213 protein-coding genes, 4 tRNA genes and 1 riboswitch (1 of these 218 only partly in view) are annotated in these 230,686 nt (G+C 56.3%); of the genes, 102 read left to right on the top strand and 115 right to left on the bottom strand.

The window, feature by feature from the left end:
- Positions 1–177: 177 nt before the first annotated feature.
- The 4 genes from CPY64_RS05545 (at position 178) to CPY64_RS05530 (ending at position 2,611) form a co-directional block, all read left to right on the top strand.
- A complete protein-coding gene (locus CPY64_RS05545; protein WP_042488992.1) occupies positions 178–540 on the top strand; it encodes a hypothetical protein in 363 nt (120 codons plus the stop codon).
- 56 nt (positions 541–596) lie between these two features.
- Positions 597–1,214, top strand: a complete 618-nt coding sequence (locus CPY64_RS05540) for an SCO family protein (protein ID WP_042488995.1) — start codon at positions 597–599, stop codon at positions 1,212–1,214.
- A 20-nt stretch (positions 1,215–1,234) separates the two neighbouring features.
- Positions 1,235–1,714 (top strand): copper chaperone PCu(A)C, encoded by a 480-nt coding sequence (locus CPY64_RS05535; RefSeq protein ID WP_042488998.1) that lies wholly within the window; start codon positions 1,235–1,237, stop codon positions 1,712–1,714.
- A gap of 327 nt (positions 1,715–2,041) precedes the next feature.
- On the top strand, positions 2,042–2,611 hold the full coding sequence (locus tag CPY64_RS05530; protein WP_042489001.1) for an HdeD family acid-resistance protein: 570 nt from the start codon (positions 2,042–2,044) through the stop codon (positions 2,609–2,611).
- Between the two features lie 202 nt (positions 2,612–2,813).
- Here the strand turns inward: CPY64_RS05530 and CPY64_RS05525 are convergent, their stop codons facing one another.
- From CPY64_RS05525 to CPY64_RS05505, 5 genes are all read right to left on the bottom strand, one after another.
- Positions 2,814–3,425, bottom strand: a complete 612-nt coding sequence (locus CPY64_RS05525) for an HAD-IB family hydrolase (RefSeq protein ID WP_042489005.1) — start codon at positions 3,423–3,425, stop codon at positions 2,814–2,816.
- 69 nt (positions 3,426–3,494) lie between these two features.
- Positions 3,495–4,874 carry an NCS2 family permease gene (locus CPY64_RS05520; RefSeq protein WP_042489007.1) on the bottom strand — a complete coding sequence of 460 codons (1,380 nt, stop codon included), beginning with the start codon at positions 4,872–4,874 and terminating at the stop codon, positions 3,495–3,497.
- A 315-nt stretch (positions 4,875–5,189) separates the two neighbouring features.
- Entirely contained in the window at positions 5,190–6,941 is a 1,752-nt protein-coding gene (locus CPY64_RS05515; protein WP_052363042.1) for an FUSC family protein, read from the bottom strand.
- Positions 6,928–7,977 (bottom strand): multidrug transporter subunit MdtN, encoded by a 1,050-nt coding sequence (mdtN, locus tag CPY64_RS05510; protein ID WP_042489011.1) that lies wholly within the window; start codon positions 7,975–7,977, stop codon positions 6,928–6,930. The genes CPY64_RS05515 and mdtN overlap by 14 nt, the downstream gene beginning before the upstream one ends.
- Positions 7,978–7,984: 7 nt before the next feature.
- A complete protein-coding gene (locus CPY64_RS05505) occupies positions 7,985–8,239 on the bottom strand; it encodes a YtcA family lipoprotein (RefSeq protein WP_171902925.1) in 255 nt (84 codons plus the stop codon).
- A 203-nt stretch (positions 8,240–8,442) separates the two neighbouring features.
- On the opposite strand from CPY64_RS05505, the gene CPY64_RS05500 reads away from it, so the two are divergent.
- From CPY64_RS05500 to CPY64_RS05485, 4 genes are read left to right on the top strand one after another with little or no spacing between them, the layout of a single operon-like run.
- Positions 8,443–10,077, top strand: coding sequence for a Na+/H+ antiporter (locus CPY64_RS05500; protein ID WP_042489017.1), 1,635 nt, complete (start codon positions 8,443–8,445; stop codon positions 10,075–10,077).
- A 40-nt stretch (positions 10,078–10,117) separates the two neighbouring features.
- Entirely contained in the window at positions 10,118–11,590 is a 1,473-nt protein-coding gene (locus CPY64_RS05495; protein ID WP_042489019.1) for a metal-dependent hydrolase family protein, read from the top strand.
- 23 nt (positions 11,591–11,613) lie between these two features.
- Complete coding sequence (locus CPY64_RS05490; protein WP_042489022.1) at positions 11,614–12,300, top strand: MarC family NAAT transporter; 687 nt, start codon at positions 11,614–11,616, stop codon at positions 12,298–12,300.
- Between the two features lie 4 nt (positions 12,301–12,304).
- Complete coding sequence (locus CPY64_RS05485; protein ID WP_080723853.1) at positions 12,305–13,801, top strand: TolC family protein; 1,497 nt, start codon at positions 12,305–12,307, stop codon at positions 13,799–13,801.
- A gap of 96 nt (positions 13,802–13,897) precedes the next feature.
- Here CPY64_RS05485 and CPY64_RS05480 read toward each other — a convergent pair whose 3' ends face one another.
- Positions 13,898–15,031, bottom strand: a complete 1,134-nt coding sequence (locus CPY64_RS05480; RefSeq protein WP_042489025.1) for an aminotransferase class V-fold PLP-dependent enzyme — start codon at positions 15,029–15,031, stop codon at positions 13,898–13,900.
- 196 nt (positions 15,032–15,227) lie between these two features.
- Between CPY64_RS05480 and CPY64_RS05475 the strand changes: the two genes are divergently transcribed.
- From CPY64_RS05475 to CPY64_RS19095, 8 genes are all read left to right on the top strand, one after another.
- Positions 15,228–15,734, top strand: coding sequence for an RNA polymerase sigma factor (locus CPY64_RS05475; RefSeq protein WP_042489027.1), 507 nt, complete (start codon positions 15,228–15,230; stop codon positions 15,732–15,734).
- A 27-nt stretch (positions 15,735–15,761) separates the two neighbouring features.
- Positions 15,762–16,748 (top strand): FecR family protein, encoded by a 987-nt coding sequence (locus CPY64_RS05470; protein ID WP_042489029.1) that lies wholly within the window; start codon positions 15,762–15,764, stop codon positions 16,746–16,748.
- Between the two features lie 181 nt (positions 16,749–16,929).
- Positions 16,930–19,104 carry a TonB-dependent siderophore receptor gene (locus tag CPY64_RS05465; RefSeq protein WP_255209294.1) on the top strand — a complete coding sequence of 725 codons (2,175 nt, stop codon included), beginning with the start codon at positions 16,930–16,932 and terminating at the stop codon, positions 19,102–19,104.
- A 29-nt stretch (positions 19,105–19,133) separates the two neighbouring features.
- Positions 19,134–19,268, top strand: a complete 135-nt coding sequence (locus CPY64_RS19250) for a hypothetical protein (RefSeq protein WP_323178385.1) — start codon at positions 19,134–19,136, stop codon at positions 19,266–19,268.
- A gap of 145 nt (positions 19,269–19,413) precedes the next feature.
- Complete coding sequence (locus CPY64_RS19175) at positions 19,414–19,653, top strand: metallophosphoesterase (protein ID WP_052363043.1); 240 nt, start codon at positions 19,414–19,416, stop codon at positions 19,651–19,653.
- A 30-nt stretch (positions 19,654–19,683) separates the two neighbouring features.
- Entirely contained in the window at positions 19,684–20,082 is a 399-nt protein-coding gene (locus tag CPY64_RS19170; protein WP_042489031.1) for a metallophosphoesterase family protein, read from the top strand.
- A gap of 994 nt (positions 20,083–21,076) precedes the next feature.
- Positions 21,077–22,105: an IS110 family RNA-guided transposase gene (locus tag CPY64_RS05455; RefSeq protein WP_042489560.1), complete on the top strand. Its 1,029-nt coding sequence runs from the start codon at positions 21,077–21,079 to the stop codon at positions 22,103–22,105.
- A 340-nt stretch (positions 22,106–22,445) separates the two neighbouring features.
- Entirely contained in the window at positions 22,446–22,688 is a 243-nt protein-coding gene (locus tag CPY64_RS19095) for a hypothetical protein (protein WP_152034561.1), read from the top strand.
- 41 nt (positions 22,689–22,729) lie between these two features.
- Here CPY64_RS19095 and CPY64_RS05445 read toward each other — a convergent pair whose 3' ends face one another.
- Genes CPY64_RS05445 through CPY64_RS05430 form a run of 4 tightly spaced genes read right to left on the bottom strand, consistent with a single transcriptional unit; the run spans position 22,730 to position 26,906 of the window.
- On the bottom strand, positions 22,730–23,818 hold the full coding sequence (locus CPY64_RS05445) for a c-type cytochrome (RefSeq protein ID WP_080723854.1): 1,089 nt from the start codon (positions 23,816–23,818) through the stop codon (positions 22,730–22,732).
- A 21-nt stretch (positions 23,819–23,839) separates the two neighbouring features.
- Positions 23,840–24,655, bottom strand: a complete 816-nt coding sequence (locus CPY64_RS05440; RefSeq protein ID WP_042489051.1) for a c-type cytochrome — start codon at positions 24,653–24,655, stop codon at positions 23,840–23,842.
- A gap of 8 nt (positions 24,656–24,663) precedes the next feature.
- Complete coding sequence (locus CPY64_RS05435) at positions 24,664–25,314, bottom strand: cbb3-type cytochrome c oxidase subunit II (protein WP_042489054.1); 651 nt, start codon at positions 25,312–25,314, stop codon at positions 24,664–24,666.
- Entirely contained in the window at positions 25,311–26,906 is a 1,596-nt protein-coding gene (locus CPY64_RS05430; protein WP_031232271.1) for a cbb3-type cytochrome c oxidase subunit I, read from the bottom strand. The genes CPY64_RS05435 and CPY64_RS05430 overlap by 4 nt, the downstream gene beginning before the upstream one ends.
- A gap of 252 nt (positions 26,907–27,158) precedes the next feature.
- On the opposite strand from CPY64_RS05430, the gene CPY64_RS05425 reads away from it, so the two are divergent.
- Entirely contained in the window at positions 27,159–27,821 is a 663-nt protein-coding gene (locus CPY64_RS05425) for a response regulator (protein WP_042489057.1), read from the top strand.
- A gap of 12 nt (positions 27,822–27,833) precedes the next feature.
- Positions 27,834–29,195 carry an ATP-binding protein gene (locus tag CPY64_RS05420; protein WP_042489060.1) on the top strand — a complete coding sequence of 454 codons (1,362 nt, stop codon included), beginning with the start codon at positions 27,834–27,836 and terminating at the stop codon, positions 29,193–29,195.
- A 127-nt stretch (positions 29,196–29,322) separates the two neighbouring features.
- Here the strand turns inward: CPY64_RS05420 and CPY64_RS05415 are convergent, their stop codons facing one another.
- Positions 29,323–29,532, bottom strand: a complete 210-nt coding sequence (locus CPY64_RS05415; protein ID WP_009461028.1) for a cold-shock protein — start codon at positions 29,530–29,532, stop codon at positions 29,323–29,325.
- Positions 29,533–29,755: 223 nt separating this feature from the next.
- On the opposite strand from CPY64_RS05415, the gene CPY64_RS05410 reads away from it, so the two are divergent.
- The 16 genes from CPY64_RS05410 to CPY64_RS05335 all read left to right on the top strand — a co-directional run bounded on the left by CPY64_RS05410 (position 29,756) and on the right by CPY64_RS05335 (position 44,571).
- Complete coding sequence (locus CPY64_RS05410; protein ID WP_042489067.1) at positions 29,756–31,084, top strand: FAD-dependent oxidoreductase; 1,329 nt, start codon at positions 29,756–29,758, stop codon at positions 31,082–31,084.
- Positions 31,071–31,574: a thiosulfate oxidation carrier protein SoxY gene (locus tag CPY64_RS05405; RefSeq protein WP_042489072.1), complete on the top strand. Its 504-nt coding sequence runs from the start codon at positions 31,071–31,073 to the stop codon at positions 31,572–31,574. The genes CPY64_RS05410 and CPY64_RS05405 overlap by 14 nt, the downstream gene beginning before the upstream one ends.
- Before the next feature lie 13 nt (positions 31,575–31,587).
- Positions 31,588–31,914, top strand: coding sequence for a thiosulfate oxidation carrier complex protein SoxZ (gene soxZ, locus CPY64_RS05400; RefSeq protein WP_042489075.1), 327 nt, complete (start codon positions 31,588–31,590; stop codon positions 31,912–31,914).
- Between the two features lie 164 nt (positions 31,915–32,078).
- Entirely contained in the window at positions 32,079–32,432 is a 354-nt protein-coding gene (locus tag CPY64_RS05395; protein ID WP_052363045.1) for a c-type cytochrome, read from the top strand.
- 2 nt (positions 32,433–32,434) lie between these two features.
- Positions 32,435–33,730, top strand: coding sequence for an NAD(P)/FAD-dependent oxidoreductase (locus CPY64_RS05390; protein WP_042489078.1), 1,296 nt, complete (start codon positions 32,435–32,437; stop codon positions 33,728–33,730).
- 33 nt (positions 33,731–33,763) lie between these two features.
- Positions 33,764–34,771 (top strand): YeeE/YedE family protein, encoded by a 1,008-nt coding sequence (locus CPY64_RS05385; protein ID WP_042489080.1) that lies wholly within the window; start codon positions 33,764–33,766, stop codon positions 34,769–34,771.
- A gap of 96 nt (positions 34,772–34,867) precedes the next feature.
- Positions 34,868–35,350 (top strand): isochorismatase family protein, encoded by a 483-nt coding sequence (locus CPY64_RS05380; protein WP_042489083.1) that lies wholly within the window; start codon positions 34,868–34,870, stop codon positions 35,348–35,350.
- 298 nt (positions 35,351–35,648) lie between these two features.
- On the top strand, positions 35,649–37,010 hold the full coding sequence (locus tag CPY64_RS05375) for an SLC13 family permease (RefSeq protein WP_042489085.1): 1,362 nt from the start codon (positions 35,649–35,651) through the stop codon (positions 37,008–37,010).
- Between the two features lie 581 nt (positions 37,011–37,591).
- The gene (locus tag CPY64_RS05370; protein ID WP_165589491.1) at positions 37,592–39,253 is read left to right on the top strand and encodes a PepSY-associated TM helix domain-containing protein; all 1,662 of its coding nucleotides are present in this window, start codon (positions 37,592–37,594) and stop codon (positions 39,251–39,253) included.
- The gene (locus tag CPY64_RS05365; RefSeq protein ID WP_042489091.1) at positions 39,250–39,546 is read left to right on the top strand and encodes a DUF3649 domain-containing protein; all 297 of its coding nucleotides are present in this window, start codon (positions 39,250–39,252) and stop codon (positions 39,544–39,546) included. Before CPY64_RS05370 ends, CPY64_RS05365 begins: the two co-directional genes overlap by 4 nt.
- A complete protein-coding gene (locus CPY64_RS05360) occupies positions 39,543–40,508 on the top strand; it encodes a DUF3325 domain-containing protein (RefSeq protein ID WP_042489094.1) in 966 nt (321 codons plus the stop codon). The genes CPY64_RS05365 and CPY64_RS05360 overlap by 4 nt, the downstream gene beginning before the upstream one ends.
- Before the next feature lie 293 nt (positions 40,509–40,801).
- On the top strand, positions 40,802–41,500 hold the full coding sequence (aqpZ, locus tag CPY64_RS05355; RefSeq protein WP_042489098.1) for an aquaporin Z: 699 nt from the start codon (positions 40,802–40,804) through the stop codon (positions 41,498–41,500).
- A gap of 247 nt (positions 41,501–41,747) precedes the next feature.
- Entirely contained in the window at positions 41,748–42,167 is a 420-nt protein-coding gene (locus tag CPY64_RS05350; protein ID WP_080723855.1) for a lysozyme inhibitor LprI family protein, read from the top strand.
- A gap of 4 nt (positions 42,168–42,171) precedes the next feature.
- The gene (locus tag CPY64_RS05345) at positions 42,172–43,110 is read left to right on the top strand and encodes a LysR substrate-binding domain-containing protein (protein WP_042489102.1); all 939 of its coding nucleotides are present in this window, start codon (positions 42,172–42,174) and stop codon (positions 43,108–43,110) included.
- Positions 43,111–43,255: 145 nt separating this feature from the next.
- Positions 43,256–44,131, top strand: coding sequence for a DMT family transporter (locus CPY64_RS05340; protein ID WP_080723856.1), 876 nt, complete (start codon positions 43,256–43,258; stop codon positions 44,129–44,131).
- A 23-nt stretch (positions 44,132–44,154) separates the two neighbouring features.
- On the top strand, positions 44,155–44,571 hold the full coding sequence (locus CPY64_RS05335) for a DoxX family protein (protein ID WP_042489110.1): 417 nt from the start codon (positions 44,155–44,157) through the stop codon (positions 44,569–44,571).
- A 65-nt stretch (positions 44,572–44,636) separates the two neighbouring features.
- Here the strand turns inward: CPY64_RS05335 and CPY64_RS05330 are convergent, their stop codons facing one another.
- Positions 44,637–45,581, bottom strand: a complete 945-nt coding sequence (locus CPY64_RS05330; protein WP_042489112.1) for a rhodanese-like domain-containing protein — start codon at positions 45,579–45,581, stop codon at positions 44,637–44,639.
- Positions 45,582–45,859: 278 nt separating this feature from the next.
- Positions 45,860–45,949, top strand: a riboswitch (glycine riboswitch).
- 377 nt (positions 45,950–46,326) lie between these two features.
- Between CPY64_RS05330 and CPY64_RS05325 the strand changes: the two genes are divergently transcribed.
- Entirely contained in the window at positions 46,327–47,733 is a 1,407-nt protein-coding gene (locus CPY64_RS05325) for an amino acid permease (protein WP_042489114.1), read from the top strand.
- A 246-nt stretch (positions 47,734–47,979) separates the two neighbouring features.
- On the opposite strand, the gene CPY64_RS05320 is transcribed toward CPY64_RS05325, so the two are convergent.
- Positions 47,980–50,382, bottom strand: a complete 2,403-nt coding sequence (locus tag CPY64_RS05320) for a TonB-dependent siderophore receptor (RefSeq protein ID WP_226791335.1) — start codon at positions 50,380–50,382, stop codon at positions 47,980–47,982.
- A gap of 539 nt (positions 50,383–50,921) precedes the next feature.
- Here CPY64_RS05320 and CPY64_RS05315 point away from each other — a divergent pair.
- The 3 genes from CPY64_RS05315 to CPY64_RS18935 all read left to right on the top strand — a co-directional run bounded on the left by CPY64_RS05315 (position 50,922) and on the right by CPY64_RS18935 (position 53,528).
- Positions 50,922–51,917 (top strand): AAA family ATPase, encoded by a 996-nt coding sequence (locus CPY64_RS05315; RefSeq protein ID WP_042489121.1) that lies wholly within the window; start codon positions 50,922–50,924, stop codon positions 51,915–51,917.
- A gap of 61 nt (positions 51,918–51,978) precedes the next feature.
- Positions 51,979–52,767 (top strand): SIR2 family NAD-dependent protein deacylase, encoded by a 789-nt coding sequence (locus CPY64_RS05310; protein ID WP_157766845.1) that lies wholly within the window; start codon positions 51,979–51,981, stop codon positions 52,765–52,767.
- 302 nt (positions 52,768–53,069) lie between these two features.
- Positions 53,070–53,528, top strand: a complete 459-nt coding sequence (locus CPY64_RS18935) for a hypothetical protein (protein WP_123794718.1) — start codon at positions 53,070–53,072, stop codon at positions 53,526–53,528.
- Positions 53,529–53,670: 142 nt separating this feature from the next.
- On the opposite strand, the gene CPY64_RS05300 is transcribed toward CPY64_RS18935, so the two are convergent.
- Positions 53,671–54,825: a FecR family protein gene (locus tag CPY64_RS05300; protein ID WP_052363047.1), complete on the bottom strand. Its 1,155-nt coding sequence runs from the start codon at positions 54,823–54,825 to the stop codon at positions 53,671–53,673.
- A 77-nt stretch (positions 54,826–54,902) separates the two neighbouring features.
- Positions 54,903–55,415, bottom strand: coding sequence for an RNA polymerase sigma factor (locus CPY64_RS05295; protein WP_042489128.1), 513 nt, complete (start codon positions 55,413–55,415; stop codon positions 54,903–54,905).
- Between the two features lie 339 nt (positions 55,416–55,754).
- Here CPY64_RS05295 and CPY64_RS05290 point away from each other — a divergent pair, with 339 nt between their 5' ends.
- The 3 genes from CPY64_RS05290 to dctP are packed head-to-tail and all read left to right on the top strand — an operon-like array spanning position 55,755 to position 58,683.
- Entirely contained in the window at positions 55,755–56,255 is a 501-nt protein-coding gene (locus CPY64_RS05290; protein ID WP_042489132.1) for a TRAP transporter small permease subunit, read from the top strand.
- Positions 56,245–57,567, top strand: a complete 1,323-nt coding sequence (locus CPY64_RS05285) for a TRAP transporter large permease (RefSeq protein WP_042489135.1) — start codon at positions 56,245–56,247, stop codon at positions 57,565–57,567. Before CPY64_RS05290 ends, CPY64_RS05285 begins: the two co-directional genes overlap by 11 nt.
- 18 nt (positions 57,568–57,585) lie before the next feature.
- Entirely contained in the window at positions 57,586–58,683 is a 1,098-nt protein-coding gene (gene dctP / locus CPY64_RS05280) for a TRAP transporter substrate-binding protein DctP (RefSeq protein WP_042489138.1), read from the top strand.
- 86 nt (positions 58,684–58,769) lie between these two features.
- Here dctP and CPY64_RS05275 read toward each other — a convergent pair whose 3' ends face one another.
- Both CPY64_RS05275 and CPY64_RS05270 read right to left on the bottom strand, forming a co-directional pair.
- Positions 58,770–59,114 carry a zinc ribbon domain-containing protein YjdM gene (locus CPY64_RS05275; protein WP_042489141.1) on the bottom strand — a complete coding sequence of 115 codons (345 nt, stop codon included), beginning with the start codon at positions 59,112–59,114 and terminating at the stop codon, positions 58,770–58,772.
- 181 nt (positions 59,115–59,295) lie between these two features.
- On the bottom strand, positions 59,296–60,168 hold the full coding sequence (locus CPY64_RS05270) for a LysR substrate-binding domain-containing protein (protein ID WP_042489146.1): 873 nt from the start codon (positions 60,166–60,168) through the stop codon (positions 59,296–59,298).
- 103 nt (positions 60,169–60,271) lie between these two features.
- Here CPY64_RS05270 and CPY64_RS05265 point away from each other — a divergent pair, with 103 nt between their 5' ends.
- Complete coding sequence (locus CPY64_RS05265; protein WP_042489149.1) at positions 60,272–60,976, top strand: SDR family oxidoreductase; 705 nt, start codon at positions 60,272–60,274, stop codon at positions 60,974–60,976.
- Between the two features lie 47 nt (positions 60,977–61,023).
- Here the strand turns inward: CPY64_RS05265 and tauC are convergent, their stop codons facing one another.
- The 6 genes from tauC to CPY64_RS05235 all read right to left on the bottom strand — a co-directional run bounded on the left by tauC (position 61,024) and on the right by CPY64_RS05235 (position 69,943).
- Positions 61,024–61,914, bottom strand: coding sequence for a taurine ABC transporter permease TauC (tauC, locus tag CPY64_RS05260; RefSeq protein WP_226791334.1), 891 nt, complete (start codon positions 61,912–61,914; stop codon positions 61,024–61,026).
- 16 nt (positions 61,915–61,930) lie between these two features.
- Positions 61,931–62,716 (bottom strand): taurine ABC transporter ATP-binding subunit, encoded by a 786-nt coding sequence (tauB, locus tag CPY64_RS05255; RefSeq protein ID WP_042489153.1) that lies wholly within the window; start codon positions 62,714–62,716, stop codon positions 61,931–61,933.
- 5 nt (positions 62,717–62,721) lie between these two features.
- Positions 62,722–63,720 (bottom strand): taurine ABC transporter substrate-binding protein, encoded by a 999-nt coding sequence (tauA, locus tag CPY64_RS05250; protein ID WP_042489154.1) that lies wholly within the window; start codon positions 63,718–63,720, stop codon positions 62,722–62,724.
- 248 nt (positions 63,721–63,968) lie between these two features.
- Positions 63,969–65,384, bottom strand: a complete 1,416-nt coding sequence (locus tag CPY64_RS05245; protein WP_042489156.1) for an efflux transporter outer membrane subunit — start codon at positions 65,382–65,384, stop codon at positions 63,969–63,971.
- A 103-nt stretch (positions 65,385–65,487) separates the two neighbouring features.
- A complete protein-coding gene (locus CPY64_RS05240; RefSeq protein ID WP_042489177.1) occupies positions 65,488–68,655 on the bottom strand; it encodes an efflux RND transporter permease subunit in 3,168 nt (1,055 codons plus the stop codon).
- Positions 68,656–68,716: 61 nt separating this feature from the next.
- A complete protein-coding gene (locus CPY64_RS05235) occupies positions 68,717–69,943 on the bottom strand; it encodes an efflux RND transporter periplasmic adaptor subunit (RefSeq protein WP_042489158.1) in 1,227 nt (408 codons plus the stop codon).
- Positions 69,944–70,439: 496 nt separating this feature from the next.
- Here CPY64_RS05235 and CPY64_RS05230 point away from each other — a divergent pair, with 496 nt between their 5' ends.
- Positions 70,440–71,489 (top strand): LysR family transcriptional regulator, encoded by a 1,050-nt coding sequence (locus CPY64_RS05230; RefSeq protein WP_042489160.1) that lies wholly within the window; start codon positions 70,440–70,442, stop codon positions 71,487–71,489.
- A 362-nt stretch (positions 71,490–71,851) separates the two neighbouring features.
- Positions 71,852–73,048 carry an ISL3 family transposase gene (locus CPY64_RS05225; RefSeq protein ID WP_317905993.1) on the top strand — a complete coding sequence of 399 codons (1,197 nt, stop codon included), beginning with the start codon at positions 71,852–71,854 and terminating at the stop codon, positions 73,046–73,048.
- A 332-nt stretch (positions 73,049–73,380) separates the two neighbouring features.
- Here the strand turns inward: CPY64_RS05225 and CPY64_RS05220 are convergent, their stop codons facing one another.
- Positions 73,381–74,175: a hypothetical protein gene (locus CPY64_RS05220; RefSeq protein WP_042487350.1), complete on the bottom strand. Its 795-nt coding sequence runs from the start codon at positions 74,173–74,175 to the stop codon at positions 73,381–73,383.
- 386 nt (positions 74,176–74,561) lie between these two features.
- Here CPY64_RS05220 and CPY64_RS05215 point away from each other — a divergent pair, with 386 nt between their 5' ends.
- The gene (locus CPY64_RS05215) at positions 74,562–75,245 is read left to right on the top strand and encodes a metallophosphoesterase (RefSeq protein WP_042487353.1); all 684 of its coding nucleotides are present in this window, start codon (positions 74,562–74,564) and stop codon (positions 75,243–75,245) included.
- Here CPY64_RS05215 and CPY64_RS05210 read toward each other — a convergent pair.
- From CPY64_RS05210 to CPY64_RS05150, 13 genes are all read right to left on the bottom strand, one after another.
- Positions 75,238–75,483, bottom strand: a complete 246-nt coding sequence (locus tag CPY64_RS05210; protein WP_042487357.1) for an EexN family lipoprotein — start codon at positions 75,481–75,483, stop codon at positions 75,238–75,240. The two genes, CPY64_RS05215 and CPY64_RS05210, sit on opposite strands and share 8 nt — an antisense overlap.
- 433 nt (positions 75,484–75,916) lie before the next feature.
- A complete protein-coding gene (locus CPY64_RS18930; protein WP_042487359.1) occupies positions 75,917–77,164 on the bottom strand; it encodes a type II secretion system protein GspD in 1,248 nt (415 codons plus the stop codon).
- Complete coding sequence (locus tag CPY64_RS05200; protein WP_042487362.1) at positions 77,165–78,220, bottom strand: zonular occludens toxin domain-containing protein; 1,056 nt, start codon at positions 78,218–78,220, stop codon at positions 77,165–77,167.
- A gap of 3 nt (positions 78,221–78,223) precedes the next feature.
- On the bottom strand, positions 78,224–78,511 hold the full coding sequence (locus CPY64_RS05195) for a DUF2523 family protein (RefSeq protein ID WP_042487365.1): 288 nt from the start codon (positions 78,509–78,511) through the stop codon (positions 78,224–78,226).
- Between the two features lie 7 nt (positions 78,512–78,518).
- Positions 78,519–79,892: a hypothetical protein gene (locus CPY64_RS05190; RefSeq protein ID WP_042487368.1), complete on the bottom strand. Its 1,374-nt coding sequence runs from the start codon at positions 79,890–79,892 to the stop codon at positions 78,519–78,521.
- A 153-nt stretch (positions 79,893–80,045) separates the two neighbouring features.
- Entirely contained in the window at positions 80,046–80,288 is a 243-nt protein-coding gene (locus tag CPY64_RS05185) for a hypothetical protein (protein WP_042487371.1), read from the bottom strand.
- Positions 80,289–80,343: 55 nt separating this feature from the next.
- Positions 80,344–80,586 carry a hypothetical protein gene (locus CPY64_RS05180; protein WP_042487374.1) on the bottom strand — a complete coding sequence of 81 codons (243 nt, stop codon included), beginning with the start codon at positions 80,584–80,586 and terminating at the stop codon, positions 80,344–80,346.
- Positions 80,587–80,589: 3 nt separating this feature from the next.
- A complete protein-coding gene (locus CPY64_RS05175; RefSeq protein WP_042487377.1) occupies positions 80,590–80,796 on the bottom strand; it encodes a hypothetical protein in 207 nt (68 codons plus the stop codon).
- A gap of 2 nt (positions 80,797–80,798) precedes the next feature.
- Complete coding sequence (locus tag CPY64_RS05170; RefSeq protein ID WP_042487380.1) at positions 80,799–81,110, bottom strand: hypothetical protein; 312 nt, start codon at positions 81,108–81,110, stop codon at positions 80,799–80,801.
- 26 nt (positions 81,111–81,136) lie between these two features.
- On the bottom strand, positions 81,137–82,240 hold the full coding sequence (locus CPY64_RS05165) for a replication initiation factor domain-containing protein (protein WP_052363000.1): 1,104 nt from the start codon (positions 82,238–82,240) through the stop codon (positions 81,137–81,139).
- Positions 82,237–82,497: a hypothetical protein gene (locus tag CPY64_RS05160; protein WP_042487383.1), complete on the bottom strand. Its 261-nt coding sequence runs from the start codon at positions 82,495–82,497 to the stop codon at positions 82,237–82,239. Before CPY64_RS05160 ends, CPY64_RS05165 begins: the two co-directional genes overlap by 4 nt.
- Positions 82,494–82,682: a hypothetical protein gene (locus CPY64_RS05155; RefSeq protein ID WP_042487385.1), complete on the bottom strand. Its 189-nt coding sequence runs from the start codon at positions 82,680–82,682 to the stop codon at positions 82,494–82,496. Before CPY64_RS05155 ends, CPY64_RS05160 begins: the two co-directional genes overlap by 4 nt.
- Positions 82,682–82,864 (bottom strand): hypothetical protein, encoded by a 183-nt coding sequence (locus tag CPY64_RS05150; RefSeq protein WP_123794716.1) that lies wholly within the window; start codon positions 82,862–82,864, stop codon positions 82,682–82,684. Before CPY64_RS05150 ends, CPY64_RS05155 begins: the two co-directional genes overlap by 1 nt.
- 162 nt (positions 82,865–83,026) lie before the next feature.
- Between CPY64_RS05150 and CPY64_RS05145 the strand changes: the two genes are divergently transcribed.
- Together CPY64_RS05145 and CPY64_RS05140 are read left to right on the top strand one after the other, a co-directional pair.
- Entirely contained in the window at positions 83,027–83,782 is a 756-nt protein-coding gene (locus CPY64_RS05145; protein ID WP_042487388.1) for a hypothetical protein, read from the top strand.
- The gene (locus CPY64_RS05140) at positions 83,763–84,764 is read left to right on the top strand and encodes a phage integrase (RefSeq protein WP_042487393.1); all 1,002 of its coding nucleotides are present in this window, start codon (positions 83,763–83,765) and stop codon (positions 84,762–84,764) included. Before CPY64_RS05145 ends, CPY64_RS05140 begins: the two co-directional genes overlap by 20 nt.
- A 133-nt stretch (positions 84,765–84,897) precedes the next feature.
- Here CPY64_RS05140 and CPY64_RS05135 read toward each other — a convergent pair whose 3' ends face one another.
- From CPY64_RS05135 to CPY64_RS05120, 4 genes are all read right to left on the bottom strand, one after another.
- Positions 84,898–85,602, bottom strand: coding sequence for an HNH endonuclease (locus CPY64_RS05135; protein WP_042487396.1), 705 nt, complete (start codon positions 85,600–85,602; stop codon positions 84,898–84,900).
- 202 nt (positions 85,603–85,804) lie between these two features.
- The gene (locus CPY64_RS05130; protein ID WP_123794714.1) at positions 85,805–86,569 is read right to left on the bottom strand and encodes a CBS domain-containing protein; all 765 of its coding nucleotides are present in this window, start codon (positions 86,567–86,569) and stop codon (positions 85,805–85,807) included.
- Between the two features lie 344 nt (positions 86,570–86,913).
- Positions 86,914–87,390: a hypothetical protein gene (locus CPY64_RS05125; protein ID WP_042487699.1), complete on the bottom strand. Its 477-nt coding sequence runs from the start codon at positions 87,388–87,390 to the stop codon at positions 86,914–86,916.
- Between the two features lie 489 nt (positions 87,391–87,879).
- Positions 87,880–87,956 (bottom strand) — tRNA-Met (locus CPY64_RS05120).
- 315 nt (positions 87,957–88,271) lie between these two features.
- Here CPY64_RS05120 and CPY64_RS05115 point away from each other — a divergent pair.
- On the top strand, positions 88,272–89,675 hold the full coding sequence (locus tag CPY64_RS05115; RefSeq protein WP_042487401.1) for a GntP family permease: 1,404 nt from the start codon (positions 88,272–88,274) through the stop codon (positions 89,673–89,675).
- A 216-nt stretch (positions 89,676–89,891) separates the two neighbouring features.
- Positions 89,892–90,164, top strand: a complete 273-nt coding sequence (locus CPY64_RS05110; protein ID WP_042487404.1) for a hypothetical protein — start codon at positions 89,892–89,894, stop codon at positions 90,162–90,164.
- Between the two features lie 276 nt (positions 90,165–90,440).
- On the opposite strand, the gene CPY64_RS05105 is transcribed toward CPY64_RS05110, so the two are convergent.
- From CPY64_RS05105 to CPY64_RS05095, 3 genes are all read right to left on the bottom strand, one after another.
- Positions 90,441–91,460: a tripartite tricarboxylate transporter substrate binding protein gene (locus CPY64_RS05105; protein ID WP_042487407.1), complete on the bottom strand. Its 1,020-nt coding sequence runs from the start codon at positions 91,458–91,460 to the stop codon at positions 90,441–90,443.
- Between the two features lie 22 nt (positions 91,461–91,482).
- Entirely contained in the window at positions 91,483–92,382 is a 900-nt protein-coding gene (gene nadC / locus CPY64_RS05100; RefSeq protein WP_042487411.1) for a carboxylating nicotinate-nucleotide diphosphorylase, read from the bottom strand.
- 94 nt (positions 92,383–92,476) lie between these two features.
- Positions 92,477–93,421, bottom strand: a complete 945-nt coding sequence (locus tag CPY64_RS05095) for an NUDIX hydrolase (RefSeq protein WP_035269142.1) — start codon at positions 93,419–93,421, stop codon at positions 92,477–92,479.
- 404 nt (positions 93,422–93,825) lie between these two features.
- On the opposite strand from CPY64_RS05095, the gene CPY64_RS05090 reads away from it, so the two are divergent.
- A complete protein-coding gene (locus tag CPY64_RS05090) occupies positions 93,826–95,556 on the top strand; it encodes a methyl-accepting chemotaxis protein (RefSeq protein WP_042487417.1) in 1,731 nt (576 codons plus the stop codon).
- Between the two features lie 285 nt (positions 95,557–95,841).
- Positions 95,842–97,497: a methyl-accepting chemotaxis protein gene (locus CPY64_RS05085; protein ID WP_042487420.1), complete on the top strand. Its 1,656-nt coding sequence runs from the start codon at positions 95,842–95,844 to the stop codon at positions 97,495–97,497.
- A gap of 169 nt (positions 97,498–97,666) precedes the next feature.
- On the opposite strand, the gene CPY64_RS05080 is transcribed toward CPY64_RS05085, so the two are convergent.
- From CPY64_RS05080 to CPY64_RS05025, 12 genes are all read right to left on the bottom strand, one after another.
- Complete coding sequence (locus CPY64_RS05080; protein ID WP_042487423.1) at positions 97,667–98,983, bottom strand: DUF445 domain-containing protein; 1,317 nt, start codon at positions 98,981–98,983, stop codon at positions 97,667–97,669.
- Between the two features lie 287 nt (positions 98,984–99,270).
- Positions 99,271–100,863 carry a vWA domain-containing protein gene (locus CPY64_RS05075; protein WP_052363002.1) on the bottom strand — a complete coding sequence of 531 codons (1,593 nt, stop codon included), beginning with the start codon at positions 100,861–100,863 and terminating at the stop codon, positions 99,271–99,273.
- A 6-nt stretch (positions 100,864–100,869) separates the two neighbouring features.
- Complete coding sequence (locus tag CPY64_RS05070) at positions 100,870–101,376, bottom strand: hypothetical protein (protein ID WP_042487427.1); 507 nt, start codon at positions 101,374–101,376, stop codon at positions 100,870–100,872.
- A gap of 10 nt (positions 101,377–101,386) precedes the next feature.
- Positions 101,387–102,118, bottom strand: a complete 732-nt coding sequence (locus CPY64_RS05065) for a hypothetical protein (RefSeq protein WP_042487429.1) — start codon at positions 102,116–102,118, stop codon at positions 101,387–101,389.
- Positions 102,119–102,165: 47 nt separating this feature from the next.
- On the bottom strand, positions 102,166–103,722 hold the full coding sequence (locus CPY64_RS05060; protein WP_042487431.1) for a formylglycine-generating enzyme family protein: 1,557 nt from the start codon (positions 103,720–103,722) through the stop codon (positions 102,166–102,168).
- Positions 103,712–104,920 (bottom strand): ABC transporter permease, encoded by a 1,209-nt coding sequence (locus tag CPY64_RS05055; protein ID WP_042487432.1) that lies wholly within the window; start codon positions 104,918–104,920, stop codon positions 103,712–103,714. Before CPY64_RS05055 ends, CPY64_RS05060 begins: the two co-directional genes overlap by 11 nt.
- Positions 104,911–105,624, bottom strand: coding sequence for an ABC transporter ATP-binding protein (locus tag CPY64_RS05050; RefSeq protein WP_042487435.1), 714 nt, complete (start codon positions 105,622–105,624; stop codon positions 104,911–104,913). Before CPY64_RS05050 ends, CPY64_RS05055 begins: the two co-directional genes overlap by 10 nt.
- A 1-nt stretch (position 105,625) precedes the next feature.
- On the bottom strand, positions 105,626–107,620 hold the full coding sequence (locus CPY64_RS05045; protein ID WP_096917376.1) for a vWA domain-containing protein: 1,995 nt from the start codon (positions 107,618–107,620) through the stop codon (positions 105,626–105,628).
- Complete coding sequence (locus CPY64_RS05040; RefSeq protein WP_052363003.1) at positions 107,617–108,666, bottom strand: hypothetical protein; 1,050 nt, start codon at positions 108,664–108,666, stop codon at positions 107,617–107,619. Before CPY64_RS05040 ends, CPY64_RS05045 begins: the two co-directional genes overlap by 4 nt.
- Complete coding sequence (locus CPY64_RS05035) at positions 108,663–111,233, bottom strand: virulence factor SrfC family protein (RefSeq protein WP_042487711.1); 2,571 nt, start codon at positions 111,231–111,233, stop codon at positions 108,663–108,665. Before CPY64_RS05035 ends, CPY64_RS05040 begins: the two co-directional genes overlap by 4 nt.
- A 5-nt stretch (positions 111,234–111,238) precedes the next feature.
- On the bottom strand, positions 111,239–114,457 hold the full coding sequence (locus tag CPY64_RS05030) for a virulence factor SrfB (RefSeq protein ID WP_042487437.1): 3,219 nt from the start codon (positions 114,455–114,457) through the stop codon (positions 111,239–111,241).
- A 16-nt stretch (positions 114,458–114,473) separates the two neighbouring features.
- A complete protein-coding gene (locus CPY64_RS05025) occupies positions 114,474–115,955 on the bottom strand; it encodes an SrfA family protein (protein WP_042487443.1) in 1,482 nt (493 codons plus the stop codon).
- Positions 115,956–116,458: 503 nt separating this feature from the next.
- On the opposite strand from CPY64_RS05025, the gene CPY64_RS05015 reads away from it, so the two are divergent.
- Together CPY64_RS05015 and CPY64_RS05010 are read left to right on the top strand one after the other, a co-directional pair.
- Positions 116,459–118,555: a PhoX family protein gene (locus CPY64_RS05015; protein WP_042487449.1), complete on the top strand. Its 2,097-nt coding sequence runs from the start codon at positions 116,459–116,461 to the stop codon at positions 118,553–118,555.
- 276 nt (positions 118,556–118,831) lie between these two features.
- Positions 118,832–119,731, top strand: a complete 900-nt coding sequence (locus tag CPY64_RS05010; protein ID WP_042487450.1) for an Abi family protein — start codon at positions 118,832–118,834, stop codon at positions 119,729–119,731.
- A 740-nt stretch (positions 119,732–120,471) separates the two neighbouring features.
- On the opposite strand, the gene CPY64_RS05005 is transcribed toward CPY64_RS05010, so the two are convergent.
- From CPY64_RS05005 to CPY64_RS04990, 4 genes are all read right to left on the bottom strand, one after another.
- Positions 120,472–121,677 carry an alpha/beta hydrolase gene (locus CPY64_RS05005; RefSeq protein ID WP_042487456.1) on the bottom strand — a complete coding sequence of 402 codons (1,206 nt, stop codon included), beginning with the start codon at positions 121,675–121,677 and terminating at the stop codon, positions 120,472–120,474.
- 141 nt (positions 121,678–121,818) lie between these two features.
- A complete protein-coding gene (locus CPY64_RS05000) occupies positions 121,819–122,007 on the bottom strand; it encodes a hypothetical protein (protein ID WP_042487458.1) in 189 nt (62 codons plus the stop codon).
- A gap of 121 nt (positions 122,008–122,128) precedes the next feature.
- A complete protein-coding gene (locus CPY64_RS04995; RefSeq protein ID WP_080723820.1) occupies positions 122,129–123,304 on the bottom strand; it encodes a FliC/FljB family flagellin in 1,176 nt (391 codons plus the stop codon).
- Positions 123,305–123,556: 252 nt separating this feature from the next.
- Positions 123,557–123,874 carry a helix-turn-helix domain-containing protein gene (locus CPY64_RS04990; RefSeq protein WP_042487461.1) on the bottom strand — a complete coding sequence of 106 codons (318 nt, stop codon included), beginning with the start codon at positions 123,872–123,874 and terminating at the stop codon, positions 123,557–123,559.
- 69 nt (positions 123,875–123,943) lie between these two features.
- On the opposite strand from CPY64_RS04990, the gene CPY64_RS04985 reads away from it, so the two are divergent.
- Together CPY64_RS04985 and CPY64_RS04980 are read left to right on the top strand one after the other, a co-directional pair.
- Positions 123,944–125,200: a site-specific integrase gene (locus CPY64_RS04985; protein WP_123794712.1), complete on the top strand. Its 1,257-nt coding sequence runs from the start codon at positions 123,944–123,946 to the stop codon at positions 125,198–125,200.
- 28 nt (positions 125,201–125,228) lie between these two features.
- Positions 125,229–126,074: a hypothetical protein gene (locus CPY64_RS04980; RefSeq protein ID WP_042487464.1), complete on the top strand. Its 846-nt coding sequence runs from the start codon at positions 125,229–125,231 to the stop codon at positions 126,072–126,074.
- 60 nt (positions 126,075–126,134) lie between these two features.
- Here the strand turns inward: CPY64_RS04980 and CPY64_RS04975 are convergent, their stop codons facing one another.
- Positions 126,135–126,746: a rolling circle replication-associated protein gene (locus CPY64_RS04975; RefSeq protein WP_042487466.1), complete on the bottom strand. Its 612-nt coding sequence runs from the start codon at positions 126,744–126,746 to the stop codon at positions 126,135–126,137.
- A 471-nt stretch (positions 126,747–127,217) separates the two neighbouring features.
- Between CPY64_RS04975 and CPY64_RS04970 the strand changes: the two genes are divergently transcribed.
- Entirely contained in the window at positions 127,218–127,667 is a 450-nt protein-coding gene (locus CPY64_RS04970; protein ID WP_054513296.1) for a hypothetical protein, read from the top strand.
- A gap of 115 nt (positions 127,668–127,782) precedes the next feature.
- On the opposite strand, the gene CPY64_RS04965 is transcribed toward CPY64_RS04970, so the two are convergent.
- The gene (locus CPY64_RS04965; protein ID WP_042487471.1) at positions 127,783–128,751 is read right to left on the bottom strand and encodes a flagellin N-terminal helical domain-containing protein; all 969 of its coding nucleotides are present in this window, start codon (positions 128,749–128,751) and stop codon (positions 127,783–127,785) included.
- Between the two features lie 485 nt (positions 128,752–129,236).
- Positions 129,237–129,998, bottom strand: a complete 762-nt coding sequence (locus CPY64_RS04960; RefSeq protein WP_042487474.1) for an RNA polymerase sigma factor FliA — start codon at positions 129,996–129,998, stop codon at positions 129,237–129,239.
- Between the two features lie 234 nt (positions 129,999–130,232).
- On the opposite strand from CPY64_RS04960, the gene CPY64_RS19165 reads away from it, so the two are divergent.
- The 20 genes from CPY64_RS19165 (at position 130,233) to fliR (ending at position 146,405) form a co-directional block, all read left to right on the top strand.
- On the top strand, positions 130,233–130,634 hold the full coding sequence (locus CPY64_RS19165; protein ID WP_226791333.1) for a flagellar protein FlaG: 402 nt from the start codon (positions 130,233–130,235) through the stop codon (positions 130,632–130,634).
- 89 nt (positions 130,635–130,723) lie between these two features.
- Positions 130,724–132,121, top strand: a complete 1,398-nt coding sequence (fliD, locus tag CPY64_RS04950; RefSeq protein WP_042487476.1) for a flagellar filament capping protein FliD — start codon at positions 130,724–130,726, stop codon at positions 132,119–132,121.
- 6 nt (positions 132,122–132,127) lie between these two features.
- Complete coding sequence (gene fliS / locus CPY64_RS04945) at positions 132,128–132,559, top strand: flagellar export chaperone FliS (RefSeq protein ID WP_026484537.1); 432 nt, start codon at positions 132,128–132,130, stop codon at positions 132,557–132,559.
- Between the two features lie 78 nt (positions 132,560–132,637).
- Entirely contained in the window at positions 132,638–132,973 is a 336-nt protein-coding gene (locus CPY64_RS04940; RefSeq protein WP_042487478.1) for a flagellar protein FliT, read from the top strand.
- Positions 132,970–134,259 carry a flagellar hook-length control protein FliK gene (locus tag CPY64_RS04935; RefSeq protein WP_042487480.1) on the top strand — a complete coding sequence of 430 codons (1,290 nt, stop codon included), beginning with the start codon at positions 132,970–132,972 and terminating at the stop codon, positions 134,257–134,259. The genes CPY64_RS04940 and CPY64_RS04935 overlap by 4 nt, the downstream gene beginning before the upstream one ends.
- Complete coding sequence (locus tag CPY64_RS04930; protein ID WP_042487484.1) at positions 134,249–134,569, top strand: EscU/YscU/HrcU family type III secretion system export apparatus switch protein; 321 nt, start codon at positions 134,249–134,251, stop codon at positions 134,567–134,569. The genes CPY64_RS04935 and CPY64_RS04930 overlap by 11 nt, the downstream gene beginning before the upstream one ends.
- A gap of 142 nt (positions 134,570–134,711) precedes the next feature.
- Positions 134,712–135,047: a flagellar hook-basal body complex protein FliE gene (gene fliE, locus CPY64_RS04925; protein ID WP_042487488.1), complete on the top strand. Its 336-nt coding sequence runs from the start codon at positions 134,712–134,714 to the stop codon at positions 135,045–135,047.
- 104 nt (positions 135,048–135,151) lie between these two features.
- On the top strand, positions 135,152–136,885 hold the full coding sequence (gene fliF / locus CPY64_RS04920; protein ID WP_042487723.1) for a flagellar basal-body MS-ring/collar protein FliF: 1,734 nt from the start codon (positions 135,152–135,154) through the stop codon (positions 136,883–136,885).
- Entirely contained in the window at positions 136,872–137,882 is a 1,011-nt protein-coding gene (fliG, locus tag CPY64_RS04915; protein WP_042487491.1) for a flagellar motor switch protein FliG, read from the top strand. Before fliF ends, fliG begins: the two co-directional genes overlap by 14 nt.
- A gap of 85 nt (positions 137,883–137,967) precedes the next feature.
- Positions 137,968–138,708, top strand: a complete 741-nt coding sequence (gene fliH, locus CPY64_RS04910; RefSeq protein ID WP_042487494.1) for a flagellar assembly protein FliH — start codon at positions 137,968–137,970, stop codon at positions 138,706–138,708.
- Positions 138,708–140,150 (top strand): flagellar protein export ATPase FliI, encoded by a 1,443-nt coding sequence (gene fliI, locus CPY64_RS04905; RefSeq protein ID WP_042487497.1) that lies wholly within the window; start codon positions 138,708–138,710, stop codon positions 140,148–140,150. The genes fliH and fliI overlap by 1 nt, the downstream gene beginning before the upstream one ends.
- A gap of 2 nt (positions 140,151–140,152) precedes the next feature.
- Entirely contained in the window at positions 140,153–140,602 is a 450-nt protein-coding gene (fliJ, locus tag CPY64_RS04900) for a flagellar export protein FliJ (RefSeq protein WP_042487500.1), read from the top strand.
- Between the two features lie 12 nt (positions 140,603–140,614).
- Positions 140,615–141,961, top strand: coding sequence for a flagellar hook-length control protein FliK (locus CPY64_RS04895; protein WP_226791332.1), 1,347 nt, complete (start codon positions 140,615–140,617; stop codon positions 141,959–141,961).
- 212 nt (positions 141,962–142,173) lie between these two features.
- Positions 142,174–142,659 (top strand): flagellar basal body-associated FliL family protein, encoded by a 486-nt coding sequence (locus tag CPY64_RS04890; protein ID WP_223254005.1) that lies wholly within the window; start codon positions 142,174–142,176, stop codon positions 142,657–142,659.
- Positions 142,660–143,667 carry a flagellar motor switch protein FliM gene (fliM, locus tag CPY64_RS04885; protein WP_042487505.1) on the top strand — a complete coding sequence of 336 codons (1,008 nt, stop codon included), beginning with the start codon at positions 142,660–142,662 and terminating at the stop codon, positions 143,665–143,667.
- Complete coding sequence (gene fliN, locus CPY64_RS04880; protein ID WP_042487508.1) at positions 143,664–144,167, top strand: flagellar motor switch protein FliN; 504 nt, start codon at positions 143,664–143,666, stop codon at positions 144,165–144,167. Before fliM ends, fliN begins: the two co-directional genes overlap by 4 nt.
- Before the next feature lie 30 nt (positions 144,168–144,197).
- Entirely contained in the window at positions 144,198–144,473 is a 276-nt protein-coding gene (gene fliO / locus CPY64_RS04875) for a flagellar biosynthetic protein FliO (protein WP_042487511.1), read from the top strand.
- Between the two features lie 7 nt (positions 144,474–144,480).
- Entirely contained in the window at positions 144,481–145,245 is a 765-nt protein-coding gene (gene fliP / locus CPY64_RS04870) for a flagellar type III secretion system pore protein FliP (protein ID WP_042487731.1), read from the top strand.
- A gap of 9 nt (positions 145,246–145,254) precedes the next feature.
- Positions 145,255–145,524, top strand: coding sequence for a flagellar biosynthesis protein FliQ (fliQ, locus tag CPY64_RS04865; protein WP_003804652.1), 270 nt, complete (start codon positions 145,255–145,257; stop codon positions 145,522–145,524).
- Positions 145,525–145,619: 95 nt separating this feature from the next.
- Positions 145,620–146,405, top strand: coding sequence for a flagellar biosynthetic protein FliR (fliR, locus tag CPY64_RS04860; RefSeq protein WP_042487514.1), 786 nt, complete (start codon positions 145,620–145,622; stop codon positions 146,403–146,405).
- Here fliR and CPY64_RS04855 read toward each other — a convergent pair.
- From CPY64_RS04855 to flgB, 16 genes are all read right to left on the bottom strand, one after another.
- The gene (locus CPY64_RS04855; protein ID WP_042487516.1) at positions 146,402–147,091 is read right to left on the bottom strand and encodes a 3'-5' exonuclease; all 690 of its coding nucleotides are present in this window, start codon (positions 147,089–147,091) and stop codon (positions 146,402–146,404) included. The two genes, fliR and CPY64_RS04855, sit on opposite strands and share 4 nt — an antisense overlap.
- Complete coding sequence (locus CPY64_RS04850) at positions 147,088–148,998, bottom strand: DUF294 nucleotidyltransferase-like domain-containing protein (protein ID WP_042487519.1); 1,911 nt, start codon at positions 148,996–148,998, stop codon at positions 147,088–147,090. The genes CPY64_RS04855 and CPY64_RS04850 overlap by 4 nt, the downstream gene beginning before the upstream one ends.
- Positions 148,999–149,117: 119 nt before the next feature.
- Positions 149,118–150,824 (bottom strand): methyl-accepting chemotaxis protein, encoded by a 1,707-nt coding sequence (locus CPY64_RS04845; protein ID WP_042487524.1) that lies wholly within the window; start codon positions 150,822–150,824, stop codon positions 149,118–149,120.
- 21 nt (positions 150,825–150,845) lie between these two features.
- Positions 150,846–151,283, bottom strand: a complete 438-nt coding sequence (locus CPY64_RS04840; RefSeq protein ID WP_042487528.1) for a hypothetical protein — start codon at positions 151,281–151,283, stop codon at positions 150,846–150,848.
- Positions 151,283–152,722, bottom strand: a complete 1,440-nt coding sequence (locus CPY64_RS04835) for a methyl-accepting chemotaxis protein (protein WP_269780403.1) — start codon at positions 152,720–152,722, stop codon at positions 151,283–151,285. The genes CPY64_RS04840 and CPY64_RS04835 overlap by 1 nt, the downstream gene beginning before the upstream one ends.
- A 67-nt stretch (positions 152,723–152,789) precedes the next feature.
- Positions 152,790–154,007, bottom strand: a complete 1,218-nt coding sequence (flgL, locus tag CPY64_RS04830) for a flagellar hook-associated protein FlgL (RefSeq protein ID WP_042487530.1) — start codon at positions 154,005–154,007, stop codon at positions 152,790–152,792.
- A gap of 35 nt (positions 154,008–154,042) precedes the next feature.
- The gene (gene flgK / locus CPY64_RS04825) at positions 154,043–155,758 is read right to left on the bottom strand and encodes a flagellar hook-associated protein FlgK (protein WP_042487534.1); all 1,716 of its coding nucleotides are present in this window, start codon (positions 155,756–155,758) and stop codon (positions 154,043–154,045) included.
- A 105-nt stretch (positions 155,759–155,863) separates the two neighbouring features.
- Positions 155,864–156,829: a flagellar assembly peptidoglycan hydrolase FlgJ gene (flgJ, locus tag CPY64_RS04820; protein ID WP_042487537.1), complete on the bottom strand. Its 966-nt coding sequence runs from the start codon at positions 156,827–156,829 to the stop codon at positions 155,864–155,866.
- Complete coding sequence (locus tag CPY64_RS04815; RefSeq protein ID WP_042487543.1) at positions 156,829–157,959, bottom strand: flagellar basal body P-ring protein FlgI; 1,131 nt, start codon at positions 157,957–157,959, stop codon at positions 156,829–156,831. The genes flgJ and CPY64_RS04815 overlap by 1 nt, the downstream gene beginning before the upstream one ends.
- 26 nt (positions 157,960–157,985) lie before the next feature.
- Positions 157,986–158,672, bottom strand: coding sequence for a flagellar basal body L-ring protein FlgH (locus CPY64_RS04810; RefSeq protein ID WP_042487544.1), 687 nt, complete (start codon positions 158,670–158,672; stop codon positions 157,986–157,988).
- Positions 158,673–158,691: 19 nt separating this feature from the next.
- The gene (flgG, locus tag CPY64_RS04805; RefSeq protein ID WP_026484558.1) at positions 158,692–159,477 is read right to left on the bottom strand and encodes a flagellar basal-body rod protein FlgG; all 786 of its coding nucleotides are present in this window, start codon (positions 159,475–159,477) and stop codon (positions 158,692–158,694) included.
- Positions 159,478–159,521: 44 nt separating this feature from the next.
- Complete coding sequence (gene flgF / locus CPY64_RS04800; RefSeq protein WP_042487546.1) at positions 159,522–160,271, bottom strand: flagellar basal-body rod protein FlgF; 750 nt, start codon at positions 160,269–160,271, stop codon at positions 159,522–159,524.
- Positions 160,272–160,279: 8 nt separating this feature from the next.
- Entirely contained in the window at positions 160,280–161,512 is a 1,233-nt protein-coding gene (gene flgE / locus CPY64_RS04795; RefSeq protein ID WP_042487549.1) for a flagellar hook protein FlgE, read from the bottom strand.
- Positions 161,513–161,566: 54 nt separating this feature from the next.
- Positions 161,567–162,259 carry a flagellar hook capping FlgD N-terminal domain-containing protein gene (locus CPY64_RS04790; RefSeq protein WP_042487552.1) on the bottom strand — a complete coding sequence of 231 codons (693 nt, stop codon included), beginning with the start codon at positions 162,257–162,259 and terminating at the stop codon, positions 161,567–161,569.
- A 23-nt stretch (positions 162,260–162,282) separates the two neighbouring features.
- Positions 162,283–162,687, bottom strand: a complete 405-nt coding sequence (gene flgC / locus CPY64_RS04785; protein ID WP_042487555.1) for a flagellar basal body rod protein FlgC — start codon at positions 162,685–162,687, stop codon at positions 162,283–162,285.
- A 12-nt stretch (positions 162,688–162,699) separates the two neighbouring features.
- Positions 162,700–163,116, bottom strand: a complete 417-nt coding sequence (flgB, locus tag CPY64_RS04780) for a flagellar basal body rod protein FlgB (protein ID WP_042487558.1) — start codon at positions 163,114–163,116, stop codon at positions 162,700–162,702.
- Positions 163,117–163,291: 175 nt separating this feature from the next.
- Between flgB and flgA the strand changes: the two genes are divergently transcribed.
- The 5 genes from flgA (at position 163,292) to CPY64_RS04755 (ending at position 166,644) form a co-directional block, all read left to right on the top strand.
- Positions 163,292–163,996 (top strand): flagellar basal body P-ring formation chaperone FlgA, encoded by a 705-nt coding sequence (gene flgA / locus CPY64_RS04775; protein WP_042487561.1) that lies wholly within the window; start codon positions 163,292–163,294, stop codon positions 163,994–163,996.
- An 84-nt stretch (positions 163,997–164,080) separates the two neighbouring features.
- Positions 164,081–164,371: a flagellar biosynthesis anti-sigma factor FlgM gene (gene flgM / locus CPY64_RS04770; protein WP_042487563.1), complete on the top strand. Its 291-nt coding sequence runs from the start codon at positions 164,081–164,083 to the stop codon at positions 164,369–164,371.
- Between the two features lie 15 nt (positions 164,372–164,386).
- Positions 164,387–164,836, top strand: coding sequence for a flagellar export chaperone FlgN (gene flgN / locus CPY64_RS04765; RefSeq protein ID WP_042487564.1), 450 nt, complete (start codon positions 164,387–164,389; stop codon positions 164,834–164,836).
- 249 nt (positions 164,837–165,085) lie between these two features.
- Positions 165,086–165,349: a helix-turn-helix domain-containing protein gene (locus tag CPY64_RS04760; protein ID WP_052363008.1), complete on the top strand. Its 264-nt coding sequence runs from the start codon at positions 165,086–165,088 to the stop codon at positions 165,347–165,349.
- A gap of 20 nt (positions 165,350–165,369) precedes the next feature.
- Positions 165,370–166,644 carry a type II toxin-antitoxin system HipA family toxin gene (locus CPY64_RS04755; RefSeq protein WP_086046218.1) on the top strand — a complete coding sequence of 425 codons (1,275 nt, stop codon included), beginning with the start codon at positions 165,370–165,372 and terminating at the stop codon, positions 166,642–166,644.
- A 41-nt stretch (positions 166,645–166,685) separates the two neighbouring features.
- Here the strand turns inward: CPY64_RS04755 and flhF are convergent, their stop codons facing one another.
- The 14 genes from flhF to flhD form a co-directional block, all read right to left on the bottom strand.
- On the bottom strand, positions 166,686–169,034 hold the full coding sequence (flhF, locus tag CPY64_RS04750; RefSeq protein ID WP_042487573.1) for a flagellar biosynthesis GTPase FlhF: 2,349 nt from the start codon (positions 169,032–169,034) through the stop codon (positions 166,686–166,688).
- Complete coding sequence (gene flhA, locus CPY64_RS04745; protein WP_042487577.1) at positions 169,031–171,142, bottom strand: flagellar biosynthesis protein FlhA; 2,112 nt, start codon at positions 171,140–171,142, stop codon at positions 169,031–169,033. The genes flhF and flhA overlap by 4 nt, the downstream gene beginning before the upstream one ends.
- Positions 171,143–171,147: 5 nt before the next feature.
- The gene (flhB, locus tag CPY64_RS04740; protein WP_042487579.1) at positions 171,148–172,299 is read right to left on the bottom strand and encodes a flagellar biosynthesis protein FlhB; all 1,152 of its coding nucleotides are present in this window, start codon (positions 172,297–172,299) and stop codon (positions 171,148–171,150) included.
- A gap of 215 nt (positions 172,300–172,514) precedes the next feature.
- Entirely contained in the window at positions 172,515–173,156 is a 642-nt protein-coding gene (cheZ, locus tag CPY64_RS04735) for a protein phosphatase CheZ (protein WP_042487582.1), read from the bottom strand.
- 13 nt (positions 173,157–173,169) lie between these two features.
- Positions 173,170–173,559: a chemotaxis response regulator CheY gene (gene cheY / locus CPY64_RS04730; RefSeq protein ID WP_042487585.1), complete on the bottom strand. Its 390-nt coding sequence runs from the start codon at positions 173,557–173,559 to the stop codon at positions 173,170–173,172.
- 44 nt (positions 173,560–173,603) lie between these two features.
- Entirely contained in the window at positions 173,604–174,662 is a 1,059-nt protein-coding gene (locus tag CPY64_RS04725; RefSeq protein WP_021446831.1) for a protein-glutamate methylesterase/protein-glutamine glutaminase, read from the bottom strand.
- 63 nt (positions 174,663–174,725) lie between these two features.
- On the bottom strand, positions 174,726–175,568 hold the full coding sequence (locus tag CPY64_RS04720) for a CheR family methyltransferase (protein ID WP_226349812.1): 843 nt from the start codon (positions 175,566–175,568) through the stop codon (positions 174,726–174,728).
- Positions 175,569–175,572: 4 nt separating this feature from the next.
- Positions 175,573–177,309 (bottom strand): methyl-accepting chemotaxis protein, encoded by a 1,737-nt coding sequence (locus CPY64_RS04715; protein WP_042487592.1) that lies wholly within the window; start codon positions 177,307–177,309, stop codon positions 175,573–175,575.
- Between the two features lie 126 nt (positions 177,310–177,435).
- Positions 177,436–177,936 carry a chemotaxis protein CheW gene (locus CPY64_RS04710; protein WP_009455177.1) on the bottom strand — a complete coding sequence of 167 codons (501 nt, stop codon included), beginning with the start codon at positions 177,934–177,936 and terminating at the stop codon, positions 177,436–177,438.
- Positions 177,937–177,952: 16 nt separating this feature from the next.
- On the bottom strand, positions 177,953–180,043 hold the full coding sequence (gene cheA, locus CPY64_RS04705; protein ID WP_042487595.1) for a chemotaxis protein CheA: 2,091 nt from the start codon (positions 180,041–180,043) through the stop codon (positions 177,953–177,955).
- A gap of 66 nt (positions 180,044–180,109) precedes the next feature.
- The gene (motB, locus tag CPY64_RS04700) at positions 180,110–181,048 is read right to left on the bottom strand and encodes a flagellar motor protein MotB (protein WP_026484569.1); all 939 of its coding nucleotides are present in this window, start codon (positions 181,046–181,048) and stop codon (positions 180,110–180,112) included.
- Positions 181,049–181,060: 12 nt separating this feature from the next.
- A complete protein-coding gene (motA, locus tag CPY64_RS04695) occupies positions 181,061–181,936 on the bottom strand; it encodes a flagellar motor stator protein MotA (RefSeq protein ID WP_009455183.1) in 876 nt (291 codons plus the stop codon).
- A gap of 191 nt (positions 181,937–182,127) precedes the next feature.
- Positions 182,128–182,778 (bottom strand): flagellar transcriptional regulator FlhC, encoded by a 651-nt coding sequence (gene flhC, locus CPY64_RS04690; protein ID WP_042487598.1) that lies wholly within the window; start codon positions 182,776–182,778, stop codon positions 182,128–182,130.
- A gap of 31 nt (positions 182,779–182,809) precedes the next feature.
- A complete protein-coding gene (flhD, locus tag CPY64_RS04685; RefSeq protein WP_042487603.1) occupies positions 182,810–183,136 on the bottom strand; it encodes a flagellar transcriptional regulator FlhD in 327 nt (108 codons plus the stop codon).
- Between the two features lie 435 nt (positions 183,137–183,571).
- On the opposite strand from flhD, the gene CPY64_RS04680 reads away from it, so the two are divergent.
- On the top strand, positions 183,572–184,069 hold the full coding sequence (locus tag CPY64_RS04680) for a C40 family peptidase (RefSeq protein WP_042487606.1): 498 nt from the start codon (positions 183,572–183,574) through the stop codon (positions 184,067–184,069).
- A 29-nt stretch (positions 184,070–184,098) separates the two neighbouring features.
- Here the strand turns inward: CPY64_RS04680 and CPY64_RS04675 are convergent, their stop codons facing one another.
- The gene (locus tag CPY64_RS04675) at positions 184,099–185,697 is read right to left on the bottom strand and encodes a glycerol-3-phosphate dehydrogenase/oxidase (RefSeq protein ID WP_042487609.1); all 1,599 of its coding nucleotides are present in this window, start codon (positions 185,695–185,697) and stop codon (positions 184,099–184,101) included.
- A gap of 200 nt (positions 185,698–185,897) precedes the next feature.
- Here CPY64_RS04675 and glpK point away from each other — a divergent pair, with 200 nt between their 5' ends.
- The 4 genes from glpK (at position 185,898) to CPY64_RS04655 (ending at position 191,193) form a co-directional block, all read left to right on the top strand.
- Positions 185,898–187,391: a glycerol kinase GlpK gene (gene glpK / locus CPY64_RS04670; RefSeq protein ID WP_042487612.1), complete on the top strand. Its 1,494-nt coding sequence runs from the start codon at positions 185,898–185,900 to the stop codon at positions 187,389–187,391.
- Between the two features lie 27 nt (positions 187,392–187,418).
- The gene (locus CPY64_RS04665; protein ID WP_042487615.1) at positions 187,419–187,871 is read left to right on the top strand and encodes a TM2 domain-containing protein; all 453 of its coding nucleotides are present in this window, start codon (positions 187,419–187,421) and stop codon (positions 187,869–187,871) included.
- 504 nt (positions 187,872–188,375) lie between these two features.
- A complete protein-coding gene (locus tag CPY64_RS04660) occupies positions 188,376–190,097 on the top strand; it encodes an arylsulfatase (protein ID WP_193216155.1) in 1,722 nt (573 codons plus the stop codon).
- On the top strand, positions 190,084–191,193 hold the full coding sequence (locus CPY64_RS04655) for a formylglycine-generating enzyme family protein (RefSeq protein ID WP_052363009.1): 1,110 nt from the start codon (positions 190,084–190,086) through the stop codon (positions 191,191–191,193). The genes CPY64_RS04660 and CPY64_RS04655 overlap by 14 nt, the downstream gene beginning before the upstream one ends.
- A gap of 87 nt (positions 191,194–191,280) precedes the next feature.
- On the opposite strand, the gene CPY64_RS04650 is transcribed toward CPY64_RS04655, so the two are convergent.
- Together CPY64_RS04650 and CPY64_RS04645 are read right to left on the bottom strand one after the other, a co-directional pair.
- Positions 191,281–192,981 carry a SulP family inorganic anion transporter gene (locus CPY64_RS04650; RefSeq protein WP_042487618.1) on the bottom strand — a complete coding sequence of 567 codons (1,701 nt, stop codon included), beginning with the start codon at positions 192,979–192,981 and terminating at the stop codon, positions 191,281–191,283.
- Positions 192,982–193,180: 199 nt separating this feature from the next.
- Positions 193,181–195,502 (bottom strand): heavy metal translocating P-type ATPase, encoded by a 2,322-nt coding sequence (locus CPY64_RS04645; protein WP_226791331.1) that lies wholly within the window; start codon positions 195,500–195,502, stop codon positions 193,181–193,183.
- Positions 195,503–195,580: 78 nt separating this feature from the next.
- Between CPY64_RS04645 and cadR the strand changes: the two genes are divergently transcribed.
- A complete protein-coding gene (cadR, locus tag CPY64_RS04640) occupies positions 195,581–196,012 on the top strand; it encodes a Cd(II)/Pb(II)-responsive transcriptional regulator (RefSeq protein WP_042487623.1) in 432 nt (143 codons plus the stop codon).
- A gap of 18 nt (positions 196,013–196,030) precedes the next feature.
- On the opposite strand, the gene CPY64_RS04635 is transcribed toward cadR, so the two are convergent.
- Genes CPY64_RS04635 through CPY64_RS04625 form a run of 3 tightly spaced genes read right to left on the bottom strand, consistent with a single transcriptional unit; the run spans position 196,031 to position 197,196 of the window.
- Entirely contained in the window at positions 196,031–196,441 is a 411-nt protein-coding gene (locus tag CPY64_RS04635) for a DUF6691 family protein (protein ID WP_042487626.1), read from the bottom strand.
- A 10-nt stretch (positions 196,442–196,451) separates the two neighbouring features.
- Entirely contained in the window at positions 196,452–196,883 is a 432-nt protein-coding gene (locus tag CPY64_RS04630; RefSeq protein WP_231691424.1) for a YeeE/YedE family protein, read from the bottom strand.
- Positions 196,870–197,196, bottom strand: coding sequence for an ArsR/SmtB family transcription factor (locus tag CPY64_RS04625; RefSeq protein ID WP_042487629.1), 327 nt, complete (start codon positions 197,194–197,196; stop codon positions 196,870–196,872). The genes CPY64_RS04630 and CPY64_RS04625 overlap by 14 nt, the downstream gene beginning before the upstream one ends.
- 74 nt (positions 197,197–197,270) lie before the next feature.
- On the opposite strand from CPY64_RS04625, the gene CPY64_RS04620 reads away from it, so the two are divergent.
- The gene (locus tag CPY64_RS04620; RefSeq protein ID WP_042487632.1) at positions 197,271–198,137 is read left to right on the top strand and encodes an MBL fold metallo-hydrolase; all 867 of its coding nucleotides are present in this window, start codon (positions 197,271–197,273) and stop codon (positions 198,135–198,137) included.
- 117 nt (positions 198,138–198,254) lie between these two features.
- On the top strand, positions 198,255–198,635 hold the full coding sequence (locus CPY64_RS04615) for a SirB2 family protein (RefSeq protein ID WP_021446841.1): 381 nt from the start codon (positions 198,255–198,257) through the stop codon (positions 198,633–198,635).
- Positions 198,636–198,713: 78 nt separating this feature from the next.
- Here CPY64_RS04615 and CPY64_RS04610 read toward each other — a convergent pair whose 3' ends face one another.
- Positions 198,714–199,769 (bottom strand): YeiH family protein, encoded by a 1,056-nt coding sequence (locus tag CPY64_RS04610; RefSeq protein ID WP_042487635.1) that lies wholly within the window; start codon positions 199,767–199,769, stop codon positions 198,714–198,716.
- Positions 199,770–199,869: 100 nt separating this feature from the next.
- On the opposite strand from CPY64_RS04610, the gene CPY64_RS04605 reads away from it, so the two are divergent.
- Together CPY64_RS04605 and CPY64_RS04600 are read left to right on the top strand one after the other, a co-directional pair.
- Positions 199,870–200,775 carry a LysR family transcriptional regulator gene (locus CPY64_RS04605; RefSeq protein WP_042487640.1) on the top strand — a complete coding sequence of 302 codons (906 nt, stop codon included), beginning with the start codon at positions 199,870–199,872 and terminating at the stop codon, positions 200,773–200,775.
- A gap of 122 nt (positions 200,776–200,897) precedes the next feature.
- The gene (locus tag CPY64_RS04600) at positions 200,898–202,118 is read left to right on the top strand and encodes a DUF3734 domain-containing protein (protein WP_042487643.1); all 1,221 of its coding nucleotides are present in this window, start codon (positions 200,898–200,900) and stop codon (positions 202,116–202,118) included.
- A gap of 18 nt (positions 202,119–202,136) precedes the next feature.
- Here CPY64_RS04600 and CPY64_RS04595 read toward each other — a convergent pair whose 3' ends face one another.
- The gene (locus CPY64_RS04595; RefSeq protein WP_042487645.1) at positions 202,137–203,057 is read right to left on the bottom strand and encodes a DMT family transporter; all 921 of its coding nucleotides are present in this window, start codon (positions 203,055–203,057) and stop codon (positions 202,137–202,139) included.
- 251 nt (positions 203,058–203,308) lie between these two features.
- Here CPY64_RS04595 and CPY64_RS04590 point away from each other — a divergent pair.
- A tRNA-Asn gene (locus tag CPY64_RS04590) sits at positions 203,309–203,384 on the top strand.
- Positions 203,385–203,645: 261 nt separating this feature from the next.
- Here CPY64_RS04590 and CPY64_RS04585 read toward each other — a convergent pair.
- The gene (locus CPY64_RS04585) at positions 203,646–204,788 is read right to left on the bottom strand and encodes a porin (protein ID WP_042487648.1); all 1,143 of its coding nucleotides are present in this window, start codon (positions 204,786–204,788) and stop codon (positions 203,646–203,648) included.
- Positions 204,789–205,335: 547 nt separating this feature from the next.
- Between CPY64_RS04585 and CPY64_RS04580 the strand changes: the two genes are divergently transcribed.
- Positions 205,336–205,411 (top strand) — tRNA-Asn (locus tag CPY64_RS04580).
- 113 nt (positions 205,412–205,524) lie between these two features.
- Here CPY64_RS04580 and CPY64_RS04575 read toward each other — a convergent pair.
- On the bottom strand, positions 205,525–205,971 hold the full coding sequence (locus tag CPY64_RS04575) for an IrmA family protein (RefSeq protein WP_123794709.1): 447 nt from the start codon (positions 205,969–205,971) through the stop codon (positions 205,525–205,527).
- A gap of 217 nt (positions 205,972–206,188) precedes the next feature.
- Between CPY64_RS04575 and CPY64_RS04570 the strand changes: the two genes are divergently transcribed.
- Positions 206,189–207,766: a Na/Pi cotransporter family protein gene (locus CPY64_RS04570; RefSeq protein ID WP_042487654.1), complete on the top strand. Its 1,578-nt coding sequence runs from the start codon at positions 206,189–206,191 to the stop codon at positions 207,764–207,766.
- Between the two features lie 243 nt (positions 207,767–208,009).
- Positions 208,010–209,098, top strand: a complete 1,089-nt coding sequence (locus CPY64_RS04565) for an AI-2E family transporter (protein WP_042487657.1) — start codon at positions 208,010–208,012, stop codon at positions 209,096–209,098.
- Between the two features lie 105 nt (positions 209,099–209,203).
- Here the strand turns inward: CPY64_RS04565 and CPY64_RS04560 are convergent, their stop codons facing one another.
- On the bottom strand, positions 209,204–209,587 hold the full coding sequence (locus CPY64_RS04560; protein ID WP_042487660.1) for an MAPEG family protein: 384 nt from the start codon (positions 209,585–209,587) through the stop codon (positions 209,204–209,206).
- Positions 209,588–209,698: 111 nt separating this feature from the next.
- Between CPY64_RS04560 and CPY64_RS04555 the strand changes: the two genes are divergently transcribed.
- Positions 209,699–209,774 (top strand) — tRNA-Thr (locus tag CPY64_RS04555).
- A 326-nt stretch (positions 209,775–210,100) separates the two neighbouring features.
- Here CPY64_RS04555 and CPY64_RS04550 read toward each other — a convergent pair.
- Positions 210,101–211,159, bottom strand: a complete 1,059-nt coding sequence (locus tag CPY64_RS04550; protein ID WP_042487663.1) for a DUF1176 domain-containing protein — start codon at positions 211,157–211,159, stop codon at positions 210,101–210,103.
- 307 nt (positions 211,160–211,466) lie between these two features.
- On the opposite strand from CPY64_RS04550, the gene CPY64_RS04545 reads away from it, so the two are divergent.
- Positions 211,467–211,901 (top strand): hypothetical protein, encoded by a 435-nt coding sequence (locus CPY64_RS04545; RefSeq protein WP_042487666.1) that lies wholly within the window; start codon positions 211,467–211,469, stop codon positions 211,899–211,901.
- A gap of 56 nt (positions 211,902–211,957) precedes the next feature.
- Positions 211,958–212,179: an aldehyde dehydrogenase family protein gene (locus CPY64_RS04540; RefSeq protein ID WP_080723822.1), complete on the top strand. Its 222-nt coding sequence runs from the start codon at positions 211,958–211,960 to the stop codon at positions 212,177–212,179.
- 50 nt (positions 212,180–212,229) lie between these two features.
- Here the strand turns inward: CPY64_RS04540 and CPY64_RS04535 are convergent, their stop codons facing one another.
- Positions 212,230–213,333 (bottom strand): AraC family transcriptional regulator, encoded by a 1,104-nt coding sequence (locus CPY64_RS04535; RefSeq protein ID WP_080723823.1) that lies wholly within the window; start codon positions 213,331–213,333, stop codon positions 212,230–212,232.
- Positions 213,334–213,645: 312 nt separating this feature from the next.
- Between CPY64_RS04535 and CPY64_RS04530 the strand changes: the two genes are divergently transcribed.
- The 3 genes from CPY64_RS04530 (at position 213,646) to CPY64_RS04520 (ending at position 216,666) form a co-directional block, all read left to right on the top strand.
- Positions 213,646–214,785, top strand: a complete 1,140-nt coding sequence (locus CPY64_RS04530) for an ornithine cyclodeaminase family protein (protein ID WP_042487669.1) — start codon at positions 213,646–213,648, stop codon at positions 214,783–214,785.
- A gap of 74 nt (positions 214,786–214,859) precedes the next feature.
- Positions 214,860–215,282, top strand: a complete 423-nt coding sequence (locus tag CPY64_RS04525; RefSeq protein ID WP_042487671.1) for a Rid family hydrolase — start codon at positions 214,860–214,862, stop codon at positions 215,280–215,282.
- A gap of 85 nt (positions 215,283–215,367) precedes the next feature.
- A complete protein-coding gene (locus tag CPY64_RS04520; RefSeq protein WP_042487674.1) occupies positions 215,368–216,666 on the top strand; it encodes an NAD(P)/FAD-dependent oxidoreductase in 1,299 nt (432 codons plus the stop codon).
- Positions 216,667–216,737: 71 nt separating this feature from the next.
- On the opposite strand, the gene CPY64_RS04515 is transcribed toward CPY64_RS04520, so the two are convergent.
- From CPY64_RS04515 to glcD, 8 genes are all read right to left on the bottom strand, one after another.
- Positions 216,738–218,267 (bottom strand): aldehyde dehydrogenase family protein, encoded by a 1,530-nt coding sequence (locus tag CPY64_RS04515; protein ID WP_080723824.1) that lies wholly within the window; start codon positions 218,265–218,267, stop codon positions 216,738–216,740.
- Between the two features lie 55 nt (positions 218,268–218,322).
- Complete coding sequence (locus CPY64_RS04510) at positions 218,323–219,864, bottom strand: aldehyde dehydrogenase family protein (protein WP_042487677.1); 1,542 nt, start codon at positions 219,862–219,864, stop codon at positions 218,323–218,325.
- A 197-nt stretch (positions 219,865–220,061) separates the two neighbouring features.
- Positions 220,062–221,009, bottom strand: a complete 948-nt coding sequence (locus tag CPY64_RS04505; protein WP_052363012.1) for an AraC family transcriptional regulator — start codon at positions 221,007–221,009, stop codon at positions 220,062–220,064.
- A 126-nt stretch (positions 221,010–221,135) separates the two neighbouring features.
- A complete protein-coding gene (locus CPY64_RS04500; RefSeq protein WP_042487679.1) occupies positions 221,136–222,602 on the bottom strand; it encodes an APC family permease in 1,467 nt (488 codons plus the stop codon).
- 205 nt (positions 222,603–222,807) lie between these two features.
- Positions 222,808–224,118 (bottom strand): alginate export family protein, encoded by a 1,311-nt coding sequence (locus CPY64_RS04495; RefSeq protein WP_042487683.1) that lies wholly within the window; start codon positions 224,116–224,118, stop codon positions 222,808–222,810.
- 304 nt (positions 224,119–224,422) lie between these two features.
- Entirely contained in the window at positions 224,423–225,646 is a 1,224-nt protein-coding gene (glcF, locus tag CPY64_RS04490) for a glycolate oxidase subunit GlcF (protein ID WP_042487686.1), read from the bottom strand.
- Complete coding sequence (gene glcE / locus CPY64_RS04485; RefSeq protein ID WP_042487689.1) at positions 225,631–226,716, bottom strand: glycolate oxidase subunit GlcE; 1,086 nt, start codon at positions 226,714–226,716, stop codon at positions 225,631–225,633. The genes glcF and glcE overlap by 16 nt, the downstream gene beginning before the upstream one ends.
- Positions 226,716–228,215 (bottom strand): glycolate oxidase subunit GlcD, encoded by a 1,500-nt coding sequence (glcD, locus tag CPY64_RS04480; protein ID WP_042487692.1) that lies wholly within the window; start codon positions 228,213–228,215, stop codon positions 226,716–226,718. The genes glcE and glcD overlap by 1 nt, the downstream gene beginning before the upstream one ends.
- A gap of 195 nt (positions 228,216–228,410) precedes the next feature.
- Between glcD and glcC the strand changes: the two genes are divergently transcribed.
- Complete coding sequence (gene glcC / locus CPY64_RS04475; protein ID WP_080723826.1) at positions 228,411–229,175, top strand: transcriptional regulator GlcC; 765 nt, start codon at positions 228,411–228,413, stop codon at positions 229,173–229,175.
- A gap of 9 nt (positions 229,176–229,184) precedes the next feature.
- On the opposite strand, the gene CPY64_RS04470 is transcribed toward glcC, so the two are convergent.
- Positions 229,185–230,686 carry the 3' portion of a phytoene desaturase family protein gene (locus CPY64_RS04470; protein ID WP_080723827.1) on the bottom strand. 79 nt of this gene lie beyond the right edge of the window, so 1,502 of the gene's 1,581 nt are visible here — the last part of the coding sequence; the start codon falls outside the window, past its right edge — the gene reads right to left on this strand; it ends in the stop codon at positions 229,185–229,187.

Raw genomic sequence — 230,686 nt, 5'->3', positions numbered from 1 at the left:
ACCATGACCAAGGCGCTCAGCACCCCACCTATCTGTCGCATATCAAGCTCCTTGATGATAGGCGTCTACTGTGCCACAGAATCTGGGCAAACAAATTTCCATCTGTACTAGAATGCTCTGATCATGGTCAGGCACTGCGTATTCCCCTTCTCAGGTACTCGCAGCCGGTTTTTACTGGTGCTGGCAATCTGCGCCCTGTTTTTGCGTGGCCTGATCCCCAATGGCTACATGCCCAGCGCCGATCCGGCCAATGCGGCCGCGCTCAGTCTGTGCGTTCAGGGTGATCCCTTCCTGGCCCAATGGAGCAGCCAGTTGCCCAACGGCCCGCAGCACGACGAGCAACACAGCCTGCATGCGGCCTGTCTGTTCGCCCAGGCCCAGGCACAAAAAGCCCTGAATGATGATCCCGGCCCTGCCTGGAATCTGACACCTACACCACGATTTACCTGGGACACTGCCCAACAGGCGGCGGCTCCCGTTCTTCCCCTGACGGGCCCGCCCCTGAGTGCGCGCGGGCCTCCCTCCTCGCTCGTTTCCTGACCAGCCTCGGCTGCCCGGCGCAGCCACCCTATGTTGTCAATTAGCGGGATATTTCTATGAACGCCTCCTTCTCACGCCGCCAGCTGCTGCTTGCCATGCTGGCGACTCCTTTGGTCCTGAGCGCCTGCGGCGACAAGGCCCCCAAGCAGCCTGCCTTTCGTAATCTGGAAGGTGTGGACATGAGCAGTGCCGACTTTGCCAAGGATTTCAGCTTGCTCGATACCGAAGGCCAACGTCGCACCATGGCCGACTATCGCGGCAAGATCGTGCTGATCTTCTTTGGCTTCACTCAATGCCCCGACGTCTGCCCGACAGCACTGACCCGTGCCGTCGAGATCAAGGAACAGCTGGGCGAGGATGGCGACAAGCTGCAAGTCTTGTTTATCTCTATTGACCCGGAGCGCGATACGCCCGAACTGCTACGTGCCTACATGCAGGCTTTCGACCCCGGTTTTGTGGCCCTGCGTCCCACCGAAGAAGAGCTGGCCAAGACCGCCAGCGACTTCAAAGTCTTCTACCAAAAGGTTCCTACCGGCTCCAGCTACACCATGGACCACAGCGCCTTGACCTATGTGTACGACACGCAAGGCAAGTTGCAGATCGCCCTGCGTCACACGCAAACGGCTGAAGAGGCCGTGGCTGATATCCGCCAGGTACTGGCTTTGAGCAAGTGAACCTCAACAGGATTACCAACATGAAACGTACTATTGCTAGCTCTCTTTTCTCCCTGGCCGCCTTGCTGAGTCTGCCCACCCTGGCCCAGGCCGAAGTCACCGTGACCGATCCCTGGGTCCGCGCCACGGTTCCCGGCCAGCAAGCCACCGGCGCCTTCATGGTGCTGCAATCCACTGACAACGCTCAGTTGCTGGGTGCCAGCAGCAGCCTGAGCAAACAGGTGGAAGTGCACGAAATGGCCATGGAAAATGAAGTCATGCGCATGCGCCAGGTCGAAAAAATCGACCTGCCCGCTGGCAAGGCTGTGGAACTGAAGCCCGGTGGTTACCACATCATGCTGCTGGGTCTGGACAAGCAGGTTGAGACAGGCAGCTCCGTGGATCTCACCCTGGACATCCAGAACGCCGCCGGTCAGAAGGAAGAGCTGAAAATCAGCGCTCCGGTCCGTGCCTTGAACACCAAGGCTGGCCAGGGTCACCAGGGCGCACACGGCCACTAAAGCCATGTCTCCTGCCCCTTCAAGCCGCCTGTTTAAACGGTTTGAAGGGCTTTGTTTCAGACTTCCGGGTTTTCCATAATTGGCTGGTTTTGATTGGCTAACGTACATTGAAACCACTGACATAGTGTCAGTAAGCTGTCTGAAACACAGCTTTCCCAAACTGTCATCATGACAGTTCACCGCCGCCAGAGCGGCCCATAGGCCCTACCGCAACGGTAGGGCCTTCGTGTTTCTGGCGCAGTCTCCTTGCCTATCACTAGGCCCTTGCCCAGGTCTGGAGTAAAGTTAAGACCGTAGCGTCGGTTTAACCTTGCAAGGAGTACATAGATGGCCTTAAGTCCACATGACAACAATCGCTCTGAGTTGCTACGTCAACTGCCCCTGAAACCTGGATGGTTTATCGGTTTGGGCATTGCCCTGATCATTTTGGGTCTGATCGCCTTGATCTACGTGGTTGGTGCCACGGTTGCCAGCGTGGTGTATGTCGGCATCCTGATGAGCATAGGCGGCGTGCTGCATCTGGCTCATGCATGGAGTTCCAAAGGCTGGCGCGGCTTTCTGTTCTGGAGCCTGAGCGGTATTTTGTACTTGTTCGCCGGTCTGATTGCCATTAGCAACCCCTTGGTAGGTGCCACCGTCCTGACTCTGATTTTTGGCGCCTTCCTGATTGCCTCCGGCGCATTCCGACTCTGGATCTGGTTCCAGAATCGGGCCCAGGCAGGCGGCGGCTGGATGGCTTTCTCCGGCCTGATTACACTGGCAGCCGGTTTGATCATTGCTGCAGGCTGGCCCGGCAATAGCGTATGGATTCTGGGACTGATCCTGGGTATAGATTTGCTGACACAAGGTTGGGCCAGCTTGTTGATTGGTATGGCGATCAAGCGCAATCAGAACTGAACCATCGGCCAGAATCAAACCACTGCCTGGTTTGATCTCCGCCGATTCAATCACTACAAATGGCTCCAAAAAAATGCCCGACCAGAATCAGTTTCTGGTCGGGCATTTTGCTATTTTGATCTCTAGCACTGGGCTTTGGACCTGCTCCCAGGCTCCTGAGTCTGATACTCAAACCGAACGGGAGAAGCCGTAAAATCGCGTACTAGGCTTCCAGTTTCGGTAAAGCCTGATCCCGTCCCCGCAACCAGGGCTGACGCGTATGCGCCAGCATCTGCGCATCGCCCGGACTATCACCATAAGCCATGTCCAGCGCCACGGGTTTATCTCCCAGCCAGGCCTGAAGACGATTGACCTTCTCTTGTCCCCAGCAATTTGCACTGGCCATGCCCACACAACCTTGCTGATCATCAAAGGCCAGCTCTGTCGCCAGCACCTGAGCCATCCCCTGTGCCTTTGCCCAAGGCTGCAAATAAATGGACGGCGAGGCGCTGACCATCACCACCGTATCGCCCCGCTCCCGGTGGGCCCGGACCCGTTCCATCATTTCAGGGCGGACTATCTGCGGCACGTAATCCCGCACATAGGTGTCCGCCAAAACCTGAACCTGCTCCCGGCTCAAGCCACCCAGGGCACTGCGCAAAAACCGATGCTTGATCGCCTGACGACGCTGCGGACCGCGATCCCACACCAAGACACGGGGCACACACGCCAAATAGGCACGAAAACAGACCGGCCAGCCTCGCATGCGACGTATGAAGTCCTGCAGGCTGTCTCGGTCTGTAATCGTGCCATCAAAATCAAATGCGACCAGCACAGGTGCCCCTTTGGTTTTCAGAAAAAGGGCTAGTGTAAAGGGGAACGCCCGCCCTTCCCAAGTACAGCCTTACAAGGCCCAGCCACCCAGGTAGAACACGGCCAAAGCCAGTGCAATCAAAACGGTACCCACATTCAGGCGGCGTAATTCGCCGGCGAACAGACGGCCCAGTACCAGCGTGCAGAAGCCCAGCATGATACCCGTGACGATATTGACGGTCAGCACGATAAACACGGCACACACCAGACCCGCCATGGTATCGACCGTATCATCGGTATTCAGATGGCGCACGCCGCCGAGCATCAGCAAGCCTACGTACATCAGGGCAGGCGCAGTCGCATAGGAAGGCACCAGTCCAGCCAAAGGCGACAGGAAGATCAGCATCAAAAAGCCCAGACCGACCACCACGGCCGTCAGGCCAGTACGGCCACCTGCTGCCGTCCCCGCTGCAGATTCAATATAGGCCGCGGCAGGCGAGGCGCCCAAACTGGCCGAGACCAAGGAGCTGAGCGAGTCCGTCGTCAGGGCACGGCTACCATTGATAATCTGGCCATCCTTGTCCAATTGCCCGGCGTTGCCCGCCACCGCACGAATCGTGCCGGTAGCATCAAACACCGCCGTCATCACCAACGCCAGCACGCTGGGCAAGACCACGGCATTCAGAGCCCCACCTATATCCATTGCGCCGATCAAGGAGTTCTCGCCCAACAGGCTAGGCATGGCAAACAAGCCGGTAAAGCGCACATTGGGATCGAAGACCAAACCCACCGCCGACAGCCCCAGAATCACCAGCAAGATACCGCCCGTGACGCGACGGCGCTCCAGGCCAAAAATGGCTGCCAAACCCAGCACGCTCAGCCATACCGGCATGGACGTGACATCCCCCAAGGCAACCGGCAGACCGGCGCCGGTATTGCGGGTGACCAGGCCCACCTCGTTGGAGGCGATCATCAGCAGGAACAGGCCAATCCCGATACCCGTGCCATGCGCAATGCCCAAAGGCAGATTGCGCAAAATCCAGGTGCGAATCCCGGTGGCGGAAATCAGGGTAAAGATCAGGCCCATCAGGAACACGGCCCCCAAAGCGACCGCCGGGCTAAGTTGCTGCCCGAGCACCAGGTCAAAGGCCAAAAATGCGGTCAAGGACAAGGCACAGCCCACTGCAATCGGCAGATTCGCCCACAGCCCCATCAGCAAAGAGCCAAAGGCACTGGTCAGACACACGGCCACAAAAACCGACGAGGTATCAAAGCCCGCCTTGCCAAGCATGGAGGGCACCACAAAGACGGAATACACCATTGCCAGAAAGGTAGTCAGCCCCGCCAGGACTTCCTGGCGCAAGGAGCTGCCGCGCTCTTTATAAGCAAAATGTTTTTGCAACCAACCGCCAGCAACCGGAGGGACCAGGGCCTCCTGCCCTGGCCGCAATGCGGATTCTTGCTCAGCCATACTTCATGCTCCTTTATCAGTATTGTGATGTCTGAAACGGTGCGTTGCCGTCATCAGGAATCAGTAATGGACAGTTCCAGCCCCAAAGGGGCAAGAGACTTCTCACAAGCTGAATCAAAGAAAAAGCCGAGCAAAGACGAGTCCTGCCCTGCCCGCAACAAGAGGCAGACATAGGCAGAAAGAAGAAGGTATACGGGGGTGTCTCCGACCGAACCGAGGCCTTTGCGGCGCTTCTTTTGATCCCGATAATGGGAAGTGAGGCTCATTCTACGAGCCGTCAAAGACAGGAAAATCACCTCTAGGTAATGAGGGTTATCAATCGCTTCGGCGGCTGGACACAGGCAGGTAGGCCTGCCCGATGAACTGCTGGCGCAGTTCCTGCCATTGGGTTTGCATGTCCCGGGCCTGCTGCTCGTCCGGACGCAAGCCCTCTGGTTCCAGCTGCATCAAGGCCAAACCGTACTTGGCTGCCGACAGCTCCTGGGCCACACTGGCCGACTGCTGCACGGCCTGGGCCGGACGCTCTTGCCACAAGGCTCCCAGCCCCATCAAGCTTTCAGAAGCCTTGGCCAGACGCTGACGCACCGAGCCCGCAATACTGACGGGCCAGATTTGGGTAAACATCACGTACATGACTGCATTACCCAGCAAAATGCCGATCACGCGATCCCGAGCCGAATCCAGATCAAAGCTGGGACCAAAACCCTGCAAGGTCACCAGATAAAAAGCAAAGGCAATTTGAATACCGGCATAGGAAATACGCTCGGGACCGTAGAACACCCAGGCCCCCAACAAGGAGACCAGGAAGACCACAACCATCAAGCCACCAATATCCAGCAGATGCGGCATCACAAACAGGATGGTGATAAAGCCTAGCGCCGCCCCCAGCAAACAGCCCACAATCCGCAAGGCCAGCTTGTGTACGGTTTCCCCGGTGGAACCCAAGGCGGCCACGTAGCAGGTGATCATGGCCGTATGAATGCCCTGCCAGTCTGCCGCGCTGTAGATCAGATAACAAAGCACGGCAGCGGCCGTCGCCTTCAAGGCATGGTGCTGATACACCGGATTGCTAAAGGCATCGGGCACCATGAAAGAGCCATGCTCCGGGTCCGCCTTGCCAATGGATACCGCACCCGACAAAGCCAGCAAGGCATCGCGCAAATCCTGTACGGCCAAAGAGCTGCAAGCAGGCAGCTCGGGCAGATCGTCTATCTGCGGCAGGCGGCCTTGTTCAATATCCTGCGCGCTGCGCTCGCAGATCTGGGCAAACGCCGTGGCCTGCTCATTGTCCAGATGCTGATCGCGCAGGACGGCAACCGCCAGCAAGGCCCGGTAGCTATTCAAAATGGCCTGATCCAGATCCGCCTGCTCTTGTGCCGTTCGCAAACGAAACAACCTTATCCAGCCCAGTCGCTTTTGTTGTGCGCTGACTCCCAACGCCAGCTCGTCCCACAAATCCTGCGTATCGGCCTGCCCCATCAAACCCTGTGCCGCCAAACGCAAGCGCGCGGCCAGTTCACGACGCAGCACCTTATGCGGGTACAAGCCAAAGCAAAGGTTGAAGATCAGCACCAGGCCCATGGGGGCGCAGGTCATCAACCAGGCATAAAGCACGGCGCGGGTAGCAATTTCGCCAAAGGGCACATAGCCCAGCAAGGTCAGCACAAAAGCGATGACCAAGGCAATAATGCCGCCCAAGGGCCCCAGCTTGCTGGCGACCCCTAAAAACAGCAGCACAAAGGACGTCAGCACCATGGCCAGCAAACGCCAGGCCGGATACTGAATCGTGACCTGAATCAGTGGCACCATCAGCAGCACCACAATAGACACCAGCACCACCAGGGCCAGCGCCAGCACCGAGCTTTCCCCAGCGTCAGACTTCATCACAAAGAAGATCACAAAGCAGCTGACGGCAGACTCGGGGATGCCGTAGTTCATGGCCAGCAACACCATCAGGGCGCACAGCACGGCCACTCGCCAGCTTTGCGCCAGACGGCCAGGGGTGGGCTGCAAGTCTTGCCAGACCAGCCGCGTCAGACCCGACAAACCGATCTTAGCAGTCGCCATCGCGATGAATGATGGTGGTGGCAGACGCACCCATGCGCATCAGATCCTCGGGCGGGGCATCCAGACGGATACGTACCGGAAAGCGTTGTGCCACCCGTACCCAATTCATGGATTTTTGAATATAGGGCAGGCTGCGAGGCAGATTGATCTGCTCTTGACTGCTGACGCCCCAACCAATCTCCTCGACCTTGCCCGAGAGCTTGCGCGAAGGATCAGACAGCACATACACGGTGGCGCATGTACCGGGTTTGATCTCTTTCAGATCCGTTTCCCGGTACATGCCCGTGACATACCAGGAGTCCGTATCCAGCAAGGTAAAGACGGAGGTGCCGGGCATTAAATGTTCGCCCGCGCCGGTACGCAAACCCACAATCCGGCCATTGTGCGGTGCCTTGACCTGGGTATGTTCCAGATCACGCTGGGCCATCGCCAGACCCGCCTGACGCGCTTGCACCATAGCTTCCTCTGCCTGCGTATTGCCGACCAGAGCCTGAGCCGCACCGGATTGCTCCGTGGCCTGTTTCAGTGTGACTTGAGCATCGCGCAGCAAGGTATTGGCTTCATCCAATTGCTGTTGGGACACATAGCCCTTGGCCGCCAGGTTTGCCAAGCGACGCTGGCTTTGTGTCGCCATCGCCAAATTGGTTTTTGCGCGGGTGATCTGATCATCCGCAATCACGGCGTTATGCCCTTCTGCCCGCACGGCGCGCTGCTTCATGTCCAGCGTCGCCTGGGCCAGCGCCAGTTCAGCCTGGGCCTGTTCCAGACGCAGCTGATAAAACACCGGGTCCACGGTAAAGAGCAATTCATCACGGCGAACGAACTGGCCGTCACGCACGACCATGCGCTCAATCTGTCCGGGCAGGGAGCTGGAGATATGCACCACATCGGCGCCGATCACCGCGTCTTCGGACAAGGGGTTGTTGGCTGAGCGCTGCAAATACCACCATGCCAAGACAATGGCGGCAACAACAATCAGCACGCTCAACAGGCGGGCAGCGCCTTTACGGGGGGAGGATTTCTGTGCCTGGGTCATGGCTCAGTCACTCGAAAAAAAGAAGAAGTGCGGCAAAGGTCAGTGCCAGTGTCAGACAGGCATAGACAGGCAAACGCATGGGCAGGGCATCATCCACACCTGCGCGGATCAGTCCCCAACGTATCAGCAAGGTCAGCAGCACGGCTCCCAGCACGCACACCAGCCAGGCCGGGAAATACGAACCCGCCATATAAACCGACGGTGCAAGAGAACATCCCCCCAACAAGGGCAAGGCAGCCAGACCGGCTAGTAGCGCACGCATGCGTGGCATCTCCCTGATTAGTGTTAAACCGATCAGCGCACTGCGCCCGGATCGCAGCGAAGAATTGTACCTGAGCCTTTTCAAATACATCCTTTATATCCCTGCCAGATTAAGCAACTGTGTATCTATCATTTTCACGAGTATAGTGACAACCATCTTTCTGATAGGGTCTCGATAACCTTAGTTATTTACACAGAGTTGCCATGGATGACGTAAACCTGACTTTAAGCATGCTGGCCGCGGTTTTAATCAGCAACAGCGTGGTCAAGATAATACCTGTTGCCATCCCTGCCCCTCTCGTACAGATTCTGCTCGGCTTTCTGATTGCCGGTTGGTTCAATCATGGAATGACCCTGAATCCGGATCTGTTCTTTTATCTTTTTCTGCCACCCTTATTATTTCTGGACGGCTGGCGCATTTCCAAGGAAAGTTTAATTCGGGACCGAATCGGCATTCTGGTTCTGGCCTTCATCCTGGTTTTCTTAACGGTATTCGGATTAGGCCACGTTCTGCATTGGCTCATTCCTGCCATGCCTTTGCCCGTGGCCTTTGCCTTGGCCGCCATCGTCTCGCCTACTGACCCAGTCGCCGTTTCGGCCATTACCCGCCGCGTGCCTCTGCCTCCACGGCTACAGGCTTTGCTGGAGGGTGAATCGCTGTTCAATGATGCCAGCGGTCTGGTTGCGTTTCGACTGGCTGTCGCCCTGGCGCTGGGTGGATCTTTTTCCATCACCTCTGCCAGCCAGAACTTCCTGTGGCTAACGCTGGCCGGTCTGGTCGTTGGTGTGGTGACCACACGCGCCCTGCTGTTTCTGCGTAATCTCTTTGTACGCCGCTGGGGCGAAGAGCCAGGGCCAGAAGTTCTGTTCAGTCTGCTCCTGCCCTTTGCGTCTTATTTCCTGGCCGAACAAATGGAGGCCTCCGGCATTCTGGCCGCTGTCGCGGCAGGCGTGACCATGAGCTATGCCGAGCTCTCGGGCAATGCACTGGCGGCCACGCGCATGCAGCGTAAAACCGTCTGGGACACCCTGCAACTTAGCCTGAATGGCATGATGTTCGTCCTGCTGGGCGAGCAACTACCGGCTATCTTTCGCGGAGCGGTACAAGTTGTCCAAGAGACTGGCCACCACAATCCAGCCTGGCTGCTGGTCTATGCGGTCGCCATGTGTACCACCCTGATTTTGCTGCGCTTTTTATGCGTTTACGCCTACCTGTGGCTAAGACGCGGCCTGTCCCTGCTGGGCCTGCATCATGATGCCGAAACCGCACAAGCCAATCCGCGCCTGGTGCTGGTGCTGTCCATTGCAGGGGTACGGGGTGCCGTCACCTTGGCCGGTGTCATGACCTTGCCGCTCACTCTAGCCGATGGCAGTCCTTTTCCTGCCCGGGATCTGGCTATTTTCCTGGCCTCTGTGGTCATTATCGTGTCACTGCTGACAGCCAGCCTGGCCTTGCCCCCCATAATGAAACGAGTCTCCTTCCCTGCCCTGCGTCGACGCCAGGAACAAGAGGAACGGGCCGAGCAAGCAGTGCGTCACGCCAGCGCCCAATCGGTGGCGCAAACCTTGAATGAGCTGATTGCCCACAATCCCGAGTCGTCAGGAGCCCGTTATACGGCCATGGCCGATCGAGTTCTGAGCAATATTGCTCACAGCCCCCAGGAAGAGGGAGGCGAGCAGGGTCTGGCAGAACAAGCACTGGAAAAAGACATGCAAATCCGGGCCATCCATGCCGCGCGTGATGCCGTTTACACTCTAGCTCGCACACACCAGATATCCGATGAAATCGCTCGCGAAAGAGTCCGCCTGCTGGACCTGATCGAACTGCGTATGTCTTGAGTCCGCCTTCCTTTCATTTATCTTTGATTTTTAGGACGCCATGCAGACTTATTCTTACCTGGGCCAGTCCCCTGCCCTGCGCCAACAACGCCAAGCTTACCGTCACGGCTTGCCTGCCTGCGTTTGCGCCCACCCGTCCATTCCCTTCATCCACAAGCGCTTGAGCGCAGCAGCCAGCTTTGCACCCAGCGCCACCCCCGCAAGCCCGGCCTTTCAGTCCAATAATGCTCTGGATCAAAAGCCTCTGGCTCTGGCTCCCAAACTGATTCTGAGTAATCTGCGCCTGTTTGATGGGGAAACAACAGAGCTGAAGAAAGGGCTGGCCGTCCAGATCGATCAGGGTCGTATTAGCGCTGTCATGCCCCTTGCCGAGATTCCGGCCGACGCCACCGTCATGGACTGCCAGAACAAGGTCCTGATGCCTGGCCTGATCGATGCCCACTGGCATAGCCTGCTGTGCGCTGTCGACCAGATGACCGCCATGATGGCCGACCCCGCCGACCTGCATTTGATTGCCAGCAAGGAAGCCGAACGCACCTTGCTGCGCGGTTTTACCACCGTGCGCGATGCCGGAGGCCCCAGCTTCTCCCTGAAACGCGGCATTGATATGGGCCTGCTGCATGGCCCGCGCATCTACCCCAGCGGCGCCATGATTGCGCAAACCGGCGGCCATGCGGACTTCCGTATGCGCTACGAAGTCCCACGCGCAGAAGGCGAGCTGAGCCACACCGAACGAGCAGGCGTCACTTGCATTGCCGATGGTGCCGATCAGGTCCTGCGCCGTGTGCGTGAGCAACTGATGCTGGGTGCCAGCCAGATCAAGCTGATGGCCGGGGGCGGTGTCACCTCCTTGTACGACCCGCTGGAAGGACTGCAATTTAGCGATGCCGAACTGCGCGCCGCCGTGGGTGCCGCCAACGACTGGGGGACTTACGTGATGGTGCATGTGTATTGCGCCCGTGGTATCCAGCGTGCGATCAAGGCAGGCGTGAAATCCATCGAGCATGGTCAGCTTGCCGACGAAGAAACCGCCCGCATGATGGCAGGCGAAGGCGTATGGTGGAGCCTGCAACCCTTTCTGGCCGATGAAGATGCCAACGTCCAGCACGACCCGCGCAGTAAGGCCAAGCAGCAACAAGTGGCCGTGGGAACCGTGCGCGCTTACGAACTGGCAGACAAATACCAGATCCAGACGGCCTGGGGCACCGACATTCTGTTCACCCCCGCCCACCTGCCCCACCACGGCCGCATGCTGTCCAAGCTGACCCGTTTTTACAATCCGCTCAAAGTGCTGAAAATGGCGACCGGAGATAATGGCCGACTGCTGCAACTGTCGGGCCTGCGCCAACCATACGAAGGCGAACTGGGCGTGATCCGACCCGGTGCCCTGGCCGATCTGCTGTTGATTGATGGTGAACCCGAACAAAGCCTGAGCTTTCTGGAACAGCCCGAGCAGAACCTGCTGCTGATCATCAAGGACGGCAAGATTTACAAGAACGCCCTGCCTGCCTGAACCCTCATCATCAAGGAATGCCCATGCCTAACGAATTGATGCAGTTATTCAAATTGCTCGGCCTGGGGCTGGCATTTTTGCTGCCCCTGGCCAATCCCCTGACCTCGATGGTGATGTATCTGTCTTTGGGCGAAACTCTGAGCGCCGCCGAGAAAAAGCAGCAACTGCGTCAGGCAACACTGTATGTCATTCTTGCCTTGCTGATTACCTACTACGCAGGTTTGTGGATTACGTCGGCACTGGGCATTTCCATGGTGGACATGCGCATCGGGGGCGGGCTGATTGTGGCGTATATCGGCTTTCGCATGTTGTTTCCGCCGACCGTCAGCGATGTGGTTTCCAAGGCAGCCGATCAGAACACCGCCGCCCACAACAACATCGCCTTTGTCCCGCTGACCCTGCCCTCCACGGTAGGGCCTGGCACCATGGCGCTGGTCATCAGTGCCTCATCCAAAATGGCAGGCATGCGCGGACACTATGCCGAATGGGTGCTGGTGGCCACGCCCATCATTCTGGCCATCCTGATCGGTTTGATCTTTTTCATTTGCCTGCGTTCCTCACTCAGCATCGTGCGCGTGATCGGGCATAACGGCGTCGATGCCATCTCGCGCATCATGGGATTTTTACTGGTCTGCATGGCCGTACAGCTCGTCCTGGAAGGCGGACAGCAGTATGCTGCTACGCTGCTGACTCACTCTGCCGCATCCTGAATTTATGTCCACGTCCTGTTTTCCTGCATTGCGTCTGACTTTGGCAGTCACGGCCGCCTTTGCGCTGGCCGCCTGCGCTGCGCCCGACCACAAGTCCATGACCCAGCCCATGCCCGAGCACGACGCGCCGGAGCCACCTCGCCTGACATTGGCCGATTACAGCGGCCCTGATCAAAGCCAGCCTGCGCCCAGCGTACAGGCCAATCATGAATACAGCCTGCCTGAACTGATCGACCTGGCCCAACGCCTGAACCCCAGCACCCGCATTGCCTGGGGCGAGGCCCAACAAGCAGCCCAGGCCGCCGGCATGGTGGAAAGCACCTACCTGCCCTTGATCTCTGCCAGTATCGTGGGCGGCTATATGCGCAGCGACCGCGACAGCAGCGTGCACATTCTGGGCAGAGAGGTCGATGTGGACTACGACACCCATTTAAGCGGTGCCGTCCCTTCCCTGACCTTGAAATGGTTGCTGTTCGACTTTGGCAAGCGCGCAGCTTTGCAAGAAGCCGCCGACAAGCTGGCCATGGCCAGCCGCATTACTTTCAGCGGCGTGCATCAGGCCGTTATTGCCGAAGTATCCATCAGCTACTTCAACTACAACTCGGCCCGCCAGCGCGCACAAATCTCGGCTCAGGGCCTGAAGAACGCCGCCCTGATTGAGGATATCGCCCTGGAGCGGCAACGCAATGGACTGGGCACCCAGATTGAAGTCGCCCAGGCACGACAGTTGAAAGCCCAGGCCCGTTTGCACCATGTGAATGCCAGCACCCTGGCACGTCAGTCCTACCAGACTTTGCTGGGTGCGATTGGCCTGTCCCCCGAGACGGAGCTGAAAGTCGCCGATAGCGCCACCCGCCCCCTGCCCGAGGAACTGGATATCCCTGGCAACGACACACTGAAAAAAGCCATCGCCCAACGGCCCGATGTGCAGGCCCTGCAAGCCGCCCATCAGGCCAGTCTGGCAGGCATAGATTCAGCCGAAGCCAGTTTCATGCCCAAGCTGGCCTTGATGGGCTTTATCTCCAAACGTATGGGTTCATTAAGCGTGGGCAGTCTGCCCGAAGTCAGCCCACAATCCTCCTCCCGAGGAGCCGTGCTGGCATTGAACATCCCGCTCTACGACGCCGGACTGCGTAACAAGCAAGTGCGTGAAGCCCAGTTGCGTGCTGACACCGCACGTGAGCGCGTCGCCAAAACCGAGCAGGACGCCTACAAGCAAATAATCATCGCTGCCGATGCGCTACGAGCTGCTCTGGAATCCCACCAGGCCGCCACCAGTCTGGTCGAAGCGGCCCAGATCACCTATCAAGGTGCGCTGGAATCCTATAAAGAAGGTCTGACCGGCATGACCTTGCTGACCGAAGCGCACACTGGCTTGCTGGGAGCCCAAGAAGCCCAGACTGCCGCCCATACGGCCGGTTTGGTCGGCTCCGTGAACCTGGCTTTTGCCATGGGCGAGCTCAATCAAGCTCCCAAAATCCCGGGGGATACCAGTCAATAGTCGGCAAAAATCAAGCCGAACCTTCGTTTGCAGCAGGAATAAAAAAGGGAGCCATTCACGGCTCCCTTCTCATTTAGCAACCGCTACAACAGCGGTTTACTGCTCTTCAATCGCATCCAGAGCCTTGGCCAAACGCTCCACCGAGCGTTCCAGATTGTTCAGCTTGTCCAGGCCAAACAGACCAATTCGGAAGGTCTTGAAATCAGCAGGTTCATCACATTGCAAAGGCACGCCCGAGGCGGCTTGCAAACCGGCCTTGGCAAACTTCGCAGCGGAATGGATGCCGTCATCAGTGGTGTAACACACCACCACCCCCGGCGCTTCAAAACCCGGTGCCGCCACGCTGCGGAAACCATGTTCGCTGAGCAAGGCACGCACTTTGCGGCCCAGCTCCAGCTGACGATTGCGAATCCAGTCAAAGCCCAGAGCTTCTGTCTCGGCCATCGCTTCTTGCAGCACCTTCAAGGAATCGGTAGGCAGGGTCGCGTGGTAAGCATGCGCCCCATTCTCATACGTTTCCATGATCTGCAGCCACTTGCGCAGATCGCAGGCAAAGCTGGTGCTGGTCGTGGTTTCAATGTGCTGACGAGCACGCTCGCTTAACATCACCAGACCGCAACATGCCGAGCCGGTCCAACCCTTTTGCGGAGCGCTGATCAGCACGTCCACGCCCACATCCTTCATATCCACCCATACCGTGCCCGATGCAATGCAGTCCAGCACAAACAGACCGCCTACCGCGTGCACCGCATCCGCTACCTGACGCATATAGTCATCGGGCAACATGATGCCGGAGGCTGTTTCCACGTGCGGGGCAAACACCAAAGCCGGTTTTTCAGCCTGAATCGCAGCGACTACCTCTTCGATAGGGGCCGGTGCGTAAGCGGCCTGCTTGCCTTCCTCAATCGGGCGGGCCTTCAGAACCGTGGTGCTGGCAGGGATGGAACCCATGTCAAAAATCTGAGTCCAGCGGTAGCTGAACCAGCCATTGCGTATCACCATGCACTTGCGGTCCGTTGCAAACTGACGGGCCACCGCTTCCATGCCAAACGAGCCACTGCCCGGCACCACAATGGCCGAATGCGCCTGATAGACCTGCTTGAGCGTGCGGGAGATTTCACGCATCACTTCCTGGAAGGTCTTGGACATATGGTTCAAGGCACGGTCGGTGTAAACCACCGAATATTCAAGCAGGCCGTCCGGATCAACGGGGGTGCTGGTTTGAGACATGAAAACCTCGGAATTCAGATGTAGAAGATATAAAGATCGAAGGATTTTAGACCAAGCCGCTTTGTACGGGCAGCTTGCCCCCAAGACCCTTCCGGTCAGAAGAAATTGCACAGACAGGCTGAACAAGAACAACCTGAATGAGAATTATTGCTATTATTCACTATTCTTTTTTCCGCCTGCTCCGCTAAGCCGCTCCATGTCTCACCCTTCACGTCCCATAAAAGCCTGGCTCGCCTCGTATAGCGAGCTGTTTGGCGTATGGCGGCGCAAGGCCGAGAGTCGGGAAGATGCGGAAGATGCCATGCACGACACCGTTGTAGGCATGCTGGAAAACAACACTGCCCTGATCGACAACCCACGTGCCTATCTGGTACGAGGCACCAGCAACCGGCTGATCAGCCGCCATCGCCACCAAACCGTCCTGACTGTTTTACCCTTGGACGAGCTAAGCGATACCGAGCATCCGCGCCAGACCGGGGCTGACAGCCACGCCCAGTTTGAGCAGTTGGCCGAGGCACTGGTGAACGCGCTGGCCGACTTGCCCCCAAAATGCCGAGAGGTCTACATCAAGCATCGACTGGAGGGTTGGACCCATACCGAAATTGCCCAGGACATGGCCCTTTCCCGCAGCATGGTGGAAAAATACATGACTCGTGCCTTGCGTCACATCCATGAACGACTGCACCATTACGTACCTGACTGACGCCATGCCGTACACAAAGCCCGCGCCATGACCCGCCCCTCTTCCTCCGACGAACTGGATCACCCCAGCGATGCCGCTCATTGGTTCTCCCGACTGCAATCGGGAGAAGCCAGCGAGCAGGACCACCAGGCCTTCCAAGCCTGGCGGGACGCTGATCCTGACAACGAGCGCCGCTACCGCGAGGTGGAGTACCTGTGGCGGGCTACCCAGGCCGTCCCGGAAGAACGCCTGCGCAGACTGCTGCCCCACTCCCCTGGTCCCGTGCCATCCCCCAAGCGCCGCTATCTGACGCTGGGATTGGGCGCACTCGGCGTGCTGGCCCTCTGCGCCGGTGCCATCCATCAGTCGGGCTGGTTGAACCCGGTAGAAGAGACGGTACAGTTGCTCACCGCCAAAGGCGAACGTCAGCAAATCACCTTGCCCGATGGCTCTGTTGTGGACTTGAATACCGACACCATCGCCCAGGCTCGTTTATCGTCATCCAAACGGGAAATCGAACTGCTCCAGGGTGAAGCTTTTTTTGCCGTCCAGCACTACCAAACCCTGCCCTTTATCGTGCGCACCGACTTGGGCACCATTACCGTCACCGGCACCCGCTTCAATGTGCGGCGGCTGGCAGACAGCCTGCAAGTCAGCGTTCAATCCGGCTCGGTCAAAGTGGAGTCCGGTCCTTGGTGGCGTCGTCAGGAACGCCTCTTGGAGGCGCAGCAACAAGTGCTGTTGCGCCAAGGTGCGGAGCCTGGCCCAGTACACACGGCCGACGTGGAAAGCCTGACAGCCTGGCAACGCGGCAAGATCATTTTCAAGAACACACCTTTAGAAGTGCTTGTACAGGAAATGGCTCGCTACCTGCCCCAGCCCTTGATTCTGGACGCCCCCGCCCTGCGCCAGCACCGTATCTCCGGCATTTTCGATGTCGACCAACCCGAGACCGTCCTCAAGGCCTTACCTGCCATTGCCCCTGTCCGGATCCAGAGCGATGCGTCGGGCGTGCAACATGTTGTGGCGCGCTAAAAACAGGGCTTCCTGCTCCTGTTACAAAATAATCATGATTCTCATTCCGGTGATTAAGCACCTTGTGCGTCTAGGTAGGTGAAGGAGGCTCTCCCTCGGAGGACAGCCCCCTGTGTCCCTTTGGCCAAAGGCTGGGCGCGTCTATCGCGCGAGATATATTTTCATTGGAAAACGTAGGATCGTGAGCCCCTTTACCCCACGTCGTCGCCACTCGCCCCTTTTTCAGGCGAACTTGAGTGCCTTGACCTTAAGCGTGAGTCTGGCCTTCAGCCTGGCCCCTTCTGCTGTGCAGGCCCAACAAACTGTCTCTATTCAAATCCCCGCCCAGCCTTTAGGCGATGCCCTGCTGAAACTGGGCGAACAGACCTCTTTGCAGATTTTTTTCTCTCAGGATGTGGTTGCCGGCCGCCAAGCCCGCTCTGTCTCGGGCCGTCTGGCACCTGAGCAAGCTTTGCGTCAATTACTGGACGGCAGTGGCATCAACTACACCCGAGACGGCAACACGATCACCTTGTCAGCCGGTGTGACTCAATTGACGCCAGTCACGATACGCCGCGCCCCTACAGACACCGCTGACAGCTACGTCGCACTAAGCAGCCGCAGTGGCAAGCTGGACGTGCCCTTGATCGAAACCCCGCGTTCGGTCTCCATCGTCACGCAAAAGCAGTTAAAGATTCTGGCCCCGCAAAGTATTGAACGCGCTCTGGCTTACACCCCTGGCGTACAGACTGACGTGTCTGGCTCGGGCGACCTGCGCATGAGCGGCGCGGTGATCCGTGGCTTTAGTGACGGCAGTGCCTACTACAAAGATGGTTTGAAGCAGCTCTCGGCAGGCACCTATGGGTCCTGGAATGATGATATGGACAGCCTGGACAGCATCGAAGTGCTGAAAGGCCCTGCCTCGGTGCTGTATGGGCAGGGACGCCCCGGCGGCGTGGTCAACGTGGTGTCCAAGCGCCCCACCGCCGACCACGTAAACAGTCTGGGCCTGGGCTATGGCAGCTACCAGCGTCGTCAATTAACGGCGGATATCGGTGGGGCCTTGAACGACGACCAATCCCTGCTGTATCGCCTGAATCTGTCCGGGCGCAAAAGCCATGGACGCACCATAGACTCGCGCGATGATCGCGTCTCGGTGTCCCCCGCCCTGCTTTGGAAACTGTCGGACCGGACCAGCCTGACACTTTTGGGCTCGTATTCGCGTGAACGTGGCACCCCCAAGTCCTGGTGGCCCAATCTGTTTTATTACCCCGAAGTCACTGATCTACCGCTCAAGCGCACCGCCGGGGACCCGGCGTTTGACTACTTCAATCGCGACACCAAAGCCATTGGCTACGCTCTGGAGCATGACACCGAGAGCGGCTGGCGTTTACGTCAGAACCTGCGCTATTCGGAGATCGACATTGATTACCGCCATATCTACTCCATGGCCGTTCTGGCCGACCAGCGCAGCGTCTCCCGAGCCAGCCTGGCCCAGGAAACCAAAGGCCGTACCTTCACGGTAGACAGCCGGGTCGGCAAGGACTTTAACTGGGGACCACTGGAGCATACGTTGGAGTTTGGTGTGGACTATCTGCGCTACAAGGAAAACGACGGCTTGGGCTTTGGCTGGAACGTACCTGATCTGGACATGCTCGACCCGGTATACGGGCTGTCCATCGCACCGCCCGAGCTGGATTACTCCGAGCGCGATCTGAAGCAGACCGGCATTTACATGCTGAACCAGCTGAAATGGAACCAGTGGGTTGCCAATGTCAGCTTGCGTCACGACACCGCTCGCACTGTACAAAGCAGTGCAACGCAGCCTCGCATGACGGACCGTGCCACCACCGGCAGCGCGGGCTTGCTGTACCTGTTTGACAATGGTGTGGCTCCGTACATCAGCTACTCCACCGCCTTTGACCCCACAACAGGGCGGGCGGCAGATGGCACGGCATTCAAGCCTCGCGAGGGCAAACAATACGAAGCCGGGGTGAAGTATCAGCCACCGGGAACCGATGCCCTGATTACCGCTGCGGTGTTTGACCTGCGCCAGACCAATGTCACCACGCCCGATCCAAACTTCCCGCGTTTCAGCGTCCAGACAGGAGAAGTACGATCCACGGGTATCGAGCTGGAAGCCAAGCTGCCCATTAGCTCTCAGCTCAACCTGATGGCGGGCTATACCTATCTGGATCCACGGACTACGCAAAGCGAGCGCCCGGCAGAAATTGATCGGCAGACGTTGCAAACCGCACGTCAGACCGCCAGCCTGTGGCTGGACTATCGGCCCCAGCAAATTCAGGGCTTGATGGTGGGGCGGGTGTACGGTATCGAGGCAAGTCGCCCAATGATGTGCGGCCGGATGGCAGCCTGAACTACAACCCTTCGTTCACCTTGGCAGATATGGCGGTGGCATATGAGACGTCCCGCTATCGGGTAGCCCTGAACGTCAACAATGTGTTCAACAAGAAGTATTACACCGGCCAGTTCCGGGGCATGGAACGGGAAGTGATGTTGAACATGAATTTATATTGGTAATCATCTTGCTGAACATGAGGCTGTCTTGCCTGACAAGTACAGCTTACTCTGACTAAGTGCAGCGGCAGGCCGCGTCTTTCTTGACTCGGCCTGCCGCTCTGAGTACCTTGATGAGCACGTTTCACCTAGTCTGGGTCTCATTATCATGTCGGTAGCACACTTCAGCCAGAACACTTTGGGGCGCGATATTGCGGTTGGCGATATTCACGGTTGCTTCAGCAAGCTGAAAACGTCTTTAAAGCGGATTCGTTTTGATCCCTCCAAGGACCGGCTGTTTTCAGTGGGAGATCTGGTGGATCGTGGCCCGGAGTCGCACCACGTTCTGGAGTGGCTGGACCTATCCTGGTTTCATGCGATTTGTGGCAATCACGAGCAGTTGACCTAGCGGCGGGCGATTGGGCAGCCCATTCAGGAAATGGATCATCGTGTGCATGGCGGGTTATGGCTGGACGACTGCACTTCGGACGAACAGGCGCTTATCGCCCAACGCCTTCAAGCCCTGCCTTTGGCAATGGAAATTGAAACGCCCTTGGGTTTGGTGGGGATGGTCCACGCCGACTTTCCCTACGATGATTGGCAGCACATCCATACTGAAGGTTTTGATGCCCATGATCGCCATGTCTGTATGTGGTCCAGGGATCGCTATGTGACTGGCTACGATGGCATGGTGAGGGGGCTTCGGGCTTTAGTGCATGGTCATCAGACGACACACAAGATGCGGCAGTTAGGGAACGTGTTTTTCATTGATACCGGCGGGTGGTTGGATCACGGACATTTCACCTTGCTGGATTTGAAGCGCTTGGTGGCTTTGTAGGTGTGCTTTGTTTTCGATTACGGGTTGTGATTGCAGGATTAGTCTCTGGGGAAACGCTGTTTCGGTCCTGCTGGGGTGTCGGGGCTGAGCACTGGCCGGCGCTGCGCACCGGTACCCTTGTCGAGAACTCAATCGGGGCGCATCCTGAACTCGCACGATGGTTTGTCCACCGGACAAACCATAAGCGTCGTGCTCAAACAGCAGGATGCTTGTACCCCCGATCGAGCCCTCGCCTGCGGCCAGTACTCTGAATCGCCCCAACACCCCAGCAGGACCGAAACAGCTCTCAGCGATTATTTGCAAAGACAATCCTTTTGCAGAAGCTCATTGCCACTTACTGTTTACCGAGTACTGATGGCTAATGGCTGATCGCTAATGTTCAACTAGCTTTGAACACGAAATTAATGACACTAGGTCTAATAACGTACAAACCTATCTTCATCAATGTCAGTACTGGCCTCGTATCTAGCGCTATCTATACCTACCTGAGCAGCAACCATCATGGCAGGCGCTTTGGCTTCAAGGACAAGCTACATGCTACAGATTACAAACTACAGCTTGTTGCGCCAGGAGATCCTCAACAAGATTCATGCTCCCATGAAGCGCCAGGCACTCGATAACTAGCAGTTGGCCCGATTTCTCTATCCCCCACCCTCTCCGCCAACTATTGAAAACGACGATTCGCAAATAAACCTCGACACCCCTCAAGCCCCCTGCGCACCTACGGCAAAAAAAACCACATATAGCCAGATCCCAAAAGGACGGAAGTCTCATATTGATAGTCATTGTGAGCCGGTCTGGGCCGGGGGGCCGTCCTCTGGGCGATTCAGGCTTCTTCCCGCAGGCGGGCTTGCTATTCGGGGTTCAAGCGTCCTGTTGTTTGAGCGAAATGCTTGTGCCTTGTCCAATGGGATGGACGCCCCTACCCGCACCGGCATCCTATGTGCCAAAGTGGGCGTATCACCAACCACTTGAACCGAGCGAGGCGTCCATCATGAAGATTACGACACTAGGTATCGATCTGGCAAAGCAAGTCTTTCAACTGCACGGCGTCGATGAACAAGGCAAAACCGTGTTAAGAAAACAGCTCAAACGCGACCAGATGGCCACGTTCTTCGCCACCTTACCGGTCTGCCTGATTGGCATGGAAGCATGTGGAAGTGCGCATCATTGGGCCCGTAAATTAGAATCGTTCGGGCATACCGTACGCTTGATTGCCCCTCAGTTTGTTAAACCCTACGTTAAAACCAACAAGAACGATGCTGCTGATGCCGAAGCCATCTGCGAGGCAGTGGCTCGGCCTAACATGCGGTTTGTACCGATCAAAAATATCGAACAACAGTCCGTCTTGGCCTTGCACCGGGCTCGACAAGGGTTCGTACGGGCACGGACCGCACAGGCCAATCAGATCCGCGGATTACTGGCTGAGTTCGGGCTGATCGTCCCACAGGGAATCTCTCACCTGCATACACGTGTCCCTGCGCTACTCGAGCAGGCGAATCAGGAGCTGACGGGCTCATTTCGATTACTCATACTCCGGCTCCTGGATCACTTAAAAGAGCTGGATAAACAGGTCCATGAGTTGGAGCGGCAGATTAAAGCCTGGCATAAGGCCAATGAAGCGAGCTGCCGACTTGAGAAAGTTGCGGGCATTGGCCCGATCACCGCCAGTGCCTTGGTTGCCACGATCGGCGATGCCAAAAACTTCACCAATGGCCGACAGTTAGCGGCGTGGCTAGGCTTAGTGCCCAAGCAGCACTCCAGTGGTGGCAAGTCCGTGCTCCTGGGAATCAGCAAACGAGGAGATCAATATCTACGTACCTTGTTAATTCATGGCGCTCGAGCGGTGATCTATCGTGCACGGCAAGCCGCAGAGCCCACCGGTTGGCTACAACGACTCTTGCAGCGATCTCACGCTAACGTAGCGGCTGTTGCATTAGCCAACAAAAATGCCCGTATCGTCTGGGCGTTACTGGCCAATCAACGAACCTTCCAGCCTGACTACACGCCTGACGGCTCATAGTCAGGCTGGACTGAGCTTCCCCTTAAAAGCCACTATTAACCCTTCTCCCGATTGCTCAGGCAAACACGACATGATGGCAAGATAGGTCAGACCGTGGTTGGTTAAACCCGATGTCCCCCAGGCACTAAGCAGTGCGCTTGTCCGATTGAGGCACCAACCAGCAGAACCCATCAGGGACCGCCGCTGACGCGGCAATCAAGTCCGGATGTACGGGTGCAATCTCGACCCACTGTCCAACATGAAGTGAGTGCTTGGCAAAACAGGGGCGTCCATGTACGGGGGACAAGGCACTTTCGCGAGTTCAGGATGCGCCCGAATAGCAAGCCTGACAAGGGCACCGGTGCGCAGCACCGGCAAGGAGCCAAGCCCGGAGGACGGCCCCCCGGCCCAGACCGGCGTTTTCACGAAGCACTATCCAAACATGCAGGCTCTCTGCGCTCCTTGTCTCACAAACCTCCTGCTCTGCACACAAGCAGCGCCACTCCCCAACGCTCAGGAAACCGAAGAAGAAGAAGAAGAAGAAGAAGAAGAAGAAGAAGAAGAAGCCCAAAACAAAACCGCCTCAGTTCCCAAAAGAAACTGAGGCGGTCTCATCTTCAAACAAACGGCAACCAGGCCAAAGGCTTACTTCTCCACGCCTCCACCCAGAATCACGCCGTTCACTTCCTTACCGTAGTAACTTTCCTCGCCATCGTGGAACTCCACACGAGCTTGCTCAACCGTCCCCTTCTGACGAGCATCCTTGGGACGCTCATGACTGTTGATATACGCCGCTACGTCCCAGGCATCCTGATCGGACAGGGAGAACGGTTTGCCCAAAGGCATGTTGGCCTTGATGAAACCGGCAGCCGTATCAATACGAGCCATCCCGGCACCCCAGTTATAAGAGTTGGGGCCCCATAAGGGCGGGAACACCACACCACTTTCGGCATCCTTCTGCCCCTGACCATCCACCGCGTGACACAACACACAGTTGTTGGTGTAGACCTCTTTACCGCGTGCTACGTCATAACCCAGCTCGGTCTTTTTAACCTTGGGAAAGCCGGCACCTGGCAACTTCTGACCCGTGGGCGCCCCATCGGACATCCAGTACATATAGGTCATCAGGTCACGATACACATCGCTGCCAGCGGGCGGTGCAACGCCCGAGGACGAAGCCTGCGCATTCATGGAATAGGTAAAACAGCCAATAATGCGATCTTCCAGCGTGCTGATCGCCTTGGTCTTGGAACGATAAGCCGGATAGCTGACATACGCCCCCCACATAGGTGCGGAATGCTCACGACGCCCACCGTCCAGGTGACAGTTCACACAAGCCAGGGTATTACCCACGTGATCGGACACCGTGGTCGAGGTTTCCATAAAAATCTTTTGACCGCGACGAACCGCCTCGCCATACGGCGTATCCGGGATGCTGCTCTCTGGTGGCGGCACATAGTAGCCATCCGCCCCCACAGGCATGCCGGCCGTGACCGAGTGCTTGTCCTTGCTCTGCGCCTTGCGACCGGCTTCCATCGCTTCACGGCTATACGTAGCCTCGCCCAGCTGAGTCGTGCCATTGTCTGGCGAGCCCAGGGAAAAGGACAACCAGCCCTTGGCGTTCATGCCGTAGCCAATTGCAAAGAGCAGCACACCAATACCGGCCCCCCAGGCCAGTCTGCGTCCACCCGACATGGCGGGTTTGCTGCGACCATTGTTTTGAGTGTCTTTCATAAAAAGCTCTCTGTTCTGATCTTATTTCGCCTGCTTGCCATTGGCTGGCAGCGAGGCGGCGTAGTAGGAAACCGCATACAGGTCCTCGTAGGACAAGCGCGATGCAATGTCATCCATCAGGCTTTGCGGCGAGTTGTGACGATGGCCACCTTTCCAGGCCGACAGCTGGCTGAACAAGTACTCGGCCTGCTGCGCGGCCAAAGGCGGGAAGGACGCCCCCACACCCTCACCCTGACTGCCGTGGCAGCTGATACATGCGGGCACGTTCTGCTTCCAGTCCCCTTTATGGAACAGAGCTTCGCCACGGGCCAGGTTCGCTTCCGAGCTGGGCACATTAATGGCGGGAGCAGGCAGCTTGGCGTAGTAGGTAGCCAGCTCCTTCATATCGTCCGGCTTCATGCCACGAGCCACATACTGCATGGACTCGTTCAGGCGTGTTCCTTTGGCAAAATCCTCCAGCTGCTTGAGCAGATACGCTTCGGGCATACCGGCCAGACGGGGAGTGATGCCAGCACCTTCACCTGCCTCGCCGTGGCAGGAAGCACAGCTCCACACACTGCCCTGCCCGGAATGCACCAGCACCGGCGCATCCTTCAAGGCAGGAATCACAGGTGCCACAGGCGTGCCACCCACACTGGAGGCAAGAACAGGAGCCGTAGGCTCGTCCGGTGCCGCGTGTGGCGCCAGATCGTGCAGGTACAAACCTACCCCAGCCAGGGCCAAGGCGAACAGCACCGCCAACAGGAAAATCGGAATGGGGCGCGGCGGCTCCCATGGCTCGAAGGTAGGGTCGATGTTCTCGACCTGGGGCGAACTAGAAACTTTTTCCATTGTCATGACTTGTCCTATTTAGCGCCCGAATCCGTCGAGGCTTCAGCGGGGCGACGATCGTAGCCACGGTCACGTTTATCCAGTTCCTGCGCGCTGGTCGCGTAGGTGCGATCCAGAGCCAGCAGGTACTCCACCAAATCCAGCGCTTCCTTGCGGGCGACCACATGCTTGCCCGCAGGCTGCAGGGATTCCGGCAAACGCACCACCACGTCACCTTCGGAAACCTGGTCTTTCAGCTCGAACATATAGGGATAGGACGGCATCAGGCTCCAGTCAAAAATCGCACGGGGCTGATACAGATGGGTCAAATGCCAGTCACGGCTTTTCATGCGTGCCCCCACGTTGAACAGGTCCGGACCGGTACGCATGGTGCCCAGCAGGTGGGGCGAATCGTAAAAGTAATCGCCCGGTGTGGACGCACGGCCCCAGCCACGTGCCGTATCAAACAGGGTTTGACCGGTGGCGCGTGGCTGCTGGCTGTGACAGTACAAACAGCCATTGGCCACGTACTCGTCACGTCCCAGCAATTGCTGGGCGGTATAAGGTTGCAACTGCTCCGGCGGTTCCGAAGTACGCAGTTGCCAGGCTGGCAAAATCACCAGCATCAAGGTGGCCAGCAGCAACACGCCAATGGCCCCGATCAGTAAAGGTAAGAGTCGATTCATGACGCATCTGCCCGAGCAAGTGTAGGAGTCGCATTAACAGCGGAACCTTTGCGCAGCAAGAGCAAGGCAAAGTGAGCCGCAAAGACAAAGTGGCCCAAGGTCATCATGGTGCCGCCAATGGAGCGGGCTTCCAGATACGGAACCATCTTGCGAGTGATCTCGCCAAAACTTGAACCTGGGTCCATCAAGCCCATACCCTGCACCACACCGGCAATGCTCAGAGCCAGCACGTAGATCGTGAAGCCTGCGGTCACCAACCAGAAATGGGTTTTGATCAGAGCCGGGAAAGGCCAGCGACGTCCCAGAATGTGCGGCATCATGTAATACAGCGTGCCGAACATCACCATGGACACAAAGCCGTAGGCGCCCAGGTGAGCGTGACCGACGGTGTAATGCGTAAAGTGCGTCACCGAGTTCACCGAGCGGATCGCTTCCAGCGAACCCTGGAAGGAGGACAAGGTGTACATCAGCGCGCCAATCCAGACGAAACGCAGGGCCATGGATTGCTTGAAGGCCCACAGGTTCTGCGCAACGGTTACGTGCTGGTTAATCGCCACGGCAATTACCGGGACAAACATCATGATGCTGTGCACCACGGACAAGGTCACGGCCCAGGTTGGCACCGGGCCACCCATCAAGTGGTGAATACCGACCTGGCTGTAAAACAGCGCCAGACTCCAGAAACCCAGCAAGGACACGTTATAGGAATACACGGGCTTGCCGATGATTTTGGGGATGATGTAGTAAGCCGCACCCACCCCCATCGGCGTCAGCCACAACCCCAGCACGTTGTGAGCAAACCACCAGTTCACAGTTGCTTGCTGGGCACCGATGTGCAGGCCAGGGATGTTGGACACCAGGAACAGGAAGGGAAACCAGACCATGCCGGCCAGGAAGTACCAGCCCGACACGTAGATATGACGCGACTTGCGGTTCGCTGCAGTTTCAATCGCAGGCCAGGCCAGGAAAAAGCCACCCACAGCCAGCAGAATGTCGATCTGCCAGGGAAATTCCAGCCACTCGATGCCGTCAGACCAGCCATTGGCCACGGCAATCGTGCCGCCCAATACCCCCAGGGTCCACAGCGCGGCGCCAAAATACACCATATTGGGGCGGCGCAACGGCGTATGAAAAATACGCGGCAACAGCCACAGGGCCACGCCAATCCCGGTCACCGACAGCCAGCCATAGGCCACGATGTTCAGGTGCAAGGTACGCGCACGACCAAAGGTCACTTGGGCCACGTCGGCCAGCCAATCCGGCCAGTGCAGTTTCAGCGAGGCCATCACGCCAAACACCGAACCAATCAGCAGCCAGGTAATCCCGACCGTGACCAGAAGCAGCACCGGCCCCCGACCACTGCGGTCAATGCCCGCACGTAAAACGTCAAAGCGATGCGTCTGTGCTTCGTTCTCCCCCCCAAAGGAAGCACTGTCATCCGGCTGCCCGAGCTCACCTTTCATGAAGATGGTCTCGGCTTCGTTCTTCCCAACGAAAATCAGCTTGTTTGCTACGGCCCAGACAAGAATGCCCAGTGCCACCAAAGAGGCGACAAAACTGGTCGCCAGTAATATTCCTAATATAGGAGTCATGTGAGTAAATGCCCGATATCTGTCATGCGGCTAAGCCTAGAGAAACGTCATTGCCCAAGCCGGTTTTATTAAAAAAGTAAGTACCGAGATACAAATGCAATGCAATCTACATCACAGTAGAGGATCAGGATTAAGGCCAAATTAAGAGAACTTTCCCTCTCGCCCCTGCCCTCAAGACTGCTAACATGAACGCCGAAACGTAATGAACATCAGGCTTTGCCTGCACACGCCGCATTCGCTACAGGGGGGAGAATGCACGTTTTACTTGTTGAAGATGATGCGCTTGTCGCCAGCGGAATTGTGGCGGGCTTGCGACTGCATGGGCTCACCGTAGACCACGTGGGCACGGCCAGCCTGGCCGACACAGCCTTGCTGTCTTCGCACTTTGATGTCTGTATTCTGGATCTGGGTTTGCCCGATCAGGACGGGCTGACGCTGCTGCGTCGCTGGCGTGAACAAGGCCGCAAATTGCCCATACTGATTTTGACGGCCCGCGACGCCCTGCATCACCGGGTCGAAGGGCTGCTGGGCGGGGGCGATGACTACGTCATCAAACCATTTGACCTGGACGAACTGCTGGCACGTCTGCATGTCTTGACACGACGCGTGGCCGGTCATGAAACCGATTGCATTGAATATGGACGGCTCAGCTTCTGTGCGTCCACCGGCCATGTCACGCTGGATGGCAAGCCAGTCAGCCTGGCGCGTCGCGAACTGTCCTTGTTGCGCGCCCTGCTCAACAAACCCCACACCATCCTGAGCGCCGAACAACTGTGCGACAGCGTTTATGGCTACGACCAGGACCTGGAAAGCAATGCCATCAATGTGCACATCTACCATTTGCGCCGCAAGCTGGGCAGCAATATTGTCGAGACCGTGCGCGGCCTGGGCTACAAACTGGGGCCTGCCGGCTAGGTATGTGACGCCATGAGCTTACGCCTTAGATTGCTGCTGGTTATCGGCATTTCCCTGACCGTACTCTGGAGTGCGGTCGCCACTTGGATGCTGATGGATGCGCGTCACTCTTTACGTGAGGCGCTCGATAGCCGACTGGCAGCATCGGCCCGCATGGTGGCCGGACTGGTAGCCCAATTCCCGAACTTGCAGGAGCTGGCCCAATCGGCCGAGCGCCCTTTGGACATCATCGCTCGCGATGGCGTGGCTTGTGAAATCAGCGTGGTGCGCAGCGAAGTGGAAATCCAGGCTGTCAGCCGCACGGCGGGCAGCCCCGACATGTCACAAGTGGCGTTAGGCTTTGGCACGCATATCCATGGCGGCAAGCGCTGGCGCACCTTTGTCCTGCGCGAAGGCCATATCCAGATTGCCGCTGCCGACAGCATAGAAATACGCGAGTCGCTGGTACGGGAAATCATGCTCTCGGCCGGTCTACCCTTTGTGGTGGCCTTGTTTGGCAGCCTGCTGCTTTTGTGGATTGGTATCGGTCACGGCCTGGCGCCACTGGAACGAATTCGGGATTTGCTGTCCCGCCGCCGTCCGGGTGACGATAGCCCGCTGCCCAAAGTCAAAGCCCCGGTTGAGCTGCAACCTTTGCTACAAACCATTGAAGAACTGCTGGAACGCCAACAAGCCGCCATCATGCGCGAGCGCCGCTTTACCGATAGCGCCGCCCACGAACTGCGCACCCCGCTGACAGGCATCAAAACCCATATTCAAGTTGCCCATCTGGCCGCCCAGCGTCCTGGCGAGCGCAACACGCTGGATACCGCCTTGAGCCAGGCGGACCAAGGCGTGCAGCAACTACAGAACATTTTGCAGCGACTGCTGGAACTGGCCCGCCTGGACGGTCAAGGCGCCAGCAAGGAAAGCAGCCAGGCGGACGAGGCCGTGTATGCCGCCTTGCATGCGCTTAAAGCCATTTATGGCGATACCATCGACCAGATCACGCTGGATATACGCAGCAAACCCGGCCCGGTGCAGATTGAAAAATCCCTGCTGACAGTGGCCGTGCAGAACCTGATCGACAATGCCTTGCGCTATACCAAGGCGCAGCAGCCAATCAGCCTGCGGATTGAGGCCGGAGAACCAGGCTACCTGCGTATCAGTGTCCTGGACCACGGTCCCGGCTTGAGCGACAGCGAACGGGATCTGGCCATGAACCGCTTTTGGCGCGGCTCGCAGCAGCAGGCGGGATATGGACTGGGTTTATCCATTGTGAATGCCATCGCCACCCAGCATGGCGGCACACTGGAACTGTTGAATCGTCAAAGTGGCGGTCTGGAAGCGCGTCTGACCGTGCCCCTGACAGACGCACCGCCGCTCTACAGCTAATCGCTACCGCTGCTTCCCTGCACCAAACCTGCTGAAACCAAGCCAGGCCACAAAAAAAGGCCGGAGCCCCTAAGGGTCCGGCCTTTTCAGTTTGACGCGGTGCTTGCCTGTTCAGGCAAGCCCATCATCAAAGAATTTGGATTTTAGTTGCGCATGGGCCTTTCTGGCCTGCACCTTCGATGAAGGAAACGCGTTGGTTCTCTTCCAAAGTTTTGAACCCGGTTCCCTGAATTTCACTGTGGTGTGCGAAGAGATCCTTGCCGCCGTTCTCCGGCACGATGAATCCGAAGCCTTTTTCGCTGTTGAACCACTTCACAATACCAATTTCTGTCTTCAAAATAAGTCCTAAATGTAATAACGATCAGAGAAAAAATTTTCCCTTCCTGAACTATCCTCTGATTGCGTCCACAAAGATAGCTCCGTTACTTTTTATTCGCAAAAAACACGGATTTGTGTTGTTTCCGGAGCCGATACCCGGACTCTTGGCTATACTGGCTCGCACTAAGCGGTCTACTCATCCTGATTGACGTGTGTCATGTCATGATCACGAGGAACATACAATGAAACGTAGAAACTTCCTGCTGGCCACCCCAGCCGCCGCACTTGGAACACTGGTTCTGCCCTCCACCAGCCTGTCTGCCCCCGCCATCATCACCAACACCAGCCAAATCCTGCCGCGCCACACCAAAGGCCCGCGCATTGTCATTTGTGGTGGCGGTTGGGGCGGGATGACAGCCGCCAAATACCTGTCCAAACTGGTGCCGCAGGCGCAAGTAGTATTGATCGAGCGCAACCCCACGTTCTGGTCCGGCCCCATGAGCAACAAGTGGCTGATTGACATCGTCAACACCGATTTTCTGAACCACGACATGCTGGCGCCATCCATCAAATACGGCTACAGCCTGGTGCATGCCGAAGTCACCGCTATCGAGCGCGACAAGAAAACGGTGCGCACAACCCAGGGTGCGCTGGAATACGATTACCTGATTCTGTCGGGCGGCATACGCAATGCCTACGACGCCTGGTTCGGCAATGATACTTATGCGGCGGAATACACCCGCCAGCGCTTCCCCAACGCCTACATCCCAAATGCCGAGATGTTCGCCTTGAAGAACAAGCTCAAGGCCTTCAAGGGTGGCACCATTGTGATGACGTTGCCCCCGCCGCCCCATCGCTGCCCGCCCTCGCCCTACGAGCGCGCCTGTCTGATGGCCTGGCATATCAAGACCAACAAGATTCCGGGCAAGATCATTATTCTGGACCCCAAGCCCACCATCGCCCCCATTGGCGAAGGCTACCGCGCGGCTTTCCAGGAGCTGTATCCAGACATCATCACCCACGTACCCAATGCCCGGGTGCGCGAAGTAGACCCCTTCAAGAAACACATCAAGACCACCGCTGGCGACTTTGATTTTGACGACGCCGTGCTGATGCCCCCGCATCAGGCCGCCGACATGGTCTGGAATGCGGGCCTGGTCGGCACAGGTCCTGACGGCAAGCCAACAGGCTGGGCCAATATTGACCCGCGCCTGTTCACCGCCCGTGACGACGACAATGTTTACGTGGTCGGGGACTCCATGGGCTTTATTTCCGACCAGTTCGGCCACTACCCCAAGAGCGCTCACGTGGCGCACGCGGTGGCCAAAATCGTTTCCCAGAATCTGGCGGAGCGCATTGCGGGCAAGGAAGTGGTGCCCGTCCTGCCCGACAACCTGTGCTACATGATGGTCAACGGGGATCCGCAAGAAGAAATCTCGGTCAAGTTTGAATACGAGCTGGACGCAAGCGGCAAGGTTCTGCAAACGCAGATTGATATGGACGTACGTACCCCCGACCTTGTTCAAGAAGACTTCCAGTGGATCCAGAGCCGTTTCAATGACTTCCTCTAAACTTCCTTCCCGTTTTGTCCGCCGCCGCCAGCTTGTGCTGGGCTGTGCCGCCGGACTGGGCGCCGCGTGGCTGCCCATCAATCTGCATGCGCAAGTTGCCTTTGATCAATTGCTGAAACCGGCCACTGCGGCCCAGGTCCAAGCCATTGTGGACGAGTTCCTGAAAGGCGCCAGCCCAGAAGAAAAAGGCATGAAGCTGGATATGCCCGCTCTGGGCGACAACCCCGCCGCAGTGCCCGTCAAAGTGGTGCTGGACTTGCCCGCAAGCGACGATGTGTACTGCCAGGAGCTGATCATTCTGGCCCAGGGCAACCCGCATCCGCTGGCCTGCCGCTTCAACTTCACGGCCCTGGCCGGAACAACGGAAGTGGCCGTTCGTCTGCGTCTGATTGAAACCCAAACCATCCGCGCCCTGGCACGGTTAAGCGATGGCCGCGTCCTGAGCGCCCAGCATCACATCACCGTGACGGCTGGTGGCTGCGGCATGTAAACAAGGGGCACTCATGAGTAAACCACGTATCTGGATCAGCAATGCCAAGCCCAAGGCGGGCGAAATGGTGCGCGTGCGCGCCTTGGTCGAGCACCGCATGGAAAGTGGCCTGCGCTTGAGCAAAGAAGGCCAGGTTGTGCCGCGCAACATCATCCACGAATTCAAGGCCACCTTTAACGGCGAGCCCTTGTTCAACTGGCAGCCGGAAACAGCGATATCCCAAAACCCGTACATTGAATTTACCTTTGTTGCACGACACTCCGGGGCTCTGGAGATGAGCTGGACGGACGATCAAGGTGCCGTCATTACCGGCCAGACGGAGCTGAGCATCAGCGGCTGATTGCTTGCCATTTGCTGCCAGACTCCCAGACCTGCCCTCTTCAGCGCCCTGCCCGGGCGCTGAGTTCATAACAGCGTTCTATATAGTCATACAGGGTGGGCTTAACGGTAATGCTACGCTGGCGTCCTTTCCTACAACGAAGCACATTGACAAGAAGAATGCCCATGTCCCTCTCTCTGGTAGGTCGTCTCCTTATCGCCCCCGCCTTGCTCGTGGCCAGCAGTGCCACCGCGCCGGCCTGGGCCAGTTCCACACTGGACATCAAAACGGTGGCCAACTCCTGTGCGAACTGTCACGGCCCGGATGGGCGTTCCACGACCATCATTCCCTCGCTGGCAGGCCGTCCCGAAGCCGCCTTGCTGGAGCAACTGCGCGCCTTTGCTTCGGACACACCTCCGGCAGGCACCACCATCATGAGTCGTCTGGTCAAAGGCTACCAGGACGCGGATCTGGAAGCCCTGGCACGTCATTTCTCTGAAATCTCCTCCACCCCTCGCAGCGTTGCGGAAGGACGTTAAGAATGAGCACCCCCTTGAACTCCTCCCGTCGCCAATGGCTGAGCCGTGTCGGTAAAACCAGTGTGGCTGGCCTGGCCTTAAGCACCCTGCCGGTGTACGCACGCAGCAGCTCGGCCCATGTGATTGTGGTCGGCGGCGGCTTTGGCGGGGCAACGGCTGCCCGTTACTTGAAGCGCGGTGATCCGTCCCTGAAAGTCACCTTGATTGAACCGGCCACCACGTTCTACACCTGCCCCTTCACCAATCTGTATCTGGCCGGTTTGCGCCGCTTTGAACAGCAAGGCCACGGTTTCGATGATTTGCGCGCTGCCGGGATCGACGTGATTCACGACCTGGCCACCGCCGTCGACTCCCAGGCCAAGACCCTGACCCTGTCCAAGGGCCAGAAGCTGTCCTACGACAAGCTGCTGCTCTCGCCTGGCATTGATTTTCGCTGGAACACGCTGGAGGGCTATGACGAGGCCGCTTCCTTGCTGGCTCCGCACGCCTGGAAAGCGGGCGATCAAACCCGTTTGCTGAAAAGCCAGCTGGATGCCATGCCCAATGGCGGCACCTTCATTATGGTGGCCCCCGAAAACCCCTTCCGCTGCCCGCCCGGCCCGTACGAGCGCGCCAGCATGGTGGCCCACTACTTCAAGCAGAACAAACCCAAATCCAAGATTCTGATTCTGGATGCCAAAGACAGCTTCTCCAAACAAGGCCTGTTCCAGGACGGCTGGAAACAAGTCTATGGCGACATGATTGAATGGGTGCCCTTCTCCAAAGACGGCAAAGTCACCCGCGTGGATGCGGCCAAGCTAAGCGTGGAAACCGAGTTTGGCGAGATTCACAAAGCTGACGTGCTGAACGTCATCCCGCCACAAAAAGCCGGGGCCATTGCCGAGCAGGCCGGTGTCACCAACGCCAGCGGCTGGGTGCCGATTGACCCGCATACCTTCGAGTCCGAGCAGGTCAAGGACATCTATGTGGTGGGCGATGCCACCATTGCCTCGCCCATGCCCAAGTCGGGTTTCTCGGCCAATACACAGGCCAAGCTGGCAGCGGCCTCCATCATTAATGCCTTGAGCGGCAAGCCTGCACCACAGGCCACACTAAGCAATACCTGCTACAGTTTGATCGCTCCCGACTACGGCATTTCCGTGGGGCACTTGTACGCCTTTGCCGATGACAAGTTGGCCGAAGCCTCCGGCGGGGTCAGCCCCAAAGAAGCCAGCCCGGCCTTTCGCAAGCAGGAAGCCCAGTATGGCGAGGCCTGGTATGCCGCGATCAGTCGCGACATCTGGGGCACCAAAGGCTAAGTGGTTCTAATCCGGTCCTAACATCCAGCGCACATGATGAATACAGAACTTGTACTGTGGGTCAGCTTGGCCATTGGCCTGCTCTTTGGCATTGGCGGCCAGCTCAGTGGTTTTTGCTTTTATCGTGGCTTGACCGAGCGCTGGTCCGGGCGCAACGGCTACAAGCTCCAGGGTTTTGCCCTGGCGCTGGCCGTCGCCCTGGCCGGGACACAACTGGCCGCAGGCTATGGCCTGATCAGTCTGGACAAGATCCTGTACCTGAACCCCACCTTTTCCTGGCTGCTGGTGCCGCTGGGTGGCGTGTTGTTTGGTGCCGGCATGACGTTGGCCAATGGCTGCGGTGCCCGTGCTCTGGTTTTGCTGGGACAGGGGAATCTTCGCTCCTTTGTCGTCGTGCTTTGTCTGGGCATCGCCGCCTATATCACCTTGACGGGCCTGTTGGCACCGCTGCGCATGAGCATCGCCCAAGCCAGCAGTGTCACCCTGCCAGCGGTCACTCTGCCCGAAGGCCCCGTCCGATCTATTGTGATTGTCCTCATTGTCGCGGCGCTGATCGCTTTTTCCCTGCTGCGCCGACAGGACGGCCAACGCCTCAATGACCTGCTGGCCGGAGCATTCGTAGGACTGCTGATTGTGGCAGGCTGGCTGACCACGGGCTGGCTGGGAGATGATCCCTTCGAGCCTTTGCCCGTCAGCTCGCTAAGTTTTGTCGCCCCAATTGGTGAAAGCATTCAATACGCCATGATCTCCACCGGCATGAGCCCGCGCTTTACCATCATGATTGTGGTTGGGGTGGTGGCCGGTTCCTTGCTAAGCGCCCTGCTGCGTCGCCGCTGGAAGCTGGAAGGTTTTGAGTCACCCCGCCACATGCTGCGCTCCATGGCAGGCGGTACCTTGATGGGAGTCGGTGGCGTGCTGGCCCTGGGCTGCACCATAGGCCAGGGTTTAAGCGGCCTGTCCACCTTGTCGGCCACCTCCTTGCTGGCGGTACTGGGCATCATCGTCGGTGCACGCCTGACCTGGGCCCGCCCAAGCGCCTGAGTCCATGTTTCAATAAGGGCTTGATTGACGGCTCTTCAGACTGCCCAGGCCACCTCCGTCTGGCATCGCTGATGCGCTCTTATTGAGACTCCCGCAATGCGACAGATCCTGCTTGTTGTCGATGTGCAAAGCTGCTTTTCACCACCCCCGTGGCTGATTGACGGCATTAACGCCCTGAGCACCCGCCTGCCTTGCGCGGCCTTGATTGAACTGCACGACGAGTCACAAACGCCTTTTTCCAGCCAACTGGGCTGGTGCCCACCACGCAGCGATCGCTGTCTGGTCGATGCCAAACAAATCTTCATCAAGCACGGCTATGCCCCCAGCCCGGCGGCGATGGAGTATTTGCAGCAATGCCAGGCCGATCGCATTCTGGTCTGCGGCATTCAAACCGATACCTGCGTACTGGCAGCCGGTTTTGCCTTGTTTGATGCCGGGCTGCACCCCACCCTGATTACGGATCTGACGGTAGGCTCGTCCCTGGATCGCTCCGGCGAGCTGGGTATCAAGCTGTGGAAGCACCACTTCGGGCGCACGATTCACAGCAGCGAACTGTTGGCTCAACTGGACCAGTCATAAACAGCTCGCTTTCACAGCCTGCGCCCCTTCACACCCATCTGATCCCCCCTTTTATCTGCCCCAGCCACAACGCCCCTCACTCGATTCCCGACTCCTGCTGCCCCACTTCCTGAAAACCGCGCCTGCTCCGTGCAAGTACAAGAGCGTGCTAGTTGAAAGCTCAACCATCGCCTCCCTGACTAATCATTACGTTTAGCGTAATCGTTCAGTCATAAGCTTTATTGATAGCCCCATACCGCCACTGATATGGTCGTTTCCAGAAACCTGCAAAAGGTTCACTTACAAGGAGACGAGACATATGCATTGGCTATCCATTGCCGTATTAGGAGGTATGTTCGTGCTGGCAACTGCCCTGCCCATCAATATGGGGCTGATTGCTTTTGTAGGCGCTTTTCTGGTGGGTACGCTGGTGGCGGGCATGGGCGCCAAAGAAATCATGGGCGGCTTTCCGGCTGACCTGTTTTTGACACTGGCCGGTATTACCTATTTGTTCGCTCTGGCTCAGAACAACGGCACGATCAACTGGCTGGTCAGTATGGCCGTGCGAGCAGTGCGTGGCCGCATCGCCGCCATTCCCTGGATCATGTTTCTGATCACGGCCGCATTGACCGCTGTCGGTGCCGTCAGCCCGGCTGCCGTTGCCATCATCGCCCCGATTGCACTGGGCTTTGCCCGCCAGTACGGCATCAACCCGCTCCTGATGGGCTTGCTGGTGATACATGGTGCGCAAGGGGGCGGCTTCTCACCAATCAGTATTTATGGCGGCATCACCAACCGTGTGGTCAGCGCCGCCGGTTTGCCCTTGAATGAAATGGCCACCATGATGGCCAGCCTGGGCATCAACCTGGCCGTGTCCATTTTGCTGTTCGTGTGGATGGGTGGTTTGAAGCTGATGCGTCAGAAAGTGGACTTAAGTTCAGCAGACGTAAACGTTGCCCGCGTGGCCCATGGCTCGGGTGGCCCGCAAGTATTCGGCGATGCCGAAGCCGAAGCCTTTGGCGAAGAGCGCAAGACTGCCCGGAAAAGTCCCGATGCCCTGGTCGAAGCCGGCAATGGTGCCAGCGAGGCCCCGCACTGGTATCGCGTCTCGACCCTGGCAGGCCTGTTCATCCTGGCCGTTCTGACCTTGTTTTTCAAACAGGATATTGGCTTTACCTCGATCACCATCGGTCTGGTACTGACCTTGATGGCCCCCAATCTGCAAAAACGCGCGCTGGGCCAAGTGTCCTGGCCTGAAATCATGCTGATTGTGGGTGTCAGCACCTATGTGGGCGTGATGGAATCCATGGGCACGATTGACTTTGTCGGCCATAGCGTTGCCCAGCTGACCTCTCCCTTGATGGCGGCCTTGCTGCTGCTTTTTGTGGGTGCGGTTGTGTCGGCTTTTGCTTCTTCCACCGCCGTGCTGGGTTCGCTGATTCCACTGGCCGTGCCCTTTTTGCAAGGCGATGGCGGCGTGGGGCCGGTGGGCTTTATTGCGGCCATGGCTGTATCCTCCACCATTGTGGACGTCAGCCCCTTCTCCACCAATGGCGCACTGGTACTGGCCAATGCCCAGGGAGTGTCGCGTGATGCCTTCTTCCGTCAACTTTTGCTGTACGGTGCTGCCGTCACGGTTATTGCCCCGGTCGTCGTCTGGCTGCTGTTTGTGGTGCTCTGAAACTCCCGGCGAAGCAGAGATTCAACCGGCCCCGGCACTTTGCTAGCCGGGGCCTTTTTGATGGGGATTCTGGCCTCATCAACCGGCAGTTAACACTCTATGGTCCAACTCCATAGTCCATAAGATTTGCTAGTAGCGTGGAATGCCTGCAAGGCGTATTCCCTTCTGCCCCACCCTGCGTTCAGTCCGCAGCCCCGAACCGACAAGACTTATTCCCGCCCGAGTCTCACCAGCTCATCGCCCCGCCTCCCTCTCAACCGCGTCTTTCCCCTATGGAAAACGCCAAAACAGCTATGGCGCCGCATTAATTTCTGAATAAAGCCTTGAAACCTGGAAATTTCCAACACCGAAATGAGAATGATTGCTATTATTCTGCCGTTGTTTCAAGCCTGATGCCCTCTTCCCCTCTCTGTCACCAAGAACTTGCTTACTGAAAAGCGAAGCTTGCGTGATGAGCGCAGCGGACAAGAATGGCGGACTCAATCCGTCACCCACAGCTGCCAAGCAAGCACGGCTTTTCTCGGTTTAATGGTCATCAATCCAGCACCCGGAGACGGTGCTGAAGTAGGAGGCGCGTCAGCGTGAAAGAGTCATTTCGCCAATGTATGGCATGGCTGCATACCTGGGTCGGTCTGGTGGTGGGCTGGATCCTGTTTTTCGTCTTCGTCACCGGCACCGCAGGCTATGTAGACGATGAAATCACCCGCTGGATGGAGCCGGAGCGTCCCTTGCCCATGCAAGTCCTGCCCGAGCAATCCAGCCAGATGCTGGATCAGGCCCTGACGCAGCTGCAAGCGCATGCCCCGGCAGAATCCAAAGCCTGGACCATTATCCTGCCGCATCAAGCTCTGAACCCGCGTGCCACACAAGGGCTATCCATTGGCTGGGAAGAAATGCCCCAGCCCGGTCAACGCGCCCGTCGCGGAGGCGAGGAGCTGGACCCGGTCACCGGCCAGATTCAGACTGAAACCGAGCCCCGCGCCACGGCCGGTGGCACTGGCCTGTATCGCATGCATTACGCCCTGCACTACATCCCTTACCCGGTCGCTATCTGGCTGGTCGGTATCTGCACCATGCTGATGCTGCTGGCCGTGATTACAGGTGTGGTGACTCACAAGAAAATCTTTACCGACTTCTTCACTTTCAGACCCGGCAAGGGGCAGCGCTCCTGGCTGGACGCGCACAATATCGTCAGCGTGATGTCCCTGCCCTTTTTCCTGATGATTACCTACACGGGCCTGATCTTTTTCATGTCCATCTACATGCCGACCGGGCGAGAAGTCATGTACGGCGCGACGGAAGAAGGACGACAGGCTTACTTCCAGGACCTTCGCCAGCAAAAACGGGACTTCCTGCCCGTCAGCGCGCCGCAGGCCTCGCTAAGCGAGATGATGCATAGCGCTGAACAAGCCTGGGGCAAGAACAGCATTGCCTCGGTGCAGATTACGCATCCGGCAGATAGCCAGGCTTATGTAGAACTGCGTCGCACCGGCGTCACGGGCGTGTATTGGACCCGTGCCGAAACCCTGCGCTTTAACGCCCTCGACGGCAGTGCCATGGAGCCGGAGAACAATAGCAATGTCACCGGAGATACGCACCGCGTATTGCTGGCCTTGCACGAAGGTGTGTTTGCCGAATGGTGGTTGCGCTGGCTGTACTTTATTTCTGGTTTGCTGGGCTGCGCCGTTATTGGAACAGGCCTGGTGCTGTGGACCGTGAAGCGTCGCACCCAGCATCAAAAACGCATGGCCAAAGCCGCCGCGCTTAGCGTCTCCAAGCGCTTTGATGCCGCAGGCCTGCGTCTGGTGGAAATCCTGAATGCCGGCACCCTGGCCGGTTTGCCGCTAGGTCTGGCCGCCTACTTCTGGGCCAACCGCCTCTTGCCCATCAATATGGCTGACCGCGCCGCCTGGGAGTTCCATGCTCTGTTCCTGGTCTGGGGCTGGTCCTTCCTGTATGCCTCCTGGCGACCCTTGAAGCGCGCCTGGCTGGAACTGCTGTACCTGACAGCCGCCGCCTACGCCCTGATTCCTGTCCTGAACCTGCTGACTACTGACCGTCACCTGGGTGTCACCGTCATTCATGGCGACTGGGGCCTGGCAGGCTTTGACCTGACCATGTTTGGCCTGGCCGCCCTCTTTGTCTATATCGCCATCAAAATGAAACGCAAATGGCACATTGCCAGCCTGCCTAAAAAAGCCGCTGCCCCGGCCAGCTTGCAAACTGCGGGAGTGAACGGATGAGTGGACTGACTTCCCGCTACCGCCTGCAAGTGCTGTCGCGCATTGTGGCCGCCACGGTCGGCGGCTACGCCCTGGCCGCTGCTGCCACAGTATTGCTGACCGTGCTCTGGCCTTTGCCTAGAGCCCAGGCAGTTCTGGCAGCGAATATGTTGAGCTTTGTCTGGTACAGCATCGCCGTGATGTGGGTGTTCAGCACTAAAAGCGCCACCCGCGCCTGGGTGGGCATGGTTCTGCCTACGGCCTTGATCGCTGTGCTCAGCGCTGTGTTGATGCCCGCCGGAGTGCTGCCATGAGCAATACCAGTCTGTGGCTGAATCTGGCCGTTTTTATCATCAGTCTGGCAGGCTTTATCTGCCTGGCCTTGGCCAGCGATCGCCAGGGAGAATTTCTGCTGCATCGCACGCCCAGCGAGAAGGAAAGACTGATATTTCGTCTACTCGGCTGGCCCTTGCTGGCCGTGGCTTTAGCCCTGTGCTGGCAAGGCTGGGGCTGGAGCATGGGTACGGTTGCCTGGCTGGGTTGGCTGACCATGGCCGGTGCCGGACTGACCTTTTACTTGCCCTGGTGGCCTTGGCAGGAAAAGAAACCTGTGCGGGCCAGACCTGCGCTAGTTGCGAAGGCAGCACCTAAAGCGGTTGGAGCGGACAATACTGCATCGACATCAAGTGACGCTATAGCTGGGAAAAATGGAGTGGCGGCGGCAAATTCAAGCGCTGCTTCAACTACCGCTGGCGCTACACGTACAGAGCCTACTAAAGCTGGAGTGGCACCCACAGCATCACGATTTTCCACACGCAGCCTGGTTTTTGCCAGCACCCTTCTGGCCATCCCGGCCGCCTTCATGATTTATCTGGCGCAGCAAGGCCCGGAGCCTGTATTTCGCAACAATGCCCTGCAAGGCCAGATTGGTCCGTGGTCGTTTGCCCTGGCTGAAACGGATGACAAAGCTCCCATTAGTGGGCCCAGCGGCGCGCATCGCAAAGCCTTCCAGATTCGCTTTTGCGAGACCTGCGATCCACATATACGCCGCGCCTATCTGCAAGTCAGTAAGCCCGAGCCTATGCCTGCGCCCCGCCAGGCTTTCAACAATACGCGCTGGACGCGTGCAGTAGACGTTGCGATCCCACCCAATATCCAGCTGGAGCATCAACTGTGGCTAACCGTGGAGGCCAAGAGCGGGGAAATCTACCATCAGGCTTTTGATTTCCACCAAGTGTCCCCCGTGACAGCGGCGTTTATCCAGCAACAGCCGTGAGAGTAATCTGCATAGCAAGGGCCAAGATTGAACTGCCCCACGCCACGTATCTGGCTCCGAACCAAACCAACTCGTCGGCCGATAAAGCGCCCCCCAACACAACTCTTCACAATCCCGACAAAACCCTACACCTGACACAAGTCGCCACGCCACCGAAATTTCTCACATTTACTATAAAAAAACACCACCCTCAACAAAGGAAAACTTTTAACAGTTGTTTTCCTTTCAAGGAGTTAGCGCCTCTTTCTTATCGCTAGAATCCAGCCGTGTTAAATCACTAACAGGGCAATATCATGTCTTTATTAAAACGATGCACCGCAGAAACGCTGGGTACTTTCTGGCTGGTCTTTGGGGGCTGCGGAAGTGCGATCTTTGCCGCTGCCTATCCTGAACTGGGGATTGGTTTTGCCGGGGTAGCCCTGGCCTTTGGTCTGACCTTGCTGACCATGTGCTATGCCATCGGCAATATCTCCGGTTGCCACATCAACCCGGCTGTCACGCTGGGCCTGGTTGCTGGTGGACGTTTCCCCGCTCGCGACGCCATTCCCTACATCATTGCCCAGGTTATTGGCGGCCTGCTGGCCGGCGGCGTTCTGTACCTGATCGCCAGCGGCAAAACCGGCTTTGATCCCGTAGCAGGCTTTGCCTCCAACGGCTTTGGCGAGCATTCGCCCGACAACTACAGCCGTAACGCTGCCCTGATCGCAGAAATTGTGCTGACCGCCTTCTTCCTGTTCATCATCATGGGCGCGACCCACAAGCGTGGTCACGCTGGCCTGGCAGGCGTGGCGATTGGTCTGTCCCTGACCTTGATTCACCTGATCAGCATCCCCATCACCAACACCTCCGTGAACCCTGCGCGTTCTACCGGCGTGGCCTTCTTCCAGGGCACCTGGGCCATGGAACAGCTGTGGCTGTTCTGGGTCGCTCCCTTGGTTGGTGGTGTGATCGGCGCTCTGGTGTATCGCTTTTTGCACGCCAACGACGAGTAAGCTGCACTGACTCCTGCTGGGAGGATCATTGAGCCGCATCGGCTTGAACGGGCTATGTGCCCGATTCAAGACGATGCGGCTCAATGCTATTTATGGAACCCAATTGTCGCCCTGCAAAGCACCAGACTTGTCGCGCTTCTGTAGTAGGATTTACACCCTGCCCCAAGCAAAGAGGCTGTACGCGCTGCACCTGGCGACTCAACCCAGACTCATACGCTTATCCACGCCCGCACACCCGGAGAACCTCATGAAAAAAGCATTGAACACCGGCCTGATCGCTTTAGGACTCAGCTTGATGGCAAGCGCCTCTTCCGTTCAGGCAGCCGACTGCGGCAGCATGACCAATCAAAACGCCATGAATCAGTGCTTTAGCAACGAGTACAAGAACTCGGACGCCGAACTGAACAAGCTCTACAAGGAAATCAGCAATCGTCTTAAAGATGATGCTGACACCCTCAAAGCCTTGCGCAACGCCCAACGTGCCTGGATCAGCTTCAGGGATGCGGAATGCGACTTTGCTGCGATCAACACCCAAGGCGGCAGTATTCACGCCATGCTGATCACCACTTGCCGCAATGAATTGACGCAGGCCCGTATCAAGAACTTCAACACCTACCTGTCCTGCGAAGAGGGCGATATGAGCTGCCCGGTTCCACCCGCCATGTAATGACATGCCCGACACCAAACACCCATCCACACGCGACTTGAACGACCTTTACTACTTTGTACAGGTCGTGGACCACGGTGGGTTTGCGCCGGCCGGACGGGCCTTGGGCATCCCGAAATCCAAGCTCAGCCGACGCATCACCTTTCTGGAAGAATCCCTGGGTGTGCGTCTGATCCAGCGCTCCAGCCGCCATTTCAGCGTCACGGAAATCGGCCAGATGTACTACCAGCGCTGTGTGGCCATGCTGGTGGAGGCCGACTCGGCCCAGGACATCATCGAGCGCCATCGCAGCGAGCCCCAAGGCTCGGTACGCATCAGTTGCCCCCTGGCTTTGCTGGACTACGGAGTCAATGAATTGCTGGCCCGCTATATGGCGGCGTATCCGCAGGTAAAGCTGGAAGTGGAAAGCACCAACCGCCGCGTGGACGTAATTCGTGAAGGCTTTGATGTGGCCCTGCGCGTCCGCTTCCCGCCTTTGGAAGACAGCGGCCTAGTCATGAAAGTCCTGGGCGAGAGTACACAGTATCTGGTTGCCAGCCCGGCCCTGATCGAACGCATGGGCGGACTGCCCAAGCTGGACCAGCTAGGTAGCTGGCCAGCCTTGAGTGACGAGCATCTGCAACGCAACCCCATCTGGCAGCTGCAAACTGCAGAAAACACACTGATGGAAGTGCCCTATCATCCTCGCCTGGTCTGTGATGACCGTATGACCTTGCTGCAATCAGCCTTGCAGGGAATTGGCGTGGTTCAAATGCCGGCCATGCTGATCGCCCCTTATATGCAGGACGGCAGGCTGGTGGATGTCGCCCCCGGCTGGAATCCCCGCCCCGGCGTGGTGCATGCCGTCTTTCCTTCACGCCGAGGTCTGGTACCTGCGGTACGCGCCCTGCTGGACTTTTTGGGCGAGGAATTCGTCACTATTTTGCACACGCCCCCCTCGTAAATTCCTGCCTTCAATCATCCAAAGCCAGTCCTCGGCAAATCGTTCTAATTATGGAACGCTGATGGCCATATTCTCATCTATTCAAGTCATCGTTGCACTCCTATAGTCTCTTCATCCTAGTATTCATAATGGGGAGTGCATCGACATGAACGCCAAAATGGCCGCGGCGACCGCCGCTATTCTCTGGGGCTTTACCTACATTCTGACCACGACCTGGTTGCCACCGAACCCTTTGTTCCTGGCGGCTGTCCGGGCCTTGGGGGGCGCGGTTGTCCTGCTAGTACTGGTACGCAGCTTGCCACCTCGTGAGTGGTGGGGGCGTCTGGCCGTGCTGGGAACCCTGAACACGGGCCTGTTCTTTGGTCTGTTCTTTATCGCTGCCACTCGCCTGCCCGGTGGCGTGGCTGCCATCTTCCAGGCACTGACACCACTGGCCACCATCTTCATTGCCTGGGGCATTTTGCGTGCTCGCCCGGCCTTGATGCGTATTGGTGCCGTTCTATTGGGCGCCCTGGGCGTGTCGCTGGTGGTCTTGTCCAGCCAGGCCACACTGGATCTGATCGGCATTGCCGCCGCCTTGGGCAGCATGTTGTCCATTGCGACCGGTGGAGTCTTGATGAACAAATGGGGTGCACCACCGATCCCCTTGCTGGGCTTTACCGGCTGGCAGCTTCTGATTGCCGGTGTGGAGTTGACCATCATTGCGCTGCTGACTCAAGACATTCCAAGCCAGCTCATTCCTGTGCATTGGCTGGGTCTGTTCTTGCTGGCAACCGTCCTGACTGCTGGTCCCTTCGCCCTTTGGTTTAGCGCCATCAAGCAGTTGGGTGCTGTTACCGTTGCCCCCTTCATGCTGCTGGTGCCTGTCACCGCCTTTATTCTGGACGCGCTGATCAAGGGCATCTGGCCAACCACGCTGCAACTGGTGGGTGTGGCTCTGGTCATGGGTGGTCTGGTCTTGAGCCAGCAGACCCTGGCCGTCGCACGCTCCACACTGGAAGCGTCGGTGCACAAGCCCTGATCGTCCCCCAAGGAGGAGACATCATGAACCACGTCATACAAGAATTACTACGTTCACGAGTGTATTTTGTGCTGGCTACTCTGCTCCTGACCTACATTTTCTGGTGGAGTGGCGTGAACAAGATTTGGGACTTCAGCGCTGCAAAAAGAGAGATGGCCCACTTCGGGCTGGAGCCCCAGGCTTTGTTTGCAGTGCTGACCATTACGGTTCAACTGCTGGGCAGCTGGCTGATTATCAGCGCCAGTCGTCTGGCCTGGCTCGGAGCACTGATGCTCAGTGTCTTTGCCTTGTCCACTATTCCGCTGGCACATCGGTTTTGGGAGATGCAGGGACTGGAAGCCTTTCTGGAACAAGCCTTGGTGCAAGACCATCTCAGTGTGATCGGCGGGCTGGCCGTGGCAGCAGCCTTGGCTCATGCTTACCGGCAGACACGTCAATAAGCACTGCACCAAGCGCCTTGCTTGAGAAAAAACCGGCAGACACGTCTAGATGTCTGCCGGTTTTTTTACAAGGCCGCTTCAGCTTGATCGGGATCGCGCTGCACGTCAAAACCTGCAGCCCGCCAGGCTTCCAACCCGCCTTCCAAAGGGCGCACCCGGCTATAGCCACTTTGCAGCAAACGCTTGGACACCAGGGCCGCGGACACCTCGTTGGGGCAATCGCAATACACAATAATTTCCCCGTCGGTAATCAAATTCAGCGTAGCCTCACCCAAAGCCAGACTGATCGCCCCAGGAATACGTCCCTGGGCCTGCATAAGGGTCGAACGCACATCCACAATCGTGGGTGGCGTGTCCGAGGACAACATCTGATGCAGCTCCTGCACACTGACACGCTCCATGCACAAGGATTTCATGAAGCGATGTCGCTGCCACCACTTTCTGGCAATGAACACAGCCAAAGCCAGTGCCAGCAAAATTCCGCCCACCACACCCAGGCTGATCAGCACATTCAACAGCTCATCCACCGCCGAGCTGAACAAGGAGCCCAGAAACACGGCAGAGCCGGCCCAGACCGCAGCCCCGATAATGTCGTAAAGCAGGAAGCTTCTTCTTGGCGTACCCACCGTACCGGCCAGCACACTGGCAATCGAGGCAAAGCCCGGTATGAACTTGGCCACCATCAAGGACGGTGCGCCCCAGCGCATATAAATGGATTCGGTCTGACGAATACAGGAATCCGGCGAGAGGGAAATCTTGCACAGCAAGGCCAGCAGCCTGCCGCCATAGCGTCGCCCAGCCAGATACCAGCCGTAGTCCGCAATCATCGCGCCCAGTACGGCAAAACCCAGCAAGCTCCACAAGCTGTAGCCGCCCGACTCATGCAAGGCACCCGTTACCACCAGCACCGGATAGGCAGGAATAGGCGCGCCTGCCTGCTCCACCAGGACATTGAAAAACACGATCAACAGACCGTGTTGCTCGATAAGTTGCAGAATCGATTCGACCATATAAAGACGCACAGAAATTGCCAGACAGCCAGTATTGTAGGCCGATGACAGCCAATTTCTGTTGCAGCCTCACCGTATCCGGGAATAGCTGCCATGCAAAAAACGGGACGTTTTCACAGGCATTGGAAGAAAAAGGCTCAACGTCCTCCCCCACGCCCCTCTATGCCCGAGCACCAGCCACAAAACCCCTCAACAAACAAGAACTATTCTCATTAAAAGCCTACAGGTTAACGCTAGTAGTCATCGCTTTTTAGCTGTCTATACAATAGCGGCGTCAATAACGGTTCAGGTGAGAGTCTTCACTTTGATGAAGCGCCGACGGAGCAACGACCCCGGAATCTCTCAGGCAAAAGAATCCTGAACCTTTGACCATCTGGAGAGAGGCACACCAGTGCCCACCGAAGGGGACCATCGCGAACCGATGGATAAGCTCTCAGGTAAACGGACAGAGGGGGTACAGAGGCCATATGGTCTTTGTTCACCTATTCGTCCGGAGCCTATCTATGAGCAGATAGTCGGGTGCCATTTTCTGGCCGCCTGACACCACAACCCTATTCCCATTTCAATTCGCACACAGGTCTGTTTTGACATTTCATGTCGTCAGAACAAGGAGGACTGCTGTGCGCTCCGTACCCTATTTAGATCGGCATCAAGAAAACCGTCCTTGAGGACGGGTTGTGCCCTTTGTTTTCTCGCAGCACAGTCATAATTACGCATTTGAACGAAAAAAAATTAGGAGAACAGTGTGTCTCAGCAACATTCATCTGGACTGCAGCGCTCGTTGAAAAACCGGCACCTGCAACTGATAGCAATTGGAGGCGCTATCGGTACAGGGCTATTTATGGGATCAGGCCGCACCATTAGCCTGGCCGGACCCTCGGTCTTGTTTACCTACATGATCATCGGGTTCTTTTTATTCTTTGTTATGCGGGCGATGGGAGAACTGCTCCTGCATAACCTGGAATACAAATCTTTTGTGGATTTCTCCGCCGATATTCTCGGGCCCACCATGGGCTACTTTCTGGGCTGGAGTTATTGGTTCTGCTGGGTGGTGATTGGTATTGCAGATATTGTCGCCATTACCGGCTATACCCAATTCTGGTGGCCGGACATTCCGCTCTGGTTACCCGGCCTGGCCTGCATTGCCTTCTTGCTGATCTTTAACCTGCTGTCGGCCAAATTGTTTGGCGAGCTGGAGTTCTGGTTTGCCCTGGTCAAGATCATCGCCATTGTGGCCCTGATTGGTGTGGGTGCTTACCTGCTGTTCACCGGCTTTGTCGGCCCAACCGGCGAAAAAGCCAGCCTGACCCACTTGTGGGATCGCGGTGGCATGTTCCCCAATGGCCTGCATGGTTTCTTTGCCGCCTTCCAGATCGCCATCTTTGCTTTCGTGGGGATTGAGCTGGTGGGTACGGCTTCTGCTGAAACAGCAGACCCAGCCAAGAACCTGCCCAAAGCCATCAACAAGATTCCCGTTCGCGTGATTGTATTTTACGTGCTGGCCCTGACCGCCATCATGACCGTCACCCCCTGGGATATTGTTGCGCCCAACAAGAGCCCGTTTGTGAATATGTTCTTGCTGATTGGCGTGGGTGCCGCTGCAGCCATCATCAACTTTGTGGTGCTGACCTCGGCCCTGTCGTCCGCCAATAGCGGCATGTTCTCGACTGGCCGCATGTTGTACGGTCTGTCCAAGAACAAGCTGGCTCCGGAGGCATTCAGCCAGTTGTCGCGTAACGGCACTCCCCGTAACGGTCTGATCTATTCTTGCGCCCTTTTGCTGTCCAGCCTGTTCCTGCTTTACGCAGAAGGCGACGTAATGCGTGTGTTCACCATTGTGACCACCGTGGCCAGCATCTGCTTTATCTTTGTCTGGGCCGTGATTCTGATCACCTACCTGAAGTACCGTCGCATTCGCCCTGAGGCCCATGCCGCATCGAGCTACAAAATGCCCTTTGCGATTCCCATGTGCTACCTGACCCTGGCGTTCTTTGCCTTTGCGCTGTACTTGTTCAGCCAGGAGGAAGAAACCCTGATCGGTCTGATCGCCACGCCATTCTGGTTCCTGGCCTTGTTCATTTGCCTGCCTTTCTACAAGAAACGCATGAAGCAGGATCTGGCCCTGGGCCTGGCGGCGCAAAGCGTACGCTAAGTTGTGATGGACACAACACGGTTCTACCAAGAACCGTGTTGCCGCAGTCGGGTCTGGCCTCGTTCTACAAAACCTGGCTGGCACACACTGGCAACACTCCAACTCGCTGTCCTTGGGCAGTAGAACTGGAACGAGGCTGGAGCCCGACTGCAAAAAGCCACCCAAGCGGGTGGCTTTTTAATGCAGATTGCATAAGGGGGATTCAAGTATATTCAGCTTCGTTCACAGCCCTGATCCCCAACTGGCTTAGAACTGGTAACGCATATTCACCGTGAAGTTTCTTGGCGGCCCCCAGGAATACTGAATACGCCCAAAGTCCCGCAAGCCGGACATGTATTTCTTGTCAAACACATTATTCACATTCGCCCCCAGACTCAGGTGCTTGTTGACCTGATAGCGGGCCATCATGTCGAACACCCAGTAAGAAGGCTGATCCATCAAACGGGCCGAAGCCTTACTTTGCCAGCGTGCAGCCACACCGACAGACAGACCCGGCAAGTTTTCTCGGAAGCGATAGCTGCTGGCCAGTTTGAACTGATGCTTGGGCACAATATCCGTAGCCTGCAAGCTGCTGCTGTTCTGTACATAGCTGCCCTGCAACTGCCAGCCCGGAGCCACTTCACCCGACAGCTCCAGCTCGTAACCCCGGCGTGTGGCGCCATTGACTGCACGGTAAATCGTTTCCCCGGTGGGACGCACTTCGCCGGTGGACTCTGCCGTGTTGTCCGTCTTCATCCAGAAGCGGGCCACGCTGGCATTCAAGGCACCATCAAAGAACTCGCCCTTGGCACCCAGCTCGTAGGTCAAACCACGTTCCGGGTCCAGCGTATTGCCATCAATATCCTTGGCGCTTTGTGCCTTGAATATGCTGGCGTAACTACCGTAAACAGAAATCTGCTCAGTCAGATCCACAACCAGACCCGCATACGGTGTCAACACGCCGTGCTGCTTGAAATCGTTATTGCTGTAGGAGTACGGGGTTTCATCAAACTGCTTGAAGTCGGTATATCGAACACCACCAATCAACTTCACCGGGTCTGCCAGGCTGAACAAACCCGCCGCATACAGCGAATTGCGTTGCGAGCTGAAGTAACTGTGATTATCAATCGGCATGGTGGTGAAATCCGGCATTGGCAACACACCGCCACCGCCGTTGTAGTCCAGGCCTACGTTGGTAAAACGGTCACCACCGGCATAGGACTCGGTGGTCGTCCGGTAGGTATCGGCCCCAAAACGCAGCTCGTGCTGACGCCCGAACAGATTAAATGGCCCTTGCACTTCCAAAGCCAGATTACGGTTGCGGGTTTCATAATCACGATCCCAGGTCATGTCCACTACAGCAGGAACCCCGGTAAACCAGATCCCCGATTGACCGCCCGGATTCACCGTCTTGTCCAGGCTGCCTTTCAGAGTGGCCGACCAATCGTTCTCGAAGCGATGAGTCAAATCCAGAAACAGCGTATTGGTCTTTTGCTCGTAACCGGACCAGGGCGCCGCGACATTGAAACCCCGAGGCTTCAGACCCAAAAACTGCCCATCAGCGGCATAAGCCTGAATCATGGCCGTGCCCGCAGTTCCATCCTGTGTACGGTTCTTGTGGGTAAAACTGACCGTCAACAAGGTGCGATCGGTCAGGTCCGCTTCCACAATCCCATAAAAGGTCTTGCTGCTATTTTTCACATAATCCTGAAAGCTCTTGCCATCCGCCGCAGCGGCTACCAGACGCCCACGCACCGAACCACTTTTGTTCAAGGGCGAGCTGATGTCAGCATCCACCCGATAGTTATCCCAACTGCCGGCGGCTGCACCAACACTGGCCTGAAACTGATCCGTGGGACGCTTACGTATCATGTTCACTGTGCCCCCGTAAGCACCATCTCCAGTCATCAAACCGGACGAACCTTTCAGGACCTCGATACGATCAATCTCGGCCATATCGTCCATGGAGTACTGGGTCTGCGTATTGATCAGCCAGCCACTGGCCTTCTGACGCATCCCGTCGGTCTGCATATTCACAGCCGAACCCCGAATCGCGAAGTTGAAAGCATCGCCCTGCTGGTCTACCGACACACCGGGAGTTTGCTCCAGCACATCAGACAATTTGTACAAGTTGAAGTCATCCAGACGCTCGCGCGTCATGACAGTGATGGACTGCGGCGTCTCGCGCAACGACAAATCAAAACCCGTCGCCGTGCGACTAGGCCCGGCCGCCGTATAAGAACCCGAGCCTTCCGTGACAGGACTGGCAGCGCGCACCTTGATGGCTGCCAGCTCCTCCACATCCACCTTCTTGCGCAGATGGATCGTGTTGCCAGTGCGGGTGTAAGCAATACCCGTGCCCTGCAGCAACTTGTCCAAAGCCGCTTCCGGCGCCATGCGACCAGACACGGACTGAGCCTTGATACCGCGCACCAGGTCGGAGGTGTAAATAAACTGGAAAGAGGTTTGCTGGCCTAATTGCAGCAAGGCATCACCCAAGGACGAGGACGGAATGGAGACCGTCACATCCGCTTGCTGGGCAAAGGAAACAGCGGGGACAAGCGTAGCCGATAAAGCCAGGGCAAGCGCCAATTTCAAGGCAGGCGCAGCCAAAGGGAAACGAACCGCACGCCCAGCCGGGGCGCACAAACGAGAGGAACGGAGAGTCACAGAGGTCTTCCTAACAGACAGAGGTCCTGTAGATGTACGAATGGGTATCCCTTTGGCCAAAGGATGGGGGCAGACCACACGGAGAGTGCGGAAAACCTGCCTTCATAGGTACAACGGATGGGGGGTGGAAAACCCTGAATGGGAGCTTGACGGAGTGTATAACTGACGAGCAAACCACTATTGAGGCAACCGAATTAGTGCTCAGTTAAGTTCCATTTTAAATAGATCTCATTTTTCTATAACTTACTTGATAAAAACATACCTATATCTGCTTTCAGCCCCAATCGGGTCTTCGGGTCCGGAAAACAGCCATAAATTTTACGAGGCTCATCGGCAATCTTATTTCTCAGCGTCAACTTTTACTACAGCCCTTATCACCCTCAGAACATCTTTCGACATAGAGCATACCTTTTAGCGACTCCGAACAACCACAACTCACTACCTCGCACGCCAATTGCTGGAGACCCACGCAAATCTGCCAAAAACCTGAGCTGTCAGCTAGAATCATGCAATCGTTATCAAACTACGAAACCAATCCTATGAAATCAATTGCTTTTTTCACCAACAAGGGCGGTGTTGGCAAAACGACGCTGACATGCAACTTAGCCGCTTATCTGGCAATTCATAAAGGAAAGAAAATCCTGATAGTGGACGCAGATCCCCAAACGAACGCTACTCAATACATGTTTAAAGATAGCGTTTTAAAAGAAATTTACGACAAGAAATCAGCCTTCACAATTTATTCAATGGCTCGACCTCTTTCGCAGGGGAAAGGTTATTCTACAGATAATAAATACAGAAAATCCTCCACCTTTAAAGTAGATGTATTATTGGGTGACCCACGTCTTGCACTAATCGAAGATACGCTCGCGGCGGACTGGAATTCAGGTGGTGTACGTGGTATTCGCACCACATACATGTTTCGGGAATTTCTCAGCAAATGCGAAGATTACGATTATGTTTTTTTCGATATGGGGCCATCATTAGGATCAATTAATAGAGCCGTATTAATTGCCTGCGATTATTTTATCTTGCCATTATCCATGGATATTTTCAGCATACGTGCAACTGAAAACATTTCAACATGGCTGAAAGACTGGAAGCGACGCCTAGATTTGCAACTCAGTGCGCTCCCTGATGCTGACGAAACTGAAATTTCAGACCTAAGCTTTAGGCTACGCCTTCTCGGCTACGTAAATCAGCAATACACGGCAAAACGAGATGCTTCGGGCGAACGAAGGGCAGTCAAAGCATACGAAAAAATCATGTCAGAAGTACCACAGGCGATCGAAAAAACCTTATTGAAAGACCAGGCTAAGCCTGTTGGCCTCAATTACCAACTCGGGTCAATCCCAAATCTACACAGCTTAATTCCGATGTCACAAAACAGCCGCAAGCCTGTATTTGAACTTAAAAATGCAGACGGCATCGTAGGAGCTCATTTCACCAAGGTCAATGAATCATTAGAGTTGTTCACCGGTATTGCTGCAAATTTCAATTACAGCATTGAGGTCTTGAATGATTTCGTGGCCTGATGATCTAGTGTCCGCGATTGCGAGGCGGCGTTCGGTATTGTTTTTAGGAGCAGGCGCCTCCATGACGTCTCTCAATGCAGCAGGTCAAACCCCTCCCTCATGGAAGAGTTTCTTAGAGGCAGGGATTACGCGCTGCACAGGAAGTAAAACTGAGATGAAAAGGCTCTTAAACAATGGAGATTATCTTAGTTGTTGCCAACTTATAAAATATAAACTGGAACACGATTGGATTCCTTTTGTAGAGCAACAATTTTTAAATCCACAGTTTCTTCCCAATGAGCTTCATAAGGCCGTATTCTCACTAGACTCATCGATTGTTCTAACGCCAAATTTTGATAAAATATTTGATAACTATGCGACAGCCCAGAGTCATAATCTGTTAAAAGTAAAAAAATATTATGACGATGACATTCCCAGGGTGTTAAGAGGAGGAGGAAATCAACGATTAATTTTGAAAATCCACGGATGTATAGATACTCCAGACAAGTTAATATTTACACGCGAAGACTATGCCGATATCCGAAATAAAAATGCTAATTTTTATAAAGCTATCGACGCGCTTGTTCTGACTCATACTTTCCTTTTCATCGGATGCGGAATGAACGATCCTGATCTAGCATTGGTGCTGGAGCAATATGCACGTTCATTCGGAGCGGCACCACCCCAGTATGTTGCTCTCTCAGGGAAAATATCTAGCGAATACAAAAAAATGCTTTCGAAAAACTATAACCTGAAGGTTCTTGAATATTCACCCGCACAAGACCATAAACAATTGCTAGATTCAGTACACAAGCTAGTGGATCTTGTGGAAATAGAAAGAGCAAACCTTGCTGGCTCAACCTTATGGTAGCGAAACAAAAGTGAGAGCAGCCAATTCCAGTTAACAGACCTGATACCCTATCATGGAAAATAAAAAAGATTTCAGAACAACCAATTACTCAGCTAATTTACAAGGAAAACAGAAAATAAAATTACTGAAATACCGTACGTAGAAGCCTAATTTTTTATTCGATAATAAAAATAAATTGTAGAAGCCAGACCACTTAACAATTCTCTGTAACCAAAAAAATTAATCACCTTTCTGCCTAAAAAATACGACCCACTCATTTTACTAAGCGTTAGAAACTAGCCTTACTCATCAAAGGAGTCACAATGTCTTGGGACACTGCGCTTCAACAACTTGATAGACATGATGTCGTCGAATTCGGTATTCATCAAATGAATGAAAAAACAGGAACTCCTAAATGGCGAAGACATCGTGGAGGAACACAATCTCGATTTAGCTCGGTTCGATCGGCACTTTTTTCTCCAAACAAGGGTGCAAGAGCAGCATGTCTTGGTATCTCCTTATATGCGACAGACCGTTACTCCTGCGGAGATACCTCGGTTGTTCCATATGTTGCCGTTTGGTTGCAAGGTGAATACTTAGCTTTCTTAGTAAGAGCTGGCTCAACCAATCCCGAAGTAACACTAGTACCAGTCTCCTCTCTCCAAAACCTAACAAGCGATACTCATGAGCACCTGCTCACTAATTTAGCTCACATATTTGGCGACGGAGCTAGGTCATATGGAGTACGCCACTTAACGAGTGACACAATTCAATCACCTTAAACTATTGTCCTTAGGTCGACTCACAACAAGATGGCAAAAAAAGTTGGCAATATTTTTTAGCACTAAAGACTCTTTTTGTCTGACTCAAAATCAATTAACAAAGCGGCAAACTCATCGCGCTCTGCCTCCCCCCGCAACCCCACTACTCTAGAATCAACACAAATCGCCCATCCGAACGGGTCACCACCATCACCGGCAATTGCTCCTGCAACGCCAACAAAAAGCCCTGCGCATCTTCGATATTAAAAACACCCGCCATGCGCAGGCGCTTGAGTTTTTCGTCCATCAGCTCAATCGGTTCAGGCAGATAGCGGTTCATTTCCTGCACGACTTCATCCAGGGTCTGATCCCGGAATACCACTTTGCCTTGTCGCCAGGCGGTACGTGCCGCTACATCCGTGCGCTGCACCGACCAGGCCTGCTCTTCGCTACCCTGCGCCAACATGCCCGGTGTCAGCGATGCTTGTTGGCGATTCCACCAGGGCCCGGACGAGACTTGGACGGAGCCTTCGGTTACGGCGACCTCTACATTGCCTTGGGCATGACGACGCACATTGAATACAGTGCCTGTGACTTCAACCTGCACTTGCCCGGCATCCACGATGAAAGGACGGTTCTTGTCACTTTGAACCGCAAACATCGCTTCCCCTTTCAGCAAGCTCAACTGACGCCGGTGAGTCTGATAGTGCAGTACCAACTCCGTGGAAACATTCATATGGACTTCGGAGCCATCGGGTAGCGTCACGGTTCTTTGTTCACCGAAGGCAGTGGTGTAGCTCAGCGCGTGGCTGACGGTATCTTGTTGAGCGATGTAAACACCGCCTGCTCCTAGTAGGGCGACGGTGCCAAGCGTGGCACCTTGCCAGAGAAAACGGCGGCGTGCTGCGTTGGGGGGGACGGCAAAGGAAGCCCTGGACGACTCATTTGATCCGTATGCGCCTGTAGGCGACCCGGAACCCGAGTTCATCGACTCTGAAAAATTACGCATCGATGCAGGATGGGAGCCAGACTCGGAGTCAAAAGCCTGCGTTGAAGCGGAGCTGGTATGAGCAGTCGGGATCGAAGCTAAATCAGCATCATCCAGCATCTCCCGCAATTCCTCATCCGGAATCAGCAAGCTGCTTTGCCAGATGCTCTCCAGGGCCCGATACTCAAACTCATTCTGGCTATCTGCCTGTCGCCACTCCAGAAACCGCTTTTCCTCTGCCACGCTGAAATCGCCCGAGTGCACACGCGCAAACCAGTAGGCAGCGGCATCGTGGGGATTGTCAGGAAGGGAGGAAGATTCTGAGGTCATGGAAAGCAGCAAAATACAAAGAGCAGACAGCCGGGATTGTTAGTCTTGCCTACGCGGGCCAAGTGCCCTTTGTCCTCTTAATGGGGAGCATGATTTTTCAGGCGCTCACGCAGATGGCGCATGGCCTGGATCATGTATTTCTCGACCATATTCACGGAAATGTTCAGCTTGTCTGCAATTTCCGCTTGAGTATATCCCTCCAGCCGGTGCCACAAGAAGACTTGCCGACATTTGGGTGACAACTCGCTCAAGGCCTCTTTCAAGGAGGACAGCAACTGCGAAGTGCGTATGGAACTGTCAGAGTCGTGCTCCAAAGGGTGCTCGTCCTCCCCCAGCTGATGCAAAGGCACAGTCTCCAAAAAATTGGAATGACGATGCACATCAATCAAACGATTGCGCACGCTGCGATGAAAGTAGGCACGCGGATTGGGGTTGGGCAGGCCGGGCCAATCCGCTTCCAGGGCGCGCACCATGACATCGTGAGTAGCATCCTCGGCCTCAGCCCGATTACCCGAGCGCCGCGCCCACACGCCGATCAGCTCGCCATAGTAGGCGAGCCAAGGTTTTTTGGACGTGGGGGAACGGGCCATGGAGCAAATCAGAGAAACGCGGGAAGTGCATGATATTAGCAAATAATTCTCATTATCAGATAGATGCTGTGGAATATCTGCCAAAACCAGGGCTCCTACGTCGTACTACACACAAGAGAAGAACGGTTCTCAGCCGCTAATCTCAATTCCCTGCGCCAGCCCTTTACAGATATCAAACCAAGCATGAACGGATGAGTAAATCATCTCTATTTACGCCTTATTACCCTTAATTATTTAATTCAGGTTGACGTAAGGGTAAACCCAAGTTGTGACCGTCCCGATCTTGCTCATAGACTAAAACAGAGATGTCGCCCATAAAAACGAACATAAGGGACAAGCATGGTTTTGCGTCTAATCGACTCAACGAATGAATGGATAGGGAGGCTCATCTCCTTTATCGCCATTATTTTCTCCACCATCATTATTTACGAAGTGTTCATGCGCTACGTGATGAATCAGCCCACTCGCTGGACTTTTGACGTCACCAAGCAGCTATATGGGTTTTACTTTCTGATGCTGGGTGCCTACGCGCTTAAACACCAGGCCCATGTCCGGGTGGATCTGCTAATCAACCGCTTTTCCCCCACTGTCCGCAAATGGACCGAGATTGCGGGCTATCTGATTTTCTTCTTCCCCTTTGCCTGGGTCTTTCTGACTCGCAGCTACGATTTCGCCATGCGCTCGTTAGCTCAAGGTGAAACCACCTACGGCGCGGTGCAATTGCCCGTTTATCCCTTGAAGATGTCCATGGTTCTTGCCGCTGCACTGCTGCTGTTGCAAGGCATTGCTGAAGTCGTCCGTTTGCTGATTCATAAGGAAGCCCCCCGCCATGACGCCTGAACTGATTGCATTGGTGATGGGTGGCCTGCTGTTGCTGGGGCTGTTCATGGGTCATCCCTTGGCCTTTGTTCTGGGCAGCACGGCCGTTATCGGTGCGCTGGTCGCGGGCAAGCCCATGGTGCTGGGCATTGTGGTCAACCGCATTTACGGCGATGTTCTGGACAACTACACGCTGATCGCCATCCCCTTGTTCATCCTGATGGCACGCTTTTTGTCTGACTCCGAAGTAACCGACAAAATGTTCGAGGCCTTGCGCCTGCTGATGTCCCGCGTTCGTGGCGGGCTGGCGCTGGCGGTGGTGTTCATCTCCATTTTGCTGGCCGCTACCACAGGCATTATTGGTGCTTCCATTACGGTCACCGGCATGATGGCCCTGCGTCCCATGTTGCGATACGGCTACTGCCCCAAGCTCACCACAGGGGTGATTGCGGCCTCGGGGTGTTTAGGTATTTTGATTCCACCTTCCATCATGCTGATCTTGATGGCCAGCTACTCCCCGCTGTCTATCGGTGAGTTGTTTGCTGGCGCGCTGATTCCTGGCGTGCTGCTGGGCCTGCTCTATGCCGTGTGGGTCGTGTTTGTTGCCTGGCGTCACCCGGAACGCGCTCCTTCCGTGGAGCCCGATGAAAAGATCTCCAGACCCGCCTTGATCCGCATGCTGCTGGTGGAAGCCGTGCCCCCCATCTTTCTGATTCTGGGCATTCTGGGCTCCATGCTGGCCGGTATTGCAACGGCCACCGAAGCCTCGGCCATTGGGGTATTGCTGTCCCTGCTGATCGTTATTTTCCGGGGCAAATTCAAATGGTCCATTTTCCTCAATGCGCTTTACGAAACGGGCCGTACTTCCTCCATGATTTTATTTATCGTGGTAGGTGCAACCGCCTTTACTGGCGTCTTTAATATCACCGGCGGTTTGGGCGCTGCACAAGACCTGATGCGTGGCCTGGATATGGAGCCCTGGCTGCTTATTGTGGTCATGCTGTTGATTATTTTTGTACTGGGCTGCTTTCTGGACTGGACCGGTATTGTCCTCTTGTCCTTCCCGATTCTCTTGCCGATTGTGCAGGAAATGGGCATCAGCCTGCTCTGGTTTGTGATTCTGGTCGCCGTTGTTTTGCAAACCTCTTTCCTGACCCCGCCCTTTGGTTATGCCCTTTTCTATTTGCGGGCCATCACGCCTAAATCTGTGAAGACCATGGAGATCATCAGCGGGGTGGTTCCATTCATTGGCCTGATTATTCTGATGTGCATCTTGCTGGCCATTTTCCCTGGCCTGGCCACTTGGCTACCCACCGTCCTGTACGGAACTTAAATAAAACAAGGAGACACCATGAAGCTAACGAAGAAGGCACTCTTCGCCTTGACCGGCTTTGCCCTGCTGAGCATGAGCGGCCTGAGCCAGGCAGCACAAAAGTGGACCATGACCAGTACCTGGCCCGCCTCCATCGAGCTGGTTGAACTGGACAAGAAGTGGGTGGAACTGGCCAACAAGCTGGTCGGTGACGAGCTGAAAATCGAATTCTACGAAGGTGGCGCCCTGGTGCCGACTGGCGAAGTATTCAGCGCGGTCGAATCCGGCACCATCCAGGCCGGGGCCGACTGGCCGGGCTATTGGGCCGGCCGCAACCCGGCTTTCTCCCCTTTAGGAACACACTCCAGCCTGTTCAACGCGGTTGACTACGCAAACTGGATCAAGGAATGGGGTGGCGCCGAGCTTTATAACGAGATCTACGGCAAGTACGGCATGGTGTACCTCCCCTACGCCATCACCAATAACGAATCCGGCTTCCATACCAATGTGCCGATTCGCAATCTGGAAGAAATCAAGGGCAAGCGCCTGCGTCTCTCTGGTCTGGAACAAGGCAAGGTGCTTGAAAAAATTGGTGGCACGCAGGTGTCCATGGCGGGTCAGGAGCTGTATCAATCGCTTGAGCGTGGCGTGATCGAGGGAGCCGAGTTCTCCACGCCGAACGTGGACGTTTCTGCCGGGCTGCATCAGGTCACCAAGCACTGGACAACGCCGGGTTGGCACCAGTCCGCTTCCGTGTTTGGCGTCATGATCAATAAAACCGCCTGGGATGCACTCAGTGATTCGGCCAAGGAGAAACTGCAAATTGCCGCCGACGCCACCATGATGTGGTCCATCGCTTTTACAGAGAAAAAGGCGACGGAAGGTCTGCGCACCTTCCAGAAAGCTGGCGTGGAAATCCACCGCATGGATGATGAAAGCCTGAAGACCATTCAGCAAGTCACCAACGAGGTGATGATTTCCATGGCTTGCAGCAACCCCGATGCCGCCAAGGTATATGCCAGCCAGATGGAGTATCTGCATGACTACAAGGACTGGCGCGAGACCTCCATGCCCTTTAACCTGGGGCGTCCTATTGACGGCCCAGATCTGGAAAAAATCAAAGCCTGCCTGAAATAAAGCGGCACTCACTCCGTTAAGATTAAAAACGATAGTGGTTCCGCCACTATCGTTTTTTTATGCGCCAAGCCATCAGGTCTGAACGCTTAGGCTTTCTTCAAGTACATAGCCTTCAACAAGTAGCTGATGCCATCAATCTTGCAATCGACTTCATGATCACCACGAACCAGACGTATGCCTTTGGCCTTGGCCCCTTTCTTCAAGGTGCTGGAGCCTTTGACCTTCAAGTCGCGGATCAGAATCACATCGTCGCCCGCGGCCAGCAAGTTGCCGTTGCTGTCTTTAACGATCAGCTCGTCGCCATCGGTCTCAGACTCGGCGACCGGGTCCGCGTCTTGCCATTCATAGCCACAATCGGCACATACCCATTGCTCCGTGTCATGGTAGGTATTTTCCAAGGTGCACTGAGGACAGGGAAGCGGTGTGCTCATATTTTTTTCCTGTAAAAAGCTGGGTGCTGCTGCACCAGAAGTGCGGCCAGTTTAGCCCTTTGCATCAGGAAGACCAAAAACACTGAACTACAATCCGGCAAGCCCATCTCTCTCGCACATACTCTTGCCAGCCTGTTTCGAAACGGTTGCCAACGCTAGCTTGAACATGCCAATCATCAAGCTAGCGATATAACAATCTGTTTAAGCACCAATTCCATACTGCCTCCACCGACTGTCTGACCGGGGCTGAACGATTGCGCACCAGATAGAAATCCGGCCCCAAGGTCCCTGCCGCCGCCACCTGCACTAAACGCCCGGCGGCCAGATCCATTGCCACAAAGGCCTTGCACGCCAAGGCCACACCTTGACCCGCCATCGCGGCGTCCAATGCCAGCGTGGTCTGGTTGAATACTGCGCCCGGCAACTTGCTGCTGGTTTTCAAGAAGGTAGCCCAATGCCCTTGAGCGTCATGCAATAAAGGCAAGGCACGCAGTTGTTCACTGGACAAAGGAAGCGTCATATTCCCCACCAAACGAGGGCTGGCTACGGCCACTAAATCCTGACGAAACAATAACTTGGCCTCCAGGTCCGCCGCAAAAGGCGGGCGAGTCAGGCGCACGGCAATATCAACCTGATCGCGCTCAAAATCCGACAAGGCTTCCGTTGCCACGGTACGTAGCTCCACATCGGGCAAGGCCGCCTGCAAATCCCCCAGGCGAGGAATCAGTAATTTGGCAGCGACCGTAGGCGTAACGCTGATCGTGACCGTATCGGGGCGTACCAACAAGCGCCCTGTTGCATCGGCCAAGGTATCAAAAGCACGAGTCACCTCGGCCAGATAGGCCGCGCCCGCTACAGTCAGTTGCAGCCCACGCGGGTGACGCTGAAACAGCGCCAGCCCCAGATGTTCTTCCAAGGCCCGGACTTGCTGGGCGACAGCACCTTGAGTCACGCCCAGCTCATCCGCTGCGGCACGGAAACTCAAACGACGACCAGATACCTCAAAAGCACGCAAGGCATTGAGCGGAGGCAAGGAGCGGCGGGATTTAGCCATATTCTGTCAGTAGTTTCTCTACACCCTTGAAGGCTTATTTATCGCATGATTTTTCTGCTTCAGGCTGAAATAATAGTATCAATCTCAACACACGGAGACTCTCATGACTGTAGAAAAAGTAGCACTTATTAGCGCAGGCGGCTCGGGCATGGGCGCCGCAGCGGCCCGCAGACTGGCTCAAGATGGCTACCGCGTCGCCATCCTGTCCTCGTCCGGCAAGGGCGAAGCCTTGGCGAAAGAGTTGGGCGGCCTAGGTCTGACAGGATCGAATCAATCCAACGAGGACCTGCAGCGGCTGGTGGACCTGACCATGCAACGCTGGGGGCGTATCGACGCCCTGGTCAGCTCCGCCGGACATGGCCCGCGCGGCCCGGTTCTGGAGATCAGCGACGAAGACTGGCACACAGGCATGGATGTCTACTTTCTGAATGCCGTACGTCCAGCTCGCCTGGTGGCACCCATCATGGCCGCGCAAGGTGGTGGGGCTATTGTGAATATTTCTACCGCCTGGGCGTTTGAGCCTGCGGAAATGTTCCCTACTTCGGCGGTATTCCGCGCCGGGCTGGCCAGCTTCACCAAGATTTTTGCGGACAGCTATGCAGCCAAGAATGTACGCATGAACAACGTGCTGCCTGGCTGGATTAATAGCCTGCCCGCGACCGAAGAACGGCGAGAAAGCGTGCCTATGGGACGCTATGGCAAAGCCGAGGAAATCGCGGCGACGATTGCGTTCTTGTTGTCGGATGGCGCAGGCTACATTACGGGCCAGAACATCAAGGTGGATGGTGGGCTGACCCGGTCGGTGTGAACTAGCTAAATCTGCTTAGACTGCGGTGTTCACGCTAAATAAGGGGGTTAACGCGCTTGCCCGTGCCACGGAACAAGCTTGGCCTGTAAACGACGCAAGCCGACTTCAAGCACAAACGCCACCAAAGCGATAAGCAGAATCCCCGCCATCACCACATCGGTTGCCAGAAACTGCCCCGCTGACTGAACCATGAATCCCAGCCCACGCGTGGCAGCCACCAGCTCCGAAGCCACAAGGGTTGACCACCCTACTCCCAGCCCAATGCGCAGGCCCGTCAAAATATCAGGCAAGGCACTGGGGATGATGATGTAACGCAGCAGCTGAGCACGCGTCGCCCCCAGAGATTGAGCCGCACGCAATTTCACCGGATCCACATTACGCACCCCGCCCGCCGTCGCAATCGTGATCGGCGCAAAAATCGCCAGATAAATCAGCAGCACCTTGGACAACTCGCCAATCCCAAACCAGATCACGATTAGCGGCAAATACGCCAGCGGCGGGATCGGACGATAGAACTCGATCAAAGGATCCAGAATGCCCTGGGCAATACGATTACGGCCAATCGCAATACCCGTAGGAATCGCCAACAGAACAGCCGCAATCAATGCCAAGCTGATCCGCCACAAACTGGCTGCCAAATGCTGCTGCACCGTGGCATCCATATAGCCCACCGAGAACAAACGAAAAACACGACTCAGCACAGCCTGGGGTGAAGGCAGGAACAGCGGGTCCACATAGCCCCATTCGGTAACGGCCCACCACAAGAACAGCACCCCACTTAAAGTGAGCAAACTGATCACAGCAATAGAGACTTGCCGAGGCTTAGTGGACGCTGATTGATGAGGCTTGGACTCGCCACCCACGCTTAAAGACGAAGCGCCCGACAAACCAGCCATATCGCCTGCTTGCAGAACCTCGCCAGCGGCAGAGGATTTCATGAATAATCTCCTAAATTCAGGACGAAGCCGCAACGGGATGCGCCGAGAACACATGCTCCAGCACACGCTCCCGCGCCGCGATGAACTCTGGTGAGGACTTCACCTGACGCACCGGCTGCCCATCGGTGTAACGTCGCCCAAAATCCAGGGTCAAACGCTCCACCACCTGCCCAGGCGTACCGCCCAAAATGATCAGATCGGTAGCCAGAAACACGGCTTCTTCAATATCGTGAGTAATCAGAAAAACAGGCTTGGCGCTGCGCTGCCAGACACTCAGCAAAAGCGTCTGAGCCTGCTCTCGGGTAAAGGCATCCAGCGCCCCAAAAGGCTCATCCAGCAAGAGCACACGCGGGTCTGCCGCCAGAGCGCGAGCAATACCCACCCGCTGCTTCTGACCACCAGACAATTGCCAGATACGGCGCTGCTCCAAGCCCTCCAGCCCCACCAAAGCCAATTGATGACGCGCCACAGCCTGACGCTGCTTCCTGGACTCACCTCGTAACGTCAAACCAAAAGCCACGTTCTCCAGGACCGTCTGCCAAGGCAACAAGGCATCATCCTGAAACACCACGCCGCGATCAGCCCCAGGGCCGCGCACAGGTTCGCCATCCAAGGTAATCGTTCCAGCGCTAGGCAAGGTAAAGCCCGCGATCAGATTCAACAAAGTAGTCTTGCCACTGCCTGAAGGCCCCAGCACCACCACCAACTGCCCCGGCCCCAGTTGCAGCGACACGTCTCGCAGCGCCAGATGATCGGCGCCGGGATAACGTGCGCTGACGTGATTCAGTGTTAACTGCGCCATCAGAATTACTTGGCCTGCGAGGCAGCCGCCTCGACATATTTGCTGGTGGTGTAACCCGTGTAATCAGGCAAGACCTCGTCGATACGGCCCTGCTCCTTCAAGAAGGCGGAGGTATCGGCCAAGGCTTTGGCGGTAGGCTGACCCAAGGTCTTGATCTGATCAGCCGCAGATAAAAAGCCGCTGCCTGCCAGGACATTGGGGATTTCTTGAGGCGTCGCGCCAGTCAGACGGGACAGCTTGCCAATGTTGTCGGCATTGGCAACCCAGGCGGCAGGATCACGTGTGTAGCTCTCATAAGAAGCCAAAGTGACACGAGCAAAAGCCGACACAATATCCGGGTGTTTTTCCGCAAAATCCTTGCGCACCAACCACACATCAAAGGTCGGCGCACCCAACTTGGCCAGCTCGCCAGAACTGATCAGCACCTTGCCGCTTTCCTTGGCCTTACTCAAGGCCGGGTCCCATGTATAAGCACCATCAATATCACCACGAGCCCAGGCCGCTACGATATTGGCCGGAGTCAGATTGATGATATTGACCTGCTTGGGGTCGATCTTCCAATGCTTGAGCGCAGCCAGCAGACTGTAATGACTGGTCGATACAAAAGGCGTGGCAATCGTCTTGCCGATGAGATCTTGCGGAGCCTGAATGCCCGAACCGTTACGCACAACCAGCTCTTCGCTGGTGCCCAGTTCGGCAGCGATCAGGAAAGTCTCGATAGGTAACTTACGGCTGGCCGCAGCAGCCAAGGGGCTGGAGCCTAAATAGGCAATCTGCACATCGCCGGAAGCGACGGCATTGATGACTTCAGCGCCACCATCAAACTTGCGCCAATCGATTTTCGCGCCGGTTTCTTTTTCATAAACACCGTCTGCCTGAGGCACGTTCGACGGAGTGGGAATAGTCTGATAGGCGACCGTCAGGCTGGTAGCCTGGGCCGTCAAAGATACGACGCTGGCCGCCAAGGCCAGGCCCAGATGCTGCAGAGTTCTCGTCAACGACATGGAGCATTCCTCGATTATTTTTGCGGCCCGATAAGCCGTTAGGTCGAGAAATCAGGATAGACAAAGCAAGGCGGCAGGCAAAAGAACGATTTCGCTTATTGTTAGTGCGTGAATTTATGAGGTCTGTAAACACAGCATTTGGGCACCTGCACCAACTACCGCATAAACCATGCCCCTATTCCACTAGACCGCCCCCACCACCCTTGTCTGACAGGAGTGGTGGGTAACAAGATAAAGGCTTAAAGCCATTAATTCGAACGGGCCGCTAGAGCCTCCCGTTCAGGCAAGGAAGAGGGCCACCCGCCTGCCATCGCCTTATACAAGGCAACCGCACTGAGCATGGTACGGGTACGCGCCTCAGCCAAGGCATCCTGGGCAAGCAGTTGCGTGCGCTCTGCATCCAACACCTCCAGCAAACCGGCAGCCCCAGCCTCAAAACGAGTACGGGCAATACGCGCAGCCAGTTCGCTATCAGCAGCAGCACGCTCCAGATGGGCGTCCTCAATACGAGTACGAGCATGCAGGACCAAGGCATTCTCGGTTTCCTCCAGGGCCAGCAATACGGTTTGGCGGTACCGCGCCAAGGCCGCTTGCGCATCGGCATCAGTAGCCGCGATGCGTGACTGCACACGGCCCACATCCAAGAAAGACCAATCGATGCCCAGTACCACCAGGCGCGTCTCACTCTCTCTGGAGAACAGCTGGCTGCTATCAATGGCATGACTCCCTATCAAGCCACCCAATGTAAAGCGTGGAAACAAATCGGCTGTCGCAACGCCAATCCGTGCCGTTGCTGCATGCAAGCGCGCCTCGGCAGCGGCAATATCAGGACGACGACGCAACAGTTCCCCCGGTGAGCCTGCATCCAGGCGCGCTGGTACAGGCATCCCCTGGAACGGAGTCAACTGCTTGACCAAGGCCAAGGGCTGACGGCCCGTCAGAACGGCTAGACGATGCATCTGCACGGCAGCCTGGGCTTGCAAAGCCGGAATACGCGATGCAGTGGTTTCTGCCTGCGCACGCAAACGCGCGGTGTCAAACTCCGTGCCGGTACCAGCATCCAGCCGCTGTTTAACCAAGGACAACGTATTTTGCTGATTAAGCAGATTGGCTTGTGCCACCAGCAGCCTGGCCTGCGTACCCCGCAATTGCGTATAACTCTGCATGACTTCGCTCACAATCAGCACCTGCAAGGCACGCAAATCCGCAGTACTTGCGAAGGTATCCGCCTGACCGGCTTCAATCAGGCGACGGACACGACCAAATACATCCAGTTCCCAGCCAGCAACAAGACTGGCCTGCCAATTCTGATTGTCCCGGCCCGAAGCGCTGACACCGGGCATTTGATCGACACTGCTACGGTGATGCCCTGCCTCTCCCTGTGCCGTCACACTGGGCAAAGCCTCCAGCCGCGTATTGCGTAACAAGGCCTGCGCACGGTCCAGTCCAGCCAGAGCCGCACGCAAATCGTAATTGGTGCGTAAGGCATCCTGCACCAGCCCGGCCAATAAGGGATCGCCCAAGCCCTCGACCATGACTTGATCCGCACTCTGTGACAGCGGCACATCCTGCTTATCGGACAGAGTCGTTCCAAACTCATCCGGGATCGTTGTATCCGGTTGCTGGTGGTCAGGACCCACTGCGCAGGCGGCCAGGCACAGCATAGCAAGAGTTGAGGCAGTCACGCGCCACAGTCGTCGGACCGATAAAAAACGGAGCACACGTCTGGCGCGACTTGTGGGAAAAAAAGCAGTCGCAAAGATAAGTTTAATCATGAGATACCTGTATAGGAGCCTGAGCGCGCTGCACCGATGAACGGCTGGCAAGCTTACGCAGTGCGACATAAAAGGCAGGAGTCAGGAACAGGCCAAATGCCGTCACTCCAACCATGCCTGCAAATACGGTAATACCCGTGGCTGCGCGCACCTCGCTGCCGGCTCCCGAGGACACCATCAATGGCGCCACACCGGCACAGAACGCAATGGACGTCATCACAATAGGACGCAGACGCAGACGGCAAGCCTGCAAGGCAGCATGCACAATATCCAAGCCTTCCTGCTCCAACTCACGAGCGAACTCGATAATCAAAATCGCGTTTTTACAGGCCAGACCCATCAATACAACCAGTCCGACCTGAACAAATACGTTGTTATCGCCGTTCGTTAACCACACGCCAAACAAAGCCGCCAACAGGCACATCGGCACAATCAGAATGACCGCCAAGGGCAATGTCCAGCTCTCGTACAAAGCGGCCAGAACCAGAAAAACCAACAAGACCGCCATAGGAAACACGATCATGGCAGCACCACTTTGGTTGGCCTGCTGATAACTCAGGTCACTCCACCCAATCCCCATGCCTGCCGGCAGGACCTGACTTGCCAACTGCTCGACATACGCCATCGCCTGACCTGACGACAAGACACGCGGATCCGCATCGCCCAACAAATCAGCCGCAGGATAGCCATTAAAGCGAATAACCGGATCGGGGCCATACGTACTTTGAACCTGCAATAGCGAGCCAATCGGGACCATCTCGCCCTGATCATTGCGAGTGCGCAAGCGGCTAATATCTTCAGTACTGGCACGAAAAGCGCCATCAGCCTGGGCGATTACTTGCCAGGTTCGGCCAAACATATTGAAGTCATTGACGTAAGACGAGCCCAAATACGTTTGCAAAGTATCAAACAGCTCGGTCAGCGGTACGCCTTGCGCCTTGGCCTTAATACGATCGACCACCGCATCCAATTGAGGGACATTCGCCTGATAGCTGCTGATGGGATAAGCCATTCCCGGCGTCTGGACCACAGCCCCCTGGAAAGCCTGAACCGCCTGCTGCAACGATCCGTAGCCCAGTTGCTCTCGATCCTGAATAAACAGGGACCAGCCAGACCCATTACCCAAACCTTGAATAGGAGGCGGCATAAAAGCAAAAGCCAGACCTTCTTGAATCTCAGCAAACTTTTGATTCAGCTCTGCAGAAATATCCTCTGCGCTGCGACTACGCTCGGAAAATGGCTCCAACACATAGAACACCACACCATTATTAGGCGTATTGGTGAACTGCAATGGATTCAGGCCTGGAAATGCGATTTCGTTGGACACACCATCAACCTTCATGGCGATCTCAGTCATACGCTTGAGGACCACATCGGTGCGTTCAATAGACGCCCCCTCGGGCATCTTGACGCCCGCAATCAAGTATTGCTTGTCTTGAACGGGGATAAAACCAGACGGCACGAGATTGAACATCAAGCCCGTTGCAGCCAACAAACCCACATACACCACCATCACTACACCACGACGGCCCAATACACGGCCAATGCTGCTTTGATAGCGCTCAGCGCTACGCTGAAACATGCGGTTAAAAGGAACAAACAACCAGCCAAAAGCCCGATCGATACCACGGGTCAGGGCATCTTTGGGAGCGTCATGCGGCTTGAGTAATCGCGCCGCCAACGCGGGAGACAAGGTCAAGGAGTTCAAGCCCGAAATCGCCACAGAAATAGCAATGGCCACAGCAAACTGCTTATAGAACTCGCCAATGACTCCATCCAGAAAAGCCATAGGAATGAATACGGCGCACAACACCAGTGTGATGGCGATAATCGGACCTGAAACTTCCCGCATTGCCAGATGGGCAGCCTGCAAGGGAGGTTCGCCATTCTCGATATGGCGCTCAACGTTTTCCACCACCACAATGGCGTCGTCCACCACAATACCGATCGCCAGGACCAAACCGAACAGCGTCAGGGTATTGATTGAAAATCCCAATACATGCAGCACCGCAAACGTGCCGATGATAGACACCGGAACCGCCAGCAAAGGAATGATGGAGGCACGCCAGGTCTGCAAGAACAGGATCACAACCAAAATCACCAATAGCACGGCCTCCAGCAAGGTAGTGATTACGGATTTGATGGAATCACGCACAAAGACCGTGGTGTCATAAATGGACTGGATCTCAATGCCCGGCGGCAACTTCTGGCGGATATCTTCCATTTTGGCTACAACTGCATCGCGAATTTCCAGGGCATTAGCGCCCGGGGCCTGAAAAATACCAATGGCTGACGCGCTCTTGCCATCCAAACGTGCTCGCAAGGTGTAATCGCCCGCCGCCAACTCAATCCGGGCTACATCCGCCAGTCGCACAATCTCGCCAGCCGCACCGCTCTTCAACACAATATCGCCGAACTCCTCCACGCTTTCTAAACGGCCTTTGGCATTGATCGGCAATAAGAAATCACTGGGATTTGGCATAGGTTCGGCACCTAGCTGACCAGCCGACACCTGAATATTCTGTTCACGTACGGCACGCAGAACATCGCTGGCCGTCAAACCACGCGCAGCCACTTTGTCCGGGTCCAACCAGATACGCATGGCATAGTCGCCCCCGCCAAACTGCTGAGCATCCCCCACCCCCGGTATGCGCGCCATTGCGTCCTTAACATGCAGGCGCATGTAGTTACGCAAGTACAAGGTGTCATAACGATCGTCTTCGGCGGTCAAATGAACCACCATCAAAAATACGGGCGACTGCTTTTGAACCGTCACCCCTTGCCGGCGTACATCCTCGGGCAAACGTGCCTGAGCCTGGGCAACCCGGTTCTGCACCTTGACAGCGGCATCATCCGGGTCTGTGCCGGGTTCGAAGGTAACGGTCATTTGCAATACACCGTCCGAACCCGCCACCGACTTCATGTACATCATGTTTTCCACGCCGTTAATAGCTTCCTCCAAAGGCGTCGCGACTGTTTCCGCAATCACCTTGGGATTGGCGCCAGGATAGACAGTGCGCACCATCACGGCCGGTGGCACGACTTCCGGATACTCACTGATTGGCAGGGAGGGAATCGCAATGAGCCCGCCGATAAATATCACGATCGACATGACAGCCGCAAAAATCGGCCTATCGATGAAAAATTTTGAAAAATTCATGAAAATGTCCTGTGCATCGGCAGCCATTGAACGATGTGCCGACCTCATAAGAGAACGTGAATCAGCCAGGCATCACCGCGAGTGCGGAGGCGGCTTGCGGCACGGGCGTGCCGAGAAGCTGGGCCACAGCAGGCGAATCGACCAAAGTCGGCGACACCGCCATGCCGGGCATGGGAACTTTTTGATGACCGCTGACAACAACTCGGTCGCCTTCAGCCAGCCCCTTCTTGATCACGCGCAGTCCCTGAACAATGGGCCCCAGCGCAATATCACGCCGCTGAACACGGTTGTCCTGATCTACGATCAACACATACTTACGGTCTTGATCCGTCAGTACCGCCTTCTCATCGATCAACATGGCTGTGTACGCTTGGCTACCCCCTAACTGCACACGAGCAAACAGGCCAGGGGTCAGTACGCCATCCGGGTTAGGCAACACAGCTCTGGCCCGCAAGGTGCCCGTAGCGGGGTCAACATGGTTATCAATAAAGTCCACATAGCCCGCATGCGGATACATCTCATCCGAGGCCAGCCCAACTTGAACAGGGCTTTGTGTCGTGCTGCGTTGCCCGTCCCGAGCTTGGCGTGCATAGCGCAGCCATGTACTCTCGTCCACGTCAAACAGCACATGCACAGGGTCCTGAGACACTACCGTCGTCAAAACCGTCTGGTTGGCTTGGGCCAGATTACCCGTCGTCAGGAAAGCACGGCTGGCACGGCCTGTGATTGGCGAACGCACTTCGGTATATTGCAAATCCAGCGACGCCGCCGCCACCGTGGCCTCAGCAGCACGGACAGCCGCCAAGGCCTGTGAGGCCGACGCATTGCGGCTATCGAACTCTTCACGAGAAATCGCCTTGGACTGCACCAGCACTTTAGCCCGCCGTTGCTGCGTCACCGCAAACTGCGCATTACTGCGTGCACGCGCCAGTTCTGCCTGAGCCTGATCCAAGGCCGCACGATATGGCCGTGCATCAATCACAAACAGAAGATCCCCTTTGCTGACAGTTTGCCCTTCCGTGAAAGCGACATGATCAATGTAGCCACTGACGCGCGCGCGCAGTTCCACAGAGTCAACTGCTGCCACCCTGCCGGTGAATCCCTCCCATGGCTGAATCGGTTGAGCCGCTACCGACATGATGCTGACAGACGGAGCAGGCATGGCTTGATCAGATGCTGCCTGGCTATAACAAGCCGTCAGCAAAACAGCCGACAAGACCAGGGAGGCAGGAGCAAGCCATCGACGAGACCGTGTGACGAAATTAATGGAGCGAGTGTGATGAGACATCAAGGCGACATCCTGTTTAAAGCAGAAGGAATAAGGCGACGAATCGGTGGCAGTGGCGCAGGCGTAGATCTACCAGGAGTCAGCGGCAGGATTATCCCGTTTTCGATTGTCCCTCTGCTGGGATAGTTTCTCCCAGCAGTGGGACATTGAGCCTCAGCCAGGTAGCGATAGGAGAATTGGGGAACGGGTAGCCAAGCTCCGGATTGCACGATAAATGGCCCGGCCCCCACCTGCCGGATACGATGTTCTGCTTTCACATAACCCCCTGTTAAACCTGAATATATTTTTAATGATGAAAAGTTTTTCAGCAGGCTTAAGTGAACTCTTCCCGTGGCGTTGACAGCCTCTTGGACAATGACGGGCAACTCATTCGGGCACTTCCCTGCATCCAGGTTGATACTCTACAAGTGAACAACTGAATTGATTAGTCATGAATTAAGGGAAAGATTGTCCTTCAGGTGGGCTAATATAGGCGTTTTTCTCGGATTCAATTCCCATGTCTCACGATCTGAATGACACACTTATCTTCGGCAAGGTAGTCGAGCACGGCAGTTTTATCGGAGCGGCCAAGGCCCTGCGCCTGCCCAAAACAACGGTCAGCCGTAAAGTGCAGGAGCTTGAAGCCAGGCTGGGCGTGCAGTTATTGCATCGCACTACACGCCGTCTGGGTTTGACAGAGGCGGGCAACGTTTACGTGGAATATGCGCAACGCATTGCACGCGAACTGAACGAAGCTGAAAGCGCCGTCGGCCAGTTGCAGGCCGGGCCGCGAGGTTGGCTACGGTTTTCTGCCCCCTACTCCATCGGTATCGACAAAATCGCTCCGTTATTAGGCGAGTTCCATATGCGCTACCCTGAAGTGCGCGTTGAAATGCTGCTAAATAACGAGCAGGTCGATCTGATCGACAATGAGATTGATCTGGCCCTGCGCATTGGCGATCTACCCGACTCCACCCTGGTCGCACGCAAGCTGGGGGTCCTGACCACACAGGTATTTGCGGGCAATGCGTATATCACTCGATACGGCGAGCCCTCACATCCTGATGAGCTTTGGCATCACCGCACTATCGCGATGAGCAAGAACCGCAATGGCAATGACTATCAATGGACACTGGACGACGGCACTGGAAAACGTGCGTTTCCCATCAATCCTATTCTGGTTGCCAATGATCCGGCGGCCTGGAAAGGCGCTCTTTTATGTGGAGAGGGTCTGATCATCGGTGCGGATGTGATGGTCAAATCATATGTCGAGCACGGACTAGTCAAGCGGGTCCTGGCAGGCTGGAGCGGTGGCGAATACACATTGAATGCCGTATTTCCAAGAGGTCACGGACAGTCTCCGAAGGTAAGGGTATTTGTAGACTTTTTGCTCGAACGCCTTAACCTGGAAATTGACTATATGTCGGCGTATTGCCCGTTGATGCAGAAGGACGAGCAGGCGTCGGTCGCTGCAGCACCTCCTGAGCTGAAAAGGCGGACCAGCGCCGATGATTTGCAGGCCATCGAAATCGGCAAGTGCATTCCGGAAGTAGCGACCCTGCCCTGAGCTGTTAATTAAGCAAGCCAGCAGCCGGAACGCACCGCTCAGGTCCATGCCGATTTTAGGGTAGCCTCTCAAGTCATTAGAAACACAAAAGGAGCGCCTACCGCGCTCCTTTTAGCAGAGTGAATTGGGCTGCTGCCTATCCTACATAGATGACCATTGGCCCATTTAGAAAAATCATTGGTGTACGCTGACATCAATCACGTTTCTTTTTGCCAGCCAAGCCATCGACTAAACAACACAGCCCCTCCCCTAGCAGGCTCTTGCTCTAATCCAGACGACAAAAAACGGCTCTACATCATAAAAAGGGGGACGATCGACATTCGCTAGACTTGTTTTTGCGAAGAACCTGTCTAACGGAAGCAATGCCGATGTCCCCAATCGATTCTATCCTAGGGATCCCTGGGCTGGTGGTCCAGGCTGTCAAACGAACAAAGGATATTCATGTATGGGCGCGGCCGCGTAAGCGGCCCGCCTGCTTGCATTGCGCAGGCAACCAAGTGCGCATCAAGGCGACTCATCAACGCACGCTCAAGCACACGCGACAGGGCAATAAGCTGGTCGTGCTGCACCTGCGCGTTCCCAAGTACCACTGCACCGACTGCAACCGGTATTTTCGCCACCGTTTCGCCGGGATTCTGCCCCGGCTACGTTCGACCGAGACGTATCGGTTGGAGGTCTTTGAGGCCCACGAGGGTGGCGTGAGTCAGCGCAAGCTGACCCATACGCACCGCGTCGGTAGTGCGACGGTGGAGCGCTGGTATCAGTCGTTCATCAAGCGACGCGTGTCGGAGCTCTCTGGGCGCAGCTGCCCGCAGGTGCTTGGGATTGATGAACACTTCTTCACTCGCAAACGCGGTTACGCCACCACGCTGGTCGACCTGAAGAATCACAAAGTATTCGATGTCGTGTTGGGCCGCTCAGAGGCGAGTTTGCGCAGCTATTTGAAACGCTTGCCGGGTAAGGAGAATGTGCGGGTGATCGTGATGGATCTGTCCGAGACGTATCGCCGGATCGCTCAGCAGTACTTCCCCAATGCCATCATCGTGGCTGACCGTTTCCATGTCGTGCGCCTGGTGAACCAGCACTTCCTGAAGCTGTGGCAGCAGTATGACCCCCAGGGTCGCAAGAACCGGGGGTTGCTCAGCCTGATGCGCCGTCACCATTGGAAGCTGACCGCCATGCAGAAGGAGAATCTGCATCAGTACTTGGCTCAGGAGCCGGTGCTGCGGGCGCTGTACTTCGCCAAGCAGCAGTTAAATGGATTCTTGGTGATGAAGAGCTTGAAAAGAAAGAGGGCTCAAAAGATGATGCCCCAATTCCTGGCGTTGATTGAGCAGTTTGAGCAGAGCCCGGCCAGGGCGCTGGCCGCCACATTAAAATCATGGCTCGAACCCATCGTCAGGATGTGGCGATTCACCAAGTCCAACGGCATTACTGAAGGCTTCCACACCAAGATGGAAATGCTCTCACGCCGTGCGTATGGGGTCAGGAACTTTGAGAATTACCGCATGAGAGTCTTGGCTCAGTGCGGGTGGAGCGGTGTGATCAACCGTGTCTAGTGAATGCGCATCCCCCGCTTATGGGGTAGAGCCTAGATTTTGCGGAGCAGGCCCAAAACTGCGGAGCAAAGAAAAAGCGGCTCACATTGCTGTGAGCCGCTTAAATCTTGGTGGCGCATCCCTGATTCGAACAGGGGACCTGCGGATTATGATTCAGTTTGATGGCAACGCATTGATGGAGCTTTGTCTTTTCAATCAAACAGTTAGGTCATCCGTCAACCGCTATGCATGCGCTATGTTTTGCTATGCGGTTGACGCTTGGTTGACACGTTAAATGGCGTCTAAATCTGATGCCTTTCTTGGATCATTTTAGATTAGAGCAAATAATAACTCTAAGATTTATTTTTACTTTCAATGTCGCTTTCTGCATGCTTAATCCTAGTCTCTAAATCTTTTTTTATGGAAGACACAGTAACTTTTAGCCGAGTGTTTGTTCCACTAAGTTTGCCGAGTAAGTTGGCATCGCTCCGCGCAGAAGCGCCACGAATTCCAGAAGAAGACAGCAGATGATTCCAGCCAAACTGGTTCGGAATTTTGCTTAGCTCATCAAGTAAGCCCTGTGCTACGCACGCTTTCGTTTGGGGACTGTCCAGTTTGGAAAACAATTCTTCTACGCGCTTGTTCCAGTCAACAAGCGCGTCTACTTTTTGTTCTGCCTCTCCGGCAGCTTTAGTGCTGCTGGGTACGGTTTGGGAGGAAATTTCATTTGCAATTCTATCGAGTTTGTTTAAGAGTTCATCAACTCTACCAAAAACCCCTTTTCTTTTTTCTATATTTACTCGATCACAGTACTGTGTCTTGGTACGAAAAAGCACCTCCAAGTTCGCTGACTCAGCCAGTAAGGCAACATCACGAGTTAAATGAGCAACCGACTCTCGAAAATCCCCATAAGCACCAAGAAAAACCGCTCCTGCACATCCAACTACTCGCAACTTGGTAATTAGGCTGCCAGTTTCGAAGATCACCTCTATCTGAACGTCATCACCAAGCAAAAACTTAGCCCGTTCCTCAAAAAAAGGCAGTAATTGATTTTTTAACTTCTCACGTGCATCTGCTGTGTGATAGCGATCAATGTTTAAGTGAGTGTATGCCTCACATAATATCTCTTTGCTAATATATCTAGCCATTAATTATTCTCTAAAGTTATGCGACAAAATTATGATTGAGATAAAGAAAACACTGATATATACGATTCGACTATAACTCAGCTATTTGGGAGCAATGCCCTTACCATCTGTGTATATGAGCATGTGTTTATACATCCAAATGAAACTTTTTGCATCTTTGGCCATGCCGTTTGTTGCAGTCCACGCTCACCGCTTGGCAGGGTTTCAGGGTCAAAAGCCCCTGCAACCCTACCAACAGCGTGCCTTATCCGAGGTGCGTCAAGGATTCGCTACGCCGCGTACTCACCCGGTCCCGGCAAGCCGGGCTGCGGCTTCCGTGCCCGTCCTTGACATGGCGCACGCAGTCTAGGTAAGTTGCTCTGTTATGTTCTCTCCGACGACAGACAATGCAAGACACGTTACGTCTGCGCCGCTTCAGCCTGAATACACAGGGACGAGACTTCGCGGTTGGCGACATTCACGGCTGTTTCAGCAAGCTGGATACTGCGCTGCGCAAGATACGGTTTTCACCGGTGCATGACCGGCTGTTCGCCGTTGGTGATCTGGTAGACCGAGGGCCTGAGTCAGCCCTGGTGCTGGAATGGCTTGCGCAACCTTGGTTTTATTCAGTCTGTGGCAATCATGACCTGATGACATGGCGCAGGGCATTGGGTGATCCACTGCCAGATATTGACCATGCCGCACATGGCGGGAAATGGCTCGACAGCCTAGACGAGCTGATGCAGCAGCGTATTGCACAAAGCCTGCGTGAACTGCCCTTGGCGATTGAAGTAGACACAGCAAATGGGCCAGTGGGCATCATCCATGCCGACTTCCCATATGACGACTGGCGGGCCTTATACGAGCACCGCTTCAGCGCCGAGGACGAAGATACCTGCCTTTGGTCTATCGACCGCTACCGCACTGGATACAAGCAGCCTGTCCGCAGTGTTCGCGCCATCGTGCATGGTCACATGACCGTGAGCAAGATGGCGCAGTTGGGTAACGTGTATTTCATCGACACCGGTGGATGGCGCGATGACGGCAAGTTCACGCTGTTGAACTTGCAGACCTTGAAGGCCGTCAGTTAGAACGGATGCTGGGCATCCCTTTGTTCTCCGAGCTGAACTCCTGGCGCACCTGTGCCTCTTTAGCATTCACGCAATTTACTGTGCTGTCGAGTTTGCCAGGGTTATTCACGCATTCTTCGATTTTCGCTGCGCGTTCAGTCGGGTTGTCGATGTAGTACTGCACATCATGCTCTTTTTCCGAGCTGCATGCTGACAGTACAGTGATGGCGGCAATCCCAACAAACAGTTTGAGCTTCATAGTTCCTCCAAACAAGAACGGAAAAACCATAGCCCGCTCATCAACATCGTGCAACCCATGAATTTCTGTACTCCGTAGACTACAGCACCGAAATATTAGCGATTTCACGTACTCGTGAATACCCTCAAAACACCCACTGCATCGGGCATATCAAAGCAATTCATCGCCAACAAGCGGGACATACACCCATTCTCTGTCTTCCTTTACTTGATCGCGTGGGTATTCAGAAGCTGCCAGTAACACTTGCATGGCGTAAGGCGGCCGAAGCGTAGCAGACAGCCGATCACCCGGCTGGCAGACGTAAGCATGCTGATCCAACGAGTCTACGTGTTGCTTACTGCTGATTTGCTTGACCCGCACCGCTACATGGGTAGGTTGACTTGTCTTTTTTCTCATATTTCAGAAAGCCTATTAGCGATTTCACGTACTCAACTTACAGCGGATCGCCCGGTACGCGCTGCACTTGAAGCACCAACAGGATTTCACTGCTTGATTGCTCATACCCGGTAGTATGCAGGAACCGTGGCAAGAAACTCAGGCCGTCCCTGGTGTTGGTGTCCTTACTCTCGGTTAAACCACCAAGCACGATCACATCACCATCCTGCATGCCGACCTTCGTTTTAAGTTCCCGCTTGGTCAGCGTGGGCGAATTATTGACGCCGGTTGTCGTCTTCACGAAGTTGGAGAGCTGTTGCGTGATATCTAGGTCGATGATGCCTTCCTTCACCACTGGCCGGATGTCGAAGATGACGCCGGAGCTGCGATACTCGACCGACTGCACGGCTTGACCTGCACCTTGCGGATAGGACAAAGCGCCCAGCACAGGCACATCCTGGCCGACCGAGAAGATACCTTGTGATCCTGACTGGATGCGCAGCGCAGGCGACGACACCACCTTGAAGCGGCTATCGCTCGACAGCATGGAATAGACGGCATCCAGGCTCGTGTTCTTGATCTGAATGAAGTTGCCGAGGTTCGTGGCTGTGGAGCCAATGCCGATGCCGACATGGCCACCCAGCAGGTTTGCCAGCAGACCAAAGGCTGATCCTTGCCGGTCGGTGTTACTGACCTCATAGACCAACCCACGCACGGCGACCTCTCCAATGCGTCTATCCACCTGTGGCAGAAATTCACGTAAGCGAGCGATTTCTTCCTCAGCACCGGCAAACACCAGCACATCGGAAGATTGGTCAATCAGCGATGCCGCCGACGAGATTGGTACGTCACCCTTGGGGCTAGCTTCCGGCGTGGCCCTGACGCTGCGATTGGTGACAAACGAACCCTTGAACAGCGGAGCCAAGGTGCGCGACAGGTACGACACTTCGCGGTACTGTGGCTGGTAGATGTAGATGTGCTCGGCCTGGATAGGTGGCTCACCCTCGACACGCTTGCGCACAAAGTCCACACCTGATTTGCGCTCGACCATGTAGCCCAGGCTGTCCAGGAAGTACTGCATGAACAGCGACAGCTTGCCCTGGTTGTCCTTGTAGCGGAACGACACCAACCGCTCGTCTTCCAGCACGTCCGGAGCCAGGACATAGGGTGTAGTCGTGGCTTCGCGGTAGATGAGCTGCACAACTTCGGAAATGCTTGCCCCTTGCAGGTCGAGATTGACCGCCTTGGCGTGAGCGGTGCCAGCCAGGGCCAGAGACAGAATGGATACCAGGATACGCAGTTTCATTTATTGGCCTTTGGAAGTGGGTTTGCTGCCGCTCCAGGCGGTGATGCGTTCGCCATCGACCTCACCGATCATGACGGCACCGCTATTCTGGAAGTTGGAAGGATGTTCAAGCCGCATACGGCCATCGGTGGACTGGATAACGGCATAGGCATTCTTGCCTGCCTGCATGGTGCCGATCAGTCGCCAGGACGTGGACATGGCTTGCCTGGGTTGAGCGCGCGCTGCTGGTGCGGATGCGGGTAACGCTGAGTTTGTCTTGGAATCGACGTAAGCCGTTGATGTGGCTGCATTGTCGGTTTCTGGCTTGCTGCCGAAGAAGCCCATCAATGTGTATACGCTGACGCTGAACAGGCCGATGATCAAGACGGCCAGAATCCAGAGCTTGGGGCTTTTCAGAACGTTCTGACGGTCATCGACTTGCAGTTCCTTGCCTGCACCGCCGGTGTAACTACTGTAGAGCGGGAAAATTTGGGGGTCATATCTTTTGTTCTGAACAGCAACACGGGTTTTCTTGTTCAGGTTGTAGCCTTCCCACATTTCAACGCGGTAAGTCTTGTTCCAGCCGAGGGTTTTGATCTTAGTGGTTCTAAATGTGACTTCTACAATAACTTTTAGGGGTTTAGTCAAGTCAGAAATGTCCTGCACCATCAACACTAAATCGCAGCAAACTTTTGTTTGAGGGTGAATGTAATGGCGATGCTCTCGGAAAAAAATCTTGTGTTCTTTAAGTAACCTTCCGTCCCCAGCCCCCCAAAATCTCCATGCCTCGTCAATGCAGATAAGGTCACCTGGCTGGCAAAAAGTATCGACGTCCTCGCCATAAGGGAAAAAGTCGCTTTTTTCAACATCCTCGTTCTTACAATGAACAACTGATCCCAGACGTTCCGGTGGAACAGCATACTTTTCCTGGCAATAAGCCCGAATTGCATCATTGTCGATACCGTCCACATTCGTAATCACTCGGCGACCAGCCTTAACGGCAGGCACAATGGCAGAGGACACGCACTCATAGCTTTTTCCTGATCCCATCAGCCCCGTGTAAACAGTAATAGCCATGATTTATCCAATGATCGGCATACGCCGAATAATGAATCGCGTGGCATAGGCCGACACCACCATAGCGATACCAGCATGTATCTGGAACACGTCCAGGAAATACCATGTGGCGGCACCGATGCCGGACAGCGCATCATCCACGGCCCCGGTTCCGGGCAGCAGCGCCACGATGAAGCCGACGAATTCCGAGGTGATGAAGTACAGCGCGAAGAACAGTACGAACTTGACTAGGAGGGAACGGAATACCCAGGCCAGGATGCTGTTCAGTGCAGAAAGAAGAATTCCAAACATGGTGACCTCACGCAGACAAGACGGTGAACAGCGCGATCAGCGCCCAGGCCAGCAGCATGGCGGCCTGGATGATGGCTTTGTTGTCGTCGATTAGGGCACAGTGGGCATCGAGCACATGCGTTCCATACAGCTCGATGGTCGGGCGTGGGCATTCGCCGGTATGTGACGATGGCGAGTAACCCCGCAGGTCGGGCATCATGTCCAGAATGGGCTGTGCGATTTGCTGCGCCGTGGGGATAGCTTCCAGCGTCGGGGCACCGATGCCTGGGTCCGGTCCAAGATTGGTGACTGGATTCTCCGCGCCGGGATTACTTGCGTTGCTATTCGGATTGGCTGGCGTTGGTTGTGATGCCGTAGGGTTTGAAGGCAACGCCCAAGGATTCGGCCTGTCATTCGTAACTGGGTTTGGAGAAACGAAATCTCGCACTGTAGGCGCAAGCTCTGGATTGGCTTGGACCCAGGGCGCAACATCCTCTGCGGTCAAAGGATTTGATTGTGGGTATGGCAAGCCGTCATAGCCCGGCTCAGATGCAGCTTGCTGCCATGCGCGATTGGCAAGACCAGCCAGCAAAGCGGGATTCAATGGCTGCGCAAGTACTTCTTCGGGTAAAGCTTCGATAGCTTCTTGTGGCGTCAAACCGTCTCGGTCATCCACGATATTTTCAGCAGGGAATGTGTAGCCTGTGCATCCTAGATCGGCTGCAAAGAATGTCCCTTTCGCGCACTGATTAGGAGGCCCGTTCATGTCGAGCACCGCACCTTGTAGTTCACAGAATATGTTTGTCGCTGAGTGTGCGCTACATTGAATGTTCGGGTCTGGCGTTTCCCCCAGAACAGATTTACGACTGAAATATGCCTGTTTTGCCATTGCATAGCCGTCACCTCCCCATGCCTCATGCGAGGTGTAGCGATCAGTCCAAACAGTTGCCCGCCATGCAGGAACACCGGGAGTAATGCCCGATGAAGGATCACGTTCACCAGCCATATCGCTGGATTGGTCAATCAAACCATCATCGCGGAAGAACCAGTTCACCAACGCATCAAGGCCCAAACTAACTGCATAAGTGACAACGGCCCCAATGCCTGCTGCAATAGCTACTGTTGCCCAAGCAGGAGCTGTCACAGCCCCCACCGTTACCACTGCTGCGGTACTGCCTGCTACCGTAGATAGTCCTGGGGTGGCCCTCGCAACCGTGTTCATGAAACGATGATCGTTTGCAGCAAAGCCGCGCCGCTGCATGCCTTGCTGCAATGTGCCTGATATTGCGCGTGTGACGCGTTCAGGCTCTGGTATAGGCGTCGGGAGTGCTTGGGAAAAGACGGGCTGAAAAGAAATCAGCAGCCAGACAAAAAAAACGATCATGAAGCGGTATAGGCTCATTACTCCAATCCTTTGATCAATGCACAAGCACACGCAATGCCCCAGGCAAAGATGACGAGATACCAAAGCTGAGTAATCACGATTTGCAAGCTCCAAAGAGGTGGATGCTCAGGCAGGATGGCCAGTCCTGCCCGAGTCAGTCATGTGACCGGATCAACCGCCACGAATCCAGCGAAGCGCCATACGTGCGGCGGTCATGGTGGCGTAGATCGTTGCCAGCACACCGGCCACAGCCATCACCGCTGTAATGACATCCGAAGCGCTGAATGCGCCCGTGATCGCGGTTAGGTCGATGCTGCCTGCCTCCTGGGCCATGACGGCACCCGATGCCAGCGTCAGTGCGGTAGCGCCCACAGCAGCGGCCACCGGCTTGAGGTTGAATTTCAGCTTCTTCATGTGAAGTTCCTTTTCTTGAGAATTGGGCAAGAAACCGCCTGCCTGTCGGATTTACCTAACCCCTGCGGATCAGGTTCAATACGGTGCCAACACCGCGCCCCAGCAGGAAGAACAGCACTACCACCGAAAGCCCCAGGCTGAATACCTGGGCGACATCGGCAGTGTTCAGTATCGGAATCGGGTTGCCTGCGGTTTCCAGCGTTTCGCGTTCGATGGCGATTTGCTGGCGATGTTGCACAGGGCAATCCGCCCCGGCTTCGATGCTGATGTCGCAGTACTGGAGATAGATGCGTGTCATGGTTCAAGCCTGGATGCACGGCACATAGATCAGGATGACCACGCCCCGGCCATCCAAGTGATCCTGCACGGCCTCGACGGCGCTTTCCGGTGCCTGGAACGGGTCTGCTGCTGTCAGGGCTATCACGTTGATGACGCCACCTTCGCCATCAGCGGCCAGAAATGAGCCGTCTTCGGTGCTCTGCACCAGATAGCGAGGAACGCACCACATGGTCAGGCCGCCTTCGTGGGCTTCGCCAGCTCGACAGGCTGCAAGCTGGTGATGACGGTCTTTTGCGTCTTGCCGTTGGTGACGATTTCCAGTTCCGCCTCTGCCACCAACGGGAACGGCAGATGCTTGAGCTTGTGGAACTCCTCCGAAGTGCCGTAGTTGTATTCCACGGTGGCAAAGCCCTTGCCCATGCCTTTGCTGTCGTCCAGGTCGGTCTGGACGTAAATCTTGGTGCTGTCGTATTCCTGGCCGCTTTCCAGCTTGCCCTTGGAGCCTTTGACGCCAGCGATGGTGATACGGGTATTGAATTTCATGATGTCGATTCCTTGTCCGGCGTCGGTTAAGCCGCCACGCTGGCCGGTTCAGCGGGCTTCAATATGCGTTGGATGCCCTGTTTCAACAGAGCGTTGGGAACGGTGCGCAGGCTGCGCGGTAGCTCGCGGGCTGCATGCTTTTCGATCAGGTCGCCAATCCAGGCCATGCCCTCCAGGCCCGCATCAAATGCGCGGGTCAGATGTACCAGGGATGGGGCGACGGTGGTTTCAAGCCAGCGCAATTTGCGCTTGACCACGGCATCGGTGGTTACGTCTTCCAGCTTGGGCTTGGTCTTGATGCGGATGGCCTCGGATACGTCCAGCAGCTCCTGCATGTAGGGATGCGCGCCCGCAAAGTAGGTGTCCGGTTCGATCAGGCATTCCAGCGGCAGGATGCGATCCTGTGACCAGTAGCGCAGCTCAATGCGCCACCAGGACGATTCCATGTCTTTGTAGGCGTGGCCCTTGTCGTAGGCATTGACCAGCTTTGCACCGCGTCGGCCCACGTAGTAACTGCGTGAGTGTCCGGCATCCCAATAGCCATCGGTGCGCCCCTGGGGCCGTCTGCCGTGGTAATCGAAACCACCATTCATGCAGGCTTCACGGACACCTTCGACGCCGCCACATCCACCCTCGAAGAAGTCCAGGGCAATGTCTATGCGAGACAACCGGGCATTGAGCGGCACCAGGAAGTCATACATGGCCTGACGCCAGCCCGCTTTGGCGAACGTGCAGCCGCTGCCGTTGAGCATGATTAGATAGGTATCGCGCTGGTATACGCCGCCACCAGACACGCTACCGACTTCCTCCCCCTCATCGTTCAGGATGCGCAGGGTGCTGTCGTAGTAGTTGCGGCCTGGGCGCAGGTCGCCCACCTGAAAGCCAGTGATCGCGGCCACTTTCTTGGCCAGGATCGCCATGACCTGGACTTCGGTGACGAACTCACCTTCATGGTGTTCGTTACTCAGCGTCCAGAACAGGGAATTGAACAGATCGGTTCCCTTGATCGTGGTCGATAACCAATCCACCGAGCAGCGGTCTTTGCTGGTGGCTTGCGCCTGGGCCAAGGTCATTTTGACGCGACGGCCTTCAAGTACCAGCTTTTCGTCTTTGGTCAGGCGGTGCGTCATTGCTTCACCTCCATACCTGCGGCTTCGCCGTTTCTCCCCGTTTTACTCGGGGGGGTGCCGCTGCCGGCTGTCGCCCCGCGGCTGTCCTCGCGGAGCTGCGGGCAGGCGCGGGGCGACAGCGGTTCGGAGCGTGCAGCCGCCATGTGCAATGTGGAGCCGCTGCCAGTCAGTCGGGCGTAATGCACCATGCCCTTGTTGAGCAGTTCGGGCCAGAAGTCGAGCTGAGTGCGCTTGGGTTTGACGGTGCGGGGTTTCATGTCGATTTCCCCATGCTGATGAGCAGACGGGCGCGGTCACGCAGTTGCTGGGTCAACAGGAACATGCCTTCATAGATGGCATGGGCCTCGGGCATTCTGTTGGCGTCGGTCAGTTGGTTGCGCAGCGTGGCGAGCGTGCGTAAATGCTCGGCATCGGTGGTGACCAGGTGGGCAATGGGACTCATCACAGTGCGAACTCCGCTGCCCGTTCTGCGGCCTTGATGCGGATGGCTTCCACGTTGATGAACACCCGTTTGCCGACTTTGATCGTGGGCCAATAGCCACGATTGCACTGCGCCTGGAAGACCGAGTGTTCGATCCCCATTGCCTGGGAAAAAGCAGCCGGTGTCATCAATGGCATTGCCATTGCTATGGCTAAGCGATTCGACAAAGGTAAACTGTCCATCATGCCCTCTTGGCTTTTTTGTCCGTCTTAGACATTGAGTTGGTCAAGGACGAAATTTCAATTACCATCCATCCTTGTTGGAAAATTTATCCAACAAGGAAATTATCAGTAGGTTTACTGCCCATGTCAAGCTCGACTATTGATGATCGTGTTGTGCTGCTGATCAAAGATCAGATGGCTCGCAAGGAAGCTGTCAAAGCGCGCGAGGTGAAGACCTCGCTGCTGGAGAAGCTATTGCCCGGAGGGAATCACGTTGAGGAGACGCTAAGCGTCTTGCATGGAGGGCGTGGATTCTGGAAGGCATTGGCCGAAGGCACTGGTATTTCTGCTGATCGCTGGCGCAAGGTGTTTGAGCGGAAGCAGCGACCGACAACAGACATCCTGGCGGCGATAGGGACGCGATGGCCGCAGCATGCGTTCTGGGTCATGACCGGTATCACGGATGCCGTCAATGGTCATATCGCACCAACGACAGCGACGACATATCCAGAGCGTGCACATGTCAGCGACCAGCCTTCTACGGACTACTTTCGTGCGTCCATTGCTTTGAATGAGCAACTGTTCAGCGATGACCACATAAAGCAGATCAAGTTTGAAGATCCGATAGACCTGATCGAGCGCACGCGTCCCTTTGCTCACTATTGGGAAGGGTCAATTGCTAACACCGCCTATGCACACTCAAGCACAGAGTCGTATCACATTCTGATGGAGCTATGGCAGCAGCGCGAAACGCAGCGTGAACGCCATAAAAAATTGATTACGCAGCAGAAACCACCTACAGAGACCGGACATCCCATTCTGGGTGAAGATCCACGGACATCACACCAGAGTAAGTTTTATCTTTTCTACGAACCAAGGCATGACGATACGAAGGACTGAATCAGGTTGGCTGGTCGATATACAGCCAGGAGGACGAGGAGCCAAACGACTACGCAAGACGTTTCGCACTCAGGCAGAAGCCAAGAATTGGGAAGTGTGGGTCAAGTCGAACGCCAACAATCAGGCCGACTGGATGCCCGAGAAAAAAGACTTGCGGCGTTTGGATGAACTGGCCGTCATCTGGTTTGACCATCACGGCAAAGAGCTTCGTGCAGCAGAAGATACCTACAAGCGGATCAAGGCTGCCATCGTCGCACTGAAAAATCCCATTGCCAGCGAATTCAATGCACAGGTTTTCGCGGCTTTCCGTAGCCAGCGCCTGGATGCTGGTATCTCCCTGAACACCGTGAACCGCGAGCATGCATACATGCGAGCCATGTTCAATGAGCTGATCCGGCTTGGTGTCTGGAAACGGGACAATCCGCTGAAAGACCTGCGCCAGTTCAAGGTGCAAGAAAATGAGCTGTCCTATCTGACCAAGGAGCAGATCGCGTTGCTGCTGGTCGAGCTGAGGAAATCGACCAATCCGCATGTGGATTTGGTGTCACGGATTTGCCTTGGTACGGGTGCTCGTTGGAGCGAAGCAGAGCAGCTACGGCCTCAGCAGGTACGACAAAGACTGATCCAGTTTGCCCGTACCAAGACAGGCAAGGCGCGAGCGGTTCCGATTAGCCAGGACATGCAGGATGAGATTTTTACCCATCATGCCGAGCATAGGAATATGGGGGCAATTTTCACCGGCTGTACTGGGGCGTTCAAGGAGGCCATTGAGCGCTCTGGTATTCAGTTGCCGATGGGGCAGCTTACCCATGTTCTGCGTCACACCTTTGCCAGCCATTTCATGATCAATGGCGGCAATATTTTGACTTTGCAGCGTATTTTGGGGCATCAGGATTTGAAGACCACCATGCGATATGCACACCTTGCTCCTGATCATTTGGACTCCGCTCGGCAGCTTAATCCGCTAGCATTTCGACTCTGAACCGAAGGCTGAGTGTCCGTATTCTACCCATGGTGGCCAGTCAACACGTAAGGATTGAGTAGCAGATTTTTGCTTGAGGTGATATTTGCCAAGCTTGATGGGCTTCGATGCCAAACCTCCTAATTGCAGGTTGCTACTTGCCTTTGAACTCCTCCACACGATGGTGAGCCATGTACATCTCGTGCTGAGGCTTCAGTGCGATCTTCATCGAAGGCGTGATGCCAAGTTTCGCTGCTTCGTTGAAAAATGGTGAGATAAGAATCGAGCCATTCGTCTCAAATGTGATAAATCCCTTGTCAAATGCTTTGTCCAAATTTGGCGAAAGAAGCAACCCGTTCCATTCGTCCAGTCGTTCACTATTCGTTGATTTTTTCCATGGCTTGATATGAGATGCAACGAGGAGGCTGGTGTCGCTGAAACCCGTTACAGCACAGCTGCTCCAGTGTCGTAGCACCTTATCTCGAAACGTTCCCTGACCAATCCTTGACTTGATCAATGCTGTCTTTTCAGTCATCGTCATGCTCGGATCGCCGATGATCTGTTCAAGATCGGCTTGCATATCTTCGCTGCCGTTGCTCGCAAGGTATGCGGCGAATTGCGACAATGTAGCACTGTACATGTGGTGTCCGCGCACGTTTCGCTCTTTGAAGATAGGTAGCTTCTGGATGCTTGGGGAAAGAGCAGCAAAGGCCGAAGAGCTGGTCAAGGCGATCAGAGGGCCTGAAATTAGGTCATTATCCATCGCCCATTCTGACAGCACACCACGGAGCGCTCCGTCGTAACTGCGAGCAGAGGACTTCGATAGCCCTTTATAAATCATCCAATCATAGAAGTTCATGCGTTAGGACTCCCGTCTGGTCTTGTCGTACATCGGTAAATTAGCTAATAGCAGATGCAAAATCCCTTAATGAACTGATAAATGGGAAGCTGCTCCTGGCAGACAACAGATTAGGCCGAACACCCGCTTTCGACCCATTGCTGACCGTCACGGCGCCACCAGCTAATGACCTCATTGCGGCAACTACGAGCGCATGTTCTAGTTACATCAGTTCAAACGGAGAGAGGACGCCGCAGAGCCTGCCTTGCTGTTCTTCGACAAGCCATAGTCGGGTTTCTTTATCTGCATCGTCCTCAAGCAGATTTTCGACCTCATGGTCCGGCCCAACCACCGTTGCGCTTATAAGCTGGAGCTCTGATCCTGCACCCTGAATTGTTAGCGACAGAGCCTTCGCCCAATCATTGTTGGCGCGCAGGTATCGAGCAAGCCCATACTCCGTCACCAACTTCCAGCCCTGGATGTAGACAGGAAGGTAGGAGAACGAGTGCGTGAGCATCAATTGCCGAGCATGGGCTACGGGCTGCCACGGTTCCAAAACAACGGGCGACTTCACCATAAAGTCTTTGACTTTTTTCTGCGGGACATGTGGTTCTTTCATAAGTGCCTCCTCTAGTCCTATGCAAAGCTCGATGGCTGCGGCGGTCGCATGCCGCGCGAACACGCCAGAGTGCATCGCGTCATTTCTCGCTCTTTTTACTGTGCAGAACAGTGCCGAAAAAGTGGAGAACCGACCGGGGTAAGTGCTAGACAATTGCGATAGCACGACTGACGACTGAGCCAAATCTGCAAGCGCTTTCTCATATTTACCAAGGTTCTCCTTGCGTCCGCGAAGACGCATTCCAAGCGCCTCGACAGCGAAGCATATCGCCTCAAAGCCTTCCGCGTCTGCAAGCGCGGCGTAGCGACTGGCGCGCAGCTCGTCGCGATGAAACATACGTTCGTGCCAGTCGAGTGGTGGGATAGTCATGCTAGAGTTTGCCTACTTGGGCATCCAGTTATAAATCAACTGCTAGTGTCGCAGATCTCCGCCGTGCCCATCGAACTCAATGCAGGGTTAGTACGAATGCAGCTGGCGTACTGTCAAAATAAGGTGCGCTGCTCATCTTCGCTCCGCGTTAATGCTCATGATTGCCAACTTTACAAGCCGCGAGCATCTCAGACCTACCTAAGGCATTCTTATGCTGCAGCTCTTCGAAGGACCGCTTATGGCTGGTAGAAGTCTGCCATGGAAGGCAGTTTTCGACCCCAAACAGACATTCCCTAGCACCAGAGTTAGCTGTACCACGAAGACGAATTGGCTTGCACGAATTGTTAGTCATCAATCCACGTAACAGTACAGATCAGCGTACCGTCGGCAACATAGCCCAAGATGACATGCGCTGTATGGACATAACCGAGCTCCTTCCGAAAAGCCCGCAGCTTGAGCTCATCGTATGCGGTGTCCTCGCCGGGCTTCTTTAGTTCTAGCACAATGAGATTATTTGTGTCTGTGTTACGCTCATGCACCAAAATATCGGGAAATACTGTGGTAGCACGAATCTCGCGATCTAGTGCTTTTCGAGGTGGCAACTTAAGCCTTTTGGGGTCTCCGAAATGGCGGTTGTACTCACAGTCCACAGTAAGTGGTGGCCGAATGGCCTCGGAGAGCGCCATGTAGTGAGCAAGCCGATAAGAAAGCGAGCGCTCCGTAACATCAAGAGCGAGCAATGCAGAGTCATGCCGCAAAAGCTGATCAATCGCAGAATTTACTAGAGCTATGGCTTCTTCTCGGGTCATCAGCAATGTCATCTTGGCCAAAAGCAGTCATTGTAAGAATAATTTTCAGCGAATGCCATTTACAACGGAAATGAGGCGCTGCCCCAAAACCCCACGCTCGCCGCTTGGCAGGGTTGCAGGGCAAACAGCACCCTGCAACCCAACCAATAGCGTCTGTGATCCGTGGTGTGTCAAGGATTCGCTTCGCCGGGTACTCACCCGGTCCCGGCAAGCCGGGCTGCGGCTTCCGTGCCCGTCCTTGACATGGCAGGCAATGTCTCAAGATGGCAATGGTGACAACCTGCACTTGGCCAGGTCAATGATGTGTCGCCAAGACAATTTCAGCGCGCGCCACACATGAAGCAGAAACGCGCATGCAAGTGCTGGAAGACAAGAGAGGGCCAGCATCAGCAACCGTCGTCCTCAATCTTGCGTTGACACTTGGTTGACACCCAAGCCGCAGACAACAAAAAAGCCACCGCATCGGGTGGCTTCAATGTCCTGATTTAACAGGGGAAATTCTGGTGGCGCATCCCTGATTCGAACAGGGGACCTGCGGATTATGATTCCGTCGCTCTAACCTGCTGAGCTAATGCGCCGAAGAAGAAATTATAGCAAGGTTTCGTCTTTTAGCAAGCACTTATCTCGATCTTTTTTCATCTTTTTGATGATTCTCTCCTATGAAAACGCTAAGCCCTTGTATTCATTGAGCTTACCCTTTCCAAGGCTCTCTTCCCAAGCTCAAACAAATGATACAAAAAGTAAGTTCACAGCCTGCTAGCCCGTATCTACCCCCTTGCGCCCTATCAAGCCTGTTTGTCATCCCCTATTGCTACACTGCGTGCTTGGCGTTTGATCCGTCCTTGTTAATTGACTGACGTCCGTGATCCGGACTTTCCACAGGAACTTTGTTTATGGCCAGTACGCTTGCTATTGTTGTCTCGCTTTTGCTGCTGATGTTCTTCGCCTATCGGGGGGTGACGGTTCTGTTGCTGGCTCCCTTGATGGCCGCCCTGGCAGTGCTGCTCTCGGGGGACTCCGGGTTTTTGTTGCCCATCTACACCTCTACCTTCATGAGCGCGCTTAGCGGCTATGTGCTTCAGTTCTTGCCCATCTTCTTGTTAGGTGCCTTGTTTGGTCAGTTGATGGCAGACTCCGGAGCGGCTCAGGCGATTGCTCAGTGGATTACGCGCAAGCTGGGGCATCGTCATGCTATTGCCACCATTGTGATGGTGTGCGGCGTACTGACTTATGGTGGTGTGTCCCTGTTTGTAGTGGCCTTTGCCATCTACCCGATTGCCAAGGATCTGTTTCGTGCTGCGGGTATCCCCAAGCGTCTGATTCCCGCTTCGATTGCCTTGGGTTCGTTTACGTTCACCATGACGGCTCTGCCTGGCACTCCTGCCATTCAGAACGCGATTCCTATTCCTTACTACGGCACCAACGTATTTGCCGCGCCTGGTCTGGGGATTATTGGTGGTTTGATCATGGCTTTGGGTGGTCTGTGGTGGTTGCAGTCGCGTGCGCGCAAGGCAATTGCAAATGGCGAAGGCTATGGCGATCATGGTCAGGACCATTTTGATGCCAGCGCCGAGGACAGCACGCATGGTCAGAAGCCCATGCCTATCTTTCTGGCTATTCTGCCCTTGATTCTGGTGATTGGCGTCAATGCCTTGTTCACTTATGGGATTTTCCCCGGCACAAACTTTGCGTTCATGGCCGAGCGTTTCCCTCAGGTTGATCCTGCCAAGATTACGGGTCTGTGGGCATTGATCATTGCCTTGATTACGGCGAATCTGGTGCTGATCATCAGCCGCTTGGGTCACTGGAAGAGTCTGCGCGAGAGCATTAATAAAGGCGTGTTTGGTTTTATGCTGCCTTTGTTCAATACCGCCTCTGAAGTCGGTTATGGTGCGGTGATTGCCAGTCTGGCGGGCTTTGCGATTATTCGGGACTTTGTGTTGAACGTGGCTCCGGGCAATCCGCTGATCTCGGAAGCGGTGGCCATGACGACACTGGCGGGGATTACAGGTTCGTCTTCGGGTGGTTTGAGTATTGCTCTGCAGACGCTGGGTTCGGACTATTTGGCGATGGCTCAGCAAGCTGGCATCAGCCCCGAACTGCTGCACCGTGTGGCGGTGATGGCGGCGGGTGGTCTGGATACGCTGCCCCATTGCGGTGCAATCATTACCTTGCTGTCCATCTGCAAGCTGAATCATCGTCAGTCCTACGGCAATATCGCCATGGTGACGATGGCCGCTCCTATCTTTGCGCTGATCACGGTGATTACGCTGGGTACGATTTTTGGCAGCTTCTAAGCAAGTTCAGGAAGCAGGCTCTATATAGAGCAGCTATAGCAGCTATGTGCGGATTCGCGCATAGCTGCTTTTTTATTGGCCTCACATCGGCCGCAAGCACGTTTCGTTTTCTATCGCGAAAACCCGTAACGCTTTGCTATCCGAGATCGGCCCTTGGCGTGCTAGGATTCAGGCATATGGTCCCGTATTATCAAGATCAATAATCAGGAGCACACCATGAACTACACCTACACCCTTAATGAGTTAGGCACTGAAGCCATTCGTCAGTTTGTTCTGGATCGTGGACAGCCTGATCTGAACCTGCAGGCTTATATCGCCGCGGCCGAGGTCGAGGCCGACAATTTCAATGCGGATGGCAGCCAACGCGGCCAGATCGAGATCGACTCCACTTGCAGCAAGGATGGTTTGACGCATACCCTGCTGCTGGAAAAACACTGGTTTGCAACCCAGCCTGTTCCTGAAGCGCCCAGTGAGGACAGCTTCTTCTAAATAGAAGCAGGGTTTGTCTGTGAGTTAACAATCGACTGACCGACTGCTAGACAGACACAAACTCAGCTATCTGCCCCTCTCTATAGACATTGGCCCAAGCAAGCTTAGACGGCTGTCTGGGCCTCAAACTGTCTGAGGGGCCAATAAGACTCATATAGAAACTTGGCATATTGCCGCATGATCTGATGTATTCGGGTGCCGGAGCACCATCAGAGGAAAACCTCTCGCTTGCGTTCCAAGGAGTCAGCGTGTCCGCAAAGCAAGGCCCTCCCCACCCTAATCCACCTGCAAACCAATCTTGTAAGCCAAGGCCCCAAAACGGTCGATGTCATTCCAGATCATGGCCTTGAAACCCCTGGCGTGCGCTGATTCATTGCCTTCTTGCGGCGTATAGCCCAAGGCCAGCAACTGTGATTGCATGGCGGGGTCCATCACTGCTTTTTGCACAACACTATTTAGCGTGTTGATGATGTGTTCAGGGGTATGAGAAGGGGCCAGCAGGCCGTGCCACTGGTCCAGCTCAAAACCCGTTTCACTGATCTCCGCCACCGTCGGCACATCAGGTAAAACCGGGCTGCGCTGGGCTGAAGTCACAGCCAGGGCACGCAAATGTCCGGACTCAATCAGGGTGGCCGCGCTGGACAAGGTCACGATCCCGATAGGCACCTGCCCGGCGACAACATCGTTCAATGCAGGGCCGCAGCCACGGTACGGGATATGCAGCAAGGCCGTGCCTCGCAAGTCGTAGAGCATTTCCCCGGCCAGATGCTGAGGTGTGCCGTTACCGCAGGATGCGTAGGCCAAGGCTGGCTCCGACTGCTGCTCCAGCACTTGCTCCAGATTCTGGATATCCGAGCTATGTCCTGTCACGATCACGGAGGGCACAAAGCCTATATTGGCGATCGGCGCAAAATCCTCTTTAGGCTTGAAACCCAAATTACGAAACACACCGGGGTTGATGGCAAAGGAGCTATTGGCCATCAGCAAGGTATAGCCATCGGCGCGGGCATAGGCTACGGCTCGCGCACCGATATTGCCGCTGGCACCGGGTCGGTTGTCGATGATGACGGGCTGGCCCAGCGCCTTTTCCAACCGGGGGCCCAGCTTGCGGGCCAGCAAATCGGTCCCGCCGCCAGGCGGAAAGGTGACGATCACGGTAATTGGCCTGACGGGATACTTCACAGCCTGCTCGGCTATCGTCTCCCTTGCCTGCGCCGCCTGATTACTCAAGCCCAGCGCCACCATGCCCAGCAAGGCGACGGCTGCCACCCGCTTACCCACCTGAAAACCCGCCATTACAGCCAACACGTTTCTCTACTCAAGCATCCAGACCAATATCCAGTACACGGGCACTGTGCGTAATCCAACCCACTGCAATTCGGTCTACACCGCAACGGGCAATTTCTACGGCTGTTTCTGGAGTGATACGACCCGAGGCTTCTGTTTTGGCACGGCCTGCGACGCGGGCCACAGCCTCGGTCAAGGTCGCGGTGTCCATATTGTCCAAAAGAATGCTGTCCACTCCCAGTTCCAGCACTTCATCCAGTTGCTCCTGGGTATCGACTTCCACCTCGATGCAAACCAGATGGCCGATATAGGCACGGGCCGCTTCCACGGCGGCTTTCACGCCCCCGGCAACGGCGATGTGGTTGTCTTTAATCAGTACCGCGTCATCCAAACCAAAGCGATGGTTGCTGCCGCCACCGACACGAACCGCGTATTTCTGCACGGCACGCAGGCCAGGCATGGTTTTTCGGGTGCAGGTGACTTTAGTGCCATAAGGTGCAATTGCACGGGCGATGGAAGCGGTGGCCGATGCCACGCCACTTAAATGCCCCAGAAAGTTCAAGGCGCAGCGCTCTGCCGTCAGCATGGAACGGGCCGAGCCGCTAATGACCGCAATCTGTGCACCCGGAGTCAAGGCATCGCCATCCTGCAGCTGCGCCTCAAAGCGCAGCGTCGGGTCCAGCAAGGTAAAGGCCAGACGAGCCAGATCCAGGCCAGCCAACACGCCTTCCTCGCGGGCCACCAGGCGCATTTGCGTGCGCGTTGCTGCGGGAACGATGGAATCCGTCGTCAGATCACCAGCGCGACCCAAGTCTTCTTGCAAGGTGGCGCGCACCAAGGGTTCCAGAATGACGTCGGGCAAGGAAGGAATACGGTGAGCTCGTGTCTCTGCAGCTTGCGCTGTCGGCTTGGGGGCATTAATTATGCTCATTATGAGTATTTAAATCGCTAAAAATAAGGCCTAATGGCACGGTGCATTTATGCTATTCCTGAGCATAAGCACTGTCAAGCCATAGGCCCGCTTTTTAACGCGCTTGTTTCGCCAGCGGCAATTTACTGCCCGAGATGGCTCGCTCAAACAAAACGTCCCCACGGAAGCGAAACAGCTTGGCGGGTCGGCCTGAGCCACCCACACTCATGGCGCCGGTTTCCTCCACCAGGGCTTGCTGTTCGATCAAACGGCGGAAGTTCTGTTTATGCAGTCCCCGCCCTGCCAGGGCTTCCACGGCCTGCTGCAATTGCAGCAAGGTGAACTCGGGCGGCATCAATTCAAACACCACAGGGCGATATTTGATTTTGGCGCGTAAACGCGCCAGGCCAGTGGCCAGAATACGGCGGTGATCATGGCGCATGCCCAGGCCCAGCTCGTAATGCTTGCCCAGCTCTTGCTGTTCACGCTGGCGACGGCGACAGGACTCGGGCAACAAGCCCGCTTCATACAGCAGTTCGTAACGCTGCAAAACAAAGTCCTCGTTCCAGATCGCTCCTTCCAGGCCAAAGCTGTAATTGACGCGCTGGCGGCGCAAGGCCCGCAAGGATTCGTCCTGCTCGCACCAGTCCAGCAAGGCAGGCACGATGGTTTTCTGAATAATGTCCGGTGCGCCATCGCGTCGGTCTTCCCATGGGAAGTAACGGTAGCAGTCCTGCCAGATCACCTGGGCCACATCCGGCTGGCCCACTTCACGCGTCAGCCCAACATAGCTGACCGACACAATACGCGTACCCTGCGCGTCAAAACGATCCCTGTCTGCAAAGGTATACAGCTGCTCCACATACCCCACCGGGTGATGGGTTTGGGTTTCTACCCAATCGCGCAGTCCCGTTTGCAAAGAACGGTGCGTGTGCTGAAACGGCCCGGCGGGCAAGGCTTGGCCGGCATCCGTGGTCAAGACACGGGGCTCGCCGTCGCTAACGGCTACTAAAACAGCCACCAGTTCAGCACTGACTACAGGTTCCTGCGTATCGATCACATATTCTCCTTCTGAATCGCGCCAGCGCGCGTCTGGCGGATTATAAGCGAGGCCCGCCCTGCTCCGGCGGGCAGCAGGGGCGCTATCCGGAAATACAGTGGGTACATTATTTTCAGATGATCAAATTATCACCCATGAACATCTAAGCCTAAAGAAATTCGTTTGATAGCCGTTAAGCGTTTGAACTGTATGTGTTTGCCATAAATGACACGCAAGCGCTCAGTCAGAGGCCGGATCAGTCAACAGTTTCACGCTTTGTTCTGCTCCGCCATTCGCAAAAATAGAAGGTTTCTGACAATTCAGGTCGAACACGGACAGACAGAAGCCTATGCCCTTTTTTGCATGGCCCATGCGGGCTTGACGGCCCCCCGCGTCCCCTTTGTTGTTCTCCTCCAGGATGATGAATGCGTAAGAATTTCCCCATTACCCAGGACGAGGTTCGTGTCCGGGCCGACCAGTACCTTATTTCAAAAACTGACCTGAAAGGTCGGATCACCTACGCGAATGCAGCCTTTATCGCGATCAGCGGCTTTACCCGTGAGGAGCTGGTTGGCAAGGCCCATAATCTGGTCCGTCACCCCGACATGCCGCCCGAGGCCTTCCAGGACTTCTGGGACACCTTGCAAAACAAACGCCCCTGGATGGGCGTGGTCAAGAACCGCCGCAAGGACGGTGGCTTTTACTGGGTCTACGCCATGGCAGTACCCATTTACGAAAATGGCACCGTAGCCGGTTATGCCTCGGTGCGTGTCAAACCCAGCCAGGAACAGATCGACGAGGCCGAAAGCCTGTACACCGCCATCAATGAAGGTCGCGCCAAGGGTGTGCGCCTGCATGAAGGCCGTGCCGTGCCCACCGGCTGGCGCAAGGCCTTGAGCCAGTTGCGCCGTCCTTTCAGCAATTCCTTGCGTGCCAGCCTGTTCCGTATGGGTGCCCTGGCGCTGGCCACGACCGGCACCGCCCTGTACTTTGCGCTGACGGGGGGTGTTCCCCAAGGTTCGGGCCTGTGGCTGACGGGTGGTCTGTGTCTGGCCAGTGCCGTGATGATGGGCTACGGCTGGCTGATTGCCCAGCGCGTGATTCGCCCTCTGGACCAGGCCTCCCTGATCGCCCAGCAAATCGCTACCGGCAACCTGCAGCTGGAAATTGATCTGCATTCCAGCGAGAGCAATTCGGAGATTGGCCAGCTCTACTTCTGCCTGGATTTGATGCGCAAGAGTCTTGTAGGCATTGCCAGTGACGCCCGTGCCGGGATCGACGCCTCTATCCATGCCGCTCGCATTCTGGAAGTGAACAATACCAATCTGGCCTCGCGTACCGAGGACCAGGCCGCGTCCTTGCAGGAAACTGCTGCCAGCATGGAAGAGCTGACGGTCACCGTGCGCCAGAACGCCGACAACGCCAATCAGGCCAGCCAGTTGGCCGATGCCAGCATGCAGATTGCTCAACGTGGTGGCGAGGTGGTCAATGAAGTGGTGCAGACCATGCAAGGCATCCACGACAGCTCGCGCCGTATTGGCGACATCGTCACCGTGATTGAGGGCATTGCTTTCCAGACCAATATTCTGGCGCTGAACGCGGCAGTGGAATCGGCCCGCGCCGGTGAAGCGGGTCGGGGCTTTGCGGTGGTGGCTGGTGAAGTGCGCAGTCTGGCTCAGAAGAGCTCGCAAGCTGCAGGCGAGATCAAGAACCTGATTGATGCTTCGGTCAGCCGCATGGCGGTCGGTGCAGAACAGGCCGCGCGCGCAGGCGACACCATGGGCGAGGTGGTGGATTCAGTTAAACGCGTCACCGATATTATTGGCGAGATCTCGACCGCCTCGATCGAGCAAGCCAGCGGTCTGGATCAGATCAACGAAGCCATGGCCAAGATGGATGGGGTCACCCAACAAAACGCGGCCCTGGTGCAAGATCTGGGCAACACCATGAGCGATCTGGCCACGGAAGCATCCGAACTGGCCGATGCGATCAAGGCCTTGAATACAGGCTCTGCCGAATCCGTCCAAAGCGCTCCTGCTTTGGCCCAGCTCAGCAAGGCTCCAACCATGCAAGTACTGTCCTACCAGAACGCGCAGCCCTTTCAGGCGCAAAGTGCAAAAACAGCCAATGCCCGCCTGGAAGCGATTCGCCGCTAAACCATAAAATCAGGCTCGGCTGCCCCATCGCCGAGCCTGACACAACTGACAGCTAGACAAAACAAAAAATCCGGGATCTCTTTTGTATACCGGAAAACAAAAAACAATAATCAATAATAAAATCAACGCAGTAGCAGACAAGAAAAGCCCTCTTCAAACCTGGTTTTGGGCCGTCATCACATTGACACATTTAGACTCCAATACAAATACCAAGTAACAAAATTGAGTCAATATGCAACATAATAATCTGTCCTTTCCCGCCTACGTCTTTAACAGGGCCAGATCATGCGTGAAAACCAAGCCATTACCTCTCATGAAACACAGGTACCCGAAAAAACCTATTTAATCTCCAAAACAGACCTGAAGGGGCGCATCATTTACGCCAATCCGGCCTTTATCGAGGTTAGCGGCTACAGCCATGAAGAGCTGATCGGGGCACCCCACAATATCGTGCGTCACCCACACATGCCGGCCGTGATTTTTCAGGATTTATGGCAGACCCTCAAGCAACAACGATCCTGGTCGGGGCTGATCAAGAACCGCCGCAAAGACGGCGGCTTTTACTGGGTGAAGGCCCGCGTCATCCCTTTAATCGAAAACGGCCGCGTCAGCGGCTATGCCTCGGTACGGGTACGCGCCCAGCCTAAAGAAATCAAGGAAGCAGAATATCTGTACCACTCCATCCAGCAACAAGGATTGCGCGGCTTTCGTCTGCATGAAGGCCAGCTGCAAGCCAGAGGCTGGCGCTCTGCCCTGAACACCCTGCTCCAGCCCTTGAACCGCAGCCTGCGCGCCAGCTTGCTGCGCTTCGGGATTCTGACAGGCGGCCTGGTGACGCTAAGCGCCGGCTTGTTACTGGGCAGCGGCGCATCCGGCACTTATCTGACAGCCGGGCTGGCGTCCCTGGGCGTGGTCAGTCTGGCCACTCTGGCCTACGGCTGGATCGTGACCCAGCGCATGATGCAGCCCCTGCACAGCGCCACCCATATCGCCCAGCAAATCGCGACGGGCAATTTGCTGATCGACCTGAACCCGCAACACACCCGCAGCCAGGAAATTGCACAGCTGTATTTCTACATGGACATGATGCGCAAGAGCCTGCTGAGCCTTGCTCGCGATGTGCATCAGGGTATTCAGGCTTCTCTGGATGTATCCACACAGATTGAGGACGGCAACCGCCAGCTATCCCACCGCACCGCCGCCCAATCCGGCTCCTTGCAGCGCACGGCCGCGAATATGGAGCAGTTGACCATGAATGTGCAGCAGACTGCGGACAATGCCAGGCTGGCGAATCAGTTGGCCGACCAAAGCCTGTCTACCGCAAGGCGTGGGGGCGAAGTGGTCCAGGACATGGTCAGCACCATGCAGGACATCCACAATAGCTCCGAGCGCATTGGCGATATTGTGTCGATTATTGAAGGCTTGGCGTTTCAGACGAATATTCTGGCGCTGAACGCCGCTGTGGAATCAGCCCGCGCCGGTGAGGCTGGCAAAGGTTTTGCGGTGGTGGCCGGAGAGGTACGCAGTCTGGCGCAGAAAAGTGCGCAGGCCGCCGGGGAAATCAAGCACCTGGTGGAAGACTCCCTGAAACGCATGGCAACCGGCGCCCATCATGCCAAGCGGGCCGGCTCCACCATGGACGAGATCATGCAATCTGTCTCGGACGTGACGCATCTGATCAGCGAAATCTCCACGGCCTCCAACGAGCAAGCCAGCGGTTTGGCGCAGATTAACGATGCTGTCTCCACCATGGACAACGACACCAACGACAACGCCGATCTGGCCCGCAGCCTGGGGGAGACCGTCCACGAACTCAGTCGTCAGGCTTTGGAGTTGAAACTGTCGATTCAATTGCTGAATACCGGCATGGCGAACCGATCTACTTATGTCCCCGACCCCGATGCCACCGAGGAGCCTGTGCCCTTGCTGAAAGTTGCCTGATTAAAAGCATGTCGGCAAAAACACAAGGCCTCGCTGCTCCCACCCTCCCAGATACCTGGCTACACAAAGGCCGTGCGCTCACCTGGGTCCTACAATAAATGCCCGCTACGTTTCGACGTTTGCAAGCTACGGCTGGTACGCACGCATAACGCCGGTCTGCTCATGTCTCTCAGACCAGCCCCAATAACAAGATCGCGTGCAGGCCTACGCCAACCAAGCCGCCCACCACCGTGCCGTTAAAGCGTATGTATTGCAGATCCGTGCCTACTGTCAGTTCCAGCTCGCGCACCAGTTGCCTGTCATCCCATTGACGCACGGTGCGCGAGATATGGTCTTTGGCTCCTTCACGCAATTGCTCGGCCAATCCTGCCGCTGCGGACAGCATGTGTTCATTCAGGGTGTCTCGCAACGTTGCATCCGTATTCAAGCGTGTACCCAGGTCCTGTGCTACCTGACGCAGATGAGCCGCGACAGAAGAATCCTCTTTGGCCAGATCATTACGCACAACGCGCATCACATCCGTCCAGACGCCATCAATGTATTCACCCACATCTTTATGGTGCAAAAAGCGCTGCTTGATGGCTTCTACCTGCTCCATCAAGTCCGGGTCCTGGCCCAGGCGCTGAATATACTCGTGTACCCATTGCTCGTAATCCTTGCGCAAGGGGTGCTCGGGCTCGCTCAAAATGGCTTGCACTTCGTCCACCAAAGCGCGCGCCAGGCGGTCCGCCATCTTGCCGGATAGCTCGTCTACCGACGTGACCACCCCGACCATGGCCAGGAGCTTGGGCCATTCACGCTGGGCGTAGCGCACCAATACATCGGCCACACGCTGCTTGACCGCCTCGTTGGACAGATAGCCACCCAATTGCTGCAAGACTTCATCCAGCAGGCGCTGGTGGCGGGCATTGCGCGTCAGCAGCCCCAGAATCTGGGAACTGGAACTGGCCATGTCCACCCGCATCAAGTAGCCACGTACGCCATCGGTCAGCGCTTGTTTGACGCTGCGTTCGTCCAGCAAACGCAGGGCCTCGCCCATGGCGGTTTGCAAGGCACGGCTGACACGTTCGCTTTGCTCGGGTTGCGACAGCCACTGCCCCAGACGCGCGGCCGGGTCCAGGCTGCGCAGCTTTTCCAGCAACATGGCGGAGTCCAGAAAGTGGTCGCGTACAAAGACGCCCAGGCTTTCACCCAGGCTGTTTTTCTTGTTGGGAATAATCGCAGTATGTGGAAACGGCAGGCCCAACGGGTGGCGGAACAAGGCCACGACGGCAAACCAGTCTGCCAACGCACCGACGGTGGCGGCCTCGCTAAAGGCACGCAGCCAGGGCCAGAATCCGGCGATAGGAGCCGCCTCGCCCTGCCGCATCATGGCGTGGCTTAGCAGGAACAGGCAGATAGTCAGCACCAGCAAAGCCAAGGCGCTGCGCTTCATGCGACGCAGGCGGCGTTCGGGCGAGTCAGGGCGAGAGGATGATGTAGACATTTCCACAGTCTATGCGTAGTTCAGCGCAAAAGCGGTATTGAATAGTGCGGAGCCAAGTCTCGGGGAAAACGATTCCAAGCCTCAGACCACCCGTTCTGTCACAGAAATCTCATCGCGAACTTGGCATCACTTACGGTCAATGCGGACAGAACCAGACCTCAGCCCTCTTGGCAAGTTCACACATAGTCATCAGGCCCTTATTGTGACCCTGTCTTTTTCTGCCTGTCCAGAAACGAATCAGCCTGGGCGAACCCAGGCTGATCACGGCACATCAACAAGCTATGTGTTTATTTGCAGGCTTGCTCGGCGCGCTTTACAAAGTCCGTTGTGGCATCGCGCAGGGCTTTGGCAATCTGACCAGACTGCTTGGGAGCCAGCGTGACCCCGCCGGTTGCCGTTGCCGCGCAAGCCGACAAACCTTGCCCGGTGATATCCACCACGTTAATGCGCAAACGTGGCTTGGCACGCGCAATGCTGCGCGACACGGCACAAATATCCTGATCGCAACCATCATTTCCATCCACGAACAAGACGATCAAGGCATCCCGATTCACCCCATCCACCCGGCTGGCAGCCAGATTCAGGGACTGCACCAGGTTGGTACTGTCCTTGGCCTCGATATTCTGGATCAGGTTCTTCAAGCGTCCACGCTGTGCAGTCGTAAAGCGGCCCTGGTAATTGGGCGCGGCACACTGCTGCGCAAAGGTCACCAAGTGCAGATCTTGTCCGGCCGGCAAACTGTCCACCATGCTGGAGAACGCACTGCGCGCCGCATCGATACGCGACGTACCCCGGAACAAGGTTTGAGCACGTTGGGTCGCGTAATCACTCCAGGAGCCCATATCGTCCAGATCCTGACTGAAGAACCACTCCTCGTCCTGGATCTTGGCATCGACGCTCAGCAACATGGACATGGAGGAATCAAAAATGATGTAGACCTCGGGCTTGAGCACTTCACCTTTTTCATCCTGAGCACACACAAAGTTAGGATCAGACGACACCTTGGGGCCCGGCTTGGGTTTGGGTTCAGGCTTGGGTTTCGGTGGTGGCTCGGGCTTGGGCGGCGGCTCCGGTGCAGGAGGAGGCGCAGGCGGCTCTTCCACCACGGGCTCGGGCACGGGCTCTACTTTAATTGGCTCGGGTTCCGGTTCAGGAACAGGCACCACCGGCTCTTCAGGTGGTGGCGCTGGAGGGACAACAGGCTCTTCCACCACAGGATCAGGCGTGATCACGGCGGGCGGCTCTACTGGCACCACCTCCTTGTCCCACCAGCCCGGAGGCCACTTGAACCACCACGACAAGAACAGCGCCAGCAATAAAGCCAGCAAAGCGGCCAACAAGAACCACAGCCACGGACGAGCTTTGGAGGTGGCCGCCGTCGTCGCAGCAGCCCCTGCCCCTACGGCTGCTGCCGCAGGCACCACAGGTGGCACAGGCGGTGGCGGTGCCACCCGCTTCTGATAGGACTCGAACAAGGGCTCGGGCGACAGCGCCGGGTTCTCGCTCATGACCAGCAAAGGCTTGCCGCCTACGCTGTAAACCGCCCCTTTGGCCGACACATCTTTCAGCAAGGCTTGCAGCGCTTGCGCGTCCTGCGTCGCCCCCTGCTCTTGCAGTTGGCGGCTCAGAACCTCGATCCGGTCCAGCGATTGCTGGTAACGCGCATCCAGAGCCTGTTGCTGTGCCGCAGACAAGCTGTTTTTGGGCACGGCCTGCCCCTGCATGCCCGTCCACCAGGCCGTGGTGTCGGAACCATCAGCCTGATAGGTGGAAAACAGATGCGTTAAGGGTTCATCCTGGCGTTTCAGCACATTGAGCGCATGCTGATGCTGCTGATACGCCGAGGATGGTCCAACCGAATCAAGAATGACGCGCTGCATAGGCTTTTACTCGTCGTAACCCAAACTGGACTGCAGGCGACTGACGTCTTTTTGCAGCTTCTGCAATTGCTGCTGCTTCTGAGCGATCGCGGCCGGGCTATTGTCTTCGGTAGAGCGGTTCACATCTTTCAGGCCCTTATCCAGGTCCTTGAGCTGGTTCTGCAAACCGGCTTCCTTGCCTTTGCTGGCCTGCAAGCTGCGCACCAACTGCCCCATGGAACGGTTCAGGGCCGTCTGGGCCTGACGCTGCTGGGCCAGACTGGCTTTGCTCAGACTTTGCTGGGTCTGAATATCCTTGTAGACCTGATGAAACAGCGCATTGGCTTCCTGTGCGCTCAACAAGCCCTGTTCGCGCGCATCAATATGCTGGCGATACGCGCCCGAAGTGTCGCAACTGATTTTGGTGAAAAAGCCGGCGTCCTGATCAGAGGGGTCGCATTCGCTCATGGTGGTGGCACAACCGGCCAGCAAGAGGCTGGCAGCCAAGGGGGTCCAACGCAGAAATACTCGCATAAGAAGCTCTTTAACCCAAAGTAACGGCGGAACGCATGGAATACAGGTCGTCTACTTCTTTTTGCAGCACGGCCACTTTTACATTCATCTGGTCAATCTGACGGTCCAGGCGCTGGACTTCGGACTTCTTGCCACCGTCCTTGCGCTCAGCCTCGGCTACATCGCGGTACAGGCTGACCTTTTCATTCATGTTTTTCAGATCACGATTGAGCACTTCGATATTTTTATCGATACGGGCCAATTGCTTCTCGGCCTGTTTTTTCTCCATCGTTTTTTCTTTCATGTGCTTTTCGATTTCAGCAATCTGCCGCTTGTCGTCAGCAATCACTTGTTGAGCCGTATTGGTGCGCTCAATGATATTGGCCGTATCGGCTTCTACGTCGCGCTGCATGGCGGCCAGACGATCCGAGGTATTGGCGTATTCCGTGCGACGCTGGTCCAGATAGTAGTTGGTTCCCATGGCGACCCCGCAAGCGGCCACACCCGCAATAATCGCGCAAGCCGCTTTATTGCTGGAATTGGACAGCATGCAAGCCAGCACGCCCACCGCTGCGGCACCGGCACACGCCTGAAAGCCCGAGCGGCTAAAGAATTTCGCATCCTGACCACTGGTCAGACGGTCATCGGCCTGGGTACCGCCCAGCAAACTACTGCCAGTACTGGCACAACCCGAGAGCAAAGCCACGCCCAGCATCAGGCTGCCCAGCAAAGTTCTAGGGGTAAAACGGCGCACGTGTTGCATAACTTCCTCTTCCAATTGAAGTACGTCTGTTTTTATTGACTCGTGATTTACGAGTTGGGCACGGATTTACAACTGTTTTTCCAGGCATTGATATCAATGGCATCTGTTTTCAGATAATCCTTCTGATTTTTCCAATGCACTTCCAGGTAGGGTTTCAAGGCACTGAGGCTCTTGTTCTGTTCCATCATCTGGCGCTCTACCGGCACCTGTTTTTCCAGCAAGTTCAGCCCGTACAAGGACGAGGCATCAATCAAATTGCTCGCATAATAACGGGCCAGCTTGGCGACACGGTCTTCCTGCTCATCCAACTTCAATTTGCGGCTGGCGCATTGTTTGTCATCCGTATCGGCTTCGCACAAGGCATCGTAATTTCGGTGCAGCAATTCTACGAAGAGCACATCGTCTTTCAGCTTGGTGCACAGGAACGAGCCCAGCTCCAGATTGGCGCGAATGGCCTGATCACGCATCTCTTCCTGACGCAGATTGGCCGCTCGCAAATCCCCTTCCAATTGCTTTAACTGGGCTTTGAGCTTGTCGTCTTCCAGCGTACTGGCCAAGGAGCCCAGGCGCTGCACCGCGGACTCCTCGGCTGGCTCATTCGGGTTCACCGTGCCTTGCTCGGTGCCCAGAGCTTGCCAACTCTTTTCAATAGCCTGCACACGCTCGCGCGAAGTCAGGGCAATCGACACCAGGGCCAGCCGCATCCCGGTTGTTTTCGCTTGTGTGGGCCCTTTGGGGCCGTAGTAAGCCAGCTCTTTACGAGCCGAAGAACGCAGTGCTTCAGGCTTGGACAGGAAATTGCCGCCACGCACCACAAAGCCGCCGGCTTGCCCGTGCTGACGATCCAGCTTGTTCAGGCGGAAGGACTCCAGAATGATCTCGTCCACATTGCCCAGCATGTCATGCAGGCCCAGCGGATTGGGCTTGAGCCGCCCCATCAATTGCACAGCTCCGTTGGAGGACTGCGCACCGGCATACCACTCGTACTCATTCATGCCTTCGGGCATGGGGTAACGCACGTCACGGAACTCGGCCGAGGACAAGGCCGAACCACCGCGCGCCGCATATTCCCACTCAATTTCCGTAGGCAGACGTACAAAACCAGCCAAACCATCTTCCTTGGGCAGTTTGTCGGCCGCGTTCTCGCGCAGCCACTGGTTGTACAGGTCGGAGAAATGCACTGCGTCCATCCAGCTGATGTCGGTCTGCGGCACCACCAGGGTGTTCTTGGGTGTCGGGCAAATGGCTTCCGTCATGGCCTGATACTGCAATTTGTTCAGCTCGTACTTGGCCATCAGGTAATAGCGCGAGGAACCAGCCTTGCTATCGGTAAAGCTGCCTGCAATGAACTCGGGGCGCTTGTGTTCGATATAGCCCCACTCCTCGGCTTCCTGCCCCACCACCACACGCATATCGTCCAAAGGACCGGCCACGGGCACGGCCACACGGCGAAACACCATGGCACCTTCGCAAGGCATGGGCAGAACCACATCGCCCTCAGCTGGTTTGGGGTTGTAATACTTCTCGTCCCAGGGCGCTGCCTGCGCCACAGCGCTGACACCCAGCAACAAGCTGGCCGCACTGAACAAAGGATTAAATTTCACGCAAACTCTCCGCAGGTTGAACACGAACGGCTCGCCAGGCTCCGATTGCCGCCACCACACACGCCAGACCCGCCACCATCAGTAAGGCGTACAGGGCATGGGCCACGGTAATGCGACACACGAAGTCCGTCTGCAGGCCATCTCCTACCAGTAGTTGATTGAATAAGGTACTGCCCAGGCCATACAGGCCCAGTCCCAAGGCATAGGCGATCAGACTTAACAAAATGGCCTGAATCAGCACGTAGCGGATGACGCCGCCGCTATCAATACCCAGCAAACGCAGGACCGCCAGATCTTTGCGCTTGCGGTCCACGTTCGCCAAAAATGCCCCGCCCAAAGAGGCCGCGCAACCCACGATGGCGGTCAGGGCAATCACACCAAAGATCAGGCTCAGCACGCGGTTAATGGCGCGCACATTTTCAATATCGGCGTAGCGGCTGGCGACCGGAATGCCTTGCTGCTCCAGTCCTTTTGCCACCTCGCCAACCTGATCAATCGTGCTGGCATAGACACGGGCGCGGGCGTAGAGCACGGGCATATCGGCGGCCAAAGGCTTGCCGGTCAGCAGGGAAAAATCGGGGATTTGAAAACCATCGCGGGCGTATTCCAGAGCCAGCAAGGTTTCAGGGGCCACGAACACGGCGGGACGCGAATAGCGGTGTTCCGCCAGCACATCCACCACGGTCATGGCTTTATTGCCCTGCTCCAGCTGTCCGTCCAGACGGCGGCTCAGGCGCAAATACACGGACTCGCCCGCTGTCCAGTTCAAGCGACGGGCGGCTTCCTGAGTCAGGATGATTTCATGGGGAGACAAGTCACGGGCCTGATTCTGCAGCAAGGGATCGCCCTGTGCGCTGGCCAGTACTTCGACGTTTTCCAGAAAACGGCGTCGGTCCAGACGCAAATCTGCCTGGGTATTCAAGGAGCGTGTCATGCCAATGGCATAGCCCACGCCGGGCATTTGACGCAGCTTGTTCAGCCAGGCCTGGTCAAAGCTGCCGCTGCTCAACATCTTCACTTCCAGGTTGCGTGGATCTTGCAGCAACTCCTGCTGCAACTGGGTGACCACACCGTGCTTCAAGCCAAAGAGCAGCAACAAGGGAGCCACCACGGCTACCATGGCCGCCACCATGCAAAAAGAGATGCGCCAGTCAAAACGCAAGTCGGCCCAGGCCAGACGAAAGACGTTTACAAACATGGGGCGGCAACCTCGGGGACAAAGATGCTCAAGCCCGGTTCCAGCTTGGCTTGCAAGCGCGGAATAGCGAACTGGCTCAGGCTGTCCCAATCGTGCGAGACCAGCAAGACCGCCAGATCCAGCTCCTTGGCCAGACTGAAAAACAGCTGGAACACATTGTGAGCCGTCTCGGGGTCCAGAGCGGCAGTAGGCTCATCGGCCAGCACCAGACCGGGAGCATGTGCAATGGCGCGAGAAAAGGCCACGCGCTGTCGTTCCCCAATCGACAAGGCTGAAGGATACAGATTCAGCAGCCGCTCCAGTTTCAGGGTAGCGATGGCCGCGTCCAGATGGTCCGCCTTAACCGGCAAGCCCAGCAAGCGGCGCGGCAAAACCATGTTTTCCCAGACTGACAAATACGGCAGCAAGCCGCCGTTTTGCAACACAAAGCCCAGGTTTCTGGCCCGCCATTGAGCCAGTTCAGACTCGCGCCCGCTGGCGTACAAGGCCTTGATGTCCTTGGCCTCTTTACCCAAGGTAAAGACCTGGGCCTGAGTGGGTCGCAAGAGCAGCCCCAAGGTTTCCAGCAAGGTGCTTTTGCCGCAACCGCTCACGCCGGTCACGGCCACAATCTGCCCCGCGTCCAGAGCAAGCTCGGGCAGTTGCACACGAAAAGCGTGGGGGCCGTGCCCCCGGGAGACCTCTAGCTGCTGAATGCGGAGCATGTCAGGGCATCATCTCCAAAGGCACGGGATAAACGTCATCACGTGCATCGGCGCCTTCAGCCAGCGACACCCAGCGATCCGCATCGGCGTTATAGCGCTCGTAGTAGCGCAGCTTGGTGCTCAGGTCACGAATGAATTTTTCCTGGCTCAAGGCATCCCAACTGGTCCAGGTATCTTCATCCAAGGTCAGTACCGCGCTCTGGTAAGGCAGGTCTTCCAGGTACTCGCTCATCAGGCCCAGTTCGGCCAGCTTGGTGCCCTTTTCCTGTTTCAGGGTGCTGGGGTCCGCCCCCATGGCCGCTGCCACGGAACGCAAGCGGTTGAACATATCGGTAGGCGAGATCATGCCTTCGTTGGCTGCATCCAGAATCTGTTTGACCACATCGCTCAAGTCACTCAACTGAGCTTTGGTCAGCAGGACACGCACATCGGTTGTCGGGATGTTCTGGCGCACCAGATCACGGTCGCTGATCCAGGCATGGAACACTTCAGGCGCGGTGGTGCCCGTGGTTTTGCCCAAATAAGCCAGGCGCATGGCATGGCCGATCAACTCGGCGTCGGTCAGCATCTGGTCGGTGGTGGTGTCGCCGGTCTCCTGGGCACGCGCTGCACTGCCAATCGCATCCCCACCCTGGTAGGCCACTTTGACCTGCTCGGTCAGTGCGGTCGCCAGGTTATCGACCATCTTGCCAAACTGGTTCACGTCACCGGCATTGACCGGGTAGTACAGCGAAGTTTGTGTGCCACCGTAAGTGGATAGCTCGCGGTACTGGTCTTCGGCCTTGGCGTGGTTGTTCTTGCCCGATGGTGTCTTCAAATGCAGGGTGTAGATCGCCACACCGGGCTTGGCGGCTTCGATGCGCAGTTGCGGTGCATCCAGTCCGGTCGAGGAGTACTTGTTATTGCCTTCCAGCGCCCCGGCATCCGTAATCAGCACCACATAACGCGCGCCAAAATTGTTCCAGTTCACCTTGTCCAAGGCTTCCAGCACGCCCGCGTAAGCATCTTCGTCGTAAGCAACGGTAGAGACCTTGGCTTGCTTCAAGCCCGACACTTTGGAGAGGAAGTCTTCGCTGCTGGTCACGGTATTGGGGTCCGCATACACATGCGTCAAATACTCGATGCCCGGCGCGGCTTCCATATTGGAGCGAAACGCGATCAGGCCAAACTTGACCTGTTCGGACAAGCCCTGCTCTTCCACCTTGGCATAGACCTTGCGCACGGCCTCGCGAGTGCGATCAATGTACGGGTCCATGGAGATGGTGGAGTCAATCACAAAGACCACGGCCGCACTAAAGCCCTTGATCTGGGACGTACGTTGGGCGGTATCCTGATCCTGAGCCTGCTCAGGCTCTTGCTTGGCGGCTTCCGGCTCTTTCTGGTCTGCCGTGTGCTTGGTGACGGACGCCACATTCAGCAAACGGGTACGAAAGCCGTTTTCAGTCATGACTTCTTCGCCGCTCAAGACGGGCAAGAGGTAGAACTGTTCCTGCACATCCACAAAGTACTCGGGCTCTTGCGCCAATACGCCCTCTGTTTGCGCGTCTTTACGCAAAGCCTGACGCATAGGGGCCACCAAGGTGGCCGGGTCTGGCGTGTCCAGCACTTTTTCCAGCAAGGCGCGATCCTTGAAAAACAGCATGCGATCGCGGTTGGCCGGGTTGGTGAAGGCCAGGGTCAACTGCATTTTCCAGTCCACCGTGCAGGCCTTGTCCAGCCAGCCTACGGTCTTGCCCTGGCTATCCGGGCCAACTTGCACGCGCTCTGCCCCGCCCTGCTCTTTGCGCTGGTAAATATAAAAGCGGCTGAACGCAGGCACCGGCTTGCCCTGCTGATCCGTTTCCGAAGAAAACAGACGGCAGGACGGCGTGGTCAGAACACGTTGATACAGCGTCTTCTTGCCCTCTTGCAGCAAGGGAGCCGCGGCCTGTGCCTGGCTTGCGCCCAATAGGAGAGCACCAAGCAAACTGAATCGAACAAGGGGACGTATCATCATTGACTCAACTCCTGGAAGCGGGCCTTGGCTTGCGCGTTATCAGGCTCGGACAGCAAGACGGTTTCGTACCAGTACGCAGCCGTAGCGGGATTGGGCTTGCTAAAGCAGGCATTGGCCTGGTGATCCTTGGGATCGTATTCACGGGCGTAAGCCATGGCGATTTTCACATCACCGGACTGTGCCTTGTTCACGTACAAGCGCTGGGCCACGTCACACTGTTCCGCCTTTTTGGCTTCCTCAATCACGGCCAGCCATTGTTCGGAGGTTTTGCTTTCCTTGACGCACTCTTGCACAAATTGCAGGCCAGGACGGTCTGCCAGCTTGTCCATGGTGCAGTTGTCTGTTTCCACGACCGCAGGCCTGGACTCTGGCGCATCGGGGGCGGCCGGGCTGTCGTCCTTGGCAGATTGGCTGTAGAACCAGTAACCTGCTGCCCCTGCCACAATCAACAACAGAACAAGCAAGACAATCCATTTGCCCATACCGCCTTTCTTGGCAGGAGGCGCAACAGGAGCAGTCGTCTCTACCTTGGGCGCAGGTGTTTCTTCCTTGACGGGTTCTGGCGGTGGAGGAGCCACCGTTTCCACCACCGGAGGTGTTTCAACAACCGGCTCCGGAGCAGGCGTTTCGGGTACGGCGGCCACAGGCATGGTCAGCTCCATGGCCTGGGCATTACCACCGGCTGTGGAGGGCAAGATGCCCTTGTCCAGCTTCAGCGGGCTGCGGCCCAGCTCTTCGCCGTTGGCCTCCGCCAAAGTGATTTGATACGCATCGCTGGCATTGGCCAGCAGCGAATCCACAATGTCAGCGTTCAGCAGAACGGCAATACCCTCTTCATGCTCGGTCCAGCCTTGTTGCGGCAACCAGCGCAAGGACGCATCCCAGCTTTGTGCCAAGTGCAAGTAATAGCTGTCCTGACTGCGCTGAATGGCGATCGCATATTCAGCCAACTCCAGAACATCATCCTTATCTGCATTACGCACATACAGACGAGCACGGCCAGGGACCGCGGGCTCCAAAGCCTGCAAACTAAATCTTAATTTCATGCCACGCTCTTATCGGTAAATCGTTCCAGAATGCGTCCCAAGGCCTGGTTCTGCTCCAGGCTCAGTTCACGGCCACCTTCATAACCGGCGTTATGCAAAGTGGTGTGTGCCAAAGCGGCCAGCCATTGTTCAAAGAAAATCGCGCCGTGGTCCTGGGGCTCTGCCGGCAAAGCCGGCATGCCATCCTGGCCAAAGGCTTTGGGGCTCTTGAAGAAGTCGTCGCTGCCGCCTTTCAGGTAGAACCAGGTCACAAACTCGCTGATCGTCATGGCCACATTGCAGACCTGGCGATCGGCCAGACGCTCGCGACGCACGCCGCTTTGACGGCGCTTGGTCAGCACAGCCAGCAACTTGTCGCGCAAGGCCCAACGGTCCGAGGCCACAATCAGCTCTTCAACCAGACTGGAGAGCAAATCCACCGGCATGCGCAGCACGTTCTGATTGGTACGGCCGGCGGGCAGCTCGCGCAACTGACTGACCCAACTGCGGTACACCAGATCGGCGTACTGCTGCTCGAAGGGCTGCTCTTGCGTCAGAACGCCCGGCTCGTCCGGTTCGGATTTGCTGGAGCCCAGGCTCAGGAACAGATCACGCAAGGTATCTTGTGGCAGGTGCAGCGCAGCCAGCAGCTCACCCACAATGGCGCGGTAAGCAGGCAGTTCCTGCCGGAACTGTTTGGCCAAGGCTTCCTTGACCACCGATTGCTGGTCGCCGTCCTGGCTGTACCAGGAATGCAGGGACTTCTTGACCAGGCTGTCATGCAAGCTACGGAACTGTTCCTGCAAGCGCATCAGTTTGAAGTCCAGACCACCAATCTGGGCCACATACGCACGCAAACGCTGCATGCCGCCATCATTCAAAGCCAGCATGGCGTCCCAGGCTTCGGCCGGATCACTTAATTGCTGTGCCAGTAGCGGGTTTTCGATAAAGCTGCCACGCATGCGCCCCATTTTCTCGGCCACGGATGCCGTAATGGATAGCTCCCGGCTTTCGGTGTCCAGATCAATAAAGGGGGTGGGCATACCGGGCTTGCGCACCAGGAAGGTGTTGGAGAAGGGCTGATCCGGACGCCATTGCTGCAACCATTCGCAGTGGCCGAAACGCTCTTTGAAGCTCATCTTCATCAAGCCGTCCCAGCTGTCGCGCACCTGGGCATCGTCCTGAATCAGGGAGGCGCCGATACGTTTGTCGAACATGGTGATGGCCCACATCAGACCCACTTTACGGTTCTGGCGTTCCTGCGGCGTGGCACCCTGAGTGCGATGGACCCAGCGCGTCAGCACGGGCTCTACATCTTTCACATCGCTTTGCTTGTCCGAAGCGGTGCACATGACCAGGCCGTTCATTTCCTGCTGATCGGTATAGCGCTCAAACAGATAAGCCACCTTGCCGCGCAGAATCAGTTGCGAAGCGGGGTTGCCACCGCTGCTTTCCGAAGCGGCACCGGCATCCTGCACGGAGCGAATATTCAGGCGACCCCGGTAACCGGGGAAGTCCAGCAGATCAACCTTGTCCACGCCGCCGCCTTGGGTTTCACCAATCAGGGGGAAAGTCAGCTCCACCGTCAACGCTGCCAGATGAGCCAAAGGCACTTCGACCGCTTGGGCGGCAACGACGGGCTGGCCGTCCTGCTCGCGCACAGGCAACACGCTCAGGCTTTTCTCGGTGGCACTGCCCAACGATTCGAGCACGTCCACGTTCATGATGCTGTCTTGCTGCACAAAGCCATCGCCTTCGCGACGAATCAGCGCCGTCAGTGGTGCGTAAACCTTGCTGGGATGCCCCAGAGCCTGCAGCACTTTAGCCAGGCCGATATAAAGCTCGCTCAGCTCAGCCTGCTCGCCCCACAAGATGGAGAACAGCTGTGCCCGGTCTTCCAGACGCAAGGCAGGGGCCAGATTGATAACCTCCGGCCAATAGGTGCTGTCCAGCAAGCGAGTGGTATTGCCAAAGCTGCTGCGCACGTAATCCCACAGGGACACGGCATCATCAGCGCTCAAGCCTGCATCGTTTGCACCGGCACGGCTCTTGAGCGATTCGATCAAGGCCTTGATGCGGTCTGCGGCAAAGGTGTAGCCGATCTGTTCCTTGTCAAAGTCATTGAAGTAACTATTGACCAGGATTTTCACCATATCGACTTCAGAGAAAATCTGCAGTTCGACGGGATAGGCATCCGGGCCTGCGGTGGCATTGCGGCTAAAGCGCGTCACCAGACCCGTGGCTTCCTTACCGCCCCCTGGCGGGTTCACATGGCGCAGGAAGTCGATGGTTTCCCCGCCGTAATTGGTTTCCAGACGGCCATTGCCACCGGCGGCAAGACTGGAAATCAGGTAAGACTTGCCCGCCTGCGACAGGCCAAAGAAACCAATCGTCATGGGGCGGCCTGACACCACGCCCAGACTACGGGCGGTATTGCGGGCACGGCGCAGTTCCAGCACCAGGCTATCGGCCTGCGCGTTCAGGCGCTGCGACGAGGCGCGAGCCTGCATCACCCAGTCAATGGCCTGTCCGGCACCTTGGTATACGTTCTGCCAGTCCTGGCACAAATCCTGCTGTAAGGTCGTCATGTCCATCATTTGAGCACTACGCTCCCGCTATCGAGCCAATATGGAGAATCACCCAGGCCTGCTTCCAGCATGGTGTTGAGCTGGATACGGACGGCCCCTTTGGACACGCCACTCAGTTTGAAGTCCCGGGGTGCCGAGTTCTTGATCTTCAGACGATCGCTGATCAAACGGCGTCCTTGCCCACCTTGGGACGTCTTGTCCACCATCAAGGTCACTTCCATGGATGGCAGTTGGCCATCGTCGTCAGGCGCATCGGCCATCTGGCGACGCACCTTCTCGTTCAGGTGCAGGTAATACAAGGGCGAGGCGGGCCAGCGCTCTACATCCAGTTGCCGATAACCCAGACGCAGATAGCTGCCCTGCATGAGCAGGTGATAACCGTCGGAGTCTTCGCTGCTGACGCTTTCCAGCGTCACCATTTCCTCGCGGGTATCGGGGTCCATCTGGAGCACGTCCTTGTAGACGATGTCCTGATCCTTGATCTGATTATTGGAGTCAATAATCCCGATGTGACGCAGGGTGGAGCGCGGGCGCAGATTCGATACTTTGAAATTGAACTGGTCAATATTCATGTTGTAGCAAAGCAGGCACAGCATGGCGCCAACCGAGGCCGTGCTCTTGGGATCGTCGATCCGACCATTGGTATGGAAGGGATACCAGCTGCCCGTGCGGTAATTGTGCAAAGGTAGCAAGCGCGTAGGCGATACCGGCATTTGCGAGCGCACATAGGCTTGTACACCCGGCAGACGCGAAGGACGTCCGGCCATCAGCACAATGTCGCAATCGTAGTAATTCAGCACTTCGCAGAAGGCGCGCAAGGGATCGTTGATGTTCAGAGAACCGCTGACCAGACCCTGGTGCAAATGGGCCAGATCAAAAGGCTGTTCAACCTTGGCCAATTCCAGATCGACGCGCTGACCGGCATGCTTGTGCAACTCGTCCAGCACGTACTGAACCACCTTGCTGGAGACCCGTGGCAAGGCATCGGCCGAGCCTGCCGACGCGTGTGACAACGGTGCATTGGCCTGATCGCCCTGCAGGTGCTCGAACTCCAGCAGCTCGCCCCACGGCAAGGACTGGACGGCGCGCGGGTCTTCATGCGGATCGTAGGCTTCGTAGCGTTTCAGGAACTCCAGGCCCAGCGGTACAAAGACCTGCAAGGCCAGTTGCTGACGCAAGACGGCTTTATCGGCATCGGCTTTTTCATTGCCGCACAGACGCGACAGGAACACATCCGTGTCTTCCACACCGGCATGGCTCAAGGCATCTTCAAAGGCGGGCAGCACATAGCGCTGGATGACGTCCAGCAAGATGTCATCACCGGCCACGCGGAAGCTGTCACGGAAACGCTGTTTGGGCGAGATGGTCAGGTTGCTGCCACCGCCCGCCCCTGCCGGGCGACGCAAGGTGTAGTCACTGATCACGATATCGGTGGTACCGCCGCCAATATCAATAATGCCCAGCGTCAGCGTTTCCCGATCTTCCTTGTAGGGAGCGGCAACCGCATCAAAGAACTCGTCAGCATGGCCAGCGAAGTTCTGGGTAATTTCGGTAAACAGGTAGACCAGTTGAGAGCTGGTAGCCTCGTCCCATTCCACCCGGAACTCGGGCAGAGGCACGCGCAGGTTCTCCGGCATGCGGCCCGATTCAGAAGGCTCCAGACCATAAGGGTCTTCTTCGCCTTGATACCAGTCCATGCTGGTCCACAACAGACCAATGGCCTGACGCAGACGTTCAGCCAGCAAGCTGCGTTCTACCAAAGGCATGCCGGGCGGCACGGTCAGGACAATATTGCTCAAGCGGCGAGGCTTGTTGGAGTGACCTTGGCGTACCCGCTGGGCCGGGCTGTTGATTTGCAGCAGCGCCTGGGCCAGCACCTCAGTCAGCATGAAAGTCATGACCGAGCTGCGCGAATAGAAAGGCTCGAACACCGGCAGACGGTCGTCTTCGTCCAGGGTGTACAGGGCTTCGCCACGCTCGTCGATATGCAGGGAGAACGGTGCCGCCAGGGCACGCGGCTCTGCATCGGAGCGGTCGTACTGCTGGCTGAAACGCCAGCCGTGCTTGTATTCGTTTTCGTCCCACAAGTAGCGCTTGGGGCTGGACAGCCCGGTCGTGCCCTCGGTGCCGCGACGGCGGGCAGCCAGACGCGCGGCCTCATCCCCGACACGCACTAAAGTGGGCCAGGAGAAGGCGGTGGGGCGTCCGCTTTTCAGGGACAAGTGGTTCTTGCCAAAGTCCGTCTGCGCAAACTCCACGCGACTTTCAAAGGGCTTGCTGTACACCTGATGCGGATGCGACAAGTCCCGCAGTTGCAGCACATAGTTCTGCCGCAAGCCGGAGTCGTCCTGACCGTGGTTTTCAATCAGAATCCCGCAAGTGCGCGAGTTCCCCACGTCCAGCACCAAGTCCACAGGAATGACCTGTTCGCTTTGCCAGTTGGCAGCCAGCACCTTGATGTCCGGCAGGCGCACCCAGGCTTCGGAACGACCATCCACGCACTCATGCGGCGGCGCAAACAGGCTGAGCAGATTCAGGAAATGCAGCTGAGCCGAACGCAAGGCGTTCACGTCTTCGCCAAAGTCAATATTGCGCGTTTTGTTGACGTTGTCTTTATAGACTTCCAGCAACCATTCCTGCACCCAGTCGCGGTTCAGGAACCAGTCCATATGGGCGCTGTCGCAGGCAATGCGGAACAAGGCCCCGGCATTGATGTCTTCACGCAAGGGGGCCAGGTAGGCCGCACCCTCGGTCAGGTCCACCACGCTGGTATCGCAGGCAACCGTAATACGGTGTGTATTGCCGTCGCGATCGGGCGTTTCCAGACGCACGACGCGCAGACGGCTCCAGCTGGCCGGGCCATGATCAAAGCGATGCGGTGCCACAAAGCGCACATAGGGCACGGGCAGCCACAGGCCATCGAACAGATCCAGGGTGCGGCTCAAAGAGACATCGCATTCCTGATCATTGCGGCCGCCGCCCTGGTACACCCCGACCTCGCCTTCTGGCTGATGGAACAGGGTTTGTTCCTGGCCAAACTGCAAGCCTTCAAACAGGAAACGCCAATTCTGGCCGTTCGTGCTGAAGAAAGAGTGGTTCAAGGTGCCCAGCTTCTTGCTGCCCAAAGTGGGAGCGTTGATGTCAAAACCGAAGTCCATGAACTGGACTCCGGTGTTTTCAATCAAAGTAACCAAGCCATCGTGTTTGAGTAATTCAGGCAACATAAGATTCAAGCACTCATCATTCGGATTGCTGCAAGATCAAAGGAAAGGCATTGGAGCCGTACATGCCCGCACATTGGGCAGCTGCGCCCGCTGCGCCGGGGTCGCACACAATCTTGGGCATATCGTAAGCGGCATTGTCCGTGCACTTTGCGGCGGAATTGGCATTCAAAATCAAGCGACCCTGCTCAGACGACGCAGACACGGGAGCTTCACACTGAACGCCGTCGCCACGCTTGATCTGCACATTGCCTGCACCGTCTTTCAACTGATATTGCAGTTGCACGGGTTTGCCGGTTTGGCTGTCTTGCACACCCATGCGGGCAGCCCACTGGCCATTCAGAAAATCCATCTTGCCGGACTGCAAGGCATCAGGCGGCACCACCAAGGAACCGGCAGGGGCAGCAGGCGTGGCCGGAGCAGCTGGGTTGGCATCCGGTGTTGGGGGCGCGGCAGGATCAGCAGGCGGGCTTGCCGGGTCTTGAGGCAATTCAGGCGGCTGAGGATTGGCGTTTGCGCCGGGTTCGGCTGTCGGTGTAGGCGGCGTGGCATCAGGAGCCTGCCCCGCATCCGGAGCACCCGCTGCGGCAGGAGCCTCCGCTCCCGGAGCGGCAGCCCCTGGTGCTTCAACACCGGGAGCGGTGCCAGCACCTGTGGCGCCTGGAACCACCGGAACGGTGCCCGTGGGGACAAGGCCTGTCGCATCCACACGACCATTCGGTAGCAAGGCGCCAGCATCCAGTTTAGGCAAGGACCAGCCCAGCCAATTACGGACTTTCTCGGGCAAGTAGCTGCCTACGCTGGAAGTGAAGGAACCCAAAGGGGTATCGGGCACAACCGGCGTGGTGCACCAACGCAAACCAAACAAGAGCAAGGCCAGCAGCAAGAGCAAAGCCAGCAAACGCCACCACCAGCGGGACCACCAACTGGCAGCAACCGGGGCCACGACAGGGGCCACCACGGGCTCGACGGGCGGCACCACAGGTGGAGCCACGACAGGCGCGGCTTTAGGCGCGGGCATCAAAGGCAGCAAGGGGTCCTGATTCTGATCTGCACCGTGATGCAGAAAACCCCAGAAGGTCAACACGGGCTTGCCATTGACCAGATACACAAAGTTATCGTCCGGGAAATAAAGCACGCGGCGCAGCAAGCTGGAGAACAAGGCCTTGTCGCCCAAAGCCTCTTGCTCTTCGGCATCCATGCTTGGGGTCATCTCGTTCAACCGGGCCTGAAAAGCACTTAATTGCTTCAAGCCTTCTTCGCGTTCTTGCTCGGTAGCGGCGGTCCAGGGTACGACCTGGCCAGAGACCGGGCTGTACCAATCCAGCGTGGAACCCGTTTCATTGCTTTGCGGAATCGCCAGATGGTCGGCAAAGTTGCCCGCCCGACGGCGCAAGGCTTCTCGCAACTGTAAAGCGGAGCGAAATACCGGTCGACCGCCCTCACCTAAAGCCATGAAAGCATCGGCACGGCCACTGCGCAGTAAAACCCCTTGCTTCATTGAGTTCCCGAAGAAAAAAAAGAAACATAGTACAACAAATAGGAAGTATCAAAGCCTCTGAAAAAGGCCCATTCATGGGGCGTACACCATGAAAAAAAACGGGCTTTGAACCTTAAAGATTCCTGAACACCAAAAAGAACTCAAGGTCGCTTTAGTCCTTGTGTTCTAAATAGATAGGGAAATACTCAAACAGAGTTACGGCAAAAAACAAAAAAAGTGTACAACTCTGTACATGAAACAAAATCGATATTCGCCCAATAGCCAAGGCACTGATTTTTTTAATTAAAACAAAAGTCCAATTCCAGCCTGATCCGGCGAACAAACCAGCATCGCCAAAAACCAGCGCCAGACCCTGCCCGCTTGCCCCTTCGTTTCCCCTCCACCCGGGCAAGCCAACAAAAAGCCACCATCCCGAACATTCAGCTCCTTGTCATAGACCTTTCACGTTGAGCCACTAGCATGAGCGCTACCCCCACAACTCAGCCTTGGCGCTATTGATCACTATGAGCAAACATATCTCCGACAAGACTGTACGTAACGTCAGTCAGAACACCCCTTTTAGTGAAATTCTGGAAAAAAGCATGTCACGCCGTGCCGTGATGCGCGGTGGCCTGGCGGCTGCATTGGCCACCATGACCAGCTTTGGTCTGGCAGGCTGTGATAGCGGCAGCACGGGTGGCAATTCCACTGGTAACGGTGGCGGCGAGAACCCGAACCCCGGCCCCGGCCCTGATCCGGAACCACCAGCAAGCGTCAAACTGGGTTTTGAATCCCTGCCCACTTCCATGACCGACGGCTGTGTCGTGCCTCCCGGCTACATTGCCCATGTGCTGGCCCCTTGGGGTACGCCGATCAATGACAATGCCCTGCCCTGGGACAAGAACGGCAATAACAGCTCCAACGACCTGCTCAATTCCATGGGCATGCACCATGACGGCATGCACTTCTTCCCCCTGGAAGGCAGCTCTACCGAGGGCCTGCTGGCCGTCAACCACGAATACATTGATGAAAAAGCCCTGCACCCCAATGGCCCGACCGTGGTCAATGGCAAGCGCCCGGCTGAAGAAGTACGCAAGGAAATCAACGCCCACGGTGTCGCCATCATCCATATTCGCCGTAGCAATGGCCGTTGGGACATCGTTCAGAACTCGCGCTACAACCGTCGCTTTACCTCTGCCACTGCCATGAAACTGGCTGGCCCTATTGGCGGCACGGACTGGGTCAAGACCCCCTTCTCGCCCAACGGCACGCAAGTGCGTGGTACCAACAATAACTGCGGTAACGGCACCACACCCTGGGGCACCTACATCACCGCTGAAGAGAACTGGGCGGCCTGCTTTGTGAACACCGGCAATCGTCCGGCCCACCAGCAGCGTGTGGGCGTATCGGCTGGCCCGACTGGCCGCTACAAGTGGGAAACCGCCGCCCAAGACCCTTCGGAAGTACTGGGCGAATTTGCTCGCTTTAACGTGACGGAAACCGGTGCCAGTGCAACAGAAGACTGGCGCAATGAAGTCAACGGCTTTGGTTACCTGGTCGAGATCGACCCCTACGACCCCAGCAGCATCGCCACCAAGCGCACCTCCATGGGCCGCTTTGCTCACGAAGGCTGTGCCTACAGCAAACCTGAAGCCGGCAAACCCCTGGCTTTCTACAGCGGCGACGACTCGCGCTTTGAATACGTTTACCGCTTTGTATCCGATGCCGCCTGGGACCCGAAAGATGCCCAGCGCACCGACCGCCTGGCCGTGGGCGCCAAGTATCTGGACAAGGGAACCTTGTATGTTGCCCGCTTTAATGAAGACGGTTCGGGCGAATGGCTGGCACTGACGGGTTCCACCAAAGGCAAGGATGGCGGCACCTTGTCCGACAAGTTCAAAACCCTGGAAGAAATCCTGATCAACACCCGTGGCGCAGCGGACTTTGTGGGTGCCACCCCGATGGATCGCCCCGAGTGGACCGCCACCCACCCCAGCAACGGCGACATCTACCTGACGCTGACCAACAACACCAGCCGCAACGCATCGTCCGGCACCAACGCCGCGAACCCGCGTCTGAACAACGTCAACGGTCACGTTATTCGCTGGCATGACGAACCCGGTTCGAACAAGTTCCAGTGGGATATCTTCGTATTCGGCTCGGATTCGGGTGCGGACGCAGATACCAACCGCTCCGGCCTGACCGATCTGAACCAGTTGGCCAGCCCTGACGGTCTGGGCTTCGACAGCCGAGGCATTCTGTGGATTCAGACCGACAACGGCATTGATGGCGGACGCAAAAACAATGTTGCCCGCGCCACCAACGACCAGATGCTGGCCGTTATCCCCGGCGCCCTGGCAGACAGCTCGGGCACCGGCCCGGCCATCAACGCCAGCAACCAGTCCGATCTGCGTCGCTTCTTTGTAGGCCCGAACGAAGCCGAAATTACGGGCTTTACCATGACGCCGGACCACACCAGCCTGTTCCTGAACATTCAGCACCCGGTGAACTGGCCGGCCTACGATACGCATGACGCCACCGTGGTCAGCATGAATACGGTACGCCCGCGTTCTTCGACCGTAGTGATACAGCGTGCGGATGGCAAGCCTATTGCTGTGTAAACGCAAGGGCGGCTTCGCGGTTTGAATCCGCCTGACTCAGCTTTTGAAGATCGGGGCCGTCAATAGACGGTCCCCAGCTACCGCTGGAACGTCTTGCACTCAACACCGCTTCAAAGCGTTCTTGCCAAGAGGCTATCCCTGACCCTTGAAATTCGATACAATGCAAGTAACAAAACCCGCCAAGGCTATGCGCGCAAGCGTATCCTCAAACCGGCGGGTTACTTTTTTGGGCCAAGCATCGCGAGTTAGTAGGCTCACTCCCTGGCATGAGCAGACATGACGACGCCACGACCTTCGTTCACAAAACCCTCCACGAACTACGATGAGCAAATTGCCATCCTTCGTCAGCGTGGTATGCGAGTCGATGACCCCGAGTCGGCCAAGTTCTACCTTCAGCATCTGAACTATTACCGTCTGAGCGCTTACTGGCTACCCTTCGAAGCCAACCATAACCCTCATCAGTTTCATCCCGGTATTCGATTCGAGGATGCACTTAATCTATACATCTTTGATCGAGAGTTGCGTCTGCTGATTATGGATGCAATTGAACGCATAGAGGTATCAGCTCGGAGCCAATGGGCATACCAGCTTGCACATCAGCACGGCCCGCACTCTCACCTAGATGTTTCTCTTGCGGTGGATTCGGGACGGTGGCAGTCGAATATTCTCAAGTTGACCAAGGAAGTTCAGCGATCTGATGAGGTATTCATCAGGCATTTGAAAATGACTTATTCCGAGGCGCTCCCACCTCTCTGGGCTGTATGCGAAGTCATGTCTCTGGGGCTGTTATCGCGCTGGTACGGGAATCTCAAGCCCATGCCTATTCGCAGAGCCATTGCTTCCATCTATGGTCTGGATGAAAAAGTATTTGGGTCGTGGCTGCATCACTTGGCGTTTGTGAGAAACATTTCCGCTCACCACGGGCGCTTGTGGAACAGAGAGTTCACAATTACACCGCTGCTTCCTAAAGGGAAGCCAGCAACTTTGAAGTCGCAGTTTCAGCCGGGCTCTCGCCGGTTGTATAACGCTTTAGTCATTATGCTGCACTGCATGGGCGTTGTTTCTCCCGGCCATAACTGGCGTAGCCGGTTGATAAGTCTGATTGAATCCCACCGCGCACCTGTGGCAGCGATGGGATTTCCATCGAACTGGAAAAAACTGCCGATCTGGCAATAGGCGGTGAGTCTGCCGTTTCGCATTTGCTCCATTACGAAACGACACGGGAAAGCTCAAACCTCACCTCACACCCGCAGCCTGTTCAGACTCCCCCATAAGACAGCTGCATCAGCTGAATCGCGTCAATATTCTGCCTGTCTTCCATCCCGTCATCCTCATCGTCTTCCCCTTCCTCATACCCATAACTCTCATAAACACGCATGCTTTCAATGAAGTCAGCGGCTGCCGCCGAATTCAGGGATGCGTGATGCGCTGGCGATGGCTACGCCATGACCGGCGCTGATAAGGGTGATGAGCATGGATGGATTTGGCCCAGCCGCTATAAACCGTGCGAATCTCCCATACGCCCCATAACAGCACCAGGGCAACACCAGCCTCACCAGGCCGTAGCCGCCAGCACAGACGGCGTAAAACCGCCACTAGCCTGAAAGGCAATCAGTTGGGCGGCGTTCATGGCTGCAACAGCCAGAAAAGAAAGGGAGCGAGAAAGAAACACATAGCGTCATGCCGAAGTAGTCATGACGCTATGATGGACAAGAGTCAGAGTGGATGCTGCGGGAAATGTGAAGTTGAGGTTGACCGGATTAGGGGCCTAGCACGGTCGGAATCTGGGATGGATGAGGAACAAGTGAAATTCGGCGGTTTATCATAAGTTCAATAATACACTCGACCAAAAGGATCTCTTAAGCAAGGTTTGAACAAGGCCACTGTTCGTAATCAGGCTACTCTAATTGACCCACTCACAAGCTCTCCGCCTTAATACGTTCCAGCATAAGCTTATAATTTTCTCGCTCGAGACTTCCCTTGGACGCCTCCATGAAAGGCAGCCATTGCGTCATTACTACGTCATCCCGAAATACATTGTTGTGGGTCAGTAATGAGCTGCTTATTTCATAAAACCGGGGATGTTTGCAAGTGAAGCCAGACGTACCTGCATTTCCATACAATGCATCCTTTGCAAGGAAAGGTATACCACCGTCAGGGAGGTATTTCACCCACTCGTCATTAGCTGAAATAGTGTTTAATACTTGCCCAACGACAGCCCGATCAAGGAGATCATCCCAGTTGAAATTGGGGTTAAGGATCGACCCGCAAAGGATGACGCAATCAAATTTTTCTGATATATCGTCTGCCACACAGAGATAGCGCCCTACCACGTAAGTTCCAAAGGAGTGCGCCACAATGGAAATGGGACCGGTGTAAAGCCTACGGATCTCCGTCAACCAATTCCGGAAGCCTTCGACAATTTCTGCCTTTTGGGTCTCAGTGCGCAGTACATTGGCCCCTCTGTAACCGTACACATATGGTGCCACAGCCCACCCCGACGTACTGGCCGAAAGACAAAGGCGTGGTAACCATTCTTCTGCATGCGTCCGGATACCATGTATAGGTACAAGAATTCCTTTTGTGGTTTGTTGCTGGGACCAACGTCGCCCTAAGTAGGCAACTTTGACGATCTCCAAGTTTTCAGATGAGTCTGCGGGGCTATAGTGGGTCTGTACAGTTGTATGAAACTTAATTTGTACCAAACCGTGCTTCACTCCGAATCTGGTTGTTGATAGCAATTCGAGATAAGCCTTTGCTATAGATGGTTGATCCTCAGCCAATAATTGCACATTCAGCATGATCCCATTTATATCGTATCTTTCTCGTCCATGAGGAACCTGAGATGATTTAGCGAAGAAAATCACTATATCCATATCTCCGGAATTTTCCTTTTTGGAGATAAAAGATCCGCCAACAACGATCGAAGTTGCGCCGGCCTCTTCGGCCCATTCAAATATGTCTAAAAACGGCTTATAAAAATCTGAGCGAGCAGATTCCCGATAGTGACCCATATTCTTTTTAGAATCGCTACAAAACTCAGATAGGAACTCGTCCTTATTGATAAGATATGTCCCGGAGGGAAGGAGTCCTTCCTCAAATATTAGCTTATTCTTATTCATAATGGTTCCAGCTCTTTATCGAGAACAACAGTGAACTTCGGTCAACTGATAGGTATTCAGTTAGTACACGATAGCCTATTACGATTTTGAACTGCTTAATCTGCGCTTCAGGAGATTCATGTAGCACAAATCCAACCGTGTTCAGGCTATTGCGTGCGTATACGCCAGATGCATTTCCGTGATGCGGTGCTCCAGGTTATGTAAGGCCACATAGTCGTCTTTCAAAATGGCGGCAAAGCCGGTGGCTTCAAATTTCTGAATAGTGCTAGCGACCTGCTGCTTCAGCGTATCGAGTTCGGTCATGACAAGGCGGTGGTCGTTTTCATTCATCGTTATTCCCCACGAATACTCCAGATACTGAAAACCGCTCACCCCGTTGCCAGGATGAGCGGCTTGTCTTGCCAGACTTGCTTCCCGTAATGCTACAGGGAAGTTTTGCCGAGCTTGCGAATTAACGCAACAGCGACAGCACAGTCTGTGGAACCTGGTTGGCTTGTGCCAGAACCGAGGTGCCTGCCTGCTGCAGGATCTGCGCACGAGTCATGTTGGAGACTTCGGTGGCGTAGTCGGCGTCTTCAATACGCGAACGAGCCGCGGACAGGTTGGTAACCGTGTTGCTCAGATTAGCGATCGTGGACTCGAAACGGTTCTGGATTGCACCTAGGTGGCTGCGGAGGTCGTCGACTTGTTGCAGAGCGTCGTCCAGTGCTGCCAAGGGGTTTGCGGTCGCTGCACCAGTAACCGCATTAGCGCTGGTACCATCAGCAGCGATGGTGATGCTGGTAGCCGTGTCATCAAGGGCGGCTGTTTGATATGCCTGTCCTTGGTAGTTGACTGTACCAACCGTTGCGCCGCTGCTATCAACCGCAAGCTTGATCAAGGTGTCACCAAGATCTACAGTAGTTCCAGCAGCCAAGCTATTGTCAGTGATCTCGACCTCTGTTTCCACCAGAGTCACCGCACCGGTATCAGAAACTTCTGCCAGATAGCTATCGTTACCGACTTTCAAGGCGTACTTACCCGTTGGAGCGCCGTTAGCAGCTTGCACGTTGTGCAGGCTAACGTCATCAGCGGTTAAGGCTTTATCACCAGTCAGCCCCAGCTCACTATTCAACGTGGTCAATGCTGCAGCGAAGTCGGGTTTTGCGGGAGCACCACTGCCATCACCAACTTCCGTGATCGCTTCGCCCAGTTTAGGCTGCGAGCTGGCTACGGAGAAACCGTTCAGTCCCAGGGTGCTGGCATTGATTTCCTTCAAATCAATGGTAATGGTCTGGTTATCGTGAGCACCAACTTGAATAGTCAGGCTGCCACCATCCTTGCCCAGTACGTACTTTCCGTTGAACTGGGTTTCGTTGGACACGCGGTCGATTTCATTCAGTCGCTCTTGAATTTCGTTCTGAATGGACTGCAGGTCGTCGCTCGAATTCGAGCCGTTGGCAGCCTGAACAGTCAGTTCACGGATACGCTGTAGGTTGTTGTTGACTTCGTTCAACGCGCCTTCAGTCGTCTGAGCGATGGAGATACCGTCGTTGGCGTTACGGGTAGCCTGGGTCAGACCCTTGATGTTGGCGGTGAAGCGGTTGGCGATAGCTTGACCAGCAGCGTCATCCTTGGCGCTGTTGATAACGCTCCCCGTAAGCCGCTGATAATAATGAGAAAAACAAGGTTTTTACTCCGATTTCCAGAAATTACTACTCTGTGACTACGGCTTGTCGACGAAAGTCGAGGATTCCGACCGTACAGATTTGACGCAGGTACGATAAGAATCAATGACTTGTTAGCCGTCTTTGTCGGCAAGTTTTCTACGGGCTTTCTACGTTGCCCAAACCTAGTTCTGATCCGTCACGGCACCCAAGGTGTCTGTTTTGGGAAGAGACTATTTCTTCCGGTCGGGCCGTCTAAGGGCTGTGTCGTGCAACCTGCCTTCCAGGACTGCGATGGCCCGCTCATCAAAATGCAGGCTCACGCCGTCCAGATTGGAATCAATCTTGATACCGAATTCATCGAGACGTTCGACCATACGGCTGTAAAGCTCGTCCTTCATCGGCATTTCAAGCGTTTCGATTCGAGCAATCGTGGGCTTGGAGCTGCCGATCAATTCGGCAAACTGGACTTGGTTATATCCAAGGGCCGAACGAACCGACCGCATTACCAGGGCAATCCGAGTCTGCGTTTTATCGTCTGTTGATGTCATTGCAATCTGAATCGTGTCCTATACTAAACATGCATTAAATGATACTATTAGTATCGTTATTGGTTCTGTGTGATTCTGCCTCTGCCTCGTACATTACTGACCCAACAAGTTGTCGACTCCATGCTGTGCCCGACAGGTAAGCGCAGGATCGATTATTTTGACACACGGCTTCCTGGGCTACTCATCAAGGCTTCGGACAGTGGGCGTCGTTCCTACTACATCCGGTATGTGGATACGCATGGCCGTACGAAGGAAAAGAGATTTGCCGATGCAGGAATCATGTCATTGGCAGACGCGAGGAACAAAGCAAAGGAACTACTGGCTCGCCTGAGTCTGGGTGACGATCCTTTCGTTGAAAAGAACCAGCGCAGAACCGTCCCGACCTATCGCGATTTCATCCTGAAGCGCTATCTGCCTTACATGAAGACCCACAAACGTAGTTGGCGGGTTGATGAGGCGCAATTGCGGCTGCATATCCTGCCTGTCTTGGGCGGGCTGTACATGGACGAAATCAGGAAGCAGCACGCTATCGAATTGTTGCGGCAGCATCGGGAAGAGAAGCGCCTGAAACCATCGTCAACCAATCGCATGCTGAATGTCGCACACAGAACTTTCAGCTGTGCTCTGGAGTGGGAAATTCAGGGTGTGGCATCCAATCCGATCTCTGCGGTTCGCAAGCTGCGGGAAAACAATTTGCGCGACCGGTATTTGAGCAATGAAGAACTACGCAGACTGATTGCCGAACTGGATGGGTCTGACCATCCCAGGATCAAGGAAATCATCGTCATGCTGATCCTCACTGGCGCACGACGCAATGAAGTGTTGGGCGCGAAGTGGTGCGATATCGATTTTCAGAACCGAATCTGGCGCATTGAATTCAACAAGAGCGGTATCACGCGATACGTTCCGTTATCCACTGGCGCAATTCAACTGCTTCGCAATGTTGATCGCGTTCCAGGTGTGGACTACATCTTCTTTAATCCCGCGACGATGCAGCCATACGTCAATATCTTTCATGCATGGAATCGAGTCCGGAAGGATGCAGGTATTGGGGATGTTCGGCTGCATGACCTACGTCACAGCTACGCGAGCTTTCTGGTAAACCAGGGAAGATCCATTTATGAAGTTCAGAAAATACTGGGCCACTCGAATGTGAAGACCACCCAGCGGTACGCGCATTTGAGCAACGACACTCTGTTGGCAGCCACCAATTCCGTGTCCGATTATGTGTCGAATGTTTCTGGCCGAGTGTTGGACAGCAGAATGAAGAATATTGCCGCGACATTCTCTTCAGTGGAAATGAGAAATGCGGGCTTTCTGCCGTAAAGGGATTTTGAACAGGAAGGGGGAGTGAATGCCGGACAAAAACCTTGTCGCGCTCTACAAGCAGGCTGTGGACCGGTTCGTAAATGCCATCCACAGGCAGTTCAAAACGTCGAATCGGCTGGCCGATCACTGGGGGCATTTCGAATCCCATTTTCGGGAAATTGCCGAGCAGAACCGTGTGGAAATTATCTCCGAACTAAACCTGTATGATCGTCACTCCAAGCTTCGGGTGAAGATCACCGAGCGGCTTTCTGAGCTGTTGGAAGATGATGGTTTCTATCAGGTCTTAATGGCCGTGGAGAAGCGAAAGGAGCGGCTTTCGGACATCATCGCGAAGTTGGACTACGACATCTGGTTCGTCCGATTCTTCCGGCTTCGCACGAATGTCATCATCTACCTGTTGGAGGCCGAGCAGGACGATTTCCTGAAAGAGGAAGACCGCCACACGTATGAACGCTTCCGAAATCGGCAGAGAGCGCACCGTAACCCCATCTATTGGCGTGGTGCCGGTACCGTCATCATGGAACCCACTGAGGATGTCGTGGCCTTACGGTACCTGCGGGATTCCGACACGGCGATCATGACGCGTCACGCAGGTGCCCTGCATGCGACCTTCGAGCGGCTGAAGAATGATGCCCATGGGATATTGAATTACTTCAATAAACTGGAATTCTTCGGGTGTCTTGGAACATCCGTGAAGGATGTCATCGACCGGAACCCGGAAGCAGATGAGCAAGAGCTTGTTCTGGCTGCGCTAAGGGGCATCAAGCAGCTTCTAGCCGAGTGGTCCCGCCGATACCTTCACCCAGGAACGTTGAATGTAGTGGACGAAGAAAAGCTGATGAAACTGACGGCTGAAGCCAGATACACATGAAGGAAAAGAGGCCCATAGAACGGGCCTCGCAGAATGTTGTGTAAATTCGAAGATTGGCTTTTAACCAACTTTCCGCCCGGTCAGGCAACACAAGTCATAGATGATGGTGTCGTCGTACCGGTAGCAGTCCTTGGTGATATATTTGCCCACCCGGAAGAGTTCAGCCGGGTTGATAGGTCGGAACCAATATCTCTCCAAGTCATTTCCTGACGAAGTAATATCCAAATTGGTGCTTGCCACGTCGTACCAGTTCCGCCTAATTAGGTCTTGCGCTTCCCTGTCCCCAATCGGGTTATCGGGCTTGGGTTGTTTTATCAAGGCATGGATGTGAAGAGACCCATCCTTATGTCGCTCAATAGCTGAAAAATGAATTATTCGCTTCTTCGACCTCTTGCCATAAAGGTCCGTACTCAACAAATCAAAGAACTTCTTTCCCAGCAGAACGACTTCGTCGTGATCGGTCTTCTTATACTTGAATGTTAATGTGACGAGCCAGTCGAATTCCCGATGGGTGATTTCATGGATGTGCTGTACTCGTTGTTTGACACGCGATTTCTCTTGCTCTGTAAGCGATGTATTGAAATGGAAATCACGCATGAGTGCTGCCCTGATGTCATCCAGGCAAGAAGAGGTATTTCCCTGTGGGGATTGGGTGTTGTGCTGCGTAGTCATGTATGTCCTTTATTTGTTTTGTTGTTCCCATTACGGGCGGACTGATGTGAGATATGTGGATTAGGTCAGTCATGTGATCAACATTCCTTCAATGAAGTGGTTAGAGGGAAATGTTGATTAAAGGGATATTTTGTCTTTTCTTTGGTGTTTTGCCTGTGTGGTGATTTCGTGTATGTGATTCACTTCACCATCTTCATTACAGATATTTTGGGCATAGTTTCACCAAGGGCATTTCCAAATGCCCGACGAGTATCCTGAACGACTGACCCCACGTTCCTGATCACAAAGTCGCCTGTCGCGTTAAATTGCGTCCTCATGGCACTATGCCAATGAGTTCGTACTGATGAGATGAGGCCACTCGGTATCACGCGTAAAAGCCGTAGGAAACGAAGTGGCCGGGTATTTATCGAATGCAGTCGGAAAAACAGGCATCAAGGCTGCTGTTTGTCTCATATGTGTTATAGTTTTTTTATGAGCAAGCAGCTATCTCAGGAAGAAAAAACACAACTGGTACAAGCCGTCCATAGTGCCGTCAACCACTACGACAAGAGCAAGCGAAAGACGATCACACAGGCGTGTAAGGATGTGGGACTGGCCCGCAGCACTTACAATCGCTGGCGGGATTCCGTGCAGGAGAATATCAACGAGACCGGAGTGGCCGTCGTGCCGCCACCTAAAAGCCGTGCACCCAAGCGGAACGGCAAGGCGTTACGTGCTGGTGTGAGGCAACGTATTGAGGATATGGCTCGATCTGGCCTGTATGCCAATCCCAGTCAGGTCGGCAAGGCAATGCGGGAAGAAGGTATTAGCGTCAGCGACAATACCGTGAGGAATACCCTGGAGGCGGCTGGCCTCTATGGATACCGGACCGTCATGGGAAGCGATGGAAAGCCGATCAAGAAAAAAGTGATCTTGCGGTGAACGGCTGACGCTTCATCTACTGCTGAATCCCAAATAGCAAAAACCGCCAATCCCGAAGGAAAGGCGGTTTTGTGTTCTGTATGGGGATGGTTTCCCATCCCCAACCGGCTGAGAATTAGCGCAGCAGGGACAGAACGCCTTGCGGCACTTGGTTGGCCTGGGCCAGAACCGAGGTACCAGCCTGTTGCAGGATCTGAGCGCGAGTCATGTTGGAGACTTCGACTGCGTAGTCGGCGTCTTCAATACGCGAACGAGCGGCGGACAGGTTGTTGATTGTGTTATTCAGGTTGGCAATTGTCGACTCGAAACGATTCTGTATCGCACCCAGATCGCTCCGTTGCGAATCGACTGCTGCCAATGCTGCATCTATTGTTTTCAGTGGAGCTTCAAATCCCTCGCCTACAGTGCCGGCATCGTAATCTGCGGCGGATACGGTGCCAGACAGGACATCAAAGCCTTTCGCTGCGACAGTGCGTGCTTCACCATTTACGAGATTGAGAGGCTCATCCCCATCGGTGTTATCGATGCTCGCATCTTTGTCAAACAGCCAGCCGGTCGCAGCATTGTCCGCATCTGCACGTGCGGTAAACGTGGGGTTGCTGATACTGATGGAGATTTGCTCACCATCAAGTGCGCCCACTTGGATATCAAACGTTGCATCAGCGGCCCCTGCCAGTACGTTGATACCGTTAAAGTTAGTTTGCTTCGCAATGCGATCAATCTCTTCGATTCGCTGATTTACTTCTTCTTGGATCGAATCGATATCAGACGCAGAGTTAGTACCGTTTTGAGCCTGAACTGTGAGTTCGCGGACGCGCTGCAGGTTGCTGTTGATTTCGTTGAGCGCGCCTTCGGCGGTCTGAGCCAATGAAATACCATCATTGGCGTTACGAGCAGCCTGAGTCAGACCCTTGATGTTGGCCGTGAAACGGTTAGCAATTGCTTGACCAGCAGCGTCGTCCTTGGCGCTGTTGATGCGCAGGCCGGAGGACAGACGCTCGATAGCGGTACCCAGGGCGCCTTGCGACTTGCTCAGGTTATTTTGCGAAACCAGAGCCAGGTAGTTGGTGTTGATTACGGACATTTTTGATGCTCCTGTAAGGGAAAGGCAGCGGCAGCTAGGCTACCGGTTAACCAGGAAAACCCGTTTCGGGTGGAATCCTGGCCCTTCACCGGGGTGTTGGGCAGGCCCTGTATTTCCTGTACATGCTGGTTTACGGCAAGGGCTCTGAGAGGTTTAGGGCTTGCTGCAAAAAACCTTCTGCTTGTTACAAATCAGGCTTGCTACCTGCTTCTCTTGCTTCATCTGGGTTAACGGCGGCTACAGGGAACTCTTAAAGCGGCTAACTGCCAAACTCAGGGCGAGACCTTGCGGAACGGTGGCAGGCGTGAGGCAAAAACGCTGGCTGTAGGGGCAGCGACCAGCATGGCGTTGCTAAGCCAGCGGCTGGCTTGGTCCAGGCGCTGCTTAAAGGGTTGCTATGTATATGAGTGTGCCGCTGGGGTGTGTATACGAGCCAGGGCTAGAGCTTCAGCGCCTGATAAGCCCATCAGGCCTGAGCGCACTCGCTATAACAAAACCTGAAACTCCGCGCTATCAGAAATGGCATCCCACTGGTCTTTCGCCAAGCTGGCACGGATGCGGGCCACGGCCTGACTGCGCAGTTGGGATACACGCCCTTCGGTTACTCCCAGCACCAAGGCGATTTCTTTCTGGTTCAGGTCCTGTTCGAACTGCAGGGCAAACAACAGTTTTTCGCGTTCGGGCAATTGATCGATTGCCGTAATCAGTGCCTGGCGCAAGCCCTGGGAAGTCAGCAGGTTCAAGGGGTTATCGAAATAAGCCTGTTCGCGCGTACTGTCTTCCAGAAACTCCAAGGCATCGGCTGAAGGGTCGGTATGACGTTTCAGGTCTTCGTAGTGAATCACCTGCACCCCGACCGCTTCGTCCAGCAGCTCGTAGTAATCGTCCATGCTCATGGACAGAAATTCCGCAATTTCGGGCTCGGTAGGCTCGCGCAGCAGTTCCTGACGCAGATTGCTGACCGCCACTTCAATTTGACGCGCTTTGGTGCGCACGCTGCGCGGCAGCCAGTCCTGGCTACGCAACTCATCCAGCATGGCACCGCGGATCCGGGTGACGGCATAGGTCTCGAACTGGGCTTCAGCCACCACCTGATAACGACGCACAGCGTCCAGCAACCCCATCATGCCAGCCTGCATCAGATCATCCAGTTCAACACTGGGAGGCAGGCGCGACACAAGCTGGAGCGCTTGGCGGCGCACCAATGGGGCGTACTGCTCAACCAGGACGTCTTCTGAACGAGGCATGGACAGGCACGGATCCGGACAATAAAGATTGGGCTATTTTGCCTGCCAGGTCCGCCCTACAGTCGCCAAATCAAACAGTCTTTCGCCATCTTATTCAGGCTTTAAAAAGCTTTGGAGCGGACCATAAGGAAAATTTTCCCTAAAGATACGCGCGGGGGTGCCGTAATTGGAGCGATACAGGTGCCAAGCCCCCACGAACCCGGCCTGTCACCAAGCCCCTTTTGGAGTGATGTCATGATCAACTCAGTTTCATCTCAAACGACGGCCTTGGTGCCCCTGGCTTCCCCCGTGGAGCAAAACCCTGGCACCCCTATCCCGTCGGCAGCCACTACGGTGGCCCCCATCAAGGAAAGCAGTACCGATACCCAGTTGCAGCAACGCTGGCCCGACAAACGCGAACCGGTCCCCGGTATGGTCAACTCGCTGGACGACACCCTAGACCAGATCAACAACTCGCTGCAGGCCTGGTCCACCGGCATTCGCTTCAATATGGATGACGAGGCGCAACGTCTGGTGGTCTCAATCGTGGATAACACGACCGGCGAGGTCCTGCGTACCGTACCGTCCGACGCGGTTATCCAGATCGCCAAAATGATTGTGCAATTGCAGGGCAACGCCGTCAGTGTGAAGGTTTAACAACCAAACTGGCATCGAAACTTCCCATTGACATGGGCTTTGCGCGCGGCACATTCGCGACAAAATAGGACACTACAGGAGTATTTGATATGGCTATTTCTTCAATTGGCGTGGGCTCAGGTCTGAAGCTGGACGAGCTGCTGGAAGACCTGCGCAAGGCAGAGAGTGTGCCCTTAAGCACGATTCAAAATCGTCAGACTGAAAATGCCAATCGAATCTCCGCCTATGGGAAACTCAAGGGATTGGTCTCGGCTGTGCAAACAGCCGCTAAAGCACTGAACGATGAGACCCTGTATGGTGCCGTCATAATCAGTACAGTTGGCGATGCCATCAGCGCTACCGGCAACAATAAAGCCACTCCCGGACAATACAATATTGTCGTCACGCAACTTGCAACCCAACATACTTTAGCGAGCCGTGGGGTTGCAGAACGAGACTCCGCGTTAGGCGTGGGTGGCAAAGTTACGTTTACGCTTGCCAATGGAGACGAGCACACTCTGGACATGAGCGGCAAGGACACTTCCTTGCAAGGCATCATGAAGGAAATTAATGCGGACCCTACGCTAGGCCTTACTGCCACCATTATCAACACCGGGGATGCAACTGCGCCACACAAATTGGTTTTGACCGCCAAAGACTCGGGGGAACAGGCCTCCATCCAATCTATTTCTGTAACGGATAACAATGAGCTCAGCGGGCTACTGGCTTACGCTGGCACGGCAGCCGAAGACCCTTCAGGTCAAAGCATCACACAAATTACCCAAGCCAAGAACGCGGAAGTTACGGTTAACGGCATTCCCGTTATTAGCCAAAGCAATACGCTTAAAGATACCGTAGAAGGGCTGGAAATTACGCTCACCAAGGAAAGCAGTGATCCAGTCCGCTTGGATGTGACTCGTGATGACAGCATCCCCACCAAAGCGATTAAAGGCTTTGTGGACGCGTATAACGCCCTTAACAGCAATATACGTTCACTGACGGCTTACGATATTGAAAACCAAAAAGGATCGCCCTTAACCGGCGACTCCATGCCTCGTCGTATTCAGTCCAGCATGCGCTCTGCCCTGGGCGTCGTTTCGGACGAAGGCAATTTGCGTACCCTGTCATCTATCGGCATTACGGTAGACCCCAAAACAGGCGATCTACTTACGGATGATAAAAAACTGGCCGCTGCTTTAAAAGACAATATGGCTGATGTTCAACGCCTATTTGTTGGCGAAGACGCTATTGGAAACCGCATTCACACAGCAGCTGAAGATTACATTAAGAAAGGCGGCTTTATTGACAATGCCACTGAAGGTGCTGACAAAATTGGCAAGGACCTTGAAAAACAAGCCCTAGCCACTGCAGAGCGCATTGACAACAAGATTGAAGCCTACCGTAAACAGTTCGTGCAGTTGGACGTGATGATCAACCGCATGCAAGGCACCAGCAACTATCTAAGCCAGCAACTGTCCATGCTGGGCAATATGAACAGCAATAAATAAACCCCTATGAGCTATCCTGCCCCTTCCCGTCGTTTTGGCCAACAATCGGTTCGCGCCTACGCTCAAGTAGGTCTGGAAACCGAGGTCTTGAGCGCAAGCCCGGAACACCTGATTACCCTGTTATTTAACGGTGCTCGCACCGCCATGCTGCAAGCACGCTTGCATATGGAACAGGGCAATATTGCCGGGCGGGGGCAGTCTTTATCGAAGGCTATTGATATTGTCGATAGCGGCCTGAAAATGGCGGTCGATACCGAAAAGGGCGGAGAGCTGGCCCGCAATCTGGTCGCCACCTACGACCTGATCCTGCACAATCTGATGCTGGCCAACCTTCGCAATGACGCGGAAAAGCTGACGCTGGCCGAGCGTTTGCTGACCGATATTGCCGATGCCTGGCGCAGCAATGTTGATACCCAACGTGCCAAGCAGCCAGCTTGACTCCGGGGCTCGCAGGACAGGCTCTGTTCCTGACCTGCACCTCCAACCTCCTTTGCGCCTTTAGCGCCTGGTACGAACATGAGCGATACCTCTAACCCGATCGTCGATCAATATCAAATTATCGCCAGCATCACCCGTCACATGCTGGAGCTTGCCCAAACGGCACGCTGGGAGGATGTGTTTGAACAGTCCGAACACTATCAACTCGCCGTGGAAAAGCTCAAGAACATGAAAGACCTGTCTGTTACCGAAAAGCAGGCACGCCGTCAGTTGCTGACCCAAATTCTGGAAGACGATGCCCAGATCCGTCATCTGGCCACCCCCGAACTGGGCCGCCTGGGTGCACTGCTGGGCAATATGAAGCGCCAGCAAACGGTTTTGCAAGCGTATTACAGCCCTAGCGTTCATCCATGAGCATAGGCGGCCCCTCCCCCTTGGGGACGCTGCTTATTCAACGGCTGGATGCCGTTCTGGGTATCAGCACTGGACAGCAAAGCAATATCGCCACGGGCGCCCGCCCCGATGCGATCAGCCAGACACCGGGCAGTCAACGCCCCGAGCGCGCTGAAAATCAAACAGCTCGCGATCAACGCCAAAGCGTAGACCAGGCCCGCGCCCATACTCAGGGCCGCGACAGCCGGAACATCCGCACACAAAGCGGTCAAACTTCGACAGACCCGGCCCTGCATGCACGTGGGCCCAATACAGCCACTACCAGCTCGGCACCCACCACGCTGGGGCGCACTGCCCAACTGATTCTGTCCTTGCTGGAGCGCTTCCCGGATCGTGCTCCTGCCATCCAGGGACGACAGGCTCTGCTGCCTGGCCGCCCCACCCTGCAAACGGACGGCAATGAATCCACGCGCCCTGGTGGCGACAGTCAGGCGGGTGCACGCTCAGGCTCAGCACAGAATACCGCCAGCACAATTGCGACTCTGGCCCAACAGCGACTGCCCTTGCCCGGCAGCACCGCAACGGGTGGAGCAAATACCGGCTCTGCCAGTGCCGCGACCGCAGGCAGCGGCGCCGCTGGAACAGGAGCACCTGCAGGAATGCCTGGCACAGGCACTGCGGCTACTGGCGCAACCACCCATGGCGCACTGCCCACCGGCAGTACCGCCGCCCTTGCCCAGCATTTCACCCAAGCCTTGCCCCAGGCCCTGCAACAAAGCGGGCTGTTTTATGAGTCGCACCTTAGCGATCTGCACTTTGGGCAACGCAGTGTGGGCGAATTGCAGCAAGAACCGCAAAATCTGAATCGCCCCCTGGCTGAAACCAGCACCGGCACCAGCCACAGCACGCAAGCCCAGGCGAGCGCCCAAGACCCAGCCACTAGCATGCTGGTACGTCAGCAACTGGACACGCTGGCCCACCAAAACCTGCAATGGCAAGGACAGGCCTGGCCGGATGCCGACATGAACTGGACGGTGCAACGACACGAGGCTCAGTCGGACGATGAAACCGAACACTGGTCCAGCACCCTGCAACTGGATCTGCCCACACTGGGCCCAATCACCTTGCGGCTCAACCTTTTGAATCAGCAACTGCTGGTCCATATACAGGCCGACCAATCCGCCGACTATCTGGATGAGAACAGCCTGCCCTTGCGTGAGCGCCTGCAAGATCAGGGACTGCTCCTGAGCCAACTGCAGATTGAAGCCGATCCGAACCTGCCGCAGGACCAGCCCGATGAACCATGATTCTCCCACCCCTCGCCCCCAGGCTCTGGCTTTACGCTACGATCCCAAGGACGGTGCACCACGGGTGGTCGCCAAAGGCTATGGCACGCAGGCCGAGAAAATCATCGAGACCGCGCGCGAGCACAATCTCTATGTGCACGAGTCCCCCGAACTGGTCGGCCTGTTGATGCAGGTGGATCTGGACCGCCACATCCCCCCTCAGCTCTATCAGGCCGTAGCCGAATTGCTGGCCTGGCTCTACGCACTGGAACAGGGCCATCCCCAGGCCACACAAGCCTTGCAGGCCCTGCACGACGCCCCAAAACCCTGAGCCTGCTGTTTATAAGGGCTGAAAAGCCCCTGTTTTTGGGCTTAGATACCCTGCTTAGCCTCGCGTTCTAAACGTTACATTAAGCACGGCAAGCTGCCCGCACCTGTGCGCGCGGCCCATCCTGACTTTCTGGCAAGCGAATATGTCGATTTCCAATCTTTCCAGCATTGAAAACCTTTTGGCCCAGATGCGCGCGGTTGCACAAGCGGCCGGGGCTTCCAGTTCTGTGTCCTCCTCGGCCAGCAGCGCCGCTCCCGGTGGCTTTGCCGCCGAGCTGGCCCGCTCCTTGAACCGGGTGTCCCAGGCACAAAATGAAGCCAGCGCCCAGGCCCAGGCCTTTGAAATGGGCGAGCCTGGAATTTCCTTGAATGACGTGATGATTGACCTGCAAAAAGCCAGCGTCGGCTTTCAGGCCACCGTCCAGGTACGCAACCGCTTAGTGGCCGCCTACCAAGAAATTGCCAGTATGCCGGTATAAGCGCCTGATTCTTTCATGCCCGCCGCCCTTTCCTTAATGCTGCCTGAGCACGTCCTGATTTGAACTCCCCTGATTCCATGCAGAACCCTGCCTCTGCCTCGCCCATGAGTCAGACAGCACAGTTGCTGAACAAACTTCCTGGCTACGACACGCTGCGCGCCTTGCCCAAGGTAGCGCTGATCGGGCTGGGTGCCGCACTGATTGCTCTGATTGTCGCCCTCTTGCTGTGGAGCCGCGGCCCTAGCTACCAGGTTCTGTTCTCCAATCTGGACGACCGCGATGGCGGTGCGATTGTCTCGGCCCTGGGCCAGATGAACGTGCCCTATCAGTTCAACAGCAACGGTACCGCCATTCTGGTGCCGCAGGATCGTGTGCACGATGTGCGCATGCAAATGGCCTCGCAAGGTTTGCCACGCAGTGGCAATGCCGGTTTCGAGCTGCTGGATCAAAGCCGCTTTGGTGCCAGCCAGTTCACCGAGCAAGTAACGTATCAGCGCGCCCTGGAAGGCGAGCTGGCCAACTCCATCAAGGCCGTGCATGCCGTCAAGGAAGCGCGCGTTCACCTGGCCATGCCGCGTGAAACCTTGTTTGTGCGTGATCGCCAGTCCCCCACTGCCTCGGTCGTGCTGTCGCTGTATCCGGGCCGCGACCTGAGCGAAGGCCAGGTTTCCGCCATCAGCTGGCTGATCTCCTCCAGCGTGCCCAATCTGCATGCCGACAAGGTTTCCATCATTGACCAGAACGGCCGCCTGCTGACGGCGCCCACTGGCGAGATGGGTGCTGATAATCAGCAACGCAACTTTGTAAACGACATTGAATACCGCGCCGTCCAGCGCATTCTGACCTTGCTGAATCCCTTGGTCGGTGCTGGCAACGTCCGCGCCCAGGTAACAGCAGAAGTAGACTTCTCGCGCCGCGAGCAGACCTCCGAGGTCTACAAACCCAACCAGCAACCCGGTCAGGCAGCGGTGCGCAGCCAGCAGACCAGCTCGTCCCTGCAGCGCAATCCGCAGCAACCCCAGGGCGTACCTGGCGCCTTGAGCAATCAGGCTCCCAACAATGCCACCGCCAATCTGGTGAACCCGCCTGCTGCGCCGAATCAGCCCCAGGCACCTGCCGCTCCAGCCACCGACCCGGCCAATGCCGCCGCACAAACTGCCAATGCCGCGAACGCGACCGCTGCCGGTACAGACCCTTCGCTGGTGTCCCTGGCCGAGCAAGCCCGCCTGCTGCAAAACACCGGCAATGCGCGTAATGACTCCACCGTGAACTACGAAGTGGATCGCACCATCAGCCATGTCAAAGGTCCTTTGGGTCAGCTCAGCCGCCTGTCGGTGGCCGTAGTGGTGAACTACCGCAATACGGACAAGGAGCAACAGCCGCTGGAGCAGGAAGAACTGGACAAGATCAGCGATCTGGTCAAGCAAGCCGTTGGTTACTCGGCTGATCGAGGCGATAGCCTGAGCGTGGTGAACGGACAGTTCAACGAGCAAGGCGATATTGATACCCCCTTCTGGAAAAATCCGGAATACCGAGAGCTGGCCATGGAATTGATCAAGTATCTGGTCTTTGCATTCATTTTGTTCATGGCGTGGCGCATCGTCATCAACCCCATCATCCAGGGTCTGATCCAGGCCAAGGCGGTGGCTGACGCCCGCGTCGAGCGCCAGAAAGAGGAATCTGCTCGCGAACAGGCCGCTGAACAACGTGCCGCCGAAATGAGCCGCTACGAAGAGAATCTGAACACCGCCCGCACGATGGCTCACGATGACCCACGCGCTGTGGCTATGGTGTTGCGCTCCTGGTTGAACAAAGATGAAAAAAATGAAAACGGCTAAACCGGACGATTCCATCGAACGCAGTGCGATTTTGATGATGTCCTTGGGTGAAGATGCCGCCGCCGAGGTGTTTCGCCACCTCTCGCCTCGCGAGGTACAACAGCTCAGTACCGCCATGGCGTCCCTGAAGCAACTGACCCGTGCCGATATGGACGAGGCTCTGGAGAGCTTTCGCCAGGAGGCCGACCAGTTCATGGCCGTGGCGCTGGACTCCAACGCCTACATCCGCTCGGTACTGAACAAGGCGCTGGGCTCGGACCGGGCCGCTGGTCTGATCGAAGACTTGCTGGAAAACAGCGAAGGCTCCAGCAGCGGTATTGATGCCCTGAACTGGCTGGATGCGTCCAGCGTGGCCGAGCTGATTGCCGACGAACACCCGCAAATTATTGCCACGATTCTGGTGCATCTGGAGCGTGATCGCGCTGCCGACATTCTGGGCTTCATTCCGGATCGTTTGCGCGATGATGTCGTCCTGCGTATTGCGACCTTTGGTGGTGTGCAACCCACCGCCCTGAACGAGCTGACCGAAGTGTTGAACGGCATGCTATCGGGCCAGGGAGCCAAACGCAGCAAGATGGGTGGCCCACGTACGGCAGCCGAAATGCTCAATTACATGAACGCCAGCCTGGAAGAGTCCGTCCTGACCAGTCTGCGCGGCATGGATGCCGACCTGACCCAGCGCATCGTGGACGAGATGTTCGTTTTCGAGAACCTGGCCGATGTGGAAGACATTGCCATCCAGCTGCTGCTCAAGGAAATCGAGACCTCTGCATTGACGATTGCCCTGAAAGGCGCGCCCGAAGAATTGCGCGACAAGTTCTTCCGCAATATGTCCAACCGCGCCGCCGAAATGCTGCGCGAAGACATCGACGCCCAAGGCCCGATCCGCATGTCCAAAGTGGAGCAGGAACAAAAAGCCATTGTGCAGGTGGCCCGTCGTCTGGCCGAAGCGGGTCAGATTACGCTGGGCGGCCTGAGTGGGGACGAATATGTCTAAGACGGCCTCGTTTGGGCAAACCTTGCCCGTCCAAGCCGTTACGATCTTGTGCCCAGGCACGAACCGCCTGCGCGGGAGCCTGTAAATGTCCAGCCACCGTAAAGCGTCGGCCTATTCGGAACTTCAGGAAAGCTGGAGCCGCTGGCAAATGCAGGGGCTGGATGACCCTGTCGTTGCCCCGGAGCCGGAAGAGCCGGAATTTGTCCCGCCCACTCAGGAAGAACTGCAGCGCGATCTGGAGAACCAGCGCAGCCAGGCCCAGGAAGAAGGTCATAGCCAGGGCTATCAGGCCGGTTACAACCAAGGCCATGCCGCCGGTCTGGCAGCAGGCCAGGAAAGCGGTCATGCTCAAGGGTATGAAGCCGGAATGGCAGCCGGCATGGCCAAGGCTCAGGAACAGATCGACCAGTACATCAAGGAATTTGTTGCCCTGAACCAGAACTGCGCCCAATCCATCGAGTTGATGGATCAGGAAATGGGTCAGTCCCTGATTCAGCTGGCCACGCGCATTGCCGAGCATGTCTTGCAAAGCACCATCAAAACGGAGCCCAGCCGCATTCGCGATCTGGTGGCCGAGGTACTGCGCAGCGATCCGGGCGATACCAGCGCCCTGGAGCTGAGCTTGCACCCGGACGACATCAGCTTGGTACGTGAATTTCTGATTGAACAAGGTGAACCCCGCGCCTGGCGTTTGCAGGAAGATGCTCAGCTGCAACGCGGCGAATGCCGTGTACGTTCCAGCTATGGCGATATTGACGCTACCTTTGCCACCCGCTGGAAACGAGCCCTGGCCAGCCTGGGCTTGCCGGTTTCCTCGGAGCCGTGATGGCAACGCCCCTTCTGGCCTCCTCTCCCGAACGCTGGCGCGCCCAGCTACTTTCTGCGCAACAGCGGGTTCAGGCCATTGAGCCCAGCCTGCGCAGTGGCCGTGTTGTCCGCGCCACCGGTCTGGTACTGGAGGCGACGGGTTTGAAGCTGGCGGTAGGGGCTGCCTGCAAAGTGGAACTGTCTGCCGCGCAAAACATCTGGGCTGAAGCCGAGGTCGTGGGTTTCGAGGGCCGGTCCCTGTATTTGATGCCCTTGAGCGAAATCTCCGGCCTGCCTCCCGGCGCACGTGTTGTGCCGGTTGAAGCTCAATTACAGCCGCCCGTGCCACTGCCCGATTCCGATCAGCCCGACAGCCTGCCGGCTCAGGCGCGTTCCCGCCATGTTCCGGTTGGCCCCGGCTTGCTGGGTCGAGTCGTCGATGGCAGCGGCAATCCTCTGGACGGTCTGGGCCCCATCGACGCGCAAGCCTGCGTCTCGCTCAGTCACACCACTCCCAATCCGCTCAAGCGCAGCCCCATCGATACGGTTCTGGACGTAGGCGTGCGTGCGATCAATGGCTTGCTGACGGTAGGCCGTGGTCAGCGCATGGGCCTGTTCGCCGGCTCTGGCGTGGGCAAGAGTGTGCTGCTGGGCATGATGGCCCGCTACACCCAGGCCGACATTATTGTCGTGGGCCTGATCGGTGAACGGGGCCGCGAAGTGAAAGAATTTATTGAGCACAACCTGGGCGAAGAAGGCCTGCAACGCTCGGTTGTAGTCGCCGCGCCCGCTGATGTCTCTCCCCTGCTGCGTTTGCAAGGCGCGGTGTACGCCACCCGTCTGGCCGAGTTTTTCCGTGACGAAGGAAAAAACGTCTTGCTGATCATGGATTCGCTGACACGCTATGCCATGGCCCAGCGCGAAATCGCTCTGGCAATTGGCGAGCCACCAGCCACCAAAGGCTACCCTCCTTCCGTGTTTGCCAAGCTGCCTGCTCTGGTCGAGCGCGCTGGCAATGGCGAACCCAATGCGCAAGGCTGTTGCGGCTCGATCACCGCGTTCTACACCGTGCTGACCGAAGGCGACGACCAGCAGGACCCGATCGCCGACTCGGCCCGCGCAATTCTGGACGGCCATATTGTGCTGTCCCGCAGTCTGGCGGAAACCGGCCATTACCCGGCCATTGATATCGAGGCCTCCATCTCGCGTGTCATGCCCAGCATTGTGGGCCCGGAGCAAATCAAGATGGTGCACCGCTTCAAGGGCCTGCTCTCCAGCTATCAGCGCAACCGCGACCTGATTGCGGTCGGCGCCTACACCCGTGGCAACGATCCTGCCATTGATCAGGCCATTGACCGTTTCCCCTGGCTGGAAGCCTATCTGCGCCAGGGCATGCAGCAACGGGTGGACGTGCCACGCGCCTTTGATGAATTGAACGCCGTTTTAAATAGCGAGCAATAGCCATGAAAGCCAACGCCTCTTTACATACGCTGGTCGATCTCAGTCAGAACAATGTGGACGATGCCGCCCGCCATTTGCAGGAGCTGCGCACACAGCGCGAGGCCGCCCAGTCGCAGCTGGAAATGTTGCAGACCTATCGCCAGGACTACGCCCAGCGCCTGCTGGATGTCGGTCAAACCGGGGTAACCATGGCGAACTACCACAATTTCCGCCGCTTTATCGTGACATTGGACCAGGCCATTTCCCAGCAAAATAGTGTTATCCAATCGCTGGAAGAGCAAATGGAACAGGGACGCCAGGTCTGGTATGGCCATCAGCAACGTCTGAAAGCGTATGAAACCTTGATCGACCGCCGGCTCCAGACCCAGCAAGTCCAGCAACAAAGAATGGAACAGCGTAACAGCGATGAAATCGCTGCTCGTCTCTTTACCCGTAGCCAGACCGCCTATTAAACAAGCGCCGCCATGACTTCGCCCACTCTTTCGGTTTTACCTGCGGCCCCTGCCGCACCCTCGGCCCCCGCCACCAACACGGCCGGGCCTGCGGCTGCGCACGCGCCCAAAGACGAAGGCTTTGCCCAGCACCTGCAAACGCAACAGCAACAGGTGCAAAACAAAGGGGCTGGCAAAACACCGACAGCCGCCAAGCAGGACAGCGCCAAAGCTCAGGCTCCCGCTGATGGCACCCCACTGGCGGAAGCAGTGGCCGAGCAGGCCGAGGCCAGCGAGCTGGACACCCTGATCAAGGACCCTGCCCTGCTGATTGCCGATCAAAGCGATCTGGAACTGAACACCGACGCCTCGGCCGATAGCGGCCTGCCCGCCATGGCCTTGTCGATTCTGTCGCAAGTGCAGGCGATCAAGAACAGCAAAACTGATCCCAAAGCGGCACTCACCGATAGCAAGCTGCCGCTGAGCGCCGCCAACACACGCCAGCATCTGGTAGCCGAGCCAAGCAGCCGTCAGCCCCAGACCGCGCCCCTGAAAGCCCTGGAAGCGGAAACCGAGCTTGATCTGAGCGCCGAGCTGGCCTTGCCGAAAGCCGTCGAAACCAGCCATCCGCTGGCTGCCACCCCTAACCGCAAATCGGCGGCCAATGCTGCGCAAGTACTGAACAACAACCCGATCAGCGCCACCCTCGCTGCGAATGCTGCCTCGTCCCAAACTCATTTGATGGAGGAAGCATCGGCATCCCTGGCGGCCTTTGGACGACAAATTGCTGAAGACGCTCGCGCTGGTGTCAATCTGAATCTGCCTGCCCTGGATGCATCCTTGCTGGCCCAATTGACCGCCACTCCCGGCGCGATCCAGGCCAGCAGCCCGGCGGCCTTGCCCAGCCCCATGGCACTGGCCATTGCCACGCCCGTACAGTCCCCCGAATGGGGTGCCGTCATGGGTCGCCAAATGATTACTCTGGCCCAACAGGCTCAGGGCGGTATTCAAAGTGCCGACATCCGCCTGGACCCGCCTGAACTGGGTCCTTTGCGCATTACCTTGCAAATGCAGGACGGCATGGCCCACGCCATGATTACCTCGCCCCACGCTCAAGTGCGCCACGCCCTGGAACAATCCTTGCAGCAGCTGCAACAGCAGTTTGCAGAAAACGGGCTGACCCTGGGACAGGCTGATGTAGGCGACCAGCACGCCTCGCACCAGGCCTTTCACGAGCAACTGGCCGCCAAGGGCAATCAAGGCGATCAACCCGCCTTCAGCCTGAACGGCGTGGCGTCCGCTGACCAAACCAGCCCCTTGGTGAACAGCAGCGCCAGCCGCTCGCTGAACCCCAACGCGCTGGTTGATACCTTCGCCTGATTCACAGTCCCACAGACAGCCCGACAAAAAGCATGATTAAGCTCGAAAAGCAGCGTCTATTCGCCGGGCCTGTCCTGTCCCACCTCCGGCACAATAGCTCAGGCATGCAGTCAGGCTCAGGCCAGACATGCGTTTGTCTGTTTGTAATACGCTAGAAAATTCATCGCTCACATCACATGGCCCGAAAAGCACCCACCAAACTTGCACGCCTGATGAAAACCGGTCTGCTGGTTCTGTTTATTATCGCCGCTAGCGTGGGCGCAACGCTGTACTACTCCCTGCAACAAAGCAGCACGCCTGCCTGGTTGGCCTGGGCAGAAAAAGGCCAGTCGGTTGAAGCCGCTCCGGCCCCGGACGAGCCTCCTGTGGTCAAGGTCAACGCCAAGCCCATCTTTGCGCCACTGGACCCCTTTACCGTCACCCTGAACGAGAATGGTCGCTCGCGTATCTTGTACGTAGGCATTACCTTGCGCGTCCAGGACGATGGCTCGCGTGCCATGCTGGTGGAATACATGCCCATGGTGCGGGACCGCGTGCTCAAGATACTGGCTGAACAGCGTCCCACCTACATTCAGACTTCCGAAGGGCGTCAAGCCTTGGTTGCACAGCTAAGCGCCGGCCTGAAAGAGCCCTACGCGCCCAACACTGCTGTACCGTACATCAATGATGTCCTGTTCACCGCCTTTGTCATCCAATAAATGTCGTATCAGAGCTTCCTATCCCAAGACGAAGTCGATGCACTGCTGGCCGGTGTAACCGGCGAAGGCGCTGACACCAAGCCCTTGAACGAAAACCTGACTGGCGTACGGGCCTATGACCTGACCTCGCCAGACCGGGTGGTGCGTCACCGCATGCAGACCCTGGAGCTGATCAACGAGCGCTTTGCCCGTCGCTTGCGCTCGACCATGCTCAGCTTCATGCGCCGCAACGCGGACATCACCGTGGGCTCCATTCGTATTCAGAAGTACTCGGACTTCGAGCGCAATCTGCCTGTGCCCAGCAACCTGAACATGGTTGCCTTAAAGCCCTTGCGCGGCGTGTCGCTGTTTACCTTCGACCCGAATCTGGTCTTTCTGATTATCGACAGCCTGTTCGGTGGCCATGGCCGCTACAACACCCGCGTCGAAGGCCGCGACTTCACCACGACCGAGCAGCGCATCATCCAGCGCTTGCTGACCCTGACGCTGGAGAGCTACTGCGGCGCCTGGGAATCCATCTACCCGCTCGAAGCAGAGTACATGCGCTCGGAGATGCACACCAAGTTTGCCAGCATCAGCAGCAGCAACGACATTGTGGTGGTGACCTCCTTCAATATTGAATTTGGTGCCCAGGGCGGCAATCTGAATATCTGCCTGCCCTACTCCATGATCGAGCCGGTGCGCGACCTTCTGACGCGCCCCTTGCAGGACAAGGGCACCAATGCCATCGACCAGCGCTGGACCCAGCAGCTCTCGCGCCAGGTGCGCAGCGCCGAGGTCGAACTGATTGCCAACTTCGTCAATATAGACATGACCATTGCCGAGCTGACCCAGCTCAAGGTCAATGATGTGTTGCCGATTGAAATCCCCACCCTTATTGAAGCCCACGTGGATGGCGTGCCGGTTCTGGAATGCCAGTACGGCACCTCCGGTGGCCGCTACTCCTTGCGGGTAGAAAACATCTTGGCCACCAACGACAGCGATTTGACTAAAGGTAAGTCCCTATGAGCGACCCTCACAACCCTAACGACCGGTCTGCGCCCGAGGACGACTGGGCAGCCGCGATGGCTGAGCAACAGGCTGGCAGCCAAAGCAGCACCCAGGCCCAGGGACTGGAGCATCCTCTGGAAGACGACTGGGCCTCGGCTCTGGCCGAGCAAAGCGCGGCCGCGCCTGTGCATGAACCCAGCCCGGCCAGCAATCTGTTCCCGCCCATGGAGCACGCCCAGGCCAACGCCACCACCGACATCGACATGATCATGGACATCCCTGTTCAGCTGTCGGTGGAGCTGGGCCGTACGCGCCTGACGATCAAGAACATTTTGCAACTGGGCCAGGGCTCGGTGGTGGAACTGGACGGTCTGGCCGGTGAACCGCTGGATATTTACGTGAACGGCTACCTGATTGCCCAGGGCGAAGTGGTTGTCGTGGACGACAAGTACGGTATTCGTGTCACCGACATCGTGACCCCATCGGACCGTATCCAGCGCCTGAACGGCCGCCGCTAGACCATGGAACAAGCCCAGCTCGTCAGAATCATGCTTAGCCTGCTGCTGGTTGTAGGCCTGATTCTGGCAGCAGCCTGGCTTGCCCGCCGTGGCGGCTTGTTGAAAAACAAAAACCAGCAACGCATCAAGATTCTGGACAATCGACGTCTGGGGCCACGCAGCAGCGTGGCCCTGGTCCAGATTGATGACCGCGAAATTCTGATTGGCATCACCCCTCAGCAGATCAGCCTGCTGCACACCACGACGACTGCTGGCTCCGAGCCGGACTTCCTGGCTCATCTGGACCAGCACCGTGCACCCCGCTGACCGCATCATGACCGCACTCCTTTTTCCCGCCCGGCGCTTCGGCCTGCTGCTTCTGGCCCTGATCAGCCTGCTCCTGCCGTCCGAGGCCTGGGCCCAGGCTGTTCCAGCCATTACCAGCACGGCAGGTCCGAACGGCTCGCAAACCTGGTCGCTCAGCATCCAGACGCTGGCCATGCTGACCATGATGTCCTTCCTGCCAGCCGCCTTGCTGATGATGACCGGCTTTACCCGCGTCATTATTGTGCTGGGGCTGCTGCGCAATGCCATGGGTACCGGTACGGCGCCGCCCAACACCGTGCTGGTGGGCCTGGCCCTGTTTCTGACTTTCTTTGTGATGTCGCCGGTGTTTGATCAGGTCTATCAGGACGCCTACAAGCCCTTGTCGGAGAACAAGATCAGCTTTGAGACCGCGCTGGAACAAGGTGCCCAGCCCCTGAAAACCTTCATGCTGCACCAGACCCGCGAAGCGGACTTGAAACTGTTTGGCGATATGGCCGGTGTGGCGGAACTGGAAACGCCGGAAGATGTGCCCTTGCGCGTACTGGTACCGGCTTTTGTGACCAGCGAGCTGAAAACCGCCTTCCAGATCGGCTTTACGATTTTCATCCCCTTTCTGATCATTGACCTGGTCATTGCCAGCGTCCTGATGTCCCTGGGGATGATGATGGTCCCGCCAGTGACCATCTCGCTACCCTTCAAGCTCATGCTGTTTGTGCTGGCCGATGGCTGGCATCTGCTGCTGGGTTCCCTGGCCCGCAGCTTCTACCAATAAAGGACTGCCATGACTCCCGAAACCGTCATGTCCATGACCTACACCGCCCTGAAATTGGCCCTGTCCATGGCCGGTCCCATGTTGATCGTGGTGCTGGTGGTAGGTCTGGGCATCAGTATTTTCCAGGCAGCCACCCAGATCAACGAGATGACGCTGTCTTTCATCCCCAAGCTGCTGGCCATGGGCATTACGGTGGTGTTGCTGGGCCCCTGGTTGATCAACAATATGGTCGACTACATGCAGGGCCTGTTGCGTGGCATTCCCGGGCTGGTCAACTAAGACCGACCAGCGCGACAAGGAGCCTTCCGTGAGTACGCAAATCCGTGACTGGCAAAGCGCAATGCCTGGTCCACTGAACAGTCCCTAGGCGTGCCGTGCTCGACCTGAACTCCGCCCAGCTCTATGCCTGGCTCAATGCCTTTCTGTGGCCCTTCATCCGTATTCTGGCCACCCTGGCCACCGTTCCCTTTTTTAGCGAATCCGCCATCCCCAAGCGGGCCAAAATCGGCCTGGGCTTTATCCTGACCCTGATTATCGCGCCCTCGCTGCCCCCCCTGCCCGATCTGCCCACAGCCTCTTACGAGGCCCTGCTGATTGCCGCGCAGCAAGTGTTCATCGGTGTCGCGCTGGGTTTGACCATGCGCATCGTGTTTGCCGCAGTACAGACGGCAGGCGAGTTCATCGGCCTGCAAATGGGCCTGTCCTTTGCGTCATTTTTTGACCCGGCCACCGGCGCGAATACGGCCGTGCTATCGCGGCTGCTGAACGTGATTGCGGTGCTGACCTTTCTGGCCCTGAACGGCCATCTGCTCTTGCTGGGCGTGCTGGTGCGCACCTTCCATGTGCTGCCCATCGGTGCAGACCTGAACATCAATGGCTGGGGCGCCTTGCTCGATTGGAGCAGCGAATTGTGGGTGTCGGGCATGTTGCTGGCCCTGCCACTGATTATCGTGCTGCTGACCATTAACCTGGCCTTCGGGATCTTGAACCGTACCGCCCAGCAATTGACGATTTTTGCTGTGGGTTTCCCGATTACGCTGACAATCGGCCTGACCTTGCTGACCGTGGTCATCCCTCAGACCACGCCCTTCCTGACCCAGCTGTTCAACTCCGGCTATGAAGCCATGATGCGGGTCGCGCTGGGACTGGCAGGCTCTTAAAACGCGTGGGCCTGCCGTTGCTTGTGCGACTGCATCAGGCGCCGGGCCTGCCCGATGGTCAGAATGCCTTTCTGCTGGGCACGTCCGATCAATAACTGCATCAACTGTGCACTGACCAAGGCATCACCCAAGGCGTCATGGCGATCACTTACGGGCAAGCCACAATATTTCAAGCAATCGTCCAGGCCCAAACGACGACCACGCCAGTCGGGCAATACACACGCAGCCAGTTCAGCCAAATCCAGAGCCAAAGGCCGGGCCTGCTCCAGGCCCGCCTTCGGCCAGGCACGATCCAGAAACGCCAGATCAAAGTCAGCATCCCAGGCGACCCATACCGTGTTTTCGGAATAGCGGGCAAAGTCTCGCATCAGCTGGGGTAGTGGCTCGCCTTCTTCCTGTTGTTGCGGGCTGATCTCATGAATCAGCAGACTTTCATGACTGCGTTCACCCTGGGACCGAACCAGACCGGACCAGATATTGCCCAGGGCAATCGAACCGTTTTCCAAGCGGACCGCACCCATCTGAACGATATGGTGGCGCTTGGGCTCCAGACCACTGGTTTCCAGATCCAGCACAGTAAACGCCGCTTCGTCCAACGCCAGTTCGTCCACCCCGCTCCAGGACAAGGAGGGACTGCGTGCGGCAAAAGAGGATTTACGCCAAGGTAGCCAGGAAAGCAGTTTCATAAGCGATACCGGAAAGCCAGAATACGTTGGGCACGACGCACCTGCGACAAGGCCTCACGCAAGACACGTGCATCCAGTGCACCCAACGTGCTCAAACGCACCAGATTGTTGGGTTCCTGCCCCTGCTGCAACTGGGTTTGATGATGTTGCAAGCGCAGCAATTGCAAATAGCGGTAGGCCTCGCACAGGCCCTCTGACTCCTCGGCCGTAAAGACACCGCGCTGAGTCAGCACGGCCAGCCTGTCCATGGACGAGGCCAGTTCGCAACCATGCGCCAGGGCCAGCACACGCAGCACATCCACCATCGGAGCCAAGGCCTGTTTCTTGATGTCCAGCTTGTCATCGCCCTGCCCCATCAGCGCTTCCAGACGACTGCGCTTTTTACCACTAGGAATGCGGGTCTGACAGGTGCTTTGGGCCAGCATGCGCTGGAACACAGGGTTGTCGTTCACCATGCCCAGAACCCGACGCTGCATGCGTTGCAACATGCTGCTTTGGCCCCAGATGGCACGGCAATCAAAGAAAATCGTGGATTCCAGTAATTGTTCGGGCGCAGGCCGTTCAATCATGATCTGGAAGCGATGCAACCACTCGGCCTCAGACAGGCACAGCTCAGGATTGCTGGCCATGATATTGCCGGTGCACCAGACCATCCCGCAGCGGTCCAGAGCCTCGTTCACCCGACGGGCAAACGGCAAAAGCAAGGCCCGATGAGCCTTGGCCTGTTCGGGCGAATGGGCAGCAAACAAAATGCCGTTGTCCTGATCGGTATGACGGGTTTGTTCGCCACGGGCCTGACTGCCAAAGGCCAGCCAGCAGAACTCGATGCCATCCAGCCCGGAGCCGGGCAAGGTCAATTCAATCGTGCGCTGAACCGTATGGTCGTTCAAGCGCGTAATTACGGCAGTCAGTTGTTCAGAACGCGCACCGTGGGCCAGCATGGCATCCACCAGCCGCCCAATGTCCGACTGCAGACGCACCAACACAGATACGTCCTGGGCACAGCGCAAGGCACGCGATAAATGCACCAGATCCACGCGCTGCAAGGAGAACACATCGCGCTCGGACACCATACCCACAACTTTATGGCCCTGAACCAGACAGATATGACCGATCTGATGCTCTACCATCAGCAAAGCCGCATCAAAGGCCGAGGATTGCGGAGCCAGCCAGACCGGATCTGGTGTCATGACTTGAGACATGGCCTGGGTCGGATCGTACTGGCCACCCGCCACCAATCGGCGCAAGTCTCGCAAGGTAAAGATACCCAGCAAGTGCTGATCCGGATTGACCACCACCATGCTGCTGACCTGACGCTCGTGCATGTCTTTCACCGCCTGCTCGACCGGGCAATCCGGCAAGCAGCTGAGCAAACCGCGTTCAGTCAGCGCTTGCAGGCTCATGTCCAGCGTATAACTTGCCCCCAGATCCGCACTGGCGCTTTGCTGTGCACTGCGCCAGACCGAGGCCAGCAAGCTGCTGGCACCACGCAGGCAGTAATCCCGAAAAGGTTCGCTGATAGTCAGCAAATGGGCAACGGCTTCACCGGCCACGCACAAGGTAAAGCAGTCTTCCTGCACCTCGTAAGCACTGCCCAGGGCCTGGCCCGAGACCAGCTCACGCACGGGCAGAAGATCTCCTTCCACATACTCATGTGTTTCCCCTTGTTCCTGGCAGGAAATTTGCCCTTGGCGAACGATATAGAGCTGATCAACACGCGCACCCTCTTCCAGCAACACCTGTCCGGCTGAAAAAAAACGCAGTTCGCTATGTTCGATCAGGTAATCGCAGTGCTGCGCCTGCATCTGATCAAAAGGCGGGTAAGCAATCAACCAGGCCAAGATACCGGGCGCCTTTTGGCGCACCGCCGTCTTGGCCACGGATTCACCGGGAATCGCGAAGGACATGGGCGTCTCTGCTGGCTATAGGCAAAGAATTATTGTGCCATGCAGCATGACCCTCGCGTACCCTGTTTTTCTAGGGGATTTCAACTATAGGCATACGCCTGTTTTTCCCCACAAAACGCTTAACGCAAGCGCTCGTAGTCGCGCTCGGCCATGTCAATGACATCGCCTTCCTGAACCTTGAACTGGGACACTGCCTCGGCCAGGGTTTCAGATTGAGACTGCAAGGAACCGGCTGCCGCCGCCGCTTCTTCCACCAAGGATGCATTTTGCTGCACCACAGCATCCATTTGAGCCACGGCGGTGTTGATCTGTTCGATACCGGCAGTCTGCTCCTGGGAAGCGGAGGAAATCTCGCTCATCAAGGTGGTCACGCTGTTCACGGCACGCACCACTTCCTGAATAATGTCGCCCGCGCTGGCCACTTGTTGAGTACCGGTCTGAACTTCATTTTGCGAGGCTTCGATCAGGCCTTTGATTTCCTTGGCCGCTTGCGCGCTGCGCTGTGCCAGACTGCGCACTTCACCCGCCACTACCGCAAAGCCCTTGCCCTGCTCACCGGCGCGAGCCGCTTCCACCGCCGCGTTCAAGGCCAGAATATTGGTTTGGAAGGCAATGCCATCAATCACGTTGACGATGTCAGCCACTTGCCCGGAACGGGCAGAAATCTGGTTCATGGTGTTGACCACTGCCCCTACCGACTCCCCGCCTTGACGCGCCACCTTGGCAGCGTTATGAGCCAGTTGGTCTGCCTGATGGGCATTATCCGCGTTCTGGCGCACGGTGCTGGCCAGCTCTTCCAGACTGGCCGCAGTTTCCTGCAAGGCAGCGGCCTGTTGTTCGGTACGGGAACTCAGGTCCGTATTACCTGCAAAAATCTGCGAGGAGCCCGAAGCAATTTCGTCCACACCTTGGCGCACGGTCAGCACAATACCTTGCAGACTTTGCTGCATGCGACGCATGGCGTCATACAAGACCCCCACCTCATTGGCGGAGCGGTACGTAATTTTCTTGGTCAGATCGCCATTGGCAATGTGGTCAAAGTGCACGCCCGCTTCACGCAAGGGTGCCAGGGCGGTACGGCCCAGCACCAGACGCAGCGCCACAATAATGGCCAGGCCAACCAGCAAGCCCAACCCAATCGCACTATTGGCCACGCTGGTTTGCAATTCAGACTGGTCCAGCAGCAAATTGGTCTGATCGCTGTAGAACTTGCTCAGCTCTTCAATACGGAACTGGAAGGTAGCGGCGCGCAGCACCCCAAAACCTTCACTGACAAAGTAAAAAGTACTGTAATCGCGCGTCTCCAGCGCCTGCACCATGGGCTCGATGCCATCATCCAGATACGCCTGATAGGATGCGACCAGACCCATGGCCAGTCGGCGCAGCTCCGGTTCGGTAGGCATGTTGGCACGGATATCCGCAAAAGCCTTGCGTACCTCATCCAGCTTCTGGTTAGCCATAATCACCAGATTGTCTGCGCTTTGCAGCGTATTGGCGTCGTTATCGATGCCGGCTTCCTGATAAAAACGGGCCGCGCTCATCAAGCCAAGACGCGCTTCCATCATATTGTTACTGAGTTGCAGAACCTGTACGGCACGATCGCTTTGGCGATTAATGGTGCGCAAGGCATCGCCGCTTTGCTGCAGGAAATACGCTGCCAGACCACCGACAGCCACAATCAACACCATGAACAAGCCCATGCAGATCATCAGCATGGTGCTGATCTTCAGGCCTGAAGCGGCTTTTAAACTTGGGCGAAAAGATTTGGAAGAACGACGTTTAGATGCGCGGGACGCGGACGGAAGACTGCTTTCAATACCCAGCATTTGCTAAATCCAAAGAAAACTCTAGTGGCTGACCGGCAAGATGGTGATCATGTCCGTGCCAGGGTGCTCAATCGTGACCGAGCCAGGGGTGGCGCTACGCGCCTGCTCGCGATACATGGAAGGAATATGACTGCGTTTGACCACTTGCTGGAAACGCCCCTGGGCATCGAATTGAAGCCACAGTTCCTGTCGAAAATAGACCGCATCCGTTGCCAGGGTTGTGCCCTGGAACCACACGGCCATTTCACTGCCATCAAGCTGTCGGTAGACCTGATGAGGGCGACCTTGCAAAGACAGCTCGGCATCGGCACGAGTACTTTGGCCCAGGACCAGATCGTTCAAACCCGAAGCCTTGAAGGAGGAACCCTGGGTGGCGCACGCCGCCAGGGTTAACAAACACAAGCCTATCAGTGTCTTACGTCCCAGCCCGACCCAGGTACTTAGTCGGGGAAAAGACATTAAAACTCCTCCCAATCATCATCCGAGGACGCCGCGTTTTGCTTGCCACTCAGGTCGGGGCGCAACAGGCGCTGGCTATCATCCTGAGCCACTGCCGACGCTTTGGCCGGCTTGTCTGCCCTGGCGGTCGCCGGGGCAGACAAGCCCTTGGTCGCCGCGCCAGCCGGTTTGCTGGCTGCCGCACTGCTCTTTAACGATGGGCTGCGACGCTGCTCGGACTCGGAAGTGGAGGCATTGACGCTGCGGCGGTTGGCCACCCGGCGAGCGCTGACATCAATGACTTCAGTACCGGGCGAACGGAAGAAGGCGATGGCCTGATTGACCTTGGTCACCTGCTCGCTCAGGCCGGAAGAAGCCAGGGCAGCTTGCTCCACCAGACGGGCGTTGTACTGCGTGGTTTCATCCATTTGGGAGACAGCTCGGTTCACCTGATCAATCCCGGAGGACTGCTCAATCGTGGCCGCTGTAATCTCGCCCATGATGTCGGTTACACGGCGCACGGAATCCACAATTTCCTGCATGGTGGCGCCGGCACGTTCCACTTGCGAGGAACCTTCCGTCACTTTACGCACCGAATCTTCGATCAAGGCAGTAATTTCACGCGCGGCCTGCGCGCTGCGCTGAGCCAAGGCTCGCACTTCAGCCGCTACCACCGCAAAACCTTTGCCCTGCTCACCAGCACGTGCCGCTTCCACAGCCGCATTCAAGGCCAGAATATTGGTCTGGAAAGCAATGCTGTCGATCACGCCCACAATGTCAGAGATCTTGTTGGAGCTGGCCGAAATGCCTTGCATGGTGGCGACCACTTCATTGACAGCGCTGCCGCCACGATGAGCCACATCCGAGGCCGTTGCGGCCAGCTGGTTGGCTTGCTGAGCGTTGTCGGCGTTCTGGCGGACAGTACCGGCCAGTTGTTCCATACTGGCAGCAGTCTGCTGCAAGGAAGCGGCCTGCTCTTCGGTACGGCTGCTGATATTGGTATTGCCCTGGGCAATTTCCTGAGCACCGGCGTGAATCTCTTCCAGACCCAGACGCACCGTGGTGGTGGTCTTGACCAGGGATTCCTGCATGCGACCCAGCGACTCGAACAGATCACCGATTTCGTTGGCAGTCAGCACGCGGATACGTTGAGTCAGATCGCCCTTGGCAATCGCATCAAAGTACGCGGCAAAGTCGCCCAAAGGACGCACTACACGACGGAAGAAGTAGCTGATAGCCGCCAGGCCCAGCAACACGGCCAGCACCAGCACTGCTGTCAGCACAATGTTGAAGGTGCTCTGCTGCGCTTGCAGGGTGCTCAACACCTTGTCGCCCGAGCCCAAGGCCAGCAGATCATGAAAGTAATACAGGGCCCAGCCTGCCATGGCCACTGTCAATGCCATCAGAGCAGCAATACAAAAGGTCATGCCGACCTTCAGACTCAAATTCTTAAAAAGCATAGAAGATTCCCGCACGTGGTGCTTGACTGCCGGTTAAGGAAAAACCACCCAAAAAAGGACTGCAGACTTAGCGATTCATATTGAACAGACTCATGCTCTGAATCGTCTGGAACGCCATGGCCGACATTTCCAGAGCCGCCTTGCGCAACTCCAGATCAGTAGAAGCCTGGAAAATATTCAGGTCTTCCAGGCGCGAGAGCTCATTGGTGTAATTCAAGGCACGAGCCGCACCGTTGGAACTCAAGGCGTCAATCTCGTTCATGCGCGTACCTACCGAGGAAATCACGGTCTGCACGTTATCGAAGTTTTCTCCGATACGTTGCATGGCCGAGTTCATCGCGTTGCGAAACTCAGCCTGGGCAGCAGGATCACCGCTGACGGGCTTGCGCAAAGCCTCCACCACCGATTGCAAGGTGTTGAACAGGTTCATGTCAGCCGAGCTGGTGCTATCGACCGAACTGACCTCGAAACTGTCACCCACGGCGGGTTTGCCTTCGATCTGAACGCTGACACCACCGGGCAGCTCGATACGCTGACGCTCGTTCTCATCCAGTACGCCCTGGCTGACAACTGCGCCATTCACTTCAATGTCGTACTCGGTTTCCGAGGTAAAGCGAATGGTGTAGTTGGCCTGTGCCCCTGCCAAAGAGGAGTTGCCATTGGGCGCACTGACTACTGCCGAGCCCGTATTGGCATTGGCCTGGGTGAAATAGGCTGTGGAGCCGGGATTGGCGCGTTCAAAAATGGTGCGACCATGGTCCGCCGAGTCCATTTGACGGGTTTGCTCCACCTGAATGTTGCGGCTATTTGTGTCGCCGGTGTAGCTGAAGGTATTGCCTGTACGCTCAAATGCCTGTGTTGTGCCTTTTGCGCCAGAAAACAGATACTGGCCCGATCCATCCTTGGTATTGGCAAAGCCGAACAAGGTATCCAGAGCGCTTTCCATCACCGTCGCCAAGGTGCTGCGGTCTGCGTCGGACATGGTGCCGGTAGAGGCTTCCACCAGACGGGTCTGCACGCCTTGCAACTGCAGGTTGACGGCATTGAGCAGGTTTTCTTCTTCACCCAAAGCGCGCATGGCCACTTCACGGTTTTCACCGTAGCGCTTGTCCATGGCCTGAGATTGCGCCAGGTTAATGGTCTGAGCCGAAGCCAAGGGATCATCCGAAGGAGTGATCATCCGCTTTTGCGAGCCCATTTGCTGAAAAACCCGCATCAGATCGGACTGCTGCTTGTTGATCGAGGTCAGGCCCGTCTGAAAGAAAAGAGAAGAACTAATACGCATAGCAAGGTTCCAATTTCAAGACCAAAGAGCCGTAATCAACTACGCAGGCCTAAAAGGGTGTCAAACATCTGGGAGCTGACATCAATCAGGCGGGCGGCCGCCTGATACTGCTCCTGAAAACGCTGGAGCATGATGTACTCCTCGTCCTTGTTCACACCGGACAAGGACTGCTGAGCGGCATAGTTTTGCTCGATCAGCTTTAATTGCGCCTTGGCTGCGGTCCCGTTTTGCTGTGTTTGTACGGCAATGCGGTTCACGATCTGGCCAAAAGAATCATTCAGGCTCAGGGAGCCGTCAGCCAGCACTTTGGTATTGCGCAGATCTGCCAGTTTCTGGGCGATTGCACCGTCAGCCGAACCCGTGTCCATGTCAGCCGCCGCAATATCCTGCGGACGCTTGATCTCCACTTGCAAGCTGCTGCCTGCATTGACAGTGGGTTGGATCAACCAGGAGTCGCCATCTTCCGATTTGGTTTTCAGGCTGGAGACATCAATTTCCAGGCCATCCACACGCGTAATGCCGCCGTTCTTGTCCGGACCGTTCAAAGGAGTCACGTCGTTGCTGGTCAAATTACGCAGCTGGAAGCGCCCGTCCACGCGCTCGATGCGGTAGTTATCGCCTGTCAGCTTGTCGACTGGCTGGGTGTAGCCCTTGCTGGGGTCAGCCGGATCGACCAGGTCTTTATAAAAAGACACACCGGGAACACCGCTGCTGACCGGGTTGTTGCCATTGGCGGTCACTTTCGGGCCGCTGATGCTGAACATGTCTTTGCCAGCGTCACCCTTCAAGTCCATGCCTTGACGGTGAATGTCGTTCACGGTGTGAGCCAGGCCCACCGCCAGACGCCCCAGAGCATTGATGGCAGGTTCCAGACTCTCCTGACGGAACTGCAGCAAGCCACCCAAGGTGCCGCCTTTAATGGTGCCTTCGCGAAACTCGGACACCACCATCTTGCCGTCCACGTTCAGGGCAGACGTAAAACCCACAACCATGCGCTCGGGGTTTTCAGCCGAACGCACGGCGTGCAAGGGGTAAACACGTTCGCCACCCAGCAGCATCTGACCGCCAGCCGTGGTTACGCTCAAACGCCCATCCTGCTCAACCGTGCGCACATCGATCAGTTGACCCAGCTCGGCCACCAGTTGCTCGCGCTGATCCAGCAGATCATTCGGCTCGTGACCGGGCGTAGTGCCTTTGGCAGCCACGATCTGTTTATTGACGTTATCAATCCGCTCCAGATAACTATTGATCTGGGTAACGGTCGTGCCTACCTGGGTATTGATGTTCTCGTTGACGCGATTCATGTAGGAAGTCGCATCACGAATCTGAGTGGCCAGGCTTTCAGCACGGCCCAGCAGCTCCTGGCGAGCCGAAGGATCTGCGGGCTGCGAAGCCACGGCCTCCAGACCATCAAAGAAGTTCTGCAAGGCGGGACTGATACCGACTGTGCGATCCGAGAACAGATTGTCCAGCTGGGCAATTTCTGTGCCGTAGCTGACCAGAGCCGCACCAGCTGTTTGCGAGCGCACCAGTTGCTGGTACAGAAAGTTGTCGTGGGAACGCTGAACGGTGACCACCTGCACGCCGCGGCCGTAATAGCCATTGCCGCTTCCAACCGAACCAGCTGTCTCAACCAGGACCGATTGGCGGTTATAGCCAGCGGTATCGATATTATTAATATTGTGGCCCGTCACCTGCATGCGCTTTTGAGCGGCAAACAAGCCGGTAATACCAAGGTTGGCGAGATTCATATCAAATCCTTTCTGTCCTGCCCGGCCCGTAGTGTCCAAGGCGAAAAATGAACATGCTGCTTTTTAACGACCACCTTGGTGCAATATTTAGACCTGCATTAATAATTAAGACTTGCCGCCATCAAAGTAGGCCATGATGGAGATCAGTTTTTTGGCGTAGGAAGGGTCGGTGGCGTAGCCCGCATCCTGAATACGCTGAGCGGCCTCTTGGGGCGAACTCGCGTGTTTTACACCTTCATAGCGTTTGTTATTGCCAATCAGCTTGGCGTAATCAGCAAAGGACTCGGCATAAGAGTCATAGGCGCGGAAGGTTTGCGTCATCTTGCGCGCCACGCCGTTTTGATATTCGGTGGTCATGACCTCTACCGTCTTGCCTTTCCAGGACGGTGTGGCCTTGATGCCAAACAAGTTGTGGCTGGTCGTGCCATCCGCGTGCATGATTTCGCGCTTGCCCCAACCCGACTCCAGCGCCGCCTGGCTCAAGATCAGCTTGGCGGGTACACCGCTATCTTCGGCTGCGACCTTGGCGGCCGTGTTCATGCGGTCCACAAACTGGCGAATGTGGTTAGGCGCGCCCTGAATGGAGGAATACACGCGCTGCATGGTGCTGTTATTGCTGAGTTTGTCGATCAGCTCGGCAATGGAGGCCGCATCAATGGAGCGGTCATTGGGCATGCGCGAGCGCAGATCCGCACGGCGCGAATGAGCCGCTTCCGGATCATGGGACGCCACACCAAAAGGCTCACTGCTCTGCCCGCTCATCTGGGCTTGCAGGGCTTTGGCCAAGCCAATGCCAGGGTCAGCCAGTTGCATGGCCAGTTGCTCGTCGCCCAGGCTTTGCGCCATGCGCACCGATTGCGTATCAAACAGGCCGCCTTCGGGATTGGCAGCACGCGCCTGCTTCAAAATATTCTGAATGAACAGGGACTCGAACTGACGGGCCACTTGTAGCTGGGTAGCCTGATTCTGGCCGTCCTGCCCGGCTTGCCGACGCAGCTGGGCCAGTTGTTGCGGGTCAAAAATCGAAACCTGTGTTCCCGAACCAGGAGGTGGGAAGTACTGCACACTCATTAGATGATCTCCAAATCGGCCCGCAAAGCGCCCGCGCTTTTCAGGTTCTGCAAAATGGACAACAAGTCTTGAGGGGTGGCACCCAAGGCATTCAAGGCACGGACCACATCGGCCAGATTGGCACTGGTCTTGACGCGTTGCAGGGAGCCGCTATCGCTGCGCATTTCAATCTGGGTGCTGTCAGCCACCACGGTCTGACCACCACCAAAGGGCGTATCCGGCTGGCTGACTTGCGGTTGACGGCTGATCACCACGGACAGATTGCCGTAGGCAATGGCGGCCTCATCAATCGTTACCGTGCGGTTCATGACCACCGAGCCGGTACGAGCATTGATCACCACACGAGCACGTGCCGGTGGCAAGTTCACCTGCAGGTTTTCAACATGTGAAATAAAGGCGGTTTGAGCCTGCGGGTCCAAAGGACCGCGCACCTGAATCAAACGGCCATCCAGAGCGGTAGCTGTGGATGGGCCAAACTGCTTGTTCAGGGCCGCCACCACATTCTGGGCCGTACCAAAATCCGAGGAATTCATTTCCAGATTGATCACGCCGTCCCGAGCGTAGGTCGTGGGCACACTTTGCTCGACCGTTGCGCCGCCAGGAATCGTGCCGCCATTAAGCTGATTGACCTGCACGCTGGAACCACCCGCTTCGGCCCCTGCCCCACCCACCAGCAAGTTGCCTTGGGCAATGGCGTAAACCTGACCGTTCGCACCTTTCAGCGGGGTCATCAACAAGGTGCCACCGCGCAGGCTCTTGGCATTCCCCATGGAGGACACCACCACATCCACGGACTGGCCGGGACGGGCAAAGGCAGGCAGACGCGCCGTTACCATGACGGCCGCCACGTTCTTGAGCTGCATATTGCTGCCCTGGGGAATCGTCACCCCCAACTGGGACAGCATATTGGTCAAGCTTTGCTGGGTGAAAGGAGCCTGACGCACCTGGTCACCGCTGCCATCCAGACCCACGACCAGGCCGTAACCGATCAACGGGTTGTCACGCACACCCTGAATGGATGCCAGATCCTTGATACGCTCGGCCTGGCTGGCAGAAGCCAGCAACAGGCCCGCCGCCAGCATGGCTGCTTGCAGCACATGGCGATAAGAAGAAAAACGAGTACGACTCATGGAAAACGCCATAACAAGCACAAGGATCAGAACGGAGAGATATTCAGGAAAAAACGCTGTAGCCAGCCCATGGTCTGGACTTCGTCCATGACCCCTTTGCTACGAAACTCGATACGGGCATCGGCCACCTGGGTGGAAGACACCGTATTGCTGCCGGTAATGGAACGCGGGTCCACCACACCGGAAAAGCGAATGTGCTCGCTGCCACGGTTAATGGCGATCTGCTTTTCACCGGCCACCTGCAAGTTGCCATTAGGCAACACGCCGACTACGGTCGTCGTCAAGGTGCCGCTAAAGGTATTGTCGGCACGGCTGGAACCCTTGCCCTGGGCCTTGTTCGAGCCGCTGACTTCAAAGTTCTGCTTGCTACCCACTTCGTTAGGCAGAAAAGCCGGCACGCCCGTAAAGTCCAGGCCACCACTTCCTGTCCGATCCGTATTGGTCGAGACGTTCTTGGCCGCGTTGGTGCGCTCCTGAATCATGATGGTGACAATGTCGCCCACATTGCGGGGCCGTCTGTCTTCAAACAGCGGGTAGTTGCCGTAAGCCGAGGGCTGGTAGATGGAGCCATTGGCCACCACGGCTGCAGGCACAGCCGGTGGCGGGGGAGCCGTCAAGGGGCCGGTCACCACATCTTCAGGAGGCACCAGCGCGCAGCCGGATAGGGCCACAACTGCACACAGCGCAAGACGGCTCATCAGAGCTTGGAACATTGTCACGATCTCTTCAGGTTTACAGCTGCGTCAGGCGAGCCAGCATCTGGTCAGCGGTGGACACGGCCTTGCTATTGATTTCATAGGCGCGCTGGGTGCTGATCATATTGACCAGTTCCTCGGCCACGTTGACGTTGGAGGTTTCGTTGTACTTGTGCATGACCAGACCTGCACCGTCCATGCCGGGTTGCAGGAAGTTGGCAGCACCCGAGGCATCGGTTTCGATGTACAAGTTCTCGCCCATGCTTTGCAGGCCGGCCGGATTCACGAAGGTGCTCAGTTGCAACTGCCCCACTTCCACGCTGGCACCGGCGGCACCGGGCTGCGTCACCGACACGGTGCCATCACGGCCAATGGTCAGTTCCAGCGCGTTATCAGGGATATTGATGGGGGGCTGAATGGGGTAGCCGCCAGCGGTAACCAGCTGACCATTCTGGTCGCGCTGCAAACTGCCGTCACGCGTGTAGGCAAAGGTGCCGTCCGGCATTTCCACTTGCAGGAAACCGCTGCCCTGAATGGCGATATCCATATTGTGACCCGTGTGCTTCATGTCACCCTGGGTGTGGATACGCTCGGTTGCCACGGTGCGCACACCCGTACCAACCTGCAAGCCGGTAGGCAGCTGATTGGCGGCACCAACCTGAGCGCCGGGCTGACGAATGGTTTGATACATCAGGTCTTCAAACACCGCGCGGGTACGTTTGAAGCCAGTGGTATTCACGTTGGCCAAGTTATTGGAAATAACATCCATATTGGTCTGCTGGGCTTCCAGACCGGTCTTGGCAATCCACAGAGAGCGAATCATGTGTGTGTAATCCTTGACGCTAAGGCCTGCGCTATGGGCGCGGCTTAGCCATTAAATGAAAGTAGGGAGTTGGCCCGATCTTCGCGCGCGCTGGCGTCCTGGATGACCTTCATCTGGGTTTCAAAGCGACGTGCATTGGCAATCATGGCCACCATCGCTTCAGCCGGGTTCACGTTGCTTTTTTCGATAAAGCCCGAAACCATGCGCACAGAAGGATCCGCCGGGGCCGGCGCTCCATTGTTCATGCGAAACAAGCCGTCCTGACCACGCTGCAGATCGGCGGTTGGGGGATTGACCATTTTCAACTGGCCCATCACCTGGATGTCGCGCGGGTTATCCCCGGCCCCCAGCGCGGTCAGTTGACCGTCGCTGGAGAAAGTGATGGAACCACGATCCGGGATTTCAATGACCTGCCCATCGGCGCTCAGCACCGGCAAGCCACTTTGGGTAACCAACTGGTTTTGGGCGTTGACCACCAGATCGCCTGCCCGCGTATAGGCTTCCTGGCCATCCAGCGCACGAACGGCAAACCAGCCCTGGCCCGCAATGGCGACATCCAGCGCATTGCCGGTCTCGGCCATGGCACCGGGCTGAAAACGGCTGCCCGGTGTCACCGTGGCCGTACCGACGCGAGTTTGCGAACCCACATCGCTAGTGACAGGTACGGAACGGTAATACGCCAGTTGCTGACGAAAACCGGACGTGTTCACGTTGGCCAGGTTGTTGGTAATAACGTCCTGTTGCTCCAGCGTGCGCTGGGCGCCATTCATAGCGGTATAAATCAGGCGATCCATGACAGCTCTTAACGCAGGTTGACCAGGGTTTGCAGAACCTGATCCTGCGTCTTGATGGTCTGGGCATTAGCCTGGTAGGTACGCTGGGCAATAATCATATTGACCAGTTCCTGCCCCATATCCACGTTGGAATCTTCCACCGCCTGACCTTTGATCGATGCCAGGCCATTCTCGCCAGGGCGACCCAAAATAGGCTGGCCCGACTCCCCTGTTTCCGCCCAGGCGTTGCCACCCACGGGACGCAGACCTTGCAGGTTGCTGAAGTCGGCCAGAACCAAAGAGCCCAAACGCTGAGTCACACCGTTGGTATAGGCGGCGACCATGGTGCCATCCTTGTCGATGCTCATGCTGGCGTATTCACCCGTGGCGTAACCGTCCTGGTAGGGCTTGCCCTTGGCAAACTCACCGCCAAACTGGGTGGTGCCGTTATAGCGGATATCAAAGACCAGATCGTCAGCAGGCGAGGCATTGCCGCCAGGATTGGCCAGCGTTACGTTGACCGTGGCCGGGTTGGGGCTGGTCATCACGCCTGAACCGTTAAAGGTCATGGTCGCACTGGCCGGCGACAACGGTGTGCTGCCTTCCATGTAGTAAACGTCCCACACGCTTTCACCGGCTGCATTGGCAGGACGCTTGACGAAGTACTGGGAAATCTCGTGGCTGTTGCCCAGCGAGTCATAAACCGAGTAGCTGAACGATTCGCTGTAAGTGGTGGGGTCTTTGGGATCAAAGACATTGATGAGATTGCCATTGGCATCTTCTGTTGGGATCGCTTCGGCACCGCCGGGCAGGTTGGGCTTGAAATCCAGAGCGGTCGTGGCTTTGGGAGGCACGTTGGCCGATGGCACTTGCAGGCGCTGCAGCTCGCTGCTGCCCACGCCGTAACCTGTCAGGTAATGGCCTTGGGCGTTGATCAGGTAGCCGGCCTTGTCCGGATAGAACTGACCGTTGCGGGAAAACAGAACCGCCCCATTACTTTGCTCCAGGCGGAACAAGCCGTTTTCACCGTCAATGGCCATATCGAACTGGTTGCCCGAGTTGCTGACGTTACCAACCGAGAAACGCTGGCTGACGCGCGACACCTGCACACCCAGACCCACGCGGGAGTTGGCGTATACGTCCGCAAACTGCACCGTCGAGGCCTTGTAGCCCACCGTGCCCGAGTTGGCGATGTTATTACCGATGGAATCCAGGTTTTGGGAGGCGGCGTTCAAGCCACTCAATCCTTGTCCGAAGCTCATGAACTTTCCTTTTAATGTCGTGTTGGCTCAGCCCGCTTTTGGGGCAAGCGGCGCTTACATGATTTTGCGTATGTCCAGCAGGGAGAACGAACCCGCCAGGCCAAGATCCAGCATCAAACCGCTGGAGGTATAAGCCACGCTATCGACCTTGCCATGCGTCAATGGGCTGGCTGTGACGGCCGTGCCGTCATTACTGGCCAATACACTGACGGTGTACGAACCGTCGGCCAGCGGTGAACCGTCGTTATCCAGGCCATCCCATTCCAGCGAGTACACACCCGCCTCTTTGGGCCCCAGATCGTATTCACGGACCACTTTGCCGCTGCTGTCCTTGATATGAACCATGGTCGAGGTCGTCCCGCTGACCAGATCAATCCCGTACGGCATGGCTACTTTCTCGCCTTCCTGGCTGGTACCCAGGGACACTTTCGCGCCTGGCACCAGCACTTGCTTGCCGATCAGATTGGCAGCTTGCATGGACTGACTCACATCCATCTGCCCGGCCACGGCCAGCAAAGTGGTATTCAATTGCTGAATCCCTGCCACCGTGGACATTTGCGCCATCTGGGTCGTGACCTGGGCGTTATCCATGGGATTCAAGGGGTCCTGATTGCGCAGCTGCGTAATCAGCATGGTCAGAAAACGGTCTTCCGTTTCTGCCATCGCGCTCTTGTTGCGGGCATCCACCCCGGCCATCGCCCCTGCGGTGGGGTCCAGGACATTGCGATCGTTATTGACTGTGCTCATGCTCTTTCTTTCCCGTAACCGGCTTACTGACCAATGGTCAAAGTACGCAGCATCAGGTTCTTGGAGGTGTTCACCACTTCCACATTGGCCTGATAGGAGCGCGATGCAGCCAGCATGTTGACGGTCTCGGCCACCACATCCACATTGGGCAGGGTCACGTAGCCTTGTTCGTCGGCGTAAGGATTGCCGGGGTCGTATTGCAGTCGGCCGGGCGCATCACTTTCCTGCACACCCACCACTTGCACGCCGCCCACGGGGCTACTGCCCTGGGGGGTCATTTGAAACACCACCTGGCGGGCCTTGTAGGGCAGGCCATCGGGCCCGACCACGCTGTCGGCGTTAGCCAGATTGCTGGCCGACACGTTCAAGCGCTGCGACTGTGCCGTCAGGGCAGAACCGGCAATCTGGAAAATACTGAAACTGGACATGAAGACTCGCTATTACTGTTGCAATGCCGCCATCAAGCCTTTCAAGCGCTGGGAAGCCAGGTTGATCGTGCTTTGATAGTGCAAGGTGTTATCGGCAAATTGCATGCGCTCCACATCCATCTCGACCGTATTGCCGTCCAGAGAAGGTTGCACAGGAACGCGATAAAGCAACTCGTCCGTACTGGGGGGACGGGCTGCCTGGGCGGGAATATGACGGGCCGAGGTCAAGGACAAGCTGGTGTTGGGCAATGCCATCTGGCCCTGCCCCCCTAAAGCCGCTTTCAAGGTGGCCGTAAAGTCCATATCCCGGGCCTTGTAGTTAGGCGTGTCGGCATTGGCAATATTGGAGGCCAGAACCTCCTGGCGCTCCTGGCGCACAGCCAGGGCCGTCTGGTAAAACTTCAGGTGCTCACCGATGCGATCAATCATGGAGTCAAGCCAATATTCTGTGTTCAAGTTTGAGATCCAGGTGAACGCGCGCACGCCTTTTCACCGCCATAACAGAATGGTAGCCAGTGGCACTGCTTCACAAATCAGGGAACAAAACGCAATTTATCGGCCAGTTCAGCTCTTGACCTGGCGGCTGAGTCCGTAAAATTCAGTCATGACCTTATATAGACTCCTGATCTGCGCATGCCTGTTCACCGTCGGTGCGACAGCGAGCGTGCGCGCTCAAGAGAGCGTTCAGGCACTGAGCGTGCAAGCCATGCAGGAGCAGGCACAGGACTATCTGCTCAAGCAGGCGCAGATGTATCCCGGCATCGCCACCATCACGCTGGATGCGTCGCGGCTGAACGCCATGCCCGCCTGCACCCAGAACCAGGTTTTTCTGCCCAGCGGCCAGCGTCTGCGATCCCGAATGAGTGTTGGCGTGCGCTGCCTGAGCCCGCAAAGCTGGAGCACGTCAATTGCTGCCACGCTGTCCATTCAGGGACACTATTACGTCACCAATCGCCGCATCAATCCGGGCGAAACCATCAATCAGGATGATCTGATCGAACGCGAGGGAGACTTGCTGGCCCTGGCCAACGGTGTAGTGATCGACCCCGAGCAGATCATTGGCTATGTCGCCAGCCAGCGTATTCCTTTGGGTAATGCAATACGGGCCTCCGCCCTGCGCGACCCGCAATCGATCACGCGTGGCCAGATGGTGCGTACTGTGGCACGCGGCATGGGTTTTGTAGCCACGGGCGAAGGACAGGCCCTGCAAAGCGGCGCACCGGGCACCCAGATTCAGATCAAGGCCAGTTCGGGGCAAGTGATTTCAGCCACGGTACTGGATGCGTCCACGGTTCAGGTCGTTCTCTAAACTAAATCGGATGAGCATGCTAAAGTTTGCGTCCAGAGCGCCGTTACAAGATCAACGCAAAGAACAGGCCGCACGGAGAAACACGTGAAGATCAGCCCCTCCCCCCTCAAGACCCCCCTTGCTGAAACCTCTGCCGCAGAACGCAGCACGGCGTCCAATCGTGCGCGTCAAGCGTACAACAACAGCAGCAGCACCAACGAAGTGGACTTCAGCGCTGCAGCCCGCCAGCTCAATTCGCTGCAAGACAGCAGCGCCGATGTAGACATGAAAAAAGTCGAGGCCTTGCGCGAGGCCATTGCAGCAGGCGAGCTCAAAATTGATACCAGTCGGATCGCCGACTCCCTGATTGCCTCCGTGCGCGATCTTCTCAAGTAATCACCTGAAACGGCCATGTCTTTGCAAACCTGTCTTGCCGATCAACACCAGGCCCTGCTGGATTTCGAGCAGCTGCTGGTAGAAGAAAACACCCTGCTGCTGCGCAGCTTCGAGCCACAAGAACTGGCCCAGATCACACTGCGCAAATACCAGCTGGTTGAACGTATCGAACAACTGGACCAGGCCCGCGCCCAGCTCCTGCAAGCGCGTGAACTGGAAAACAACCTCCAGGGCCTGCGCTACGCGGCTGAAGAGGACGAACTGGAACAAGAGCTGGAACAGTTGATCGAGCTGAGCGAGAAGGTGCGCAACGCCAGCGACAACAACCGCATTCTGGTTGATACCTTTTTGATCGATACCCAGCAAAACCTGGACGCCCTGGAAGCCTTCACCGGCCGCAATACCTTTTATGACGCCTCCGGCAAAACTCAGAATACCCAGTCTTCCTTGAGTTTGAAGGTATAGGACTGAGCAGACGCCAGTAGCGGCATGCCCAATATTGAAAGCGCCAACTATTTAGTTGGCGCTTTTTTTGTCCTGCCCGAACACGGAGAACGCTGCAAGCCACGCTAAGGTACAAGGGCTGAACGCCCGAACGTTTGAATGCCTGAACTCCATTACATTAAATATGATGTATTCTTTGAATACACCAAAAACGATGTATATTTAAAATACATCAAATTTATTGTATTTTGAATTCACAGGAGCCAGGCGATGCCAACAAGACTAGACGCCATTGCACTGCACAGCCCGGAGCAAATGCCCAAGCTCATCCGCTCGTTGCGCAAGCGCAAAGGCTGGAGTCAGATAGAGCTGGCAGACAAGCTGAACACAACGCAGCAAGCCATTTCGCGCATGGAAAATGACGCGTCTGGCCTATCGCTTAAAAACCTGTTTTCGGTTCTGGCCGTCCTGGAAGCCAAGATCTCCATTATTGACGCTCACGAGCCTGACAAACCTGAATCTATGGAGTGGTGATGCCTGTTCTGGACCTGTGGATGAATGGTCTCTTCGTTGGAAAGTGGCATAAGCCTGCCCGCGGCCCATCACAACTTAGCTACGCGCCAGACTGGATCGCCCATCCACAAGGCCGGCCGCTGTCTCTATCCCTGCCCTTTACATTCAACAATGAAGCATTTCGTGGCGAGGTCGTAGACAACTACTTTGACAATCTGCTCCCCGACAATCCCGAGATTCGCCAACGTATCGCCTCCCGCTTCAAAACCCGCTCGCTGGAAACGTTTGCCTTGCTGGAAGCAATAGGTCGGGATGCTGCTGGTGCCGTGCAACTTCTGCCGGAGAACTCTCCAGCGCCGGAGATTCACACCCTCACGGCCCGTCCTCTTACCGAAAGTGACGTTGCCGAACATTTGCGCGGCACACTTACCGCCCGCCAGGACCTGGCCCCCGAAGACTTTCGTTTTTCGCTGGCAGGTGCCCAGGAAAAAACGGCCCTGCTATGGCATCAAGGCCAATGGCACATTCCCCAGGGATCGACACCCAGCTCACACATCTTCAAACTACCCTTGGGATTGGCGGGCAATGTCCGCTTTGATCTGAGCCACTCGGTGGAAAACGAATGGCTCTGCATGGAGCTGCTCAAAGAACTGGGCTTGAATGTCGCCCACACACAAATTGGCCAGTTTGAAGATCAAAAGGTTCTCATCGTGGAGCGCTTTGACCGTGTCTGGAGCCGTCATGGTCATTTGATACGCCTGCCCCATGAAGACCTGTTACAGGCAAGCGGTTTGCCCTCGCATGCCAAATACGAATCCGACGGTGGCCCTGGCATCCATACCATCATGCAGGTCTTATCCGGCTCGTCCAATGCTCTGGCTGACCGACAGGCTTTCTTCAAAACCTTGTTGGTCTTCTACTTGCTGGCCGCCCCAGATGGCCATGCCAAAAACTTCAGTCTGGCCATAGAACCTGGCGGCTACTTCCGTCTGGCACCACTTTACGATGTGCTCTCGGCCTGGCCTTGGGTAGGCACAAAACAAAATCAATGCCCTATTCAGCGCGTCAAAATGGCGATGGCACTACGCACCAGCAATACTCGCTACAAGATGCAGGAAGTGCTTCTCAGGCATTGGCTTGCCGTAGGAAAAACCTATATAGGACAGCAAGCCACTGAATCCTTGATCGGAGACCTTCACCAGCTTGTGGAGCCAGCCATTCAAAATGTCTCGGCACGATTGCCAGCGCATTTCCCTGAACACATCAAAGACGCCATCTTCCAGGGCCTACGCAGCAACTTGCAGCGTTTGAAATAAAAAAGCCTGCCACACGGCAGGCTTTTTCAATCTTGCTGAATTTAGCTCATCGCTTCTTTCAACACCAGCATCTTCACCAACGCATCGACTGACTGGCCGGACTTCAAGCCCGGTTTGCCCAGCAAGCGCGCGCTCAGCTGTCGCACACCCAGATTGTCCGGCGCCTGTAGCAGGTCCCAGGAGGCCAGCGTCAATTGGGCTGCAGCCAGCAAGTTAAGCTCGTCTTCGAACTCGGAATTACTGGCGGGCAAAATACCGCGCACGGTGCTCAGCAAGCGGGCCATTTCCTGCACTTCGCTACGCAGCATCATGTAGCAGGCCAGGCTGGCCGGGGCGATGGCCTCGGATCCTGTGCACTGGTGCATCAAGGCAAAGCGGGTTTTCAGCACTTTGCCGTCGTGACGACGGACAGTGCGCAGGATGATCAGATCCAGATGCACAGGCTCGGCATTGCGTTGTCGCAACTGCACCGGCTCGACGGCGTACCACAGGGCAATTTCACCCAGCTTGGCACGGCCCAGCGTTTCCAGATGCAGACGCGCAGCCAGATCCGGAATCGCGTGGAAAGCCAGCTGTTTGCTCAGTGCATTGGGCGTGGTCTTGCCGTCCTTGTGCCACAAGGAGGTTGCACCTGGAATCAGGGCCAGCCAGTCGGCTTCCATGTCGGCCCATTGACGCCACATGGTGGGCGAACCGCCCTCAAAAATATGCAGCAGATTCACAGGCTGAGCCTGCGCATTCAGAACCTGCATGGCCTGATTCAAGGCTTGCGCAGGACCTGGCCGTTCCATGCTGCGCACGCCACGCACATCCGACCATTGCGAGGGCGTCTGGCGCTGATAGTACGGAACACTTAAGGCCTGACCTTTGGGGCTGAACAGGAAGCTGAACGAGCACTGTTCCTGACAGCCAGCAGGCTGATGATCGGCATGGATTACCAGCAGGCGAGACACATTGCCTTCGCTGACTTCCTGACACGCGGCACGCATCAAGCCTTCGGCACGTTGTGCTGCTGCCCCGTCCTGAATGGGGGCATTTTGTGCATGCAGATCGCGCCAGAAGTCGTAGGCTTCCGCGCATGCCAGACGTTCGTCCAGATCCGCCGCTGCGCGACGGGCCTGCTCCAGGGCGATAGGCCCACCAGCCGAGGCCGCCGACAAAAGGCGTGGCAAGACGCGCGCACGGCGTTCTTCCTCGGCCTGTTGTTCCTGGGCAGACTGACCACCACTTTCCAGCAAAGCGGCCAGATCGCCAGAACTGGGCGCGTACAAGGGACGCTGGTTTTCGCGCACTTGCAAGGCAGAGTCGACCAGCTCGGCTGCACTCATGAAACGCAAATCCTCGGGCACTTTCTGGCCGTTGGACACGTAATGAATGGGCAGCTTGAAACGGATGGCGGTATCCAGCGGGCCGCCCAGCTTGATGGCCTCGTCCACCTTGGAAATGATGCAGCCGCTTAGCGGTGTACCACCGTCCTGCGTGTAGCTACGGGCCACTTCGTCCAGGGTATCGCCCTGGCTGGCGGCATTAAGCACCAGCAAGCGTTGCACCCGACGTCCAGCACCGGCCAGCAAGGCAGCCTGCTCTCGCACGTAACGGTCGCGCTGGCTGATGCCCATATTGTCGATCAGGATCACCTGATCAGGCCGCACGCCCAGCATCACGCTACGCAGTTGCGCTACGTCCTGCACGATATGCACGGCTACCCGCATCAGGTCGCCATAAATCTTCAGTTGCTCGTGGGCGCCGATCCGATAGGTATCAGTAGTCAGCAAAACCACTTTATCGGGACCGAAGCGACGCACGGCACGCGCGGCCAGTTTGGCCAGCGTGGTGGTCTTGCCCACACCCGTGGGGCCCACCAGCGCCAAGGCCAAACCGGGCTGCCACAAGGCGTCCTCGGAGCGCAGCACCGGCAAATGGGTTTCCAGTTCAGTACGCACCCATTGCAAGGCGGCACGCGCGCCCAGTTCTTCGGGCAAGCGCTTGAGCATGGCACGCAGCAAGGCGGTACTGAAACCTTGCGACAAAAGGCTCTGAAACAGATTCACCGCCACCGGCGTGCGCCGCATCTGGTGACTCCAGACCAGATCGTCCATGCGCCCTTCCAAGGCACCACGCAATGCCCCAATCGCACCCATCACATTGTCGGCGGCCGGTGGCGGGGCCATTTCCTGCTGGCGTATGCCAGCGGCCTGATGCGGTGTGCTGCTGGGCATGGGTGCGCGTTCAGTGGCACCACCGGGAACCGAGCTGGAATCGGTAGCGAGAATCTCCACCCCGCCATTCACGCGACGGTTGGACACAATCAAAGCATCGGGGCCCAAAGCGATACGCACCTGGCGCATGGCTTCACGGCTGGTACTACCAAAAAAGCGACTTATATTCATTCAGACTGACCAATAATGGTGGTGACCCGAAGGATGCGTTCTTCAGGAATTTCAGCGTTGGACAAGACACCCAGCTGTGGGATGTGGTGACGCAAGAAACGCGACAAGGTAGGCCGCAAAATAGGCGGCACAACCAGCACGGGCGGATCTCCATGTTCTTCCTGGAACTGGGCTGCCCGCATGGCATCGGTCAGCACCGACTCGGCCAGACCCGGCTCCAGCGCGCCGCTGCTGGTCAGTGCCTGCGTCATGACCCGCTCCAGACGGGCATCCAGACCAATCACACGCAGCTCTCCCTCACCGGGGAACCACTGCTGCACAATGGCACGGCCCAAGGCCACGCGTAAAACCGCCAGCAGTTCGCCCGCCTCCTGGCCGGGCTGAACCGCGCCGGGAGCCAGAATGCGCGGTGCATGTTCAGCCAGCGTTTCCACAATGCTGCGCATATCGCGAATCGGCACATCTTCAGCCAGCAGACCACGCAAGACCTTGAGCAAGAGGCTCAGGGACAGGGTTTGCGGTACAAAATCTTCGACCAGCTTGGGCGCTTCGCGGCCCACGTGATCCAGCAATTGCTGCACTTCCTGACGGCCCAGCAAATCGGCCCCATGACGATGCAGCAAATGGTTGATATGCGTGGCAATCACCGTGCTGGCATCCACCACGGTATAACCTGCAATCTGTGCCTGCTCGCGCATGCTGACATCCACCCACACGGCAGGCAGGCCAAAGGCCGGGTCCGTGGTCGGTGTGCCGGGCAATTTCATGGTGACACCACCAGGATCAATCGCCAGCCACTGCCCCGGCGTGGCGGTACCACGACCGATCTCCACCCCGGCCAACAGGATGCGATAGTCGTTGGGTTTGAGCTCCAGATTGTCCCGAATGTGGACCACGGGCGGCAAAAAGCCCACTTCCTGCGCAAACTTCTTACGCAGGCTGCGGATACGATGCAGCAGCTCACCGTTTTGCGCATGGTCTACCAAAGAGATCAGGCGATAGCCCACTTCCAGACCCAGGGGGTCCACCATGGACACGTCATTCCAGCTGGCTTCACTGGCGGCAGAATCGGCCGCGGCCAGGACTTCATCATTGGGTTCGCTGGCTTGCTGCTGCTGTTGGACCTGATGCTTTTGCATCATCCAGGCTCCAGCGCCCAATATCGCAGCCAGTAACAGGAATACCAGATTGGGCATGCCGGGAATCAGTCCCATCAAACCCAAAATACCGGCGGTGATATACAGCACCATGGGGTTGCGGAAAAGCTGGTTGACCATTTGCTGGCCCACGTCTTCGTCCGTCGCCACACGCGACACCACCACACCGGCGGCGGTGGAAATAATCAGGGCAGGAATCTGGGCGACCAGGCCGTCACCAATGGTCAACAAGGTATAAACGCGACCGGCTTCCGAGAAAGACAAGTCATGCTGCAGGACACCAATGATCAGACCGCCAATCACGTTAATGACCATGATCAGCAAACCCGCCACCGCGTCACCGCGCACGAATTTGCTGGCACCGTCCATGGAGCCGTAGAACTCGGCCTCTTGCGACACCTCGGTACGGCGACGGCGTGCATCGTCCTCCCCAATCAGGCCCGCGTTCAGGTCGGCGTCAATCGCCATCTGCTTGCCCGGCAAGGCGTCCAGGGTAAAGCGTGCCCCTACTTCCGCAATCCGGCCCGCACCCTTGGTAATCACCACGAAGTTGATGATGACCAGAATCACGAACACGATCAGGCCCACGGCAAAGTTACCGCCCACCAGAAAGTGACCAAAGGCCTCAATCACCTGACCGGCAGCGTCCGGGCCTTTGTGGCCATTCATCAGCACCACTCGGGTAGAGGCCACGTTCAGAGCCAGGCGCAACAAGGTCGCAAACAGCAGCACCGCCGGGAAAGCCGCAAAATCCAGTGGCTTCTTGGTGAACATGGCCACCAGCAGGATCATGACGGCCAGGGCGATGTTGAAGGTGAACAGCAGGTCCAGCAAAAATGGCGGCAAGGGCAGAATCATCATGGCCATCACCATGAGGATCAGCACCGGACCCGCTAAAAGCCGGGCGTGTTGACCACCGTTTTGTTTCAGTAAGGCAAAAAAATTGTTCATTGCTTTTAATGTTTGCGCGAACGCAGTGGACCTTCATCCATGCCTGTCGGCACTTTCAATCGGGTGGGCATGACCGGGCGCTCGCCCTGCCCCTTGTTCCAGTTACGAAGCTGATAAACCCAGGCCAGCACTTCGGCCACGGCCGAGTACAAGTCCACGGGAATCTCGCGCTCCAGTTCGACATTGAAGTACAGGGCCCGCGCCAGCGCGGGTGCCTCCAGCGTGGCCACTTTATGCTCTGCCGCCAGACCGCGAATCTTGGCGGCGATCAAACCCGTGCCTTTGGCAACGACACGGGGCGCCCTGCTCTTGCCGTCCTGATACTTCAAGGCCACCGCATAATGCGTGGGGTTGGTCACGACCACATCGGCCCCCGGCACCTGGGACATCATGCGCGAACGAGCCATGGACCGTTGCTGCTGCCGAATGCGCCCTTTTACATGCGGGTCACCTTCGCTTTCCTTATGTTCTTCCTTCACGTCCTGACGCGACATGCGCAGCTTCTTGTAAAAGCTCCACAACTGCCAGGGTGCATCAATCAACACAATCACCAGCAAACTGGCAGCGATCAGGGCACAACACTTGATGATCAGCGCCATCCCCGTGGCAATGGCCGCCGTGGGATGCACATACATCAGGGCCGTCATCTGTTCGCGCTCGGTCCAGATCACATACACCGCTACTGAACCAACCAGACCGGCTTTGGCCAGGGTCTTGATCAGCTCCACCACGGTCTGCATGGAAAACATGCGTTTGACGCCCTTGGCCGGATTCATGCGCTCGAACTTGGGCTGCAAGGCCTTGCCGCTAAAACTCATGCCGCCCAGTGCAATCGACGCAAAAATCGCGACTACCACCAGCAGCAGGAACAGTGGTGCCAGCCCTTTTAGTGCTTCGCCCGCCAGACCGGCAGCCTGTACCACCATGGCACTGGGATCATGCGCAACCCGAGGATCGAACCAGACACTGCGACGCACAATGCCACCAAAGGTCTCGTACAGATAGCTGGCCCCGACCCAGATGCCGCCTATCCCGGCCAGCAGCATCAGGAACGTTGTCAGCTCTCTGGAACGCGCCACCTGCCCTTCTTCCCGCGCCTTTTCCAGGCGCCGGGGTGAGGCCGGTTCTGTTTTTTCGAGATCGCTGTCTTCTGCCATGGACTGCCAGGACGCAGGAATTGAAAGAATGAATCACGCGCGCAGCACGAATGTTGCGCTCGCACTGCATGCCGCGGGATCATTCTAAAAGAGCGCTGCGGCTCTGATAGCGCGGAGAAAGCCCGATAAAAGCAGGCTGTTCCCCACAAGCAAAAAGGCGCTGCAATGTGCAGCGCCTTCAACAAGCAAACTCAATGAGCGGATGGAACCGGGAATTAAAAGCCCAGATTCGCCAGCAAATCGTCCACCTGATCCTGGCTGGTGACCACTTCCGAGGCCACGGGCGAGACCACTGGGCCATTGATAAGGCTTTGAGTTTCTTCGCGTTTTTCTGTGGGCACATTATCGACCAGCACTTGAACCAGTTCGGTTTCAATCGTGCCGACCACACCCAGCATGCGCGTGATCACCTGCCCGGTCAGATCCTGAAAGTCCTGGGCCATGATGATTTCCAGCAAATTGTCCTGCGTCTGCTGGGCCTTGACGGGCACATCGCGCAGAAAGCCACGGGTGCGCTTGACCAGCTCGCGAGCCTGATCCTGATCCAGGGGCTCTTCAAACCATTGCTCCCACTCGGCATCCAGCGCCTGGGCGTCCTCTTGCAAGGATTCTTGCAAAGGACGCACCTGCTCGGCGGCATTCAGCACGCGGTTGGCGGCTTGCTCGGTCATGCGAGCCACATAGTGCAGACGATCGCGGGCATCCGGAATCGCGTGCGCGGCATCTTTAATGGCCTGATCCAGCCCCAGTTCGCGCATGCTTTCCCGCAGCAGGCGGGTCAGATTGGCGATGCGGTAGACCAGGTCAACCGGTACGCTCTGGGGGTCGGGATGAGTCGGTGTTTGCTGTGGATCCATGACGTACTCCGTATTAACCGGCCATTTTCTCGAAGATCTTGTTCAGTTTCTCTTCCAGTGTTGCGGCGGTAAAGGGTTTGACGACGTAGCCATTGGCGCCCGCCTGGGCGGCGGCAATAATGTTCTCTTTCTTGGCTTCGGCGGTCACCATCAGCACCGGCAAAGAGGACAGATTGGCATCGGCACGAATCTGCTTGAGCATTTCCAGCCCGTCCAGATTGGGCATGTTCCAGTCAGAGACCACGAACTCGAAATTGCCATTGCGCAATTTTTCCAGGCCCATCAGGCCATCTTCCGCTTCGTCCACGTTTTCGTATCCCAGATCCTTGAGCAGGTTCTTGATGATCCGGCGCATGGTGGGAAAGTCATCGACGACGAGAATCTTTATATTTTTTTGTACCATTTACATTCTCCAAATGAGTAGCATGCCAGTGCGTTCAGGACCGCTTATACACGGTGCCCAAAGGCCCCCACACTGGCCAGAATTCGTTCGCTAATCTGCCCCAAAGGCAAGGCGATATCCGCCGCGCCAATTTGCAAGGCTTCACGCGGCATGCCAAAGACCACGCTGGTGGCCTCGTCCTGCGCAAAGGTCATGGCACCGGCCTGTTTCATGGCCAACAAGCCTTGTGCACCATCCTTGCCCATGCCAGTCAGGATGACCCCCACGGCATTGCGTCCGGCCAGTTCGGCGGCAGAGTGAAACAGCACATCGACCGAGGGCCGGTGGCGGTTGACGGGTTCACTGTCCACCAGCTTGACCACATAGTTGGCACCCGAGCGGGCCAGCTTCATGTGCGCCACGCCACCCGGAGCCAGATACACGTGGCCGGGCAAGACGCGCTGGCCATCTTCGGCCTCGTGCACCTGCATGGAGCACAGACCATCCAGGCGGTTCACGAACGAGCGCGTGAAACCGGCCGGCATATGTTGGGTAATCATGATGGCCGGGCAGTTGGCCGGCAAGGGCTCCAGCACCTGACGAATGGCCTCGGTGCCGCCTGTGGACGCGCCGATCATGATCAGTTTTTCGGTGGTTGAGAAGTTGTGCGTCAAGCGGCGGGCCGGGGCGGAACCGGCCGGGGCCGGAGTTGCCCGACGCGGGCGGGCAATGGAGGCAGCGCGAATCTTGTCGGCAATCAGGTCCGAGTAATCGAGCAAGCCATCACGCAGGCCCAGCTTGGGTTTGGTCACAAAGTCCACCGCGCCCAGCTCCAGGGCACGCAAGGTCACATCCGAATTGCGCTCGGTCAGCGAGGACACCATCACTACGGGCATAGGACGCAAGCGCATCAGGCGCTCCAGAAAGTCCAGCCCGTCCATTCGCGGCATCTCGACGTCCAGCGTCAGCACATCCGGATTGTGTTCCTTGATCAGCTCGCGCGCCACCAGCGGATCAGGGGCCACCGCCACCACTTCCATATCCGCATGACTGTTGATAATTTCCACCATCAGGCTGCGCACCAGGGCGGAATCGTCTACACACAAAACTCGAATTTTCTTCATGCTACTCATAATCCCGATTTCAAGCGCCAACAGAGCTCAGGGCCTGGCAAGACTCCATAGACCCTAGTTCCGGACATACACCGTCTGACCGAGCAAGCGAAAGGCCTTGGTCAGGTAGGAGAAGTTCTCGGAATGCCCCACAAACAACAAGCCACCCGGTTTGGTCACGGCGGCGAATCGCTCCAGGATGCGTGTCTGATCGTCCCGATCAAAATAAATCATGGTGTTTCTACAGAAGATCACATCAAAGCGGCTGGTCGAAGGCCAGGCCGAGCCCACCAGATTGAACTCCTCGAATTCCACCATATTGCGCAACACGGGCTTGACGCGTGCCAGCCCCTTGCGAGCGCCCACACCACGCTGGAAATAACGCGGCAGCCACAGATCGGGCACGGGCTGAATGCGCTCCAGGGTGTACATGCCCTGTCGGGCCTTGTCCAAGGCAGCCGAGTCAATATCGCTGGCCAGAATCGACACGTTCACATCCGGCGAGGGACAGTGCTCGCGCACCGTCATGGCAATGGAATAGGCCTCCTCGCCGGTAGAGGCCGCACTGCACCAGATATCCAGCGGCTTGCCGCGTGTGCTGACAAACTTGCCCAGAATATCGAAATGATGCTGCTCGCGAAAAAATGCGGTGTGATTGATGGTGAAGGCATTGACGAAGTCCTGCCACTCCTGGCTATGCGTGTCCTGCTCCAGAACATCCAGATACTGACGCACCTCCCGCAGCCCCGCACTCTGACTGCGCATACCCAATGTGCGGGCCACCATATCTTCTTTGTGGGTACCTAAGATGATGCCCGCATACGACTTGAGCAAGCGCGCGGCTCGCTCACAGTCGGCCCTCGAGGCCTGCGGGATCGAGGGCAATGTATAAACAAAAGGTTCCACAGATGTGCTCATATAACTACAGGCTGGCCAAGGTCCCGCTAAAAGGCCCCGTAGACAGACGCTCGGTAGAACGTAATCGTTCCGGCTCGGGCGCTTCAAACGGATCATCAATGATGTCGTGTGCGCTCACTTTGAACGCCGACACCGCGTCGGACAAACGAGTGGCCTGATCCTGCAAGGAGCCCGCTGCCGCGGTTGCCTGTTCGACCAGGGCTGCGTTTTGCTGCACAACCACATCCATTTGTGCAACCGCCCGGTTCACCTGCTCAATTCCTTCGGACTGCTCGTTCGAGGCCGACGAAATTTCCGCCATGATGGTGGTCACGCTCTGTACCGAGCTGACCACTTCCATGACCACCTTGCCCGCCTCATCCACCTGACGCGTGCCTTCCTTGACTTTAGCCAGCGACTGTTCAATCAAGCCCTTGATCTCGCGGGCCGCCTGCGCACTGCGCTGGGCCAGGCTTCGTACTTCACCGGCCACCACTGCAAAGCCCTTGCCCTGCTCACCTGCGCGGGCTGCTTCCACCGCCGCGTTCAAGGCCAGAATATTGGTCTGGAAAGCAATGCCATCAATCACGTTCACGATCTGGGCAATCTGCCCCGAACTGGCCGACAAATCTTCCATGGTCTGCACCACGGTGGAAACTGCCTGCCCGCCACGCAGCGCCACTTCGGAGGCACTCTTGGCAACCTGGTCCGCTTGCTGGGCATTGTCCGAGTTCTGACGCACTGTGCTGGCCAACTGTTCCATGCTGGCCGCAGTTTGCTGCAAGGAGGCGGCCTGCTCTTCCGTACGACTGCTCAAATCCGTATTGCCCACATAGATTTCATGCGAACCAAAAGTGATTTCTTCCACGCCCTGACGCACGGTCTGCACCATGGACTGCAGACTGCTTTGCATGCGGCGCACCGCGTCATACAGCACCCCAATTTCATTGGTGGACTTCACTTCCACGCGTTGGGTCAAATCCCCGCTGGCGATGCGATCAAAGTGCGCACCGGCCTGACGCAAGGGACGCAACACCATGCGATTCAAGAACACATAGACGGCCAGCGAGATCAACAGACAGAACACCATGGCCAGCCCCACCAGACGGATCACCATGTTGTACTGGTCATTTTCTTTCTGGTATTGGGTATCAATAGAGCGCTGCTGAGCCTGTTGCAAGGTACTCAAGGCGCTGTACAGATCTTCTTCCAAAAACTTGGTGGTCGTGGCCACGTAGCTGCGGAAACCAGCGATATCGCCCTGCTCCAGGTAAGCAATCAAGGGCAGCACGCCACCCTGCATCAAGGACATGAATGCGGCATCCACGCGCTGGTAGTAGTCGTTCGTGCCTTCCAGCTGTGTCGCCACGCCCTGATATTCAAAGAAGGCTTCCTGGGCTTGCTCAAACTGCTTGCGCGTGGCATCCAGCGCATCACGCGTGGCCGAGCTGATGGCCGACGTTTTGGGAGCCACATCGCTCCACTCGGCCATCAGGTCCTGGTTTTGCAGATCGTTGCTGACCACATAGCTGATGGCCGCTCGCCCAATCAGGGTTTGAGTCTCTTTGTAGCTCTCGATGGCCTGATACATGGCCGAGCCTACACGCTGATTGACCACGATGCTTTGCAGCGCACCATTATTGGCACGCAGGGACAAGATCCCCAATGCAGCACCGGCCACCAGCATTGCTAAAAAAAACACCAGTACCAGAATCAGACTGGTCCGCACCTTCAGATTGGCCAAACGTAATCCATCCAGCATTGCAAGCACCTTGTCTAGAGTAGATCCGAACATCAGAGGCGCTTATGACGCCTCCCCCGACCCGAACAATCCTTGAAGGACCCGTTAAACAAGTCCCCGCTTTGCAAGTCTTTGCAGACTCGGCGATCAGGCCACTGCGCTATCGACCAGCGCCATCTCTTCACTGGTCATCAATTTTTCAATATCCACCAAAATCAGCATGCGTTCACCCAGCGTGCCGATCCCGGTCAGGTACTCGGTCGAGAAAGCGGTGCCAAAGCTGGGGGCGGCACTGATCTGGGACGACTGCAAAACCAGCACGTCCGATACACCATCCACCACCACACCCACTACGCGGTCGTGCAGATTCAGAATCACCACCACGGTCTGGTGGTCATACTCCACCCGCTCCATGTTGAAGCGCACCCGCAAGTCGGCGATAGGCACAATCACACCGCGCAGATTGGTGACACCCTTGATGAAGTTGGGCACGTTGGCAATACGCGTTACGGTCTGGGAGTCGTAGCCTCGGATCTCCTGAACTTTCAGAATATCGATGCCGTATTCCTGGTCGCCCAGAGTAAATACCAGATACTCCTTGCCGCCAGCCTCGGCAGCTTCGGAGTGGGAAGTAAAGTCGTTGGACATAAAGATCTCCGAATAATCAGGCCCACGTCGAGGCGGGGTCCCGCGCCAGACGTTGCAAGGCAAAAACATCAACAATCAGGGCTACGCTGCCATCGCCCAAAATGGTGGCAGCGGAAATACCCGGAATTTTTCTATAGTTGGCTTCCAGGTTCTTGACCACGACTTGATGCTGACCGATCAGGTGATCGACCAGCAAGGCAAAGCGCATGTCTTCGGCCTGCAAGATAACGGCAATCGCGCGAGTCACATCGGTCTCGGCCCCTTCAACCGAGAAGATGTCACGCAGGGAAATCAGGGGCAGATACTCGCCACGCACAAACATGACGTGATCGGTATCGGTTACGCTGCGCAACTGCTCTTCAGTAGGCTGCATGGATTCGGTTACGTGAGCCAGCGGCAGGATGAACACCTCATTGCCCACCTGGACCGACATGCCGTCCAGAATCGCCAGCGTCAGCGGCAGAACAATACGGGTGGTTGTTCCCTTGCCCGCACGCGAGTACAGCTGCACGTGGCCGCCCATGCTTTGAATATTGCGTCGCACCACGTCCATGCCCACACCGCGCCCGGAAATTTCCGTAACCTTGTCGGCGGTGGAAAAGCCGGGGGCAAAGATCAACTGCCAAACTTCGTCGTCCGGCATGCTCTCGGTCACCGGCAGGCCCGAGGACATGGCTTTCTTCAGAATACGTTCGCGGTTCAGGCCGGCACCATCATCCACCACTTCAATAATGATGTGGCCACCCTGATGCTGGGCCGACAAGGTCAGCACACCCTCTTCTTCCTTGCCCGCTGCCAGACGATCCTCGGGCATTTCAATGCCGTGGTCGATACTGTTGCGCACCAGGTGAGTGAGCGGATCAATAATGCGTTCGATCAGGCTCTTGTCCAGTTCGGTGGCCTGCCCTTTGGTGACCAGACGAATCTTCTTGTTCATGCGCGCGGCGCTTTCACGCACCACACGCGGGAAGCGGCTGAACACGTAATCCATCGGCATCATGCGGATGGACATTACGGACTCTTGCAGGTCGCGCGCATTGCGCTCCAGCTGCTCAATGCCGTTCAGCAAGCGATCGTGTACCACAGGGTCCAGTGTCGAGGCCGTTTGCACCAGCATGGCTTGTGTAATGACCAGCTCGCCCACCAGATTGATGATCTGGTCGACTTTCTCCACGCCCACACGGATCGTGCCGGACTCTTTGGGAGCGGCGGCCTTGGCCGGTTTGTCGGCGGCTTTGGGAGCGGCAGCAGGCGCAGGCGCTTCGGTTTTTTCTGGTTCAGCGGCAACAGGGGCCGTTGCGGGAGCCGGAGCAGCGACGGGGGCTGCAGGCTCGGCAGCCACTGCGGCGGGAACTGAGGCCGAGGCTGCTGCGGCAGCGGCTGGAGCCGCCGCTTGCCCTGGGGCTGCGGCCGGTTCTACCGACACCTGATCGGCATTCAGAATAAAGCAGCACACGGCCAGAATATCGTCAGCCGAACCCGTGGTTTCCACCCAGATATCCAGGCGATTACCTTCGCGAGTTTGATGGACGATGGTGCCCATCAACTCCATTTCTTGTTGCAGCGCCTCGGCATCCTTATCCGACACCGGCCCCATGGACACCCACAGTGGCAAGCCATCCGTGTTGGCAGCCGGTTCCGGCTCGGGTTCCGGTTCGGCTTGCAGGATCGCTTCGGTTCCTTTCGTGTCGGTTGCCAGAATGCCCTTTTGTTCCAGGGCCAATTGCCTCAGTTGCGCGCAGATGCGGGTGTAGGCTTCCTCGTCGGGCTCCTGTTCCTCGCGGTAGGCATTGACTTGTCCGGTTAGCACGTCCTTGGTTTCCAGAAAGAGGTCAATCATGTCCTTGCGCAATTGCATCTCGCCATTACGGACCAGATCGAGCAGATTTTCGAGTAAGTGTGTGGTTTCAGCCAACTGACCGAAGCAACCAAACGTGCCTGCGCCGCCCTTGATCGAGTGTGCGGCCCGAAAGATGGCATTGAGCTGATCGCGGTCAGGCTCGTCCAGATCCAGCTCCAGCAGCAAGCGCTCCATGTCCGCCAGCAACTCATCGGCTTCATCGAAAAAGGTTTCGTAAAACTGACTCAGATCCACGCCGGAGCTCATGAACACTTCCTTCTTGGTTATGGCTTAGAACAACAAAACAAAAAGCACAGCCCAAACACCCAGGCCTCAAGGCACTACTGGCAAGGCAGAAGGCATTTCAGGCAGACCAGGAATATGAATACTGATTGGCCCCTCGGTCTCCTGCATGGCTTCGCGCAAATCAAATTCTTCCGAACCGCTTGCGGCTTGCTCGTCCATGCGTCGTTCCGCCCGGCTATTGAGCACGAGCAGGCTGATACGTCGATTTACGGCTGCCGCGGGGTTATCTTTAACCAGGCTTACACTATCGGCCAAACCCACGACCTGCTTGACTTTGGCCTCGGCCAGGCCACCGGCCACCAGCTCCTGTCGGGCCGCGTTGGCTCGGTCGGCAGACAGCTCCCAGTTACTGTACAGGCGCTCGCCACTGGCGTATTGCAGTGAATCGGTATGTCCGGAGATCAGAATCCGATTCGGCATCTCGTTCAGGGGAGCGCTGAGCGAACGCAAAATGGCTCGCATGTAAATCTGCACCTGCGCGCTGCCGGTGGAGAACATGGGGCGGCTTTGACGATCAATAATCTGAATGCGCAAACCATCCTGGGTCATATCCAGCAACAATTGCGGACGGAACTCTTGCAGGACGGGGTCAATGCGGATCAGCTCTTCCAGGGCCGATTTCAAATCTTCCAGGCGCTCCACATCCTGGCGATCGTCGGCCGCCTGGCTGTTGTTCGTGCCGGGGTGGGGATTGGGAACCAGGCTGGGCTGGCCACCGGGAATGACGCTGCGCGAATAATCCGCCTGATAGCCGCCAGAAACGGCATCCATCAAGGGCATGCGAAAGTAGTCGGCAATTTCCTTCAAGTCCTGCTTGGGAACCAGGGAAAGAATCCACATCACCAGGAAAAAAGCCATCATCGCCGTCATGAAGTCAGCGTAGGCAATTTTCCAGCTACCACCATGATGCTCGGCATGGGCCGTCTTCTTGCGACGGATGACCACGCGATCTTTATGATTGCTCATGAGCGCATCCGCTTAGGCTTTGCGACCAGCACCCGAGCGGGCCTGACGTACATGCTCTTCCAGTTCCTGGAACGAAGGGCGATCGGAGGAAAACAGCACTTTACGGCCAAACTCCACGGCTAGCTGGGGCGGGTAGCCATTCAGATTGGCCAGCAAGGTGACCTTGATGCACTCGAGCACCTTGACCGAATCCGAGGTACGACGCTCGATGGTCGCCGCCAAAGGAGCCACAAAACCATAGGCCAGCAAAATACCCAGAAAGGTACCGACCATGGCCTTGGAGATCAGATCAGCCAGCACGGCAGGCGGCTGGTCTACGGAGGCCAGTGCCTTCACCACACCCAGCACCGCCGCCACAATCCCGAAAGCGGGCAAGGCGTCAGACACCTCGCGCAAGGCGCGCGCCGGCACGTTGCGTTCGTGCTGGTGGGTCTCGATATCCTGGTCCATCAGCGTTTCGATTTCAAACGAGCTCATATTGCCGCTGATCATCAAACGCAGGTAGTCGGATACAAAGTTCATCAGGGCCGGATCTTTCACCACATTGGGGTAGTCGGCAAAGATAGGACTTTGTTCGGGGTTCTCGATGTCGGCTTCGATGGACATCATGCCGTCGCGGCGTGCCTTGTTCAGCAGCACGGACAGCATGCCCATCAACTGCATGTACAACTGCTTGTTGTAGGGACTGCTGCGAAAGGCAATCGGCAAGGCTTTGGCCAGCAGCTTAATGGACTTGCCGCTGTTGGACGCAAAATAGGCCCCCAGGGCCGCGCCACCAATCAGCAGTAATTCAAAAGGCTGGTATAAAGCCCCTAAATGCCCGCCCAGCCCCACAAAGCTCCCGAAAACGGAGACGAAAACAATGATATATCCAAGGATAATAAGCACGGATACGCCTTCTTCAAATACACGCTGCTAATGATGGCGGCAAGCAACCGGGCTAAAACGACGCGTTAACGGCCTTTTTCCAGCCTAGATCGACGCTTCCAGTTGCCTTGACACGTTCAGATTCTTATCAGATCCACATCAAAAACCAGCATCTATCCGGCTTTGCTGCACACTGACGACAAAAGCTCTTGTTAAACGGGCACGTCTACCTGAGCGGTAACGTGCCCTGGCGCCCTGGCTTGCGGCTCCCTGGCCGACTCTGACTTTCGGCTTTTGCTGGCGGGAGATTTGGGTGTGCTGCGCGCCTTGCTGGCACGCGTCTTGCCTGCTCGCGGTGGCGGACGACAAATGGCACAAATAAAGCCTGATTCAGGATCGTGCGCATGGGCCACAAAGCCACCTTTGCAGCGTTCGCACTGGGACAGCTGCAACAAACCGCTATCAAAAAAGCGTAGCAGCATCCAGGCACGGGTAAAGCTCAGTACGGGCTCTTCGTCCGGCCCCACTTCCAGACGTCCGGCCGAGGACTGCTCCAGGTACAGACGATAGGCTTCCACCAGCGCACGGCTTTTGTCGCAAGGCGTGTGCACCGTCATGAACTGGTAAATGCTGTAGAACAGGCTGGAGTGAATATTGGGCAACCAGGTCATGAACCAGTCCACCGAGAAAGGCAGCATGCCTTTGGGTGGCGAGCAGCCTTTGACTTCGCGGTACAAACGGGCCAGCCGGTCGTAACTTAGTGATGTTTCTGCTTGCAGAACCTGCAAGCGCGCCCCCAGCTCAATCATGTCGGAAGCAAGCCCAATTTCCTGAGCTTCTTTGGCGACGCTTTTTATAGCCATAGTTCTTGATGTAATAAGTTCGGAAGCCGGTTTAACCAGCCTGTTCCGCCGTCGCGCGTTGGGACAGCAAAATGGTGGAGTGAGCCTGCTGCAACACCCCTCCCAGCACATTCTGCGTCAAGGTGGTGAGCAGGTCGTAATCGTTGAAACGAAAACCGCAAATCAACGAGCTGGAGCTGGCCAGCTTGACCAGTTGGGCCGGTGACAGACGCAACAAGGTCTCTGCCACATCGTTATCGAAGCCCAAACGGAACATACCTGCCGCAAAATTCTCTCGCAGCAGACGCTGCGCAAGTAACAAGTACGACAAATTGACTTCCTGAATATCATTCAGCAGCGAATTTTCCGATACGGGCATGTCAGCCATCCTTGTAAAACTGTTAATCAGCTAGTTTCTTGTAACAAAATACATTTAAAATATATAAAGTTACATAAATATGTATCATGCCTTGCAAACTATTGCGTGAACATATTTTTACATTATCAACGTTATCGACACATTTTGTCCATGAATGTATTAAAAACATGAAAAACGTTGAAAATATGCAATAAATGCATCAAGACACAGCAGAATATTATCAGATGCTCACTTAATGTTGTAGATATAAACGAGATGTAACATGACGAAGATCAAAGCGTTTGTATCGAAATTATGTTTTGTTGCATACATTGGCCATTAATTAATGAATATTTCGCCAACTCTCTCAGACCCTGCCTAGAAAACGACGAAATATCGGATATTCTTCTGGTACGCGCTTTCCTCCCTGCCCCCATATCCGTTTTGTAACAGCCCATGGTTCCTGCTGCTTTTACGCAACGTCTGCTTACTCTTGGCCTGGCACTGCTCCTGGCTGCCTGCGCGCATACCCCGTCTTCCCGTCCGCCCACAGCCCAGGCCATCGGTGTTGATGAGCATCGACGCTCCGCCGTGGTTCTGTCCGCCCTGAGCCTGCTGGACACCCCCTACCGTTATGGCGGCCGCGAACCGTCCACCGGCTTTGATTGCAGCGGGCTGGTGCAGTATGTGTTCAACCAGGAATCCAGCTCCCCTGTTCCGCGCCGGACCAGCGACCAGGCCAGCGCCTCCCGTCGAGTCAGTCGCTCACAGCTGCGCCCCGGCGACCTGGTGTTTTTCAATACACTGGGCGCGCCCAACTCGCATGTGGGTATCTATATAGGCAAGCAACAATTCATCAATGCGCCCTCCAGCGGTGGCCGCGTACGAATTGATTCCCTGGATAATCCCTATTTCGCCAAACGCTTTGAAACAGCTCGCACTTTCTTTGATTGATGCGGTGGCCAGCCTGCGTCGGGTTTGTTTTACTGCACAGGTACTGTGGCGTATTGCTCGGCCAAATCCAGAAAAGCGTCCAGCTCGGGCGAACGCCCTGTTTCTTCCTGCATGATCGCCGCAACAACCGGCGCAATTGACTGTGCCAGACGTGCATCCAGAAACAGCAGACGCGAACGGCGGGCCAGCATATCCTCCACCGTACGGGCGTATTCGAAACGGCAGGCAAAGCGCACCATGGCGGCGCTCAGACCCGGAGCCAGCTCTTGATCGGCACCTGGCAAGGTCTGTACCCAGTCAGCTTCGCTGCCATAAGCATCCAGGCCAGCGGTACGGCCCAGAGAACGGCGGTCGCCCACATAAGAGGCTCCCACCAAGCGTTGTTCCTGTGTCCGACAGGCAGGCAATGGCCCCAGCAAACCGGACTGCTGGCAGCGCTCCAGCACGTCCTCGGCCATGGCGCGGTAGGTTGTCCACTTGCCGCCCGTTACCGTCAGCAAGCCATTGGCGCTGACCGTAATACTGTGCTCCCGGCTGATGGACTGCGTTTGCCCCGCAGCTGACTCAGCAGCCGGACGCACCAGAGGGCGCAAGCCCACCCAGATGCTGCGCACATCCTGAACGGTTGGGGCTTTTTGCAGATAGTTGGCGGACTCTTTCAGAATGAAATCCACTTCCTGAGCCAAAGGACGTGGTTCCAATGGAATATCGTCGCGGGGCGTATCGGTTGTCCCCAGAATCAGCTTGCCCAACCAGGGGACGGCAAACAACACCCGGCCATCCTTGGTACGCGGCACCAGCAAGGCATGTTCACCCGGCAGGAACTCCTGATCGACGACCAGATGCACACCCTGACTGGGCGAGACCATAGGGCGCAATTCACGCCCGGCTTCCTGTGCATCCATTTGCCGGACCTGGTCTACCCAGACACCGGTGGCATTGACTACGCACTTGCTATGAATCTCGTAGCTTTGCCCACTTTCCTTGTCCTGACAGCGCACTCCGGAGACTTTGCCGTCGCGATGCATCACTTCCATTACCGGACAGTAATTGACCAGCAAAGCGCCATTCAAGGCTGCCGTACGCGCCAGCGCCAAAGCCAGACGGGCATCGTCAAACTGGCCATCCCAGTACTTCACGCCGCCCTTCAAACCACGTTGACGAGCACCGGGCAGAAGCTGCCGGATCTTGGAGGCACTCAGGAATTGGGTATGGCCCAGCCCTTCCCGCCCGGCCAGACCGTCGTAAGCCATCAGGCCCACCCCATAAAATGGGGTTTCCCAGCACTTGTAGCTGGGCATGACAAAAGGCAGACGCTGCGCCAGATGGGGCGCATTGCTCAGCAAATGCATGCGTTCGCGCAAGGCCTCGCGCACCAGGCTGACATTTCCCTGGGCCAGGTATCGCACCCCACCGTGCACCAGCTTGGTCGCCCGCGAGGACGTGCCTTTGGCAAAGTCCCAGGCCTCCAGCACCACCACACTCAAGCCACGCAAGGCCGCATCCAACGCCACACCCAGGCCGGTTGCGCCACCCCCCACCACGACCATATCCACCTGCGTGGTGCGCGCCAAAGCGCCCAGCATCTGGGCTCTGTCGGTCAATAGGGGGGAACTTAATGTAGTCATAAGATGAGCGTTGGACCTGAAATTAGCAGACTCCCGAAAAAAGTACTGACTGGCTCGGGATTTACCCTGATTTTAGCCCCTGAACTTTTACCGTCCAGTGAAACTTGTTTGCTCGCGTATCAACACGCCGTCTGTGACCGGCCACAGGCCGCACAGAGCCAGTACACTGTGGTCTGCTCCGCTTTTACAGCCTCTTTCGCATGACCTTCATACTTGCTCTTGATCAGGGAACCTCCAGCTCGCGCAGCCTTGTTGTGGCAGCAGACGGCCGCATTCTGGCCAAGGCGCAGCAGGAAACCCAGCAATACTATCCGCGCACCGACTGGGTAGAACACGATCCTCAGGAAATTCTGGACACACAGTTTCGGACTGCCCGACAAGCGATTGAGCAGGCCGGACTGCGTCCTCAGGATATACACGCGATTGGCATCACCAATCAACGCGAAACCACAGTGCTGTGGGACCGGCAAACCGGACAAGCCCTGCACAAGGCCATCGTCTGGCAGGATAGGCGCGCCGAAGACTTCTGCGCCCAACTGCGCGAGCAGGGGCACGAAGCCACCATAACTGGCAAGACCGGCCTGCCCATTGATGCCTACTTTTCAGCCTCCAAGTTGCGCTGGCTGCTGGACTCCATACCCGGCGCCCGTGAGCGGGCTCAGCGCGGCGAACTGGCTTTCGGCACAATTGATAGCTGGCTGATCTGGCACTTAAGTGGCGGCAAAGTCCATGCCACCGATGTCAGCAATGCCTCGCGCACCCTGCTCTACAACATTCATAGCCAGCAATGGGACGAGGAGTTGCTGGCCCTGTTCAACATCCCGGCCAGCGTCTTGCCCCAGGTACAAAGCTCCGCCTCTGAGTTTGGCCATTGCAGCCCCGAGATTCTGGGCAGCCCCATCCCTATTTGCGGTGTGGCGGGCGACCAACAAAGCGCCCTGTTCGGCCAAGCCTGCACCACGCCCGGCATGGCCAAGAATACCTATGGCACAGGCTGCTTCCTGTTGATGCACTGTGGCTCGCAGGTTCCACAATCCCATAATGGCCTGATCGCGACCAGCGCCGCCCATCACGGCGACACGCCTGCCTACGCACTGGAAGGCAGTGTCTTTATTGGCGGAGCCGTTGTCCAATGGCTGCGCGATGGTCTGGGCGCGCTGGAACACAGCGCTCAAGTCGAAGAGCTGGCCCGCAGCGTGCCAGATGCTCAAGGCGTGCGTCTGGTGCCCGCCTTCACCGGCCTGGGAGCGCCCTATTGGGACGCCCAGGCCCGCGGCACCATTACCGGCCTGACACGTGCCTCCACCATGGCCCACATTGCCCGCGCCGCTCTGGACAGCATTGCCTACCAAAGCGCCGCCGTGCTGCAAGCCATGAATCGGGATGTGCAGGCCAACGGCGGCCCAGCCTTGCACGAGCTGCGTGTGGACGGCGGAGCCTGCGCCAATAATCTTCTGATGCAATTTCAGGCAGACTTGTTGGGCCTGCCCGTCGTGCGTCCCGTTACTATTGAGACGACCGCGCTGGGCGCCGCCTATCTGGCAGGCCTGGGCAGCGGTCTGTATTCAGGTTTGCCGGAAATTGCGGCGCTGTGGCAATGTGACCGGGTGTTTGAGCCCGCCATGTCGCGCGATGAAGCCCAGAACCTGATGCTCAGTTGGGAACAAGCCGTGCGTCAGGCACGCACTTATTGAACTTGCTGTTTTTTTGACGGAAACACCATGCTGCAAAAAATCATTCTGGGCATTGCCATCTTCCTGATCGTGATGTTGGGCCTGACCTTTGGCGAGGCCATTTTCCACTACATTTCCTCGTACCTGGGATTCCTGTTCCATGACTTCATCGAATTGATGCAGGAAGTCCAGCGATACCTGACCGTGCATTGGGGCAAAGCACTGATTGCCTTGATCATTACCGTCCCGCTGGTGATCTGGATTTCCAAGAACAAGAAAGATGAAATGTCCAAGCCCAACAGCCACCGCAAGATCGCGATTGTGCTGGCGATTTTCCTGGGCTGGCTGGGCGTGCACCGCTTTTACCTGGGGCAGATCGGCATGGGCTTGTTATTCCTGGTGCTGTTTGCCATCTGGTCGCCCCTGGCCTACTTCCTGGCCCTGATCGACGCCCTGCGTTACGCCTTTATGGGTGACGACGAATTCAAGCTGGCCCGTTGATTTCCAGACTGCTCACCAAAGCCCCACTTGCTGGGGCTTTTTTTATGGCTACCCCCTTCACGCATGCCAGAAGCCTGGCTACGTCAAATAAACAGGCTCCATTCAGAGCGTTTTGTGGACTTATCAGGGAAAACCACTGCCCATGCCGCTTGCAAGCCTAGTTCCTTGATTTCCAATGCTTATATTAGCCACCATGCCTTCCAGGTATGCAAGCAAACCTTTTTAGTCTTGGAAATCCCCAAGCGGCTTCGTGTTCAATCGAATTGGGGGAGACACGCCAGCCTCTAAAAGACTGGCAGCGGCGGCTCAGATCAAAAGTGTGAGGCATTGTTGCTGGCTCTGTCTACACATCCGTTACCCGATGGTTTTACGTACAAAACCCATCAATACGCCCTATGGCACTCGCGTCCACGGCTTTAAGTAGAGACACATCTCCGACTTGCATCGGAGGCCCGACAGACGATGAGGGCCACTACAAACATAACTAGATTGAGACACAAGAAAATGCGACGCACTAAAAATAGCTATTTACTGCGCAGCTTGCTGGGCCTGGCTTTGGCCGCCTGCACGCTAAGCAGCCACGCAGCCACAGAGACACAACGCCCCAATATTTTGCTGATCGTGGCCGATGATCTGGGATATTCAGACATTGGCGCATTTGGCGGGGAAATTTCCACCCCCAACCTGGATGCCCTGGTCAAAGAAGGCGTAGCCCTGACTGACTTTTACGCATCCCCCTTCTGTTCCCCGACCCGCGCCATGCTGATGTCCGGCGCGGACAACCACCAGGTGGGCTTTGGTGGCATGGCCGAACTGATGACGCCCCAGCAGCGCGCCCTGCCGGGCTACGAAGGCTTTCTGAGCGACCAGGCCCTGCCCTTTCCCTTGGTCCTGCAAGACCATGGCTACCGTACTTATATGGCTGGCAAGTGGCATTTGGGCGTGAAAGAGGAAGTTGCCCCGCCCAATCGTGGCTTCGACCAGTCTTACGCCTTGATGCACGGTGGCGCCAGCCACTTTGACCAAAGCGGCATCATCACATTTGACGCCAATAAAGCACCAGTTGCCCTGTACCGTGAAAACGGCAAGGAGGTGCAGTTGCCCAAGGACTTCTACTCCAGCGAGTTTTTTGCCTCGCGCCTGATGTCCTACATAGACGCAGACACACGCAAGGATCAGCCTTTCTTCGCCTACCTGGCCTTTACCGCGCCGCATTGGCCTTTGCACGCCCCCGAGGAATACATACGCAAATATGAAGGCCGCTACGACGCAGGCTATGACGTGTTGCGTGAAGAGCGTCTGGAACGCATGAAAAAGCTGGGTCTGGTGCCCCAGGACATGCAAGGCTATGTGGACAATCCTGCCTGGCCACGCTGGAAAGAGCTGAGCCCAGAACAGCAACGCGTCGAAAGCAAGCGTATGGCTGTCTACGCCGCCATGGTGGAATCCATGGACGCACAAATCGGCCGCGTGATCGAGCACCTGAAACAAAGCGGCCAATACGACAACACCGTCGTCATCTTCATGTCTGACAACGGTGCCGACGGCAACACGGTGCTGGATGAAGGCGAAACCCGTGCCTGGGCGCACAAGCATCGCGACAACAGTTACGAAAACACGGGCCGCCCCGGCTCCTTTGTCGAATACGGTCCAGGCTGGGCTCAAGTTGGCTCCACGCCCTTCAATCTGTACAAGGCCTTTATGTATGAAGGCGGTATCTCGGTGCCCAGCATCATGCGCGTACCCGGTGGCAAACGTCAGGGCGAGTTCGTGCGTGCCCCGGCCCACGTAACCGACATCGCCCCCACCATTCTGGCCCTGGCGCAGATCGAACAGCCCAAAGGCGAATATCGTGGCCGCCAGGTCATCCCCATGCAAGGCAACTCCATGGTGGATGTGCTGACAGGCCGCAGCGATCAGGTACACGAAACCTTCCGCCAAGGCTGGGAGCTGAATGGCCGCCGGGCCATGCGTTTGGGCGACTGGAAAATCGTCTACGCCAATGCTCCTTGGGGCAAAGACCGCTGGGAGTTGTTCAATCTGGCTGAAGACCGTTCCGAGCTGAATGATCTGTCGGAAAAACATCCCGAGAAGCTGAAAGAGCTGATTGCCGAGTACGAGCAATATGCCAAGCGCAACGGGGTGGAAGACTTTGAAGGTCTGGCTTCGCGCCCTGGCTACAGCAACAGCCTGAACTACTACAAGGATCTGGATGAAGTCCTTTAAGCTCTCCCGAGCCAAGGCACTGCTGACGGTATGCGGGCTGCTGGCAGCAGCCCCGCTGCCCGCCGCAGCAAAAGGCTCCGACTCCCTCCCTCCCCCGGTTCCGGCGCACGATTGCCAGGCATATAGCGGCATACCGGCAGGCTTTGGCCCAGCCCAGAAGGGAGTGGCCAACCAGGCCGGTTTGGTCCCCATCCCCAGCGGGCGTTTTCTGATGGGGTCCGACGAGGGCTACCCAGAAGAAAAGCCGGTGCACCCCGTAGAAGTCCAGGCCTTTCAGATAGATCAGCACGAAGTGACCAATGCCCAATTCGCGCAATTTGTGGCGGCCACAGGCTATGTCACCCAGGCTGAACGAGTGCCGGAATTTCCACCGAATGTTCAGGTTCCCGAGCAGTATCGTCAGCCCGGATCCGCCGTCTTTACGCCACCGGCAGCGACGCATGATCACGATCAGCACGAAGGACATGAACAGCATGCCCCTCCTGGCAACTACAACTGGTGGGTATGGGTACCGGGTGCCAACTGGCGCCATCCCGGTGGCCCCGATACCAATCTGAATGGCCGGGACAATCATCCGGTCGTCCATATTGCTTACGAAGATGCGCTGGCCTACGCCCGCTGGTTAGGACGCGATTTGCCTACGGAGGAGCAATGGGAATTTGCAGCGCGTGGCGGGCTGGAAGCTGCCACCTACCCTTGGGGTAATACGCCTGAAGTACGTGGCCGCTTGATGGCCAACACCTGGCAAGGTAATTTCCCCGCCAAGAACCTGCTGCGTGATGGCTACGAAGGCACCGCCCCCGTGGGCTGCTTCCCGGCCAATAACTATGAGCTGTGGGATTCGGTCGGCAATGTCTGGGAATGGACACGCAGTGCATGGCAGCCTCAGCATCGGCCCCTGACACCCGAACCTCTTATCGCCGCGGCAAGGGATGCCAACGGAAACCCGGCAATGGGCGTCATCAAGGGTGGCTCTTTTCTATGCGCAGCCAACTTCTGCGTACGCTATCGCCCAGCCTCACGACAGCCACAGGAAACCACCATGTCCACCCAGCATGTGGGCTTTCGTACCGTGCTAAATGAGGAGCGAAAGTAGAGTCAGGAAAGACAATCCCCTCGTTGTGCACGAGGGGATTATTCCATTCAAGGTCCTACCCGGACAGGCAGGCAACACACTGCTCCGCTAAGTTGGCACTCCCGCCTCAGGCGTAGCCTCTTCTTTCTGAACACCCGCCCGGTGGTCCAGCGTTTCACTGACGCTTTCCCACGCATTCTGCAAACTATCAAACACGCGATGTCCGTGGATCTGCTTGAACAGGCCCATGCGTATCAACTTACGGGTCACTTTTTCGTTGGCTTCGCAAACGGCCACCATGACATTGCGCTGCTCCAGCTCCGTCAAGGCGGTTTCCAGGGCCTGCATGGCTGTCGCGTCCACAAAAGGCACGTAATTCAGACGCAGAACCACTGCCCGAACCGGCTCGGGCACCGTCAGCAAGGAGCGATTCACCGCCTCCACACTGGCAAAGAAGTATGGCCCTTCCAGGGTAAGCACCGAGATATCCTGGCGCAGCTCCTGGCTGAAAGACAAATCCAGTGCCCGCTGCAAACGACGGCCTTCCAGCGCACGCACCTGCACCCCATCCGAGGTGCGCTTGAGCACATACAACATGGCCAGAATCACCCCGATATTGACGGCCACGACCAGATCCGCGAAGACCGTCAGCGCAAACGTCACCCACAAAATGAACAAGTCAGCCGGGGGCATGCGACGCTGCAAACGGACCACCAGCTTGGCCTGACTCATATTCCAGGCCACCATGAACAGAATGGCTGCCAGCACTGTCAGTGGAATATAGGCAGCCAGCGGAGCTAAAAGCAGCAAGACCAGTACCAGGAAAATCACATGCACGATGCCGGCAATGGGGCTGTCACCACCATTTCGGATATTGGTGGCCGTACGGGCAATGGCCCCGGTAGCCGCAATCCCGCCAAACAAGGGCGAGAGCACGTTGGCAATGCCCTGTCCCACCAGTTCCTGATTGGAGTCGTGACGCGAACCTGTCATGGAGTCCGCCACCACGGCGGACAACAAGGACTCGATAGCGCCCAGCATGGCAATGGCAAAAGCAGGCCCGATCAGCTCCACCACACGGGTCAGGGTAATGTCTGGCCATTGAAAAGACGGCAAGCCGCTAGGCAAGGCGCCGAAGCTGGAACCGATAGTGGCCACCGACTCAAAACGGAAAATCGCCTGGATAAGCGTGATAATCACCAAGGCCACCAAAGGGCCAGGCAAACGCGCCAGGCTTGGAATCTTGGGCACAATGATCAGGATGGCCAGAGATAACATCCCCAGCAGCGTGGTGGCCCAATCCAAGGACGGCAGGTTCTGCAGCAAGAACCAGAGCTTCTCGTGAAAGTGCTGGCCCTCTACGACGGGAAGACCAAAAAAATCCCGCCACTGGCCCACCCAGATAATCACACCAATACCAGCAGTGAATCCGACAATGACCGGATCAGGAATAAAGCGGATCACCGCCCCCAGGCGCAACAGGCCCAGCAGCAGCAAAATGACCCCGGCCATCAAGGTGGCAATTTGCAGGCCGGCCACGCCATGCTGGGCGACCACCCCGGACAAGATAACAATAAAAGCGCCTGTGGGCCCAGCTATCTGAACCCGGCTGCCACCAAATAAAGAAACCGCCAAACCGGCAATAATGGCGGTATACAAACCCTGCTCGGGCTTGACTCCGGATGCAATGGCAAAAGCCATGGCCAGCGGCAACGCCACCACCCCTACTACCAGACCGGCCAGCAGGTTGTTTAGCCAATGTTTTCGCCCCAGGAGCCCGGCTCGACCCGCTTCCAGCAGTGCAATCATCGCGCGTCCTTGTCATGCCCAGCCTGCTCGACACAGATGAGAAACAAGCAGGGCCCAAACTCAAATGAAGCCTTAATGATACTACTGTGTGTCAAATCAACTTCACGTTAGTGATGGCCTTATTTGATGAAACATAAGAATGAAGCATAAAAAAACTCCACCTCAAGGAGGTGGAGTTTGATCGCCACACACACGGAATTTAAGGATTGCGGGCGCGCAACAGACGCAAGCTGTTCAGCACCACCAGCAAGCTGGCGCCCACGTCGGCAAACACCGCCATCCACATGGTGGCCTGTCCGGTCAGAGCCATCACCAGGAATACCGCCTTGATACCCAAAGCCAGGCTGATGTTCTGCCACAGAACGGCGTGCAAGGCTCGGGACTGACGCATCAGCAAGGCAATCTTGCCCAGATCATCGTCCATCAAGGCCACATCAGCAGTCTCGATCGCAATGTCCGAACCTAAAGCCCCCATGGCGATACCCACATCCGCACGAGCCAGGGCAGGCGCATCATTGATGCCATCGCCCACCATCGCCACCAGGCCCTTGCCCAGTTTTTCCTCGATACGATCCAGCTTGTCCTGTGGCAGCAAACCGCCTCGAAAATCCTTGATGCCGGCTTGCTGAGCCACATGGCGCACGGCTTGTTCATGGTCGCCCGAGAGCACTTCCACTTGCACGCCCTGCGCTTGCAGGTCGCGGATCGCTTGAGTGGTGGTAGGACGCAGGGTATCCATCATGGCGAACCAGGCCAGCAGACCTTGTTCGTCACCCAGATACACCATGGTGGCACCGCTCTCTACGGCTTGCTGCTCGGCCTGGCTGGACTCGGCCTGATTCTGGCCCAGCACCCAGCTACGCTTGCCCAGACGCAATTGGCCCGTCGAACCCTCTGCCTGCACGCCATTGCCCGCCAAGGCCTCGAACTGGTCCAGGCTTAACAGGCCCGATGCCACACGACCACGTGCAATCGCTTGCGAGGCGGGGTGATCCGAACGCTCGGCCAGAGCAACGGCCATGTCCAGCACTTCGCTATCCGACAGGCCTGGACGCAAACTGCCGTATTCGCTCAAGGAGGGCTCGCCCAAAGTCAGGGTGCCGGTCTTGTCCACGGCCAGGTAACGCAGCTGACGAGCCCGTTCCAGATACACGCCACCTTTAATCAAGATACCGGCACGTGCGGCACTGGCCAAAGCACTGACCACGGCCACCGGTGTGGAAATCACCAAGGCGCAAGGGCAAGCGATTACCAGCAGAACCAGAGCACGATAGACGGACTCCGACCAGCTCACGCCCCAGATCAAGGGCAAGGCCACCGCCATCAAGGCTGCTGCCACCACGACCAGCGGGGTGTAAATGCGGGAGAACTGATCCACAAAACGCTGAATCGGCGCCTTGTTGGCCTGCGCTTCCTGAACCGACCGCGTGATGCGAGCCAGCAAGGTTTCATCATGAGCAGCCTGGACTTGATAGACCAGCTCGCCCATGCCATTAATGGTGCCTGCAAAAACCTCGTCACCGGGCTCTTTGTCCACGGGGGCGCTTTCACCTGTAATGGGGGCCTGGTTAACCGTGCTTAGCCCTTGCAGGACTTTACCGTCCAGGCCAAAACGCTCGCCGGGGGCGACACGCACTTGCCAGCCAGCCTGAACCTGATTGGCGGGTACACGTTGCCAGTCCTTGCCGTTGGCACTGACCAGAACTTCATCCGGCACCAGCTTGAGCAGACTGTCCACCGCATTGCGGGCGCGATCCAGGGAACGAGCTTCGATCCACTCGGCCAGGCTGAACAGGGACATCACCATGGCGGCTTCAGGCCATTGGGCCAGGATCACCGCCCCCGTGACGGCAATACTCATCAAGGCATTAATGTTGAGCTGACCATTACGCAGCGCAATCCAGCCTTTCTTGTAGACCTGCACACCACCAGACAGAATCGCAGCCACCGCCAGAACAATTACCAGCCACTCGGGGGCCGCCAGCCAATGGCTGACCTCGGCAGCCAAAGCCAGTACCACGGCACCGGCAATACGAATCAGGCCCTGCTTGGGCGATACCTGCTTCACAGGCTCTTCATCGGCCATGCGAGGCTCAAAACCCAGGCCACGCAAGGCACCCAGCACTTTATCGCGAGCGCCATCCACGTGGTCCACGGTCAAGACGCGCTGCATCAGGTCAAAGCCCAGGTTCTGCACCTGATCCAGCTTTTTCAGGCCGGAGCGAATCATGTTCTCTTCGGCTGGGCAATCCATATCAGCAATATGCACGACCAGACGCGTGGAGGTACTGGCAGCCAAGGCCACCGACGGACCAATGGCAGGAGCCGAGCAGCATGCCCCTTCATGAGCGTGCGCTGTTTGCTCTGCATGGCTGTGATCGTGATCATGGTTATGCTCGTGGCTGTGATCGCCCGCTGCATGGTCGTGATCATGACTATGATCATGGGAATGTCCGGTCTGGCAGGCCGATGTTGTGCACTGCCCCACGCCGAGCTTTGATGTCTTGTTAGCTGATGTCATAGCCGTTCCTCGCTTCTTGCATGGGACCAGTAGAAAGCCTAAAGTAACTACAAGGTCAAGCCCTTTGGAGACAAAGCAATGAAAATTGGTGAGTTGGCGGAAAAAAGCCACTGCAACACGGAAACCATCCGCTATTACGAGAAGGTCGGACTGCTGCCCGAGCCAGAACGCAGCGAGGGCAACTATCGCCTGTACCGCAATATCCACTTGGAACGGCTACGTTTTATTCGCAACTGCCGCAGCCTGGATATGACACACGAAGAAATCCGCGGCCTGCTGGCATTTATGGACGGCCCGGCGCAAGACTGCGCCCCGGTGAATGATTTGCTGGATGAGCATATCGAGCATGTAGCCGTGCGCATTGCGGAACTGGAACACCTGCAAAAACAACTGATTGAATTGCGCCATCGCTGCGGGCAGGCCGGTGGCCTGGAGCATTGCGGCATCTTGCAAGGTTTAGTGAATATGGAGCCGGATCAAGTCCCGGCTCCCAGCACTCATCTGGGCTAAGGCCCTGTGGCGTGGTGCTTAGCCACGCACCCGCCCTGCCGCCCACATTCCAACCAGCATCGCGACCAGAAACAGCACGGCCAAAGGTGCACCCGAGGCGGCCAGCACAATGGCCGGACCCGGGCAAAAGCCGGCCACGCCCCAGCCAGCACCAAAAATCAAGGCCCCCACTATCAAGGGGCGGTCAATTTGACGCTGCTTGGGCAAATTCATGGGCTGGCCAGTGACGAACGCACATGGGCGACGACGAGCCAGGCTGAAGGGCACAATCGCCACCGCAATGGCCGCCACCATTACCAAAGCCAAGGACGGGTCCCAGGCCCCGGCCAGATCCAGAAACGCCAGCACCTTGCTGGGGTTAGCCAAGCCGGAAATCAACAAGCCCAAGCCAAAAATCAGGCCAGAAACCAAAGCGATAAAATAGTGCATGGTGGGCTCCTTAGATCAGGTGACGCAAGACAAACACGGTCAGAAAACCGCTGGCCATAAACATCAAGGTTGCCACCAAAGAACGGGGTGACAGACGCGACAAGCCACAAACGCCATGCCCGCTAGTGCAACCTGAACCCAGCCGGGTCCCAAAACCCACCAGCAAACCGGCCACGACAACCCATATCCAGGGCTGCGACTGTACCTCTGGCACAGTTTCCCCGGCCAGGCGATACAACCAGGGAGCTGCCGCCAGGCCCAGCAAGGCCATCCAGCGCCAGCCCTTGTCACCGGCCTCCCCGCTCCAGGTGCCCGACAGCAGACCGGAGATACCAAACACCCGGCCATTGAACAGCACCAGGATAGAGGCAGCCAAGCCCACCAACGCGCCCCCGAACAAGGCACTCCACGGTGTAAACGAAGTCCAGTCAATTGCAATCATCAGTGCCTCCCGGGGCGCAAAAGATTCCATATAAAGTCTGCATCACCGCCAGCACCGCTGGATTTTCCAGTCGGTAATAGACGTATTTGCCCTCTTTGCGGCTCGCAATCAGCTCTTCACGCCGCAAAACGGTCAATTGCTGCGATAAAGTAGGCTGAACAATGCCACTGCGCTGTGCCAGTTCCCCCACATTGCATTCACCCTGCACCAAGGTGCAGAGAATCATCAGGCGATCGGGGTTGGCCAGGCTGCCCAGCAAGCTGCTGGCTTGGCCTGCTACCTGTCGCAACGCTTCCAGTTCAGTTTGATTCATATCGTTCTACAAAAACACAATATATATTATTATATAATATCTTTTCATATTTTATAAGCAACAAGAGGTCTGACATGCTCCAAGCCCAGGTCGCCAGCTTCTTTCATACGGACACCTCCACGTTCACCTACGTGGTCCATGCCGCAGGCCAACGCGAATGCGCCATCATCGACTCCGTACTGGACTATGATGCCGCCTCCGGCCGCAGCAGCACTGCCTCAGCCCAGAAGGTCGTGGATTTTGTGCGCCAGCATCAGCTGGAGGTGCAATGGGTTCTGGAAACCCACGCCCATGCCGACCATCTGTCCGCTGCGGTCTGGTTGCAGGAACAGGTGGGCGGCAAAATCGCCATCGGCGAGCACATCAAGCAAGTGCAGTCCACGTTCAGTCGCATCTTCAATATAGAGGCCGAAATCCAGGCCAACGGCACACCCTTCGATACGCTGTTCAAGGATCAGGAGCAATTCCAGATCGGTGCCCTTCAGGTACAAGCCCTGCACGTACCCGGCCACACACCGGCCGATATGGCCTATCACGTTCAGGGGCTGGGCGTATTTGTGGGTGACACCCTGTTTTTGCCCGATGTCGGTACTGCCCGTTGCGACTTTCCGGGCGGCAGCGCCAGCCAGCTCTATGAATCCATCCAGCGCTTGCTGGCGCTGCCCGCAGACACTGTCCTGTTCATGTGCCACGACTACCCGCCTGAAGGACGGGAGCCCCATTTTCAATGCACGGTTCAGGACCAGAAAGACAGCAATATCCATGTGCACGACGGCATCAGTCAGGAACAGTTTTGCGAGCGCCGCACAGCACGCGACAAAACCCTGGGCATGCCGCGCCTGATCCTGCCGTCCATTCAGGTCAATATCCGGGCTGGCCACTTTCCCGAGCCAGAAAGCAATGGCCAGGTCTATCTGAAGCTGCCCGTCAATCAACTCTGAATTTAGCGGTTTTTTGCGTCTGAACAGGCACAAGCCGGGACGCGGAAAAACTTTTAAGCCCCAGCCTGCGTATACTGCCTTTTTCTGCACCCTGAACTTCAGAAGGAAATAACTGGCATGACTTACGTGGCCCTCAAACACTTGCACATGACAGCCGCCGGGCTGAGCATTTTGTTTTTCATTATTCGGGCCTTCTGGTCAGTGTCCGGCTCATCCTGTTTGCAGAATCGCTTTGTGCGCATTGCCCCGCATGTCATCGATACCGTCTTGCTGGTCTGTGGTCTGGCGCTGGCCGGCATGTTGGGCGCAGCAGCCAACCAACCCTGGCTGCTGACCAAGATTGTGTTGCTGGTGGTCTACATCGTAGTGGGGAGCTATGCCATCAAACGCGGTAAAACCGCTTTCAGCCGCGGCGTGGCAGCACTGATTGCGATTGCCATCTTTGCCTATATCGTGGGCGTGGCGCTGAACCGCAGCCCAGCTTCCTGGTTCGTTTAAGCACACAAGCAGCACATAAAAATAGCCCCTGACAGTGGAAATAATTGTCCATTGTCAGGGGCTCTTTACTGTCCCGCCTTACCAGACGCCTATCCAGCGCTGAACCAACAAACTGCTGAGGGCTACGGCAATCCAGACTCCCAGACCCAGCAAGGCAGGCCGCGCGCCGGCTCGTGCCATCACCTTTAAATCCGAGCACAAGCCAATGGCAGCCAGGGCCAGAACCATCAGGAACTCGGCCAGAAAACGCAGCGGTTCCAGCCACTCCACCGGCACCCAGCCCAGCGAGCGCAGAGCCGAGGCCACCATGAACCAGACAATGAACCAGGGAAATACGCGCATCAGATCAAAATCCCGACCCGCCTGACGCGAACGCCACATTTCCAGGCCCGCCAGAATCAGGCAGATAGGAATAATCAAGGTTGCACGCGTCAATTTCACGATAGTGGCATGGTCACCGGCCTGACGGCTGTAGCTATACCCTGCCGCCACGACTGACGAGGTATCGTTGATAGCGGTTCCCGCCCACACCCCAAAACCGGCATCGGACATGTTCATCATGTGACCGGCCAAGGGGAAAATCAGCACCGCCACAATATTGAAGATAAAGATGGTGGAAATTGCCAGTGCAGTTTCATGCTCTTCCGGCTTCAGAATGGGCGTAACTGCCGCAATCGCCGAGCCACCGCAAATCGCCGTCCCCACCCCGATCAGGGTGCGCAGCTTGGAAGGAATGCCCAAGGCTCGGCCCAGTACCAGTGCCGTCACAAAAGCCACCGTCAACGTCACCAGAGTTACAGCCAGCGAATCCATGCCGGTACGCATCACTTGCGGCAGGCTCAAACCAAAACCCAGGCCAATAATCGACCACTGCAACAACACTTTGGACGAATAGCGCAAACCGGGCTGAAACACCGGAGCCACGCCCATGCTGTTACGCAGTAGCATCCCCAGGACAATCGCAAAAACAGGGCCGCCAATCAACGGCCACAATTTCCCCAGGCCCATGGCGGCAACGCCCACGGCCACCGCCAGTAAAAAGCCCCACAAACGGGACGGCTTCAGAGAGAAACCCGATTTGCCCTGCGCCTTCAGGGCGGTGCTTCCTGCTGGTAAATCGGTCACACTGCTCATCTCGTCATTCCAGATATGTAATAAGTAAAAGTAATTTTAGGTTGACCCCGAGTATTAAAAAATTCATTATTACTTATCGTAAGTATCAATTTTATTTATCATGAACGCGATCAGCATCAGACAACTGGAAGTGTTTGTAGGCATTGCCACTTTGGGCACGGTGCGCGCTTGCGCGGCCAACATTCACTTGTCCCAACCGGCTGCCAGCATGGCCCTGGCCGAACTGGAAAAGCAGCTGGATTGCCCCTTGTTTGAACGCACACCCGGGCGCATGCAGCTGACCAGCCGTGGCAAGCAATTGCTGCCGCACGCGCGCGAAATTCTGGAGCGTTTGCGTGAAATGCAGAGCCAGCAGGAAGAACGCGAACTGCGCGGCGAAATCCGCATCGGGGCCAGCAATACGGTAGGCAACTACCTGATCGGGGATCTGGTGGGGCAGTTTGTACGCCAGCACCCGCGTGTCTCCCTGCATGTGTCGGTAGACAACACGGCCAACATCATCAATCAGTTGCTGGAACACAGCTGCGACATTGCCTGCGTGGAAGGCCCGGTCAACCATCCGCAACTGGAAACCTGGATCTGGCGCGAAGATGCGCTGGTCGTTTGCGCCGCCCCCGATCATCCACTGGCCACCAAGACCACTCTGGAAAAACAGGACTTTGCGGGCATGAGCTGGATCATGCGCGAACGTGGCTCGGCCTCCCGAGCGCTGACCGAACAAGCCCTGAATGTGCTGCCCGGTGGGCATGTGCTGATGGAACTGGGCCAGGTGGAGGCCATCAAGCAAGCCGTCATTGCAGGGCTGGGGCTGGCCTGCCTGCCACAGGCAGCCACGCTGGATGCTGTTGCCAATCAACGACTACGCATCCTGGACACCCCCTTTCTGGATTTGAAGCGCCGCCTGTCCCTGGTGCTGCACAAGGAACGCTACCGCAGCCAGGTCTTGAGCGCCTTTGCAGATCATTTGCACAGCCCCGAATCCGGCTCATCCCCAGCCGAAAATTGACGCAAGTTTGCATTCTTGAGATGGTTGACACCCGCAGCAATGGTATTCTTGCTGCAGTGCAGCACAACCGGAAGGGATCATAAGTCCCGATCTCCTGCCCACCTCTTGAACTGAGCGATGCCATGAACACTGTTCCTACGCCACAAGCGCAAGACGTCCCCGCTTTTGCCCGCCCCTCTTATTTGCCACCTTATGAAACCGTAGCCCTGGTGCTGCAAGGCGGCGGCGCGTTAGGGGCCTATCAAGCCGGTGTCTATGAAGGTTTGCTGGAAGCGGGAATCGAGCCTGATTGCCTGTCCGGCATCTCCATTGGGGCCCTGAACACGGCGATTATTGCGGGCAATCCGCCCGAGCGACAGGTAGAACGCCTGCGAGAGTTCTGGAACACCATTTGCGAGCCCTACTATGGCTGGTCAAGCCCGGCCTGCCTGGAGCGTGCCCTCTTTGGCATCAACGATGTGATGCGCGAGGCCATCAGCGCCTTCAATGCCAGCAATGCGCTGGTCTTGGGACAGCGCGGCTTTTTTCGCCCCCGTTTTCCCCCACCGATGCAAGCCACACCGGGCGTGCCCGAGGGGGCCAGTTACTACGACACCAGCGCCCTGAAAGACACGCTGGGGCGTTTGTGCGACTTTGATCGCATCAATGACAAGCGCCAGCGCATCTCGGTAGGCGCGGTCAACGTAGGCACGGGCAACTTTGTGTACTTTGACAACCATCGCACCACCTTGCGGGCCGAGCACTTCATGGCTTCGGGCGCCCTGCCCCCGGCTTTCGCCCCTGTGGAAATTGATGGTCAGTATTACTGGGACGGTGGCCTGGTTTCCAATACGCCGCTGTCTTATGTGCTGGACCAGTCACCCCGCCGGGACACCCTGGTGTTTCAAGTGGATTTGTGGAGTGCACGCGGCCCGGTGCCCAACAATATGGGAGAAGTCAGCGACCGCCTGAACGAGATCCGCTACTCCAGCCGTACCCGTATGGTGACCGAAGACATGCGTCATTCGCAGTACATGCGCCATATCCTGACGGAGCTGCTTGCCCTGATCCCCGAAGATCAACGCAAAGACCTGCTGCCTTGCCGTCTGGCCGAAGAACTGGCCAGCAACAAGCGCTATAACGTGGTGCACCTGATTTACCGCAACCAGCCCTACGAGCAGCACTACAAGGACTATCAGTTTGGCCGCATGACCATGCGTGAACACTGGCGCAGTGGCCTGGATGATATTCGCCAGACGCTGATACACCGGGACAAGCTGAACATGCCAGAAAACCTGGCCGGCTTTACCACCTACGACGTGCACCGCGACGAAATCGAAAAACGGCTGGCCAACGGCAAGTAAGCCAGCCTGTGCCGGGACTTAGCGGCGGCTCAAGACCATCGCGCCGCTAAGTACGAAGGCCGTACCCAGCAATTGCATCAGCGTAATCGGTTCATTCAGGAACCAGTTCGCCAGAAACAAGACCGAAACTGGACCAATCAAGCCCATCTGAGCACTCATGGGTGCACCTACCCGCTCCACCGCCCACATGGTCATGAAGGTCGGCAAAACCGTATTACAGACGGCGTGAATCATGGACAAGCCATAAACCGGAGCGGGTTGAATCAGACCCTGCCAGCCCAGCACGGCAAAAAAGTGGATCAGGGTATAGACGGCCGAGAAAGACATGGCATAGGCCACCAGACGTGTAGAGCCGATGGCTTTGAGCAGCTCGCCCGAACCGATCAAGTAGATGGCATAGGAAATGGCCGAGCCCAGCACGCAAAGTGCGCCCAGCAGCACATCATCCCCGGTCAGATTCAAATCCTGTACAAAGACTAGCCCCACCCCCAGATACGCCAGCGCCAAGGCCAGCCACTGCTTAGGCAGAATCCGTCGCTTCAGGAAAATAGCAGAGAAAATAAGCACAAAAGTGGGCGACAGAAACAGAATCAGCCGCTCCAGCCCTGCCGAAATATATTCAAGACCAATAAAGTCCAGCAAGCTGGCCAGGTAATAACCCAGAAAGCCCAACACCACCAGCTCCAGCTTCTGCCGCCAGGTCAGTGCGGCCAGCTTGCCCTGGCGTACTTTCTTCACTTGCCATAGTGCAATCGCCAGAAAGAAAGGCAGCGACAAAAGCATTCGAAACCCGATAACCGTCAAGGCGTTGACGTCGTATTGGTAAGTCAGCTTGGCAACCACCGCTTTGGCGGAGAAAAGAATGGATCCGCCCCCCGACAACGCCAGTCCAATCAAAAAGGAACTGCGCTGCGCACTGGAGCTTTGACTAGCTTGCATGGGAATTCATCACTTTGCAGGGCCACACGGTCAGCATGGTAGCGGCGGGCCCTGGCAGAAAAAGAGTCAGTAAGGGCAATAAGCCGTCGATTCTACTCTTTGCCTTGGACGGCGGCCATGGTGACCCTGCCAGCGCAACAACCAATGACCTGTCCGCCACTGCGCCCAGCAGCACTACGCGACAACTTTTATCTTTTCCCTCTGAAAACTTGCACATTTCGCAAAATACATGCTATATTCTTTTTCTCTGGTCCCCGATAGCTCAGTCGGTAGAGCGACGGACTGTTAATCCGCAGGTCCCAGGTTCGAGCCCTGGTCGGGGAGCCAAGAAAACCATCAAAATCAGCCCATAGCGTTTGCTTTGGGCTGATTTTTTTTGTCCCTGCTACATGCGTCTGCTCCATCACGAAGAAACGGCGTCATTAACATTTGGACAAACAAAACCCCTCAACCCAAAAAGACAGCGGGACTGCATGTTGATGCAGCCCCGCTGTGGCTCTTTTCCCCTGACCTAGCCCCTATCCAGGACGACGCCGCCGCTGCTAACGCACTACGTCGACCCGGAACTGGCAGAATCAGTCAGAAAGATCAGAAACGGTGCGTGATGCCGACCGTGGCAACCGTGCTCTTCAAATCGCTGTAGTAGCCGATATTGCGAGCGTAGGAGCCAATAGCGTACAGATTGGTGCGCTTGGACAGATTGTGCAGGTAACCAGCGCTGAACACGTGCTGGGTCTTGGCATCATCTGTGCTGCGTGGAGTGGAACGTGGGTCAGCCATGGTCCAGGAAGCCAGAACCGAGCCAGCCTTGCCGGTAGGAACGGTCACGCCCAGCGCGTAAGAGTTGACCTTCAGGTCCTTGTGCATGCCAGGGCCAAATTGTTCGGTTTGCAGGGAACCACCGATGTAACCATTGCGGCTTTGGCCAAAAGCAGCGTGCAAGGTGGCAAAGCTGAATTTGTAGCTGGCTGCCAGGTTCCAGGCGCTGACATTGCCGCTTTCTGCCGCAACCAGGTTGCCACCTTGCTCGCGAGCGGAGCCATAGCGAGCCTGATCAAAGCTCAAGGCCGCTTTCAAAGGACCATTGGTGTAGCGCATGGCTACGCTAAAGGCTTTCACGTTGGCATCGTCGCTGTTGATGGCATTGCCAGTCAAACCGCTACGATCCCACTTCTGGGCGCCATTAGTGTTGAAAGAATAGCCCGCACCGAACTGGAAGCCAGAGAACTCGGGACTCTGGTAGGCAAGCATATTGTCGTAACGAACCGTGTTGGCCGCATTAAATGCAGCACCCACGCCGTACTGGTAGCCATTGCCACCAAAGGGGCTGGCCACACCGGCAACGTACAGGGAAGTCACCGTGGTCTGACGACCCAGATCCACACGGCCCCAGGATTCACCACTCAGGCCCAAGGTCGCTTGACGACCAAACAAGCGGTTCTGGCGCATATTGCCATCGCTCAGATCAAAGCCGCTTTCCAGCATGAAGTTGGCTTTCAGACCGCCGCCCAGATCTTCGCTGCCCATCAGGCCCCAGCGGTTACCCATCCAACCCTGATCGTACAGACCAAAACGGCTTTGTTTTTCTGCGCCGCCTTTCAGGTCGCTCCCTTTCCACTGCTCGTAGCCCAGGCCGGTATCAACCACGCCGTACAAAGTCACGTTCGATGCAGCGTAGGCGGGAACCGCCAGTACAGGCATCAACAAGGCTGCCAAGATAGTTTTTTTCATATTCTCTGTTCTCTGTAAACGTCTGAATGCCGGATTTCTTGTCGTTGTCCGGCTCTTGTTCAAGTGCTGGTTGCCACCGCCCGAAAAGATGATTTCCCGGCGCCACACCCCTGCACTCCCTCCTATTTCTTGAAGCAAGAAATCTCAATGAACCAGGCCCTGAAACAGGGATGAAAGGGACTTGATAGTTGAGACACATATACTGCAAGCATTTATATTTCAGGCATAAACAATATTGGTGTCAATAAACTCAATCCGGCGTGTTTACTAGGTTTCATACGCATTTTCCCTAGTTTTTCACCTGCAGAGAATTCAGCAGAAAATGGGCTAAATGAGCGCAAAGCCAATAAACAAAAGGCTTGCAACCATTTGCTACAAACCAGGTGTATGGGCCTTGTTGACCAGACGGTATGTTCCCAACGGAAAAATCAGGATTTACGCCTATTGCCAAGGCCGTATCCAGTTTTGCATTTATGAAAATAGGTTTCTCATAAAATACCTCTTTACAATATCGATAGCTTTACCCTATAATTATTTTCTTTGCTGGTCCCCGATAGCTCAGTCGGTAGAGCGACGGACTGTTAATCCGCAGGTCCCAGGTTCGAGCCCTGGTCGGGGAGCCAAAAATACGAAAGCCCAGCTACTTACGTAGCTGGGCTTTTTCACGTCTGCTGACATAAAAAAGCCTCTTGATTGCTCAAGAGGCTTTGCCGGCACGCTCCCTATCCTGGCTCGTCTACTGGGTTCCTGCAGGCGTGATGCTGATCTCATACGGAACAAAATTCTGCACGTCCAGCAGATCCTTGGCCAGCAAATCAACACGCTCGCCATTCATCACCGCTGTCGCCCCCGTCACCACCACTCGCAAATTCTGATCGCACGCGATTTCATCATGCCAATAGCCTGTGGCATAGCGTTCGGCGCTGGAACTGCCAAAGTCGTCCACCTCGATCACATCCTCGGCCACCAGCTTATTGTTCTTTTTACTCAGCACCTGAATATGGACCTTCAGCTGCTGAACCGGCTCCATTTGGGAATCAAAAGTAAAATTCGCAGCACACATTCCCTGATTCGCAAAGACCGTATCGGAATGCCACATTTGCACCGCCTGTGCCTGGCCCGCCATCACGCCACCCAGCAGCATGGCCCCTGCGACCAGCCTCACGCTCTTACGAAAATCCACATCGCCCTCTCTTTTGCAATAGAAACCCAAGCGCACTTATACACAAAAAAATAAAGAGGTGCTGCATTTGCAACATGCGCTTCCATAAATATCCTGTTTGCAACACTCAAGAATTTCACTCCACAGACAGCGTAACTGGCGATAATGCAGCTTCCAGCTTTCTGCCCCGACTTTTCCTGCCGGGATCTGCCGTTTATTTCGCTGCTCGCACTCTTTTATGCTCGATACTCTTTTCCCCTTTTTTGGGGGACTCGGTCTATTTCTGATTGGCATGATGCTGCTGTCCGAAGGGCTAGTGGCTTTTGCGGGCGGCTCCCTCAAGCAGATCCTGCTGGCCTTTACCGGCAGACCCATCAAGGCCTTTGCATCCGGCGCCTTGATTACCGCGCTGGCCCAATCCTCTACGGCTACCACTGTCACCCTGATCGGCTTTGTCAGTGCAGGGCTTATCTCCTTCACACAAGCAATTGGCGTGGTCATCGGCGCCAGTCTGGGCAATACCGCCACCGGCTGGATCATCTCCGGCCTGGGGCTAAAAGTGAATCTGGGCTTTTACACCCTGCCCCTGATTGGGTTGGGCGCCCTGCTCAAACTACTGGCCCCCGGTCGCTATAAAGAGCTGGGCCGCGCACTGGCTGGCTTTGGCACTCTGTTTCTGGGATTGGGCATGCTGCAAGACGGCATGCAAGGGCTGGCAGCCAGCTTCAGCCTGGCTCATATGCCTACGGGCGGCTATGGCGCACATTTGCTGATCATGCTTACCGGCCTGGCCCTGACCGCCGTGCTGCAATCCTCGACCGCCGCTATCGCCATGACACTGACCGCTCTGGATGCCGGAGCGGTCAGCTTTGATCAGGCCGCCGCCATTGTTGTGGGCGCATCCATAGGCACCACTCTGACCGGCGTACTGGTTGCTATCGGTGGCACCATTTACGCCAAGCGCACGGCCATTGCCTACATTCTGTTCAACGTCATTGCCGGTTTACTGGGACTGCTGATCCTGCCCTTGTTCCTGAAAGCCATGTACGCCACAGGCTCCTACATCAACGTTCCTCCCGGCGCATTGGGTCTGGCGGCCTTTCACAGCCTGTTCATTGGCCTGGGTGCCGCCTTGTGCCTGCCCTTTACCCAGCAGTTTGCCCGCTGGGTGCAGCGCCTGGTGCCGGATCGCTCTGCCCGCCCCCAACACCACCTGGACGATAGCTTGCTGCAAGTACCGGCCCTGGCCCTGGAAACTACCCAACGCACGCTGGAAGAGCTGGCCCAGCGCCTGCTGAATCTGTATCAGCACAGTCTGAACATGAGCCGCCCCAGCACCGCGGCGGCCGACCTGCAGCAAATCGAAACCGTGCTGGATCAAGCCTACGAGTTTGTATTGCGCATCCCCAGCGCTGCTGATGATCCCGCCGTTGCCGCCCGCATCAGCGCGCTTTTACACACGATTGACCACATGCATCGTCTGCGCAGCCGCTTGCAAAACCAGCCTGCAACAGACTTGCGCGACAGCCGTTACCAGCAGGCTCAGACCCTGGCCACAGAGCTGAATACGCTGGCGCAACAAGGCTTGCACGGACAAGCCCCGGCAGACTGGCTAGAGCAGGTACAAGCCAGAGCACAGGCCCTGACCGAACTCTTGAGCACTGTTCGCAGCCAGCTTCTGGCGGCCCCGCAAGGCCATGACGACGCCTCACGCACCCTGCGTATCACGGACACCCACCGCTGGTTCGAACGCAGCAGCCAGCATGTCTGGCGTAGCAGCTACTACTTGCAGCTGGCTCGCCAAACACAACAGTAAGGCTGAAAACCCTGGTTGCACGAGGCCGGCAAAGCTCTCCGGAAGCAGGAATGCCCCACCTTGCCCTTCATGCCTAAAGCAGCTTTTGGAGCCCTCCTGCTTCGCAAAACTCATATAACAAGAATATAAAAGTAACTTGGTTCCAAGGCTGACAAAAACACTGTAAACAGATACCAAGATTCACGCCCGTAGCAAGGATTCCCCCTTACAATCGGCTCAAATTCACGCTAATGGAAAAACTCCATGTCCACCCGGCCAAATCTACAATTCCATACTTTTTTGCTTTTGCTGGCCGCCGTATCCGCTGCCTTTGTCTGGATACTTCTCCCCTTTTATGGCGCCGTATTCTGGGGTGCCGTTCTGGCTATTTTGTTTACCCCCTTGCAACGCAAGCTGCTGGCTAAAACCAAAGGCCGGCGTTCTCTATCTGCACTGATCAGTTTGCTGGTCATTATTCTGATCGTCATTATTCCGGTCATCCTGATTTCCATTTCTCTGGTTCAACAAATCGCCTCTCTGTACGACTTGATGAATAGTGGGCAGCTGAATCCCGGTGCCTATTTGCAAAAAATACTGAATGCGCTACCTCCTAGCGTGACAGATTTTGCCGCCCGTTTTGGCCTGCATGACTTTGCATCCCTGCAAGAGAAGTTCTCTGAATTTGCTGTTCAAGGCGGACAGTTCCTGACCAAACAGGCTCTGAACGTAGGCCAGAACACCTTCCAGTTCCTGGTCAGCCTGGGCATCATGCTGTACATGCTGTTCTTTCTGCTGCGCGATGGCGTGGAGCTGGGCCGTCATTTCCGTCAACTGATCCCTCTGAGCGAAGGCCAGAAAACCCACCTGTTCCGCAAATTCACCACCGTGGTACGCGCCACCGTCAAAGGCAATATCGCTGTGGCGGCGACTCAAGGTGCGCTGGGCGGGGTCATGTTCTGGTTCCTGGACATTCAAGGCGCCCTGTTCTGGGGTGTGCTGATGGCTGTGCTGTCCTTGCTGCCTGCTGTGGGCGCCTCGCTGATCTGGGCTCCGGTTGCCATCTACTTCTTTGTTTCGGGCCATTACGTCCCCGGCATCATCCTGACCGCCTTCGGTATTTTGGTGATTGGCCTGGTGGACAACCTGCTGCGCCCCCTGCTGGTCGGTAAAGACACCAAAATTCCGGATTACATAATCCTTATTTCCACCCTGGGCGGCTTGTCAATTTTCGGCCTGAACGGTTTTGTGATTGGCCCGCTGATCGCTGCCATGTTCATTGCCTGCTGGGATCTGTTCCCCTCGGCGGTCAGCGCCCGTGTGGAAGCGGAAGAGCAAGAAAGCAACGGCAGATAAAAAACAGGCCAGCTTTAAGGCTGGCCTGCTGATCTTCCAGACATCAAACCCAAGGGCCTGTTCCGTGCTTGATCCAAAGCACCGAACAGGCCCTTCTTCATTTCATCAAGTCCGCAACACGGGCAGGAACACAATCCAGATATTCACGGCCAGGGCCAGGAACCACACCAGCGAGCGCAAGGTGGCCTTGTCCAATATGTACATCAGCAAATACAGCACGCGCAGCACGATCCAGGAAATCATCAGGCTTTGCACGCGCAAGGCATCCGCCCCCGACCACAAGGCCAGCAACACCGCCGCGTAAAAGAACGGCAGCGCTTCAAATGCATTGGCCTGCGCCGCATTGGCCCGTCCACGCCACCCCGACAGGCTGGCCAGCCAAGGACGCGGCTCATGATTCGTAAAGCCCGCCCCTCCGGCTTTGGCACAAATCGCCGCCAACCAAGGCAAGAAAGCCGCTACCACCAAACTGATCTTGATCCCCAGCATCATCGTCCCCTTCACAGGCTGAAAACGCCCAACATAGCACGTCGCAGCCCAAATGCGTGCGCAGAATTTACAAACCCGAAAAAAACAGGATATACTTATCGTCTTAGGTTAGCCGATGTAGCTCAGTCGGTAGAGCAGCTCATTCGTAATGAGAAGGTCGAGGGTTCGATTCCTTTCATCGGCACCAGCTAATCTAAAACCATTGAAATAAAATAATCAATAATTTAATCGAATCAATGGTTTAGCTTCCTGACATCAGAAGCAATTAATCGCCTGCTTTCAACTATTCCACATAGACGGCCCCAAAAAAAACCCACGACTAGCCTTATGAAAATAGGCATGTGGCAAGCAATACCAAACATGCAGCGGCCATAGCAACCCAGCCCAGAAACCGTTAGGTTTCTCCGCTCATCAACACACCATTGCCGAGCTGAGAACCAAAAAAATAATCCCCCAGGCTCGAAAGCCGGGGGATCAATACTCCAAGGCCACATCGATAGCTTTTTTATAAGCTCACGGCCCGATCACTTGGCTGACATGCTCCGGAATATTCCAGGCGCCCCCAGCGCGAATCAGAGCACAGCGCCCGGTGTCACCACGTTCACTTTCAACAAAGTCGGTTCCATCCCAGACCGATGCCTCGTAACTCCAGCAATCGCCCAAGCCCCGCCCCTTCATGCTGGACGAGATCATTCCATTATCGTAATCAGTAGCGCTGGTACTCACTAACACCGGAGCAGACTGCATATTGTTATTGATCACAAAATAGGCTGCCCCACCGTTGTAAGCGGCTAACCAGCAAGGCGCGCCAACCAGGGAGAACTGCTGATTCAATCGTGCAATTTCCCATGGCTCGGACAGCATGTCAGCACTACAGGATTGTTCCTCATCAGCAGCAAGCACCTTCAACAGCACAGGCCTTATCAAGGCGTCCTCTTGCGCTGTCATGGGGCGCAAGCTTTTATCCACTACCGCGGCACGGTTGATAACTGGCGCAGCAATAGGTGCCTTGACCGTAGACTCGCTGCCCTTCCCTTTACGCAGAATAGCCCCTGGCGTATTGACACGTCCTTGAACGTCATCCATTTTCAACAAGACAGCACTTGAGCCTGCCCCCGAGAACGCATAAGTGTTGCCATTCCCACGAAAGGAAATTACGGCGTCTTTTTTCAAGGCTGCCAAAAACTGGGCTAACTGTGCCTCGCTCATTTGCCAAGACTCATCCCCCGCAAAACTCAGTGAACCTGCTTTACGGCCCGCAATAACAAGTTCTGGCAATGAGTCTTTTGGCCACTCGGGATCGTCGTAGTGTGCAAGCATGACTCTATTTGCCACCGGCTCTCCGCTGCCCGCTTTACGCGTCAATAACACCGTTGAACCCAGCTCTTCACCATCAGCCGCATAACCGGCGGCGCGGCAGGTTAGCGTGTTATCGCAACGTAGATCCCAGTCTTTATGAGAAAACGTCACTGGCGCAGCATTAGCCGCGGCACCTCCCATACAAAGCGCTAGCGATATGGCGGCGGTTCGTACTGAAAAAAACGCACTGTGATCTTGTTTTTGCCCGCTCATGTTCTCTCCTCCCTAAGGTGTTATCTGGATACACAGCACATATTACGTCGCGGCAACGCTAAATGCGTTCTCCCAGACCCACGTCAGAAAACCACATTAAACGTCTGACCGCCTGTGTTCGTGACATTATTCTGTTCAATCGTCCCCTTGCAAGGCTTGGCGCTATCTGACTAAGCCGCGGACACTTGGCTCACCCTGTTTCCGTTCGTGCCCGTGTCAATCCTCTGTACAGAATGCAGACGAAAAAACCATGCAATGTCTATCAAACGATAGATAATCAAACCTCATCCACGTCGAGTAAATTCTGATGCGCAAATATCTGAACCCTATTGCAGTTGGCTTGCTCAGTCTCCTCGCCGTTGCCAGCCACGCGGCCTCTCCGAACTTTTCCGTCACGACTGAAGATCTTAAAAAGTTGCGCTCGACGTCCGTCATGCCACGCGAAGCGAGTCCCTCAGCAGCCACACCCAAAGATCCGGCCAAGGACTCAGAGTTCAGCAGAAACTTCCAGAAGGCGATGAACAATGAGGAAAAGGCACGCCAAGCGGCACGAGAACAGCAACTGGAGCGCAACCGCCTACCCCAGCTTGAGCAGAACAGAAACCCGGCCAATCGCTTCGGCCCGCCCAACAACAAGAAAGAAAATATGGGGATTTATTTTGATGCTGACGGTACCGCGGCTACCTCTTGCCGAGAGGACGAGTTAGGGAAGACTCGTTGCAAGGTACGTGAGCTCAGGTAGAAACCAGCCCCAGTCATACAGCCTGCGCGCTGTTTTCAGGGACGAGCCTTAACGGTTTGAAGGCACTCATAGACCATCCAACGAATTGGCGCCCAGCTTGTATCCAGAGCTACGTCTGGATCAACCGTTACTTCAACCTGACGAGCGGCTCGCCCTTTGGTGGCATGAAGGAAAGCGGCATAGGACGCGAACATTGCCGTGAAACCTTGAGCATGTACTCGGAACTGAAAGCCATCACGGTGCAAAACAGCGTACCGCAACCTGGGTTTGCTGTTTGAGCCAGGCAAGCATCAAAGGCGGAGCTGAAAAGGGATAAAAAACACCAGTCTCAGCTTTGCCGCCTGGAGAAACGACGCGGGGAAGCCCGCGTCCACTCTTTGAAGGCGCGCGAAAAAGTCGCGGTATCCGAATAACCGAGCTGCTCGGCAACGACGGACAAAGGCAGATCAGCAGACTGCAACATGGCTTGTGCTCGCTCCTGGCGAACGGTCTGCAATACGCTACGAAAAGATGCCCCCTCTTCCATCAAGCGTCGACGCAAAGATCGAGCCGACATCTCCAGAACCAAAGCAATGGAATCGCAATCTACCGGCGCACGCCCCAAACGCCGGGCAATCGCTTCCTCTACTTGCTCTGTCACAGCTTTCGTCACCGTAATCTCTGGTCCCATCAGGTCCAGCAAATGACACTCCAGCACAGACTTGAGCCGGGTATCCTGAAACCCGCTGGCACGGGAAAACTGCCGATCCAAGTCGCTGTTGCGCATCACCAGCTGATTGGCAACCTGGTTGCCAATGACAGGCGCTCGGAAAAAACGCTCCAAGGTCTGCTCTCGCCCCACAATCGAATGTTCAAAATGAACTTCAATCGGCTTCCAGCCGGGTGTCGCCAGTTGCTTGAGCATCAAGGCCATACCTGCCATCGTGAACTCGGCATCCTGACTGCGCGGCCAAATGGCCCGATTCTGAATCCGGTAACTAAGCGTCGTGGTCTCAGCCTGAGCGGTCACATCCAGGGATGTTCTGGTTTGCCAATGGCCTTGAAACATGCCAAACGAATCCAGCGTAGCCCGCAAACTCCCCGCTGCCACAAACAAGGCATGAAATGGCCCCATTTCTTCCAGGCCAAACTGCGCCCCCATCTCCAATCCCAGATAAGGCCGATCAAACTTCCTGGCGGCATGCTCGAGCAAGGACACGTAGCGATGCAAGGGGACGCGCTCGTAAGGGGTTGCCGTCTGATTTCGATAAAAGCCGTATTCACGCAACAGCGTATCTACCTGATGCCCATGCTCTGACAAAGCGTCAACCAAAGCACTCAGATACAAGGTTCGTATTGTGGCCTGCCTATCCTCATTCGGATTAACGGTATCTGGGCAGGCCGTGTCCAAGCCACAAGCCACCCCCACCGACTCGTCAAGACCCTGGCTCATCTTCGCAACTCCCCCTTTTGTTCCCTGTTTCTACACACTCACCGCCATCAAGCCACTCTGTAAAATCGCTTCTTTTTTTTGCGGCTTAAATCTTCAAGCCTCAATCAATCAGGGGCTTCACGCTATATATAATTTATAAAATCAGCTACTTGCAATATCGGGATTTACCCCTGTCCTTATTATTTACCCGCCAGATCAATGGCAATGCGAGCTGGCCTATTCTGCAAATTCTCTATCCCACTTTGCAATTTCCCCACCTTCGTCGCTGGGGCACCATGTCATTGCAAATAACGCACTACAAGGATATGAGACATGAGCACCTCGACGAAGATCGACTTTATCTATCTGTCCGAACAGGACATGGTTCGTGCTGGCGTGACCGATATGGCCAGCTGCGTAGATACGATGGAGGAGATGTTCAGCCTGCTGCACCATAACGACTACCGAATGGCAGGAGCCAACAACAACTCGCACGGGTCCATTGTTGTCTTTCCGGAGAACTCCCCCTTCCCCGACATGCCAAAACCGACCCCTGACCGGCGCTTTATGGCCATGCCCGCCTATTTGGGCGGACGTTTCCGTACGGCGGGGATGAAATGGTACGGCTCCAATATAGAAAACCGGGAAAAGGGGCTGCCACGCTCCATCCTGATGTTTGTGCTCAATGACGCGGACACCGGAGCACCATTGGCATTTATGTCTGCCAACCTGTTGTCCGCCTATCGCACAGGAGCCATTCCAGGTGTCGGTGCGCGTCATCTGGCACGCAAGGACTCCAAGGTGGTCGGCATCCTGGGCCCCGGTGTCATGGCTCGCACCTCCCTGTCTGCCTTTATGGCCGTGTGCCCGCAAATTGACACCGTCAAGGTCAAAGGACGCGGCCAGAAAAACCTGAACGCTTTCCTGGCCTGGCTCGCGGAAACCTTCCCACAGATCACCACGGTCCAGGTTGTGGAGACCGATGAAGCTGTGGTTCGGGACAGTGACATCGTGACCTTCTGTGGTTCGGGAGCGGTTGGCGACCCCTCCACCTATCCCACGGTGAAGCGCGCCTGGGTTCGCCCCGGCACCTTTCTGGCCATGCCCGCGCTAGGCAACATCGATCAGGACATGGAGTCCCCCGAAATTCGCAAGGTTCTGGACCATATCGGTCTATATGACGCCTGGTACGAAGAGAACCCCAAACCCGTCCATACCAGTGTGCCTGTAGTAGGGATTCGCTTCATGGATCTGATCGCTGAAGGCCGCATGTCCCGCGATCAGCTGGAGGATCTGGGCCAGATCGTGGCCGGAGAAGCACCGGGCCGCCGAAACGATGAAGAAATCATCATCATGTCCGTGGGCGGAATGCCGGTTGAAGACGTGGCCTGGGGAACAGTGGTGTATCGCAATGCCCTCAAACAAGGCATTGGTACCCGCCTCAATCTCTGGGACGAACCCGTTCTGCGTTAATCCCATGTGGCCACACAAGCAGCCCTGACCACCTTGTGTGGCGCTTTCATCACCGCCTCTTTCAGGACATAAACATGACCTCTATCGTCAAAGTCAAAACGGGCTCCAAATTTGAAGAGTTGGGCAGCTACTCGCGTTTGGTTGCCGTCGACAATCTGATCTTCATGTCCAACACCGCCGGACGCAATCCCCGTACCAAGCTGATTCCCACCGACTTGCGCGAACAAACACTGCAAGTACTGAGCAATATCGAAACCGCACTGGCCTCAGTCGACGCCTGTCTGGCAGATATTGTTGCTGCTCGCGTCTTCATCCAGTTTCCTGAGGATGTGGACACCATCATGCAGGTATATGGTGAAAAAATGCGTGGAATCAATCCAACCCTCACCATGACCAGCCCTCCTCTGGGCTCACCCGAGTACAGGGTAGAAATTGAAGTGACGGCCTATCGCGGTGCCTCCAAAGGCACGATCAAAGAGCTGACCATTACCCCTTGAAAAGCGCCATGCGGTTGACGGTGACCGGTGTCGCGCCGCATGGAACGAGACATCCGGTCTACTCTACAGTCCAAGGAGACGAGCTGTGGCTCCCGTCATCACTCCTGTATCCAGCTCTATCGAGCTGCCAGACTCTTCAACCGTTGTTATTATCGGCGCGGGCATCATTGGCCTTAGCGCCGCCCTGACCCTGGCCGAACGCGGCATCCCCGTTGTTGTGCTTGAAAAGGGCTGTATCGCAGGCGAGCAATCCTCCCGCAATCTAGGCTGGGTGCGCAAAATGAGCCGTGCGGCACCTGATGTACCGTTGGCCCTGGCCGCCGACCAGCTCTGGTCCCAAATGCCTGAACGCCTCGGAGCCGATGTGGGCTACCGTCAGGCTGGCATTATGTACCTGGCCCGCAGCGAGGCTGAAATGCAGCAGCATGAGCAATGGCTAGCCTCGGTTCGGCATCTATCGCTGGACTCTCGCCTGCTCAATCCTTCCCAGATCAATGATATGGTGCCTGGTGGTCAGGGTCGGTGGGCGGGCGGTATTTATACCCCTTCTGATGGTCGCGCCGAACCCACCTTGGCCTGCAGTGCCATTGCGCAGGCTGCCCTGAAAAAAGGGGTTCTGATCGTCGAAAACTGTGCCGTCCGTAACTTGATCATGTCAGCAGGCCGCGTCAGTGGCGTCATGACCGAACGCGGCGCAATACACTGCGAACAGGTGCTGTTGGCAGGCGGCCTCTGGTCTCGACGCTTTCTGGGGAATCTGGGAGTCTCACTGCCAACACTGCCCCTGGTGGCCTCTGTCGTGCGCACCGCTCCTTTGGAGGGCCCTGCGGATATTGCCGTCGGTGCCCCCGACTTCTCATTTCGCAAGCGCCTGGACGGCGGCTTTACCATTACGCAACGCGGGGCTCTGTATGCTCCCTTGATGCTGGACAGTCTGTTACTGGGCAGGCAGTACCTGCCCATGCTGCGTGCTCAATGGAAAAATGTACGTATTTCTCTAGGCCGTGACTTCCTGTCGGATCTTATGTTGGGACGCCGCTGGAAGGGACATCAAATTTCCCCTTTCGAACGTATCAGAACGATGGACCCACCTACCTTGCCTGCTCTGAATACAGAAGCCATGAACAACTTGATTGCAGCCTGGCCCGTTTTTCAGCACGCCATTATCAAGCAAGCCTGGGGGGGCATGATTGATGTCACCCCGGATTCCCTGCCCGTCATTTGCAAGCTAGAACAGACTCCTGGGCTCACCTTGGCCAGTGGATTTTCAGGCCACGGTTTTGGTACTGGTCCGGCCGCTGGTCAATTGGCCGCAGATCTGATCTGCGATACTACTCCTCTCGTCGATCCGGCTCCCTATCGCCTCGATCGTTTTCAACGATAAAAACAAATCGCGGCGACCCCCCACTATCGGGGTCGCCGCGATAATCAGACACGTCACTACAGACTCAAAGATTAATAGCCAACCATCGCTCCACGATCCAGACGCATACAAACTGCCTTCGGTTCGGTGTAGGCCTGGATAGCCTCGCTGCCAAACTCACGCCCCACCCCGGACAGTTTCCGACCGCCAAACGGCACGGCCAAATCCAGCACATTATGGGTATTGAGCCACACCGTCCCGGCATCAATTCGATCCGCAAGCAGGTGAGCCCGCTCCAGATCACGCGTCCAGATACTGGCGGCCAGACCGTAGGGCGTGTCATTGGCCAGATCGACCAGTTGTGAGGACTCCTCGATACGCAAGGCGCAGACCACAGGTCCAAACACTTCCTCACGCATCACAGGCATTTCACGCGATACCTCCGTCAACACGGTAGGCTGATAAAACCAGCCTGCCTCGCCAATCATATCGCCGCCTGCCAATGCCACCGCCCCCTCATCCAGACTGGAGCGAACCAGGCCAGCCACCCGCTCCCGCTGGCGAGCAGAGATCAATGGACCTATTTGAGCTTGCGGATCAGCACCCGATCCCAATTTCAGCGTCCTGGCGATATCGGCCACACCCGCAATCACTTCCTCATACACCGCGGCCTCAATCAACAAGCGCGAGCCCGCTGTACATATCTGACCTGAATTGGAAAAAATAGCGGCAGCCGCCCCAGGCACTGCTCGGCTCAAATCAGCATCGGCCAAAATAATGGTGGGGGATTTGCCACCCAGCTCCAGAGTGACACGTTTCATGGTCGGTGCCGCTGCTGCCCAAATTCGCTGCCCTGTCGCGGTAGAGCCAGTAAACGAGATCTTGCGCACCAGGGGATGTTCGACCAGAGCCGCTCCTACATCATGGCCATAGCCCGTGACAATATTGACTGCACCTGCTGGAAAGCCCGCCTCCAGAATTAACTCCCCCAAGCGCAAGGTCGTCAAGGAGGTTTCTTCAGATGGTTTGAGGACAACGGTACATCCACAAGCGATTGCCGGTGCCAATTTCTGAATAGCTTGTCCCAGAGGAAAGTTCCAAGGGGTAATTCCGCCCACGACGCCCATGGGCTTGCGTTCGGTATAAGCCCGGTAGGACGCCCCATCCTGAACCAGAGGTGAAAGGGCAATATATTCGCCGGAAATTTTAGAACTCCAACCTGCAAAATAACGCAGCGCCTCGATCGCAAAAGGAATATCAATCATGCGTGTGACACTTAACAGCTTGCCGCTATCCAGGGACTCGAGCTGAGCCAGTTCCTCTGCATGTTCTTCGATCAGCAAAGCCAAACGCTCCAACAGCCGCCCCCTGTCCAAAGGACGCATGGACCGCCAGGCCTGACTCTCAAAACAACGGTGGGCCGCCATGACAGCATGGTCGACATCCGCCGCCGTACAAGCTGGAATCGTCGTAATAAACTCGCCCGTTGCCGGATTGAGCACATCAATCCGTCGTGCTGACGGGGAGGCCCCACTGAGCTTTCCATCCAATAACAACAGGCCTTCAGGCATACGTATTTCAGATAAGGCCAGGTCCGGATTTAAAACAGATGCTTGCTTCATAAGTGTCTCTGCTTATTCGAGTAAAAATAGATGTGGTGCGTGCACGGCTGTGCCATCAAGGCAAATCCGTTGTGTCCGTCTGCAGATAGTGGTGAACGGAACTCTTCAGACGGGTATGTGCCAAAACCGCCTCCTCGCTCAGGTCATGCCCCATGCCCGAGCTCTTCCAGCCACCAAATGGCAAGCTGACATCAAGCGTATTGTGGGTATTCACCCAGACAGAGCCGGCCTGAAGCTTGCGCGTCATATAGCGCACCCGGTCCAGATCCCGACTCCAGATGCTGGCACCCAATCCAAACTCGGAGTCATTAGCCAAGCTCACCGCCTGGGCATCATTCTCAAACGAGGCAGCCACCAGAACAGGGCCAAATATTTCTTCACGCACGACCCGCATCTGCGGGCTCACCCCAGCAAGCACCGTCGGCCGTACATAAGCCCCAGGATGATCCAGGCCTTGCCCGCCCGTGCGCAACGAGGCTCCTTCTCGAATCCCTTCTTGCACGTAAGCGAGCACACGCTGACTGTGAGCGCGATTGACCAAGGGGCCCATCGCACTTTGCGAATCCAGTGGAGCTCCCAACGTGATGGACTCGGCAATCGCACTAATACCGTCAACAACCTCATCAAAGACACGGGCATGAGCATACAGGCGTGATCCCGCACAACAGTTCTGACCATGATTGGCAAAGATGGCCCAAGCGGCCTGAGGAATAGCACGCGACAGATCGGCATCCTGGGCAATAATGACGGGCGATTTACCGCCTAACTCCAGGCTGAAACGTTTGAAAGCCCCTGCCGCATCCAGCGCAATCTGCCTGCCAACCTCGGTAGAACCGGTAAAACTCACCATGTCCACATCCGGGTCCCGCACTAACGCAACCCCCACCTCAGGCTCACTGCCTGTCACCACATTAAGTACCCCTTCAGGCAGGCCTGCCTCCAGCGCCAGCTGTGCCAGGTACAAAGCAGTCAGCGGAGTTTGGGGTGCCGGCTTCAAAACGATAGTGCAGCCCGCCGCCAGTGCCGGTGCAATTTTCCAGATCGCAATCCCCAGAGCAACATTCCAGGGGACAATGGCAGCCACCACTCCTACAGCTTCTCGAAACGTGAAACCATCCAGCTCGCCGTCAGGCACATAGGGAACCGACAAAGGGGTCGTTCGCCCCGATAGTTTGGTCGCCCAACCCGCCATATAACGCAACACATGAGCCGAGTAATGCACGTCAACATGCAAGGTGTTCTGCAACAAGCGCCCGCTACACACTGTCTCGATTTCCGACAAGGGGCGAGCATGTTGCTCCAGCAAATCAGCCAGGCGCAGCAAACAGGCCTCACGCTGATGGGGGCGATACCTTGACCAAGCTCCCCCTAAAGCCTTTTTGGCTGCCGATACGGCATCTGCCACATCCAGCATCCGAGCCTGTCCGGCATGGGCGAAAACCTGCCCGGTGCTTGGGTCTTGCAACGCATACGTCGACGCAGCCCTGACCTGCTTTCCACCGATATGAAAGCCATGTGACGAGTCCAGAAAAGAGCGCGTGCTCTGCCCGAGCGATCCATAATCATTGTCCAGACGCAATTCAATCTCCACAGACATGCCGCCCCTGCGGTCTGCACGATCAGGCCGCTTGGCAACATTCAAAACAAAGTTGATTCAATCTTCAGTGCACAGCTCATGGACTTCGACCAGGAGTCTGCTAGCCACTCCAGCGTAGCAATCCAGCTCCGGCGGCAATAGGCACCAATGCGCAGCCACTATCCCTTAAGTGCAGCAAAAAAAGAGCCGTGTCGCCGTCAGCGAGGTTTGAGGACTTCGGAGGGGCTTTGACCGAATCGCGCCCTGAAATCACGTGCAAACTTTCCCAGATGGAAAAAGCCATAACGTGTCGCGATGTCCGTGACGTTCTCCCCTGTTTCCCGAGCATCCAGCAAGGCGGATCGGGCTGCCTCCAGCCGCATGCGCTTTAACTGTGCGCCAGGTGTGGTCTGCCGGAAATTGCGAAATCCGGCATGCAAGGTGCGACGGCTGACGCCCACCGCCTGCACCAGATCGTCAACACAGATGGAGGCCGTTAAATGAGCATGCATATATTCTTCTGCTCGTTTGATGAAAAACGGAGCCGGACTCGTTGTTGCCGAGCAAGCGGGTTGCGCTAATTTGCGTGGCAAGGCACGAACGGCATTAACGACTATTTTTTCAATGGTCTGCCGAAATGCGGGCAAGCCCAGCAAAGAAGCGCCACTGGTCGTGTCCTCGCAAATCGCCTGCAAGATTCCTGACAAGGCCCGTGCCTGACCGTCGGCATTGATACGAGCTATTTCAAAAAAGGCACGCTGCCCCCCTGGACTTAGCCCATCTTCCTCATCCAGGGAATCAATCAGTGCCGCATTCAGCTGCAAGGTCAGGTGGGTGTAGTCTGCCGACATTGAGGAAACAAATGTCTCTCCGGGATGCACGACATACAACATACCTGGCCGAACCTCAAAATGAGCACCCGCCTGACGGTACTGGGCCATGCCACTTAACGGAATCTTGAACAAGTAGTGATCGCTCAGTTCCTGGGCCTCAAGGCTGACAACACCAGCGGGTACGCCATACTCGATGAAATGCAAGGAGAGTCCCTGCAGCAGCAAGCGATTATGCGTAAAACACACGGCTTGCCGCGTATCCAGTTCTAACCGATGCGGGGCGAGAATTGCGCTCAAGTGTTCACGCGCCTGATCCGCAAACCGTGTATTCATCGCCGGAAACCCCTCCAGCCTCAACGCAGGGTTCACACACCCTGCCTGGCTTCGGGCCTGACGTTGAGCTGTTGTCTCGTATCTCATCTCGCCTCCGCTTGAATCAAGAATTCCTGCACCGGCCAATCAGGCGGCTGCGGGTACCAGTACCTCCTCCTCAACTCGGGTGGAGCCCACTTTGAGGTAGACCGATGGCCGATTGCGTTTCAGCCAACTGCCATGCAGATAGCCCGCAATGACCACCACCAGGAACAGAAATGGCAGGTTATTGACCAGAACAGAGTCCGTACCTGTCAGTGCCGAATAATTAGCCAGTGACAAGCAGGTCGCAATGGCCAGGAGCAGACCCGCTAGCAAAGGGGCGCCTGTCTTGGCCAAAGAATATTCACCACGTCGGATGAAAAAGACGCAGATAGAAAAAGATGTAGTCGTGAGCAAACACATCAAGCCCACGGCCCCCATGGATGAAAGACTTGTCGCCAGATTGAGCAAAGGGTCCAGGCCGGCCAAGGCAAAAGCGCCAATCACCACAATAAAAATACAGGTCAAGAAGATACACGCCACATACGGCGAACCATGTTGCGGATGAACCTTGCCCAGCACAGCCGGAATCAAACCGTCGCGCGCCACCGCAAACAAGTAGCGGGCAATATTGTTGGCAAAGCCCAGGGCAGCGGCAAACAGGCTGGTCACCACCAACAGATTCAATGCATGACGGCCTAACTCGCCCAAATATTGTTCACCCATGCCGGTGAGCAAACGTCCCGGGTCTGCGGCGGCCACTGCCTGCAGTTTCTCGGGAGTCACGCTCAACACCAGGCACCAGGAAGAAAAGACATAAAACGTCCCCAACACCAAAATGGCACCGTAGGTTGCCCGTGGAATCGTCACCAGGCTATTTCTGGCCTCTTCTCGATAAATAGCGGTTGCCTCAAAGCCAACCACGCCATTGATGGCATAGATAATGGAGATACCAAAACCAGGCGCCAGCACGGCAGCAGGCGTAAAGCTGCTGAAATCCAGGCCAGTAAATCCGACGTGGTACAAAATCAGCACATCCAGCACCAGAATGAAGGCCACCTCCAGAATCAACAACACCGCCAGCACTTTGGCCGCCATCGTAATTTTTCGATAGCTTAGGTAGGCAATCAAGGCAACACTGATCGCGGCCCACATTTCCCAGCGTGTAGTGACGCCGAAAACCTCTTGCACAAAATCAGTGGAAAAAAAGGCCATCGCCCCCAAGGTGGAGGTAGATGCGCAGATATAGGCAATGATGGCCACATAGGCGGCTGCCACCCCCACCTGTTTGTTCAGGCTGGTCGCAATATAGGCGTAAAAGGCCCCCACATTTCGTACATGGGGAATCATGCGCACATAGCCCACCGCAAAGATCAGCATCACCAGGCAAATCAGCAGCATGGTGCCAGGTGTGCCCGCACCATTGCCAAACGCAAAAGCCAGTGGAACCAGCCCGCCCAACACCCCCAAAGGGGCAGCACAGGCCAGAATCATGAAAATAATGTCAGCAGTGCCCAATTGACCAGGAATCAAACCCGGCTTGGACACTGATCGCGCATCAATGTGGCTCATTGTTGTCTCCGTTTTCGTATTATGTGATTTATGCGCCATGTGCAATTAATGCTAATTTGTCGCTCTGAAAGCAGGTATTGCCGTTCTTCCCCGAAAATTTGCAATTCCGGCCAAATAAGCCGAAATGCATAAAAAATCAGGTACCGAACAAGCTGATGTGCCAAGACAGCTCAACGCAAGCAAACACATGGATTTCAAAGCAGGATCAGAAACTGGCGCTGAGGACCAGTTGCGTATAGATATTGGTTGAGGCATTTCTGTTCTGGCTGCCGCCATTGGCCTCATACTGGCGTGGCTTGTATAAGCCCACCAAAGGGGTAATGGTGATGTGGTCCGTCACCGCCCAGTCCAAATACAGATCGACGGCATTGGCATCACTGTTGAGCACATCTCGATTGGCAACGGTTCTGTAGTTATAGAAAATCGCGCCTACAGTCAGATTGTCATAAGGTCGGGCTCGCAAGGAGATGGCATGTACCGCCAGATTGCTGGCAAATGCACCTGGGACATAGTTTCCTGCTACCTCTCCATGCGTCCAGCCATCATCCAAGTACCCACCCGTAAAGAAGGGATCCCAGCGCTTTGAGTAATGGCTGTAGCGGTAACTGATTTCCGGACTCCAGGCCATATCGGCAAAGGTGTAGCCAGCTTGAACAGACCACGCCGTTTCATGGCCAGACTGCTTGTCCTGACGAGCCAAATCGAAGCCGAATTTGGCATTTTCTATACCCGCGCTTCCCTCTCCGAACAGGCCGTAAATGTTCATATTCTTGCGCTCCAATGCCATGGCATCGGCGTACTGCTTATCTACATCCAGACCCCGGATATAACTGAAGCCTACGGTCCCTTCAGCAGCGGTGTACTCGACCGTCCCAACCGCCATTTCCGTCTTGGCCATTGCCGGGTTGTCGGACTTGATCCACATGGCACTACCATGCAGCCCCTCCTTGCCGCCCAAACGTAAAACAGCGGTCTTGGCAAAAGAATGACGAGGGCCCAGATAGTAAGCACCACCTCGATCAAACTCCCTGCCCATACCTCTGCCTGGATTGGCTGCATCGTCATAGACCAGAAACCCTCGGCCAACCTTGATGCTCTGCCGACCAAAGGAAATATCAATGCCATCCTGGCCCAAGAAGGGAAACAAGCTCCCCGTGCGCCACCCCACATAGGCATCCTCAAAACTGGTGCGCCTCTCTTTTCCTATCGAATAACCGCCAGGGTCGCCGTCGCCCCAAGTGCCAGAGCTGATCAAGGCCAGGCTACCGTACACAGAGCCAGCACCAATGCGATCCGTTTCACCACTTAAACCATATTTGGCAAACCCTTCCTGCCATCCAAAACGGCCTGGACGACCTATATAGTTATGCTTGCTGTTCAAGACACCAAAGACAACGGTCAGATCAGCATTGAGCTCAGTACCCTCTTCACGATAGAGCTCGTAGGCTTGAGACTGAGGAATAGAGACGCATAAGATGCCCGCAGCGAGCAAGGATGCGCGAATGATTGAGTGCATGGAGCAACTCCTTTCTTTCTTATAGGAACTACAGCCTGAAATCATCCTGTGGGATGCCGATGTATGCAGAACCTGTGCTAAGCGCCAGAACCTTGGCATGCAGCAACAAATTCAAGCCCTATCAGGCTAAATAGCCCCCTCCTGTCCCGCTATCCCATTCACGCAGATGGCAGCCCTTTCCTGCACTTATTCACCAAACTAGCGAAAACCGCCCTTCCGCCCGTCGCTCGCGGCCTGGACGAAATAAAAAAAGCCCGCTTTTTTAAGCGGGCTTTCAATTCACTGCAGAAGTACAGCTATACGTTCAGGTAGACAAAAACTCATCCACCAACTCAATCCAATGCTTGACCGCAGTCCGACCCGCTCCATTCAAATGATTCCCGCAGGCCATATTGGCCGTGACAATCAGGTCAGGCTTGCTGCTTTCCAGCGCATCCATCTTGCGATCACGCAGGCGTCCTGCGATCTCGGGTTGAGTCAACGAATAGGTGCCAGCCGAACCGCAGCACAGGTGGCTATCCGGCACAGCGCCCAGGTCGAAACCCAGACGAGTCAATACAGCTTCGACTCGCCCACCCAGTTTTTGCGCATGCTGCAAAGTACAAGGGCAATGAAAAGCCAGACGTGGGCGGGTTTGCGTGTTCAGGCATTCCTCCAAAGGCTGCTCCTCCAGCACTTCGACCAGATCCTTGGCCAGTTCACTGACACGGCGAGCGCGCTCGGCATAGGCCGGATCATTTCTGAACAAGTCCACGTACTCTTTCACGAAGGCCCCGCAGCCGCTGGAGGTCTGCACAATCGCTACCGCCCCTTGTTCGATCTGCGGCCACCAAGCGTCGATATTGCGACGCGCCTGCTCCAGGCCTTGCTCTTGCGCACCCAAGTGAAAGGACGAGGCACCACAGCAGCCCGCCTGAGCGATGGGCGTCACGCTAATGCCCAAGCGATCCAGCACTCGGGCCGTCGCGGCGTTAATGGAAGGTGCCATGGCTGGCTGCACACAGCCTTCCAGCATCAGGACTCGTTTGCTGTGTCGCTGTGCAGGTCGCGTCAAATCCGCATTTTGCTTGGGCGGAATTTTTTCCTGTAAAGAAGATGGCAGCAAGGGGCGCATGGTTCGCGCGACCCCCAGCAAGGCACCGACTCGACCAGGCTCAGGCAGAATTTGCGTCAAGGCGACTCGCATGGCGCGGTCCTTCAAAGGCCGCTTTACTTTGGGTTCCAAAGCGGCCCGACCTATATCCAGCAAGTTGTGATATTTCACCCCCGAAGGACAGGTCGTTTCACAGTTACGGCAGCTCAGGCAGCGATCCAGGTGATGCTGGGTCAATTCCGAGGTAGCCTTGCCTTCCAGGAACATCTTGATCAGGTAAATACGGCCACGGGGACCGTCCAGCTCATTGCCCTGGTCCAGATAGGTGGGACAGGTGGCATTACAGAACCCGCAATGCACACAGGAGCGCAAAATGGCCTGGGCTTGCTCGGCTTGCGGCAGTTGCTGAGCCCATGGTGTCAGTTGTGTTTGCATGTGGACTCCGCCGAAGGAAAGAGACGACCTGGATTAAAAATGGCAGCAGGGTCCAGCTGTTGCTTCAAGCGCTGATGCCATATCAACAAGGACTCGGGCAAGACATCCTGCCCGGCGCCTGATCCGGACCAGCAACGGGCATGCCCTTTCAAGGCTTGAGCTTGCGCATGAATCTGCTCGGCAGGCGCATCGGATTTCAGCCACAGCTGTGTCCCACCCCAATCCACCAGAATCTGGCCGGGCCATGTTTGTACGGGAGCATCCACTGGCAAGGCGATTCGCCACAAGGTGCCGGGCTGCTTGAAAAACTCCAGGCGCTGCTCGCACAAATCATCCCAATAGGACAAGTCCAAAGCTTCTCCGCCAATTTGCTCCTGAGCCAATTGCACTGAGCTGTCGCCACCTTCCAGACGCAAATGCAAACGCCCGTCCTGCCACGCTGCGCCCGTAATGGGGCGACTTTGATCACGCCAGCTACGCAACAGACCCGCAATTTCCTGCTGATCCACCTCCAGAACCAGACTGGCGCGACTACGAGGACGAGGCAAGACTTTGAAAGACACCTCGGTAATTACACCCAGGGAACCCTGTGCACCGACCATCAGTCGCGACACGTCATAACCGGCGACGTTCTTCATGACCTGGCCACCAAAGCGCATATGCGTACCCATGCCACTGATCAAACGGCAGCCCAGCACATAGTCTCGTAATGAGCCTACCCAAGGCCGACGCGGCCCCGACAAACCACAGGCGGTGGCTCCACCAACCGTGGCTTGGCCATCAAACAAAGGAGGCTCAAAAGGCAGGCATTGGCCTTGTTCGTTCAAGACCGTTTCCAGAGCTTGCAAGGACGTCCCGGCACGCACCGTGACCACCAGCTCCGCCGGGTCGTAATCGACCACACCTTCATGGCCGGCCAAGCTCAACTCTTGCCCTTGCACGGCTTTGCCTAGAAAGGATTTGGTATTGCCACCCTGCAAACGCAAAGGGGTTTTCGTGGCCAGGGCTTGCTGAACCTGCTCCAGCAACTCAGCGCTGCGATCCTGACTCTTATGTTCTACGGTACTCATCAGAAGCGCTCCAACTCTGGGAAAGGCAATTGCCCGTGATGGATGTGCATGCCACCCATTTCTGCACAGCGGTGCAGAGTAGGAATGTTCTTGCCGGGATTCAGCATGGTTTTGGGATCAAAGGCAGCTTTGATCGCATGGAAAAACTGCAGCTCGTCTTCGTTGAACTGCACGCACATCTGATTGATTTTTTCTCGGCCTACACCGTGCTCGCCGGTAATTGTGCCGCCTACTTCCACACACAATTCCAGAATCTTGCCACCCAAGGCTTCGGCACGCTCCAGCTCGCCGGGCTCATTGGCATCGAACAGAATCAGAGGATGCATATTGCCATCGCCCGCATGAAACACGTTGGCGACGCGTAAGCCATATTCTTCGGAAAGCTCGGCGGTTTTCTTCAGGACATACGCCAGCTGACGACGCGGAATGGTGCCATCCATGCAGTAATAGTCAGGAGAAATCCGTCCCACCGCAGGGAAGGCGTTTTTACGGCCGGCCCAGAAGCGCTGCCGTTCCTGCTCGTCCCGAGCAACCCGCACTTCTTGCGCACCCGCCTTGAACAGCACCTGCTCGACACGGGCCACATCATCCTGCACATCCTCCAAAGCGCCATCAATCTCGCAGAGCAAGATCGCTTGTGCATCCACAGGATAGCCAGCATGAATAAAGTCCTCGGCCGCACGAATGGACATTTGATCCATCATTTCCAGTCCTGCGGGCACAATGCCTTGGGCAATAATCTGAGCCACGGCATCCGCTGCTTTTTCCACTTCGTCAAAGCTGGCCAGCAACACCACCGTACAAGGAGGGCGTGCCAGCAACTTGACGGTAATTTCTGTGACTACGCCCAGCATCCCTTCAGAGCCCGTAAACAGGGCCATCAGATCAAAGCCGGGGGTATCCAGGGCTTCGGAGCCCAGGATCAATCGTTCGCCTGTGACGGTAATGACTTCCAGGCGCAAGATATTGTGTACGGTCAGACCATATTTCAGGCAGTGCACGCCGCCCGCGTTTTCCGCTACGTTGCCACCAATCGAACAGGCAATCTGCGAAGACGGGTCCGGTGCGTAGTACAGCCCAAAGGGTTGAGCCGCCTGAGAGATCGCGATGTTACGCACGCCTGGTTGAACCCGAGCAATCCCGGCTACGGGGTCCAGATCCAGAATCTGGTTCAGGCGCGCCATCACCAGCAAAATGCCCTGCTCCAATGGCATAGCGCCGCCTGACAAACCGGTACCCGCACCACGGGCGACTACCGGCACGCCAACTTCGTGGGCCAAACGCATCACGGCCTGTACCTGCTCCACATTACGGGGCAACACCACCAGCAAGGGTTTGGCGCGATAAACACTCAGTCCATCGCACTCGTAAGGGTGCAACTGCTCATCTGTGTGCAGTACATCCAGGCCGGGAATATCATCACGCAAACGGCTAAGCAGCTGCATCTTGTCCACGCGGGGCAGCACACCGTCCAGTTTTTTGTCGTAGCGCAAGCTCATGACGCCTCCTGTCTTTTAAAGTCTCCTGAAACGGATGGTCTTTGATGCAGGCGGGCTTGTCCAGCCGCCAGACTACTGGTCCGACCAGTTTTTACCCTTAGAGAGTATTAGGGTTTATCTTTATACTTAAAAATCAGACAGATAGATAATCAGCTTGTTATCATTTCCACAAGCATACAACTGGTCTGACCACAGATGAAAATGCAGGAACCCAAGCGTTTGGAAGTTACCGCCGAGCTGGTCGCCCAACGCATCGAAACTTTTATCATGGATGGCGTCCTGAAACCGGGACAAGTCCTGCCCTCCGAGCGGCAACTGACGCAAAGGCTGGCCGTGTCCCGCTCTGCGCTGCGGGAAGGACTGCAAATCCTGCGCGTGCGCGGCTTGATTGAAACCCGGCATGGCAAAGGTTCCTTCGTTGCCAACCTGATTGATGCCGCCGTCAGCAAGCCGCTGGAGCACCTGCTGCAAGCGCAGGGACGCACACTGTATGACTTGCTCGAAGTGCGTGAACTGCTTGAAAGCGAGGCTGCCCAGTTAGCCGCGTCCAGAGGGACCGAAGCCGATCACATCATGATAAGACGGCGCTTTCAGGAGCTGGAACATCTGCAGATGCAGGATGCGGCTCCTGAGCAGGTTGCTCGGGCCGACCATGCTTTTCATGCCGCTATCTGTGAGGCCTCGCATAACCCGGTTTTGGTGCACATGATCAGCCTGTTCAACGACTTGATGCTGTCTACGGTGCGTGTGTCCGTACAGCACCTGTACCCCGATCATGACTCCAAACGCAGGCTGGACAGGCAACATGCCCGTTTATGCAATGCCGTCACACAAGGCCAGGCTGACTTGGCCCGACGCGCAGCCAAAGAACATATTGATGGGATACGACGACAGCTTCAGGAACTGGAGGCCAAACAGCTGCGTCTGGAGCACGCTCGGCAGCGTCTGAATGGCCTCTAGTTCCTTTATTTACTTCACCAGCAGATTGGCCAGCATATAGCCCGATCCGGCTCCCGTCCCTGCACCAGGCCAGGTCGAGGCGCCGCACAAATACAGGTCCTTGATCGGCGTCTTGTATTTGGAGTAACCGGCAACCGGGCGGAAGAAGAAGTTCTGATCCAGGTGATGGCTGCCCGAGAGGTTATCCCCACCAATCAAGTTCGCATTGAACTGCTCCAGATCCTGGGGCGACATGATGTGGCGGGCTAAAATCTTGCTACGCAAACCGGGCGCATAGCTTTCAAGCAGATCCAGAACGCGCTCTGCATACGCGTCTTTAAGCTGCGACCAATCGCCAGCAGCAATCTGACCAGAAGCGTCGCCCTTAATCTGGGCAGGCAATACGCGCACTTGAATCCACAGGGTGTGTTTGCCCTCTGGGGCACGGGAAGGATCCAGAGCCGTACCTTGCCCAACCACCAGCACAGGCTCGACAGGCAACAAGCCTGCGGCGGCTTCGGCGTAAACACGGCTCATCATGGCCATATCGGGTGCCAGATGCACGTAGGAGAAACGCTGCAGCTCGGCACCGGCTTTCCAGTCGGGTAGCCCGTCCAGCGCCAAATGAATCATCATAGTGCCCAAACCGGGGCGGAAGGCATCGACTTTCTTCTGATAATCCTTGGAAACGGCAGCGGACTGCACCAGACGACCAAAGACTAGCTGAGGATTCAGATTCGCGATCACCGCCTTGCGTGCTTTCAGGCGACGACCATCAACCAGGACAACACCACTGGCGCGACCATTCTCTTGTTCAATTGTCTGCACGGGGGCATTCAACAGCAGCTCACCGCCCAGCTCCTGCAGCAAGCTCGTCATGGCACGGATAATCGTGTCAGCACCGCCCTGCCCGATCACCATACCGAAGGCTTGATTGGCCATGGACTCCAGATAAGGGAATAAAGCACCACCGGCTGTGTCTGGTGTGAAATCCACATGCAGCCCCCAGGCTGCCATCATGGCTTTCAATGAATCGCTCTCAAAATGGCGGTCCAGAAAGTCACGAGGCGTCGCCAGCAGCAATTGCATCAGCTCTGCAACGCCATCCTTGCCCAGCTCACGCCAGCTCTTCCAGGCGCTTTTCATCAGGCCCCAGGAAGGCATGGGGCTACCGAGCACAGCAAACAGGTGAGGAGCCTTGCTCTGGAAATCATCCAGCATGGCCTGCCAAGCCTGAGCGTCCTTTTCAGAAACAGCGCGTATCCGCTTCAAGGTCGTTTCCAGATCCGTGCTGACACCCAAATAGCTGTGATCCCGAAACACACTGGCAAAGCAATGTTCTGCAGGGACGAAAGCCAAACCGTGACGGCCTAGAGCCTCTTTATGACGCTGGAAAAACGCAGAGCCCGCAAAGGAGGACAGATTCATGGCGCACACATCATGCCTGAAGCCTGGCAGGGTCAATTCCTGAGTGCTGACTGCACCACCTGCGGAGCTTTTTGCTTCCACAACCTGAACTTTCCAGCCTTTGC

This window comes from Alcaligenes faecalis (genome assembly GCF_002443155.1).
Lineage (GTDB): Bacteria > Pseudomonadota > Gammaproteobacteria > Burkholderiales > Burkholderiaceae_B > Alcaligenes > Alcaligenes faecalis.
The sequence above is the reverse complement of the archived record's forward strand: the minus strand, read 5'-3'. Positions and strand labels throughout refer to the sequence as shown.

What these genes read in the sequence shown, in the direction of transcription:
- CPY64_RS05540 (WP_042488995.1), top strand. Translation starts at nt 597, where the DNA reads ATGAACGCCTCCTTCTCACGCCGCCAGCTGCTGCTTGCCATGCTGGCG.
- CPY64_RS05535 (WP_042488998.1), top strand. Translation starts at nt 1,235, where the DNA reads ATGAAACGTACTATTGCTAGCTCTCTTTTCTCCCTGGCCGCCTTGCTG.
- CPY64_RS05530 (WP_042489001.1), top strand. Translation starts at nt 2,042, where the DNA reads ATGGCCTTAAGTCCACATGACAACAATCGCTCTGAGTTGCTACGTCAA.
- CPY64_RS05520 (WP_042489007.1), bottom strand. Translation starts at nt 4,874, where the DNA reads ATGGCTGAGCAAGAATCCGCATTGCGGCCAGGGCAGGAGGCCCTGGTC.
- CPY64_RS05515 (WP_052363042.1), bottom strand. Translation starts at nt 6,941, where the DNA reads ATGGCGACTGCTAAGATCGGTTTGTCGGGTCTGACGCGGCTGGTCTGG.
- mdtN (WP_042489011.1), bottom strand. Translation starts at nt 7,977, where the DNA reads ATGACCCAGGCACAGAAATCCTCCCCCCGTAAAGGCGCTGCCCGCCTG.
- CPY64_RS05505 (WP_171902925.1), bottom strand. Translation starts at nt 8,239, where the DNA reads ATGCGTGCGCTACTAGCCGGTCTGGCTGCCTTGCCCTTGTTGGGGGGA.
- CPY64_RS05500 (WP_042489017.1), top strand. Translation starts at nt 8,443, where the DNA reads ATGGATGACGTAAACCTGACTTTAAGCATGCTGGCCGCGGTTTTAATC.
- CPY64_RS05495 (WP_042489019.1), top strand. Translation starts at nt 10,118, where the DNA reads ATGCAGACTTATTCTTACCTGGGCCAGTCCCCTGCCCTGCGCCAACAA.
- CPY64_RS05490 (WP_042489022.1), top strand. Translation starts at nt 11,614, where the DNA reads ATGCCTAACGAATTGATGCAGTTATTCAAATTGCTCGGCCTGGGGCTG.
- CPY64_RS05485 (WP_080723853.1), top strand. Translation starts at nt 12,305, where the DNA reads ATGTCCACGTCCTGTTTTCCTGCATTGCGTCTGACTTTGGCAGTCACG.
- CPY64_RS05480 (WP_042489025.1), bottom strand. Translation starts at nt 15,031, where the DNA reads ATGTCTCAAACCAGCACCCCCGTTGATCCGGACGGCCTGCTTGAATAT.
- CPY64_RS05475 (WP_042489027.1), top strand. Translation starts at nt 15,228, where the DNA reads ATGTCTCACCCTTCACGTCCCATAAAAGCCTGGCTCGCCTCGTATAGC.
- CPY64_RS05470 (WP_042489029.1), top strand. Translation starts at nt 15,762, where the DNA reads ATGACCCGCCCCTCTTCCTCCGACGAACTGGATCACCCCAGCGATGCC.
- CPY64_RS19250 (WP_323178385.1), top strand. Translation starts at nt 19,134, where the DNA reads ATGGCGGTGGCATATGAGACGTCCCGCTATCGGGTAGCCCTGAACGTC.
- CPY64_RS19175 (WP_052363043.1), top strand. Translation starts at nt 19,414, where the DNA reads ATGTCGGTAGCACACTTCAGCCAGAACACTTTGGGGCGCGATATTGCG.
- CPY64_RS19170 (WP_042489031.1), top strand. Translation starts at nt 19,684, where the DNA reads ATGGATCATCGTGTGCATGGCGGGTTATGGCTGGACGACTGCACTTCG.
- CPY64_RS05455 (WP_042489560.1), top strand. Translation starts at nt 21,077, where the DNA reads ATGAAGATTACGACACTAGGTATCGATCTGGCAAAGCAAGTCTTTCAA.
- CPY64_RS05445 (WP_080723854.1), bottom strand. Translation starts at nt 23,818, where the DNA reads ATGAAAGACACTCAAAACAATGGTCGCAGCAAACCCGCCATGTCGGGT.
- CPY64_RS05440 (WP_042489051.1), bottom strand. Translation starts at nt 24,655, where the DNA reads ATGACAATGGAAAAAGTTTCTAGTTCGCCCCAGGTCGAGAACATCGAC.
- CPY64_RS05435 (WP_042489054.1), bottom strand. Translation starts at nt 25,314, where the DNA reads ATGAATCGACTCTTACCTTTACTGATCGGGGCCATTGGCGTGTTGCTG.
- CPY64_RS05430 (WP_031232271.1), bottom strand. Translation starts at nt 26,906, where the DNA reads ATGACTCCTATATTAGGAATATTACTGGCGACCAGTTTTGTCGCCTCT.
- CPY64_RS05425 (WP_042489057.1), top strand. Translation starts at nt 27,159, where the DNA reads ATGCACGTTTTACTTGTTGAAGATGATGCGCTTGTCGCCAGCGGAATT.
- CPY64_RS05420 (WP_042489060.1), top strand. Translation starts at nt 27,834, where the DNA reads ATGAGCTTACGCCTTAGATTGCTGCTGGTTATCGGCATTTCCCTGACC.
- CPY64_RS05410 (WP_042489067.1), top strand. Translation starts at nt 29,756, where the DNA reads ATGAAACGTAGAAACTTCCTGCTGGCCACCCCAGCCGCCGCACTTGGA.
- CPY64_RS05405 (WP_042489072.1), top strand. Translation starts at nt 31,071, where the DNA reads ATGACTTCCTCTAAACTTCCTTCCCGTTTTGTCCGCCGCCGCCAGCTT.
- soxZ (WP_042489075.1), top strand. Translation starts at nt 31,588, where the DNA reads ATGAGTAAACCACGTATCTGGATCAGCAATGCCAAGCCCAAGGCGGGC.
- CPY64_RS05395 (WP_052363045.1), top strand. Translation starts at nt 32,079, where the DNA reads ATGTCCCTCTCTCTGGTAGGTCGTCTCCTTATCGCCCCCGCCTTGCTC.
- CPY64_RS05390 (WP_042489078.1), top strand. Translation starts at nt 32,435, where the DNA reads ATGAGCACCCCCTTGAACTCCTCCCGTCGCCAATGGCTGAGCCGTGTC.
- CPY64_RS05385 (WP_042489080.1), top strand. Translation starts at nt 33,764, where the DNA reads ATGATGAATACAGAACTTGTACTGTGGGTCAGCTTGGCCATTGGCCTG.
- CPY64_RS05380 (WP_042489083.1), top strand. Translation starts at nt 34,868, where the DNA reads ATGCGACAGATCCTGCTTGTTGTCGATGTGCAAAGCTGCTTTTCACCA.
- CPY64_RS05375 (WP_042489085.1), top strand. Translation starts at nt 35,649, where the DNA reads ATGCATTGGCTATCCATTGCCGTATTAGGAGGTATGTTCGTGCTGGCA.
- CPY64_RS05365 (WP_042489091.1), top strand. Translation starts at nt 39,250, where the DNA reads ATGAGTGGACTGACTTCCCGCTACCGCCTGCAAGTGCTGTCGCGCATT.
- CPY64_RS05360 (WP_042489094.1), top strand. Translation starts at nt 39,543, where the DNA reads ATGAGCAATACCAGTCTGTGGCTGAATCTGGCCGTTTTTATCATCAGT.
- aqpZ (WP_042489098.1), top strand. Translation starts at nt 40,802, where the DNA reads ATGTCTTTATTAAAACGATGCACCGCAGAAACGCTGGGTACTTTCTGG.
- CPY64_RS05350 (WP_080723855.1), top strand. Translation starts at nt 41,748, where the DNA reads ATGAAAAAAGCATTGAACACCGGCCTGATCGCTTTAGGACTCAGCTTG.
- CPY64_RS05345 (WP_042489102.1), top strand. Translation starts at nt 42,172, where the DNA reads ATGCCCGACACCAAACACCCATCCACACGCGACTTGAACGACCTTTAC.
- CPY64_RS05340 (WP_080723856.1), top strand. Translation starts at nt 43,256, where the DNA reads ATGAACGCCAAAATGGCCGCGGCGACCGCCGCTATTCTCTGGGGCTTT.
- CPY64_RS05335 (WP_042489110.1), top strand. Translation starts at nt 44,155, where the DNA reads ATGAACCACGTCATACAAGAATTACTACGTTCACGAGTGTATTTTGTG.
- CPY64_RS05330 (WP_042489112.1), bottom strand. Translation starts at nt 45,581, where the DNA reads ATGGTCGAATCGATTCTGCAACTTATCGAGCAACACGGTCTGTTGATC.
- CPY64_RS05315 (WP_042489121.1), top strand. Translation starts at nt 50,922, where the DNA reads ATGAAATCAATTGCTTTTTTCACCAACAAGGGCGGTGTTGGCAAAACG.
- CPY64_RS05310 (WP_157766845.1), top strand. Translation starts at nt 51,979, where the DNA reads ATGACGTCTCTCAATGCAGCAGGTCAAACCCCTCCCTCATGGAAGAGT.
- CPY64_RS18935 (WP_123794718.1), top strand. Translation starts at nt 53,070, where the DNA reads ATGTCTTGGGACACTGCGCTTCAACAACTTGATAGACATGATGTCGTC.
- CPY64_RS05300 (WP_052363047.1), bottom strand. Translation starts at nt 54,825, where the DNA reads ATGACCTCAGAATCTTCCTCCCTTCCTGACAATCCCCACGATGCCGCT.
- CPY64_RS05295 (WP_042489128.1), bottom strand. Translation starts at nt 55,415, where the DNA reads ATGGCCCGTTCCCCCACGTCCAAAAAACCTTGGCTCGCCTACTATGGC.
- CPY64_RS05290 (WP_042489132.1), top strand. Translation starts at nt 55,755, where the DNA reads ATGGTTTTGCGTCTAATCGACTCAACGAATGAATGGATAGGGAGGCTC.
- CPY64_RS05285 (WP_042489135.1), top strand. Translation starts at nt 56,245, where the DNA reads ATGACGCCTGAACTGATTGCATTGGTGATGGGTGGCCTGCTGTTGCTG.
- dctP (WP_042489138.1), top strand. Translation starts at nt 57,586, where the DNA reads ATGAAGCTAACGAAGAAGGCACTCTTCGCCTTGACCGGCTTTGCCCTG.
- CPY64_RS05275 (WP_042489141.1), bottom strand. Translation starts at nt 59,114, where the DNA reads ATGAGCACACCGCTTCCCTGTCCTCAGTGCACCTTGGAAAATACCTAC.
- CPY64_RS05270 (WP_042489146.1), bottom strand. Translation starts at nt 60,168, where the DNA reads ATGGCTAAATCCCGCCGCTCCTTGCCTCCGCTCAATGCCTTGCGTGCT.
- CPY64_RS05265 (WP_042489149.1), top strand. Translation starts at nt 60,272, where the DNA reads ATGACTGTAGAAAAAGTAGCACTTATTAGCGCAGGCGGCTCGGGCATG.
- tauC (WP_226791334.1), bottom strand. Translation starts at nt 61,914, where the DNA reads ATGAAATCCTCTGCCGCTGGCGAGGTTCTGCAAGCAGGCGATATGGCT.
- tauB (WP_042489153.1), bottom strand. Translation starts at nt 62,716, where the DNA reads ATGGCGCAGTTAACACTGAATCACGTCAGCGCACGTTATCCCGGCGCC.
- tauA (WP_042489154.1), bottom strand. Translation starts at nt 63,720, where the DNA reads ATGTCGTTGACGAGAACTCTGCAGCATCTGGGCCTGGCCTTGGCGGCC.
- CPY64_RS05245 (WP_042489156.1), bottom strand. Translation starts at nt 65,384, where the DNA reads ATGCTGTGCCTGGCCGCCTGCGCAGTGGGTCCTGACCACCAGCAACCG.
- CPY64_RS05240 (WP_042489177.1), bottom strand. Translation starts at nt 68,655, where the DNA reads ATGAATTTTTCAAAATTTTTCATCGATAGGCCGATTTTTGCGGCTGTC.
- CPY64_RS05235 (WP_042489158.1), bottom strand. Translation starts at nt 69,943, where the DNA reads ATGTCTCATCACACTCGCTCCATTAATTTCGTCACACGGTCTCGTCGA.
- CPY64_RS05230 (WP_042489160.1), top strand. Translation starts at nt 70,440, where the DNA reads ATGTCTCACGATCTGAATGACACACTTATCTTCGGCAAGGTAGTCGAG.
- CPY64_RS05225 (WP_317905993.1), top strand. Translation starts at nt 71,852, where the DNA reads ATGCCGATGTCCCCAATCGATTCTATCCTAGGGATCCCTGGGCTGGTG.
- CPY64_RS05220 (WP_042487350.1), bottom strand. Translation starts at nt 74,175, where the DNA reads ATGGCTAGATATATTAGCAAAGAGATATTATGTGAGGCATACACTCAC.
- CPY64_RS05215 (WP_042487353.1), top strand. Translation starts at nt 74,562, where the DNA reads ATGCAAGACACGTTACGTCTGCGCCGCTTCAGCCTGAATACACAGGGA.
- CPY64_RS05210 (WP_042487357.1), bottom strand. Translation starts at nt 75,483, where the DNA reads ATGAAGCTCAAACTGTTTGTTGGGATTGCCGCCATCACTGTACTGTCA.
- CPY64_RS18930 (WP_042487359.1), bottom strand. Translation starts at nt 77,164, where the DNA reads ATGAAACTGCGTATCCTGGTATCCATTCTGTCTCTGGCCCTGGCTGGC.
- CPY64_RS05200 (WP_042487362.1), bottom strand. Translation starts at nt 78,220, where the DNA reads ATGGCTATTACTGTTTACACGGGGCTGATGGGATCAGGAAAAAGCTAT.
- CPY64_RS05195 (WP_042487365.1), bottom strand. Translation starts at nt 78,511, where the DNA reads ATGTTTGGAATTCTTCTTTCTGCACTGAACAGCATCCTGGCCTGGGTA.
- CPY64_RS05190 (WP_042487368.1), bottom strand. Translation starts at nt 79,892, where the DNA reads ATGAGCCTATACCGCTTCATGATCGTTTTTTTTGTCTGGCTGCTGATT.
- CPY64_RS05185 (WP_042487371.1), bottom strand. Translation starts at nt 80,288, where the DNA reads ATGAAGAAGCTGAAATTCAACCTCAAGCCGGTGGCCGCTGCTGTGGGC.
- CPY64_RS05180 (WP_042487374.1), bottom strand. Translation starts at nt 80,586, where the DNA reads ATGACACGCATCTATCTCCAGTACTGCGACATCAGCATCGAAGCCGGG.
- CPY64_RS05175 (WP_042487377.1), bottom strand. Translation starts at nt 80,796, where the DNA reads ATGTGGTGCGTTCCTCGCTATCTGGTGCAGAGCACCGAAGACGGCTCA.
- CPY64_RS05170 (WP_042487380.1), bottom strand. Translation starts at nt 81,110, where the DNA reads ATGAAATTCAATACCCGTATCACCATCGCTGGCGTCAAAGGCTCCAAG.
- CPY64_RS05165 (WP_052363000.1), bottom strand. Translation starts at nt 82,240, where the DNA reads ATGACGCACCGCCTGACCAAAGACGAAAAGCTGGTACTTGAAGGCCGT.
- CPY64_RS05160 (WP_042487383.1), bottom strand. Translation starts at nt 82,497, where the DNA reads ATGAAACCCCGCACCGTCAAACCCAAGCGCACTCAGCTCGACTTCTGG.
- CPY64_RS05155 (WP_042487385.1), bottom strand. Translation starts at nt 82,682, where the DNA reads ATGAGTCCCATTGCCCACCTGGTCACCACCGATGCCGAGCATTTACGC.
- CPY64_RS05150 (WP_123794716.1), bottom strand. Translation starts at nt 82,864, where the DNA reads ATGGCAATGCCATTGATGACACCGGCTGCTTTTTCCCAGGCAATGGGG.
- CPY64_RS05145 (WP_042487388.1), top strand. Translation starts at nt 83,027, where the DNA reads ATGTCAAGCTCGACTATTGATGATCGTGTTGTGCTGCTGATCAAAGAT.
- CPY64_RS05140 (WP_042487393.1), top strand. Translation starts at nt 83,763, where the DNA reads ATGACGATACGAAGGACTGAATCAGGTTGGCTGGTCGATATACAGCCA.
- CPY64_RS05135 (WP_042487396.1), bottom strand. Translation starts at nt 85,602, where the DNA reads ATGAACTTCTATGATTGGATGATTTATAAAGGGCTATCGAAGTCCTCT.
- CPY64_RS05130 (WP_123794714.1), bottom strand. Translation starts at nt 86,569, where the DNA reads ATGACTATCCCACCACTCGACTGGCACGAACGTATGTTTCATCGCGAC.
- CPY64_RS05125 (WP_042487699.1), bottom strand. Translation starts at nt 87,390, where the DNA reads ATGACATTGCTGATGACCCGAGAAGAAGCCATAGCTCTAGTAAATTCT.
- CPY64_RS05115 (WP_042487401.1), top strand. Translation starts at nt 88,272, where the DNA reads ATGGCCAGTACGCTTGCTATTGTTGTCTCGCTTTTGCTGCTGATGTTC.
- CPY64_RS05110 (WP_042487404.1), top strand. Translation starts at nt 89,892, where the DNA reads ATGAACTACACCTACACCCTTAATGAGTTAGGCACTGAAGCCATTCGT.
- CPY64_RS05105 (WP_042487407.1), bottom strand. Translation starts at nt 91,460, where the DNA reads ATGGCGGGTTTTCAGGTGGGTAAGCGGGTGGCAGCCGTCGCCTTGCTG.
- nadC (WP_042487411.1), bottom strand. Translation starts at nt 92,382, where the DNA reads ATGAGCATAATTAATGCCCCCAAGCCGACAGCGCAAGCTGCAGAGACA.
- CPY64_RS05090 (WP_042487417.1), top strand. Translation starts at nt 93,826, where the DNA reads ATGCGTAAGAATTTCCCCATTACCCAGGACGAGGTTCGTGTCCGGGCC.
- CPY64_RS05085 (WP_042487420.1), top strand. Translation starts at nt 95,842, where the DNA reads ATGCGTGAAAACCAAGCCATTACCTCTCATGAAACACAGGTACCCGAA.
- CPY64_RS05080 (WP_042487423.1), bottom strand. Translation starts at nt 98,983, where the DNA reads ATGTCTACATCATCCTCTCGCCCTGACTCGCCCGAACGCCGCCTGCGT.
- CPY64_RS05075 (WP_052363002.1), bottom strand. Translation starts at nt 100,863, where the DNA reads ATGCAGCGCGTCATTCTTGATTCGGTTGGACCATCCTCGGCGTATCAG.
- CPY64_RS05070 (WP_042487427.1), bottom strand. Translation starts at nt 101,376, where the DNA reads ATGCGAGTATTTCTGCGTTGGACCCCCTTGGCTGCCAGCCTCTTGCTG.
- CPY64_RS05065 (WP_042487429.1), bottom strand. Translation starts at nt 102,118, where the DNA reads ATGCAACACGTGCGCCGTTTTACCCCTAGAACTTTGCTGGGCAGCCTG.
- CPY64_RS05055 (WP_042487432.1), bottom strand. Translation starts at nt 104,920, where the DNA reads ATGTTTGTAAACGTCTTTCGTCTGGCCTGGGCCGACTTGCGTTTTGAC.
- CPY64_RS05050 (WP_042487435.1), bottom strand. Translation starts at nt 105,624, where the DNA reads ATGCTCCGCATTCAGCAGCTAGAGGTCTCCCGGGGGCACGGCCCCCAC.
- CPY64_RS05045 (WP_096917376.1), bottom strand. Translation starts at nt 107,620, where the DNA reads ATGATGATACGTCCCCTTGTTCGATTCAGTTTGCTTGGTGCTCTCCTA.
- CPY64_RS05040 (WP_052363003.1), bottom strand. Translation starts at nt 108,666, where the DNA reads ATGAAATTAAGATTTAGTTTGCAGGCTTTGGAGCCCGCGGTCCCTGGC.
- CPY64_RS05035 (WP_042487711.1), bottom strand. Translation starts at nt 111,233, where the DNA reads ATGACGACCTTACAGCAGGATTTGTGCCAGGACTGGCAGAACGTATAC.
- CPY64_RS05030 (WP_042487437.1), bottom strand. Translation starts at nt 114,457, where the DNA reads ATGTTGCCTGAATTACTCAAACACGATGGCTTGGTTACTTTGATTGAA.
- CPY64_RS05025 (WP_042487443.1), bottom strand. Translation starts at nt 115,955, where the DNA reads ATGAAGCAAGGGGTTTTACTGCGCAGTGGCCGTGCCGATGCTTTCATG.
- CPY64_RS05015 (WP_042487449.1), top strand. Translation starts at nt 116,459, where the DNA reads ATGAGCAAACATATCTCCGACAAGACTGTACGTAACGTCAGTCAGAAC.
- CPY64_RS05010 (WP_042487450.1), top strand. Translation starts at nt 118,832, where the DNA reads ATGACGACGCCACGACCTTCGTTCACAAAACCCTCCACGAACTACGAT.
- CPY64_RS05005 (WP_042487456.1), bottom strand. Translation starts at nt 121,677, where the DNA reads ATGAATAAGAATAAGCTAATATTTGAGGAAGGACTCCTTCCCTCCGGG.
- CPY64_RS05000 (WP_042487458.1), bottom strand. Translation starts at nt 122,007, where the DNA reads ATGAATGAAAACGACCACCGCCTTGTCATGACCGAACTCGATACGCTG.
- CPY64_RS04990 (WP_042487461.1), bottom strand. Translation starts at nt 123,874, where the DNA reads ATGACATCAACAGACGATAAAACGCAGACTCGGATTGCCCTGGTAATG.
- CPY64_RS04980 (WP_042487464.1), top strand. Translation starts at nt 125,229, where the DNA reads ATGCCGGACAAAAACCTTGTCGCGCTCTACAAGCAGGCTGTGGACCGG.
- CPY64_RS04975 (WP_042487466.1), bottom strand. Translation starts at nt 126,746, where the DNA reads ATGACTACGCAGCACAACACCCAATCCCCACAGGGAAATACCTCTTCT.
- CPY64_RS04970 (WP_054513296.1), top strand. Translation starts at nt 127,218, where the DNA reads ATGAGCAAGCAGCTATCTCAGGAAGAAAAAACACAACTGGTACAAGCC.
- CPY64_RS04965 (WP_042487471.1), bottom strand. Translation starts at nt 128,751, where the DNA reads ATGTCCGTAATCAACACCAACTACCTGGCTCTGGTTTCGCAAAATAAC.
- CPY64_RS04960 (WP_042487474.1), bottom strand. Translation starts at nt 129,998, where the DNA reads ATGCCTCGTTCAGAAGACGTCCTGGTTGAGCAGTACGCCCCATTGGTG.
- CPY64_RS19165 (WP_226791333.1), top strand. Translation starts at nt 130,233, where the DNA reads ATGATCAACTCAGTTTCATCTCAAACGACGGCCTTGGTGCCCCTGGCT.
- fliD (WP_042487476.1), top strand. Translation starts at nt 130,724, where the DNA reads ATGGCTATTTCTTCAATTGGCGTGGGCTCAGGTCTGAAGCTGGACGAG.
- fliS (WP_026484537.1), top strand. Translation starts at nt 132,128, where the DNA reads ATGAGCTATCCTGCCCCTTCCCGTCGTTTTGGCCAACAATCGGTTCGC.
- CPY64_RS04940 (WP_042487478.1), top strand. Translation starts at nt 132,638, where the DNA reads ATGAGCGATACCTCTAACCCGATCGTCGATCAATATCAAATTATCGCC.
- CPY64_RS04935 (WP_042487480.1), top strand. Translation starts at nt 132,970, where the DNA reads ATGAGCATAGGCGGCCCCTCCCCCTTGGGGACGCTGCTTATTCAACGG.
- CPY64_RS04930 (WP_042487484.1), top strand. Translation starts at nt 134,249, where the DNA reads ATGAACCATGATTCTCCCACCCCTCGCCCCCAGGCTCTGGCTTTACGC.
- fliE (WP_042487488.1), top strand. Translation starts at nt 134,712, where the DNA reads ATGTCGATTTCCAATCTTTCCAGCATTGAAAACCTTTTGGCCCAGATG.
- fliF (WP_042487723.1), top strand. Translation starts at nt 135,152, where the DNA reads ATGAGTCAGACAGCACAGTTGCTGAACAAACTTCCTGGCTACGACACG.
- fliG (WP_042487491.1), top strand. Translation starts at nt 136,872, where the DNA reads ATGAAAACGGCTAAACCGGACGATTCCATCGAACGCAGTGCGATTTTG.
- fliH (WP_042487494.1), top strand. Translation starts at nt 137,968, where the DNA reads ATGTCCAGCCACCGTAAAGCGTCGGCCTATTCGGAACTTCAGGAAAGC.
- fliI (WP_042487497.1), top strand. Translation starts at nt 138,708, where the DNA reads ATGGCAACGCCCCTTCTGGCCTCCTCTCCCGAACGCTGGCGCGCCCAG.
- fliJ (WP_042487500.1), top strand. Translation starts at nt 140,153, where the DNA reads ATGAAAGCCAACGCCTCTTTACATACGCTGGTCGATCTCAGTCAGAAC.
- CPY64_RS04895 (WP_226791332.1), top strand. Translation starts at nt 140,615, where the DNA reads ATGACTTCGCCCACTCTTTCGGTTTTACCTGCGGCCCCTGCCGCACCC.
- CPY64_RS04890 (WP_223254005.1), top strand. Translation starts at nt 142,174, where the DNA reads ATGAAAACCGGTCTGCTGGTTCTGTTTATTATCGCCGCTAGCGTGGGC.
- fliM (WP_042487505.1), top strand. Translation starts at nt 142,660, where the DNA reads ATGTCGTATCAGAGCTTCCTATCCCAAGACGAAGTCGATGCACTGCTG.
- fliN (WP_042487508.1), top strand. Translation starts at nt 143,664, where the DNA reads ATGAGCGACCCTCACAACCCTAACGACCGGTCTGCGCCCGAGGACGAC.
- fliO (WP_042487511.1), top strand. Translation starts at nt 144,198, where the DNA reads ATGCTTAGCCTGCTGCTGGTTGTAGGCCTGATTCTGGCAGCAGCCTGG.
- fliP (WP_042487731.1), top strand. Translation starts at nt 144,481, where the DNA reads ATGACCGCACTCCTTTTTCCCGCCCGGCGCTTCGGCCTGCTGCTTCTG.
- fliQ (WP_003804652.1), top strand. Translation starts at nt 145,255, where the DNA reads ATGACTCCCGAAACCGTCATGTCCATGACCTACACCGCCCTGAAATTG.
- CPY64_RS04855 (WP_042487516.1), bottom strand. Translation starts at nt 147,091, where the DNA reads ATGAAACTGCTTTCCTGGCTACCTTGGCGTAAATCCTCTTTTGCCGCA.
- CPY64_RS04850 (WP_042487519.1), bottom strand. Translation starts at nt 148,998, where the DNA reads ATGTCCTTCGCGATTCCCGGTGAATCCGTGGCCAAGACGGCGGTGCGC.
- CPY64_RS04845 (WP_042487524.1), bottom strand. Translation starts at nt 150,824, where the DNA reads ATGCTGGGTATTGAAAGCAGTCTTCCGTCCGCGTCCCGCGCATCTAAA.
- CPY64_RS04840 (WP_042487528.1), bottom strand. Translation starts at nt 151,283, where the DNA reads ATGTCTTTTCCCCGACTAAGTACCTGGGTCGGGCTGGGACGTAAGACA.
- CPY64_RS04835 (WP_269780403.1), bottom strand. Translation starts at nt 152,722, where the DNA reads ATGCTTTTTAAGAATTTGAGTCTGAAGGTCGGCATGACCTTTTGTATT.
- flgL (WP_042487530.1), bottom strand. Translation starts at nt 154,007, where the DNA reads ATGCGTATTAGTTCTTCTCTTTTCTTTCAGACGGGCCTGACCTCGATC.
- flgK (WP_042487534.1), bottom strand. Translation starts at nt 155,758, where the DNA reads ATGAATCTCGCCAACCTTGGTATTACCGGCTTGTTTGCCGCTCAAAAG.
- flgJ (WP_042487537.1), bottom strand. Translation starts at nt 156,829, where the DNA reads ATGAGTGTGCAGTACTTCCCACCTCCTGGTTCGGGAACACAGGTTTCG.
- CPY64_RS04815 (WP_042487543.1), bottom strand. Translation starts at nt 157,959, where the DNA reads ATGAGTCGTACTCGTTTTTCTTCTTATCGCCATGTGCTGCAAGCAGCC.
- CPY64_RS04810 (WP_042487544.1), bottom strand. Translation starts at nt 158,672, where the DNA reads ATGTTCCAAGCTCTGATGAGCCGTCTTGCGCTGTGTGCAGTTGTGGCC.
- flgG (WP_026484558.1), bottom strand. Translation starts at nt 159,477, where the DNA reads ATGATTCGCTCTCTGTGGATTGCCAAGACCGGTCTGGAAGCCCAGCAG.
- flgF (WP_042487546.1), bottom strand. Translation starts at nt 160,271, where the DNA reads ATGGATCGCCTGATTTATACCGCTATGAATGGCGCCCAGCGCACGCTG.
- flgE (WP_042487549.1), bottom strand. Translation starts at nt 161,512, where the DNA reads ATGAGCTTCGGACAAGGATTGAGTGGCTTGAACGCCGCCTCCCAAAAC.
- CPY64_RS04790 (WP_042487552.1), bottom strand. Translation starts at nt 162,259, where the DNA reads ATGAGCACAGTCAATAACGATCGCAATGTCCTGGACCCCACCGCAGGG.
- flgC (WP_042487555.1), bottom strand. Translation starts at nt 162,687, where the DNA reads ATGTCCAGTTTCAGTATTTTCCAGATTGCCGGTTCTGCCCTGACGGCA.
- flgB (WP_042487558.1), bottom strand. Translation starts at nt 163,116, where the DNA reads ATGATTGATCGCATCGGTGAGCACCTGAAGTTTTACCAGACGGCCCTG.
- flgA (WP_042487561.1), top strand. Translation starts at nt 163,292, where the DNA reads ATGACCTTATATAGACTCCTGATCTGCGCATGCCTGTTCACCGTCGGT.
- flgN (WP_042487564.1), top strand. Translation starts at nt 164,387, where the DNA reads ATGTCTTTGCAAACCTGTCTTGCCGATCAACACCAGGCCCTGCTGGAT.
- CPY64_RS04760 (WP_052363008.1), top strand. Translation starts at nt 165,086, where the DNA reads ATGCCAACAAGACTAGACGCCATTGCACTGCACAGCCCGGAGCAAATG.
- CPY64_RS04755 (WP_086046218.1), top strand. Translation starts at nt 165,370, where the DNA reads ATGAATGGTCTCTTCGTTGGAAAGTGGCATAAGCCTGCCCGCGGCCCA.
- flhF (WP_042487573.1), bottom strand. Translation starts at nt 169,034, where the DNA reads ATGAATATAAGTCGCTTTTTTGGTAGTACCAGCCGTGAAGCCATGCGC.
- flhA (WP_042487577.1), bottom strand. Translation starts at nt 171,142, where the DNA reads ATGAACAATTTTTTTGCCTTACTGAAACAAAACGGTGGTCAACACGCC.
- flhB (WP_042487579.1), bottom strand. Translation starts at nt 172,299, where the DNA reads ATGGCAGAAGACAGCGATCTCGAAAAAACAGAACCGGCCTCACCCCGG.
- cheZ (WP_042487582.1), bottom strand. Translation starts at nt 173,156, where the DNA reads ATGGATCCACAGCAAACACCGACTCATCCCGACCCCCAGAGCGTACCG.
- cheY (WP_042487585.1), bottom strand. Translation starts at nt 173,559, where the DNA reads ATGGTACAAAAAAATATAAAGATTCTCGTCGTCGATGACTTTCCCACC.
- CPY64_RS04725 (WP_021446831.1), bottom strand. Translation starts at nt 174,662, where the DNA reads ATGAAGAAAATTCGAGTTTTGTGTGTAGACGATTCCGCCCTGGTGCGC.
- CPY64_RS04720 (WP_226349812.1), bottom strand. Translation starts at nt 175,568, where the DNA reads ATGAGCACATCTGTGGAACCTTTTGTTTATACATTGCCCTCGATCCCG.
- CPY64_RS04715 (WP_042487592.1), bottom strand. Translation starts at nt 177,309, where the DNA reads ATGCTGGATGGATTACGTTTGGCCAATCTGAAGGTGCGGACCAGTCTG.
- CPY64_RS04710 (WP_009455177.1), bottom strand. Translation starts at nt 177,936, where the DNA reads ATGTCCAACGACTTTACTTCCCACTCCGAAGCTGCCGAGGCTGGCGGC.
- cheA (WP_042487595.1), bottom strand. Translation starts at nt 180,043, where the DNA reads ATGAGCTCCGGCGTGGATCTGAGTCAGTTTTACGAAACCTTTTTCGAT.
- motB (WP_026484569.1), bottom strand. Translation starts at nt 181,048, where the DNA reads ATGAGCAATCATAAAGATCGCGTGGTCATCCGTCGCAAGAAGACGGCC.
- flhC (WP_042487598.1), bottom strand. Translation starts at nt 182,778, where the DNA reads ATGGCTATAAAAAGCGTCGCCAAAGAAGCTCAGGAAATTGGGCTTGCT.
- flhD (WP_042487603.1), bottom strand. Translation starts at nt 183,136, where the DNA reads ATGCCCGTATCGGAAAATTCGCTGCTGAATGATATTCAGGAAGTCAAT.
- CPY64_RS04680 (WP_042487606.1), top strand. Translation starts at nt 183,572, where the DNA reads ATGGTTCCTGCTGCTTTTACGCAACGTCTGCTTACTCTTGGCCTGGCA.
- CPY64_RS04675 (WP_042487609.1), bottom strand. Translation starts at nt 185,697, where the DNA reads ATGACTACATTAAGTTCCCCCCTATTGACCGACAGAGCCCAGATGCTG.
- glpK (WP_042487612.1), top strand. Translation starts at nt 185,898, where the DNA reads ATGACCTTCATACTTGCTCTTGATCAGGGAACCTCCAGCTCGCGCAGC.
- CPY64_RS04665 (WP_042487615.1), top strand. Translation starts at nt 187,419, where the DNA reads ATGCTGCAAAAAATCATTCTGGGCATTGCCATCTTCCTGATCGTGATG.
- CPY64_RS04660 (WP_193216155.1), top strand. Translation starts at nt 188,376, where the DNA reads ATGCGACGCACTAAAAATAGCTATTTACTGCGCAGCTTGCTGGGCCTG.
- CPY64_RS04655 (WP_052363009.1), top strand. Translation starts at nt 190,084, where the DNA reads ATGAAGTCCTTTAAGCTCTCCCGAGCCAAGGCACTGCTGACGGTATGC.
- CPY64_RS04650 (WP_042487618.1), bottom strand. Translation starts at nt 192,981, where the DNA reads ATGATTGCACTGCTGGAAGCGGGTCGAGCCGGGCTCCTGGGGCGAAAA.
- CPY64_RS04645 (WP_226791331.1), bottom strand. Translation starts at nt 195,502, where the DNA reads ATGACATCAGCTAACAAGACATCAAAGCTCGGCGTGGGGCAGTGCACA.
- cadR (WP_042487623.1), top strand. Translation starts at nt 195,581, where the DNA reads ATGAAAATTGGTGAGTTGGCGGAAAAAAGCCACTGCAACACGGAAACC.
- CPY64_RS04635 (WP_042487626.1), bottom strand. Translation starts at nt 196,441, where the DNA reads ATGCACTATTTTATCGCTTTGGTTTCTGGCCTGATTTTTGGCTTGGGC.
- CPY64_RS04630 (WP_231691424.1), bottom strand. Translation starts at nt 196,883, where the DNA reads ATGATTGCAATTGACTGGACTTCGTTTACACCGTGGAGTGCCTTGTTC.
- CPY64_RS04625 (WP_042487629.1), bottom strand. Translation starts at nt 197,196, where the DNA reads ATGAATCAAACTGAACTGGAAGCGTTGCGACAGGTAGCAGGCCAAGCC.
- CPY64_RS04620 (WP_042487632.1), top strand. Translation starts at nt 197,271, where the DNA reads ATGCTCCAAGCCCAGGTCGCCAGCTTCTTTCATACGGACACCTCCACG.
- CPY64_RS04615 (WP_021446841.1), top strand. Translation starts at nt 198,255, where the DNA reads ATGACTTACGTGGCCCTCAAACACTTGCACATGACAGCCGCCGGGCTG.
- CPY64_RS04610 (WP_042487635.1), bottom strand. Translation starts at nt 199,769, where the DNA reads ATGAGCAGTGTGACCGATTTACCAGCAGGAAGCACCGCCCTGAAGGCG.
- CPY64_RS04605 (WP_042487640.1), top strand. Translation starts at nt 199,870, where the DNA reads ATGAACGCGATCAGCATCAGACAACTGGAAGTGTTTGTAGGCATTGCC.
- CPY64_RS04600 (WP_042487643.1), top strand. Translation starts at nt 200,898, where the DNA reads ATGAACACTGTTCCTACGCCACAAGCGCAAGACGTCCCCGCTTTTGCC.
- CPY64_RS04595 (WP_042487645.1), bottom strand. Translation starts at nt 203,057, where the DNA reads ATGCAAGCTAGTCAAAGCTCCAGTGCGCAGCGCAGTTCCTTTTTGATT.
- CPY64_RS04585 (WP_042487648.1), bottom strand. Translation starts at nt 204,788, where the DNA reads ATGAAAAAAACTATCTTGGCAGCCTTGTTGATGCCTGTACTGGCGGTT.
- CPY64_RS04570 (WP_042487654.1), top strand. Translation starts at nt 206,189, where the DNA reads ATGCTCGATACTCTTTTCCCCTTTTTTGGGGGACTCGGTCTATTTCTG.
- CPY64_RS04565 (WP_042487657.1), top strand. Translation starts at nt 208,010, where the DNA reads ATGTCCACCCGGCCAAATCTACAATTCCATACTTTTTTGCTTTTGCTG.
- CPY64_RS04560 (WP_042487660.1), bottom strand. Translation starts at nt 209,587, where the DNA reads ATGCTGGGGATCAAGATCAGTTTGGTGGTAGCGGCTTTCTTGCCTTGG.
- CPY64_RS04550 (WP_042487663.1), bottom strand. Translation starts at nt 211,159, where the DNA reads ATGAGCGGGCAAAAACAAGATCACAGTGCGTTTTTTTCAGTACGAACC.
- CPY64_RS04545 (WP_042487666.1), top strand. Translation starts at nt 211,467, where the DNA reads ATGCGCAAATATCTGAACCCTATTGCAGTTGGCTTGCTCAGTCTCCTC.
- CPY64_RS04535 (WP_080723823.1), bottom strand. Translation starts at nt 213,333, where the DNA reads ATGAGCCAGGGTCTTGACGAGTCGGTGGGGGTGGCTTGTGGCTTGGAC.
- CPY64_RS04530 (WP_042487669.1), top strand. Translation starts at nt 213,646, where the DNA reads ATGAGCACCTCGACGAAGATCGACTTTATCTATCTGTCCGAACAGGAC.
- CPY64_RS04525 (WP_042487671.1), top strand. Translation starts at nt 214,860, where the DNA reads ATGACCTCTATCGTCAAAGTCAAAACGGGCTCCAAATTTGAAGAGTTG.
- CPY64_RS04515 (WP_080723824.1), bottom strand. Translation starts at nt 218,267, where the DNA reads ATGAAGCAAGCATCTGTTTTAAATCCGGACCTGGCCTTATCTGAAATA.
- CPY64_RS04510 (WP_042487677.1), bottom strand. Translation starts at nt 219,864, where the DNA reads ATGTCTGTGGAGATTGAATTGCGTCTGGACAATGATTATGGATCGCTC.
- CPY64_RS04505 (WP_052363012.1), bottom strand. Translation starts at nt 221,009, where the DNA reads ATGAATACACGGTTTGCGGATCAGGCGCGTGAACACTTGAGCGCAATT.
- CPY64_RS04500 (WP_042487679.1), bottom strand. Translation starts at nt 222,602, where the DNA reads ATGAGCCACATTGATGCGCGATCAGTGTCCAAGCCGGGTTTGATTCCT.
- CPY64_RS04495 (WP_042487683.1), bottom strand. Translation starts at nt 224,118, where the DNA reads ATGCACTCAATCATTCGCGCATCCTTGCTCGCTGCGGGCATCTTATGC.
- glcF (WP_042487686.1), bottom strand. Translation starts at nt 225,646, where the DNA reads ATGCAAACACAACTGACACCATGGGCTCAGCAACTGCCGCAAGCCGAG.
- glcE (WP_042487689.1), bottom strand. Translation starts at nt 226,716, where the DNA reads ATGAGTACCGTAGAACATAAGAGTCAGGATCGCAGCGCTGAGTTGCTG.
- glcD (WP_042487692.1), bottom strand. Translation starts at nt 228,215, where the DNA reads ATGAGCTTGCGCTACGACAAAAAACTGGACGGTGTGCTGCCCCGCGTG.
- glcC (WP_080723826.1), top strand. Translation starts at nt 228,411, where the DNA reads ATGAAAATGCAGGAACCCAAGCGTTTGGAAGTTACCGCCGAGCTGGTC.